204 protein-coding genes, 1 other RNA gene and 1 pseudogene are annotated in these 230,686 nt (G+C 44.1%); 94 read left to right on the top strand and 112 right to left on the bottom strand.

Annotated features, from left to right (window positions below; genetic code table 11):
- Positions 1 to 37 precede the first annotated feature (37 nt).
- Both lysS and prfB read right to left on the bottom strand, forming a co-directional pair.
- Positions 38 to 1,561: a lysine--tRNA ligase gene (lysS, locus tag Q4592_RS03110; RefSeq protein WP_303509650.1), complete on the bottom strand. Its 1,524-nt coding sequence runs from the start codon at positions 1,559 to 1,561 to the stop codon at positions 38 to 40.
- A gap of 17 nt (positions 1,562 to 1,578) precedes the next feature.
- A protein-coding gene (gene prfB / locus Q4592_RS03105) for a peptide chain release factor 2 (protein WP_303509649.1) occupies positions 1,579 to 2,677 on the bottom strand; the annotation gives its coding sequence in 2 pieces (ribosomal slippage) (positions 1,579 to 2,601 and positions 2,603 to 2,677; 1,098 coding nt in all).
- A 278-nt stretch (positions 2,678 to 2,955) separates the two neighbouring features.
- Between prfB and Q4592_RS03100 the strand changes: the two genes are divergently transcribed.
- Both Q4592_RS03100 and Q4592_RS03095 read left to right on the top strand, forming a co-directional pair.
- Positions 2,956 to 4,215, top strand: coding sequence for a right-handed parallel beta-helix repeat-containing protein (locus Q4592_RS03100; protein ID WP_303509647.1), 1,260 nt, complete (start codon positions 2,956 to 2,958; stop codon positions 4,213 to 4,215).
- Between the two features lie 150 nt (positions 4,216 to 4,365).
- On the top strand, positions 4,366 to 4,800 hold the full coding sequence (locus Q4592_RS03095) for a hypothetical protein (RefSeq protein ID WP_303509645.1): 435 nt from the start codon (positions 4,366 to 4,368) through the stop codon (positions 4,798 to 4,800).
- A gap of 60 nt (positions 4,801 to 4,860) precedes the next feature.
- Here Q4592_RS03095 and tyrA read toward each other — a convergent pair whose 3' ends face one another.
- The gene (tyrA, locus tag Q4592_RS03090; protein WP_137672123.1) at positions 4,861 to 5,985 is read right to left on the bottom strand and encodes a bifunctional chorismate mutase/prephenate dehydrogenase; all 1,125 of its coding nucleotides are present in this window, start codon (positions 5,983 to 5,985) and stop codon (positions 4,861 to 4,863) included.
- Between the two features lie 13 nt (positions 5,986 to 5,998).
- Positions 5,999 to 7,072, bottom strand: coding sequence for a 3-deoxy-7-phosphoheptulonate synthase (locus Q4592_RS03085; protein ID WP_303510236.1), 1,074 nt, complete (start codon positions 7,070 to 7,072; stop codon positions 5,999 to 6,001).
- 250 nt (positions 7,073 to 7,322) lie between these two features.
- Here Q4592_RS03085 and Q4592_RS03080 point away from each other — a divergent pair, with 250 nt between their 5' ends.
- From Q4592_RS03080 to Q4592_RS03070, 3 genes are all read left to right on the top strand, one after another.
- Complete coding sequence (locus Q4592_RS03080) at positions 7,323 to 9,023, top strand: sensor histidine kinase (RefSeq protein WP_303509641.1); 1,701 nt, start codon at positions 7,323 to 7,325, stop codon at positions 9,021 to 9,023.
- Positions 9,020 to 9,772: a two-component system response regulator BtsR gene (gene btsR, locus Q4592_RS03075; protein WP_303509639.1), complete on the top strand. Its 753-nt coding sequence runs from the start codon at positions 9,020 to 9,022 to the stop codon at positions 9,770 to 9,772. Before Q4592_RS03080 ends, btsR begins: the two co-directional genes overlap by 4 nt.
- Before the next feature lie 163 nt (positions 9,773 to 9,935).
- A complete protein-coding gene (locus Q4592_RS03070; protein ID WP_303509637.1) occupies positions 9,936 to 11,426 on the top strand; it encodes a carbon starvation protein A in 1,491 nt (496 codons plus the stop codon).
- 41 nt (positions 11,427 to 11,467) lie between these two features.
- On the opposite strand, the gene Q4592_RS03065 is transcribed toward Q4592_RS03070, so the two are convergent.
- The 3 genes from Q4592_RS03065 to Q4592_RS03055 form a co-directional block, all read right to left on the bottom strand.
- On the bottom strand, positions 11,468 to 12,163 hold the full coding sequence (locus tag Q4592_RS03065) for a TIGR01621 family pseudouridine synthase (protein ID WP_303509635.1): 696 nt from the start codon (positions 12,161 to 12,163) through the stop codon (positions 11,468 to 11,470).
- A gap of 69 nt (positions 12,164 to 12,232) precedes the next feature.
- Complete coding sequence (locus Q4592_RS03060; protein WP_303509632.1) at positions 12,233 to 16,018, bottom strand: DUF748 domain-containing protein; 3,786 nt, start codon at positions 16,016 to 16,018, stop codon at positions 12,233 to 12,235.
- 28 nt (positions 16,019 to 16,046) lie between these two features.
- Positions 16,047 to 16,673: a LysE family translocator gene (locus tag Q4592_RS03055; protein ID WP_137672129.1), complete on the bottom strand. Its 627-nt coding sequence runs from the start codon at positions 16,671 to 16,673 to the stop codon at positions 16,047 to 16,049.
- Between the two features lie 249 nt (positions 16,674 to 16,922).
- Here Q4592_RS03055 and Q4592_RS03050 point away from each other — a divergent pair, with 249 nt between their 5' ends.
- Positions 16,923 to 18,167: a diguanylate cyclase gene (locus Q4592_RS03050; RefSeq protein ID WP_303509627.1), complete on the top strand. Its 1,245-nt coding sequence runs from the start codon at positions 16,923 to 16,925 to the stop codon at positions 18,165 to 18,167.
- A 2-nt stretch (positions 18,168 to 18,169) separates the two neighbouring features.
- On the opposite strand, the gene Q4592_RS03045 is transcribed toward Q4592_RS03050, so the two are convergent.
- Positions 18,170 to 21,091, bottom strand: coding sequence for an HD domain-containing phosphohydrolase (locus tag Q4592_RS03045; protein ID WP_303509625.1), 2,922 nt, complete (start codon positions 21,089 to 21,091; stop codon positions 18,170 to 18,172).
- 285 nt (positions 21,092 to 21,376) lie between these two features.
- Between Q4592_RS03045 and Q4592_RS03040 the strand changes: the two genes are divergently transcribed.
- A complete protein-coding gene (locus Q4592_RS03040; RefSeq protein ID WP_303509623.1) occupies positions 21,377 to 22,726 on the top strand; it encodes a DEAD/DEAH box helicase in 1,350 nt (449 codons plus the stop codon).
- Positions 22,727 to 22,832: 106 nt separating this feature from the next.
- Positions 22,833 to 24,620 (top strand): ABC transporter ATP-binding protein, encoded by a 1,788-nt coding sequence (locus Q4592_RS03035; protein ID WP_303509620.1) that lies wholly within the window; start codon positions 22,833 to 22,835, stop codon positions 24,618 to 24,620.
- A 3-nt stretch (positions 24,621 to 24,623) separates the two neighbouring features.
- Here Q4592_RS03035 and Q4592_RS03030 read toward each other — a convergent pair whose 3' ends face one another.
- From Q4592_RS03030 to Q4592_RS03020, 3 genes are all read right to left on the bottom strand, one after another.
- Complete coding sequence (locus Q4592_RS03030; protein ID WP_303509617.1) at positions 24,624 to 25,088, bottom strand: TIGR02444 family protein; 465 nt, start codon at positions 25,086 to 25,088, stop codon at positions 24,624 to 24,626.
- A 216-nt stretch (positions 25,089 to 25,304) separates the two neighbouring features.
- Entirely contained in the window at positions 25,305 to 25,517 is a 213-nt protein-coding gene (locus Q4592_RS03025) for a cold-shock protein (RefSeq protein WP_137672135.1), read from the bottom strand.
- Positions 25,518 to 25,789: 272 nt separating this feature from the next.
- Entirely contained in the window at positions 25,790 to 26,044 is a 255-nt protein-coding gene (locus Q4592_RS03020; RefSeq protein ID WP_303509612.1) for a DUF3820 family protein, read from the bottom strand.
- 87 nt (positions 26,045 to 26,131) lie between these two features.
- Between Q4592_RS03020 and Q4592_RS03015 the strand changes: the two genes are divergently transcribed.
- The 3 genes from Q4592_RS03015 to Q4592_RS03005 all read left to right on the top strand — a co-directional run bounded on the left by Q4592_RS03015 (position 26,132) and on the right by Q4592_RS03005 (position 28,065).
- The gene (locus Q4592_RS03015) at positions 26,132 to 26,413 is read left to right on the top strand and encodes a pyrimidine/purine nucleoside phosphorylase (RefSeq protein WP_303509609.1); all 282 of its coding nucleotides are present in this window, start codon (positions 26,132 to 26,134) and stop codon (positions 26,411 to 26,413) included.
- Between the two features lie 6 nt (positions 26,414 to 26,419).
- Positions 26,420 to 26,698, top strand: coding sequence for a hypothetical protein (locus tag Q4592_RS03010; protein WP_201798692.1), 279 nt, complete (start codon positions 26,420 to 26,422; stop codon positions 26,696 to 26,698).
- 179 nt (positions 26,699 to 26,877) lie between these two features.
- A complete protein-coding gene (locus Q4592_RS03005) occupies positions 26,878 to 28,065 on the top strand; it encodes an OmpP1/FadL family transporter (protein WP_303509607.1) in 1,188 nt (395 codons plus the stop codon).
- 33 nt (positions 28,066 to 28,098) lie between these two features.
- On the opposite strand, the gene phrB is transcribed toward Q4592_RS03005, so the two are convergent.
- Both phrB and Q4592_RS02995 read right to left on the bottom strand, forming a co-directional pair.
- Positions 28,099 to 29,550, bottom strand: coding sequence for a deoxyribodipyrimidine photo-lyase (phrB, locus tag Q4592_RS03000; RefSeq protein ID WP_303509604.1), 1,452 nt, complete (start codon positions 29,548 to 29,550; stop codon positions 28,099 to 28,101).
- A gap of 76 nt (positions 29,551 to 29,626) precedes the next feature.
- Entirely contained in the window at positions 29,627 to 29,962 is a 336-nt protein-coding gene (locus Q4592_RS02995) for a helix-turn-helix domain-containing protein (RefSeq protein ID WP_137672140.1), read from the bottom strand.
- Between the two features lie 107 nt (positions 29,963 to 30,069).
- Between Q4592_RS02995 and Q4592_RS02990 the strand changes: the two genes are divergently transcribed.
- Positions 30,070 to 30,834, top strand: a complete 765-nt coding sequence (locus Q4592_RS02990) for an SDR family NAD(P)-dependent oxidoreductase (protein ID WP_303509601.1) — start codon at positions 30,070 to 30,072, stop codon at positions 30,832 to 30,834.
- Positions 30,835 to 30,856: 22 nt separating this feature from the next.
- Here Q4592_RS02990 and Q4592_RS02985 read toward each other — a convergent pair whose 3' ends face one another.
- From Q4592_RS02985 to Q4592_RS02965, 5 genes are all read right to left on the bottom strand, one after another.
- Entirely contained in the window at positions 30,857 to 31,240 is a 384-nt protein-coding gene (locus tag Q4592_RS02985; RefSeq protein ID WP_303510234.1) for a VOC family protein, read from the bottom strand.
- A 2-nt stretch (positions 31,241 to 31,242) separates the two neighbouring features.
- Positions 31,243 to 31,602, bottom strand: a complete 360-nt coding sequence (locus Q4592_RS02980) for a hypothetical protein (RefSeq protein ID WP_303509597.1) — start codon at positions 31,600 to 31,602, stop codon at positions 31,243 to 31,245.
- Between the two features lie 19 nt (positions 31,603 to 31,621).
- The gene (locus tag Q4592_RS02975; protein ID WP_303509595.1) at positions 31,622 to 31,987 is read right to left on the bottom strand and encodes a hypothetical protein; all 366 of its coding nucleotides are present in this window, start codon (positions 31,985 to 31,987) and stop codon (positions 31,622 to 31,624) included.
- 79 nt (positions 31,988 to 32,066) lie between these two features.
- The gene (locus tag Q4592_RS02970; protein WP_303509592.1) at positions 32,067 to 32,303 is read right to left on the bottom strand and encodes a DUF333 domain-containing protein; all 237 of its coding nucleotides are present in this window, start codon (positions 32,301 to 32,303) and stop codon (positions 32,067 to 32,069) included.
- 147 nt (positions 32,304 to 32,450) lie between these two features.
- A complete protein-coding gene (locus Q4592_RS02965) occupies positions 32,451 to 32,747 on the bottom strand; it encodes a Dabb family protein (RefSeq protein WP_303509590.1) in 297 nt (98 codons plus the stop codon).
- Positions 32,748 to 33,042: 295 nt separating this feature from the next.
- Here Q4592_RS02965 and Q4592_RS02960 point away from each other — a divergent pair, with 295 nt between their 5' ends.
- The 3 genes from Q4592_RS02960 to Q4592_RS02950 all read left to right on the top strand — a co-directional run bounded on the left by Q4592_RS02960 (position 33,043) and on the right by Q4592_RS02950 (position 36,630).
- Positions 33,043 to 34,293 carry an OmpP1/FadL family transporter gene (locus Q4592_RS02960; protein WP_303509587.1) on the top strand — a complete coding sequence of 417 codons (1,251 nt, stop codon included), beginning with the start codon at positions 33,043 to 33,045 and terminating at the stop codon, positions 34,291 to 34,293.
- Positions 34,294 to 34,468: 175 nt separating this feature from the next.
- Positions 34,469 to 35,176, top strand: coding sequence for an SDR family NAD(P)-dependent oxidoreductase (locus Q4592_RS02955; RefSeq protein ID WP_303509584.1), 708 nt, complete (start codon positions 34,469 to 34,471; stop codon positions 35,174 to 35,176).
- A 239-nt stretch (positions 35,177 to 35,415) separates the two neighbouring features.
- Entirely contained in the window at positions 35,416 to 36,630 is a 1,215-nt protein-coding gene (locus Q4592_RS02950) for a polysaccharide pyruvyl transferase family protein (protein ID WP_303509582.1), read from the top strand.
- Between the two features lie 86 nt (positions 36,631 to 36,716).
- On the opposite strand, the gene Q4592_RS02945 is transcribed toward Q4592_RS02950, so the two are convergent.
- Entirely contained in the window at positions 36,717 to 37,280 is a 564-nt protein-coding gene (locus Q4592_RS02945; RefSeq protein ID WP_303509579.1) for a TetR/AcrR family transcriptional regulator, read from the bottom strand.
- A 177-nt stretch (positions 37,281 to 37,457) separates the two neighbouring features.
- Between Q4592_RS02945 and Q4592_RS02940 the strand changes: the two genes are divergently transcribed.
- Positions 37,458 to 38,108: a peroxiredoxin-like family protein gene (locus Q4592_RS02940; RefSeq protein ID WP_303509576.1), complete on the top strand. Its 651-nt coding sequence runs from the start codon at positions 37,458 to 37,460 to the stop codon at positions 38,106 to 38,108.
- A 7-nt stretch (positions 38,109 to 38,115) separates the two neighbouring features.
- Here the strand turns inward: Q4592_RS02940 and Q4592_RS02935 are convergent, their stop codons facing one another.
- Positions 38,116 to 38,964: an AraC family transcriptional regulator gene (locus tag Q4592_RS02935; RefSeq protein WP_303509574.1), complete on the bottom strand. Its 849-nt coding sequence runs from the start codon at positions 38,962 to 38,964 to the stop codon at positions 38,116 to 38,118.
- Between the two features lie 33 nt (positions 38,965 to 38,997).
- Positions 38,998 to 39,576 carry a LysE family translocator gene (locus Q4592_RS02930; protein ID WP_303509571.1) on the bottom strand — a complete coding sequence of 193 codons (579 nt, stop codon included), beginning with the start codon at positions 39,574 to 39,576 and terminating at the stop codon, positions 38,998 to 39,000.
- 228 nt (positions 39,577 to 39,804) lie between these two features.
- On the opposite strand from Q4592_RS02930, the gene Q4592_RS02925 reads away from it, so the two are divergent.
- A complete protein-coding gene (locus tag Q4592_RS02925) occupies positions 39,805 to 40,059 on the top strand; it encodes a TIGR02647 family protein (RefSeq protein ID WP_303509568.1) in 255 nt (84 codons plus the stop codon).
- A gap of 65 nt (positions 40,060 to 40,124) precedes the next feature.
- On the opposite strand, the gene Q4592_RS02920 is transcribed toward Q4592_RS02925, so the two are convergent.
- Positions 40,125 to 40,772, bottom strand: coding sequence for a MarC family protein (locus Q4592_RS02920; RefSeq protein ID WP_303509565.1), 648 nt, complete (start codon positions 40,770 to 40,772; stop codon positions 40,125 to 40,127).
- A 190-nt stretch (positions 40,773 to 40,962) separates the two neighbouring features.
- Here Q4592_RS02920 and Q4592_RS02915 point away from each other — a divergent pair, with 190 nt between their 5' ends.
- Positions 40,963 to 41,556 (top strand): LemA family protein, encoded by a 594-nt coding sequence (locus tag Q4592_RS02915; protein ID WP_303509562.1) that lies wholly within the window; start codon positions 40,963 to 40,965, stop codon positions 41,554 to 41,556.
- A gap of 16 nt (positions 41,557 to 41,572) precedes the next feature.
- The gene (locus Q4592_RS02910) at positions 41,573 to 43,546 is read left to right on the top strand and encodes a M48 family metallopeptidase (protein WP_303509559.1); all 1,974 of its coding nucleotides are present in this window, start codon (positions 41,573 to 41,575) and stop codon (positions 43,544 to 43,546) included.
- Positions 43,547 to 43,593: 47 nt separating this feature from the next.
- Here Q4592_RS02910 and add read toward each other — a convergent pair whose 3' ends face one another.
- A complete protein-coding gene (gene add, locus Q4592_RS02905; RefSeq protein WP_303509556.1) occupies positions 43,594 to 44,598 on the bottom strand; it encodes an adenosine deaminase in 1,005 nt (334 codons plus the stop codon).
- A 280-nt stretch (positions 44,599 to 44,878) separates the two neighbouring features.
- On the opposite strand from add, the gene Q4592_RS02900 reads away from it, so the two are divergent.
- Entirely contained in the window at positions 44,879 to 45,817 is a 939-nt protein-coding gene (locus Q4592_RS02900; RefSeq protein WP_303509553.1) for an aldo/keto reductase, read from the top strand.
- 3 nt (positions 45,818 to 45,820) lie between these two features.
- On the opposite strand, the gene Q4592_RS02895 is transcribed toward Q4592_RS02900, so the two are convergent.
- The 10 genes from Q4592_RS02895 to Q4592_RS02850 form a co-directional block, all read right to left on the bottom strand.
- Positions 45,821 to 46,219, bottom strand: a complete 399-nt coding sequence (locus Q4592_RS02895; RefSeq protein ID WP_303509551.1) for a MerR family transcriptional regulator — start codon at positions 46,217 to 46,219, stop codon at positions 45,821 to 45,823.
- A gap of 62 nt (positions 46,220 to 46,281) precedes the next feature.
- Positions 46,282 to 46,857: a DUF4136 domain-containing protein gene (locus tag Q4592_RS02890; RefSeq protein WP_303509549.1), complete on the bottom strand. Its 576-nt coding sequence runs from the start codon at positions 46,855 to 46,857 to the stop codon at positions 46,282 to 46,284.
- Positions 46,858 to 46,957: 100 nt separating this feature from the next.
- The gene (locus Q4592_RS02885) at positions 46,958 to 47,575 is read right to left on the bottom strand and encodes a hypothetical protein (protein WP_303509546.1); all 618 of its coding nucleotides are present in this window, start codon (positions 47,573 to 47,575) and stop codon (positions 46,958 to 46,960) included.
- Positions 47,576 to 47,740: 165 nt separating this feature from the next.
- A complete protein-coding gene (locus tag Q4592_RS02880; RefSeq protein ID WP_303509543.1) occupies positions 47,741 to 49,633 on the bottom strand; it encodes a DUF3488 and transglutaminase-like domain-containing protein in 1,893 nt (630 codons plus the stop codon).
- The gene (locus Q4592_RS02875; RefSeq protein ID WP_303509540.1) at positions 49,630 to 50,610 is read right to left on the bottom strand and encodes a DUF58 domain-containing protein; all 981 of its coding nucleotides are present in this window, start codon (positions 50,608 to 50,610) and stop codon (positions 49,630 to 49,632) included. The genes Q4592_RS02880 and Q4592_RS02875 overlap by 4 nt, the downstream gene beginning before the upstream one ends.
- Positions 50,611 to 50,612: 2 nt before the next feature.
- Positions 50,613 to 51,524: a MoxR family ATPase gene (locus Q4592_RS02870; protein ID WP_303509538.1), complete on the bottom strand. Its 912-nt coding sequence runs from the start codon at positions 51,522 to 51,524 to the stop codon at positions 50,613 to 50,615.
- A gap of 223 nt (positions 51,525 to 51,747) precedes the next feature.
- A complete protein-coding gene (locus Q4592_RS02865) occupies positions 51,748 to 52,011 on the bottom strand; it encodes a hypothetical protein (protein ID WP_137672164.1) in 264 nt (87 codons plus the stop codon).
- 198 nt (positions 52,012 to 52,209) lie between these two features.
- A complete protein-coding gene (locus Q4592_RS02860; protein WP_303509535.1) occupies positions 52,210 to 53,169 on the bottom strand; it encodes a trypsin-like serine protease in 960 nt (319 codons plus the stop codon).
- Positions 53,170 to 53,326: 157 nt separating this feature from the next.
- Complete coding sequence (locus Q4592_RS02855; RefSeq protein ID WP_303509532.1) at positions 53,327 to 54,169, bottom strand: DUF4037 domain-containing protein; 843 nt, start codon at positions 54,167 to 54,169, stop codon at positions 53,327 to 53,329.
- A gap of 93 nt (positions 54,170 to 54,262) precedes the next feature.
- Positions 54,263 to 54,526: a DUF2960 domain-containing protein gene (locus tag Q4592_RS02850; protein WP_137672167.1), complete on the bottom strand. Its 264-nt coding sequence runs from the start codon at positions 54,524 to 54,526 to the stop codon at positions 54,263 to 54,265.
- A 395-nt stretch (positions 54,527 to 54,921) separates the two neighbouring features.
- Here Q4592_RS02850 and Q4592_RS02845 point away from each other — a divergent pair, with 395 nt between their 5' ends.
- Together Q4592_RS02845 and Q4592_RS02840 are read left to right on the top strand one after the other, a co-directional pair.
- Positions 54,922 to 56,049 carry an efflux RND transporter periplasmic adaptor subunit gene (locus tag Q4592_RS02845; RefSeq protein ID WP_303509528.1) on the top strand — a complete coding sequence of 376 codons (1,128 nt, stop codon included), beginning with the start codon at positions 54,922 to 54,924 and terminating at the stop codon, positions 56,047 to 56,049.
- 13 nt (positions 56,050 to 56,062) lie between these two features.
- Positions 56,063 to 59,215, top strand: a complete 3,153-nt coding sequence (locus Q4592_RS02840) for an efflux RND transporter permease subunit (RefSeq protein WP_303509525.1) — start codon at positions 56,063 to 56,065, stop codon at positions 59,213 to 59,215.
- Positions 59,216 to 59,280: 65 nt separating this feature from the next.
- Here Q4592_RS02840 and Q4592_RS02835 read toward each other — a convergent pair whose 3' ends face one another.
- On the bottom strand, positions 59,281 to 59,994 hold the full coding sequence (locus tag Q4592_RS02835) for an ABC transporter substrate-binding protein (protein WP_303509522.1): 714 nt from the start codon (positions 59,992 to 59,994) through the stop codon (positions 59,281 to 59,283).
- Positions 59,995 to 60,437: 443 nt separating this feature from the next.
- On the opposite strand from Q4592_RS02835, the gene Q4592_RS02830 reads away from it, so the two are divergent.
- Positions 60,438 to 62,099 (top strand): AMP-binding protein, encoded by a 1,662-nt coding sequence (locus Q4592_RS02830; protein ID WP_303509519.1) that lies wholly within the window; start codon positions 60,438 to 60,440, stop codon positions 62,097 to 62,099.
- 91 nt (positions 62,100 to 62,190) lie between these two features.
- Here Q4592_RS02830 and Q4592_RS02825 read toward each other — a convergent pair whose 3' ends face one another.
- Positions 62,191 to 63,396: a carbohydrate porin gene (locus tag Q4592_RS02825; RefSeq protein WP_303509516.1), complete on the bottom strand. Its 1,206-nt coding sequence runs from the start codon at positions 63,394 to 63,396 to the stop codon at positions 62,191 to 62,193.
- Between the two features lie 588 nt (positions 63,397 to 63,984).
- On the bottom strand, positions 63,985 to 65,274 hold the full coding sequence (locus Q4592_RS02820; protein WP_303509513.1) for a carbohydrate porin: 1,290 nt from the start codon (positions 65,272 to 65,274) through the stop codon (positions 63,985 to 63,987).
- A gap of 606 nt (positions 65,275 to 65,880) precedes the next feature.
- Here Q4592_RS02820 and Q4592_RS02815 point away from each other — a divergent pair.
- Both Q4592_RS02815 and icd read left to right on the top strand, forming a co-directional pair.
- Positions 65,881 to 67,008: an endo-1,4-beta-xylanase gene (locus Q4592_RS02815; RefSeq protein ID WP_303509511.1), complete on the top strand. Its 1,128-nt coding sequence runs from the start codon at positions 65,881 to 65,883 to the stop codon at positions 67,006 to 67,008.
- A gap of 151 nt (positions 67,009 to 67,159) precedes the next feature.
- Positions 67,160 to 68,413 (top strand): NADP-dependent isocitrate dehydrogenase, encoded by a 1,254-nt coding sequence (gene icd / locus Q4592_RS02810; RefSeq protein ID WP_303509509.1) that lies wholly within the window; start codon positions 67,160 to 67,162, stop codon positions 68,411 to 68,413.
- A 73-nt stretch (positions 68,414 to 68,486) separates the two neighbouring features.
- Here the strand turns inward: icd and Q4592_RS02805 are convergent, their stop codons facing one another.
- Positions 68,487 to 69,371, bottom strand: a complete 885-nt coding sequence (locus tag Q4592_RS02805; RefSeq protein ID WP_303509507.1) for a hypothetical protein — start codon at positions 69,369 to 69,371, stop codon at positions 68,487 to 68,489.
- 449 nt (positions 69,372 to 69,820) lie between these two features.
- Here Q4592_RS02805 and Q4592_RS02800 point away from each other — a divergent pair, with 449 nt between their 5' ends.
- The 5 genes from Q4592_RS02800 to Q4592_RS02780 all read left to right on the top strand — a co-directional run bounded on the left by Q4592_RS02800 (position 69,821) and on the right by Q4592_RS02780 (position 77,865).
- Positions 69,821 to 72,268, top strand: coding sequence for a carbohydrate binding domain-containing protein (locus Q4592_RS02800; RefSeq protein WP_303509505.1), 2,448 nt, complete (start codon positions 69,821 to 69,823; stop codon positions 72,266 to 72,268).
- A gap of 515 nt (positions 72,269 to 72,783) precedes the next feature.
- Positions 72,784 to 75,855 carry a cellulose binding domain-containing protein gene (locus Q4592_RS02795; protein WP_303509503.1) on the top strand — a complete coding sequence of 1,024 codons (3,072 nt, stop codon included), beginning with the start codon at positions 72,784 to 72,786 and terminating at the stop codon, positions 75,853 to 75,855.
- Positions 75,856 to 76,202: 347 nt separating this feature from the next.
- Positions 76,203 to 76,559 carry a ribosome-associated translation inhibitor RaiA gene (gene raiA / locus Q4592_RS02790; protein WP_303509501.1) on the top strand — a complete coding sequence of 119 codons (357 nt, stop codon included), beginning with the start codon at positions 76,203 to 76,205 and terminating at the stop codon, positions 76,557 to 76,559.
- 688 nt (positions 76,560 to 77,247) lie between these two features.
- Complete coding sequence (locus Q4592_RS02785) at positions 77,248 to 77,559, top strand: hypothetical protein (RefSeq protein ID WP_303509499.1); 312 nt, start codon at positions 77,248 to 77,250, stop codon at positions 77,557 to 77,559.
- A gap of 42 nt (positions 77,560 to 77,601) precedes the next feature.
- Positions 77,602 to 77,865: a hypothetical protein gene (locus Q4592_RS02780; RefSeq protein ID WP_303509497.1), complete on the top strand. Its 264-nt coding sequence runs from the start codon at positions 77,602 to 77,604 to the stop codon at positions 77,863 to 77,865.
- 72 nt (positions 77,866 to 77,937) lie between these two features.
- Here Q4592_RS02780 and Q4592_RS02775 read toward each other — a convergent pair whose 3' ends face one another.
- Positions 77,938 to 78,501 carry a hypothetical protein gene (locus Q4592_RS02775; RefSeq protein ID WP_303509494.1) on the bottom strand — a complete coding sequence of 188 codons (564 nt, stop codon included), beginning with the start codon at positions 78,499 to 78,501 and terminating at the stop codon, positions 77,938 to 77,940.
- A 157-nt stretch (positions 78,502 to 78,658) separates the two neighbouring features.
- Positions 78,659 to 79,606 (bottom strand): LysR family transcriptional regulator, encoded by a 948-nt coding sequence (locus Q4592_RS02770; protein ID WP_303509491.1) that lies wholly within the window; start codon positions 79,604 to 79,606, stop codon positions 78,659 to 78,661.
- Between the two features lie 322 nt (positions 79,607 to 79,928).
- Here Q4592_RS02770 and Q4592_RS02765 point away from each other — a divergent pair, with 322 nt between their 5' ends.
- The 5 genes from Q4592_RS02765 (at position 79,929) to Q4592_RS02745 (ending at position 85,732) form a co-directional block, all read left to right on the top strand.
- The gene (locus tag Q4592_RS02765; protein ID WP_303509488.1) at positions 79,929 to 80,342 is read left to right on the top strand and encodes a VanZ family protein; all 414 of its coding nucleotides are present in this window, start codon (positions 79,929 to 79,931) and stop codon (positions 80,340 to 80,342) included.
- Positions 80,343 to 80,348: 6 nt separating this feature from the next.
- Positions 80,349 to 80,858, top strand: a complete 510-nt coding sequence (locus tag Q4592_RS02760; protein ID WP_303509485.1) for a DUF6653 family protein — start codon at positions 80,349 to 80,351, stop codon at positions 80,856 to 80,858.
- 436 nt (positions 80,859 to 81,294) lie between these two features.
- On the top strand, positions 81,295 to 82,893 hold the full coding sequence (locus Q4592_RS02755; protein ID WP_303509483.1) for a PAS domain-containing methyl-accepting chemotaxis protein: 1,599 nt from the start codon (positions 81,295 to 81,297) through the stop codon (positions 82,891 to 82,893).
- A 15-nt stretch (positions 82,894 to 82,908) separates the two neighbouring features.
- Positions 82,909 to 83,304, top strand: coding sequence for an ACT domain-containing protein (locus Q4592_RS02750; protein WP_303509481.1), 396 nt, complete (start codon positions 82,909 to 82,911; stop codon positions 83,302 to 83,304).
- Between the two features lie 526 nt (positions 83,305 to 83,830).
- Complete coding sequence (locus tag Q4592_RS02745) at positions 83,831 to 85,732, top strand: putative bifunctional diguanylate cyclase/phosphodiesterase (RefSeq protein ID WP_368509291.1); 1,902 nt, start codon at positions 83,831 to 83,833, stop codon at positions 85,730 to 85,732.
- Between the two features lie 66 nt (positions 85,733 to 85,798).
- Here the strand turns inward: Q4592_RS02745 and Q4592_RS02740 are convergent, their stop codons facing one another.
- A complete protein-coding gene (locus tag Q4592_RS02740; RefSeq protein ID WP_303509479.1) occupies positions 85,799 to 86,206 on the bottom strand; it encodes a hypothetical protein in 408 nt (135 codons plus the stop codon).
- Between the two features lie 183 nt (positions 86,207 to 86,389).
- Positions 86,390 to 86,755, bottom strand: coding sequence for a 5-carboxymethyl-2-hydroxymuconate Delta-isomerase (locus Q4592_RS02735; protein WP_137672188.1), 366 nt, complete (start codon positions 86,753 to 86,755; stop codon positions 86,390 to 86,392).
- 191 nt (positions 86,756 to 86,946) lie between these two features.
- On the opposite strand from Q4592_RS02735, the gene Q4592_RS02730 reads away from it, so the two are divergent.
- Positions 86,947 to 87,900, top strand: a complete 954-nt coding sequence (locus tag Q4592_RS02730; RefSeq protein ID WP_303509476.1) for a response regulator — start codon at positions 86,947 to 86,949, stop codon at positions 87,898 to 87,900.
- Between the two features lie 37 nt (positions 87,901 to 87,937).
- Here the strand turns inward: Q4592_RS02730 and Q4592_RS02725 are convergent, their stop codons facing one another.
- Entirely contained in the window at positions 87,938 to 88,594 is a 657-nt protein-coding gene (locus Q4592_RS02725) for a DUF642 domain-containing protein (RefSeq protein WP_303509473.1), read from the bottom strand.
- Positions 88,595 to 88,822: 228 nt separating this feature from the next.
- Between Q4592_RS02725 and Q4592_RS02720 the strand changes: the two genes are divergently transcribed.
- The gene (locus tag Q4592_RS02720) at positions 88,823 to 90,166 is read left to right on the top strand and encodes an AarF/ABC1/UbiB kinase family protein (RefSeq protein WP_303509470.1); all 1,344 of its coding nucleotides are present in this window, start codon (positions 88,823 to 88,825) and stop codon (positions 90,164 to 90,166) included.
- Between the two features lie 7 nt (positions 90,167 to 90,173).
- On the opposite strand, the gene Q4592_RS02715 is transcribed toward Q4592_RS02720, so the two are convergent.
- Together Q4592_RS02715 and Q4592_RS02710 are read right to left on the bottom strand one after the other, a co-directional pair.
- Positions 90,174 to 91,073: an endonuclease/exonuclease/phosphatase family protein gene (locus Q4592_RS02715; protein ID WP_303509467.1), complete on the bottom strand. Its 900-nt coding sequence runs from the start codon at positions 91,071 to 91,073 to the stop codon at positions 90,174 to 90,176.
- Positions 91,074 to 91,168: 95 nt separating this feature from the next.
- Positions 91,169 to 91,606, bottom strand: coding sequence for a DUF4399 domain-containing protein (locus Q4592_RS02710; RefSeq protein WP_303509465.1), 438 nt, complete (start codon positions 91,604 to 91,606; stop codon positions 91,169 to 91,171).
- A gap of 164 nt (positions 91,607 to 91,770) precedes the next feature.
- Here Q4592_RS02710 and Q4592_RS02705 point away from each other — a divergent pair, with 164 nt between their 5' ends.
- Positions 91,771 to 92,046, top strand: a complete 276-nt coding sequence (locus Q4592_RS02705) for a DUF3634 family protein (RefSeq protein ID WP_137672191.1) — start codon at positions 91,771 to 91,773, stop codon at positions 92,044 to 92,046.
- Positions 92,047 to 92,086: 40 nt separating this feature from the next.
- Here the strand turns inward: Q4592_RS02705 and Q4592_RS02700 are convergent, their stop codons facing one another.
- Together Q4592_RS02700 and Q4592_RS02695 are read right to left on the bottom strand one after the other, a co-directional pair.
- Positions 92,087 to 92,584 (bottom strand): carbohydrate binding domain-containing protein, encoded by a 498-nt coding sequence (locus tag Q4592_RS02700; protein ID WP_303509460.1) that lies wholly within the window; start codon positions 92,582 to 92,584, stop codon positions 92,087 to 92,089.
- A 380-nt stretch (positions 92,585 to 92,964) separates the two neighbouring features.
- Entirely contained in the window at positions 92,965 to 94,167 is a 1,203-nt protein-coding gene (locus Q4592_RS02695; RefSeq protein ID WP_303509458.1) for an ABC transporter substrate-binding protein, read from the bottom strand.
- A gap of 186 nt (positions 94,168 to 94,353) precedes the next feature.
- On the opposite strand from Q4592_RS02695, the gene Q4592_RS02690 reads away from it, so the two are divergent.
- From Q4592_RS02690 to Q4592_RS02680, 3 genes are all read left to right on the top strand, one after another.
- Entirely contained in the window at positions 94,354 to 95,589 is a 1,236-nt protein-coding gene (locus Q4592_RS02690) for a DEAD/DEAH box helicase (protein WP_303510226.1), read from the top strand.
- A gap of 63 nt (positions 95,590 to 95,652) precedes the next feature.
- Complete coding sequence (locus Q4592_RS02685) at positions 95,653 to 96,219, top strand: rhomboid family intramembrane serine protease (protein WP_303509455.1); 567 nt, start codon at positions 95,653 to 95,655, stop codon at positions 96,217 to 96,219.
- 141 nt (positions 96,220 to 96,360) lie between these two features.
- The gene (locus tag Q4592_RS02680; protein ID WP_137672194.1) at positions 96,361 to 96,711 is read left to right on the top strand and encodes a DUF2750 domain-containing protein; all 351 of its coding nucleotides are present in this window, start codon (positions 96,361 to 96,363) and stop codon (positions 96,709 to 96,711) included.
- Between the two features lie 116 nt (positions 96,712 to 96,827).
- Here Q4592_RS02680 and Q4592_RS02675 read toward each other — a convergent pair whose 3' ends face one another.
- Positions 96,828 to 97,001 carry a PA3496 family putative envelope integrity protein gene (locus tag Q4592_RS02675; protein WP_303509452.1) on the bottom strand — a complete coding sequence of 58 codons (174 nt, stop codon included), beginning with the start codon at positions 96,999 to 97,001 and terminating at the stop codon, positions 96,828 to 96,830.
- A 325-nt stretch (positions 97,002 to 97,326) separates the two neighbouring features.
- On the opposite strand from Q4592_RS02675, the gene Q4592_RS02670 reads away from it, so the two are divergent.
- The gene (locus tag Q4592_RS02670; RefSeq protein WP_303509450.1) at positions 97,327 to 98,508 is read left to right on the top strand and encodes an MFS transporter; all 1,182 of its coding nucleotides are present in this window, start codon (positions 97,327 to 97,329) and stop codon (positions 98,506 to 98,508) included.
- A gap of 21 nt (positions 98,509 to 98,529) precedes the next feature.
- Here the strand turns inward: Q4592_RS02670 and Q4592_RS02665 are convergent, their stop codons facing one another.
- The 5 genes from Q4592_RS02665 to Q4592_RS02645 all read right to left on the bottom strand — a co-directional run bounded on the left by Q4592_RS02665 (position 98,530) and on the right by Q4592_RS02645 (position 105,420).
- Positions 98,530 to 99,222 carry an SDR family NAD(P)-dependent oxidoreductase gene (locus tag Q4592_RS02665; protein ID WP_303509447.1) on the bottom strand — a complete coding sequence of 231 codons (693 nt, stop codon included), beginning with the start codon at positions 99,220 to 99,222 and terminating at the stop codon, positions 98,530 to 98,532.
- 268 nt (positions 99,223 to 99,490) lie between these two features.
- Positions 99,491 to 100,540 carry a 3-oxoacyl-ACP synthase III family protein gene (locus Q4592_RS02660; RefSeq protein ID WP_303509445.1) on the bottom strand — a complete coding sequence of 350 codons (1,050 nt, stop codon included), beginning with the start codon at positions 100,538 to 100,540 and terminating at the stop codon, positions 99,491 to 99,493.
- Positions 100,531 to 101,250 (bottom strand): hypothetical protein, encoded by a 720-nt coding sequence (locus tag Q4592_RS02655; protein ID WP_303509442.1) that lies wholly within the window; start codon positions 101,248 to 101,250, stop codon positions 100,531 to 100,533. The genes Q4592_RS02660 and Q4592_RS02655 overlap by 10 nt, the downstream gene beginning before the upstream one ends.
- On the bottom strand, positions 101,250 to 103,394 hold the full coding sequence (locus tag Q4592_RS02650; protein WP_303509440.1) for an RND family transporter: 2,145 nt from the start codon (positions 103,392 to 103,394) through the stop codon (positions 101,250 to 101,252). Before Q4592_RS02650 ends, Q4592_RS02655 begins: the two co-directional genes overlap by 1 nt.
- Positions 103,395 to 103,503: 109 nt before the next feature.
- Positions 103,504 to 105,420 (bottom strand): alkaline phosphatase D family protein, encoded by a 1,917-nt coding sequence (locus Q4592_RS02645; protein WP_303509438.1) that lies wholly within the window; start codon positions 105,418 to 105,420, stop codon positions 103,504 to 103,506.
- A 457-nt stretch (positions 105,421 to 105,877) separates the two neighbouring features.
- Between Q4592_RS02645 and Q4592_RS02640 the strand changes: the two genes are divergently transcribed.
- From Q4592_RS02640 to Q4592_RS02630, 3 genes are all read left to right on the top strand, one after another.
- Positions 105,878 to 109,207, top strand: a complete 3,330-nt coding sequence (locus Q4592_RS02640) for an alpha-amylase family glycosyl hydrolase (protein ID WP_303509435.1) — start codon at positions 105,878 to 105,880, stop codon at positions 109,205 to 109,207.
- A 338-nt stretch (positions 109,208 to 109,545) separates the two neighbouring features.
- Positions 109,546 to 110,205, top strand: a complete 660-nt coding sequence (locus Q4592_RS02635) for an NAD(P)H-dependent oxidoreductase (protein WP_137672202.1) — start codon at positions 109,546 to 109,548, stop codon at positions 110,203 to 110,205.
- A 214-nt stretch (positions 110,206 to 110,419) separates the two neighbouring features.
- Entirely contained in the window at positions 110,420 to 110,698 is a 279-nt protein-coding gene (locus Q4592_RS02630) for a peptidylprolyl isomerase (RefSeq protein WP_303509432.1), read from the top strand.
- Positions 110,699 to 110,734: 36 nt separating this feature from the next.
- Here Q4592_RS02630 and Q4592_RS02625 read toward each other — a convergent pair whose 3' ends face one another.
- Positions 110,735 to 110,953 carry a TIGR02450 family Trp-rich protein gene (locus Q4592_RS02625; RefSeq protein ID WP_137672204.1) on the bottom strand — a complete coding sequence of 73 codons (219 nt, stop codon included), beginning with the start codon at positions 110,951 to 110,953 and terminating at the stop codon, positions 110,735 to 110,737.
- Positions 110,954 to 111,127: 174 nt separating this feature from the next.
- Between Q4592_RS02625 and Q4592_RS02620 the strand changes: the two genes are divergently transcribed.
- Positions 111,128 to 111,304, top strand: a complete 177-nt coding sequence (locus tag Q4592_RS02620) for an ATPase (RefSeq protein WP_303509429.1) — start codon at positions 111,128 to 111,130, stop codon at positions 111,302 to 111,304.
- Between the two features lie 40 nt (positions 111,305 to 111,344).
- Here Q4592_RS02620 and Q4592_RS02615 read toward each other — a convergent pair whose 3' ends face one another.
- Positions 111,345 to 111,872, bottom strand: a complete 528-nt coding sequence (locus tag Q4592_RS02615; protein ID WP_303509426.1) for a hypothetical protein — start codon at positions 111,870 to 111,872, stop codon at positions 111,345 to 111,347.
- Positions 111,873 to 112,536: 664 nt separating this feature from the next.
- On the opposite strand from Q4592_RS02615, the gene Q4592_RS02610 reads away from it, so the two are divergent.
- From Q4592_RS02610 to Q4592_RS02575, 8 genes are all read left to right on the top strand, one after another.
- Positions 112,537 to 113,193, top strand: coding sequence for a hypothetical protein (locus tag Q4592_RS02610; RefSeq protein WP_303509423.1), 657 nt, complete (start codon positions 112,537 to 112,539; stop codon positions 113,191 to 113,193).
- Between the two features lie 15 nt (positions 113,194 to 113,208).
- Entirely contained in the window at positions 113,209 to 115,527 is a 2,319-nt protein-coding gene (locus Q4592_RS02605) for an EAL domain-containing protein (RefSeq protein ID WP_303509419.1), read from the top strand.
- Positions 115,517 to 116,767, top strand: a complete 1,251-nt coding sequence (locus Q4592_RS02600; protein ID WP_303509416.1) for an outer membrane beta-barrel protein — start codon at positions 115,517 to 115,519, stop codon at positions 116,765 to 116,767. The genes Q4592_RS02605 and Q4592_RS02600 overlap by 11 nt, the downstream gene beginning before the upstream one ends.
- A gap of 142 nt (positions 116,768 to 116,909) precedes the next feature.
- The gene (locus Q4592_RS02595; protein WP_303509413.1) at positions 116,910 to 117,272 is read left to right on the top strand and encodes a hypothetical protein; all 363 of its coding nucleotides are present in this window, start codon (positions 116,910 to 116,912) and stop codon (positions 117,270 to 117,272) included.
- A gap of 3 nt (positions 117,273 to 117,275) precedes the next feature.
- A complete protein-coding gene (locus Q4592_RS02590) occupies positions 117,276 to 117,587 on the top strand; it encodes a hypothetical protein (protein WP_303509410.1) in 312 nt (103 codons plus the stop codon).
- A gap of 229 nt (positions 117,588 to 117,816) precedes the next feature.
- Complete coding sequence (locus Q4592_RS02585) at positions 117,817 to 118,815, top strand: zinc-binding alcohol dehydrogenase family protein (protein ID WP_303509407.1); 999 nt, start codon at positions 117,817 to 117,819, stop codon at positions 118,813 to 118,815.
- A gap of 265 nt (positions 118,816 to 119,080) precedes the next feature.
- Positions 119,081 to 119,371 carry an excalibur calcium-binding domain-containing protein gene (locus Q4592_RS21795; RefSeq protein ID WP_368509290.1) on the top strand — a complete coding sequence of 97 codons (291 nt, stop codon included), beginning with the start codon at positions 119,081 to 119,083 and terminating at the stop codon, positions 119,369 to 119,371.
- Between the two features lie 119 nt (positions 119,372 to 119,490).
- Positions 119,491 to 120,810 carry a ferric reductase-like transmembrane domain-containing protein gene (locus Q4592_RS02575; RefSeq protein ID WP_303509405.1) on the top strand — a complete coding sequence of 440 codons (1,320 nt, stop codon included), beginning with the start codon at positions 119,491 to 119,493 and terminating at the stop codon, positions 120,808 to 120,810.
- 153 nt (positions 120,811 to 120,963) lie between these two features.
- On the opposite strand, the gene Q4592_RS02570 is transcribed toward Q4592_RS02575, so the two are convergent.
- A complete protein-coding gene (locus Q4592_RS02570; RefSeq protein WP_303509403.1) occupies positions 120,964 to 121,884 on the bottom strand; it encodes a permease in 921 nt (306 codons plus the stop codon).
- Positions 121,885 to 121,989: 105 nt separating this feature from the next.
- On the opposite strand from Q4592_RS02570, the gene Q4592_RS02565 reads away from it, so the two are divergent.
- Together Q4592_RS02565 and Q4592_RS02560 are read left to right on the top strand one after the other, a co-directional pair.
- On the top strand, positions 121,990 to 122,292 hold the full coding sequence (locus Q4592_RS02565; RefSeq protein WP_303509401.1) for a helix-turn-helix transcriptional regulator: 303 nt from the start codon (positions 121,990 to 121,992) through the stop codon (positions 122,290 to 122,292).
- Between the two features lie 395 nt (positions 122,293 to 122,687).
- A complete protein-coding gene (locus Q4592_RS02560) occupies positions 122,688 to 124,190 on the top strand; it encodes a lytic polysaccharide monooxygenase (protein ID WP_303509398.1) in 1,503 nt (500 codons plus the stop codon).
- 171 nt (positions 124,191 to 124,361) lie between these two features.
- Here Q4592_RS02560 and Q4592_RS02555 read toward each other — a convergent pair whose 3' ends face one another.
- Complete coding sequence (locus Q4592_RS02555) at positions 124,362 to 124,952, bottom strand: sugar O-acetyltransferase (RefSeq protein ID WP_303509395.1); 591 nt, start codon at positions 124,950 to 124,952, stop codon at positions 124,362 to 124,364.
- 106 nt (positions 124,953 to 125,058) lie between these two features.
- Positions 125,059 to 125,745 (bottom strand): haloacid dehalogenase type II, encoded by a 687-nt coding sequence (locus tag Q4592_RS02550; RefSeq protein ID WP_303509392.1) that lies wholly within the window; start codon positions 125,743 to 125,745, stop codon positions 125,059 to 125,061.
- A 158-nt stretch (positions 125,746 to 125,903) separates the two neighbouring features.
- On the opposite strand from Q4592_RS02550, the gene Q4592_RS02545 reads away from it, so the two are divergent.
- Both Q4592_RS02545 and dsbB read left to right on the top strand, forming a co-directional pair.
- On the top strand, positions 125,904 to 126,497 hold the full coding sequence (locus Q4592_RS02545; protein WP_303509389.1) for a TetR/AcrR family transcriptional regulator: 594 nt from the start codon (positions 125,904 to 125,906) through the stop codon (positions 126,495 to 126,497).
- A gap of 57 nt (positions 126,498 to 126,554) precedes the next feature.
- Positions 126,555 to 127,073: a disulfide bond formation protein DsbB gene (gene dsbB, locus Q4592_RS02540; RefSeq protein WP_303509387.1), complete on the top strand. Its 519-nt coding sequence runs from the start codon at positions 126,555 to 126,557 to the stop codon at positions 127,071 to 127,073.
- 84 nt (positions 127,074 to 127,157) lie between these two features.
- On the opposite strand, the gene Q4592_RS02535 is transcribed toward dsbB, so the two are convergent.
- Positions 127,158 to 127,967 (bottom strand): hypothetical protein, encoded by an 810-nt coding sequence (locus Q4592_RS02535; protein ID WP_303509385.1) that lies wholly within the window; start codon positions 127,965 to 127,967, stop codon positions 127,158 to 127,160.
- Between the two features lie 293 nt (positions 127,968 to 128,260).
- The gene (locus tag Q4592_RS02530) at positions 128,261 to 129,181 is read right to left on the bottom strand and encodes a DMT family transporter (RefSeq protein ID WP_303509382.1); all 921 of its coding nucleotides are present in this window, start codon (positions 129,179 to 129,181) and stop codon (positions 128,261 to 128,263) included.
- 86 nt (positions 129,182 to 129,267) lie between these two features.
- On the opposite strand from Q4592_RS02530, the gene Q4592_RS02525 reads away from it, so the two are divergent.
- Entirely contained in the window at positions 129,268 to 129,792 is a 525-nt protein-coding gene (locus Q4592_RS02525) for a MerR family transcriptional regulator (RefSeq protein WP_303509379.1), read from the top strand.
- 246 nt (positions 129,793 to 130,038) lie between these two features.
- On the top strand, positions 130,039 to 132,600 hold the full coding sequence (locus tag Q4592_RS02520) for a metallophosphoesterase (protein ID WP_303509377.1): 2,562 nt from the start codon (positions 130,039 to 130,041) through the stop codon (positions 132,598 to 132,600).
- Between the two features lie 89 nt (positions 132,601 to 132,689).
- Here Q4592_RS02520 and Q4592_RS02515 read toward each other — a convergent pair whose 3' ends face one another.
- The 6 genes from Q4592_RS02515 to Q4592_RS02490 all read right to left on the bottom strand — a co-directional run bounded on the left by Q4592_RS02515 (position 132,690) and on the right by Q4592_RS02490 (position 137,254).
- Complete coding sequence (locus Q4592_RS02515) at positions 132,690 to 133,349, bottom strand: CAP domain-containing protein (RefSeq protein WP_303509374.1); 660 nt, start codon at positions 133,347 to 133,349, stop codon at positions 132,690 to 132,692.
- A 503-nt stretch (positions 133,350 to 133,852) separates the two neighbouring features.
- Positions 133,853 to 134,458: a CAP domain-containing protein gene (locus tag Q4592_RS02510; protein WP_303509371.1), complete on the bottom strand. Its 606-nt coding sequence runs from the start codon at positions 134,456 to 134,458 to the stop codon at positions 133,853 to 133,855.
- A gap of 290 nt (positions 134,459 to 134,748) precedes the next feature.
- Positions 134,749 to 135,198: an NUDIX pyrophosphatase gene (locus Q4592_RS02505; protein ID WP_303509369.1), complete on the bottom strand. Its 450-nt coding sequence runs from the start codon at positions 135,196 to 135,198 to the stop codon at positions 134,749 to 134,751.
- Positions 135,199 to 135,233: 35 nt separating this feature from the next.
- Positions 135,234 to 135,839 carry a GyrI-like domain-containing protein gene (locus tag Q4592_RS02500; RefSeq protein ID WP_303509367.1) on the bottom strand — a complete coding sequence of 202 codons (606 nt, stop codon included), beginning with the start codon at positions 135,837 to 135,839 and terminating at the stop codon, positions 135,234 to 135,236.
- A 104-nt stretch (positions 135,840 to 135,943) separates the two neighbouring features.
- Positions 135,944 to 136,660: a hypothetical protein gene (locus tag Q4592_RS02495; RefSeq protein ID WP_303509365.1), complete on the bottom strand. Its 717-nt coding sequence runs from the start codon at positions 136,658 to 136,660 to the stop codon at positions 135,944 to 135,946.
- Positions 136,661 to 136,840: 180 nt separating this feature from the next.
- Positions 136,841 to 137,254 (bottom strand): PaaI family thioesterase, encoded by a 414-nt coding sequence (locus Q4592_RS02490; protein ID WP_303509363.1) that lies wholly within the window; start codon positions 137,252 to 137,254, stop codon positions 136,841 to 136,843.
- Positions 137,255 to 137,375: 121 nt separating this feature from the next.
- On the opposite strand from Q4592_RS02490, the gene Q4592_RS02485 reads away from it, so the two are divergent.
- From Q4592_RS02485 to nadN, 7 genes are all read left to right on the top strand, one after another.
- Positions 137,376 to 137,663 carry a DUF134 domain-containing protein gene (locus Q4592_RS02485; RefSeq protein ID WP_137672226.1) on the top strand — a complete coding sequence of 96 codons (288 nt, stop codon included), beginning with the start codon at positions 137,376 to 137,378 and terminating at the stop codon, positions 137,661 to 137,663.
- A 13-nt stretch (positions 137,664 to 137,676) separates the two neighbouring features.
- Positions 137,677 to 138,132, top strand: a complete 456-nt coding sequence (locus Q4592_RS02480) for a NifB/NifX family molybdenum-iron cluster-binding protein (RefSeq protein ID WP_303509360.1) — start codon at positions 137,677 to 137,679, stop codon at positions 138,130 to 138,132.
- 334 nt (positions 138,133 to 138,466) lie between these two features.
- Complete coding sequence (locus tag Q4592_RS02475) at positions 138,467 to 139,777, top strand: hypothetical protein (RefSeq protein ID WP_303509358.1); 1,311 nt, start codon at positions 138,467 to 138,469, stop codon at positions 139,775 to 139,777.
- A complete protein-coding gene (locus Q4592_RS02470) occupies positions 139,774 to 140,289 on the top strand; it encodes a hypothetical protein (RefSeq protein ID WP_303509356.1) in 516 nt (171 codons plus the stop codon). Before Q4592_RS02475 ends, Q4592_RS02470 begins: the two co-directional genes overlap by 4 nt.
- Positions 140,290 to 140,398: 109 nt before the next feature.
- Positions 140,399 to 140,686 (top strand): immunity protein Tsi6 family protein, encoded by a 288-nt coding sequence (locus Q4592_RS02465; RefSeq protein WP_303509351.1) that lies wholly within the window; start codon positions 140,399 to 140,401, stop codon positions 140,684 to 140,686.
- A 73-nt stretch (positions 140,687 to 140,759) separates the two neighbouring features.
- Entirely contained in the window at positions 140,760 to 141,107 is a 348-nt protein-coding gene (locus Q4592_RS02460; protein WP_303509348.1) for a hypothetical protein, read from the top strand.
- A 253-nt stretch (positions 141,108 to 141,360) separates the two neighbouring features.
- Positions 141,361 to 143,208, top strand: a complete 1,848-nt coding sequence (gene nadN / locus Q4592_RS02455; RefSeq protein WP_303509346.1) for an NAD nucleotidase — start codon at positions 141,361 to 141,363, stop codon at positions 143,206 to 143,208.
- Between the two features lie 81 nt (positions 143,209 to 143,289).
- On the opposite strand, the gene Q4592_RS02450 is transcribed toward nadN, so the two are convergent.
- Both Q4592_RS02450 and Q4592_RS02445 read right to left on the bottom strand, forming a co-directional pair.
- On the bottom strand, positions 143,290 to 143,709 hold the full coding sequence (locus tag Q4592_RS02450) for a LysR substrate-binding domain-containing protein (RefSeq protein ID WP_303509342.1): 420 nt from the start codon (positions 143,707 to 143,709) through the stop codon (positions 143,290 to 143,292).
- A complete protein-coding gene (locus Q4592_RS02445) occupies positions 143,684 to 144,169 on the bottom strand; it encodes a LysR family transcriptional regulator (protein ID WP_303509340.1) in 486 nt (161 codons plus the stop codon). Before Q4592_RS02445 ends, Q4592_RS02450 begins: the two co-directional genes overlap by 26 nt.
- Before the next feature lie 83 nt (positions 144,170 to 144,252).
- Between Q4592_RS02445 and Q4592_RS02440 the strand changes: the two genes are divergently transcribed.
- The 4 genes from Q4592_RS02440 (at position 144,253) to yghU (ending at position 148,018) form a co-directional block, all read left to right on the top strand.
- On the top strand, positions 144,253 to 145,167 hold the full coding sequence (locus Q4592_RS02440; protein WP_303509338.1) for an NAD-dependent epimerase/dehydratase family protein: 915 nt from the start codon (positions 144,253 to 144,255) through the stop codon (positions 145,165 to 145,167).
- Between the two features lie 180 nt (positions 145,168 to 145,347).
- Positions 145,348 to 145,902, top strand: coding sequence for a sugar O-acetyltransferase (locus tag Q4592_RS02435; RefSeq protein ID WP_303509335.1), 555 nt, complete (start codon positions 145,348 to 145,350; stop codon positions 145,900 to 145,902).
- A 330-nt stretch (positions 145,903 to 146,232) separates the two neighbouring features.
- On the top strand, positions 146,233 to 146,838 hold the full coding sequence (locus Q4592_RS02430; protein WP_303509332.1) for a hypothetical protein: 606 nt from the start codon (positions 146,233 to 146,235) through the stop codon (positions 146,836 to 146,838).
- 322 nt (positions 146,839 to 147,160) lie between these two features.
- Complete coding sequence (yghU, locus tag Q4592_RS02425) at positions 147,161 to 148,018, top strand: glutathione-dependent disulfide-bond oxidoreductase (RefSeq protein WP_303509329.1); 858 nt, start codon at positions 147,161 to 147,163, stop codon at positions 148,016 to 148,018.
- Between the two features lie 99 nt (positions 148,019 to 148,117).
- Here yghU and Q4592_RS02420 read toward each other — a convergent pair whose 3' ends face one another.
- The 3 genes from Q4592_RS02420 to Q4592_RS02410 form a co-directional block, all read right to left on the bottom strand.
- Positions 148,118 to 149,137, bottom strand: coding sequence for a hypothetical protein (locus tag Q4592_RS02420; protein ID WP_303509326.1), 1,020 nt, complete (start codon positions 149,135 to 149,137; stop codon positions 148,118 to 148,120).
- A 191-nt stretch (positions 149,138 to 149,328) separates the two neighbouring features.
- Positions 149,329 to 150,537, bottom strand: coding sequence for a family 43 glycosylhydrolase (locus Q4592_RS02415; RefSeq protein WP_303509324.1), 1,209 nt, complete (start codon positions 150,535 to 150,537; stop codon positions 149,329 to 149,331).
- 744 nt (positions 150,538 to 151,281) lie between these two features.
- A complete protein-coding gene (locus Q4592_RS02410; protein ID WP_303509322.1) occupies positions 151,282 to 151,890 on the bottom strand; it encodes a PEP-CTERM sorting domain-containing protein in 609 nt (202 codons plus the stop codon).
- 470 nt (positions 151,891 to 152,360) lie between these two features.
- Here Q4592_RS02410 and norV point away from each other — a divergent pair, with 470 nt between their 5' ends.
- From norV to Q4592_RS02390, 4 genes are read left to right on the top strand one after another with little or no spacing between them, the layout of a single operon-like run.
- Positions 152,361 to 153,842 carry an anaerobic nitric oxide reductase flavorubredoxin gene (norV, locus tag Q4592_RS02405; protein WP_303509320.1) on the top strand — a complete coding sequence of 494 codons (1,482 nt, stop codon included), beginning with the start codon at positions 152,361 to 152,363 and terminating at the stop codon, positions 153,840 to 153,842.
- An 11-nt stretch (positions 153,843 to 153,853) separates the two neighbouring features.
- On the top strand, positions 153,854 to 154,999 hold the full coding sequence (gene norW, locus Q4592_RS02400) for an NADH:flavorubredoxin reductase NorW (protein ID WP_303509317.1): 1,146 nt from the start codon (positions 153,854 to 153,856) through the stop codon (positions 154,997 to 154,999).
- 34 nt (positions 155,000 to 155,033) lie between these two features.
- On the top strand, positions 155,034 to 155,216 hold the full coding sequence (locus Q4592_RS02395) for a hypothetical protein (protein ID WP_303509314.1): 183 nt from the start codon (positions 155,034 to 155,036) through the stop codon (positions 155,214 to 155,216).
- Between the two features lie 31 nt (positions 155,217 to 155,247).
- Positions 155,248 to 155,583: a DUF1971 domain-containing protein gene (locus tag Q4592_RS02390; protein WP_303509312.1), complete on the top strand. Its 336-nt coding sequence runs from the start codon at positions 155,248 to 155,250 to the stop codon at positions 155,581 to 155,583.
- Between the two features lie 111 nt (positions 155,584 to 155,694).
- Here Q4592_RS02390 and Q4592_RS02385 read toward each other — a convergent pair whose 3' ends face one another.
- From Q4592_RS02385 to Q4592_RS02330, 12 genes are all read right to left on the bottom strand, one after another.
- Positions 155,695 to 156,771, bottom strand: a complete 1,077-nt coding sequence (locus Q4592_RS02385; RefSeq protein ID WP_137672247.1) for a glycerol dehydrogenase — start codon at positions 156,769 to 156,771, stop codon at positions 155,695 to 155,697.
- Between the two features lie 10 nt (positions 156,772 to 156,781).
- A complete protein-coding gene (locus tag Q4592_RS02380; RefSeq protein WP_303509309.1) occupies positions 156,782 to 158,416 on the bottom strand; it encodes a dihydroxyacetone kinase subunit DhaK in 1,635 nt (544 codons plus the stop codon).
- Between the two features lie 598 nt (positions 158,417 to 159,014).
- Positions 159,015 to 160,760 carry a flotillin family protein gene (locus tag Q4592_RS02375; RefSeq protein ID WP_303510223.1) on the bottom strand — a complete coding sequence of 582 codons (1,746 nt, stop codon included), beginning with the start codon at positions 160,758 to 160,760 and terminating at the stop codon, positions 159,015 to 159,017.
- Positions 160,761 to 160,799: 39 nt separating this feature from the next.
- On the bottom strand, positions 160,800 to 161,456 hold the full coding sequence (locus tag Q4592_RS02370) for an OB-fold-containig protein (RefSeq protein ID WP_303509307.1): 657 nt from the start codon (positions 161,454 to 161,456) through the stop codon (positions 160,800 to 160,802).
- Between the two features lie 144 nt (positions 161,457 to 161,600).
- The gene (locus Q4592_RS02365) at positions 161,601 to 162,182 is read right to left on the bottom strand and encodes a hypothetical protein (protein ID WP_303509304.1); all 582 of its coding nucleotides are present in this window, start codon (positions 162,180 to 162,182) and stop codon (positions 161,601 to 161,603) included.
- Positions 162,183 to 162,266: 84 nt separating this feature from the next.
- A complete protein-coding gene (choV, locus tag Q4592_RS02360; RefSeq protein WP_303509301.1) occupies positions 162,267 to 163,463 on the bottom strand; it encodes a choline ABC transporter ATP-binding protein in 1,197 nt (398 codons plus the stop codon).
- 2 nt (positions 163,464 to 163,465) lie between these two features.
- On the bottom strand, positions 163,466 to 164,305 hold the full coding sequence (choW, locus tag Q4592_RS02355; RefSeq protein WP_368509292.1) for a choline ABC transporter permease subunit: 840 nt from the start codon (positions 164,303 to 164,305) through the stop codon (positions 163,466 to 163,468).
- A 102-nt stretch (positions 164,306 to 164,407) separates the two neighbouring features.
- Positions 164,408 to 165,355 (bottom strand): choline ABC transporter substrate-binding protein, encoded by a 948-nt coding sequence (locus Q4592_RS02350; protein WP_303509295.1) that lies wholly within the window; start codon positions 165,353 to 165,355, stop codon positions 164,408 to 164,410.
- A 133-nt stretch (positions 165,356 to 165,488) separates the two neighbouring features.
- Positions 165,489 to 167,183, bottom strand: a complete 1,695-nt coding sequence (gene betA, locus Q4592_RS02345) for a choline dehydrogenase (protein WP_303509292.1) — start codon at positions 167,181 to 167,183, stop codon at positions 165,489 to 165,491.
- Between the two features lie 69 nt (positions 167,184 to 167,252).
- Complete coding sequence (gene betB, locus Q4592_RS02340) at positions 167,253 to 168,707, bottom strand: betaine-aldehyde dehydrogenase (protein ID WP_303510220.1); 1,455 nt, start codon at positions 168,705 to 168,707, stop codon at positions 167,253 to 167,255.
- A gap of 48 nt (positions 168,708 to 168,755) precedes the next feature.
- Positions 168,756 to 169,349, bottom strand: coding sequence for a transcriptional regulator BetI (betI, locus tag Q4592_RS02335; protein WP_137672257.1), 594 nt, complete (start codon positions 169,347 to 169,349; stop codon positions 168,756 to 168,758).
- A 451-nt stretch (positions 169,350 to 169,800) separates the two neighbouring features.
- Positions 169,801 to 170,721 carry a LysR family transcriptional regulator gene (locus Q4592_RS02330; RefSeq protein ID WP_303509288.1) on the bottom strand — a complete coding sequence of 307 codons (921 nt, stop codon included), beginning with the start codon at positions 170,719 to 170,721 and terminating at the stop codon, positions 169,801 to 169,803.
- Positions 170,722 to 170,969: 248 nt separating this feature from the next.
- Here Q4592_RS02330 and Q4592_RS02325 point away from each other — a divergent pair, with 248 nt between their 5' ends.
- Both Q4592_RS02325 and Q4592_RS02320 read left to right on the top strand, forming a co-directional pair.
- Positions 170,970 to 171,260 carry a putative quinol monooxygenase gene (locus Q4592_RS02325; protein WP_137672259.1) on the top strand — a complete coding sequence of 97 codons (291 nt, stop codon included), beginning with the start codon at positions 170,970 to 170,972 and terminating at the stop codon, positions 171,258 to 171,260.
- 73 nt (positions 171,261 to 171,333) lie between these two features.
- Positions 171,334 to 172,416 (top strand): L-dopachrome tautomerase-related protein, encoded by a 1,083-nt coding sequence (locus Q4592_RS02320; RefSeq protein ID WP_303509267.1) that lies wholly within the window; start codon positions 171,334 to 171,336, stop codon positions 172,414 to 172,416.
- 119 nt (positions 172,417 to 172,535) lie between these two features.
- Here Q4592_RS02320 and Q4592_RS02315 read toward each other — a convergent pair whose 3' ends face one another.
- The 3 genes from Q4592_RS02315 to Q4592_RS02305 form a co-directional block, all read right to left on the bottom strand.
- Entirely contained in the window at positions 172,536 to 172,970 is a 435-nt protein-coding gene (locus Q4592_RS02315) for a hypothetical protein (RefSeq protein WP_303509265.1), read from the bottom strand.
- A gap of 569 nt (positions 172,971 to 173,539) precedes the next feature.
- Complete coding sequence (locus Q4592_RS02310; protein ID WP_303509263.1) at positions 173,540 to 174,040, bottom strand: hypothetical protein; 501 nt, start codon at positions 174,038 to 174,040, stop codon at positions 173,540 to 173,542.
- Positions 174,037 to 174,960, bottom strand: coding sequence for a hypothetical protein (locus tag Q4592_RS02305; protein WP_303509260.1), 924 nt, complete (start codon positions 174,958 to 174,960; stop codon positions 174,037 to 174,039). Before Q4592_RS02305 ends, Q4592_RS02310 begins: the two co-directional genes overlap by 4 nt.
- 264 nt (positions 174,961 to 175,224) lie before the next feature.
- Here Q4592_RS02305 and dgt point away from each other — a divergent pair, with 264 nt between their 5' ends.
- The gene (dgt, locus tag Q4592_RS02300) at positions 175,225 to 176,718 is read left to right on the top strand and encodes a dGTPase (RefSeq protein WP_303509257.1); all 1,494 of its coding nucleotides are present in this window, start codon (positions 175,225 to 175,227) and stop codon (positions 176,716 to 176,718) included.
- 64 nt (positions 176,719 to 176,782) lie between these two features.
- Here dgt and Q4592_RS02295 read toward each other — a convergent pair whose 3' ends face one another.
- The 7 genes from Q4592_RS02295 to gcvT all read right to left on the bottom strand — a co-directional run bounded on the left by Q4592_RS02295 (position 176,783) and on the right by gcvT (position 185,689).
- Positions 176,783 to 177,772 carry a hypothetical protein gene (locus Q4592_RS02295; protein WP_303509254.1) on the bottom strand — a complete coding sequence of 330 codons (990 nt, stop codon included), beginning with the start codon at positions 177,770 to 177,772 and terminating at the stop codon, positions 176,783 to 176,785.
- 66 nt (positions 177,773 to 177,838) lie between these two features.
- Positions 177,839 to 178,435, bottom strand: a complete 597-nt coding sequence (locus Q4592_RS02290; protein WP_303509252.1) for a TIGR02594 family protein — start codon at positions 178,433 to 178,435, stop codon at positions 177,839 to 177,841.
- An 8-nt stretch (positions 178,436 to 178,443) separates the two neighbouring features.
- Positions 178,444 to 179,532: a hypothetical protein gene (locus tag Q4592_RS02285; RefSeq protein ID WP_303509250.1), complete on the bottom strand. Its 1,089-nt coding sequence runs from the start codon at positions 179,530 to 179,532 to the stop codon at positions 178,444 to 178,446.
- Positions 179,533 to 179,817: 285 nt separating this feature from the next.
- Complete coding sequence (locus tag Q4592_RS02280) at positions 179,818 to 180,939, bottom strand: helix-turn-helix transcriptional regulator (RefSeq protein WP_303509247.1); 1,122 nt, start codon at positions 180,937 to 180,939, stop codon at positions 179,818 to 179,820.
- A gap of 174 nt (positions 180,940 to 181,113) precedes the next feature.
- Positions 181,114 to 183,999 (bottom strand): aminomethyl-transferring glycine dehydrogenase, encoded by a 2,886-nt coding sequence (gene gcvP, locus Q4592_RS02275; protein WP_303509245.1) that lies wholly within the window; start codon positions 183,997 to 183,999, stop codon positions 181,114 to 181,116.
- 127 nt (positions 184,000 to 184,126) lie between these two features.
- Positions 184,127 to 184,519: a glycine cleavage system protein GcvH gene (gene gcvH / locus Q4592_RS02270; protein WP_303509244.1), complete on the bottom strand. Its 393-nt coding sequence runs from the start codon at positions 184,517 to 184,519 to the stop codon at positions 184,127 to 184,129.
- Between the two features lie 78 nt (positions 184,520 to 184,597).
- The gene (gene gcvT / locus Q4592_RS02265) at positions 184,598 to 185,689 is read right to left on the bottom strand and encodes a glycine cleavage system aminomethyltransferase GcvT (RefSeq protein ID WP_303509239.1); all 1,092 of its coding nucleotides are present in this window, start codon (positions 185,687 to 185,689) and stop codon (positions 184,598 to 184,600) included.
- A gap of 769 nt (positions 185,690 to 186,458) precedes the next feature.
- On the opposite strand from gcvT, the gene Q4592_RS02260 reads away from it, so the two are divergent.
- Positions 186,459 to 187,190 (top strand): hypothetical protein, encoded by a 732-nt coding sequence (locus tag Q4592_RS02260; RefSeq protein WP_303509236.1) that lies wholly within the window; start codon positions 186,459 to 186,461, stop codon positions 187,188 to 187,190.
- Positions 187,187 to 187,684, top strand: a complete 498-nt coding sequence (locus Q4592_RS02255) for a GNAT family N-acetyltransferase (RefSeq protein ID WP_303509234.1) — start codon at positions 187,187 to 187,189, stop codon at positions 187,682 to 187,684. Before Q4592_RS02260 ends, Q4592_RS02255 begins: the two co-directional genes overlap by 4 nt.
- A gap of 126 nt (positions 187,685 to 187,810) precedes the next feature.
- Here Q4592_RS02255 and Q4592_RS02250 read toward each other — a convergent pair whose 3' ends face one another.
- Entirely contained in the window at positions 187,811 to 188,218 is a 408-nt protein-coding gene (locus tag Q4592_RS02250) for an XRE family transcriptional regulator (protein ID WP_303509232.1), read from the bottom strand.
- 122 nt (positions 188,219 to 188,340) lie between these two features.
- On the opposite strand from Q4592_RS02250, the gene Q4592_RS02245 reads away from it, so the two are divergent.
- From Q4592_RS02245 to Q4592_RS02235, 3 genes are all read left to right on the top strand, one after another.
- The gene (locus Q4592_RS02245; RefSeq protein WP_303509230.1) at positions 188,341 to 188,928 is read left to right on the top strand and encodes an acyloxyacyl hydrolase; all 588 of its coding nucleotides are present in this window, start codon (positions 188,341 to 188,343) and stop codon (positions 188,926 to 188,928) included.
- A 197-nt stretch (positions 188,929 to 189,125) separates the two neighbouring features.
- Entirely contained in the window at positions 189,126 to 190,316 is a 1,191-nt protein-coding gene (locus Q4592_RS02240; protein ID WP_303509228.1) for a serine hydrolase domain-containing protein, read from the top strand.
- Between the two features lie 15 nt (positions 190,317 to 190,331).
- Positions 190,332 to 190,727, top strand: coding sequence for a hypothetical protein (locus tag Q4592_RS02235; protein WP_303509226.1), 396 nt, complete (start codon positions 190,332 to 190,334; stop codon positions 190,725 to 190,727).
- Positions 190,728 to 190,777: 50 nt separating this feature from the next.
- Here the strand turns inward: Q4592_RS02235 and Q4592_RS02230 are convergent, their stop codons facing one another.
- The 5 genes from Q4592_RS02230 to Q4592_RS02210 form a co-directional block, all read right to left on the bottom strand.
- The gene (locus tag Q4592_RS02230) at positions 190,778 to 191,986 is read right to left on the bottom strand and encodes an FAD-dependent monooxygenase (protein ID WP_303509223.1); all 1,209 of its coding nucleotides are present in this window, start codon (positions 191,984 to 191,986) and stop codon (positions 190,778 to 190,780) included.
- 19 nt (positions 191,987 to 192,005) lie between these two features.
- On the bottom strand, positions 192,006 to 193,211 hold the full coding sequence (ubiH, locus tag Q4592_RS02225) for a 2-octaprenyl-6-methoxyphenyl hydroxylase (protein WP_303509221.1): 1,206 nt from the start codon (positions 193,209 to 193,211) through the stop codon (positions 192,006 to 192,008).
- Positions 193,212 to 193,215: 4 nt separating this feature from the next.
- The gene (gene pepP, locus Q4592_RS02220; RefSeq protein WP_303509218.1) at positions 193,216 to 194,508 is read right to left on the bottom strand and encodes a Xaa-Pro aminopeptidase; all 1,293 of its coding nucleotides are present in this window, start codon (positions 194,506 to 194,508) and stop codon (positions 193,216 to 193,218) included.
- Positions 194,509 to 194,530: 22 nt separating this feature from the next.
- On the bottom strand, positions 194,531 to 195,097 hold the full coding sequence (locus tag Q4592_RS02215; protein WP_303509216.1) for a UPF0149 family protein: 567 nt from the start codon (positions 195,095 to 195,097) through the stop codon (positions 194,531 to 194,533).
- Positions 195,098 to 195,188: 91 nt separating this feature from the next.
- Entirely contained in the window at positions 195,189 to 195,794 is a 606-nt protein-coding gene (locus tag Q4592_RS02210; protein ID WP_137672278.1) for a hypothetical protein, read from the bottom strand.
- A 270-nt stretch (positions 195,795 to 196,064) separates the two neighbouring features.
- Between Q4592_RS02210 and zapA the strand changes: the two genes are divergently transcribed.
- Together zapA and ssrS are read left to right on the top strand one after the other, a co-directional pair.
- Positions 196,065 to 196,379, top strand: a complete 315-nt coding sequence (gene zapA / locus Q4592_RS02205; RefSeq protein ID WP_303509210.1) for a cell division protein ZapA — start codon at positions 196,065 to 196,067, stop codon at positions 196,377 to 196,379.
- A gap of 47 nt (positions 196,380 to 196,426) precedes the next feature.
- A non-coding RNA gene (gene ssrS, locus Q4592_RS02200) (6S RNA) lies at positions 196,427 to 196,607 on the top strand.
- A gap of 175 nt (positions 196,608 to 196,782) precedes the next feature.
- Here the strand turns inward: ssrS and Q4592_RS02195 are convergent.
- The 7 genes from Q4592_RS02195 to Q4592_RS02165 all read right to left on the bottom strand — a co-directional run bounded on the left by Q4592_RS02195 (position 196,783) and on the right by Q4592_RS02165 (position 208,347).
- On the bottom strand, positions 196,783 to 198,261 hold the full coding sequence (locus tag Q4592_RS02195; RefSeq protein WP_303509207.1) for a methyl-accepting chemotaxis protein: 1,479 nt from the start codon (positions 198,259 to 198,261) through the stop codon (positions 196,783 to 196,785).
- Positions 198,262 to 198,279: 18 nt separating this feature from the next.
- On the bottom strand, positions 198,280 to 199,131 hold the full coding sequence (locus Q4592_RS02190; protein WP_303509205.1) for a transporter substrate-binding domain-containing protein: 852 nt from the start codon (positions 199,129 to 199,131) through the stop codon (positions 198,280 to 198,282).
- A 34-nt stretch (positions 199,132 to 199,165) separates the two neighbouring features.
- On the bottom strand, positions 199,166 to 199,567 hold the full coding sequence (locus Q4592_RS02185) for a hypothetical protein (RefSeq protein ID WP_303509203.1): 402 nt from the start codon (positions 199,565 to 199,567) through the stop codon (positions 199,166 to 199,168).
- A gap of 63 nt (positions 199,568 to 199,630) precedes the next feature.
- Positions 199,631 to 202,612, bottom strand: coding sequence for a beta-agarase (locus tag Q4592_RS02180; RefSeq protein ID WP_303509199.1), 2,982 nt, complete (start codon positions 202,610 to 202,612; stop codon positions 199,631 to 199,633).
- A gap of 75 nt (positions 202,613 to 202,687) precedes the next feature.
- Positions 202,688 to 205,543 (bottom strand): beta-agarase, encoded by a 2,856-nt coding sequence (locus Q4592_RS02175; protein ID WP_303509197.1) that lies wholly within the window; start codon positions 205,541 to 205,543, stop codon positions 202,688 to 202,690.
- Between the two features lie 80 nt (positions 205,544 to 205,623).
- Complete coding sequence (locus Q4592_RS02170) at positions 205,624 to 207,036, bottom strand: carbohydrate porin (RefSeq protein WP_303509195.1); 1,413 nt, start codon at positions 207,034 to 207,036, stop codon at positions 205,624 to 205,626.
- Positions 207,037 to 207,078: 42 nt separating this feature from the next.
- Positions 207,079 to 208,347 carry an oligosaccharide MFS transporter gene (locus Q4592_RS02165; RefSeq protein ID WP_303509192.1) on the bottom strand — a complete coding sequence of 423 codons (1,269 nt, stop codon included), beginning with the start codon at positions 208,345 to 208,347 and terminating at the stop codon, positions 207,079 to 207,081.
- Between the two features lie 441 nt (positions 208,348 to 208,788).
- Here Q4592_RS02165 and Q4592_RS02160 point away from each other — a divergent pair, with 441 nt between their 5' ends.
- Positions 208,789 to 209,871 (top strand): glycosyl hydrolase, encoded by a 1,083-nt coding sequence (locus Q4592_RS02160; protein ID WP_303509189.1) that lies wholly within the window; start codon positions 208,789 to 208,791, stop codon positions 209,869 to 209,871.
- Between the two features lie 101 nt (positions 209,872 to 209,972).
- On the opposite strand, the gene Q4592_RS02155 is transcribed toward Q4592_RS02160, so the two are convergent.
- The 5 genes from Q4592_RS02155 to Q4592_RS02135 form a co-directional block, all read right to left on the bottom strand.
- Positions 209,973 to 210,953, bottom strand: a complete 981-nt coding sequence (locus Q4592_RS02155; RefSeq protein ID WP_303509186.1) for a LacI family DNA-binding transcriptional regulator — start codon at positions 210,951 to 210,953, stop codon at positions 209,973 to 209,975.
- Positions 210,954 to 211,051: 98 nt separating this feature from the next.
- Entirely contained in the window at positions 211,052 to 213,952 is a 2,901-nt protein-coding gene (locus Q4592_RS02150) for a beta-galactosidase (RefSeq protein WP_235836159.1), read from the bottom strand.
- A 342-nt stretch (positions 213,953 to 214,294) separates the two neighbouring features.
- Complete coding sequence (locus Q4592_RS02145) at positions 214,295 to 215,302, bottom strand: Ldh family oxidoreductase (RefSeq protein WP_303509182.1); 1,008 nt, start codon at positions 215,300 to 215,302, stop codon at positions 214,295 to 214,297.
- Positions 215,303 to 215,316: 14 nt separating this feature from the next.
- The gene (locus tag Q4592_RS02140; protein ID WP_303509179.1) at positions 215,317 to 216,333 is read right to left on the bottom strand and encodes a zinc-binding alcohol dehydrogenase family protein; all 1,017 of its coding nucleotides are present in this window, start codon (positions 216,331 to 216,333) and stop codon (positions 215,317 to 215,319) included.
- Between the two features lie 8 nt (positions 216,334 to 216,341).
- Complete coding sequence (locus Q4592_RS02135) at positions 216,342 to 217,814, bottom strand: mannitol dehydrogenase family protein (RefSeq protein ID WP_303509176.1); 1,473 nt, start codon at positions 217,812 to 217,814, stop codon at positions 216,342 to 216,344.
- A 339-nt stretch (positions 217,815 to 218,153) separates the two neighbouring features.
- Between Q4592_RS02135 and Q4592_RS02130 the strand changes: the two genes are divergently transcribed.
- The 4 genes from Q4592_RS02130 to Q4592_RS02115 all read left to right on the top strand — a co-directional run bounded on the left by Q4592_RS02130 (position 218,154) and on the right by Q4592_RS02115 (position 222,684).
- A complete protein-coding gene (locus Q4592_RS02130; protein ID WP_303509173.1) occupies positions 218,154 to 219,083 on the top strand; it encodes a sugar kinase in 930 nt (309 codons plus the stop codon).
- A gap of 27 nt (positions 219,084 to 219,110) precedes the next feature.
- Positions 219,111 to 219,740: a bifunctional 4-hydroxy-2-oxoglutarate aldolase/2-dehydro-3-deoxy-phosphogluconate aldolase gene (locus Q4592_RS02125; protein ID WP_303509171.1), complete on the top strand. Its 630-nt coding sequence runs from the start codon at positions 219,111 to 219,113 to the stop codon at positions 219,738 to 219,740.
- A gap of 10 nt (positions 219,741 to 219,750) precedes the next feature.
- The gene (locus Q4592_RS02120; RefSeq protein ID WP_137672296.1) at positions 219,751 to 220,842 is read left to right on the top strand and encodes a 3,6-anhydro-alpha-L-galactonate cycloisomerase; all 1,092 of its coding nucleotides are present in this window, start codon (positions 219,751 to 219,753) and stop codon (positions 220,840 to 220,842) included.
- Between the two features lie 228 nt (positions 220,843 to 221,070).
- On the top strand, positions 221,071 to 222,684 hold the full coding sequence (locus tag Q4592_RS02115) for a sugar porter family MFS transporter (RefSeq protein WP_303509164.1): 1,614 nt from the start codon (positions 221,071 to 221,073) through the stop codon (positions 222,682 to 222,684).
- A 71-nt stretch (positions 222,685 to 222,755) separates the two neighbouring features.
- Here Q4592_RS02115 and Q4592_RS02110 read toward each other — a convergent pair whose 3' ends face one another.
- Positions 222,756 to 223,535 (bottom strand): FCD domain-containing protein, encoded by a 780-nt coding sequence (locus Q4592_RS02110; RefSeq protein ID WP_137672298.1) that lies wholly within the window; start codon positions 223,533 to 223,535, stop codon positions 222,756 to 222,758.
- 335 nt (positions 223,536 to 223,870) lie between these two features.
- Here Q4592_RS02110 and aldA point away from each other — a divergent pair, with 335 nt between their 5' ends.
- The 4 genes from aldA (at position 223,871) to Q4592_RS02090 (ending at position 230,281) form a co-directional block, all read left to right on the top strand.
- Positions 223,871 to 225,319 carry an aldehyde dehydrogenase gene (gene aldA / locus Q4592_RS02105; protein ID WP_303509156.1) on the top strand — a complete coding sequence of 483 codons (1,449 nt, stop codon included), beginning with the start codon at positions 223,871 to 223,873 and terminating at the stop codon, positions 225,317 to 225,319.
- Positions 225,320 to 225,547: 228 nt separating this feature from the next.
- The gene (locus Q4592_RS02100) at positions 225,548 to 226,909 is read left to right on the top strand and encodes an RICIN domain-containing protein (protein ID WP_303509153.1); all 1,362 of its coding nucleotides are present in this window, start codon (positions 225,548 to 225,550) and stop codon (positions 226,907 to 226,909) included.
- Between the two features lie 189 nt (positions 226,910 to 227,098).
- Positions 227,099 to 227,560, top strand: coding sequence for a YhcH/YjgK/YiaL family protein (locus Q4592_RS02095; protein ID WP_303509151.1), 462 nt, complete (start codon positions 227,099 to 227,101; stop codon positions 227,558 to 227,560).
- A 447-nt stretch (positions 227,561 to 228,007) separates the two neighbouring features.
- Entirely contained in the window at positions 228,008 to 230,281 is a 2,274-nt protein-coding gene (locus Q4592_RS02090) for a beta-galactosidase (protein ID WP_303509149.1), read from the top strand.
- 165 nt (positions 230,282 to 230,446) lie between these two features.
- Here the strand turns inward: Q4592_RS02090 and Q4592_RS02085 are convergent.
- Positions 230,447 to 230,686 (bottom strand): annotated as a pseudogene (locus Q4592_RS02085) (galactokinase); the annotation flags it as partial.

The following is a 230,686-nucleotide window of genomic DNA, read 5'->3' as shown; positions in this document are numbered from 1 at the left end:
TTAAAAGTGCGTGGCTTTAATGATTTATCTGTCAGCTTTAGGCTTGTGGGCGCATCGCTGGGAACAAAATCACATCACGAATGGTATGAGTGTTGGTGAAGAGCATCGCTAGACGGTCAATACCAATACCTTGGCCAGCCGTTGGTGGTAGGCCGTGCTCTAAGGCGGTGATGTAATCGGCGTCGTAAAACATCGCTTCATCATCGCCAGCATCTTTAGCCTCAACCTGCGCCTTAAAGCGCGCATCTTGGTCTTCCGCATCGTTAAGCTCAGAGAAGCCATTCGCGACTTCACGGCCACCGATGAAGAACTCAAAACGGTCAGTGATGAAGGCGTTGTCGTCGTTACGACGCGCTAGTGGGCTAATATCTGCTGGGTATTCGGTAATAAAGGTTGGCTGAATTAGCTTAGGCTCAGCAGTCTCACCGAAGATCTCTTCAAGTAGCTGGCCACAAGTCCAGAACTTCTCTACTTCAACACCAACTGATTTAGCAATGCTAACCATGTGCTCGCGGTCTTGCACTTTGTCGTAATCTAAAGCTTGAATATCGGTGTGCTCTGGATTGTACTGCTTAATCGCTTGCAACATACTCAAGCGTGGGTAGCTACCAGCAAACTCCACTGTCTCTTCGCCATAAGGCATAGAAGAAGAGCCTAGAACCTCAACCGCTACAGTGCGCAGCATTTCTTCGGTTAGATCCATTAGATCGTTGTAGTCAGAGTAGGCCATGTAGAATTCCATCATAGTGAATTCTGGGTTATGGCGCGGCGACAGACCTTCGTTACGGAAGTTACGGTTGATTTCGAATACGCGCTCAAAGCCACCTACCACTAAACGCTTCAAATAAAGTTCTGGTGCGATACGCAGGAACATCTCTTGATCTAGCGCGTTGTGATGAGTGACAAATGGACGTGCCGTGGCGCCGCCAGGGATCACTTGCATCATTGGCGTTTCCACTTCCATGAAGTCCTTAGACTCCATAAAGCGGCGAATACCGGCTACCAACTTAGAGCGCACCTTGAAGGCTTGGCGTGAATCGTCGTTCACGATCAAATCAACATAACGCTGGCGGTAACGCTGCTCTTGGTCAGTTAAACCATGGAATTTTTCAGGCAATGGACGCAATGCTTTAGTGAGCAAAGTGTATTCGTCCATGTTCACGTAAAGATCACCTTTACCTGATTTATGCAGCGCACCTTTAACCCCAATGATGTCACCAATGTCTAGGCCGCCAATCTCTTTAAGATCTTTTTGTACTTGTTTAGGCGCGTATGCCTGAATGCGACCAGATACGTCTTGTAGCACCAAGAAAGGACCACGTTTTGCCATAATACGGCCAGCAATAGCAGCTACGTTACCAGCAGCCTCTAAATCTTCTTTAGACTGTTCGCCAAACTGTTGCTGTAAATCGTCAGCTAAGTGCTCACGTTTAAAGTCATTTGGGTGGCCATTAGCCGAGCAAGTTTCGCGAATTTTGTCTAACTTAGCGCGACGCTCTGCGATCAGTTTATTTTCTTCTTGTGCTGCTTGTTCCAGACTTTGTTCTGTTTGTTCTGACATTGTGAAAACCTTGCTCGTTACAGCCCTGACTTAAGGCTAGCTTCTATAAATTTGTCTAAATCACCATCTAACACGGCCTGAGTATTTCGGTTCTCAATGCCAGTTCGAAGGTCTTTAATCCGCGAATCATCTAATACATAAGAACGAATTTGGCTGCCCCAGCCAATATCCGACTTGTTATCTTCTGCCACTTGCTTCTCGGCATTTTGTTTTTGCAGCTCTAACTCAAACAATTTAGCTTTTAGCTGCTTCATTGCTTCGTCTTTGTTCTTGTGTTGCGAACGACCACTTTGACACTGCACAACCGTATTGGTAGGCAAATGGGTAATACGCACCGCAGATTCGGTTTTATTTACGTGTTGACCACCAGCACCGGAAGCGCGGTATACGTCAATCCGTAAGTCACCAGTATCAATATCAACTTCAATACTGTCATCAATTTCTGGGTAGATAAATGCCGACGCAAACGACGTATGACGACGTCCGCTAGAATCAAACGGCGATTTACGTACTAGGCGGTGTACACCCGTTTCGGTCCGAAGCCAGCCGTAAGCATATTCACCACTGACTTTAATGGTGGCGCCTTTAATACCAGCAACATCACCATCCGACACTTCAACTAATTCAGCTTTAAATTTATGAGCTTCACACCAACGTAAATACATACGCAGCATCATATTGGCCCAGTCTTGAGCCTCGGTGCCGCCAGAGCCTGATTGAATATCGATATAACAATCGCTTTCGTCCATATCGCCAGCAAACATGCGGCGAAACTCTAGCTTTTCTAATTGAGTAATCAGGTCTTGAGCTTCAGCCTCGGCTTCGTCAAAGGTTTCTTGGTCTTCTTCCTCTACCGCAAGCTCAACCAAACCGGCCACATCTTCTATGCCTTGAGTCAGGTTATCAATGGTTTTTACCACTAACTCAAGCGCCGAGCGCTCTTTACCTAGCGCTTGGGCACGTGCTGGATCATTCCAAATTTCGGGCTGTTCTAATTCGCGACTAACTTCTTCTAACTGCTCTGCTTTTGCATCGTAGTCAAAGATACCTCCGGAGCACTTCTGTGCGCTCTTTAATATCTGCTAGAGAATTGTTCACCGAATTAATTTCAAACATCGTGTAATGACCTGCGTCGAAGTACCAAAAACGCGCAATTTTAACCAATATAGCGGCGAATAAACATAGTTTGCCGCAATGAAAGTGTTAAATAAGCATGTTTTTTTCCTTTCAGGCCGTTAATCTAGGTTTGCCCTGCACTTACGCCCTCTAAAAGCCCATGAATTAGGCTCATCAGCCTAAGCCAAAGCGCTTAAATCTGTGTTGCTAAATGCAGCTCAGCTCTTTTAAACGAGCAGTAACACACTGAATTTATGCTTAGCCCTTAGTAAACTGCAATGACTGTTGGGATTAAGGAGGCTAAAAGCGTTATGTTTGCTTGTTGTCAGTTGCTCATAGGCAGGCTTATTGGGGGCTTAGTCTTTATAGGCTCCATCTCCAATGTATTTGCCGCAGACTACTTTGTCACTAACGGTGTTAATGCAATCAGCAACACAGTTCCAGCAGATGGCAGCCGCGCTAAACCGTGGAACAACTTACAATACGCCGTTAATCAACTGGCTGCTGGCGACCAGCTATGGGTTACTCCGGGTCAATATCACTTAAGCATCCCTGTGAACATCAATAGTTCGGGTCAATACAATCAAGCCATCACCATTAGCAGCCTGCCCGGGGAACGTGCGAACACTTTACTAATAGGTGCGGGTTTTAGCATCAAGCAGCAGAGCCACATCACCATCGAAGGTTTTACTATTCAGCAAGCGTTTAATGGTATTTACCTTGAAGGCTCAAGCGCTAAGCCTGTTAGCCATATCACGCTTCGCAACAATCATACCTTTCAAACTGTACAGTCTGGCATTGCCGTGTGGGGGGTAGCATGGCAACAAGATCCTCAGCAATACAATAACCTTAGCCAGCTAACCATCGACGGAAACATTATTCAGCAAGCATGCTTAGGCGAAGATGACAATGCCAACAATGGCTATAACGAAGCCATCACTGTGGCTAACGGGGTACACGATTTCGAAATCAAAAATAATCAGATTTTTGATGGTGGCAATCCACGCTTTGGCGGCGAAGGCATTGACTTAAAAGAAGGCGTAAAAAACGGCAGTATTCATAACAATCTTATTCATGGCTTACATCGTCGAGGTATTTATTTAGATGCTGGAGGTTTGCTGGGTTTTAGCCCGCCCTTTGTAAAGAACATTAAGATATACAACAACACAGTACATAATATTCGCGAAGCATTTAATGAGCAAAGCGAAGAACGCTTATTTGAAGGTGCCGGGGCGATGGCAATTATGACTGAAGGCAACGGCTCGGTCAGTGATATTGAGATATTTGATAACCTATTCTTTGATACCGATGAAGATGGCATTTTGATCTACCAACACCCCAAAGGTAGCGGTTTAGTGAGCAATATAGAAATCCACAACAACCACATTTATCAACATAAACGGGCTGGTATTTTATTAGACTTCGCCAGTGCAAAAAGCATTGTTATCAATCACAATTGGCTATACCGCAACAGCAGTAACCTAGCGCTTAAACAAGGCGAAAGCCAGCAACATAGTAACTTTTTTAGCGCACCTTAATGCCAGAAAACAAGGCTTAACATTGGCTATTTACTGACTAATCATTTAGTCGAAATGACGAGTTGAAACTTGCTGAAATAGCGATCTAACGTAAACTTGAAAAGACAAGCCAATACAATTTCGTCGGTTTAGTTTTAGCGGGAGGCGGCATTGCGAGAAGCACACGGTAGTATTGAGTTCGCACTGAACGGACAGATAATGGAAATTGAGGGCACCGGCCCTTGGAATCTCGAACAAATGGAAGAGAGTGGCAGCGCCGCGGCTCCCATATTGGATAAGTTGTTAGACTCTCCCTGGGCTGTATTAGCCACTTTCCATGGAGAAACCTTTTACACTGAAGATGCTGCTAATCAATTAATTGAATGGCTTAAGATTGAAAAGCAACGTGGCCGAGTAGCCACTGCACTTATCCTTACCCATGCTAGCGTACCAGAGTTAGCCAAATGGCACCTGAGCCAGATATATATTCAAGCGGGTGAAACAGTACAAATATTTATCGATAAAACCGATGCATTAGCGTGGCTAAGCAGCAAAATTACTGACTACGAGCTACAAGTACAAACCCTTACCGAAAAGCACCTTTAAGCCCCATCGCAGGCACAAAAAAGCCAGTCATAAAGACTGGCTAATATTCAAAGGCAATACTTAAGAGCGGCGGCTGTCATTAGCTTGCTGTAACAAACTTCTACTTTCTTCCAAGAACTCTTGTGAGTAATCACCAAACCATTGACTAACACGCTCAAAACAAGCAATAAAGCCTGCTCGGTCTTTGCTTTCAATTAGCTCAACCAATTGCCCAAAGTGCTGGTGATAACGTTTGATCATAGCGGTGCTTTGATCCGAGGCCATAATAATATCGGCATACAAATCAGGCGACTGAGCAAACAAGCGCCCTACCATGGCTAGCTCCAAGCGATAAATCGGCGAACTTAAATCAAGCAGCAGTTTTAAATCTGCATCTTCTTGCGCTAAATGCATGCCATAAGCGAACGAAGTAAAGTGACGCAAAGACTGAATCAATGTCATCGCTTTATCGTGGCTTTCGGCTTCCACAGCATGTAAGCGCGCGCCCCAAATGCCCATTTGCTGCAATAACCACTGGTATTGCTCGCTACCGCGCCCATCAGCATACACAATCACTTGTTTTGCTAAGCTTGGTACATCTGGGCCAAACATCGGGTGCAACCCAACAACTGGGCCTTGATGCACTGCGAGCATTTTACTCAAAGGAGCAGCTTTAATACTGGTGATGTCTGCCAAAATACAATCTTTTGGCAAATTCCCGAGTTGAGCAATCACCGACTCGGTTAAGTTAATGGGTACCGATACCAAAACCAAACCGGCATTAGCAAACAGCTCGGGGGCTTGTTGCCAATCTTCTTTACCAATAACATCAACCTGGTAGCCCGACAACGTAAACATTTGCACAAACAAACGCCCCAGTTGCCCGCGACCACCAATCACAACAATGTTACCTAACTCAGGTTTAATGGTTTTAAAACCACTGTCCTTTTCACTGGTATAAGACTCACGCATCACTCGGCGTAACACATCTTCAATCAGTGCAGGTGGCACACCTTTATTTTCAGCTTCTGCACGACGCTTAGCCAGCATGGCGGCTTCGCGGTCGGGGGCATAAATAGGCAAGCCATGTTGCGTTTTTACTTCGCCAACTTTGTGCACCAGCTGAATACGTTGTTGCAGCAAATCAAGAAGTTGCTGATCAACTTCATCGATTTGGTCACGCAAGAGATTTAGAGCTTGAACCATGTTGTTTCCGTTATTATTTTGCCAAGCGTTTGGCTAAGCTGTCGCTAAGATCGTTAAACATCTTGTCTAACAAGGTTGCTGTAGATGTCCAGTCAATACATGCATCGGTTACCGATACACCGTATTTAAGATCTGACTTAGGCGCTTCACTCGGTTGATTACCTGCTTCCAAGTTACTTTCTAACATTAAGCCAATAATTGATTTATTGCCTTCTTCGATCTGGTTAATCACGTTTGCGGCAACTAATGGCTGTAATTCATGATTCTTGCTTGAGTTAGCATGGCTACAGTCAACCACTAGCTTAGGCGCTAAACCGGCTTTTTCCATCGCTTGCTCTGCCAATGCCACGTTCACTGAATCGTAGTTAGGTTGCTTACCACCACGTAAAATTACGTGACCGTCTGGGTTACCTTGGGTTTGCAACAACGACACTTGGCCTTGTTGGTTAATGCCCATGAAACGGTGTGAAGAAGCTGCAGATTGCATCGCATTAATCGCCGTACCTAAATTGCCGTCAGTACCATTTTTGAAACCAACAGGCATAGATAAACCACTGGCCATTTCTCGGTGAGTTTGCGATTCAGTAGTTCGTGCGCCAATGGCTGCCCAAGAGAATAGCTCAGACAAGTATTGTGGGCTAATTGGATCTAGCGCTTCAGTAGCCACCGGTAAACCTAACTCAGCAGTCCAAGTTAGTAGTTCACGAGCATTGTGCAAGCCTGTTTCTACGTCGAACGAGTTATCCATGTGAGGGTCGTTAATAAAGCCTTTCCAACCCACTGTAGTACGAGGTTTTTCAAAATAAACCCGCATAACAATAAACAAGCGATCTTGATACTGGTCGTGCAGCTTCTTCAAGCGCGTCGCATATTCCTTGGCTTGGTCTAGGTCGTGAATCGAACAAGGACCAGCAATCACCAACAAACGCGGGTCGCGATGATGACAAATATTGGCAATTGTTTGGCGAGATTCTAGAACAAATTGCAGCGCTTCTTTTGACGCAGGCAACTTCTCACGAAGCTGTTCAGGAGTGATTAAAACTTGTTCTGACGAAATATGAATATCGTTAATTGGATCTTTTTGCATTTGCTCTCTTACTCCGGTGGCGGATTTAGCCACACATTTCCTTTCCCGTAGCGGGATTAATTATTATAGAAACCCATCACAATACCAGTGCTTACACCATTTGCAAGCGGTCAAGCGTTACCAGCTTGTTAAGAGCATTACCAGCAGTTTTGGTAAGTCCTATTAGTTGCCACAAACAGTATGCTAATATGCTGCTATCTACTGTGAATACCAGATATCCTTTCGCCAACTTGCGAGGCTCTAATAGCTGATGATATTGAGTGATTTTTCCCTGCTGTTATCTTTAGCCCAACAAATGAGCGTTTTTCTGGTTATCGCTTACCTATTAAGTAAAACACCAGCCTTTTTACCCCTCACTAATTTATCTCCTCGGCTACCTAATACCCTTACCATTTACTGCTTGTTTTCCGGCTTTTGTATTTTGGGCTCGTATTTCGGTTTAGCCATTGATGATGCCATTGCCAATACTCGCGCTGTTGGTGCGGTGTTGGGCGGATTGTTTGGTGGCCCAATATTAGGATTGCTAGTCGGGTTTACTGGCGGTATGCATCGTTACTTTATGGGCGGTTTTACCGATGTTGCCTGTGCAGTTTCAACCACTTTAGAAGGCTTAGTCGGCGGCTTGTTTCACTTATGGATCCGCCATCGCAGCCATCATAACGAGCACTTGTTTTCCCCCACTATCGCCTTTGTTGCCACACTAATAGCAGAAACCCTGCAAATGCTGCTGATTTTGGCCATTGCAAAACCCTTTGACCAAGCCCTTGCACTGGTGGAAGTTATCGCCTTGCCGATGGTGCTCGCCAACTCAATAGGCGCGGCATTGTTTATGATGATGATCCGCGACCGCCGCCGTTTATACGATAAATTTAGTAGCCACTCTTCGGCCAAAGCACTTAATTTAGCGCAGCGGATGGTGGGCATTTTTCATCAAGGTTTCAAACAACAAGACGCAGTGCGCATTGCCAACATCATTCATGAAGAAACCGGCGTATCTGCGGTAGCCATTACCGATACCCAGCAAGTATTAGCCTATACGGGCTTGGGCAGCGACCACCACAGCGCTGGCCGGCCAATATCGTCGAAACAAACTTACCAAGCCATTAAAGAAAATCGCGTGGTATTTGCCGACGGTGTAGAAGAGCCCTATCAATGCAGCAGCAGTGACAAATGCCCCTTGGGTTCGTCGCTTGTGGTACCAATTCGCGGCAGCGACAAAGAAGTGATTGGTACCGTAAAACTGTATGAATCGAAACGTCGCTTGTTTTTACACATTAACCGAGCGCTAGGCGAAGGTATCGCCAAAGTGATTGCCGAGCAACTGCGTGATAGCCACGTGCATCAGCAACAGCAATTGTTAACAGAAGCCGAATTAAAATTGGCTCGCGCCCAAATAAACCCTCATTTCTTATTTAACGCTCTTAATACAATTAGCGCGGTAGTGAAGCGCGACGCCAGTTCGGCACGCGAGTTAATTGCTGACTTAGCGCTGTTTTTGCGGATTAACTTAAAACGCAATCAACAAACCAGTTTAGTCAGCGTAGAACTCGAACATGTTAATGCTTACCTACATATTGAGCAGGTGCGCTTTGCCGATCGTTTAGTGGTAAAACAAGCTATTGATGAGTCTTTTCTGCAACTTGAATTACCCACCTTTACTCTGCAACCCTTAGTAGAAAATGCCATTAAGCATGGTACCGCTCACTTGCTCGAGACCGGTGAAATAACCATTTATAGTCGAATTAAAAATGGCATAAAACAGTTAGTGGTAGAAGACAACGCAGGCCTTTACCAAAAACCGGAACAAGTCACCAGCGAAGGCTTAGGCATGCACATTGTTGATACGCGTTTGCGTAATGCCTTTGGCGAACAATACGCCTTACAAATTGAATGTCAGTTACACCAATATACTCGCGTGGTGATATCACTACCTCTGGAGCCAAACCCATGAGAGCCATTATTGTTGATGATGAACCACTAGCACGCGAAGAGTTGTTCGAATTGCTACAACATCACCCGCAACTTGAGGTGGTGGGCCAATTTGGTAATGCTATTGAATGCTTGAAGCACCTTAAACAGCTAGAAGCTGATGTACTCTTTCTTGATATAGAAATGCCGCAAATTAGTGGGTTAGAGCTAGCTAATATGCTGGATAGTGACAATGCACCCGCGATTATATTTGTTACCGCCTACGACCAATTCGCTTTAGATGCCTTTGAACAGAATGCGGTAGATTATTTGCTCAAGCCCATTGACCCAAAGCGTTTATGTAAATCAATAAAGCGACTGCAAGAACGCTTACCAGAGTCAACAGAGCCATCACTACTCTCAGAAGGTACTTTAGCCCCTCACTCTTACCAAGACATGTTGAAAAACCAACAGCTCAAGCTCATTCCTTGTTATTTTCAGCAGCGAGTAAAACTGATTCGCTTAGAAGACATTGAATACGCCTCAAGTGATTTAAGCGGAGTGCATGTGGCGACCTCACAAGGTATTAACCATACCCAACTCACGCTAAAAGTACTGGAAGAAAAGTCGCCCTTATTGCGCTGTCATCGGCAACACTTAGTCAATGTAGATGCTATTTTGGAGATATCGTTAGAAGAGAACGGCGGCGCGGTATTGTTTACTAAAAGTGGTGCGCAACTGCCAGTAAGCCGCCGCTACTTTAAAGCCATTAAAGAGCACTTTGGTTTATAGGCTGTTAGTACATTGCACCTGTTCGCCTGAAAATAGTATAACCACTAAACCGCTATTTCGACCATTTACCCTAACATAGCGCCGCTTAGTTAAGCTTCGGCTGCGCCTTTCAATGTTCACACTTATTCTGTTCTCGATTACAACTAAGTACTGAGAGGACGACATGCTTTGGTTTCTATTTTGCGTCGCAGCATTGCTCGGCGGCTACTTCATTTACGGCGCCTTTGTTGAAAAGGTTTTTGGCATTAAGGAACATCGACAAACGCCTGCTTACGCTAAGCAGGATGGTGTGGATTATGTGCCAATGTCGAAGAAAAAAGTTTACCTAATTCAACTACTCAACATTGCTGGTGTAGGCCCTATTTTTGGTCCTATTATGGGTGCGCTTTATGGCCCTGCAGCCATGTTATGGATTGTTGTTGGCTGTATTTTCGCGGGGGCAACTCACGATTACTTCTCAGGCATGTTGTCGGTACGTAATGGTGGCGCTTCAGTGCCTTCGCTTTCTGGTCGCTACCTAGGCAAAAGCGCGCGTCACTTTATGAATGTATTTGCCATTGTGTTGCTACTGTTAGTGGGTGTAGTTTTTGTTTCGGCTCCCGCCGGCATGTTAACCAACCTTATCAACGACCAAGCTGGTGTAAGCCTAGGTTTGGGCACAATGGTTAGCCTCATCTTTGTTTACTACATCATCGCTACCATTGTTCCTATCGACAAAATTATTGGTCGCTTCTACCCCTTATTTGGCGCACTACTTATCTTTATGTCGGTGGGTTTAATTACTGCAGTGGCATTTTCTAGCGAACACCAAGTAATGGGTAGCTTTGAAGTAAGCCAAATGTTCACCAATATGAACCCTAACGATTTACCGCTATGGCCTGCCTTATTTATTACCATTGCTTGTGGCGCTATTTCAGGCTTCCACGCAACTCAGTCTCCATTAATGGCGCGCTGTGTAGAAAATGAAAGCAATGGTCGCTTCGTGTTTTACGGCGCGATGATTGGCGAAGGTGTAATAGCCTTAATCTGGTGTGCTATTGCGCTATCGTTCTTCAACTCTATGGAAGGCTTACAAGCGGCAGTAGCCAACGGCGGCCCAGGTAAAGTGGTTTACGATGCATCATTTGGCTTATTGGGCGTATTTGGTGGGATTTTAGCTTTCTTAGGTGTGGTTATTTTACCGATTACTTCGGGCGATACTGCGTTCCGCTCTAGCCGTTTAATTTTGGCTGAGTACTTTAATCTTTCACAAAAACCGGTTAAAAACCGCCTCTTAATTGCCCTGCCTATCTTCATTATTGGCGGTATTCTAACTCAAGTAGACTTTGGGGTAATTTGGCGCTATTTCGGATTTGCCAACCAAACTACCGCAGTAATGATGTTGTGGACAGCCACCGCTTACTTGTTGCGCAACGATAAATTCCACTGGATAACCACTGTTCCAGCCATGTTTATGACCACCGTTGTAGTGACCTTTATCCTAAACTCAAGCACCTTAGGTTTTGGCTTGCCAATGACTATATCAACGGTTGCCGGTGTCGTTACTACCTTAGTGATTACCGGTATGCTTATTGCCAAACTGAAAGGCATTGGTGAAGATGATTTAGATAACGATGATGAACCAACAACATTTAATTCGGTCGAAGAAGCCTAATAGTCATCCTACGTTTTGAGCCGCATTATGCGGCTCTTTTTTTATTTGGCAGTTGGGCCACTTAATGTCGGGAAGTTCATATCCCAGGGCTTAGCCAAGCTGACTATTTTTTCGGCTACTTCAAAGCGCTCAAACTCACCATCTAAATTACCGGTAGCAAGAAAACGCAATTGTTCCCCATGCCAATCAAAGGTGAGCCCGTAAGCATGTAAATAGCCGCGTTCAGCACTATCACCGCTATATCGAACATCCCCTAAAATGGGTGAACCTAGGCTTTTTAAGGCCACCCTTAATTGATGAGTACGGCCAGTATGGGGTTTAAGTAAAAACAAACGGCGCTTAGGCAGCAAGGCATAACTAAAAAACTGAGTAATAGCAGGTTTACTTTGGCTATGCCCTAACTTCCACGATCCATTACGCGCTTTAAGCATGTCGCCTTTAATCAAACCCTGTTTCTTTTTCGGCTTATTTGTCGCTAAGGCGAGATAGTATTTATTGACTAAACCTTGGCTAAACAATTCTTGAAAACGTGCCGTAGCCACTTTGCTTTTAGCCAGAAGAAGCAAACCAGAAGTAAGCTTATCTAAGCGATGTACCGGCCAAAGCTCGCTAGCGAATTGCTGACGAGCTTGCTCTACCAGCCCCAACTCATCTGATTCAGTGTGAAAATTCACACCACTGGGTTTATTAATCACCAAGAAGTCGTCGTGCTCAGCCACCAAGCTAAGAGTTTGCATACTACATTTCCTTACAAAACCTGCTGGCATTATCCTTAGGCGCTTACTTAAGGCAACTAAAACAAGTATTTAGTCTGCAATAATACTAAGCGTCACCAGCATTTTTCCACTTTGTTTATCTAAGGCCTGCCGCTGTACAAAGGTGCGATCTATAGGCAGGCCATTTTGCTCTGTAAGCACATCTTTCACGGCAATAGCACGCTGTTCGGCAAAGGCTTCTAGCTCGGTCTCACTCAGTTCAATCAAATCAACTAAACGCTGATACCACAAGCTGTGCAGTTCCATATTTAGGTTATCGGGATTAAGTCTTTGTTGCTCTTTTAAGCTTTCGGTGATCTGCTGACGATCTTTCGTTCGAGATGTTTCATCGAGCTGTTGCTGAGCTAAATTAACCATCGCCGTACGTAGACTACGGTTGTCTAACACGGCACTTAGGTTAATAGCGTGTAAGGGCATATCTACATTCGCACTGGCAACTAATTGCTCTGCCAAGGCTTGACGTTTTAGTGCAGGAATATCTTGAGCGGCATTAATAGAGCCCACGACTCCAATTTTAAGCTGCGGTCGCTTTTTCAAGCCCTCAGCTAATTGGCTAAGTTGGCTAAGTTGTTGTTCTTCAATCTCACTACTGCCAGCGGTAAAACTCACCTGGTTTAAAGTATCATCACTACCAATCAAAGACCCTATAAGCGCAAACGGCGAGGTGATAATCTTTTTCAAGGCACCACCAAGTGCTTTAAATACCAAACCCGCCACATTAAAGTCGGGATCGTTTACGTCACCACTCACTTCTAAACCTAAATCAATTACCCCTTGATCGTCTTCCAGTAAGGCAATAGCCAACTCAACGGGTAGCGAGGTAGCTTTATCGCTATCGGTACGTTTCCCTAGTTGCAACTGCTCAATGTAGACTTGGTTACTGCCTTGTAATTGATTTTGCTTAAGCTTGTAAGCCAGCGCCAAAGACATTTGCCCACGCTCAATCACGTATCCCGCATAGGTACCAGAATAGGCATTCAGCCGAGTAAGCTCTAAGTGTTTAAAATCTAACGCCGCATCAAAAGCAGGTTGTTCAGCCAACGGCGCAACGTTACCGGCAAAACTTACTGGTGCGTAACCATCAACTTCACCACTTAAACTCACATCCGCGGGATGATCGGGATCTTGACTCAGGCGACCAATTTTACCAGCAACTTTTTCTATTTTAGCGGCAAAGTTGGGGCTTAAAGAGAAATCGGCAAAGTCGACTAAGCCTTGGCTAAATTGGGTTTGTTCAATACTAATTTGCCAAGCCTCTGACGCTTCTTCTGAAGACACCGCTTGCTCCGAAGGTTCCGCAGACTGAGTTGATTGCTCACTGCTTTTAACAATGCCGGCGAGATTAGTCGAAAAATCTTCAGAGATTTGAATTAAGAAATAGGGTTGAATAAAGTTAAGCTCACCAAGCGCAATTGTTTGCTCGGCGGTATTAAGCGCAAACTGGCTTACATTAAACTCAGCCCACTTGAGCAAGTCGGCTTGGGCACGCGCGTCTTTTAAGTGCAGTTGATTCACACTCAAAGGCCCTTGCATGTTGATATCAAAGCCTTGTTGCCAATTGAGCCCTAGCTGCATCTCGGTGCTAAACAGCGCCGACTGCATATTAAGTTCGGTATATTGAGCGATATAAGGCTGATAAAAAGCTAAATCAAGCTGGTCTATTTGCACGGCCAATTCTGCGCTTTGCTCGACAATCGCAAACTCACCACCAAGAACCAATTCACCACCCTGGGCGGCCTCTAAAGTCGCTGCCAAGCTAATTGGCTTGCTCAAGCTAGATGCTATGTTTTCAACAATAATAGACGGCGCAGAAAGTTGATGTTTAAGCGTTTCACCGGAGAAAGGTTCACTAAAACTAAAAGAAGAATCGCTGGCATTGATGACATCAATACTCACCAACCAGTCAGCATTGTTGGTCTCCAACTCAACGTTTGCTTGAGTTACATTCTCGGTATCAAGTGCTAGAGAATCTGCTTTGCTAGTTTGGCTAAGCTCGGTTTGGGTCTGTTCATTTTGTTGATGTTCAGGCTGCTCAAGGTCGCCAGATGCTGGCTCTATGCCCAACTGCTCGAGTACATCAAGATTGCCGTCTTGATCAATGCTGGCCCTTAAAGCCAAGCCTTGGCTGGTGACCTCTCCAATGGCAACGTTTTGCTGACTTAAGTCAACATCAATGGCTTGAGCAGAGAGAGCCTCTAAGGCTAACCACGCCTCTTGTTCGGGCCCATCAGGTGCCGTTAAGCTTAACTTAGATATGCTGACCTTACCTTGCTCAGTATTTAGCAAAAAGTCGTCTGCAAAACCGATGCTTAAATGGCTGCTTAGCGCTAGTTCACCACTGTCTACTTGCAGCTGAACAAACGGAGCGTACCACTTCTCTAATTGGGTCAAAGGCAAATCGCTTAAGCTAAACTGGCCCGCTAAACGCTGCTCTGCACCCAGTAAACTGAATCGAGCGTCTAAGGAGCTAGCTTGATACAACTTTGCCTGCAAAGACAGCTCAGTGGTTTGCTGCATATCGCTAGAGAATGGCCCTACTTCCAATTGCTGTAAACTTAACGAATGGGTTTTCTGCTGCCCTAACCAGGATTCACCCAAAACCAATGTAAAAGCGTTTCCGGTGATGCTATTCAAAGAAATCAGCCAAGGTGAGCTTTGCGGTTCGTGAGTAGTTTGCTCTGCTAATTCCGGCTCGCTTTGCTCTTGTGTGGGCTCATCTGTTTGAGTTTCTGCCAGTAATTTTTCAAAATGAAACCAGTCAGTCCAATCTAACTGTGAATGCTTATCAAAGCTCGCACTCAGCATGCCCTCAGATAGCGATATGTCACCTAAATCAAGCTGCTGTTGCTGCAAGTTAAAGGCAATATTGTTTAAAGAAAAAGCGTTAAATTGAGACCGCGTTTGATCAAAGGCTTGCACTTCAAAGTCAGTAATCTCCAGCGAGCCTTGCTCAGTGGTAAATTGAAACAACTCTTGGTAATCAATCAAGTAATTGGAACTGAGTGATACCGCACCTTGGGTAATTCGTAAATCGGTATAGGGGCGTAAAAAGCTAAAAACATGAGGTAACTGAAACTGCTCCAAACTCACGTTTCCAGAGACTCTAGAGGCCGGTAAATCTAGATTACCGCTCCACGCTAAACGTCCCTTTTCCCCCACTTGCGCATCAATATTGTAACCATTGGCGCCATCTCCTGTTTTTTGGGTATAAAAGTCGCTGAGGGATAAATCAAATTCTGAAATAGCAAAGTCCACCGCTTCCTCAGGAAGCTTATCACTCAGTTTTAAATGGGCATTTCGTAAAGTGAACTGTTTAACCCGTAAGCGAGGTACAGGGCTGGATTGATTATTTGCTGGCGGCTCCGCTGGTGTGGCGTCGGCAGCAGGCGGAAATAAACTATCGATATTCAAAGCGCCGTTTTTCAAACGGCTTAAATGGAAAAACAAACCATCTAGCTCTAGTTTCTCAAAGTTCCAACTCCAGTAAAATAAGGAGCTTAAGGTAAAGTCGATGTATAAACGTTCAAAGCTAAATAAAGGCTCGATTTGTTCCGGTGCCGTTTCATGAATAGCAAACTGACGTAAAGTTAACGACATTTTTAAGGGGTGGTAAGAAACCTGTTGCACTGTAACCGGATGGCCACTACTGGCGGTAAGTTGTGTTTCTAATTGTTGCTTAATGACCCAAGGGAGCAGGCTTAAAGATAACACCAAATAAACAAAAAATACCGCAGCTAAATAAACCGCTGCTTTTTGCCAGCGATTTGATCCCTGCCAACGCTTTTTAACTTGCCCGATCCATGCGGCCGCGATCATAGCGCTCCCATTACATTGTTAATACTTACTAGTTTCGACTACTAAATAGCAAACGAATTCCCAAACCCACTAAAACAACGCCCATTGTGCGGTCAAACCAATGGCCTACCTGCAAAAACTTACGGCGAACTCGCGCGGTACTAAACACCCATGAGATCATTATAAACCATAGCGCGGTGGCAAAAACCATATATAAACCATAGCCTAACTGCACTAACATTGGGGTACTTGGGTTGATCACTACGGTAAATAAAGACAAGAAAAATAAAGTCGCTTTTGGGTTTAAGCCATTAGTCATAAAGCCACTCAAAAAAGCGCTGCCATCACTCGTACTCAAACCTTGCTCGGCTTCAATATCTTGGTCATTACGGCGCTTTGCGCGTAAACCTTGAATACCAATCCAAATCAAATAGGCTGCTCCCAACCATTTAATGACATTAAACAGCCAAATAGATTGCGAGATGATTAAGCCAATACCCAACACCGAGTAAACCACATGCACCATAATGCCGCAGCCTACGCCAATAGAAGTGAATATGGCGGCTCTACGCCCCAGTGATATGCTGTTTTTAAGCACTACCGCTAAGTCTGGTCCAGGAGATGCCACTGCTAAAAGATGAACAAGCACTACGGTTAAAAATTCGGTCCAATACACTGCGTTTTCCCTATCTACAGTTAGCGACTACTCATAAGCCATATAATAAACAATACTAAACAGCATAAGTGTGAAAAATCCATCTACAATTGCAAGCAACTCTAGTAAAACGATAAAACTATGTTAAATAATTAGATAAAATAAAAACCTTAGCAGCTTCAAGCTGTTATTTTGTTATATTCACTTTATAGAGTTCAGCTTTATATGACCAAGTAGTTAGAGTCAACCGAGTTTCTAGGGAAGTAAGCTATGCAAAAAGTTCTCATTGTAGAAGACAGTCCAACCGTTCTAAAAATTCTTAGGCATTTGTCTTCCCGTTTAAAACATTTAGAGCCAATTTTTGCATCTAGCCTAGAGCAGGCTAAGCAGCTCTACGCTGAACAACCCACGCGCTTTTTTGCAGCACTGGCCGATTTTAACTTACCTGATGCACCCAATGGCGAGTTAATTGACTTTCTGCTTGAACAAAAGCTGCCAACGGTAGTGCTGTCAGGTTCTTTTAATGAGCAAACTCAGTCTTTGCTCATCATCAAAGGCGTGGTTGATTATGTATTAAAAGAAGGCCGTTATTCTTACGAATTAGCCTTTGATACGCTAAATCAACTATACATCAATCAAAACACCAAAGTGCTGGTTGCTGAAGACTCTGACCTTGCTAGAAAACACATCTGTAGCTTACTACAACGCCATTTGTTTAAAGTGATTGAGGCAATCGATGGCGTTGAGGCCTTTGAACTCTTGCAACAAGATCCAGACATTAAATTACTGATCAGCGATTACCAAATGCCCAATATGGATGGTTATCAGTTGGTGCAAAAAGTTCGCCATGAAATGGGCCAACGACGAATTAGTATTTTAGGTTTGTCATCAGCTGATAATGCCACTGTGTCGAGCAAGTTCATTAAAAACGGCGCTAATGACTACTTACATAAACCTTTTTCGATTGAAGAGTTTCAGTGCCGGGTTAACCACAGTTTGCACACTTTAGCCTTAGTTGAAAAACTCGAAAAAGCGGCCTACCAAGACTACCTAACAGCCATTCCTAATCGACGTTATTTTGTCGAACATGGCAGAAAGCAACATCAGAGCGCCCAAGACAAAAATAGCCAGTTTGCGGTGGCGGTATTAGATATTGACCACTTCAAAAAGTTTAATGATAAATACGGCCACGAAGCGGGTGACGCTGTGCTTATTCACTTTTCTAGCCTATTAAAGGCAGGCTTATCTAACTTTTTGTTTGCCCGTACTGGTGGCGAAGAGTTTAGCGTTGCCTGTGCAGGTTTGAGCAACGAGCAAGCTTACCAGTTACTCGATGCTTTTCGCGCTCAGGTCGCCGCAACCGAATTTAGCTATAACGATACGCCCTTATCAATTAGCGTGAGCATAGGCGTAACTAACCAGCTACAAGAGCATTTAGAATCCCAACTTAATCATGCAGATGAGCTTCTGTATAACGCAAAAAGCGCTGGCCGTAACATTGTAGTTGGCGATTAACCTTAAGTGGTTTCGGGCAGGTAGTCGTTAATATTAATATCGTCTATCTGCTCGGCTTTCAAAAATTGCTTGGCGTACTCTAAGTAGACCCCTGATTCCAAAAACAAGCGGAAAATGTCTGCATCGATGTGCTGGTCTTTACACATAAAGCCCATGATTTTTAGCGACTGACTTAGGTTTTTACCTTTCTTATAAGGCCGATCAACGGCGGTTAAGGCTTCAAAAATATCCGCTACTGCCATCATTCTCGCAGTGGCTGGCATCTGTTCTTTAGTTAAGCGTTTCGGGTAACCACTACCGTCCATTTTCTCATGATGGCCTCCGGCTATTTCAGGCACCAACCTAAGATGGTCTGGGAAGGGCAATTTCTCCAGCATGATAATGGTTTGTACAATATGGTCGTTAATTTTGTAGCGTTCTTCTTCACTCAAGGTGCCGCGAGCAATGCTTAAATTGTATAGCTCTCCACGATTATATTTGTATTTCGGCACATTCAGTTTGAATCCCCATGGATTATCTTCGGTAATAATCTCATCGTCGCGGCGGTGAATAATGTGCTCAGCTTTATCGTCGATTAACTTCTCAGTGGCTGGCAAACTTTGTGTTGCTGCTGCGCGGCGGTCTAACTCCATATGTGATAAACCTAAGCGATCGTCTATGGTTCTTTGCCAGGTGCGCTGAGCAATCACCTTTAATCGCTCTACATCTTCGCCGCCCATAAACTCGCCACCAATATTAGATTTAGCAACAAAGGCAAACTCTTCGTCTAATGCTGTTAACTGAGCATCAAGTTTACTCTGCAATTTAACTTGCTCATCGTCGCCAACGCCTTTAGCTACTTCTTGCCAATAATCTAATTGAGCATCGCGCTTAAGTACTTCAAAGCGCATTCTAATCTCGTGAATACGATCATAAATAGTTTCTAGTTTAGTGGCTTTGTCTACCACATATTCTGGGGTGGTTACCTTGCCGCAGTCATGCAACCAACTGGCAATATACAATTCCTCCCACTGTGCTTCGCTCATAACAAAATCGGCGAATATACCTTGCTGTTGCTCCACTGCAGCGCTGGCCAGCATTTTGGTTAACTCTGGCACGCGTTGGCAATGGCCGCCGGTATAAGGCGATTTAGCATCAATCGCGCCAGCAGTTAGTTTAATAAAGGCTTCCAAAAGGTGTTTCTGAGACTCAATTAAGTGCCTATTTTCAATGGCTATAGTAACTACACTGCTTAAGGCATCGATAAACGACAATACTCGCGGCGAGATATTGGCCTGATGGCGACTAAAACTTGCGATCATGCCCACCAATTTGTTATCTCGATTAATCAGCGGCGACACCACCAAATTAAGCTCGCTCCCTTGAAGCTCAAATTGCTTGTATTTGGTGGTTGAGGACGTCGTTGAATCTAATAGTTGCTGAACCAAGGGTTGCGACAAGGTATCGGTATAAGCAAATTCTTGTGGTAGTTCAAAATCTTCAAGAGCCATGGTTTGCAGTACAAACTTATCGTCTTGTTTTAACCAAATAGCCCCATGATTCATATCCAAAATGGTCTGCATTTCTTGCACACATTTATCAAGCAACCGTCCAAAGTTATCTTCTTCCCCCAGCATGGTAGAGACATCGGCAAATTGCTTAATGGTTTTCTTGAGCTGCTCAGTAATGCGACTGAGCTGATGCACCTCTAGCACCACCGAATTCACTTGTTTAGTGGCATCAAAATCAAAGGCCATAATGGCTTCGTTTTGGATCATCAGTTCGCGCAGCGGCTTAGCTACTAACCTAGATACATACCAAGCGATAGGAATAGAAATCAACACAATAAAAATACTAAAAATTACCGATTGATCGCGCGCCGCACGCGCATCCATCAATACTTCATCTTCAGGAGATGCCAAACCAAGGTAATAATTATCTACTTGTAAATTCTCGCGACTAGCGTTCACATCTAAGGTGAGTTTGATAATCTGCCCGATCCAGTCTTCCTGCTTACCTTTAATGATAAAGCTTCCAGAGCCCACCGTATCTAAATGCCCAGCCAGTTGAGAAAGAACCCCTAAGTCTTGTTTATCCAAGCGGGGCAAAATCACTTCTTCTTCATTCATTTGAAGATTTTCACCTATCCATGAAGGCTGTTGATGGGCCAATACCGAATATTGGTTGTTAAACATCACCAGTTGAGAAGAAGGGCTAATAAGGTTTTTATTTAAACTTTGAGAGACGCTGGCGAGCGTAATATCAGCGCCTACCACCATATTGCTATTTTTATTGGCGTGGGCAAAGGTTACCCCCACCTCTTTGGTGGTGTAAAAAATATACGGGTCGGTGGCCACCAAGCCAGGGCTTTGCATGGCAAGTTGATACCAAGGCCGTTCACGGGGGTCGAGCTGATAAACACGTTCAATTTGATCTTTTAAAGGCTTAAGCTCTTCGTCGTAAAAGTTATTGCTTGATTGGCCATTAGCGATTTTGGTCACTAGTACCACAGAATTTTGTGGCGCTTGCACTAACTCTCGTTTTGCAGGTGTGTCTAAAGGGCGTACTAAATAGAAATCGCCGTTGGCATACCCCATATACACAGCCGATAATCCGCGTTGTTGGCTTAGCGTGGCGTAGATCATAGGCAACCAACTTTGCTGGCTGTTGTCCACTTGCTGCATCTTTAGATCCATAGCCGCCAAGCTATGCACAAAGTTTTGCGCTGGGAACATCACGCCTTCAAGTTCAGACACTGTTGCTCGGCCAACTTGCCCTAAAGCACGCGCCTGATTTTCAGCCACAATATCACTGGTATGGAAATAATTAAGGGTGCCAATCACTAATCCGCTAGTGATAAGCATCAAGATCATTACGCTGACTAAATGAATATGAAATGAAAAGCGCCGCTTCGAATCAGCACTCTTCTGCGCGAGAGAAACCATTTTCAGTCCTTTGCTAGGCTTAATATCTAACTACTCAACTATGACAACCGCTAGCGAGAGTAGCAAGTAAAAATGGTTATTTTTTATACCCTTATCAAATGAATCAAGGATTTAGGGCCAGCCACTACTCTCCAGAAATTGATAATGCGTATATCCAGCCACATGATGTTTGTTTCGCTAAAAATAAAAACGCAGATTAAAACGCAATAAAGCGGCGATCCTTAATGTGAGCAGCGCCGTTTGCGGTTATAATCTGAGTCACATTTATCATTTGAGAGTAACAACTTGCAGTTTTCTGAATTTGGCTTAGATCCCCGCCTAAATAAAACCATTGAACACCTTGGCTTTACTGAAGCCACCGAAATCCAAACTCGGGCGATTCCCGCAGCAATGGCTGGCAAAGATCTACTCGCTTCTTCAAAAACCGGCTCAGGGAAAACCCTCGCCTATTTGTTACCTGCCATGCAGCGCATGTTAAAGACTCGAGCCTTATCGAAACGTGACGCTCGAATGCTTATTCTCACCCCTACTCGTGAGCTTGCTAAACAAGTATTTGCCCAACTACGTTTGTTAATTGCCAATACTCAAACACGCGCCTGTTTAATTACTGGTGGTGAAAACTTTAATGATCAAAGTAAGTTGTTACGCAAAGATCCTCAAGTGGTAGTGGCAACGCCAGGCCGCTTAGCGGATCACCTAAGCAAACGCCATTTGTTCTTAGAAGGTTTAGAACTGCTTATTTTAGATGAAGCAGACCGCATGTTAGACCTTGGTTTTGCCGAGCAACTGAAAATTGTTGATAAAGCTGCCAACCATAGAAAACGTCAAACTTTAATGTTCTCGGCAACGCTTGATGATGCCGCCATCAACCAGTTTGCCTTAAACTTACTGAAAGCCCCGGAGCGGATTGCAGTAGGCTTTAGCTTTACCCAACACCAAGATATTCAGCAGCAGTTTTTATTAAGTGATCACCTAGACCACAAACAACTGCAGCTAGCAGAGATCTTAAAACAAGATTCAGTAAAACAAGCCATTGTATTCACAGCTACGCGTGCCGATACCCAGCGATTAGCCGAAGCATTTGGTGAGCAAGGTTTAAGTTGCTCAGCCTTAAACGCCGACTTAAGCCAAGGTGCGCGAAACAAGATCATGGACGATTTCAGCCGTGGTCATCAAAAAGTATTATTTACTACCGATCTTGCCTCACGTGGTTTGGATATTGTTCAAGTATCCCACGTGATTAACTTTGATATGCCAAAACATGTTGAAGAATACGTACACCGTATTGGTCGCACTGGCCGCGCGGGTAATCAAGGCCTAGCTTATTCTTTAGTGGGACCAAAAGACTGGCATAGCTTCAAAAGTTTAGAAGCTTTGTTAGAGCAAAAAGTAGCGTTTATTACCTTAGACGGATTAGCGGCTAAATTTAAAGGCTTACGTGCACCAAGTAACAAAGCTAGCTTTAGTAAGAAGCCGCAAAAAGCGAGCCCTAAGAAAACCGCCAAAGTCGGAAAAGCCAAAGTTAAATCGAACAAAACGTTTGCTGTAGGCACCGATATGGGTGACGCACCGATTGTGCGCCAAAAGAAAGCTATTAACCCAAGCGACATAGATAGTAACGATAACGAAGCCTAACAATAAGGCCGCAGCTAAACGATAAGCTGCGGCTAGCGCTAGCTTTTTCATTGCAGTCTTCGTAGACTTGGAATAATTGTAAATGAAAAAGATTCTTATTTAGCTTATGAACTCAGCCTCTCCCGCATTCACGTGGGCTACTATTCGTCATCAAATATTTCAGTATAAAAAGCCCCTTGTCTACGCTCATCTAATTGCCCTATTAGCGACCTTGGTCAGTGTACCCATTCCGTTAATGATGCCGCTGCTGGTTGATGAAGTATTATTGAATCAACCCGGTAAAGCCATTTCAGTACTACAAAACATATTGCCTGAGGTTTGGCATAAACCCAGCGCTTATATATTGAGCATTCTAGCAGTGGTAGTCACCCTGCGTTTATCCTCATTAGTGGTGGGCGTGCTGCAAGCTCGGCAGTTTACTTTTATTGGTAAGCAGATCAGCTTTCTTATCCGCCAGCGTCTTGTGGAGCATCTTCCCAAAGTAGAACTAAGAGAATACGAGACTCAAGGTTCAGGTGGTATTAGTGCCCGCTGTATTACCGATGTAGAAACTCTAGATAAATTTATTAGCGAAAGCTTATCGAAGTTTTTAGTGGCTCTACTCACCATTATTGGTACAGCCTGTATTTTGTTGTGGATTGATTGGCAACTAGGCTTAATCATTTTATTGCTAAACCCCGCCGTTATTTATTTTTCTCGCTCATTTGGCAGCCACGTTAAAGACTTAAAGAAGAAAGAAAATGCTGCCTTTGAAGCCTTTCAATTAGCCTTAATTGAAACGCTAGATAGCATTCAGCAGCTTCGAGCTACTCAACGAGAGTCTCATTACTTTTCTCGTGTGGTGGGCGCAGCAGGAGAACTTAAAGATTATGCTATTGCTTCTCACTGGAAAACCGATGCAGTAAACCGTTTAAGCTTTACCATCTTCTTAGTGGGTTTCGAAATCTTTCGCGCTATAGCGATGTTAATGGTGGTGTTTTCTGATCTTACCGTTGGCCAAATCTTCGCGGTGTTTGGCTACCTGTGGTTTATGATGGGCCCAGTACAAGAAATTTTAAGTATTCAATATAGCTACTTTAGTGCCAACGCTGCGATGGCACGACTCAATCAGTTATTTGAACTAAAACAAGAACCTCACTACCCTTGCGAAGTCGACCCTTTTGCCAGCAAACAAAATTTTGATATTCAGTTCAAAGACGTCAATTTTAGCTATACCGAAGAATCGCCAGTACTAAAAAACGTAAGCCTTACCCTTCCGGCAGGTAAAAAAGTCGCCATTGTATCGGTAAGCGGCGGAGGGAAATCCACCTTAGTCAACTTGCTGTTAGGGCTGTACCAAAAAGACAGCGGGCAAATCTTGTTAGATAACGCCCCCATAGAGAAAGTGGGTTATTCCACTATTCGCAGCAATATTGCCACGGTGCTACAACAGCCTATTTTGTTTAATACCACGGTGCGCGAAAATCTGAATATGGGACGCGAGCACAACGATGAAGAGCTATGGCAAGCTCTTCGCTTGGCAGAGCTACAAGTCACCGTAGAGAAGCTTCCTCAGCAACTAGACACCATAGTGGGTCGCAGCGGAGTGCGTTTATCTGGAGGCCAAAAACAGCGTTTAGCCATTGCCAGAATGATTTTAGCTAAACCGCAGGTGGTGGTATTAGACGAGGCGACTTCAGCCTTAGATACCGATACCGAGGCCAAGTTACATAGAAACCTTCAAGGCTTTTTAGATAACCGCAGCACCTTAATTATCGCCCACCGCCTAAGTGCGATTAAACAAGCCGACCTTATCTATGTATTAGATGATGGCGAAATTAGCCAAGCGGGAGAGCACCAAGAGCTGATACAACAAGCGGGCTTATACCAAACCCTATATCAGCACCAAAACTAAACCCTATTGCAAGGCTGCTTTCAGGGTACTTAAATATTGAGCCGCCTCCTCGGGCTGCTCAATATAAGTATTAAGCGCTAATTCTGCGGTTTGTCCGCCAGGATGGCGCTGCTGACTTAATACCAGTAATTGTTGCTGCCTGCGCTCAAGTTTAAGCTCATGTTTCAATAACAATTGGTACTGACGTTCACTAAGGTGGGGCTTCATGGCCTGGCGGTGTTGCCGAAAATCACTGAGTTTTTGTTCGCTGCTACGAATTTGGGTGAGTAATAGTTCTAAATTAACGGTCCAGCGCTGCTGTTGGCAAAAACTCAACCACAACAACAAATTCACATTACGCTGATGTTGATTTTGCAACCATAAACAATGTTGTTTAACTTCCGGCCTTGAATATACTTTTTCAGAATAATGCCAAAAGTTATCAGCAATACTTTGCAGCTCAGGAACCAAACAAGATTTTGAAATCACGGCCTACCCTACTCCATACAAACTTATAAAGCCCAAGTACTGCGCTTTATAAAGACCCGAACGGCTTAAAATCTTTCTTTTTACTTGTGCAGCAGCTTAACAAAGCCGCTAAGTGCCTGACAACACGCAAACTATTCAACATTAGTCGTAGGTGTAAACAAAAAAAAACGCTATCTAAGTAGATAGCGTTTTAACTGAAACTGACAACTGCGTGGCTTATAGGGCAGTTACGTTTTCAGCTTGAGGGCCTTTTTGGCCTTGAACAACTTCAAAAGTTACCGATTGACCTTCAGTTAAGGTACGGCGACCGTCTCCATTGATAGCGCGAAAGTGAACAAAAACGTCCGGACCTTTCTCTTGTGCAATAAAACCAAAACCTTTTTCATCATTGAACCATTTAACGGTTCCTGATAATACCTGACCTGACATTATCGTCCTCTCATATTTCAAGTGCAAATTAACGTATTAGCTAGGCAAGCCAGCGACAAAAAGTTAACCCAACCTAAAACTAGAATGGCCAAAACCTTTGGTATATCAACAAGCATTGCAACAGCGATTTACATTCTCTACTAAATACTCAATAAGATCAGCCTCAAATCATCAATAAAGTGTTAAATTTTGATTAAAGTGCTAAACAAAAGCATTTAGAAATAACACGCTAGCAAAGAGATGAGCGAAAAACAACCAGTTGTAGATGAATTTTAATTCGATTTTGAGTTCATAAGTGGCCAAATGATCTTTTCCAAGCCAGCTATTTGAATTTCAAGGGCTAATGCCATTAACTCACCCAATTCTCCCTTTGGAAAACCATCGTTGTTTACAAACCACAGCAGGTACTCTTCAGGCAGGCGAATAATTTCTCGCCCTGCATACTTACCAAATGGCATTTTGTGGCGAGCAATTTTTAGTAACATAGTTTTATCAAAAGGCTCGTTAGCGTTTAGCTGTTCATTCATTGTGCAAATAACTCATTGGTCGATCCAAATGCCTCCACATTATGCTAGCCTGCTGTTTTGCACAATCGATTCAAACAAGGAAATGTAATGTTGAAGAGCAACGAATACTTTGGCGGACAAGTGAAATCTATCGGTTTTACCGGCAAAGAAAAGCCAACGTCGGTAGGTGTAATGGCAATTGGTGAATATGAATTCGGCACTGCGGAGCCAGAGTTAATGGTAGTTGTTGCTGGTGAGTTGATTGTGAAATTACCAGGCGAAAGTGATTGGACAAGCTACAAAGACGGTCAACAGTTCAATGTTGGCGGCAATGCTAAGTTTCAGGTAAAAGTACCGACTGAAACAGCCTATTTGTGCGTATACGGCTAAGTTTTCATGATAAAAAAAGATCCAGAAACGCTGCTTAAAAAGCGCCCTCAGTTAATCCATTCAGAAGACATGAAGGTGTCTTCTCACGTACAGCGTGAGCAAGACGACTGGGTCTTACATACCATCATGATAAGCGGCTACGATGTACCGTTTATTTACAAACGAAAACAACGCTATCAAGATTTAACCGGAGCTAGAGTCAATTTAAGTTATTACCCCAGCCAGCAACTTCGAGCAGGCTTTGAATTCGAGATAATGAAGGTAGTCCGCTTACGCCGCAGCTAACGGCTAATAATAGACTCTTCTCTCTCCCCCCTTCAACTGCCAAAAACCACCGTTTCAATCAACTTATCTGCTTTTATTGATTCATAGTGATCTATTTTTCAGCATTATATTCTGTTTGCTTTACACTCCGCGCGGCCTGAACAGGCACAACTACAATCAAACATCTTATAGGCCACTTCATGTTAACTATGATTCGCGCAATTTTATGCGGCGTTTTACTTGCTAGTTTTTCTAGTTACCTATTTGCCGGAGGCTATCACCTTCCGCAAGCTTCTTACGCCAACTTAGGTACTGCCGGAGCAGGTGATGGTGTGTATCGCGAATCTTCTGCCGCTATTTGGGCGAATCCAGCTATTATGTCGTTTATGGACCGAGATATATTCACGGTAAACGGCTTAGCTTTAAATCTCTCAAATACCTATTACGACCATGAAAATAGTGACGACAACTCTCGTGATTCAGGTGGTTGGTTAGGTGCAGCAGGCTTGTTTTATAACAAGACGCTAAACGAAGACTGGACCGCTGGCGTTGCCTTTACCACAATTGGTGGAGCAGCCTTAGATTACGGTTCTGGCTGGAAAGGCTCTACCCAAGTGGTTGATACCAGCTTAGTGACGCTGCAACTAAATCCTTCGCTAAGCTACAAGCTTAACGACAAATTATCTATAGCTGCGGGTATTCAAGCCAACTACGCCTCTATTGATATGAGCAGCCAACTACTAGGCCAGCCCTTAAGCATGACTCCAACCGATGACTGGGCGTTTGGATACAACCTTGGTCTAGTTTATCAATTCAACCAAGACACCATTGCTGGTATCAGTTATCGCTCAAAGCTTGAACACCAATTTAACGACAATGTGTCTTACCTCAATCAAAATGCTGATTACTCAATGGCCATTGACGCGGTAGCGTTTGCTCGCGCAGATGTTAGTCACCAGCTAAATCAAGATTGGCGCTTATTCAGCACCCTATCTTGGTACCAATGGAGCGACTTTAAAAGTACTGAGCTGATCATTGCCTCTTCAGACCAAAGCATTACCAGAAACTGGCAAGATACTTGGGCTATGGCTGTGGGTACTGATTACCAAATTAACCAAGATTGGCGGATAAAGTTTGGCTTCTCTTACGAAACCTCTCCACTAGACGACGCTCAGTATCAAGCCCCCGATTTACCGGTAGACAGACAAATTCGTTACTCGGTTGGGTTAAGTACTTTGATTAACGAAGTGCCGGTGGACTTTTTCTACGAGTACTCTGATTTAGGCTCGCCAGAAGTTAACCAAGACCAGCAAATGTTACCTAGCAAAAACTTAGTCGGTCACTTTGATATGGATATGCACTTCTTGGGTTTTGCGGTGAGCTTTTAATATCAAGCTTCACACTATTAGCCAATGTGCCGCTTATGATTGCGCCTGGCTTTTGGCTTGTTCAAACAAGCTCAAAGCCAACTTTCGCTGAATGGCATGATCAACAATCGGCATAGGGTAGTTTACTGAGGTGGCGTTTTTCTCCGCCCATGTATGCGGTTGATGGGCATGTTTTCCTGGCACCTCTGCCAGCTCTGGCAACCAATAGCGGACAAAGTCGCCATTTGGGTCAAAACGTTGTGCCTGAGTGGTAGGGTTAAAAATGCGAAAATAAGGCTGTGCGTCTGTACCGGTAGACGCAGCCCATTGCCAACCACCGTTATTAGAAGCAAAGTCACCATCAATCAAATGTTGCATGAACCAGCGCTCACCTTCTCGCCAACTCACTAACAAATCTTTCGTTAAAAAGCTTGCCACAATCATTCGTAAACGGTTATGCATCCAGCCTGTTTGCTTAAGCTGCAACATTGCAGCATCTACTATTGGATAGCCGGTTCTGCCCTCTTGCCAGGCTTTTAGTAGCTGTTCATCGTGTTGCCAGTTAACGGCCTCAGTCCACGCTATATACGCTTGCCCTTTGCACAATCTAGGGTTAGCAGCAATTAAGTGTCGATAAAACTCTCGCCACACAATTTCACTTAACCAAGTGAATGTGCCGCCTTCTTGGGCCTCTAAACAACGCGGATGATCCAGATAGATTCGCGCTAAACACTGCCTAGGCGAAAGCATGCCTAAGGCCAAATAAGCCGAAAGCTTGCTAGTGCCAGCTTGTGCGGGAAAGTCACGAGCAGCCTTATAGTCGGCAGCTTTACTGGCGCTAAAATCTCGTAACTGCTGAATAATCTGCTTATCGTCGCAAGCCCAGTGACTGCTATCAACCAGCGGGTAATCACATTTTAGCAAGGGCTTGCTTTTAAGTAGTTCAACAAAACTTGCTGGTAGAAGGTGTTTATCCACCGCAGGCGGAGTGGCTAAAGGGCTGAATTCAGCTTCAGTTAAACCACTTAGCCAGGCCTTACGAAACGGGGTGAAAACCTTAAAGCTCTCACCCGTTCGAGTAAGTACAGTGCCGGGCTTCATCACGCATTCGCCATGGTGTTGATGAAAACTAATCTGTTGAGCGTCTAAAATGTGCTCAACCGCCTCATCACGACGCAGCTCATTAAGCTCGTATTGATAATGGCAATGTACGTCAGCTGCTTGATACTGCTCACACAGCTCCACTAAGGATTGAGGAACCTGCTTAAAACTGTCTAACTGATGTACTAATAAGGGAATATTAAGTGAAGCGAGATCGTCTTGAAGTTGAGCTAAGCGGCGTAGGATTAAATCAGCTTGAATGGGAGCAAGATGATGTTGCTGCCATTGTTTGGTACATAGCAGATAGATAGCTATAACGGGCTTGCCACTGGCGACAGCAGTGCTTAGGGCGTGATTATCTTTAGTCCGTAAGTCATTTCTAAACCACAGTATTTGGACGCTCATTAGATACCTTTTCGCTTAATTCTATTCGCTAAAAACGTAAGTAAACTCTTAAGGGATCAAATGATTAGACTACTAATCATAAGGCGATCTCTTGTTGTAGATCTTCTAATTGCTCAAGAATGCGTAAAAACTTGCTGCCAAACTCGGTAACTTGGTACTCAACTCTAGGCGGGACTTCTGAATATTCAATTCGCTTCAAAATACCAAACTCCAGATTTTTACGTAAACATTCGTTTAGCACTTTAGTACTTAAGCCTTCTACATTTCGCACCATTTCCCCTGGGCGATTAATTCCACTGGCTAACAATTGATACACTGTTAACGACCATTTACAGCCGTAAATAGTCTCTACCATTCGGGCACTTCGTTCTGGTGCTGATTTTCGTGAAAATAATAATTCTTTATTTTTCATTAAGATGTACTCAAAAGTACCTAGGGTACTGGTTTGTGCCTACTTTTCTCGATAGCCCAATGTTCCATAAGATGAAGCGGAACTCAAACACTTCTAAAGGAATAATCATGAACCCGAGCACTCAGTCTTATGCGTTAATTATTGGTGGATCAAGCGGCATTGGTTTCGCCACTGCAAAACAGCTTTTGGCAGAAAAAAAGTCGGTAATTATTGTGGCTCGTTCAGCAGATAAACTCAGCCAAGCCAAACAGGAGTTATCGGCTTTAGGTGAGGTGCACACCTGGCAAGCTGATTTGTACCAAACAGCCGATGTTTCAGCATTGATAGAAAAAATCGAAGGTTTTGATGCTATCGACCAACTAGTAAACGCCGCGGGTTACTTTAAACCCACTGGATTTTTAGAGCACAGTGGTGACGATTACCACCAATACATGCAATTGAATCAGGCATTATTTTTTATTAGCCAGGCAGTAGCAAAAAATATGGTAAAAAATGGCGGAGGAAGCATAGTAAACATAGGCTCAATGTGGGCACACCAAGCTGTAAAAGCGACGCCGTCCTCAGCCTACTCGATGGCTAAAGCTGGCTTGCATGCGCTAACTCAGCATCTTGCCATGGAGTTAGCCGAATTTAATATTCGCGTAAACGCAGTGGCACCAGCAGTAGTAAAAACGCCGATTTACCATGCTTTTATCGCTCCAGAAGCCTTAGATGAAAGCTTGGCTAGCTTTGACGCTTTTCATCCCATTGGACGCATTGGCAGCGTAGATGATGTGGCCAACAGCGTCAGCTTTTTGCTCAGTGACAAGGCCAGTTGGGTAACCGGCGCAATTTGGGATGTAGACGGCGGAGTGATGGCAGGAAGAAACTAAGCAGCCTTAATCTAAAAAGTGATTACTGCTGATAAAGCTCTAATGGTAAGCCATCAGGATCACTGAAAAAGGTAAATTGCTTATTGGTGTAGGGGTCAACCCTAACGGGTTCAACCTCTACCCCTTGTTGCTCCAAATAGCCAATAACTTGCTCAATGTTATCTACCGCAAAAGCTAAATGGCGCAAGCCTTGCGCCTCAGGAAAGCTCGCTCGCGGCGGCGCGTCCACAAAGGAAAACAATTCTATTTGTTCACCGCTTGATAGCGCTAAATCTAACTTATAAGAGTCACGCTGCTCGCGATAATGCTCAGCAATAATGTGCAAACCGAGTATCTGACTATAAAAGTGTTTCGAGCGAGAATAGTCTGAGCAAATAATTGCAACATGATGAAAGGCTTTAAACATCATTACTCCTGCTTTGAAGTACTTGGCTCGAGTGATTGCGCCCAGAAAAAGCCACTACAGCCCAAAACAGCCATAAGTGACATCAGGCCAATCATTACCCAGTAGCTAGGCGAGAGATGAAAAGAGCTACCCACGTTGGCTGCAATCAGCAATAAGGCAATGCCCAGTAATGCTAACACGCCACCCAGTCGCGCCAGCAGAGTCGCAATATAATCAATACTTTGCCAATAGTTAGAAGCAATGACAAACAAACCTAGGAAGACAAATACCAACGGCCACCAGCTTAAGCCAAATGCCAACAAGCTAATGCCACTGGTAGCAACGGTGATTAAGCCAAACAGCCATTTAAAAACTAGCGTCATGTTTATCCTTATTATGTTTTTAGTCTTGGGGACTTTGGCAGTTATTTGGAACCGTAAGCTGCCAGTCTATCACCCTATGTATCTCAAATACCGCAGGATACTCACTGGCAAAACCATCAGCCTGAGTTGCTAAGCGTTCGCCTTGCACAGTCACATAAATAGCTTGATAAGGTTTAGCAATATTGGCGCGGTAATACTCCAGTAACTCAGCGGTGACTAAAGGCTCTGCTTGCCACCACAACGCTTCACCGCCACAGGGAATAAACTCTCTCACTTCGTGACCAAACACAAAGCTACCTTTAATAGGCGATGCTTGAGGAGCACAACTCACCAGTGAACCAATACTAATCAATATGCACAATAGAGAATAATAGCGATGCGGCATTTCTTAATTCCTCACCATAGACAGGTAATAATAAACCAAGTAAAAGCCGAATTAAGGAAGAGAGTAATAAATGTGAGGCTTAGTCTAAACTGGCGCGGTAAAACTCCCACTGCTCAATAACTCTGCCATCAGAAAAGTGACAGTAACCTACTTCACCTTCTTTGGTTTGTTCTACTTTAGGGTCTCCGCCTTGCTCTACGCAATAGACTGAAGCAGGGTTAGCCATACTAACCGACGAGGAGTTTTCTTGCTCGGAATCACAAGCCGTTAACGCAGTAAACAGCCCAGTTAATAACAGTATCTTAAATCGCAACATCGACCATCACCATAGCTTAGATTTAACTAGACACTTTAAGTAAAAATATACTAGCTTGTAGCATTTCGTCATCATAGTTGATTAAAAACGCAGCAACAAGTGAATAGGCAAATGAAAACAAGTGGTAAGACCTAGTTAAGCACACTCTTAAACGCTGTAATCAAACACAATAATGTCTTCCAATAAAGGCACAAAGTGTTGCTTGAGCAAGTCGTGATCGGGGTGAGGCAAATATCGCTGGCGCGCCGCTTCATTAGCAAAAGTCATCACCACACTATATTCGTAGTCTTTATTTAAGCCCTCAGGGCTATTATTTGTTCCCCATTCCACCTCAACCACGCCTTCGATTTTTGATGGTATCGTTAAAAAGTCTTGCTGTGCTGTCTTAATATCAGCTTTGCTCGCGTGAGCTTTAAACTTAAACAGTAAAATGTGACGGATCATTTTTAACTCCTGACTAAACGTTTTGCTTATGATCTCAAAGTTTAGCGAATTGTTAATAGCACTAAAAAGCGAACAAAAAACACACTATCAAAAAACGAAACTGCTGAAAGCCTTGTATTTAAAGGGCTAAGTCCAATTATTTATGCTGTTATCAAGCATTTCAATATTAGAATATTTGCTCTGGTCGGAGTTGTAGAGGACTGATCAGTTGCCTAAGATGCGCCAATATTACAAAAATAAAACAAAACAGTTACGCCTAGCGGACTGAATGCACTCCTCTTAGAGACCAGTAGTTATGAATAAACGTAAAATAAGTCTACTTGCCATCAGCATTTCACTTGTTACCGGCCACAGCCTTGCAGCAGGCTTCCAACTAAACAGCCAATCTGCAACCGGTATAGGTCGCGCATTTTCTGGTGACGCCGTTATCGCCGACAATGCTTCGGTATTGTCACGTAACCCTGCCGCCATGGCAATGTTTGACCGCAAAGCCTTATCACTTGGTTTAACTTACGCCGACGTAGACGTCACCATTAAAGATGTTGGCTACACGACTCCTTTTGGTAGTGAAAACCTTGGCAGCGAGAATGATGCCGCCGACAATAAAGTAATTCCAAACATCTACTACATCCATCCGATTAACGATGCCTTTGCCGTTGGTGTTGGCGCGTTTAGTAATTTTGGTACCGGCACAGATATTAGCTCGCTAAACAACAGTGGAGCTTCAATGACACCGGTTGATTTATTGGGTGAAACTGAAATTGTCACCTCAACCTTCAATGCCAGTGTGTCTTACCGCATCAACCAACAGTTTAGCATTGGTGCTGGCCTCGATTTAATTTACGGAGAAGGTAAGTTAAAGCGCGCAGGCGAAATCCAAGGCGGAACAAATGTACAAAGTACAATGGTTGATGTTGAAGCCGATGGCTGGGCCCTAGGTGGTATTGTTGGTGCAACTTACGAAATTAACGATAGAAACCGTTTAGGCATGAGCTACCGTGTCAGCCCTACCTTTAAAGCTGACGGTAAAGTAGAGTATGGATTCCCTGTCCGCAATACTTATGACGAAATTCATATACCACTTCCAAATATCTTTCAAGTAGCTGGTTACCACGAGCTAAGCCCTAAGTGGGCGGTTCACTACACTGCACAGCACACTAGCTGGGGTGATTTTGACCACATTACTGTTACCGGTTCTGCGCCAGACGCTACGGTTAAAAGCTACCATTGGAAGAACTCTTGGTTGTTTAGCGTAGGTGGTACTTACACAATTAACCAAAACTGGACAGCTCGCGCGGGTTACATGCACGACAAAGGCGTAGTAGATGAGGTAAGTTCGCTATCTATTCCCGATTCAGACCGTAACTGGTATACCGCTGGTGCTAGTTATCACTTAAACAAAAATGCCACTATTGATTTTGGTATCGCCTTTGTTCGCGGTGAAGATGTTGAAGTACGTGAAATGAGCGCAATTACCGGTGAAGTAATTGGCCACACCCGTTCAGACGCTGTTTACTACTCTATGCAATACAGCCACTTGTTCTAAAACTGACCCAAATGAATGGTAAGCGCAAGGCTTGCCATTCTATTTTTCCCATTACAAATAGTCAGCCCCCCCAACTTTAGTTCACTTTAACCTCTCAACTAATACCGCCTTAATAAACCAAACTCGCGACTGCTGCGTATACATAGTATGAGTGTAATTCTATGAGTTGTTATAAATGCAAGTAGTGGTAATAGCAGGAAGCGGTGGCATAGGTTTAGCCTTGGTTAAACTCTTATGCCAAAGAGCAGATGTACGGCACATTACCGCTACGTGGCATAAACACAGGCAAGACTTTTCTCACCCCAAACTTACTTGGCAGCAACTGGATTTAAGCGACGAACAGCAAATCGCGGGCTTATTCAAACAAATAGATCAGCTTGATTGGCTAATTAACTGCGCAGGCGTATTGCACTCTCAGCAACTAAAGCCAGAGAAGAGCTTGTCACAATGCCAAGCAGACAACTTCATGTTAAGCATGCAGTTAAATGCTTTACCTAGCTTGCTGCTAGCCAAACACGCAGCCAAGCCATTAAAAACAAGTGATGACGCTAAGTTTGTGAGTGTGTCGGCTAAGGTCGGTTCAATAAGTGATAACCGTTTAGGTGGCTGGCACAGCTATCGAAGCGCTAAAGCAGCGTTAAATATGGTACTCAAAAACATTGCAATAGAATGGCAACGCAGCCACCCCAAGGTATGTGTTACCGCTTGGCATCCCGGTACAACGGATACCGAGTTATCAAAACCTTTTCAACGAAATGTGCCTGCTGGCAAGTTATTATCTAGCCAACAAAGCGCCAGCTTGTTGCTTGAAAAGCTAGTCCAACTAAAGCCGGAAAACACCGGTCAATTTTGGGCATGGGACGGCAGCCAAATAGGCTGGTAACTGAAATTTAGTGTTAAGTTATTCTTAACATATCAAATGGTATATAAATCAGTAACTCACTTCAAATACAAAAACTCTTCGAGCGAAAAAGGTAGTTCACTTTACCCTCAAAAAAATCTGGTTGCAGAAGGCCACCAATACCTTACAATCACCCTTCCAGTGTTATACAAAAGCTACATTGAGGCTCTTCAAGACTCAGTTACTAGCTTTGAATTATATAAAAGTCCAAGGACGGGATAATGATTTTTACTATTGTAAACCAACCAACTAGAAATAAAGGCGATTACGCTGCTTTTAAATCTCTAGTAAACCTCATCAAAGTGGAATATCCAAACGCTACTATAAACTGTTTATTTACTACAAAAGATCATGATCCTTTATTCAATAATGTATCAGAGGTTAATTCCATTGATAGCGATTTGTTTTCTTTGTGGAGAATCTCGAAAATTTGTCTACAATTTCCTTTTTTATTCAAAATAATCGCGTTGCTTCCAAAATATAATAAGTATGCTGATGTTATAAAAAATTCTGATGTAGTCGTTCTTGCTCCAGGCGGTCTAGAAATAGGGCTTTATCAAGAATGGTCTGTTCTTTGGAGCCTAGCATTCGCGCATTCCCACAACGTTAAGTATGCTATCTATTCTAGGTCTATAGGTAAATTTGTTAACCAAACAGCCAAAGACAGAGAGTTCATAAAATATGCTGTGAAATACCTTAGCCACTCGCAATTCAATGGTTTAAGAGAAGAAAAAAGTCAAGAATTTGCAAACATGCTTGGTTTACACTATTACCCAGCTATAGATGTGGTTTATAGCAATACACCAAATAACGTTCTTAAATCGGATTTAATTCAAGGGATTAAAAAAAACTTCGTTATTTTTGTGCCGTCTAAGTTTAGCAATTGGCACCCTGACTTTAATGATAAGTCACAAGAAGTTTTGGATAATATCTATAAGAAAATCATTTCACAAATAGTTCAAAGTGGAAAGAAAGTTGTAATGTTACCGCATGCATACGGTAGAGGGGATATTGACGACTGTCATTACTTCGAAAGCCTAATGGTTAGCGAGTCTAAGGATTCATGTATAATTGTAAATGATCAGGTCGATACCGATGAGTATCAAGCAATTATTAAAGCAGCAGACTTCGCAATATCGACTAGATTACATCAAGCAATTTTTGCGATTAATAATCACACTCCTGTTATTTGTCTCAGCTATGAGCATAAAATGGAGGCCATGATGAAGATGCTAGATTTAGGTGAATTTTCCATGAATCTAAGCTCAATAACTGATAATCAAGAAAAGCTCCAAAATCTAATCAATCAATTCATTCAGTCTCCAACCGAAAGTGAAGGTAAATTTGTCACTGCACAAAAAAAAGCATTTTCAATAGCCACTAGCTCTTTTAAAAACTTTATAAATTGTATTAAGAATGGAAGTTACTTAAAGTAAATTACTATATCTATACACTATCAAACTAACGAACTTACCTTTAGGTTTAGTTCGTTAGTTTCTGTTAAAAGAACTTTTATATAATGCTAATTAATCCTTAGTTTCCAAGGCAACCAAGGCAAACCTACTTGCAGCGCTTGGCGCATTTTCTCTAAGCTACTTTGGTGATAACTATAAACGCGAATGCCAAAGATATGCAGCATCAGACTACAGGCTTTAGCCTTAGCCTCTGGCTCATCATAAATTTGCATTAGAAACTCACTATACAGTGCTTCAATTTGTTGTAGTTGCTCGCTCACCAAAGTTTGCAGCTCGGGCTCGTCACTAAACTCCAATTGGCTCTTTACCAAAAAGCAGCTGCAGTAATCACTGTTAAGTGACTGCTCTAACATGCTATCCAAGATCTGACAGATGCCTAATTCAATATTGCTAGCAGCACTTAAACTCGCTTGAATACCTTGCAGCGAAGCTTGGCAGTAATGTGTTAATGACTCTTTAAACAAAGCCTCTTTGTTACCAAAAGCCAAATAAACACTGCCCGGTTTTAGGCCTGTGTGCTGAAATACTTGCTGCATAGAGGTGGCGTGATAGCCCACTCGCCAAAACAAATTAGCGGATTGCTCTAGAACTTGCTCTCGTTGAAACTGCATCTTTGCCATATTGGATGTATTCGCCTTTACGCTTAGCTGTGCGTATTAAGTATACCTTGTGTATTAGCAATAAGCATCTTTTTGAATGTTTGTTCAAAATTAACTTGAATGATCATTCAAGTGATGTTTGAATGTTCATTCAAGAAATCATCACAACTTAAGAACAAAGGAATTATCATGAGTTTGCAAACAGAGATCGCCGATTACATTGCTTCTTTCATCCAAAAAGCGCCCTTAGACGTTCAGCAAGTGATGAAACAGGCCACTAAAAATTTAAGCGAAAGTAACATAGCAGCAAATACCCCGCAGCAAGGGCAAGCGCTTCTTAGCTTTACCCTCGCCAACCAAAACGGCGAGAAGGTATCACTAAACGCATTATTAAAAGACGGTCCGCTTGTTGTAACGTTTTACCGCGGTGGCTGGTGTCCTTACTGTAATTTAGAGCTGCGTGCTTACCAGCAAATTTTGCCGCAAATAAAAGCCCTAGGTGCTAACTTAGTTGCCATTACTCCAGAGCTACCAGACGCCTCGTTAAGCACTACCGAGAAAAACGAGTTACAGTTCCAAGTATTATCTGATGTAAATGCAGAGTATGCCAAAAGCTTAGATATTGTATTTGCCCTACCTGAAGAATTACGCCCAATTTACTCATCTTTTGGTATTGAAGTAGAGCAACATAATGGCGCAGGCCAATTTGATTTACCGCTTGCTGCCACCTTTGTAGTTGGTCAAGACGGCAGCATAGCCAGTGCGTTTGTAGAAGCCGATTACACAAAACGCCAAGAACCTAGTGACTTATTGCCAGTGCTAACGTCACTCAATAACTAAGCTTTAGCTACACAAAGAAGCCTTGGTACTGCCTTGGGGTTAAGGCCAAGCGCTTCTTAAAGTTTCGTTGAAAATGACTTTGGTCGGCAAAGCCTAAAGCCAACGCGGTGTCTGCAATGCTACTACCTTCCCGCAATAAGGTTTTTGCCCGATTGATTCGTTGATTAAGCTGAAACGCATGTGGCGACAAGCCAAAACGGCGCTTAAAACTTCTCACTAAGTGGTAACGGCTTAAACCTGCAACTTCAGCCAACTCACTTAAACTCAGGGAGCAAGACAGCTGATCTTGAATACACTCTTGAACACGTTTAATTTGCGGCTTTGCTGAGCAACTCGCGTCACGTCTAACATCAGCACCTTGGCCAAACTGACTTTCAAAAAATTGAATTAACAAGCTTTCTTGCTGTAAACCATCATGATCATGTTTGATCGCAGAGAACAGCTCAGCCAGTAAGGTAAAAGTCGCGGGATCATCTGCATAATGTTGCTCAAATGGCTGGTAGTCACTGGCAGGTTTCACCAGCATTTCTTGCTGTAACTCTCCCACCCAATGGCTATCGACAAACAACATGCGATAAGACCATGCGCCTTGTTTAGGGTTACAAGAGTGCACATCACCAGGGTTAATTGTTACGTTATGCCCAGCAGTAATACGATGCTGCTGTTGCATATTTTTATAAACCGCATCACCCGTATCAATTAAACCAAAAGAAAACTCATCATGCGAATGACTGTGGTAACAGGCCTGCGAATGCCGAGCTTGGCGTAACTCAATAGAAGGTAAACTCGCACTACGTTTTAGTAGTTGCTGACTGTTAGCGGCTGTTACTTGCATGGCTTTCACCTGATTAACCACATTCGCTCCTTGTAAAACGGCCACATGTAAACACTAAGATACAAATAACGACACTACAGACCCGGCCAATAACAAAGCCATCACGATATTAAAGGTGCGTTTTCTGGTGGCAGTATGTAAATAACTGGCAATAACAGAGCCCATGGCAGCCCAAGTTCCCACACCAATTAAACACACTATCAAAGAAATAGTACAGAAAACCAACAAGTAAAAAAGCGCAGGAGTTTGCGATGAAACAAATAAGCTCACACCAGACATTGCCACTAACCATGCTTTAGGATTTAAACCCTGCGCTAACGCGCCCTGTAAGGCACTGGGCGGCGCTATTATTTCTTGGTGAGTATCTTCGCTGACGGGCGATATCGCTATCTTGTAAGCCATGAACAACAAAAACGCTCCACCTACATACTGCAGCAAGCCAGTTAAACTTGGCAAAAGCTTTAGTACAGCCGTTAATGAAAAGCCACTAACAAAAACCACTAAGCAATAACTAACACTGGCACCTATTACATGCGGAAGCGCGCGCCGAAAACCAAAGTTAGCCGCAGCGCCCGTCGCAATAATATTCACAGGACCTGGAGAAATAGCACCAATTAAAGCAAAAACAATCATAGATATCACCACACTCACCTGCTTTCTCCCTAGCCCAGCTAAAAGCCAACTATATGCGCTAGCTCGCAAACTTTATTGAACAAAATTGCGCTAAGTCATAGAGAGCTGAGCAGCAGTTATTTGCGCTCAACAAAACGTTGCGTAAGGTATCACTTCTCCAATTGACAACTTGCGCAATGGCAGCGGGGTTTCTAATGTGGACGTAACAAAAAAATAAAGGAAGGCTCTATGAAATTTATTCCCAATAACATCGCCGAACTAAACTTGTTGCTACAGTTTGATATGAGCAGTTTACAAACCGGGATTAAGGTTCACCAGGACGCAGCTCCAGAACTGATTGCCGCTGCAAAAAGTTTGTTCGACAGAGGTTTAAGCACTCAAGCTGACGGCGGCTACCTTACCGATTTAGGTATTGAAGTGGCTGAACACGCTCAAAAACTATTGGCCATTATCAGCACCAAGCCTGAACACGCCACTGCCTAACATTATTGTTCTATTTTAAGTAGCCAAGTGTCTGTAGCGCTTGGCTTTTTGTTACCTAAGTCGAACTAGCTTACTGCAGCTCCCTGAAACAACAAATACGCATCGTGTACACCCTGTATTAGCATTTGCATACCAATCACTGTAAGAATTAAGCCCATTAGTCGGGTGGTAATGTTAATGCCGCTCTCGCCTACTTTCTGGATTAACTTTGGCCCCAACAAAAAGCAGATAAAAGTAATCACGCATAATGTGGCGAAGGCAATAATGGTAATGATGATATTAACTATCTCACCAGATGCTGAATAGTTCATCGCGGTGGCAATGGTGCCCGGCCCTGCGAGTATTGGCAAAGCTAAGGGGGAAATAGCAATATCCTTACCTTCGCTATCATCATTTTCGTTCGGTGTATGCGTATGCATTTTTGAGGCGTTGCCTTGTAGCATGTGGTAGCCCACTAAAAACACCAATATGCCGCCCGCTAAGCGCAGTGCTGGCAAGGTAATGCCGAACAGTTCAAAAATACCTTTACCTAACAAACAAAATGCGGCAGTGATAAAAAAGGCAACCACCAATGCCTTAAAGGCAGTTTGCTTACGCTGTAAAGGGCTTTGATTTCCGGTCATACCAACAAATACTGCTGTATTGGCAATCGGGTTCATCATCGCAAAAAAGCCCATAAATACCGTTACTGCCATAGTGGCTAAATCGTGCATTTCATCACTCGCTTGATCTTAAGAAAAGGCTAACAGTTACCATAACATTGCAAAATAGGCAGTACATTAACAAGCCTAGCCCATGCTTACTTCACAGCGTGTAAATGAACTGCTTATTAGCGCATAGTAATCTATCAGTAAATACGTATCATATTGATATTAAGTATTTAATAATTAGGAAGCTTAAGTCATGGATGTATCGTTAATTGTAATTCTAGTCATTATTGCCGCCAGTATTTTTTACGTTGTTGGCATCTATAACCGCTTGGTGAGCCTGCGTAATCGTTACAAAAATGCCTTTGCTCAAATTGAGGTACAACTTAAGCGCCGTTACGATCTTATTCCCAACTTAGTTGAAACCGCCAAAGCCTACATGTCTCACGAAAAAGAGACTCTGGAAGCGGTGATTAGTGCACGTAACGATGCCAGTGCGCTATTACGCGCTGCTGCAAGTGACCCTACAGGCAACACGCTGAATAAGCTTGCCAATGCTGAAGGGGTATTGCAGGGCGCAATGAGCAAAATGAACATTGTGATGGAAAGCTACCCAGACTTGAAAGCCAGCGACAATATGCTGCAAGTAAGCGAAGAGCTTACCACCACAGAAAACCGCGTTGCTTTTGCTCGCCAGTCTTTTAACGACTCAGTTACCGAATACAATGAATATCGCCAATCCTTTCCTCCAGTCTTTTTTGCTGCCCAATTTGGCCATAAGAAAGACGCCAGCCTATTAGAGTTTGCCGACAGCGCCGAGATTCAAACTGCACCTAAAGTGTCTTTCTAACTGCTTAGGTGTAACCATGAATTTTTTTGCCGAACAAGACCACGCTCGTCGTAACAGCAAATGGTTAGTTTTGCTGTTTGTGCTGGCGGTTATCTTACTTATAGGCTTGAGCAACGTGATTATTGCTAGCACATTTTGGCTTTTTGATAGCCATAACAATGGGCTAAATCAGGCTAATGAGGGAAGTTTTTTCTCCACCGACCTGTTCATTATGGTGAGCTTGGTGATGACCAGCGTTATTGGCTGTGCCATTGCCTTTAAATGGTATCAATTGCGCGATGGAGGCCGGCGTATTGCCGAGTCATTAGGTGGCGAGCGCTTGCTACCTAATAGCCAAGCACCAGAACAACGACAAGTACTGAATGTTGTCGAAGAAATGGCTCTTGCTTCAGGCATGCCTGTGCCCTCGGTGTATTTACTCAAAGATGAAATAGGCATTAACGCCTTTGCCGCAGGGCATACACCAGCAGATGCAGTGATAGGCATCACTCAAGGCGCTTTAGAGCAACTTAACCGCGAGCAGTTGCAAGGTGTAGTGGCTCATGAATTTAGTCATATTCTAAATGGCGACATGCGTTTAAACATGCAACTTATCGCGCTGTTAAGCGGTATTATCTTTATCTCTAACATCGGCGAGTTTGTGGTGCATAGCCAACGCTACAACAGCGTATCGCACTCCAGCCGCAACAAAAACAATGATGTTAGAGTTGTTGCGGTAGGTTTTGGTTTATTGGCCTTGGGTTGGATCGGCGCCTTTTTTGCCAACATGATTAAAGCCGCCATTAGCCGCCAACGCGAATATTTAGCCGATGCGTCAGCCGTTCAGTTTACCCGCAACCCTAACGGCATAGCCGATGCGCTAAAAATTATTGGTGGTTACGACGCGGGCTCGGGTTTACGCACACCACTTAGCCAAGAAGCCAGCCATATGTTCATTGGCGACGCTCGTCGCTTAGGCAGTTTTTTTGCGACTCACCCCGCCATTAAAACTCGTATCAAGCGTATTTTACCTCGTTGGGATGGGCAAGTAATTAAGCGAGACATAAAGAAGATCGCCGAACCTATCTATTCTAAAACCAGTCAGAAACGCGCGCAAAAACACTCTCAAGAACAATTGAAGAAAACCGTATTTGTGGCCGCTGCAGCGGAAGCCGCGATAGAGCACGTCACCAATAAATCAGCCAAAGCAGAGTACAGCTTATCGGAGCATACCGTTACCGTAAGCGGCGAGCTTGCTCATTTAGATGAAGGCTTACTTGCCCTTGCTCATGACCCATGTGGAGTGATTAGCGTGGTTTACGCTTTGTTACTTGATAGCAACGATGCACTACGTAAGAAACAACTGCATGACATCAAGGACAACTTGAGTAAAGACTCGCGAATCAACGAAACCCTACAAGCTTGGGAATGGATAAACTCGGTGGATAAAAGCTATCGCTTGCCCTTGCTTGAGCTATCCTTCCCCGCCTTAAAGTGCATGTCGGCCCTGCAATACCAGCGCTTTATGGGTAACCTACGAACTTTAATTAAAGCTGACCAACAAGTCGATATGTATGAATGGTGCCTATATCAGTTGGTGAAACACTATTTAGCCCATCAATTTGAGAAAACAACGCCCAGCAAAGCCGTCTATAAAACCACAGCAGAAGTTGCTAGGCCCTTTTCCATCGTATTATCAGCCTTTGCCTATTTTGGCCACGAACAAACTTTAGAGATACAACGCGCCTTTGGCATTGGCGCAAACAGTATTGGTTTGTACACAATTAGCCTACTTGAACGAGAACAGTGCCAAGTTGAGCATTTTGGGCCAGCAGTAAAACAACTCGCCAATGCTTACCCGCAAGTCAAACAACGAATACTTAGGGCGCTTGTCGCCTGTATTTGCTTAGACAAACAACTCACTATTTTAGAAAACGAGATGATCCGCTGTATTGCAGCGGTCATGGATTGCCCCGGTCCCCAAATTAGCTTGGGTGTGCGCCGCACATAAAAAAGCCCGCTTAAACGTAGCGTTTAAGTGGGCTGTTAACACTTAATTTATAAAATGCGTTTAGCCGCTTTCTCACGTAATGCTTGGCGCGCACTTTCACTAATAAAGGCCATTTTTAAACCATTGCTTTGCAGCTTGGCAATTTGCTCATCGCCAAAGCCTAGTTGCTCACGGGCAATACGGTATTCATCGGGTAAATCAATGGCCGACACACCGGGATCATCAGTATTCAAACTAGCGCGAATACCATGCTCTAAAAAGCGCTTAAGAGGATGCTGACTTAAGTCTGGCGTGGTGTTGGTTTGAAAATTAGAAGACAAACACGACTCTACACCAATCTTGTGTTTTGCTACGTAATCCATTAGCTCAGGATCGTCAGCTATTTTAACGCCATGGCCAATGCGAGTAGCACCTAGTTCACGAATAGCTTGCCAAACGCTTGCCGAACCAGCAGCTTCACCCGCATGAACAGTAATACCAAAACCAGCATCGCGCGCACGTGAAAACTGCTCAACAAATAAATCACCAGGGTGACCCAGCTCGTCACCCGCTAAATCAACCGCCACTATTTGGTCGCGAAACGCCATGCAGGCTTCTAATTCTTCGCTACAGCTTTGTTGGCCAAAGGTACGGCTCATAATACCGATTAAATTCACTTGTACATCGTGTTTTTGCATACCACGACGCACGCCTTCAATAACCGCTTCTACCACGCCTTCTTGCTTAAGTTTATGGCTCATAGCCATGTAACCGGGGCTAAAGCGTAATTCAGCATAATCAATATTGGCTTTTACTAAATCGGCCACATTTTCTTCGGCTACGCGGGCACAGGCGTCGTAATCGCCCAATACACTTACCCCCCAATCTAGCTTAGATAGAAAAGCCACCAAATTAGGTTCTTGTTTGGTAATTTGAACGTGGGGGATCAGCGCTTCAAGATTGCTTGCAGGAAGATCTACGTTAAACTTTCGGCCCAGTTCTAATATGGTTTCGGCGCGAATAGTGCCATCTAAATGACGATGTAAATCAGTCACTGGGTATTGTTTTAACATAAGAGCTCCTGCAGGATTATTTTTTGAACTTATAAGCGGCTCAGTGTAGTCACCGTTGGCCGCTGTTCCAAGCCAGTGTTAAGCAATTAAGGCCTGCTTTTTCAAATAGTTTGATGCTTTATTTAATCCTAGCCGAATGTGTTGACAAATCATCATCAAATTTCACTTCCTTACGATATAAAAGTTTACCAACCAATTGCTTGACTTGGAGTTAACTCCAACTTTTACACTCACCTTAAGTAATCGTTAACTATTATTCAAAACCTTTGGAGAAGTGACTATGGAACTGGCACGTTTAGGAAACAGTGAACTGAAGATTACCCGCATTGGCTTAGGTGCATGGGCAATGGGCGGCCTGTGGCAATGGGGCTGGGGTGCGCAACAAGATCAAGATTCAATCGATACCATTCAACACGCTTTGTCATTAGGTATAAACTGGATTGATACAGCCCCCGTATACGGCCTCGGCCACAGTGAAGAAATAGTGGGTAAAGCCATCAAAGGCTTAAGCAATAAACCGCTCATTTTTAGCAAATGTGGTTTTAACTGGGATCAACAAAAAAACATCCAACCTTGTTTAAAAGCCGCCAGCATCAAACAAGAAGTCGAGAACAGTCTAAAGCGCCTGCAAGTAGAGACTATCGATTTATACCAAATCCACTGGCCTAACCCAGCTGAAGACATTGAAGAAGCCTGGCAAGCCATAGCCGAGTTGCAACAACAGGGGAAGATTCGCTATTTAGGTGTGTCTAACCATTCCTTAGAGCAAATGGAAGCCTTGCAAAAGATTGCCCCGATTCACGCTATGCAGCCACCTTACAGCTTAATTAATCGCGATTGCGAAGAGCAGCTATTGCCTTATTGCCAGCAAAACAACACCGGAGTAATTTGCTATTCGCCAATGGGTTCTGGTTTATTAACCGGTAAAATGACTCGCCAGCGGATTGCCGCTATGGGTGATGATGATTGGCGTAAAAACGCTGATGATTTTAACGAGCCTAAGTTAAGCCACAATCTAAAAATTGTTGAAGCACTTAGCCAAGTGGCAGCTAAATACCAAGTGTCAGCCGCTGAAGTTGCGATAGCTTGGAGCCTAAACCATCCAGCAGTAACTGGTGCGATTGTTGGCATGCGTAGCCCAGAGCAAGCCGATGGAGTAATTAGAGGGGCTAGTGTACCGCTAGATACCTCCGACATCGCCTTGATTGAGTCGGTATAAGGCTTATTCCAGTGTAATGCTTAATTGGGTTCCTTCTTGATAATGTTCAATTTTGCGCTGAACATGTTCAAGGTTGCGATTTAAGCAGGCAATTTGTTGTTCGGTTTGCTGTTTATGATCGAGCAACAACTGTAAACGTTGTTGCTCGGTACTTGGCCCCTCATCCAACATATCCCGATACTGTTTAATGGTATCTAAAGACATGCCGGTAGATTTTAAACACACAATAAAGCGCAGCCACTCAACATTTTGAGAACTAAAACGGCGGTGCCCATTGGGCGAGCGATTAACATTAAACAACAAGCCCTTTTTCTCGTAAAAGCGTAGGGTATCGCTGGTTATTCCTGCTAACTCTGCGGCTTGTTTCACCGTGTAACTGGCAGGTGTGTTGGCTTTACTCATAACGCTTTACCTATGTTTGCTAACAAAACACCTTGGCACTTCACTCGCTTACCTATGACCGATTAGCGTTGTGGAAGATACTGCAACATACGATCAACTTCGCGTGCAATGCGGACTTTTCGCTCGCTCAATGCCTGCTCTTGTTGGGCCATACCTTGACTTAAAATACGCCAAAAAGGTTCACTTTCTGCTGAATTAAACAAGGCGATCATCACCGAGCCTTTTTCATACATTGTAGGATCAACATCATCTGCCGATAAACCTGCCATCATGCCTGCGCGCGCGAGTATTTGTTGATCACTTACTTTAGAGTCTAAAGCGGCCCCCACTCCGATAAAGAAATCAGGCTGTTGGTTTAGTTCAACCAAGGTATAGCCTTTATCTTGCATGGTTTTGCTGATGTTTTGCTGCAATACCTGCAGTAATAAATCTTCGCTTTCGGTCTTGTGTAAGTAGGCTTTTACCAAACTAGGGTGCCAAGCATAGCGGCCGCTCGACCGCTCCAAATAGCTAGTGTCGCCGCTTACTACTGTGGTGGAACGTGTTTCTGGGGCTCTGGTTTGCTCAGCAGAAACACAGCCTAACAGTAAGCTTGAAAGAAGAGATAAAAACAAAAAAGGCTGCACTTTCAAACGCATATTACAATTACCAGGTTATTAATTGAGGGCTAACCCTACCATAAAACTATCAGTAGATAATTCCAATTTCTGGTCTTTGCAAATTAACCCCTTGGTGTCTTTAGCTTAGTGAATACTCATACAAAGCCTGGTCTTCACTTGACTGAGAAAATCCCATCTTACGTAAGTATTTTTGGTGGTTTTCAACCGAACTGTAGGTTACCAATTTGCTTATATCTAGCTGTTTAAATAAGCCGGAATTGTGATAAAGAAAATCGCCCGTTTTAAAATCTCGATAGGCTGAGAATACGTAATCTAACTTTACTTCAAACTCATGTTGTTGTTGCCTACCAACAAAAATACCCGCTGGTTCACTGTTTCTCATCAGCATGTAACAGCTTTGCCCTTGCAAACTATCAACAGAAAACTGTGGGAAGTATTTTTCAATGTCAGTTTGATATTGCTCTATCCAAAACTGCAATAAGGGGCTGCTGGCTTCAACTTTTACCAGTTTAAACTGATCCTTACTGCGATAAATTCCCTGCAAGTAATAGATGTTGGCGAATACAATAAATAGGTTTAACAAGGCCACGGGCATTGCACCAATGACAAAACCGTAACTAGAAAACAGCGCAGCACCTATCATGTTTAACCAACGAAGTTTAACAATAGAACTCATGGTTAATGAGATGGCCACCACCACCGACGCTAAATAACCAAACCACTCGATCCAATCCATCTTAATCTCCTTACCAAAGATGTTTAATGCCGCTCACTTTACGAGCAGAGCTATCAATAGTCTGGTTAGCTCAAGCAATTTGGTAAAAAAAATAGGATATTTTGGACAAATTAACCAATTAAGTTGGTATTTTTTGCTCAACGATATACTCAATTACTGCAAGTTTTAGCCGTGGTATCGCAGCTGATTATACTGCTGAATCGCCCGTTTTAACGGCAAGTAACGCTTAGGCGCAGCACTTTCAATACGCGATAAATAGTCTGTAAAGCTTTCTCCCTGGCTACGGTGAAGTTTCAATCTCGCCAATAAAAATAGCTGCCATTTTAGCGCTAGCACATGTTTATTCGGTAAGCGCCACAGCCAAGGCTTAGCTAACAACAAGGCGCTGATTAGCACTCCAGATAACAACATGCCGCCGGTTAACATCAACAGTGAGGTCCCCGGCAACCAGTTAAGCAGCTGTGAAAACAAACTTAACTGGCGTTTATGATCAAAGTTAAGTACCCACTTCGCCCACCAATAATCGGCTTGCGCTAACCATAAACGTAGTTGGTTAAAACCTTGGGTATACCAAAGCCGCTGACTCCAGCCGCTTATATTTTGCCATTGCTCGGCGGTTGCTTGGCTTTGCTGTAAGTTGCTTTCCACTCGGTCTGGGGCTATCCACGCTGTTGGGTCAAGCCTTATCCAGCGCTCACCGTTCCAGTATTCCATCCACGCGTGGGCATCGTAGTTTCGTACCGCTAAACGTTGATCTGCTTGCTCCCATTCACCACCTAAATAACCAGTGACCATACGCGCGGGAATCCCTTGCAAACGCGCCAGCACTACTGCACTTTGAGCATAATGCACACAAAACCCCGCTTGCTGGTTAAGCAAAAAGCTTTCTATTCCTGCTAATCCAGGATATGCCAGAGGACTTAAGGTATAACTAAAAGATTGACTTAAAAACCACTGCTCTAGCCTTGTCATGACTTGTTCAGAATAACCGCCAGCATCGAGGTCCAAACCTTCGCTAAACTGACGACTTAACTGCAATACATTCGCACTTATGTTGCTGGGTACGCGAGTCAGCAGATGTAATTGCTCTGGTGCTACCGACTCACGGTTCAAATGAGGGAGATGATTAAAGCTTAAAATCTGCCGAGGGAAACTCTCACCACTGCGTTGCCAGCTTTTATCGCCAACCTGCTCTGCTCCACCTCCGCGCAGCTCGCTGGGGTTAAGCGTAGCCAGCCAAGCTTGATTGGCTGGCTCCAGCAACAGTTGGTATTGGTTAATCGGCGCTTGCTCATTCTTAACAACGTGTTTCTTTTGAGCGAGCTCACTGCGCGTCCATTCTTCACCATCAAACTCATCCAGCACCATAGCGCGCCAATACAATTGGTCTCGCGGTGGTGGGCGACTAAATTCGGCGCGAAAGACTAACTTGTCTGAGCGAATCAACTGGCTAATATCACCGGGGCGCACCACATCAGACAAACCCGTTTGTGCACTACTGGGCGTGGGCATTTTCCATAAAGGGGCTAATCGCGGTGCAACAACAAACAAGGCCAAACCCAATGGCGCGATGGCCAACATCCAAACGGCTAGCTTTTTTAGCCAAGACAAATTGAGTTTTACATCTAAACTCAGCAGCAACAGTAAGTGCATAAAGGCAACAATTAGCACTAACAACGCCGCTAATGGTTGGCTAGAAAATACCAGCGAAAATGCCAATAAAAACAAGCCCGTTAAGGCAAACATTTCTACGTCACGCCGTTTATGAAGCTCAATGTATTTCAAGCTATAACCCAGCATGACAAGGCTAACTAGTTTATCAAACAGCTCTGCAGAGCGGCTTAGCCATAGTGTTAAGGCAATTAAACTCACTAACAGTAGTTTTACCCAACGTGGTTTAGGCAGCGAAGCCAAACCGTTCACTACTCGTAAGCGCCACCAGCCAGCTGCTGCCCCCACAACCACCACTAACCAAGGCAATTGCTGAAACAACACCAAAGCGGTTGCCAAATAACATAGAAGCGATAAACGAATATGGGCAGCATTTACATTGTTCATGTTTGTTTAGGTGCCTCTGCGAGGAGTTGCAATGCAGCACGTTGATGCGCCAAGCCGCTGCCACTTGCCAGTTGCTGGCCACCGACTTGTAAACTAAAACTTTGTTGCTGTTGCGCTAACTGACGAACCCAAAAAGCCAATACCGATAAGCCTTGTTCATAATCTAAACCGCTATGTAAGCGGTCAGTCAAATGTAAATCTAGCGCAGGGTTGCCGCTAAAAACCTTAGTTTGTAAACCTCGGCCTGCCGCATATTGCTTCCACGCTAATAAGCTTTTACGCTCACCACTGCGATAGGTTTTTAGACCGGCAAACTCACTTTGCAATTGGCTATCGCTAGAGGTTTGCTCAATATCATGCTCTTCAGATAGCTCTTGAGCGGGGCAAGCATATCCTGACAGTGGCGCAGGATAAGCAATCAGCTCAGAGTTAAAATCGGCCACCGTCCAGCAGCGGAAAATACCTAAAGGGAATACACTGGCAATAGAGACTCTTGGTAATGCCTTGCGGCCGCGCTGCACCACCTCAATATCTACGCTTAGTTGGTTATTTTGATGCTGGCTAGCCTGTTCGTAGGGCCAAGTTTTAAACTCGGCGGTAAGTGCATTGGGGAAGGTTTTATTGGCTTTTTCTATGGCGAAGAGCAGCCGCAATGGGTGATCACATTGTCCCTCTGGGCGCTGAACAACACTCACCACACTACCAGAAAGATTCTGATGGCAAAGCACCAAACACAGCAACCACATGGCTAATAACCATAAACCCAAAGCAAGTATTAAGTTGTTTTGGTAGTTACTGCCCATCATTAGCATCACCACTAAGGCGCACAAAAAGCCCCAACCAAATGACGTAGGAAGAATGAACAAGTTCTTGCGGTTTAATCCTAAACGGCTTGAAGCGGGAATCCGCCGCTCAAGCCACGCTTGAGTGCGTAATCCTCGCCACTTTTTAAATGCAGAGCGTCCCCAAATTTGCATGCTTAGCTCAGATCGTTGTATGGGTCGACATCAGTTAAAATCTGCTTAGCGTAGGCTTCACCACTGTCACCTCGCCCTAAACGGTGGGCACTCACCGCACTAAATACCGCTTGAACATCTTCAGGTGATACGTGCTGCTGATGATGCAAATAGGCCCATGCTTTGGCGCAAGCCAACAAAGTTAAACTACAGCGCGGCGACAAAGGGTTTGCCCCTTCTAAAGCGCGACTGCAATGAATTAAACGTAATAAATAATCAAGCAGGGCATCACTGCAATGCACTTGCTCAACCGCTTGCTGTAGCTGAGTTAGCGCCTCAATCGACATGCCAACCAGCGATTCACCAGCCTGATTAGAACGCTTAAGCATGGCAAGTTCTGAATTCAAATCCGGAAAACCGATACTAAGTCGCATAGCAAAGCGATCTAGCTGAGATTCAGGTAAATCAAAAGTACCTAACTGCTCGCGAGGGTTTTGCGTCGCAATCACAAAAAATGGTGCTTCCAAAGGATAGCTTTGACCATCGGTACTCACCTGTTGTTCTTCCATTGCCTCCAACAAAGCACTTTGGGTACGCGGGCTCGCACGGTTTAACTCGTCTGCTAATACCAGGTGATTAAAAATTGGTCCTGGATGAAAGATAAACTGCTGAGTGGGTGGCTCATACACCGATACACCAATAATGTCGGCAGGCAACAAGTCACTGGTAAATTGGATGCGCTGAAAACTCAAACCAAAACCGGCTGCGAGCCATTTGGCTAAACTGGTTTTGCCCGCACCCGGTAAATCTTCAATCAGTAAGTGGCCAGAGGCAAGCAAACAACTCAAGGCCAGCCGCACCGCTTTAGGTTTGCCTAACAGTTGCTGTTCAAGATAGTGACAAATTGGCGCTAATTGAGGATGTATTTGATTCATATAAGTAAAGGCTCTGTTTTTAGTCGCTCTAGCATACAAAGCTTTTGCTCATTTGGGCACTATTTACTGTTTAGGATTGTTTGGCTTATTAAAAATGAGAGCTAATACCGATAGGTGATCGCTTCAAACACACCGCAAAGGCAAGATAGAGAAGAAATATATTGATTAAAAGCTATCGCCGAAAATTGCAATAGCTTCTAATTATTAGCCAAAACTGAATGTTTTAAGCTTGAGCGACAGCCGGCTCACGTTTGAAGTACTTAACAATACCTACCACTGACGCGCCAATCCAGAATAGCTCAATAATAAAGCTGGCTAGATTAAAGTTAATGCACAAACTGATCAGCAGCAAAATGGCACCGCTTAAGTTCATCAAGTTATAGGTAAGTTGTTTAGGGCTTAGTCGTTCTAACTGTAAAAGGAAGAACGCACCTACCACGAGGGCTGTACCCAGTAAACCAACGATATCGGCAAAAATACTTTGCATAAAATTCTCATTAACAAGCAAAAATGTTCGTCCAAATTGCTGGCCCGATCCGTGGGGTGGACGCTCTCAACTGCAAAGCAGCATTCCATGAGACAGCTTGTTAGCGGCATATAAAAATGCGGGCGTAATCTAACAGAAAACGCCCGCACATGCATGAATATTTTTTAAACAAAAAACAAAACGTTTTATTTCAATATATTATGCTCTGCGAAAACGGCGAAGCACCAATAGGGCTACAATGGCTATGCCACCAAATGCACCGCCACCTGAGCTTTCTGGTCGAGCAAGTGCTGCTTTTTGTGAACACAAAGATGCATTGCTACGCTCTTCAGCAGTGCTGTTTATCACTTCCGTTATCCAAGGTGAAAGCTGACCAACATCTACGTAAACACCGGGTGTATTTTCACAAAACTTAGACCCCCAACTCACTAAGCCAGCTAGCTTGTATTGAGTTCCTTCATCAATAAAAATTGGGCCTCCGCTATCCCCGGAGCATGAGTCTGCGGTAAAACTCTCGGCGCAAAACATCTGAGCAGTAAGTTGAGCACTGCCCCAAACTTCGGCACATCTATTCTGAGCCATTAAGTTCACATTTGCTTGTTGTAAGTTATCTTTATAAGTGGGGTTGTCAGGGTCGGTATTGGTGCGACCAAAACCTATCACTCTTAAACCAAAGCCTGAGTTATAGTCTTGATGAATAGCCGATTGATTCATTGCAATCGGCGTCACTGAACTAGGCTCAGCCAAGCGTAGCAAAACGATATCATTATCGGTAGCCACCTGGCTTGAACCTTCTTCAACAGAATCAACATAGTTAGGGTGCTGACACACTTCACTAACTGCTTCGCCGTCCTCTTCGAGGTAAGAAAAGACATTGCCGCCAATTTTCACTTTGATCTTTTCTTTCGGAGCATAGTGACCAACGCTGTATTGGTCGAAGGTACAATGAGCGGCACTGAGCACCCATTGTTGGTTAATCAATACTGCGCCACAATAACTACCATCAGCTTTAAGCTGAGTCATCCAAGGGTATTCGCCAGCGGGCGCATCTTCGCCCCCAACGATAAAAGGAACAGCCACTTCAGAACTCGCCAGCGAGACATTTGAAGAGACAGCGATTATAGCTGCAGCGATACTTAGTGCGGAGCGAGGTAACATTAATACATCCCTGTTGAAGTTACTTATTCAGCGCTACTTTCACACCAAATAACGATTTAATCAACAGTATCAGATCAATCAATAAGTTGTTTTTAGGCAAGTATCCCTCAACGCATATCAGCTTAACTGATTGCTTAAAAAGTAAAGAGTCTTGACCTTAGTTATTTTGACTAAATGGGTAGCATGTTGGCAGCCCAAGTGACGTTTTAGCGGTGATGACCAGCTCCAGCTCCCTTACCAATGATTTCACTTTAACCAGCAAGCTTGGCTGAGCAGTACTTATCTCACTCAATAAACCTTCAATGTCTTCAACGAACCCTTCAGGAACAATAAGGCAATGCTGCTTAGCATATTCCAACATGCGCTTTTCACCTGGGTGTGCTAAAGCATTTATAGCAAATAAAATATCGAAATAGCTGGCTAGAAACTCAGCACAACGATGATTAAGGCTTACTCTGTCTTGCCGTTTTAGGGCTTTTTCTAATTGGTAATAATAGGCTGGCATTTGCGCCGTTAATAGCGGGAAGTTTTTGTTCACAATGGCTTGCTGCAACGGGGCTGGATAAGCCACATTAAAACGTTGCTGTAGTTGCGCTGCTTTTCCATCTGCATCGTACAAAATACGAGATGCCAATAAATTGGCCCAAAAGCAGGTGCTATACCCCACCTTAGATTGATACTGCTCTACGACTTGATGCAACTCCTGCTCAAGAAACGCGAAATCTCGATAGATTAACTCTACTTCAATGCCATCAAGCAAAACACCATCATCTTCGGTTTCCCAAAACTGATTGTTCAGCTCCATGTACCGACAGTGTTTATTAGTGATGCTTTGGCGCACTTCAATACTAATTGGCGCATTAAGATAAACATATACGTCGTAATCAGAGTGGTCGTCGGCGGTGCCGGCCGCTCTAGAGCCTGCCAGCAAAATAGCATCAACTTGGGCTAAACATGCGAAATCAGCCACTAAGGCCAAAAAGTGCGGAGATTCAGACATCAAAAAAACTCAAAAATAGATAATCTATCTACCTTAAGCAAATACACATTTCAGGCCAGTAGCAAGCCTAAGAAATGCGCTTTCAGACAAACTTTACTTGGCTGGTTGGTCTTTTTCTTCGTCTTTTAGAAAGCGAATGTCGCTAAAACCTAAGCGTTGAAACTCTTTAAGGCGGTATTCTTTTAGCGTAGCGGTGTCTCGCGTAGACATAGCTAATTGCTTTTCCATCGCTAGAAAACTTGAAATATCAACACCTTCGGCTGCAGCAACTGCCTCATGAATGTCGTGGTACTTATCAAAGGAAAAATTAATCACTTTGTTTTGTTTTTTGTAGGTATAGCTTACTTGGCGCGCCATAAAAACCTCTGGGCTGTATTAATGCGGCTAGATGATATAGCAAACACCCTATCTATGTTGTGTTTATTTCTCGCCATCATTGCAACTTGCCGGTGACAAAAAAGTGAGCTTGCCAGCTTAAGCTAAAAACCACCGCTAATTAGCAGCAATAAAACCTCAATTTCATTTAGAAATCCCGATGCTAGCACCTACTATTTCTGAGGCTAACTTTAGTTGAATAAGGTGTATATTGACCGCTTGCATATTTTAGTAATTACTAAAAAATAAAACCAACGTCAAAGAGGCGTTTTCGCAGGACGCGTCTAGTTAGCATCCGCCAACTTTATATTTGCATGAGGCAAACAGCTCTCTTCGGCTATTTGTTCTGCATTGATGTAAAGTTTGAGGATAGTTTCATGGTTTTTTCCCGTATTAAAGTGCTCGCCTTAGCCCCTGCACTTTTGTTGCTTAGCGCGTGTAACTCTGCCGACGTATCTCCTAATCAAGTAAGCGCTAGTTTGGTGAACGCCGAACCCGTTAAAAGCATCCATTATGCGCCATCTCAGCAATTTATTGGTCGCATAGAAGCCTATAAAGATGTCGATATTCGCGCTCAAGTTAGCGGCTACTTGCTGAAACGTCACTTCGAAGACGGACAGATGGTGGAGCAAGGCCAGCTGCTTTACGAAATAGACCCTACCCGCTACCAAGCAGCCGTAGCACAAGCCAAAGCGGCCTTAGCTCAGGCAAAAGCTAACTTAACCAATGCAGAGATTAACTGGAAACGTGGTGAACGTTTGTTGCCTCAAAACAACATTAGTCGCTCAGAGTACGATCGCTTAACCGCAGAAAAACTGTCTAGCGACGCCCAACTCGAGGCCGCCGAAGCGCAGTTAAGCGCCAGCTTAGTTGATTTACAACACACTCGAATTGTAGCGCCCTTTGATGGCCGCATTGGTCAAAGTGAAGTGAGCCAAGGTGACTTAATTGCCAGCAGCAATGGTCGACTGACTAACTTGGTAAGCCTAAATCCGATCCGTGCTGGCTTTAGAGTATCTGAACGTGAGCGTTTAAACATGGGCTTAGACCAAGTAGACGCCCACTCTAGCGCACAAACCGACGACGCCCTTGTGCAGCTAAAAATCAGCGATAGCCGAACCTACCCAGAAAACGGCCAGTTAGATTTCATCGACAATCGCATTGATTTGCAAACAGGCACCATTGCCATTAGCGCTCAGTTTAACAACCCTCAGCAACAATTGCTGCCAGGCCAATATGTTGAAGTAAAACTGACGAGCCGCGCATCGCTTGAAGCATTAGTCATCCCTAGACGTGCAGTACAAAGTGATTTAGAAGGCGAGTTTGTGATGCTGATTGGCGCAGACAACACCGCAGAACGCCGCAACGTAAACATTGGTCCGGTATTGGAACAAGGTGTCGTCATCACTAGCGGCTTAAACGGCAACGAGCAAGTGATTACCGCAGGTTTGCAACGGGTACGCCATGGTGCGCCAGTGCAAGTTGTAGAACAGCAAGCGGGTTAATTAAGGAGTCATCATGTTAAGTCGCTTTTTTATTCAACGGCCAAAGTTTGCTTTGGTGATTTCAATTCTGCTGTCATTAGCAGGCGCGATAGCCTTAATGGTATTGCCCGTTGCAGAGTACCCACAAATTAGCCCTCCCTCGGTAAGTGTTTCCGCTTACTACACCGGTGCCAGTGCCGAAACCGTAGAAGAAGCAGTGGCCGAGGTGATTGAAAGCTCGGTGAACGGCGTAGAAGACATGCTGTACATGAACTCGAAAAGTGCCAACGACGGCTCTTATTCGCTTACCGTAACCTTTGACATCGGCACCGACCCCGATATGGCACAAATTAACGTGCAAAACCGGGTCACCCAAATTGAGTCAAAGCTGCCTGCAGAAGTTCGCCAAGTTGGAGTAACGGTGCGTAAGCGTTCGCCCGACTTACTCATGGTGCTTAACTTCTTCTCGCCTGACGGTCACTATGACGACACCTTCTTAAACAACTACGTAACCTTAAACGTTGAAGACCAATTAGCACGTGTGCAAGGCATTAGTGATGTACGGGTAATTAGCTCGGCTGAATACTCGATGCGTGTTTGGTTAGACCCGCTTAAACTGGCCAACCTAGGCCTTACCACTAGCGATATTCGCAACAGCCTAGCAGAACAAAACGTGCAAGTGGCGGTGGGATCTATAGGTGCGCCACCTTACGAAGCTAACAACGACGTGCAGTTTAGTTTGCTCACCAAGGGTCGCTTAGACACCGTAGACGATTTTGAGAATATTCTATTAGTCGCCAACCCAGATGGCTCACGTGTTTACTTAAAAGATGTAGCCCGTGTAGAGCTAGGCAAACGGGGTTACGCTGCCTTTGGCGAGTTTAGAGGGCAACCTTCGGTATCGGTGATTTTGTCGTTGCAAACCGGGGCAAACGCACTCGACAGTGGCGACGCAGTTTTGGCATTGATGGAACAACTTAAAGTTAACATGCCAGAGAAAATGGATTATGAAATTGCCTACGACACCACCCAGTTTGTTGCTGAGTCAGTAAAAGGCGTAATCAAAACGCTGATAGAAGCGATTTTATTGGTTATTTTAGTCACCTATTTATTCTTAGGTAACTGGCGTGCGACGCTTATTCCGGTTGTTGCTATTCCGGTTTCGCTAATTGGCACCTTTGCGATAATGCTAGCCACCGGCTTTACCATCAATACTATTACGCTATTTGGTTTGATTCTGGCGATTGGTATTGTGGTAGATGATGCCATTTTGGTGATTGAAAACGTCGACAGTAAGCTCTCAGCTCACCCAGAGCTAAGCCCACGGCAAGCCACGTTAAAAGCCATGCGCGAAGTGACCGGCCCCATTGTTTCCTCTACTTTGGTATTGCTTGCGGTATTTTTGCCGGTAGCGATGCTGCCTGGTATCACCGGGGTAATGTATCGTCAGTTTGCGATTACTATTTGTATATCCGTTGTTATTTCATCGATTAATGCGCTGACTCTCTCACCCGCTATTTGTTCACTCGTGCTAAAACGTGGTCAACAAAAACAACCTCGCTGGTTTGCTTTGTTTAACCGTGGTTTAGTCACAGTAACCAAGCGCTACGGCCAAGCTGCAGGCATGTTGGTAAGGCGCAGCTCTGCCTTGGTGGTATTCTTCTGTTTAGCCATTGCCGCTGTAGCATGGATGAATCACAACACGTCTAAAGCCTTTGTCCCGCAAGAAGACAAAGGGGTATTGCTGGTAAACGTTCAACTGCCAGATTCCGCTTCGCTTAGCCGTACCGCCGAAGTGTCGGAGCGTTTAAGCCATATCATTAAACAAGAACCGGGCGTTGAAGCGGTGAGTTTAGCCAACGGTTACGGTTTGCTAGCCGGCGCTATTCAGTCTAACGCGGCCACCATGTTTGTAAAACTCAAACACTGGGATGAACGAAACGCACTAGACGGTGACCATTCATCGTTTGCTATTAGCCAGCGCATCAACGAGCAAGCCTACGGCAAAATTCAAGATGCCATGATCTTTGCTTTTGGCCCACCTGCTGTGCCGGGTATGGGTACGGCTTCAGGTTTTGAATTTGTCTTGCAAGATGGCCTTGGTCGCTCGCGCAGCGAACTGGCTAAAGTGATGCAAGATATCACCATTAAAGCCAACCAAGCCCCAGAAATAGGCAGTGCTTTTAGTACTTTCCGCGCCGATGTACCTCACTTTTATGTAGACATCGACCGCAGTAAAGCAAAGCAGCTCGGTATTCCGCTGGGCGACTTATTCACTACTTTACAAGCCAACTTGGGCTCGCTGTATGTGAATGACTTTACCCTTTACGGCAAAAACTTCCGAGTTACCATGCAGGCTGAAGATGAGTACCGCAGCCGTTTAGATAACCTTGGTCAGTTTCATGTTCGCAGTATCAGCGGCGACATGGTACCGCTGAGCACTTTAGTCACCATTGAACAGCAGTTTGCCCCAGACGTAGCCTGGCGTTACAACTTGTACCGTAGTGCGGTATTGCAAGGCCAACCGGCGCCCGGTTATTCATCGGGAGATGCTATCGCCGCCATGGAGCGAATTGCCGCAGAAGAATTGCCAAACGGTTACCAATTTGAATGGACGGGTATGGCTTACCAAGAGATCCAAGCAGGTAATATGGCGGTATATGCCTTTGCCCTCGCCTTACTGTTTATCTACCTATTTATGGTGGCGCAGTATGAAAGTTGGACCATTCCGCTGGCGATTATTTTGGTGGTTCCGGTAGCAACTTTAGGATCGTTTGTAGCGCTATCTTTAGCTGGCTTACCCATGAACCTGTATGCACAAATTGGCTTGGTTTTGTTGATAGCCTTAGCTGCGAAAAATGCGATTCTTATCGTAGAGTTTGCACGTATGCAGCGTGAAGACAATGACATGCCTATTGACCAAGCAGCCGTAACGGGTGGAACCTTGCGATTTAGGGCGGTGAATATGACCTCTTGGTCATTTATCTTTGGCATGATACCGCTAGTACTGGCAAATGGTGCTGGCCATATTAGTCAAAACTCGCTGGGTATTTCTCTGGTTGGTGGCTTGCTTTGTGTATTGTTGGTAGGCACCTTCTTAATACCTGGTTTTTACGCCATGATTCAACGGCGCCGTGAAGTGCACCATGGGGGTTCTACCAAGCTAGAGGAAATAGAAGAAGCTTAAGCTTTCACTATTAGCCACACTAAAAAGCAAGCTTTAGGGCTTGCTTTTTTATTGAAAAATAAGCTCTAGAAGTCGTCTCGATGTCGCCTAATGGCGCGATTTATTTCATCTAAATGCTCTAAGCAGGGAGAAGATTTAGACATCACCATAAAAATTTGTTGTTTGCTAATACTGGGCTGCATATCCACCAACATATCGGCAAATTCTGTTTCAGCAATTTTCAACCGGCCTCCATGGGTGGCGTACAAGAAGTAGTCAGCTCTTTTTAAAGCGATGAGCTTAATAGCCCGATCTAAGTCGGCCATTTTGGAGATGGTAAGATTTTGCTTAGCATAGCTGTCAAACTGGTCACCAAAGCTACTTCCTAACAGTTGTAATCCGCGTTTACCAACCAAGCTTTCTGCGCCGCGATAAGTATCACTTTGCTCTTTATGAATAAACGCAGTGCTATATTCCACGCCAATCGCTTCGCTATAAACAAATTTATTGCCACGCTGCTGATTGTAAAAAGCAGCAATAATCACATCTAAATCGCCAGTTTCTAACTGTAAAAACTGCCGCTTCCAAGGCACCATCGCTTGGTAATCAACGTCAATGTCCACCTCAGCAAAAACTCGATTAGCCAAGTCGACTGCCAAGCCTTGCAAAGGGGCGTGAGAGTTAACTCTGTAGGACACATCAAACCAATTATGTTCGCCATTAACTTTTATTCGGTCACAGTTCGCTAGCACCGCAAAACTCGATACTGTTAATAGGGCAAAACACATCAATCTAAACACTAATTTTTTACTCGTAATGTACATAAACTAACGGTAGCGAAAGGCGCGGTAAATGCAAGCTTATCACCCTTTAACTCTTCCACATTTAGTGGCTTTTAAATCAAACAGTGAGCCCCACATTACAATCAATATACCCTTTAGTAAAAGGCCAACCCAGCTAAGCAAATTTATTCTAGGTAATTCCAGTTAAGCCAAGTAAAACACCACGTTCTTGAACAAATCCCCTTTAATTTCCGTGTTTTATCCACAAAACTGGTTACTTCGTAATATTTGTTGATGATTTAGCTCAATGATTTAGGAAAATGAGCTAGGGTTTATCAAACCAATCGGCTAACCTTGCGGGCAAAATACACTAGCCACATGCTGGGTATTAAGTCGTTTAAGCAAGCGTGTAAATACTGAGCGTAGTTCGACAAATACTCACCACAGGGCGAGGATAGAAAATGAATTCAAAAGACCAACCTTGGCTCAATAGTTACCCCGAAGATGTGCCTGCAGAAGTCACCACTGAACAGTTTGAAAATTTATTAGAACTGTTTGACCACAGCTGTAAGAAATCACCTCAGCAGATTGCCTTTGTGAATATGGGACACAGTCTTAGCTACCAAGAGCTAGACCAAAAGTCTTTAGCCTTTGCCGCTTATTTGCAACAAGAACTAGGCATGCAAAAAGGTGAGCGCATCGCATTAATGATGCCAAACGTACTGCAATATCCTATCGCGCTATATGGTGCTTTACGCGCTGGTTTAGTGGTAGTCAATGTTAATCCGCTTTACACGCCTCGCGAGTTAAAACACCAACTTTGTGATTCGCAAGCTAGCGCGATAGTAGCGGTGACCAACTTTGGTAATAGCTTGCAGCAAGTGATAAAAGAGACCCAAGTTAAACACGTAATTCTTACCAGCATTGGAGACCAACTTGCCGCTCATAAGCGCACCTTGGTTAACTTTGTGGTGAAGTACGTAAAAAAAATGGTGCCTAAGTACAACCTACCCGGGGCGATCTCTATGCGTAGGGCCTTAACACAAGGCAAAACCATGGCCTACCAAAAACCACAAATTAGCGGTGACGATATTGCCTACTTGCAATATACCGGTGGCACAACTGGCGTTGCTAAGGGTGCCATGCTCACGCATCGCAATGTATTAGTTAATGTGATTCAAGTGTTTTACCACTTCTCACCACGTACTTTGCTAGATAAAGAACACGCGGTCACGCCGTTACCGCTGTACCATATTTTTGCCAACACCGTGAGCATGATGTTCATTTTGTATATTGGTGGCAAAAACCTGCTGATCACCAATCCTCGTGATTTGGACAGCTTTGTAAACGATCTCCGCAAATATCCGTTCACAATGATTTTTGGCCTAAATACCCTGTTCAATGGTTTATTGAATCACGCAGGTTTCCGCCAACTGGATTTTTCCAAAGCACGTTTTACTATTGCTGGCGGTATGGCCACTCAAAAGCACATTGCTGAACAATGGCAAGAGCTAACAAAAATGCCAGTGATTGAAGGCTATGGCTTAACCGAATGTTCACCTGTTGTGGCTGCAGGTACTCACCAACAGCAGGCTTTTTTGCCGTCGATTGGTGTGCCTATGCCTAGCACACAAATAAGAGTGGTAGACGACAACGGTCAAGAGCTAGATGCAGGAGAAGTGGGCGAACTAGAAATTAAAGGCCCACAAGTAATGAAGGGTTACTGGAACCAGCCTGAAGAAACCGCCAATGTGTTGAGTGAAGATGGCTGGATTAAATCCGGCGATATTGGTCGCATGGACGAAAAAGGGTATTTTTTCATTGAAGACCGCAAAAAAGACATGATTTTAGTCTCGGGCTTTAACGTGTTTCCTAGCGAAATTGAAGAAGTAGCAACGCTGCACCCAAGCATTGTTGAAGCGGCCGCCATTGGCGTGCCAGATGATGTGACGGGAGAACGCATTAAGCTATTTGTCGTGTGTAATGCGCGGCTGAATCGTGATGATATTAAAAAGCACTGCCGCAAACACTTAACCGGTTACAAAATGCCTAAAGACATTGAGTACCGTAAAGAGTTACCTAAAAGTAACGTGGGCAAAATTCTGCGCAGAGAGTTACGCTAAATAAAAAAGGGGCGCAGTTAACGGCTGCGCCCAAAACAAACTCAAGATAAGGGGGTATCCATACCGCCCTTTTAACTTCAAACGGTAATAATTACCACCACGCGTCAAACATCAAACCTACGTTTGTTGCAGGTGTTTTCTTATCACCAACTTCAACTTCACCATGCGTAACAAACAAGCGAAGCTCTGGGCGCGACCATAAGAAGCTACCCATAGACATATTTTGCTGAATACTCACCTTCCAAGCACTTTCGTCTTGTCCATTGTTGAAATCCATGCTGTCGTAACCAAACTCAAACGACGTTGAGTGGATTTCAGACCAACGGTAATGCGGCTTAATAACAAACTGATTCCAGGTACTTTCGTCACTATTGTCTAAATCAGATTGCTCAAAGCTGTAACCATAATCAATGGCAAATGAATCACTTAAACCAATGTTACCAAACCAGTAAGCGGCAATTGAGCTGATATCGCTTTTAATCTGTCCTGAAGACAGCAAATTGTTATCGCTAACATTTTCGTTGTAACGAACCGCAAACTCATTGGTACCCATGCTCCAACCTACTTTATAGAAAGCAGCAGCTTGAAGTGCCGTAACATGTTTTGGATCGAGTTCTTCAGATTGATCACCAAAACCATAGTTAAAGTTAAAGCCCATAGAGCCTGGTCCCACTTTAATGCTATGTAACTTTGAAGTTACCGCGTAACGGCCATTGTTGCCGTTGTCGCCAGAAACCACGGCAAAATCAACCTGACCAAAACCTAGATCCAGGTTATCAAAACCGCCACCAGCACCATCGTTCATAAAGTAGAAGTAATCGTTCAAACCAAATTGAGCACGGCCATTAAAGCGCTTACCAGCCCACACATACATATCTGGTTGAGATTCGAATAAGTTACTACCACCGGCAAACGCTTGCGCCATTCTCAAGTTATAAGTTGTGGCATCGTCGTGATCGCGTTGCCAGCCATAGCCATCGTCAGCCATGAAGTAAATATCCCAATTACCCGCATTATCGCTCTTTTGATGGTAATTAATGCCTAATTCCATACCTTGCCCTTCATTACCAACACGACCTGGTTGTTGTGGGCTACTTGGGGCTTTAATAATCACGATGCCATTTCGTACTGCATTGTACGCAAGTCCATCGTGGTCACTATTGTTCTTTTCTGTGTTAAAGCCAGCTACCATGCGGGCATAACCATTATAACTGATGCCTTCTTCCTTAGCTGAAACCGAACCACTAAATGCCACTCCGGCACTGATCATTGCAACTGTAAGCGCTTTCATATTCATGTAAACAACTCCGTAGAATATTTTATATTTTTATAAGTTTATGCGGCTGATTCATTCAACCGTCGAATCCGAGTATAATTTCACCAGTCAAATTAAATTGAGAGTAATATCACGTATAAGAACGCAAACATCGTCACAGCTCACAAAAAATAGAGCAAAAACTGTAAATAAATAAACAGCCTATAATTTTAATTATCTCATATAAAATATCGTAAAAGACAGCAGATACAGATCAAAAGACCAAGTAAATGTTATTTGAAGAGAATTAATTAGTTGCAACAAAGTGGTGAATTGTTATTACCCATAGTGCATCTACGATATATCATTGCAAAATATAAGGATAAAAATCTGTTAAGCTCCTACAGAATAAAACCACCAACATTGTTAATAATAACAGTTAAAGACCAGTTTTATTAAATAAGCATCAAAATCACATATATGGAATATCTATCAGCGTGAAAGGTATGAAATAAGTGAAACATTTGTGATTGGAATACGTAAGCTAGAAATAAAAAAGGACGTAGCAAGGCTACGTCCAACACTCAAATACACAGATTATGAAATACTAAACAATCGGAGAACCGGTGTTTACCACCAAGATTCGAACATTGCACCTAAAGCTAAGGTATCTTGTTTTGCGGCTATAGCTTCGTTACTGCGAACTTCGTTATCGGCTTGCCCTGCTGTTGCATAAAAGCGCAACATTGGACGAGCATTACCAAAGGCATTAACGACCACATTTTGAGAAAGCGTTACTTTCCAAGCGGTATTCTTACCACCCGTGTCGTAATCAACTACCGAATAACCGGCTTCTAGCCAAGTAGAGTGCGTGGCGTTCCAATTATACATTGGACGAACAATAGCACTGTAGTTGGTACGGTCTTCCTCAGAAGATTTGGCATCGTAGTTATGGTAAGCACCTAAATACTCTAGCGCTACTTGCTCACTAAAGTTAACACCGCCTTCTAAGCTCATGTATAAAGTGGTTAAGTCTTCCACTTTGTTGAAAGTACTTGTATCGGTGTTATCAGCGTAACGCATAATAAGTTGATTGCGACCCATCGACCAATTTTGATCAAACACCGCAGCCACTTGGTAAGCGGTTAGCTTATCATCGTTAGTCTTATCTCCATTTTCATCATATTGATCGCTCTCAAACCCGTAGTTAAATAGAACGCTCATATCAATTGAATTGGTGAGCCCTATGCTGTGCAGTTTTGAGGTGAAAGCATAGTTACCATTGTCTCCAGGGCCGTCAACCTGGCCAACAACCGAGAAATCTAACTTAGCAGCAGATCCCAACTCTAAGTTGTAGATACCCCCACCCTGACCATCGTGCGTCATCCAAAAATAATCATTCAAGCCCTGTTGTGGACGCTGATGGAAATCTCGACCAGCCCAAATATAGGCATTAGGCTGCGAGGCAAACACATTAGTGGCACCTGCGTAGAACTTTTTAAGTGCAATATCACCGTACTCAGAAATCTCTTCACCACTTTCTAGTTCAGATTCGTATTTCCACCAGTTCTCTAACATCACAACGACATCCCAAATAGCACCATTCTCGCTTTCGAATGCTTTAGCAAATTGGAATTCACCGCCGTTAGATTCATTACCTAATCGACCCACCGCTCGGCCAGCTAATTCACCTTCGGCTTGAACATACTTTTCAAGATCATCTGAGTAATGCAAACCATAGCGGGCATAGCCAGAAAAAATCAAACCATCTTCTACTTGAAACTCAGGGTCCAATACCACTGGTTGAGAATCTTTAATTTGTTGGAACTGGTCGGCATTCACCTCTTCTTCTTGGGCGTTTGCAAACGGTGAGCAAGACAAAGCAATCGCAACTGCTGATGTAAGCGCTTTCATATTCATTTAAAACAACTCCTGGAATAATAATTTTTTATAATTATGTATGGCGAAAGTCTAAATATCGCCAACGAATGGAATATAACGCCAAAAAAGTCTAATTTTATAGACCAATATCACGCATGAAAACCTTATCACAATCACAGATCACAAAAACAAAAGCAATTACTGAAATAAAAATTATCAACCAAAATATGCACATAACCTGAATATAATCTCAATATACATGGACATTAAGAAACATATTTCATAATTGAGAAAAAATGCCTATTAAAACAGTCAATTGCACTGTTTAGATAGGGAATATTTAGGTGGCAACCGCTCAGCTATCGAGCACCCAAGCTAAAAAGCGCATCTAGCGATAAGTTCATAAGGAAAATGTAAGAAAGGATATAAATATTATTTATGTCATTAATATCATCAAATTATTAAACCCTCTCAATTCAGAGTAAAAGGTCTAAACCCAAGATCACAAAAACTATTTCCTATAACACAGGAAGTTATTTTGGTAATCGCGTGGGAGCGCTTCATTCTGTTTTAATGCTCTAGATCGTGCAGCAAAGTAGTGCTCACCCCAGCGTTGTTAACGCTAACAATTAATAAGGATTTTTTATGCGCATTTCATATTCTGCCCTGCTACCTTTTGCAATAAGCGTAGCTTTGAGTGGATGTGGTGGTTCTTCAAGCTCTGAACCACAAGAGCCTATCCGTATCCCTCAAGTAGAAAGCCTGAAAAAACTCAGTTCTATTTATATGGGTGCTGCTGTGCCTGCTGGATATGAAGACCAATTTAATAACGGCATTGAAACGCGTCCTGATCTACAAGATGTGGTTAATCAACATTTTGACCAAATCACCGCCGAAAACATCATGAAATCAGCCTACATTCAGCCGCGTGAAGGCGACTTCACTTTTCAAGATGCTGACAACTTAGTGGATTGGGCTATCGACAATAACATTACCGTTCACGCTCATGCGTTAGTTTGGCATTCACAAATGCCTAGCTGGATGGAAAATTTTTCTGGCGATTGGCTAGCGATGATGGACAACCACGTCACCACCGTAGCTGAGCACTTTAAAGGCCGAGTGGTTAGTTGGGATGTAGTCAACGAAGCGTTTAACGACAATAACATTAATAACTACGCTACCTATCGTGATACCGATGCCAATAGTGGTGGCAGTGGTAGTCCGTGGTACCGTAATTTAGGTAAAGATTTTATCCCTCAAGCGTTTAACTTAGCTCATGCAGCAGACCCAACAGTTGAGCTGTACTACAACGATTATAACATTGAAGATGGCGGAGCTAAGCTTAACTCGGTATTAAGGCTTGCCGACGAGCTACTCGCGGCCAGTGTGCCTATTGACGGGATCGGTTTTCAAATGCACGTAAACTACGATTGGCCAAGTGCTCAAGCCATTGGCGAGTCTTTTGCTAAGGTGGCAGCAAAAGGGCTTAAGGTAAAGATTACCGAATTAGACATTAAAATGAACCCTACTGGTAATAACAACACCTTTGATAACGCCCGTGCAGAACAACAATTGCAGCGTTACCAAGAAATTGTTGAAGCCTATTACAGCAACGTACCAGCAGCTCAACGCGGTGGTATTACTATCTGGGGTGTGAGTGATGCAGACAGTTGGATCCCAGGCTTTACGGGTCACAACGATTGGCCACTATTATTCAATAGCCAACTAGAGCAAAAGCCAGCCATAGAAGGCGTGGCTAACGCACTTAAATAACTGATAAAGCTAGTCGCCATCAGTGCGGCTAGTTTTCACTCTGCAAGCAAAACTGCGTTCATCTCACTTCTTGCAACCCACAGCGTTGCCCCTCTTGCGCTAGCCAAGTAAAGTAATTTCCAAACACTGTTTACCTTAGGCCACGCAAGTTATGCCCTACCAACATATTCGTGTACCCAACGGCGGAGAGAAAATCACGGTTAACTCGCAACAAGAGTTAGTAGTGCCGAATAACCCCATTATCACTTACATTGAGGGCGACGGTGTAGGCGTAGACATCACTCCGGTGATGCTAAAAGTGGTCGATGCGGCAGTTGAAAAAGCCTACGGCTTACAGCGTAAAATAATGTGGATGGAAGTTTTTAACGGTGAGAAAGCCGCCAACATGTACGACGGCGATTGGTTTCCGCAAGAAACCCTCGGCGCCATTCGCGAACATAGAGTGGCCATTAAAGGCCCGTTAACGACACCCATTGGCGGTGGCTTTCGCTCACTAAATATTTCATTACGCCAAGAAATGGATTTGTTTGTAAACATTCGCCCAATTCGCTGGTTTAAAGGTGTGCCCTCACCACTTAAAAACCCTGAACTAACCGACATGGTGGTCTTTAGAGAAAACTCTGAAGATATTTATAGCGGCATAGAATGGAAGGCAGGTAGCCCAAGTGCAGAGCGAGTAATCGACTTTCTTCAACAAGAGATGGGCGTAACCAAAATGCGCTTTACTGAAGATTGTGGAGTAGGCATTAAACACATTTCTGAACAGGGCTCAAAACGGTTAATTCGCCATGCTATTCAATACGCGCTAGACCACCATCGGCATTCAGTCACCCTAGTGCACAAAGGTAACATTATGAAATTTACCGAAGGTGCGTTTAAAAACTGGGGGTATCAACTAGCTCAGCAAGAGTTTGGCGCGCAAACCCACAGCAACGGTTACTGGCTGGAGATCCCACGAGAAGGCCAAGCGCCACTGGTAATAAAAGACATTATCGCCGACAGCATGTTTCAGCAAGTTACTCTGCATCCCGAGCTTTACGATGTGATTGCGACGATGAATCAAAATGGCGACTTGTTAGCTGACGCGCTGGCTGCTCACGTAGGGGGGATTGGTATTGCTCCTGGCGCAAACATGAGTAGTGATGTAGCCTTTTTTGAGCCCACTCACGGCACAGTGCCGCGCTTGGCTGGTCAAGATAAAGTGAACCCTTGCTCGATTATTTTATGTGCCCAAATGATGCTAAAACATATTGGGTGGATAGAAGCTGCAGAACTGATTAGCCAAGGCGTAGACGGTGCTATTGGCGCGCGCACCGTCACCTATGATTTTGCTCGCATGATAGAGAATGCCACTGAATTAAGTTGCTCAGCCTTTGGTGAAGAAGTGATTAAGCACATGCACTAAGCATTAAGGTTTCGCCTAACGCTGTAATTAATAATCGATATTTAACAGCTCTCAAAAGCGCGATAGTTCTGCCTTAATCACTAACCTTATCTTCCAACGCCAGCTTTGGCAGCTGTGGTAACGCTTGGCTTAATTGCTGTTGCGATAAACTATGCATAGTAAACCATTGCCAGTCATTGTTAATCCGACTAAAACGGCCAATACCTACATCACCATTGGTAGTCCACTGTTGCCAACCCGCTAGCTTATTTAGCCAGTAATCTGATCCCACACTCATTAGGTATTGCGCTTGGTCGCGATTGTCTGGCCCATTAGGGTCATCCAATACTAGCCGGGCAGCTACTACAGAGACCACACCGGCAATACGTGATTCACTAATTCCTTTGCGCCCACTGTACTTAGGCCAAAAGTGGAAATTGTACCCTGGAGTCATCGTCACCGAACTGCCAAGAGTTTCCGTTCGTAAATTGGCAGGTTTGTTTAGATCATCAACAAAGTCTTCACGATAATGACGTCCAGCAACATCGCTCGACGACTGCAATACATACCACTGCATATCTTGGCTATCTAATACGTAACTATTGAGATGGGCCATTTGTATTCGAACATTATCGACAGGTTCCGTTCCCGCGGCCAAATAAGCTTGCCCCCAACTAAGAAAGGCCGAAAACTCTCCAGGGTAATTACCAAACCCTACTCGCGGCACTTGAGACCAATCATAGTTATTTGGTACACCGCTCGGTAACATTTGGTGAGACAAACTCATATCATCACTCAAACGCTGGCTTAGTACAGGTTGAACGGCCACCTCAGCAAGTGACTCCACGTCGAGTACCGAACGCCCTGCGGATGCCGCGCTTTGTGACGAATTACATGCCAACAAACCGCTACACATAAAGCTTAATATCAGCAGTAACTTGGCCGCTGCGAAAATAGAATCAAATAATGAATGTTTCACTAATGTAGCCCTCACTTAAGTCCGTTTAAACGCATCGGCCATGGTTAATATTGGCTAACTGCGCTAGATGTATAGATGGTGCTTTTGGGTGACTAGGGCGGGTTGTTTCATTACCTCCCGTACAGGAGTGCCAACGAACAACCATTAAATGTTTCTTTAAAAGTCGCAAAAAACTAGAGAGCGCAACCTTCAATTTCATAACAACCTGCCAGTGCAATATTCATACAGACATTTTCAGTATCACTGACTTGGTAAGCTTTTCAAAGCAATAATAAAAACATATCTATTTAATTTTTATGATATTTTTCACCTTATGATGTTTTATGTCATTAATTTATTAAGTAGTATAAAAGCTCTAAGGGCGTAGACATCGAAGAATTGAACGCCAATCAATAGGGACATTAACGCTTTACGGTAATCAACATACCGTAAGTAAAAAAGGGAATATAATGAATAACATAGTGTATCGCAGCCTAGTATTGTGCTGCCTACTCCTTAGCCTATCCACTCATCTTCAAGCTGCCCGTTACGCAGGTGGCGTTCCAATCAACATCGACCAAAACGTCACCTTCAACTTCAGTATCGCCAGTCAAGGCAACCGCACCGCGACAGTTTGGTATAGCAACAATATGGCTATTGCCATTGAAGGCGCAACGGCCAGTACCTACGACCGTGCAACCATGGAAAAAGTAGTTGCCTTAATGGCGGCTTCTAAAGCCTCTTTCGAAGAATTTACCGGCATAAGAAACTTGTCGTTAAATGGCTCATATAAAGGCTTACCTACCATTCAAATCCCCCGCGATAACAATGGCGCAGGCGGTTTAGCTGCTCACGGTGTATTTGGTTTGTCGGTGGGAAAAGGCTTATTTGACCCTTTTCACGATCGTGTAAAAGCCGGCGATATCAGCATCGACCAAGTGTGGTTGTATGAAATGAACCGCAACTTCTACAAAACCGGCAGTAATGGCTGGAACGCTTGGATAGACTGGGCGTGTGATGGAAACAACTCGAACTACGGCTATTGGACAGTAGGCTTTAACAATGCCGCCGCTTTTTGGATTGTTGATGACTTAGGCGTTGGCCTTTATTACTTTGGCAGCCGTTACGATAAGTTTCGTGCAGACCATAAGTCAGAGTTAAATAAATACCTAGACAATACCAGTTACAATTTTGATAACGTTTGGGGCACCAGCAAACTGCCGTGGCGCAACGGCACCATTAATACCCTAATGTCAGCAGTGTTACTGGAGTGGTATGACGCCTTAGGCGGTAAACCATTTATTCAGCGCCTGTATCAGCAACTGGATAACAACCCAAGATTAAGTAACCGCTTTGATCATCAAACTGCACGTGACAACTGGTATCGAGCGGTAAGCCGCGCCAGTCGCCAAGACCAACGCGATTACTTCGAAAAAACCTTACGCTGGAGCATTTCTTCAGCCGCTAAATCAACCATTCAAAAAGAACTGGGTAATGGTGGCGGTGGCGAAGACGATTCGGGCATCATTGTACAAGCCGAAGATGCCAAGCTTTACGGCGTGTTCACCCTAGGTTCAGACAGCGCAGCCAGCTCAGGCCAATACATCCATTCAGAGTATACCGGCAGTTATTACGACAAAAACATTGAAGCTAATCGTGCTGAAATCACCTTTACCGCTAGCCAAGCAGGTTTGTATACCCTAAAAGGCACCACTTACGCACCTAATAGCCAAGCTGATTCTTTCTACATAAAAGTGAACGATGGCACGCTGCAAGTATGGGATATTAACAATACTTCTTATTATGAAGAAATGAACGTTAACTACCGCAATGAAGCTGACCAAGTAGACCTTGATATCTCAGCGGGGAAACACACGGTAACCGTTTATGTGCGCGAAGATGGAGCTCGATTAGACCGAATACGTTTAGTACGTATTGGCGAAGGCAATGGCGGTGCCGATGACCCTATTGGTGGCACAACTCCGGATGATGGAAAACCTAGCACAATTACATTGGAAGCAGAAAGCGCCACCTTAACTGGTTTATTTATAAAAGGCAGCGATAGCAAGGCCAGCGCTGGAGGATACATTTATTCTACCGATGCAAATAAATACTATGAAGGCACCGCCAAAAACGCTAACCGAGCAGAATTTAGCTTTAACGCAACAGGCGCAGGCAGCTACCAGCTTAAAGGTACCGCTTACGCCATTGACGGCGGCGCAGATTCTTTCTGGATCCAAGTAAATGGTGGCGACACCTATTTATGGGACACTCATGATCAGCCCGTTTATTTAGAGATGGACGTAAATAATCGCGGTGTTGCAGATCAAATAGAGGTGGATCTAAGCCAAGGGCAAAACACAATTACAGTGTATGTTCGTGAAGATGGTGCGCGATTAGACCAACTTCGCCTTATTCCGCTAGAAGGAGATAACGGTGGCGACAATGGCGAGCCACCATTGCCCGAACCCGAAATCAACCTCATCAACAACGGTGATTTTGAATCAGCAAAAATCAGCCCTTGGGTTGCGGCTTATACCGGAACCGCAAGCGTGACCAGCTCAGCTTACAGCGGTAACTACGCCTTAATCAGTAAAAACCGCACAGAGTGGTTCCACGGCCCTAAACAAAATGTGTTGAGCGCCGTGCAAGTAGGTAAAACCTACCAGCTTAGCGCAATGGTTCGAATGGTTTCAGGCTCTAGCAGTAAAATTGAGGCACGCTTACTCACCCAAGATAGTAGCGGCCACACCTGGCACAAACTCGGCCAAGTGACAGGTTCAACGACTTGGCAGCAAATCAACGCCGAGTTTACCGTGCAAGCTACTGGTAGCCTCAACAACGCTGATTTGTATTTGTTTGGTCCGCATGCGGGTAGCGAATTTATTGTCGACGACGTAGCGCTCATAGAGCGCTAGCCTCAATATAGCTAAACGTTAGCTCTACTAAGCAGCATTTGAAACTCAAATGCTGCTTAAGACCCCCTACACTAGCGGCCACCTCACACAAAAAACATCTAAATAGCTATTAAACAAAAAAAATAAATGAAAAGCCCAAAACCTTAATTGTTAACGTTAACAATAAGCACTATAACTGCCTTTCATGCTGTCATTCCGCACCGGAATAGTTGAGTACATAACGGAATTTATGTATGGAAATAAAGGGCATTTTTTTATCTAAGCAACGTTAGATAACTACAGATTATTTCTATATCAACAATCACTCGCTTTAGGCAGCTAAAATGAATATAGAAAGCACTACAACACACCATCGGTTTTCACCTTCTGCACGCGTCGAAAAAGGCAAACCCGCAGCAACTCGCCTTTTAAGCCCTTCACTCCTAACAATGGGCAAGCTAACTAGGTTTACAATTTTTCTCTCTATATTTGCCCTCACCTTTTTTTGTTTCACCGCAAAGGCCATTGACATTTATGTGTCGCCAGAAGGAAATGACGCCAACAGCGGCACCCTGCAATCGCCCTTAAAAACCCTAAAAGGCGCAAGAGATAAAGTAAGAGCTGAAAAAGATGGCTCTCCAAGCACGTTGCATTTTCGAGCGGGTACTTACCCCATTACTGAGCAAGTCACCTTTTCAGCAGCCGATTCAGGCTCGTCGGCTGCACCAGTAACATATCGCTCTTACAGCGGAGAAACGGCTTTTTTTGACGGCTTAGCAAAAATTAATGCCTCTAAGTTTCAATTAGTAGAAGGTAGCCTGCGTAGCCGTTTGCATAGCACTGGCGCAGGCAAGATATGGTCTCAGGTTATTAGCGATCAAAGCCTCATCAATCTCCTTAAAGAGCCAGGTGCAGGGCTTAGCTTTAATACCCAACCTTTAATCACCACCCGCTCACCCAATATTGGTTTTTTCAACGTTTCAACTATTAGCTCTTTAGGAACAGGTAACGGCACCCACGATGCCCCCTTAGGTGACAGATTTCGAATGCATGAAGAAATTGACTACGACAAGTTTCGTATTGAATTAGAACGAAATGGAAGACAAGCGTATATCGATGGATACCTCAGTGCCGATTGGTTTAGAGAGCAAATACCAGTGCAACGTTTTGGCAGCACCGGCAGCCGACTCTTTGTGATGGTAAACAAAGCACGTTACACCTTAAAAGGCGCTACTACTGCCCCACGTTTTCGAATTAAAAACATGCTGGCCACCTTAGATGTAGAGAGAGAGTGGTTTTTTGATAAAACCGACAACCGTTTATACATATTCCCGCCTAATGGCACGATGTCTAGCAACGATACCATTGGGGTTTGGGCTGGCCCGCAAGCCATTTATGTCAATGGCGCTAACCACCTTTCTTTTGAAAAGATTGTGTTTCAGCACTTTGGTAAAGGAAATAGCGAAGACGGAGTAATTACCGTTAATCAAGGCGACAATATTAAGATTGCAGGTTGTACCTTTCGCTACACCGCGCTGCCGCTAGCCCCGGTAAACTTAAGAGACCGCGCCACAAATTCTAGCCTTATTAGTTCAGATCTCTATGACAATGGCCGAGGCAGCCGACTGCGAGGCGGAAGCTATAACGCGAGTGGAATAACCCATGGTCGAAATCGTTTTGAAAACAATCACTTTTCACAAGTTAACCTTCCCGATGGGCGTGGCGATGTAGTCGGCATTGCCGGTGCAGGGCAAGTATTCAAACATAACTTGGTACACAACAGTAATGCGCAACCCATTACCTTTAGCGGGGTTGACCATACCCTTGAATACAACGAAATATTCAATGTAGGTAATGAAGAAGGCGATGGAGGCGCTACCTATACTGGTGCGAATATTTTCTCTTTTGGAAACAAGCTCCAATACAACTTTGTTCACCACCTTATTACCACTCCCGGCTTAGTAGAGCGAGCGGGCTTTTTCTCCGACGACTATGACGCTGGCGAACAATACTTGTATAACACGATGTATAAAGCGGGCTCACAATCCATAAAAATGAATATGGGCTCTGGACATACCGTTCAATACAACTATCTGATGGACACACGAAAAGCGGTAGATTTACTAGGCAGAGACGCCACGTTTCAGAAAGCGTATAACACCTCAGTGGCATTTCTAAAAGACAACCCAAACTCTACATCGAAAAGTAATTACTTGGGCCGAGCAGAAAAAGTATTAGGCGATTTTGTTAACAATCAAACCGCAACTTACAACTTGTCTTGGGATAACTCCTATTGGGCCAATCGATACCCTTATCTCAAAACAATGCTAAGGGACTCAAGAGCTAAATTGGGCATGTTTCCTACCGAAATACGTATTTACGACAACTTGTTTAGCAACACCGACATCAATTTTCAACACAGTCCAGGCTATGGCACAGAGAGAGGGAGCATTAGCCTAGACACGTCGCACTTTGTTGACCCCGGGTCACTCAACTTTGAATTAAAAAGCTCTAAACCCAACAGTTACCCCGACAATCGCTTTAAGCAAATTGGTTTAAAAACCGACGCTTATCGCTCAACGACGCCGAATAAAAACAGTTACCGTAAAGCAGTAAAAAACCGATGGCAGAATAGTGCATCTTGGGGAACCGGTTCTTACGATAGAAGTACTTTTAATGGCCGTGCTTATTATAATTCTGGCAAGCTTATCGTTCCTACTTCTCAGCAGGGACTAGGAGTAAGAGAAAGCGATGCTAGCGGCAGTTCTTCGCCACAGCAAGATGCTTATGTTTCTCAGAGCATTCCTGGTCGAATTCAAGCGCAACATTACGACCTTGGAGGAAACAACACCGGTTACTTTGATACAACCGCCAATAACAACGGCAATGTGTTTAGATCTGATGATGTGGATATCCAAAGTACTACCGACACAAGTGGCAGTTATAATCTAGGTTGGGTAGCAAACGGGGAATGGCTAGATTACACCTTCGCTGATGTTAAAACCGGAGTCTATAACATCAATATTCGCGTTGCCGCCAATGGTACTGCTGCTCACTCGATTCAGTTACAACTCAATGGAAACAACCTGGGAACGGCTAACTTTAGTGGAACAGGCGGATGGCAAAACTGGACAACGGAAACGCTTGAAGACGTCACCATACAAGATGCCAGCAGTAATTCTCTGCGGGCTAATATCTTATCTGGCGGCTTTAACCTTAACTGGATAGAATTTGTAGAAGCGTCGACCACTACTCCTAATCCAGACCCAAGTCCTGACCCTGAGCCAGATCCGGAGCCAACATCAAACTGCAGCTATTCCATAAACCAAGACTATAGCAGCGGTTTCTCCGCAGATATTACCATCACCAATACCGGTAATTCGGCAATAAATAGTTGGGAAATCCAGTGGCAACTTAACGATGGTTCAACGGTAAGCAATAGCTGGAATGCAGAGTTTAGTGGCAACAACCCTTACACCGCAAAAAACCTCCCATGGAACGGGAACATTGCAGCCAACGGGTCTGTCGTTATTGGTGTTCAAATAGATAAAGGAAGCTCAAACGCTAAGGCTGAAATCGTTAATTTAGGTGGGACTGTTTGTAATTAGTCACCGTTGAGAATAGTAACAAGCTCGGCTAGCGTCTATACGGCCGAGCTTTCTTACCCTGCCGCTAAATCATGAGAGTTATAGACAGTGAAGTACTAGTCTTAGTTTCGGGCTTACACCCTCTTTGTTCAGTACTTAAGCAGATATCTATCCACTTATCTGACCTTGTCATTCCTAAACAAAATAACCTACCCAAGATATTGTTTTTCAAGCGGCTAATTTCAAGGCATAGCCGCAAGATTTTTTTAATACACCGAACTTAATCACACATGTGCAATATACGCTTGGGCTAAGTGGCCAGAGTTTGCTAAGTTTAAAGGACGTAGTGATAAGCAAGGTGTAATTATATGAAAGTGAATATTCAAACCCAGCACGTATCCTTAGGCGAAGAATCAAGAACTGAAGTTGAAAGAAAATTTGAGAAAATATCGAACCACTTTCCACAACTGATAAGCTGCGACATCATCATCACAAAAGAGCACGGGCAACATCACATAGAAGTTTTCACTAATTATGAAGGCGTGCGAGTTTCAGCAAAATCGACGAACGCAGTAATGTATCCAGCCATTGCAGCAGCACTAAAAAAACTAGAAGCCGGCCTAGCCCATCGCAAAGGAAACTTGAAAGCCGATCTTCATGAGAAGCCAACCAGTACCAAACCAGAGATAGCCTCAGACATCATCCAAGAGATGAAATTAGTTTAAGCAAAAACTTATTCAGCAAATTATAGAAGCCAGCATCGATTGCTGGCTTTGTTCATTCTAAGCCAGCGATTTCTCCACCTACCGCCTCCATACTAAAAACCTATTTAGCGCCAAGCCACCGCACATCCAAACACTTAAGCGCCCTGCTCATAACGACCACATTTAAGGCTTAAGAACCGCAGACTGTAACCTACTTAACAAGCCATCCTAGGTGTTCTATCAATCTTTAGAGCGAAATGTTCACCCAGCTATTTTTCAGAACCTTTCATTGATGTGTTTTTTTTACGCCTGCAATGTAATAACCATAAAATCTTATTAAAACAAAAAGATAGACAACACTATTTGAGAAAAACACAAATATTTAAAACACTCCCGCCCATCAAAAAACCAATGGAAACCCAAAAGAAACACTGAAAGGTTTCTTTTGGGTTTCTTTTTGTATATATTAAATCTCGAAACAATAATAGAACAAAGAAAAATTTAACCGCTAATGGGGTAACAAAACCTAATCAGCATCGAATCTTTTCCTGCAAGCACACCAGTCAACAGGACAAGAACCTTAGGCAAAAATTAAGTAAGCACTATGAATTCAATACTGAATCAATGCGAGTTAATGCCTAAACACATCCAGCCAAGGACGGCCTTACTTTAGATTGCGCCTAGCGCAAAAAGCTAAAACGAGGTCAACATGAATAACACAAGACTAAACACCGGTATTGCCTTAGTGGCCATTGCCATAGCTCTACCCTTTATCGCTGTTCCTATCATTACAGCGAGCCCTTTAAGTACAGCAGTAAAAGCCACCGCTATTACCTTTGCGGTAGCGGGTTTACCTGAAATAATGCTGTTCTTTGCTGGAATAATCATGGGTAAAGACAACCTTAAAGCCCTGCTAGGTAAGCTGATAACGTCACTTAAGCTTGGTTTCGCCAAGTTACTGGCTTGGTTTGGCCACCCTCCAGCCAAACCCACACAGAAAACTATTAAAAAAGTTACATAGAGGTATACTTTAGGAATCCTTAAGTACCCAAAAGCGAATTAAATGAACGAAGAAAAAATTATGCCGGTCACTTTAAAATTCACTAGCTCTTTTTTGAGTGAGTTTGAAAGCCATCTAAAACAGTTCAATGAAAGCCATGGTAAAAACTTAAAACGGGCTTCCTTAATGAAGTTTTATGTGGAAGAGAACATGGCTTTATTCACCGGTGATACGGTTACCCAATTTGCTGCGGCAACCTCAGCACTAAAAGCCAATCCCGATTTATTGGAATTAGTAAAAGTATGGATAGCTCAGCAAGAGAAGTAAAACCAATAAGCCCTAGCTTTAATGTCCAAAAAAGCCAAGCACCGCTTGGCTTTTTACGCTCTACATTTACGATCATCCGTGGCTTACCATTGCTTGAGGCTCTGCATACTCAGCACGTTGCCGCGCTTGAGCGATACAAGCTACATTATCAACCGGACGAATCACTTCTATATGTTGCTTAGTAAGGCCCATTAAATCATGAGCGCGTTTAAACACGGCTTCCATTAACTCTGCTTCTTCGGGGTTACTGGTACTTAACGACAACATCATATTTTGCTGCTCGGCAATCATTGTGGTGGTTAACACATCGAGAATACAACTTGGAATAGCACAACTGTATTCATCTAAAATTGCTTTACTGCTGCCACGACTAATATTGATGGACGTTGGCGCTTGAGTACTTTTTTGGCATTGCTGTAAGTGATCTTCGCAGGCCATTTCGTTATTGTTTTGGTTAAGTCTGCGATAGGTTCCACCAAATTCTTCTACCAAGACAGACAAGGCCTCAAAAAATTGACTTGATGCAACAGAGCTATTAGCAAGCAATTGCTGCTCAATAAATGTCAGTAACGGCGCATCAATAAATAGGTTGTCTCTGTGTTGGTAACCTTGACCGCTATGTTGTGATGTATTCATGGTCAATTTCCTTCTGGTGGTTTTTATTATTGTTTTTGTTTGCTTAGCTAAACCCTTAACTAAGCTTCACCTTCAAGATAGCGCGCCACCAAAATAAAATGAAATTGTAGTTTTCAATACAAACTATAGATTTTGTGAATAGTACTGAGTTCTGCCGTTATCTATCGGCCACCGAGGCAGAGAATTCAATCAATGAGCGGCGTAACCATTGGTGTGCCTTAGAGTGCTGCAGCAAAGGGCTCCAAATCATTTTAGTTTCGATAGGCACAATTTGAAAAGGCACCCGAACAATGCGTAAGTCTTGATTATCTTTATACAACATCGCTTGTCGGCGCGGTAAGGTGGCAATCAATTGTGGTTGAGCCACCAGCAAGCCCGCTAAGCCATAATGGCGTGTATAAACCCGAATATTTCGGCTTTGGTCAAGCTGAGCTAAGGCTTCATCTACCCAACCCAGTTTGTGCCCACTGCTTTGGTTAGCCACTGCTGTTTCTGCGCCCCAGCCCGCACGATTCACCCAAACATGTTCGCTGTGTAAATAGCTATCTAGGCTAAGCTGCTCGGTATAAGCGTGGTCTTTATGCAGCAAACAACAAAAGTTGTCGCGCCAAATGCTCGATTGATGGAAGGTTTTAGGCAAACTAGTAAAACGATTAATGGCTAAATCTATGTGTCCTTTTTCCAAATCACTCAAGCGAATATCGCCAGGGCCAAACAAATCAAAGTTAATTTTGGGCGCGCCGCTCAATACACTTTGAATGAACGGAGCCAGTAAGGTCGCTTCAATATAGTCGTTACACATAATACGAAAAGTCACGCTACTTTGTTCCGGCGAAAAGTCTTTATCTGGCTGGGTTATTTTCTCGGCCAAACTTAACAAACTCACGATTTCAGGTTTAAGTTTGGTGGCTTTTTCGGTGGGAGTCATGCCTTCGGCAGTACGCACTAACAGCGGGTCGTCAAACAATTCTCGCAAACGTTTTAAGGCATTACTCATAGTAGGCTGCGTTAGTGCTAGCTTGCTAGCAGCCTTAGAGACATTGCGCTCTTCCAGCAATACATTTAAGTAAACCAGTAGGTTTAAATCGACCTTTCTAATATTCACAGAATTTATCTTCTTTTTAAAAACTATTAGTATTTTTATTAAATCGACAGAAAATTATTGAGTAAAGCGCCGAGCAATGAAAACGTGACTGGCTTAGCACCCAGCTTACAATAACGATGCGAGGGTTTTAGCTTGATAGCCCTGTTAGCTGCGAGTGCTTATACTCAAGCCTAGCAACCCTCTTCCCCAATTAGGGGTTATCGTATCTGAGCATTTTCATTTAAAGGCCATCAAAGACTAAGTGTTGTGAAACTAATGACTTATCTTAATCACCACTCCTTGTTATATTGCTCAACAATGTTTCTTAGCTCAGCTTTCTTTCATGTATAAATTTGCCAGCATTTTAGCCCTACTGTTGTTTAGTTTTATCCTTTGGGTAATTTATTTGGCCAATACTGGCGCCAGTAGCGTGTTTTTCAATGTTGTAGGATCCCTTCCCTATGGTGACAAACTAGGCCACTTTGGTTTGTTTGGCACGCTCACCTTCATCTGCGTATTAGCGACCAAATTCAGCGGCCTACGCATTGCCAACATTCCTATTTACTGGGGAGCAATAGCGGTGACTGTTTTTGCACTAGGCGAAGAACTTAGCCAAGCCTATATGCCAACTCGAACCTTTGATTTAGTCGATGCCTCTGCCGACTTACTTGGCATCGCTGCGGCTTGCGTTTGTTGTTATTTCATCAGTATCCATTTAGCCAAGACAAAGGCAGCACCTTTGCCCAAGGGTCACTAAAGAGTTATGAATATTACTCAGTTGGCAGAAAAACTGATGGGCATGGACGAACGTAGTTGGCGCCGCCATGCAAATCCTTGGAGTGTGTACAGCCGCTTTACTATTCTGCCGCTAATATCACTCGCGTTTTGGTCTCGGCAATGGCTCGGTATATATGCAATAGTGCCTATTCTGCTGTCTATTGCTTGGATATGGGTCAATCCCCGTTTATTTGGTGAGCCCGCTAACACCCATCACTGGGCCTCCATGGGTACCTTTGGTGAGCGAATTTATCTTAAACGTAAACATGTCAAGATTCCTCGGCACCACCTACAACCCTGTATCATTCTGCAGGTATTATCTGGCTTAGGTGTTCCGCTATTTATATACGGGCTTTACCAATTAGATATCACAATTCTCATAGCAGCTAACTGTTGGATCATGGCATTTAAAGCGTGGTTTGTAGATCGCATGGTATGGCTATATTTGGATATGAAGGACAGCAGCAGCGAATATTCCCGTTGGCTAAAACCCTAGTATTTAGTGACCCAACCATTGTCTAGCTTATGCCACTAAGCAGCAAACACTTCCCCCTAACAGGTTCGCTCTACATTTAACTCTTAGCATATGCTTACCGCCAAACAAAATACGGGGCCTCTCTAGAAAACAAGCTCCCCCATGGCGCTAAACCAAGCAATTCAAGATTTATAAAAGTAGCGTTTTTAGCTCAGCCACAAGCCTTTCCAGCCGCTTTCAATAAACTGACGTCTTACAAACACCGCGCCCCAAAAGCGTGAATAATCCGCCAAGCTCGCGGTCAAAAGCACTAATATTAATTTTGCCAATAATTTACCCAGCTACACTTTGGCTAATTACGAAACAATATTTTGCGCGTATTTATTGCTTGGCGTTCTGGCTTGCGCTTAGTGAATGCCGCTAATGATTTAGGCACTGCACATTTAAAGGACGGTAAATGAGAAATAATCAACCCATTACCCAGCAAGAGCAAAAATTCACGTCCAAAGAAGACTTAGTTTCCATCACCGATTTACAGGGTAAAATTAAGTACGTTAATGACGCCTTTGTAGCCATTAGCGGCTTTACTCGCGAAGAACTCATTGGCCAAGACCACAACATTGTACGTCACCCAGAAATGCCTCCCGCAGCTTTCGAAAGCCTTTGGTCAACCGTAAAATCTGGAAACCCATGGCGTGGATATGTAAAAAATCGCTGTAAAAATGGCGACTATTACTGGGTAGACGCCTTTGTATCGCCTATTGTGAAACAAGGAAAAACCGTAGGTTATCAGTCGGTTCGCTCTCAACCTAATGACGCACAGGTAAGCGAAGCCGAAAAGCTCTACGCAAAAATGCGTAGTAATAGCAGCATCAAGATTCCTAATGCACCATTATTTGAACGCACTTCGATTAGCACCATCAATATGATGTTTAACCTACTGCTATTATGCCTGTGTGCAGCCATTGTTATAGCGTCAGAAAATACCACCATAAAGCTGCTCGCAATAAGTGGCGCAGTGGTTCAACTGATCTACTGGTTCTATAGCCATAAACACGTATACCAGCGAATTCGCTTAATTCAGCAACACAATAGAGACTTAGCCGCCGGAGACTTCACCCAAGCCATCACCGTTGATGGTAACCTAGAAATGCTGCAAGCCTTGGCGTCGATTAAGATTGTGCAGGCACGCTACAAAGCCATGTTTATGCAAGTATCTGAGTCGGTAAAAGCGATGATAGAGACCGCCGATAGCCTTTCTGCTACCAGTGATGACGTATTGCAAAGTATGCGAACCCAAAGTAGCCATACCACGCAAATCGCCACTGGTATGAATCAAATGTCGGTGACAGTAGACGGCGTAAGAGAGAATGTGCAAAACACAGCCGATACGACTCAATACTTAAGTAAAACTGTTGAAGAGGGAGACCAAGTGGTTGCTGATGCTCTGGAAACAATGCAGCAATTTAGCAGCGAAATGGCCGCCACCACCGACAAAATCAAAAATCTAGCCCAAGAAAGCCAACAAATTAGCTCAATTACCGACACCATTAGCAGCATTGCCGAACAAACTAACCTGTTAGCGCTGAACGCAGCCATTGAGGCCGCACGAGCCGGAGAGCAAGGGCGAGGTTTTGCCGTAGTGGCAGACGAAGTTCGTAATCTGGCGGCTCGCTCGCAAGAAGCCACTAAAGAGATTCAAACCATGTTAGAGCATCTCTCTTCGGGAATTAGCAGCTCGGCCAGTACCATTGACCAAAACAATACCTCGGCCAATGAGGCTCTAGAGAAAGTTAATTTATCGCGAGAGAAGTTTGTGCAAATTACCGAAGGCGTAGAGCAAATAAACCAAATGAGCTCGCAAATTGCTACCGCAGCCAGTGAACAAAGCATCGTCGCCAATGAAATGGCCAGCAGCATTGAAAGCATTAGTGCTCAAGCATCCAGCACCGAGATTGAGGGTGAAAAACTACAACATAATGCAACGCAAATAAATCAGAACTCTCTTCATCTGCAAGTGCAAATAGATGAGCTAGAGCTATCTCAAAAAAACTAAGGGGAACAAGGGTAGATGAGTGGCGTTAAAGAACTAGCACTTTTATTAGGTTCATTGAAGCCAAAGCTGCTAGAGCAAGAATTTGTTTTTTGTACTCAGCAAGGAGAGCTAAGCGGCTATTTATCGCTTAAGCCCTTAGCCAGCTTTGTAGAAACCGAAGGCCTCACCTTAATACTAGAAAAGCAGCAAGCGCTGCTAGCAAACTTGCACTTTGACGGTAGCTTCAAACAAATTACCTTAACGGTACATTCTAGTTTAGAAGCGGTTGGCTTAACCGCAGCGGTAGCCACTAAACTGGCTGAACGGGGTATTAGTGCCAATGTTGTGGCCGCGTTTTACCACGACCACATTTTTGTTCCCGCTCATCAAGCGGAAATAGCACTAAGCGCCCTGCAAGAGTTTAGCGACTAAAATAGGCCAAAACACACTTTTAAGGATAACATCAGCGCCATTATGCTTAGTGCTTATCCTTAATTTTCAAAACGGATTTGGGTGAATCCAGCTGAATAAGCACTTTGCTTGCACAGCTTATTTCACTTTTTCATTAGCTCGTTTTTATTGAATTAAAAGTGATAAAAATTTAACGCTTTTAAGACCTTAATTGCAAAGTGTTAGGGTAAGCTAGCGCGCGAATGTTGCCCATAGGTCTTCTATGTATCTGACTCCCTTGGGCATAAAACACCACTCAACACTTCGCTTTGTGACGTCGATCTGAGGATTTCGCGAGAAATACTTAGATTACAGCTATGCTTTTTATATTGAACCACTCAAGCAATGTTGAGCATATTTATACTGTTTTGCGTTAACGCTCTGTTAGCGCTAAATCTGAACGAGTAGTCAAATACTATAAGCCCACTATTTTGCTTAGGTATTTGCCAAGGTAATAGTTATCGACAATATCGAATTGAAGCAATGTACCCAAAGAGATGCTGCCCAGTTGTTATACAACAATGCATTTTCTGGAATACTTATTTCCATCATTGCTTCTAGTTTTTTAGTGTTTGCCTTCAACACCGCTGAGATGCGCCAGTTTAAACACGCTTGGTGGGTGTTAATGACTAGTTTATTACTTATTCGGTTAGTGGACTGGCATTTATGGAAGCGTCGCGATATTAACCAACAGCTGAATGGTAGCAAAGCGGTACTACGTTTTATCTCTGGTGCTAACCTCACTGCTTTATTGTGGTCAGTTTATATTCTAAAAGTAGTCGCCAATCCTAATAGCACCGACATTGACCTAAGCACCCACATCATCATTATTTCAGCCATGGCTGGTGGGTCTGCTACTGTGCTGGCAGGGCATAAACGTACTGCTATGTTTTATGCGTTTATCTTATTGGGCCCACCCTCTATTGGTTTACTGCTATCAGGTATTTACGAGCGCCAGATGCTAGGCATTTTAGGCTTTTTATTTGGCATTGTTATGGTGGTAATTGCCAAGAAAAATGCTGAGTTTACCGCTCAGGCCATTTTACTTAAAAATGAAAATGCCCTGTTAGTTCACCACATGGAAGAAAAAGTAGAGCGCCGTACTCATACCATTTACGAGCTATCTAATCTTGATCCCTTAACCGGGTTGTTTAATCGCACCGCCTTTTTACAAAACTTGCAACAGCAATTACTTGCCGCCCAAAAAAAACAGCAAAGTTTAGCGGTGTTGTTTATTGATTTAGATGGTTTTAAAAAGATTAACGATGCTATTGGCCACGATACAGGCGACCAAGTACTAAACAATACCGCTCGCCGATTAAAAGACATAAGCGCTAATCACCAGTTACTTTGCCGCTGGGGTGGCGATGAGTTTTTACTCGCCATAGAAAACTGCGATGAGCAGCAAGCAGTGCAGCAATCTGAAGAGATTATTCAGGTGCTATCTGCAGCCTACTCGTTTCAAAATAATCGATTATCGGTAGGCGCAACGGTAGGCATTGCCCTTTATCCTCAGCATTCAGAAAATGAACACAGCCTTATTCGCTTAGCCGATACGGCAATGTACGCTCAGAAAAAACGCTCGCCCTGTACCGTGGGAGTATTTTCCAATCAGCTAGAACAAAAAATACACCGTGAGTTAAAACTAAAAGATGGCTTAAGCCAAGCCATAGAAAAGCAGCAGCTTAGCTTGGCATTTCAGCCCATTTTGCGCGCTAAAGATTGCCAAGTGGTGTCTTTTGAAGCTTTACTACGCTGGCAACTTGACGATGAAATGATCCCACCAGATGAGTTTATCGGCATTGCTGAGCAATATGGATTAATTCGAAAAATTGGCCTCTGGGTATTAGACAATGCCTGCCAAATTGCCAGTTCGTGGCCCCAAGAACAGGCGTTGTCGGTATGTGTGAACGTATCCGTCACCCAATTAGAAGACCATGATTTTGTAGAAATTGTAAAACACGCGCTGCATACCAGCCAATTACCTCCCGAGCGCTTACATATAGAAATGACCGAGTCGGTATTTAGCAGCGACATACTGTTCTTGGCTGAGCAAATTAAAGCGATTCAAGATATTGGCGTACAGGTATCTATAGACGACTTTGGTACTGGCTATTCTTCGCTTTCTACCATGCAAGATTTAGCCGTAAATACCGTAAAAATTGACCGTTCTTTTGTGCAACGTATTGATACTAACGGCTACCCGATCATTACCGCAGTGATGCATATTGCGCAGGCATTAAATTATTCGGTAGTGGCAGAGGGCGTTGAAACTGAAGCGCAAATGAACACGCTGCGCAGTTTAGGTGTAGATTTCTTGCAAGGGTATTATTTTGCTAAGCCCTTACCTGAAAACCAGGTCGTTGACTTTATCAATGGCGGAGCTGAAACCACTTCCCAGCAAGCCTAACATTCTTAAGCCATTAGAGAGCGGCATAGCTGGAACCTAGCCCCTTCCTTGGGCGGTTCGAACAATCTATTGCTGCAGGGTAAGCTCGCTAATCGTTTCTTCTATCTTACAATTGTTACTGCTCTTGATAGATACAAGGTACTCACTGGTATTATTACCTTGGCTTTGCAGTGCATCTAACATACCTACGGTGTAACCCGCTTCTTCGCCCACTAGCGTCATAAAGGCAATGGCTTCGTGATCGGGTTGCTGCACAGTGCTAATCATTCCCGCTAACCCTGCACGAACCGGTGCATCGTTTTCGTGGGCATGTACCGCCAAACAACGACCTAAACGTTCGGCCTCTTCAACAACTTGGCGCTGCTGATGAGTGAGGATGTCGTCATTTTGCTCTGGTGCATTCGCCAGTGCTACAGAACTGGCAAACAAAGCGCTAAGTGATGCAGTAAGCAATAGGTTCTTAGTATGTTTCATATAAACTCTCTTGGTTGTAAAACGCTGAGTCTCCTGAAAGAGACTTAGCTCGTTGGTGAACAACCATAGACTAACCAAGAAAGCTAAGAAGATTGAGCGGCAGCCGCGAGTTATATTGTTTCATTTTTCGGAACAGTGAAACGGGCGCCGTACTTAATCTGCATGACGAAACAGCCAAAGGCCTTACACCGCTTCGCTCAAAGCACTCACTGCTGCGCGATTACTGTAATATTGCTGAGCAATATCCCTTACCTCTACCGATACCATTTTCACGCTAGGTAATAACTCACACACAGCTTTAGCAACCGCGTCGGCTAAGTGCTTTTTCTGTAACTCACTACGGCCACTTAAGATATGCACTGAAGTATGCACATAAGGCGCGCGCTTACCGCCTACCCTATAGTGATTAGCCAGTACTAAACGAGCTTTTACATCACCATCAGCAAACAAGCCGCTAGCTTCTACTGCGTCGTGAACGGCTTCCACTAAAACATCAAAATTAACAATTCGGGCTAAATCTGCAGGGCATTCAATTACACAATGTGGCATGGGCTTTCCTTAGTCTGGGTAGTAATCCGATACTGGTTTCCTGCCTTTTATAGGCAGGGATCGCACATTTGTTCGCTTTGCTTGAATCGTAAATGCTTCTTCCATAGAGTAGTTTGCGTTATCAAACATATGACAAATGCTCTAGGAGTAGCAGATAGATCCCACTTGGGCTCTATTATTAAAGGAAAATTATGACAGTAGAAACCATTCATAAAATTATTCTTCATCCTTTCATTCAAGAATCTTTACAGAGCCTTAAACTCATGACCGGTTTAGACGGCACTGCCGACGAACCCTTCATTGATAAAGTAGGAGATTTTCGCTTTAAAGGTTACGCGGTTTGTTCTGACATGCAAGGGCAACTAGACGGCGTGGTTTTAATGCACCACTACCAAGAAACGGCCGTAGCAATCGGTCAAGCCGTTCAACAATCTTTAGTCGGTGAAGCAAGCAACAGTGATAGCCTAGACGAAGAGTTGGTAGCCGCCCTAGAAGAATGGGGGAATACCATTGTTGGTCGCGCCACCCATTTATTACAACAACACAAACTCGGCTTCGAGTTTTCTAGCCCCCATGTTGCATTAGATTTAGCTGACATGAGCCGCTACCTAGAGGGCGTACAACAAATTGTAACGGTACCCGTGCATGTAGAAGGCGTAGGCCGTTACTACTTCAACTTATTGGTGCGTCAGCTTGACCAACAAAACAGCTATCAAGAAGCGGTAATCAATAGTGACGCCTGTATTGTTGCGCCGCCAACAGAAGGTGAGCCCCTAGCAAAAGAGGCTTTAATCATGACGGTGGATGACAGCCCATTAATTAGGAAAGCAATGCTTCGTATATTAGCCGGCATTGGTTATCACAATGTGATTGAAGCAGAAGATGGCGATACCGCCGTAGAGCAGTTGCTTAGCAAACAGCCTGATTTTGTATTTATGGATGTGGTGATGAACCGCCTTAACGGTGATAAAGCCTTAGCAAAAATGCGCGAAACTAACCAAAGCACGCCCATTGTAATGCTGTCTTCGGTTACCGATGCCAGTGTGGTAGATGCTTGTCAGAGCCAAGGTATTCAAGGTTTTATCTTTAAGCCTTTGAATGTTGATAGTGGTGGTGAAGTATTACAAGCTTACCTAAAACGATAAGCACCGGTTTGTATATTGCCTTTTGTAAAAACGAGCCTTAATCGGCTCGTTTTTTTCGAAGGATAATCAAAGCCGCTAAGGCAAAAATAAGCAAAATAATACTTGCTGGCTCAGATACGGCAAAGGTGGCTGCGCTAAAGCTACTCACCGGAATGGCCTCCACGTAAACGTTATCGATTAAGTTGCCTAGTGAACCGTTAATCATCGAATCCAACCGGATCCTCGACCAGTTATCGTTTGCTACAAAGGTTCCGCTAAATTGACGCCACGAATTATTATTATGATCGGCCAATAACTGCGAATACACTGTATTTCCTACGCTATCTTCAATACTTACCTGAAAAGACTCATTTCTGTTAGTTCTCGCTCGGTAAGATAAACCGAAACTGTACTGCTGCCCTTGGTTACTCGCAAAGTCTTGGTAAATGCTGTATTTACCCGATTGGCAGGCTCGCGAACCACCACCAGAACAGTGAGCATTAAGCTCAATGAATTGATCGCCCTCAACCGCATTGATGTTGAATAAGTTATCCCAAATCTCAATGTTGTGCCCCTGCCAACCTTGCACATCATTACTCGAGAAGTAGCTCCAGCCACCACGACGAACATCATTACTCTCAAAGCTTCCGTTAGTAATAATCCCAGCGTTGGCAAACAGCGGTAAACAACATAACAATCCTAATAGTTTTTTCATTTTGGCCTCTTCTAGCAATTTGCAAATTCACTTGATTTACTGATGACTCAGCAAGCTTTAGGCCAAAGGAAAAATACAAACGTAACCCATTGATAAAACTAAATATAAACTATCGCCCGGGTTGATTTTCAGATTGCGAAACCCTTAAAAGCCCAAGGCTTAACGCTGTGTTTTTTCACAATATTCGATCTAAATGAAAAATAATGGCGTATTGTTAAACACAGTCTTTTGCTCTTAGTAGGTAGCAATATTAATAGCCCTAAACACTCTAAAGCCTCAAAGGTACCCAGCGGCCGCTTAGCTCGGCTTGGTCGCCTTGGTTCGCTGGCTTCACGCGTAGCAGGTGGAATGATTGCCGAAGGAGCGGTGCAACTCGCCGCGGGAAAACGCCCTAAGCTTAATGAGGTATTACTTACCCCAAATAACGTGAAACGGGTAGCAGACCAACTGGCTAAATTGCGCGGAGCCGCCATGAAAGTTGGCCAATTAATGTCGATGGATGCGGGAGAGATGCTACCCAAAGAAGTGAGTGAGTTACTGGCGAGATTACGGGCCGACGCCGACCCCATGCCGATAGGCCAGCTAAGCCAAGTACTGCTTAAAGAATGGGGCGAAGATTGGCAACAACAATTTCAGCAGTTTTCACTACAACCAATTGCGGCCGCATCTATTGGCCAAGTACACAGTGCCTACCTCAGCCAGCAACAGCGGGTTGCCATTAAAATTCAGTATCCTGGGGTAAAAGACAGCATAGATAGTGATGTAGATAATGTTGTTAGCTTGCTTAATATAAGCGGCTTGTTACCGAAGCAGTTTGATTATCAGCAAATCTTACAAGATGCCAAACTACAGCTCCATCAAGAAGCCGATTACCTGCAAGAATCAGAGTATTTACGCCAGTACCAACAAAAATTAGCGACTCACCCTGAATTTGAATTACCACAATTGTATGAGCACCTGACCACCAGCAACATTCTCACGATGAGCCATCATGATGGTGAGGTTATTGATCAGCTAAGCGAAGAGCCACAGGCACTGCGCGACAAAATAATGCATAACCTATTTAAGCTACTGATGATGGAGTTGTTTGAGTTTGGATTAATGCAAACAGATCCTAATTTTGCCAACTATCTCTACTCCAAGCAGTCTCAAAAAATCATATTGCTTGATTTTGGCGCAACCAGACAAATTCCTTCTGCACTCTCAGCTGGTTACCGGCATTTGTTAAGCAAAGCCTTAAACCAGCCTTTTTCCTTAGATTTAGCCGCGCTCACTGATTTAGGTTTTGTGAATGACGACAGCACTGAGAGACAAATTGCCACCTTAGAGTTAATGCTATCAATGGTCATTAAACCACTGCAATTTGACGGAGAATATGACTTTGCCCAATCTCCACTAGCTAAACAATTACGCGAAACCGGAATGACCTTGAGTTATGAGCATGACTATTGGAACACTCCGCCCATTGATGTGCTGCTAATCCATAGGAAGATTGGCGGTATGTATTTGTTAGCCAGCCGCCTAAAAGCTAAAGTGAACTTGAAGCAAGTATTTGAACCCTATCGATTATGAGCGAAAACTACCCTCTGGCGTTTAGCTCAACCATCACCGCAGCATGATCGCTAGCTTGGCTGTCGATAGAAAAATCGGCATGAGTAAGATGGCGGTCAAAGCAGTGATAGAGGCTCACCTCTGCCATTTGTTGCTGGTAATCCGCTGAAAACTCCCCCGACAAAATAATGTAATCCAATACGTTCGCCTGGCCACCGTAGTAGTGGGTAGCAGGTCGAGGCTTTGCTGAAGAGCTCAAGCAGTAAGCGTCATGTAAGCGCCAAGCTTGTTCTACATCATCGTGGTGTGGCTGGGGTTCATCAAATAAATGCGCTAACGCCCCTTTAGATAAATCATCATTAAAGTCACCCATTATCATTAAGGGCTCAAGTTTGTGCTTGCGACAACTCAGTATATCTTGCATCAACAAGGTGACCTCTTGATTGCGCAAATTGTCTGATTGCCAGCGCCCCATGTATTCATCAATATCACTAGGCTTACCTTGAATATCTTCATCCAACATTGGCCGTTTAGATTTAAGGTGCACAACATAGCACTTCACCCAGCCTAAGGAACCAAGCTTTACCTTAGCCACTAATGGCTGGCGACTAAATAGATCGATATTGCCAGAGTTATACAAGGAGCCGCTACGTAGAGGATATTTGCTGGCCAGCGCTAAACCGGGTTTTCGATACACATAACTCGATTCATCTAACGCACTGGGCGTCGCTAAAAAATAAGGGTAACCCAAGGCCTTACATTGTTTAGCTAAAGCCTCGGCGCTAAACACTTCTTGAAAAGCCATCACATCAGCTTGAGCTTGGTTAACCATGCGGCTTAACCACGCTTGTTTTTCTTGCCACTGCTTGGCATCCAATATGTTATCAAATTCATAAGCGGCATAAGGAGGTGCTAAATAATTCAGCAAGTTTAAACTAAGTACTTTAATTATTTACTCCTTACACCACTACTAACACATTGTTTATAAAGTCAATGTGCGCTAAACACCGCTGACTAGCAAGCTCATTCTACAGTAATGGTTATTTTCTCAGACAGGATAGGCGGTTGGTGTGGAATATGATGCATATCGCCCAGCAGCAACTGCAAACTATGCTCGCCAGGCGTGAGTTCAATGGTGACCTCGGTTTGTCCGCCACCAAAGTGCACGTGCTGAGCATCTGCAGGTACTGGCATTTCTAAGTTTGGAAGTTGCTTCACGTCAATCAGCAAATGATGATGACCGGTGTTTTCTCTATCCACACCCGCTGGCGCAACCCCCATGCCCTTTAGGCCAAACGCCACCGTTAATGGGCTACTAAGCACCTCACCATCTTTAGGCGAAATAATGTAAACCGATGCCCCTTCCGGCGCTTTGGTAACGGCCGCACTTGGCAACGCTACCATTCCGACACTTGCACTAAGCAACATGCCCATTGTTAACAATTTTCTAAGTCCACGCATTTAAACCTCGTTAGTCACTGAACAGAAAGCTTGACTTAAAAGGTAGTAACGAACTTAAGACTAAGCAAAGGCCGAAGTATTGAACGAAATAGAATTACCTTACGTATTCTTTTACTATAAAACAAAAATAGCTCAGTAAATCAGCCTTAAAGCGGTAGGTGAACATGTTAAAAGCAATAACAGCAGAGTTTGTAATTAAGGTAGACGGGATTCGCGTCGAGGTCACTAAGGGTCGAGTACCAGAGTATTTTTTGCACGAGATAAAGCTAGTACAACGCACTAGCCAAGCAGTTACCGGGAAAATATACGGTATGAAACGTGGCCGCCAAGTGACCCTAGAATGCTCTAAATCTATCCCCGAAAATGTATTACAGCGCCTGCGTAATGTATGGAAGCCTAATCCAACGCCAAGCAATGACGGAAACTTAAAACGCCGCTAGTCGCGGCGTTTACTGGGTATTAATAGGGCTGAGCCAAGCGCTAATCTCTCTTTTGTAGCACCCTAAAACGATCGAACCGGCCGGTTCCATCTTCATAAGCTGCAAAAATGGTGACGGTATCCGAGTTACCACTATTAAAATCTACAGTGATTTTTTCCCAATCGGGATGATAATCATCATCTGAGTAAGTTTTCATCGTAAGTGTTTGGAATTTGTTTACTGCTTTTTGTTTCTCGGTTAACTCAGCGACCGTATTTACACCAATTTGACCAGAGCCTTTCATAAAGGCCATAAGCGTATAATCAGTATTGGGTTTTACCCTAACATCTTGTTCTACACGTCCTGATTCACCAGTGATTTTTGCTGAGGACTCATCGTCTCGCCCATGGTCAGATATTGCTGAGGGGCCAGACTTTTTCCAGCCATGCCAGCCTTGCTCAAAATCAGCATTAATAACTTTAACCCTAGCCGCGTATACATTGCCGGCTAACAGCGAGATTACTAAACCACACAGCAAAAGCGAAGGTTGCTTTAACATGTTCAATTTCCTTATTTTTCAGCCAAAGAAGCACGCCGCAAAAGTAACGAGATGAGCTTACTTGCAGCACGGGAGTTGCGATTACGTGCCCGCTTAAAATAAGTAATCTTATAACACAAATTTTTTAAGCATAGATTCCTCAGTCTTTGCTGAGATAATGGTTGCTTAGGTCTTCCCAAACCCTTTCATTTGTAATACCAAATTACTTAAATGGCATTCTCAAGTTTATTGGTTTATAAAAACAGCAATAGAGCTGATTTTTGTGAGCAAGTTCAAGCGATTAATTGATATGAAAGTAACTTTGAGAGGGATTTTATGAAAGCAATACCACGCTTAGTGACAAAATAGTTAAATTTGATGAAAAGTGACCGAAGTTTCCATCAAAAAGCTTGCAACCTAGCACGCTCTAAATCCCATTGGAGGCGTGTAATATCGGCATCATCTAAAAAGCGGGTAAAAGCACGGACTGCAATATGCTCAAATTCGGCGATCGTTTCTCGGTCAAAGTATTGAGACACTCCCAATGACGCTTTCAGCATATTGGCCGCCTCTTCCACTTCAGAATGCGCCATTACGTGGGCATTTTTAGAAGCAGGAATATAACTTAACCCTTGTGCAAGCTGCGTTTGAATCTCTGGCCTAGCCATGTATTTAATAAATGCTTCTGCTTGTTTAACATTCTGAGTATGACGAGCAATCATAAAAACGTCAGTGGGGGCAACCTCATAGATAGGCTTACCTAATAACAACGGAAACTGCATAAAACCAATGTCGTCTCGTAACTTATCTGGCCACTTTGTCGCAACAAAATTGCCTAATAGCAAAAAGGCACTACGCTCGCGGTAAAAATGCGGCAATACTCCGTCCCAGGTATATTCGTGATGATCAGCATTAAAGTACTTCTGCTCAATTAAGTACGCCCATCGCTCGAACACCGTTCTCAAGCGATCATCGTAGAAAGATACCTGGCCACTCAGTACCTGCTGATGAAACGTCAAATCGTTAAAACGTAAATTTAGATACTCAAACCAAGCCGCTGATGGCCAGAAGTTTTTGGTTCCAATGCTTATAGGCGTTATTCCGGCTTGTTTCAGTTTTTCACATTGATCGACAAAACCGTCCCAAAAGCGCTGCGGCCCGCCGAATTCTTCAACCAGTGATTTACGATAAAAGATCCCCCAATGATAATAGGCAAACGGCAGCGCATAAATCTGGCCGTTGTCGCTCACTCCGCTTTGTAAATGGGCAAAGCCCTGATCTAACCTTAAATCTTGCCAAAGCTTAGTAATTGGTCTCACTAAGCCCTGTCGAGAATAATGAAAAAGACGCTGCGAGGCTTGCCAGTGCATTACATCAGGAGCATTGCTCTCGCCATTTAGCCAAATAGGCAGCTGCTCCTTATAGTCGTGATCGTCACGGGTGATGGTGGTTATTTTGATGCCGGTTTCTTCGGTAAAACCTTTAAAAGTGGAATGAAAAGCATTGCGTTGTTTGGGCGTTAATAGCAGCGACACCGTTAGCTCTTCAGCAACGCTGTTCCAACTCATTAACGCTATTACCATCCATAAACATCTTATTTGCATTCTTCTTCCTAAAGAATATTTTCTAACTCACTTAGCTAGAATATCTAAAGTGTAGCCCTTAATCATATTGCGCGCGTTTAGAGCATATTAAATGGCCGCATAAACCAATGATTTAGCGGTAAATCATCACCCAAACCTAATGACTTTAGGTATAATATGAGCACTACATTTGCACTTGGCAATAACATGTCTTTCCAGCAACTTTCCCTAAACCAAACGCTAGTTAACAACCTTAACGATGCGGGTTACCAGCAAGCGACACCAATTCAACAACAAGCTATACCCGAGATTCTAGCGGGGCGAGATCTTATGGCTTGTGCGCAAACCGGTACCGGTAAAACTGCCGCCTTCAGCTTGCCTATTTTGCACTTACTTAGCCAAGCTAAGCACTGCGAGCCTAAGCAAATTAAAGCCTTAGTATTAACCCCTACTCGCGAACTTGCCCAGCAAGTACATGCAAGCCTGCAAACCTACTCCAAAGATTGTGAACTAGATTCTGTATTGCTTTATGGTGGCGTGAGCATTGAACAACAGCAGCAACAACTTAGCGCTGGTTGCGACATATTGGTCGCCACACCTGGGCGCTTATTAGATCACCTCAATCGAAGCTCTTGTTCATTAAAAAACTTGGCATTTCTAGTATTAGATGAAGCCGACAGAATGCTAGATATGGGCTTTAAAGACGAGCTGAAAGCACTATTGAATTTTATGCCTAAACAGCGACAAACCTTGTTATTCTCGGCCACTTTAGACGACAGTATTTACCGCTTTGCTAAACCCTTGTTACGCAACCCAAAGCAATTAGAAATCACCAAAGCCACTAGCAAGGCCGCTAGCATTGAAGAACGAGTTTACAACGTAGATAGCGATAAAAAAACCGCCCTACTCTGCCATTTAATTAAGCAGAAAAACTGGCAACAAAGCTTAGTGTTTTGTCGAACTAAACAAGCTGTAGATAAACTGGTTAAGCAGCTTACTAGCCAACAAATTAATGCCGCGTCTTTTCATGGTGATTTGTCACAAGCAGCGCGAGAACAAGTTTTAGCCAAATTTAAAATTGGCGAAATTAGTGCGCTAGTGGCTACCGATGTTGCTGCCCGAGGTTTAGATATAGATGAACTGAAATACGTGATAAACCTAGAACTACCTTTTAAAAGCGAAGACTACATTCATCGCATCGGCCGAACTGGGCGCGCCGGCCAAACGGGCACAGCCGTTACTTTATTAAGTGTTGAAGACGAACACCTATTAAGCGAATTAGAGGTGCAATTAGATAGGCGCTTACCTCAGCAATGGTTTCCGGGCTTTGAACCCGATTTAACTAAACCTGCCCCCACTAATAAGCGTAACTCTCGCTCCGCCCAAAAGAAAAAAGCGCGAAAAAGAGCTTTAAATACTACCAGTAAAAATCGCAGATCTTGAAACCAATCTCTGGTAACTTTTGCCACTTAGTCACTAACAATAATTTTAAGGTTAAGCCGCATCATGATAAGCCTATCCCCTCAGCTTAAGCACAGTCTACGCGACATTATGTATTTCTGTTTATTGCTAATACTGGTTCAAGGGATTAATACCATTAGCTTAGGTGCAGTTTCAGCCTTAGGCATTGTGCCCCGATCCATATCAGGCTTAATAGGGATCCCCTTAGCGCCTCTTATTCATCATGGGTGGTTACACCTATTATCTAACTTGCTGCCACTGGCGATATTAATGTTCCTAGTGGCCCAACTTGGTCGCGTAATCCTATGGCAAAGTACCTTAGTTATTGCCTTGCTTGGTGGGGCATTAGTTTGGCTGTTTGGCGGAACCGGTGTTCATGCAGGTGCTAGCAGCCTTATCTTTGGTTACTGGGGATTACTGCTAGCCAACGCTTGGTTTAGCCGCAGTATTAAAAGTGTGTTCATTGCAGCGATTGTATTACTGGCTTATGGCGGTATGTTCTGGGGCTTATTTCATTTAAAGGCTAATGTAAGTTGGTCGTCACATGCTTTTGGTACAGTGGCAGGCATTGTAATGGCGTGGGGTTTAGTTAAGTTTAAAAAGCTAAAATAGAAGCATTTTAAGGGCTAAACTTCGCTGCAAAATCCACCAAGCAATAAGCCATGCCGGTTCATTTACCGCTTTTGGGTTATATTACTTGCGTATAGGCTCAACTTGCGCAACTATCCCGAGCTAACAACTACGGAGCAAATCATGTCTACATCAGAAACCAACCTTTCAGCCTTTAGTAAAGCGGTTATAGCAGCCGGTGAGCTGTGGGTATTGAGCGCCGATGAGGAATTTGTTGTGGTTGACTCAATTGAGTTTGAAGCCACCGATGTCATGCCGTTATTCTCTAAACAAGCGAACGCTCAGGCTTTATGCATAGAAGACTGGGCAGATTACCAGCCAGTAGCAGTAAAACTTGAAGACTTTTTTGAAGAGTGGCTACCAAGCTTAGACGAAGACAAAGTGCTAGTGGCAATCGATTTAGATGAGAATCTAGTCGGTGAAGAAATCGAAGCCTTTAGTTTAGCCAAGCAACTGGCCGAAGACGACGCCTAAAAGAACAGTCGTAGAACAAAAAAAAGCCACTGAACTCAGTGGCTTTTTGATTTACGCAGTGTCATTACTAAGGTGACTTACATGGAACTTGTTTGCTCGCTCTTCTAAGCGCTGCTTTAAGAAAAACTCGCCAATTCAGAAAGGCAGTTGCCTAACTGTTTTCTTTCGTTGTATTCATCAATTCTACGCCGCGTACGAGCCCCATTTTTAACTTTTTTATGCTGTTTAACGTGATGGGCTTTATCTTCGTCTTCCCATTCATCAATATCGTCAAACCTTGAGAATTTCATACTCTATACCTACTCGACTCAATAATATTACAGACATTTCATTGCCAGTAACTAAGCTAAAACAGCACTCGACCAGCCCGTTAAATTTGCTATAAATTGGCCATTAGGTCAATCAAAAAAACAGGCATGAAAAAACACACTAAAATCAACAATAAACATTTAAAATCAATGAGTTAAACATAATAAGTTAACGAATAGATATATCAAAATATGTTTATCGTTTCGACAAATATACTTTGTTTTACCCTTTCAAAATTTGTTGGCATTATCGCGCGGCTTTAATCAAAGCACATTCTTTTAGTCGCACCTTAATTGTTGGTAAGCCATGCAAAATATTACTGTTACACCTTCGCCTGCAAACGGAATATTTGCACCCTTATTGGGTTTAGCTTTGTTTGCTATAGCCTCTGGTTACTTTATGAGCTTGTTACCCCTCGCATTAGCAGGTTTGTCTCTACCTCTAGGCTTAAGCGCATGGTTAGCGAGCGCTTATTACACTGGCCTGCTTGGAGGTGCGCTAACCGCCCAAAAAGTCATTTCTAAAATGGGTCACCGACGCGCCTTAGCATTGTGCCTTGCAGTCATATTCAGCTGTGTGGTGTTAATGTGGCAATTGCCTTATACCATTAGCTGGTTAGCCTTACGGTTTATCGCAGGCGCTGCAACGGCAGGCGTATTTATTATTGTTGAGTCTTGGTTGTTATTGGTTGACGATGACAAACAGCGCGCAAGCCGCTTGGGGATATATATGGCAACCTTGTATGCGGGAAATGCTTTTGGGCAACTGCTAATAGAGCCTTTTGGTACCAGTGGTTCGGTACCATTTTTAACTGTAATGGTGTTATTAAGCTTGGCTATTTTGGCGCCCCTGCTTAGCCACAGCAATGCACCAACTCAAACCCAGCATCATACTTTGTCATTTAAAGCGTTTTCAACATTAAGTAAACCCGCAATTATTGGTTGTATTGTTTCTGGCTTAATTCTTGGTCCTATATACGGCTTAATGCCAAGCTATTTAAGTAGTTTAAGTGTTTGGGGTAATAACGTAGGTAAGTTAATGGCTTGTTTGGTGCTTGGCGGCATGTTAATTCAGCCCTTAAGCAGTTACCTTTCTGCGCGATTTAGCAAAACATTGCTGCAAGCCATGATGGCCAGTATTGGTGTGCTAGCCGCAATAGCGGTGGTGTTAGCAAAAAGCTGGCTGGGTTTGTCAGTTGCATTGTTTGTATTGGGCGCGAGCACGTTTTCGCTCTATCCAATTGCAATCAGCCAAGCCTGTGTAAATGCTCAGTCAGACAACATTGTGGCCATTACCGAGTTTATGCTTATCAGCTATAGCGTAGGCTCCATAGTTGGCCCCTTAATCGCTGATTTTAGTGCAGTATGGGGCAATCAACTGCCGCTTTACTTAGCGGCTATTTTGGCCAGCACCAGCCTGTATATGTTATTGGTGGCTGTGAAAGAAAAAGATGGCAGAGGCCACTTACCGCCAACCTTTGGTATTTAGTGGCCTAGCAAGCATTAAGCGTTATGCGCGATAGTCTTGAGCACAATACAGCTGGCCACTGCCTGCATCATCGCTCAGTAATACTGGTACTAAAGCACCAGGTATTACTGAGTCAGGATGATCTGGAGCATGCTCGCCACCCAAGTCTGTTTGCAACCAGCCAGGATCCATCAAGTTCATCAACACGCTAGTGTTCGCTAAACTCGGTAACATATCTCGCACATAGCGATCTAAAGCCGCTTTAGAGCAGCTATAGGCCATCAGTTGCGGCTGGTCGGCAATACCAGAAGTAACATTTACGATCCGTGCTTGTTTTTGTTGTTTCATTTGCGGCAAGAAGGCGTCACACAAGGCTGCGGGGGCAATACAATTCACTTGAAAGCTTAAGGCGTAATCATTGGCAGGCACTATGCTGTCCTCTCGCCAAGGTGTCATTATTGCTGCGTTGTTGTACAGAACCGCCAGCGAATTATCAGTAATAAGGTTAACCTGTTCAATTAGCTGCACAATAGCGGCATTATCGCTAAGCTCGGCAGCCACTGCCACAGCATGGCCCTGTGCTGCGGTAATTTGCTCAACCACTTGCTGCGACGCATCTAAACTACGGCTATGAACAATCACTTTAGCACCTTGCTTAGCTAAGGCCTTTGCAACTCGTAAGCCCACACCACGACTCGCTCCCGTTACCAGTGCCCATTTACCTTGTATTTGCATCGACTTGCCTCTTCAATTCAATAATTGCAGCCATTAAGCTACAAACAGCTATGGCATATAGTAAACCGAACCGGTCAAAAGTAATCGCCAGCTTATCGCCAAATCAAGGAAGGTTGAAGCAGTTCAAATGCTGATGAAACCCGGTGAAACTGTTCGCTAAGCCTGGGCGTAATTGTGCTTTATAACCCTACTGCTTCACACACGTTCCAAGCAGTAAAGATGACTCGCCTCGCAACTGTGTTAGCGCAGCCTTATTGGTGCTGCTTGGCTAGTGCTGGTAGACAAAGCCACCGTACAAGTACTTGGTAGCCTCAGCCCCCAGCACCAATACCTGATCGCCACGCTCTAAGGGCTTGCTTTGTAAGAGCTTGGCAAAACTTAACCAAATGGCTGCCGACCCTAAGTTACCTAACTGCTTGGTATCATTAATAATTTGCGACTGTGGGTAGTTAAGAGCCTTACTCAGTAGCTTGTCGATATGGCCATTTGCTTGGTGGGGTAAAATATAGCGAAAGTCACTCAGTTGATAACCGCGATCTAACACGGCCTGTAACCCCAGCTCAAACAGCTGAGCTCCAGTTTCTCGCACACCGTGGATATTGTGATGAAAGCGCGCCATTTGCGCTTCTCCCACGCTGTCGGCTCCCGAGTCTAAATAAAACCCTGGCGCTTTTTGGTGGCCAATTTGCCCTAGGTAAATGTCTTTGATTAAACGCTCTGGCTTAGTGGCTGGCGCAACAATTACGCCGCCGCTGCCATCGCCCATTTGCACAAAATTAACCAGCTGTTGCTGGTCAACAAACTCTGGCGACAAATCAAAATACACCGAACCGGTTTCACTCCCTACAATAGCGACAGGCTGTTGGTCGGCGGCACACAAAGCACTGGCCATTTGTAAGCCGTTGGCAAAGCCTGTACAGGCTTGGCGTAACTCTAAATAGGCGCCATGATAAGCCAATTCATCGGCTAACCACGCAGCATTAGGCGGTACTTGTGTATGTGGCGTACAGGTATGGCTCAGTAAATAATTTAGCTGGTTCACCGACAAACTCGCATCGTTTAAGCACTGCTCAAGTACTTGTTTTGCCATGCTAATACCATTTGGCGAGGCTTGGCTGCGAGGCTGGGTAAAACTGCGGCTTAAATAACGCCCTTCAATACCTAAGCGCTTTGCAATTATTTTTGCCTTTCTGGCCATCCGCCAACCACAACGCTCGGCCAAGTGATCGAGCAATTGTTGATTACTCACCGGCTGATTAGGCAAAATATAATTTGCCGCCAGTAAATTCAAATTGTTGGATGCAAACTTTACCGCCATTTTAACTCCAGTCTCTGTTGTAACTGATCAAGGTCTACACCAATAATCTCGAACTGTTGAGCTTGGCTACTCAACAAGGTCATGAGTTTTTGCAAAACCAATAAGCGCTCTTCGGCCATGTCTTGCACACTGGCACCGAGGTCTTGAGCAAAGTGTTTACTCACGTAAACATGTTTTGCTTCATCTTTTTTAATCAAACCACACAGCTGCGAAAATGGATGGTTTTTACCGATAGTTCCTCGCTCAATCATTTGCATCAGCTGAGTAACACAGGCATCTAAACTGGCAATGCGAATAAACTGTTGTTGCAAACTTAAGCTACGCCCCAAGCCACTATAAAATCGCTGAGCCGAGCGGCGTACTTTGTGTTGTTGTGCCAACTCTGGCAGCTGGCTAAATACCCATTGCAGCGCTTCGTCGTGCCAAGCTTCGTCGGCTTCAACTTCGTTCAACGCCTTAATAGATAATGGGTTGCTGTGTTGTTCCAAGTTTTTAGCTTGTTGTTGAAACACCAGTTGAGCAGATTGCTCTCCACACAGTAGTAAGGGCATCAACAAGGCTAAGGCCTCGCTGTGTTTATCGCTAAACGATAATCTATCGGGTGAATATTGCTGCGCCCAACGAGCAATAGCATGCTCTGGGCTAAGCACCGCAGCTTGAGTGGCAAAACAACGCCCCATGGCATGGCGTTCATCAGGAAGAAAACTCATCAATGACCTCCAGCCTGTTCAATCGCGGCATTTACTTTAGCGTTAGCTTTGCTCCTAAGCGGCAAACATAAGGGCAGCAGCACTAAATCAAACAGTAAAGCGATAACCAAGCTTAAACCCGACAACAAACTCATTTGTTGAATCGGTAAAAAGTCAGACAAGCCACCTAAAGAGAAACCCACAAGTAAAGCGCCAGAGGTAAGCAATAACGCCGGGCTAATGCTTCCCATTCGCTGCTGCAAATCAGAAACACTATTAGCAGGGTGCACTTTAAGCAATATATGTAAGCTGTCATCAACAATAATGCCTAACATCATGCCCATCACCACTGCGCTACCTAAACTAAGGTGTTGTCCGCTCCACTGCCACAGCGCAAACACCCAAAGTAACGGTAAGCCATTGGCCAACAATGCCAGTAGCATTAAATAAACACTGCGGCGTAATACCAGTACCACCAATGCCACTAACAACAACGCCACAGCAAACGACAGCAACATAGCCTGGCCATTAACCCGATTGAACTTGGCGAATATAAGCTGACTACTGTAAGCAGCAGATAACTGTATTTGCTGGCTGGCTGCCCACCCAGCAACCCGTTGCTCAAAAGCGATCAGTTGCCGGTTACTCAGCGGAGCTAACCATACATTCAACAGCGCTTTTTGCTGACTAAGATCATCACTCTGCGGCATGGCCATTAACTTAGCTAAGGCGCTAGGATCCTGCGCGATCCAATCTAACCAGTCTTGAGCACTATTCACTTGGTGAACTTCGTCTTGTTTAGCCAAATAACTCAGTATTCGACTTAGGTCATCAGCGACTGTTAATGGTTCAGAAGCCTCGTCATCGAGAATTTGATAACGTAGGCTGTGCATGCCCAAAAACTGCTGTTGAAGCTGATCACGACTCTGAGAAAATGCATTATCGTCGGGGAAGTAACCCAGAGAATCATCATCGAAAGCAAGGTTTTTAACACTCAGTAAGGCAACCGAACTAAGCAGCGCAACCCCAAGTAATAGCACCTTTCTGTGTGCTAATAAGCGCGTATAAAAAGAGCTGTCGTTAGCTTTAGCGGCTTGTTTAATTAAATTCTCAGCACCAATTTTATTCACCCATAGAGGCAAAATAGAATAGCAAGCTAAGGCATTTATCATCACTGCAAAAGCCACTATAACGCCAAAATCTGCAATCGGAGGAGATGGGCTGAAACACAGTAATAGAAATCCTACCGCGGTAGTAACTGCACCCCAAAACAACGGCGCTAACTTATGCTGTAAAGCTAAAAGCATTGCCTGAGCAGAACTAATAGCCTCGCCACTTTTAGTGTATAAAAGACCCCGCCAAGCAAAAAATAAGTGACTAGAATAAGCCATTGCCAAACTGATAATAACCAAAGGCAAAAATGCACTAATTGCCGCTAGTTTCAAACCTAGCCAAGCCGCAAACCCCAAGCTAATTGTAAGGCTAAGCACTGCGCAGCTCACCATGCCTAATAACCAACGAGCTTGACGAATAACCAATACAAACAGCAAAGCAAAACTAAACAGCAAAGCTGGCACAAACCACGCTAAGTCATGGCGTAATACCGATAAATACTGCCGACTTAAGGCCAGTTCGCCAGCATATAAATAAGTATATGAATTCTCTGCTTGATGGTTAAGCCTACTCAATTGGCTATCTAAGGAAGTAAAAAACTGTTGTAGAGCCTTAGCCTTCCCCGCCACATTTGTATCAACATTAATCGCAAAATTTATACTCTTGCCATCTTCGCTGACAAACTGTTTAGCAATAGTAGGCGGAAGCGTGTCGTTCAGCGCCAATAAGGTAAAGGGATTAATCGCTTCTACACCTTCGACAAGGCGAAGTTGGTCTACGGCTTGTTGTGCAGCTAGGTACTGAGTACGATTTTTCCAGGACGTATCGCTAGATAGCAGCAGTAACAGATTTGCGGCTGGGGCGTGCTCATCTTCAAATTGTTGTAGGGCCAATACTTGCGGGTCATCTTTAGCAAAATAAGCTTGAATACTTGGTTGCACTTGCAGCTGTGGCAAGCCTGCTGCGGCAACGAGCAGTAACAATATCCACACACCTTTAAGCCAAGTTTGCTGCAGACTCACTAAAAGCGGTGAGCATTCCCATTTCGCCATCTACTCTACATCCTTTACCCAGCTTATTGATTTCCTTGATTGAGTAGACCCAGTGACTAGCTATTTGCATTCACCTAAGCACTATTTTTATTTGAAAAAATTGAAGACGCTAATCCCAGTGTGCGTCTTGCTCGAACATTTCAAAGGCGACAACATTACCATCTACGGTGAGTTGTTTAACTGATTTTGGAGAACCATCGGTATTCAATTCAAGTAAACCAATACCAGAAGCATTAAGTAAGCGCTCTCCTTTTGAGGCGTTTTCGGGACGATGCGGCACTACTCTCATTCGACGGCGCTTAGTAAGCCAATTTAACGGTGATTTAGGCGAATATAACCAACGGTTTGCTCTGTCTAAGAAGTTGAGCAAGCTTTCAGGGAACTGGTTTTTGATGCCACTACTGGTAATTTGCCATATGTCGGGTCCACCTTGGCGGCCACGCAATTGAATATGGTAGGCAAAAGAGTAATGAACATCACCAGAAAGAATAACAAAATGCTGCGGCGTTTTAGGGTGACGAAATAGATTGAGCAAAGCATTAGCCGAGCCTGGATGCGCCATCCAGTTTTCTGCATCAACTAATAAGGGTTTGCCAAACCAAGTAAATACGCGTTGCACAACTTCGATTAACTTCACCCCAAAGATGGGAGCTGGAGAGACCAATATCACCGCATCTTTACCTAATAATTGCTGTTGTAAATCAGTGAGTGACTCCCAGTCCATTAAGCCTGATGGAGAGTTAAGGTTACGCTCAGAGCGCCAGCGATGAGTACGTGTATCTAGCACCAATAGCGGCGGTTGAGTATCCCAGTGGTAATGCCATTGCGGAAAACTCAACAAAGTATCAATCAACTGTTGGTGTTTATCGTTGCCGGGCTGTTGCAAGGCTTGCTGTAATTGCAGAATTAACGCTTTAGAGAAATACTCAGGCGCATTCCCCCAACCTTGACACAACAAGTAACCAACCAGTGCATTGCCAATAATGCGCTTAGAGAAAGCATGTCCGTAAGCACTTTGCTCCCATGCAGCAGTAAGGTTCCAATCATCAGTCACATCATGATCGTCAAACATCATGGCCGTGGGCAAATGCGCCATTAAACGCTGCACTTTGGCTAAGCCTTTACTAAAGCTAATGATGGTTTCACGCTGCTTAAGGTATTCGTCTAGCTCATTTAAGCTAAGCGATTCTGGAGGGCTTAACTCCAAATTCGTCCAGGCACTAGGTGACCAAACTAATAGATACATCGCCAATACTTCGGCAAGAGAAATCAGGTGGTTATTGGCGTTATCTGAGGTAAAAATAGGTTTGCGTACGCTACTAAACAACGCACTTTGAGCCAGCTTAGCACCTTCCACAGGCAGTAATTCATGACGTGACAAATAATGAGCCTGCGCATGCAACTCATCGCTACCAGCTACCTTTGCATCGACAAAAGGTTCATTGGGTACCCCTAGCTGTTCAACTAAACGGTGAATGGCCACCAGCATTGGCGTAGCAACATCATCGGCATATATTTGATCGCCGCTCAGCATTAACAAGCTCGGCCAATCCTCAATTGAGTGTTCGGCTAAATGAGCGTCTGCCCTGACTAAACCATCGGCACTAGGGTGATGGGGTTTTCGACAAGAACCGTGAAGCATTTTTTTCACCTCACCCGGCACGATAAAGCCCGGCAGGTTGCGCGGTGGGTACACCAGTTCTGGCGCCCATTCCTGCCAGCTTAGGTCTTTAGTCTGGTTCGCTAGCCGTAATTTCAAGTCATACCCGACCCAAGTTGCAGCAGGCAAAGCTTCTTCCAATGGGATATCGATGAGCTGATAAAACAAATGCTCACCTGCAGGTAACTGTTGGGTGTAAAGGCCCATTGTCTGATGGTCAAACTCACGCGCAGCCAATCCTTCAGGCTGCAAACTCAAACTAATATCAACCGCCTGAGAGGTGGCAAGCCAAACAGAAAAACGTTGCGAGCTAATTTGTCGCAAGATAGGGCCAGCTAACACTAAGGCTAAATTTGTTCTGCTCATAACAAAAGTATACAAGTGAGCGAACAAATAACCATGTTGAGTTTACAAATAGAAAAATTCAGCGACTGGCCACACTAGGTTGCAAGCCCAAAACTACCAGCACTACTGCAGCGAATTATTTTTAAACAAAAAGCTAAAAGCCGATACCTTATAGGGCATTTAATTCTTCTGCCAAAAATAAACTCTTCAGTGCTTTGTATTAAAAAAAATAAACTTAAGCGCTTTCAGCAACATATAACTTAGACAAAGTCGTACCAGTTAAAATGAAATCCTTTTCAATCACAAAATGAGGATAAATACTTGATATAGCACTCACTTTGCTCATTTTTGCGACTATTTTTTACTCGACTAGATTAAGGTCGCGCAAGAAATGACCACCAAGAGTCATTTTATGTTGGCTAACACGTCGATAAGCCTAAAGGGCTATCGCAAACAAACATTCGAATAAGGAAATGACATGAACAAGGTAGTATTACTTGGTTTGTTAACGGCCTCGCTTTCTGCGCAAGCAGAATGGGAATTCCGTGGCACACCAAATGGTTGGCAAACCACTGCCATGGAACAGGTAAGCAGTACCCAGTTTCAAACCTGCCAAACTTTTGGAAACGATGACCCACGTTTTAAAATAGACCGTTGGGGAGACTGGCAAGAAGCCTACCCTAATGCAGACTACCGCGTATCGGCCGGTAGCCAGCAAATTACCTTTTACAGCGATAGCAAAAACATCGACGTAGTATCGGTAGCCAGCTGTAATAGCAACCAAGCGCCTACTGCGGTTATCTCGCCCGCCAATGCGCAAACTGTAGATGCTGGTACTAGCATCACATTCTCAGGCACCGACTCTAGTGACGCAGACGGCAGTATTGCTAGCTACGCATGGAGCACCGGTGAAACCACTGAATCAATCAGTGTAACCTTCAGCCAAGATCAAACTATCACTTTGCAAGTGACAGATGATCAAGGCGCAGTAAGTAATACCGCCAGCGTAGACATTACCATTGCCGGTGCAGAGCCAGCAGTATGGTGTTTCCGTGGTACCGCAAACGGTTGGGGCCAAACGCCACTAGTACGTAACGCGGCAAGCGGCCTTTACGAATTAACCCAAGCCTTTGCTGGTGAAGAAAGCCCAGCACGCTTTAAAGTAGCGGCTTGTTCAGATAATGGTAGCTGGGGCGAAAACTACCCTAACCAAGATTTCCAAGTGCTTGATAACACCAACTACAACATTAGTTTCAACGCGTCTAGCAAAGAAATTACTGCTGAAGAAGTGATTATTGCCACTAAACCTGAGTTAGCGATTAACCCAGGCAGCAGCGACTTTAGCACCGATACCCTAGCGGTAACCTTGAGCTACAAAGGTGAAAACATCACTTCTAGTAGCTACATGTTAAGCACCACTGGCGGTACTCAAGGCATCGACTTTAGTAACGGCGACATCATAAACATTGGTGGTGAACTAGCCATTGGTGAGTCTGTTGAGTTACAGGTTTATGTAGCCAACCCTCAAGGCTCGGTTATTCAAACTTTCACTTACAACAAAATTGCCGTTCCAGAAACTGGCTTTATTGTTTACTTGAATGCTCCAGCCGATTGGACCCCGTCTATTCATCACTGGGATGCTCTTCCTGCCGGTTCTACACCAGATACAGGTTGGCCTGGCGATAACATGACAGACCTTGGTGAACACTGGTTTGAGTACAAGTTTACCAACAGTGATTCAAGCAAGCTTATCTTTAGTAACCAAGGCAACAGCCAAACCGAAGACTTGTTCCGCGACAAGAATGGTTGTTATACCATTAGCACTCAAAGCTGGACAGATACTTGTGACATACCATCAAACGATGCAAAAGTGAGTATCGACCCTGCGGTAAGTACCTTCTGGACTAACGAAGTAAGCATTACTTTAAACGCTACTGGCGATGACGTTACTGGCGGTTTATATACAACCGACGGCAGTGACCCAGTAAACGGCACAGCATTTACTAGCGGCGCAACAATTTCGGTAGGTAGCAACCTAGCAATAGGTGAGTCTCTACAAGTATGTTTGTATGCAGAAAACACTAGCAGCAAAGCTAACCAGTGTTTCACTATCACTAAAGTTGAGCAGCCTACGGCTTCTGACTTTACTTGGGATAACGCCAACGTTTACTTTGTTATTACCGACCGTTTCAACGACGGTAATTCAAGCAACAACAACTCTTACGGTCGTCCAAGTGTTGATGCAACCGGTAAAAACATTGGTACTTTCCACGGTGGTGACATTGCAGGTTTAACCGCTAAATTAAATGAAGGTTACTTCACTGATTTAGGTATTAACGCCATTTGGTTAACCGCACCTTACGAACAAGCCCATGGCTTTGTGGGTGGCGGTAACGATGGTGATTTTGCTCACTACGCTTACCACGGTTACTACGTACAAGATTACACCAACCTAGACGCTAACATGGGTACGCCTGCAGAGTTTAAAGCTTTTGTAGACAAAGCGCATAGCCAAGGTATTCGTGTAGTCATGGATGTGGTAATGAACCACGCTGGTTACAACACCCTAAAAGACATGGACGAGTTCAGCTATGGTTCTGACACTGCGGGTCCTAATTGGACACCAAGTGCAGGCCAAAACTGGTTTGGTTACCATGACTTTATCAACTATGACGGTGATGAAAACCTATGGTTGAAATGGTGGGGTAAAGATTGGGTACGCGTTGGTTTACCTGGTTACGACCCTTGTGGTAACGACGACTTAACTAAATGTTTGGCTTTCTTGCCAGACTTTAAAACTGAGTCAACTCAACAAGTGGGTATTCCACCGTTCTTAGCCAACAAGTCTACTTTTGGTCAAGCTTACTTAAGTGATTACCAAGCACAAGGCAACAAACGTGTACGTGATTGGATCACTGAGTGGCTAGTACAATACGTGAAAGACTACGGTATTGATGGCTTCCGTGTTGATACTGCAAAACACGTGACTAACGATAACTGGGCATATTTAATTAGTGAGTCTAAATCAGCCTTAAGTGAATGGCGTCAAAACAATCCAAGTGCGCCAGGCGCAGATTGGAACGACGAGTTCTGGGCAACGGCAGAAGTATTTGGCCACGGCCTTGGACAATCTGATTACCATACTCAAGGTGGTTTTGATTCGGTAATTAACTTCAGCTTCAAAGGTGCGATTGATGGCATGGTAAGCAGTGCCGACACCATGTTGAGCGTATTTGCTAGCTACGCAAGCCAAGTAAATGCTTCTACCGACTGGAACTCACTAAGCTATATTTCTAGCCATGATACTGGTGCAGTATTCTACAACGGTGACGATACTCGTCAAAAACGAGCTGGTACCGCATTGTTGTTGTTACCAGGTGGCGTGCAAGTGTTCTACGGTGATGAGCTAGGTCGCGTAAATGGCGACGGTGGTTCTGATGCAGACCAAGGTAGCCGTTCAAGTGTAGATTGGAGTAAGTCTGGCAACAGCGTTCACCAACACTGGCAAAAAGTGGGTCAATTCCGTCGTGATAACCCAGCGGTAGGTGCTGGTCAACACATCAACCTAAGCGGCCAATCTAGCGGTAAAGCGTTTGCCCGTACTTGGACCAACCCAATCTCTGGCGTTAGCAATAATGTAGTCGTGGTTGTAGATGGTTCAGGCCAAGTAAACATCAATGTAGATAGCTACTTTGATGACGGCACTAGCGTGCGCAATGCTTACGATGGCACCATCGCTACAGTAAATGCAGGCAGCGTAAGCTTCTCTGCGGGTAGCGAAGGGTTAATTTTACTCGAAGCGCTATAGTCCAACAGCCTTTACTTTAAAAGTTTGCCGCTCAAGCGATTGAGCGGCTTTTTTGTGTCTAGGCTAACAAGGCCCAATCAATGGTGATTATTGACCGTTCTCAAACCAATGAATGTTCCACCCACTGGAGCTGCTAATTTGGAATATCAACACTGCTATAAACCCTCGAGCCTCCTGCTTTCTCAATTTGTACCTTGGCATCGCTAGGACTTGCGACTCAATAAAATCGTGGATTATGGACTTAAAGAACCATAATGAATGGAGAGAACAGGTCTTTTTCTCAGCATGGCAAGCTCGTAAACTGCGCTCATTGAAATTAATCTCTGAGGAAATACCTAATGTCTCATCCAATCATTAACGATCTAAACAGCCGTTACACTGCTAAAAAATACGATTCAACTAAACGTATTTCTGCAGACGATATGACGGTAATTAAACAAGCGATCCGCTTATCAGCCTCTTCGATTAATTCACAACCTTGGAAGTTCATTGTTATTGAAAGTGAGCAAGCTAAGCAGCGCTTTCACGATAGCTTTGCCAATATGCATCAGTTTAACCAACCGCACGCTAAAGAAGCCTCACACGTTATTTTGTTTGCACATAATCCTCACTTCAGCAAAGACGACTACCGTAAAGTCGTCGATGCAGAGGTAAGCTCAGGCCATTTGCCAGCAGAAATGTACGACAACATGCTAAACGGTGCATTTGGTTTTGTGGAGGCAAATACCGACGAAAGCGGCTTTAACGGCAACTGGACCAAAGCCCAGACCTACATAGCGGTAGGAAACACTTTGCATGTACTTGCTCGTTTGGGCATAGCCTCCACGCCAATGGAAGGCGTTGATCCTGCACTGCTTGGCGAAATATTTGAGCAAGAGCTAAATGGCTATGTATGTGACTTTGCTTTAGCGATTGGCTACCATCTAGATGGTGAAGACTACAATCACGGCCTACCAAAAGCCCGCCTTGCGGAAGAAGACATCATTACTGTTTTGTAAGCGCCAAAGCACTCAAAAAGCTGGCTGCATTGCCAGCTTTTGTGTTTCCTTTTCCCGCACTTTTCACTCGATATAAACCTTATCTGCTCACAAGAACTTGTGTTTCATTTGACACCAACCTAGCTAGCCAACTACATTTGCACACAGCAACGACTCAGTAGCTAGCGTAAGCCGCTAAACCGTAGTTTTATTCATCATATTTAGGAGATTTTTCATGCCAAGAGCAAGTGCACGCCACATCTTAGTAGACACAGAGCAACAATGTTTAGATCTAAAAAAGCAAATTGAAGGTGGAGCAGCATTTACTGATATCGCCAAGCAACATTCAAGCTGCCCATCTGGCGCCAATGGCGGAGAGTTAGGCGAGTTTAACAAAGGCGATATGGTGCCAGAGTTTGATACCGTAGTATTTAACGAAGCACTAAACACCGTGCACGGCCCAGTGAAAACTCAATTTGGTTATCACTTATTAGAAGTAACTAGCCGTAGCTAGCCTGCTTGAATCAAGTGTTGCTTGGCAGCACTTGATTCATTTCCAACCTTGTCGCCACACGCTAAGATCTTTTAACTCTCGCCAATCCAGCTCAAAATCTTGCTTGTTATAAACAGCCTGAATCACGCAACGCTGTACAACTTGAAACTCATCAAGCTCCAATTCCGTTACCATAAAATGCTTCATCTTGTTTATAACTTCACATTTGGTCCACTTACTATGCAGTAAGCGCTTGGGGTTTATTTGATTTTTCATAAGGTTAATTCTTACTCTTAGGCCAGCAAAAAAGCCTGCTGTGTCTACTAAAGCTAACTCTTAAGCCCTACAAAGCGATCACTCTTTCACTAAAATAGTGACTCAATAAAGCCCTGCTATGAATCCACCATTTGCTGGTATACTTAAGCCAGTGAAGTTTTATAGCGAGAAGCAATGATGTTAGATAACCTAAGTATCCCTGAAGGGATCGAAAAAGAGCCTGAGCTACCCGTTCCATCGATGGAAGATCAAAAGAAGATCGTGGCGGAACTAAAGCGCTTGGAAGAAGCGGGCAAATTAACACCAGAGATCTTAGAAGAGTTTATGACAGGTAAACGTAAGCCTGAATAAATCAAATTCAAGGTAGAGCGTTGCTCTACCTTGAATTTGCTTACCAGTGGCGTAATTTTCCAAAAGGCACACTATAACCAACCGTAGTTATCCACTCGTCTTTGGTGAACATAACATCTGCAGTTAAAGCAAAGCCCACATACTTACTATTAAAATACTTTGCAAAACGAATAGGGATCCCCAAGGTATCACTGTCAATTGTGTCCCACTGACCATCATTTTGATAATCTGTAGATACGCGAGTCTTCGCTAATCCTATTTCTATCAGAAACTCGTTTTTACCCGGATAAAAGTATTTTCCAGCCATAAGTCTAAGCGAGTGAGTTTCAATATCACCTTCAGACCTATCACATAAAAAACAATCGAAGCCACCGGTACCACCAAAAGATACCGTATAGTCAGAGAAACTATATCGCATATCTAAACTAGCATTCACACTCGGGTTCCCATAAGACATGCCCGGCTCTAACCAAAAATAGTTTTGCTGCTCTACTGCGCTTTGTTCTTCTGCATGTAGAGGATTTATTGCTGCACAAAGCAGTAAAACCAATAAGCTTATTTTTTTCATCTCTTCCCTTAGCTGTACAACTAATCCTTTATTGGATTTTTATATAAAAACTTGCGAGAGGATTAAAACATAAATAAAACAGGTAGATAAAGACATCTTAAGTGCAAATGTGATGAGATTAGTGATAAATAAATCAAACAGCATTTGAAAAATTGAAATATCGAGTACTTGGCAACTTACTGCGTATATTTAGGGCAACAAAATAAACTAACTCTAGATAGCATTTAGTCTGTTTATAAAAGAACAATTTGTTTGTACCTAGTTACAATTCAATTGAGTGTTCGAATTTTTTGTCACTCAATGCAAAACCTAGCTTACCTAAACGGCCTTTCTTAGAACCACAGATTAATTGGCTAAAGATTTTATCACTGTTGCTATCCCAACTGGCTTTTTGGTCTCGTTGCTTAGCGACTCTTTACCTAGCCAACTTAAGCTAGTTATTTTCCTTCATGCTTCTCAAATACAGCATCAAAGCCTCAATATTTATCAGGTAAGTGGCTAAACTATAAACTGATGGTCAGGGTCACTATTACGTTGTTTTTTTGTGTCTTAGCTTACTAAACATCTCAGCTGCAATTTTTAGTGGGCTTACTAGGTCTTAGTTCTCGGAGAATAAACTCAATTTACCCATTCATCATTCACGACTAGGTGGCAAAGGATGCCGATGAACAAATACTGTTTTACCCTACTTTTTGCACTTCCTTGCATGTTAAGCCAAGCGGCAGAAACTTTTGATTATGCAGTACAGGTGAATAGTCCGGATAACAGCCCAGTACAAGACGTGGTGGTTTACCTCACGCCAATAGGTCACCAACTCCCACACATCAACCAAGCAGCAGTCACCATTGGCCAGCGCGACAAAGCCTTCGTTCCCTACATTAGCGTGGCGCAACGTGGCAGTAAGGTTGATTTTAATAACGATGACAACATTACTCACCACATATATTCGGCAGTGGGAGAAAACAAATTTTCATTTCAAATTAAGGCTGGTGAGCAACACAGTAAGAGCGATTTTAATCACAGCGGCGTAGTGCCTATGGGTTGTAACATTCATGATTGGATGGGCGCTTACTTGCTGCTGGTTGATACGCCTTTATTTAATAAAACAGACTCACAAGGCCGGGCTAACTTTGAACAAGTAAGCGCAGGGGACTACCAGCTTACTGTATGGCACCCTGAGTTAAAAACGGCAGACAAGCAAATTAGCCAAACCATTAGTATTCATCAAACAGGCACTCACGCATTAAACTTGCCCCATGCCTTGGAAGCTGAATTTGAACAACAAAATCCGGATGATTTTGATTTCCTCTCAGACTACTAATTGGCAGGAGCGCCGATGAAAAGTATTAAAACCAAAATTCTGCTGTTGTTTGTTTCACTGCTACTTTTGCTACAAGCGATTTCATTTTGGTCTACTTACGACTCCTTGCGCACAAAAGAACGCATAGCCATCGACTCGCAATTGAGTAAAGCCAAGGCCTTGTTTGATAGTGAGTTTAATCGGCGCGAATTTTACCTCACCAGCTTTGCAGAAACGGTGACCAACGACTACGGCTTAAAAAGTGTGTTTGGCGAAGACCAGCGCAGTGTAGCCATTGCCTTACTTAACCACGGTAAACGCATCAACGCCGACTTAGCCATGGTAGTAACCCCTGCAGGCATAATTGAGCTGCAATTGGTCAATAGTTATCAACACAATCAGAACAAAAAAGTGGTGCGTGGCGCTCAGCAAGGCCAAGCCTTTGGGTTTATGCCAGCCTTAAAACAAGGTCAGTTACCTCCTTATTACGTAATTGGCGAGCAGCTTTATCAGCTACACCTTTCTCCCTTAAAAAGTGGCCCTGCCATTATTGGCTGGGCGGGTTTTGGTTACGAAATATCTACCCCTTTAGCCGAGAGTTTCTTAACGTTAACGGGCTTGCAGGCCGATTTAATTTTGGAGCAACAAAACCGTTGGTCTTTGTTGGGCTCGAGTAACCCGCTTGCAAATATTACCAGTGCTAAAGCTCTAATAAATCCTACTTCCAGCGATGTTATTTCATTAAAACAGCAATATAGCGCTGCGGGTGGCGCTAACTTTTATGTGCTGTTGCACAGCTCTCGTGACAACCTTGTGGCGGTGATTCAGCAAAGCTGGTTACAAATTTTACTCATCACCATACTCACCCTCATCATTTCAATGGTTGCGGCATATTTAATCGCTGATGACATCACTAGGCCTATCAAGTTATTGGTTAAACAAGCTAAACGCCTCGCGGCAGGTGAATACCAAAAGCCAGTGTCAGTTAACGATAAAACCGAACTAGGCCAGTTAGCCAGCGAATTTAATAGCATGCAAGAGAAGGTACTAAATCGTGAACAAGCGATTAAACACCGGCTGCAACACGACCCTCTTACCGAACTGCCTAATCGCCATTGGCTAGCCAGTAAACTGCAAGATTTAACCGAACAAAATAGTGCCCCTTTTGCGCTATTCCATCTCAATATCTGCCGCTTGAAAGAGGTGAACGATACCCTAGGCCATTCAGCGGGAGACCAGCTGATAAAAGAAGCGGGCAAGCGCTTAACGGCCTTACAGAGTGAGCATTTTTTGTGTCACATTGGCGCCGATGAATTTGTATTGATATTACCCAATATCACTCGAGACACTGCCCGTGATGAACTCAATAATATTGCCATGCAAATGCATGAGGGCTGCAACTACCAAGACATGCATTTACAGCTACAGATTCGCGTGGGGGTAGCACTGTATCCTGAGCACAGCCAAGATCCACAAATACTGGTTCAAAAGGCCGACGCCGCCTTAAATCATTGCCGCGAGTCTCGCAGCCACTGTTATATTTACGACCCGAGTACTGATACCAATACAGTTGAACGTTTAAGCCTAATTAACGACTTAAAAAAGGCGATTCAAAGCAATCAGCTCATCTTGCATTACCAGCCCAAGTTCAGCTTTGCCGCAAATAAGATTACCCACGTAGAAGCCTTAGTGCGCTGGCAACACCCAGAGTTGGGAATGATTCCTCCCGATTCGTTCATTGAAATTGCCGAACATACCGGACAAATAAACCCACTCACTCGCTGGGTATTTTTAGAGGCCTTATCACAAAGTTTGGCCTGGAAAGTACAAGGTATCGACATCAACATTGCGATTAATATTTCAGGTGAAAACCTTAAAGATGAGAGCTTTTATAGCTTCATTTGCCAGAATATTGAAAGCAAACAGCTACGCGCTGAATCGTTCACCTTAGAGGTCACTGAAAGTGCCTTGGTCGACGACCCTGAAACCGCAATTGCCTTATTGGCCCGATTCAAAGAGCGCGGTTTTAAACTTTCTATTGACGATTATGGCACTGGTTATTCATCGCTTGCACAGCTAAAACGCTTGCCGGTTCATGAACTCAAAATAGATAAATCTTTCGTCCAAAAATTGGCGATTGACGCCGATGATGCAATTATAGTGAAATCGACCATTGAACTGGCTCATAACATGGGGTTAAGCGTAGTAGCAGAAGGGATAGAAGATTTAGCCAGCCTGCGCTGGTTAGAAAAAGCCAACTGTAACTTAGCGCAAGGTTATTTTATTAGTCGCCCAAAACCAGCCAACGAATTGTACCAATTACTCGCTCAGGAGAGCATAGAGTTTGCCAACTAAGGGATTACTACGCGGCGCTATTGCACTGCTGGCAGTAACGCTACAACAAGCCACCATGGCCACCGAGTTTACTGCCAATGGCATACTCGACTTACGTGCCAGCCAGGTAAACAGTACCGATAGCTACCTAAAAGGTGGCTTTGGTAAGTTTGCTTATTCAAACGGCAGTCATTTGTCTATTGCCCAAGCAGGCTTAGATCTAGGCGCGCACTGGGACAATGGCTTTGCGGCAAAACTGGTGTTAAATGGCTGGTTAGATAACGAAGATAGCGCGCTAGGTTTTAGCGAAGCCTTTGCTAGCTACAAAGGCCTGCCCTCAGAAAACGGCCTGCGCTGGTCCTCTCGTTTAGGCATTATGTACCCCAGTATTTCCTTAGAAAACACCGCTACCGCATGGGCCACACCTTATACTTTAAATGCCTCTAGTTTAAATACTTGGGTGGGTGAAGAGATCCGCACCACCGGCATAGAAGCTAAATTAGAGCGAATAGGTAAGTTTTCAGGCTCAAGCCACAATGTATCCCTAAGCGCCATGCTATTTGTAAACAATGATCCCGCAGGCGCATTATTGGCTTGGCATGGCTGGACAAGCAGTTCTAGACAAACCCTTTATGGGGAAACACGGTCTTTCCCAGAGCTAAAACAGCCCGCACTATCAGATCAGTCACAACGTTCAAATCCGTTTAAAGAGATAGACCACCGACCGGGTTACCACACAAATCTGGATTGGAGCATTCATCGCACTGCTTTATTTCGCCTAGGTTATTACGACAACATGGCTAAACCCTACTTAATTGACGATGGCGATTATGCATGGCGAACCCAGTTTGCTCACTTAGGTGGAAAATGGCGCTTTGCCAAACAATGGCAACTTGTTTGGCAATATATGAATGGATCTACTTTGATGCAGTCGCCCGACCGAGTAGACGCAGTAAATATGGACTTTGCTAACGGCTTTGCCTTGCTCACCCGCAGTTTCAATAAAAAACACCGAGTTAGTGTTCGCGCCGAGGCCTTTAAAAATACCGACCTAGATAATACTCCGCTCGATAACAACAACGAACGCGGCAAAGGGTTTACCTGCGCCTATCAATACCGCGTAAACAAAAACTGGTTTTTAGCTGGCGAGTATCAATGGTTATCTAGCCAGCGACCACAACGGGTTTTGCATGGCTTAGATGAAAACAGTAACGAGCAGCTGTTTCAGCTAGCCGCTCGATATTTCTTTAGCGCCCTTTAAGCGCTTAACTTACAACGAAGAAGTATGTTTTTTACTGACATTTAATGACAAAGCCTTAAGCATACTGACACTCTACACACTGAGATAAATTGCTAACCCTCTATCATGTGATGAATCGCGTTACTGCATTTAAGGACCCCACATGAATGGAATTCTCCGCCTAGCGTCTGTTAGCTTAATCATACTTACTAGCCTTGGTTTAACCGCCTGCAATACCAGCGATAGACTACTCGATCATGTAGATAAACCACAAACAGCAAAAATTTCTTATATTAACGCCCAGCCCAATGCCACCGGTTTTTATCTTAAAAGTGTGGCTTATAGCAGTGATGTATTTGACTCGCGTTTTAGGGTAACCCAGTTAAACTCGGCTAGCGCCAGTAAAGACCTTACCTACCGCTGGATAGAGAGTAACAATGAAAGCCAATTCGCCATTGAAAACAGCAACAGCCGCCTTGAACGAGTAAGAGTAAACAAGCACTTAAATCACAGTGGCAGCTATTAGGTTGTGGCTTGGCACAATAACAATTTGCCACAACTAACCATATTCGAAAAATCGACTATCCATCAACAGAATAACTATTATCTGCGAGTATTCAGTAACAGCCAGCAAGTGTTAAAAGACCAAAGTCGCGACATCAACTTGGCGACGACAGAAGTAGGGAAAGTCACCGACAGCTTTGCCTTTGCCCAATGTAACGACGCAATGTTGGGAGAATACACCTTAGATCTTTGCGCTATTGGTGAGCTGGGCGGTGCATATTTAGTGGTAGCCAATACCAATGGCAGCATCGTGATTGTGGAAGAGCCTCAACCCTAAAGCCACTCTCTGTATTTGTTTTTTAGCATAGCGGCTTAAGGGTTTACTCCAGTAACAGGCTTCATGTAAACGGATAAATCAGTACTTATCGCTATGCAGCTAATCTCTTAACGAGTGTCTCGATTATCAAAATTTAATTGAAAGTGATTTAACTACTACCCAGTTTTTCCAACTGCTAGAGTCAACTACACTGAGTGCATCTACATTTTCGCCCTTAATGGAGTAATCAATGAAAGCCGTAGCCTATCAGCAAGCCCTAGCAATTAACGAAACCTTATCTTTACAAGACATAGAGTTAGACAAGCCCACGGCCAGCGGGAAAGACCTACTGATCAAAGTAGCCGCCGTGTCGGTTAACCCTGTTGATACCAAAATCCGCGCCAATGTCTCTGCCGAGACAGGCCAATGGAAAGTTATTGGTTGGGATGCCGTTGGCACCGTAGAGCAAGTTGGTGACCAAGCCAGTCTATTCAAGGTGGGTGACAAAGTATGGTATGCCGGCGATTTAACCCGCTCAGGTAGCAATGCGGAATACCAATTGGTTGACGAACGCATTGTAAGCTTAGCCCCTACCAGCATTCCTGACGCAAACGCCGCTGCCCTGCCGCTTACCGCCATTACTGCCTGGGAAATGTTGTTCGACCGTTTAGAAGTAAGCCGTGACCAAAACAAATCTATTTTAATTATTGGTGCGGCCGGTGGTGTTGGCTCCATTATGGTTCAACTGGTTAAACAGCTCACCAAGCTTAAGGTTATTGCTACCGCATCTCGTCCGGAAACCCAGGCTTGGCTAAAAGAGCTAGGCGCTGACCAAATCATTAACCATCGTAATCCGCTCAGTGAAGAACTGAAACAAGCCAACGATATTGATTATGTAGTGAGCTTAAACAACACCGATGAACACCTAGCAGAGATTATCAAAGTGATTAAACCACAAGGTAAGTTTGGTTTAATCGACGATCCAAGTAGCTTAGACGTGAAGCTACTTAAGCCTAAAAGCATTTCTCTACATTGGGAGTTCATGTACACCCGCTCAATGTTTGAAACAGAAGACATGATCAAACAACATCAGCTTCTAGGTGAAATAGCACAACTGATTGACCAAGGTAAAATCAAAAGCACTTTAGGTGATCACTTTGGCCAGATAAATGCCGACAACCTAAAGCAAGCGCATGCCTTTATTGAGTCTCAAAAGGCCAAAGGTAAAATTGTGTTAGAAGGTTTTTAAGCGCTGTTTAAACTATTTATTGACAGCAGCCAAGCTAGAATTACCCGTGTAATTTAGCTTGGTTAACTGCCAAATAAGCTCCCTATTTGGCCTTACAACTTCATACCTGCAATCAACAATCAAATGACTACTGTTACATAATCAAAATATGATTTTAAACAATTAATATATAAAACAAATATTTATAGTAAAGCTCTTAGGCTTAGCCAATTGGTATAGGAGGCTTTCCTAAGCTCGACTCAGGCTTACGTGCAAAGAGATTAAAATGAAGAAACTGATACTATGGATGGTAGTTGGATTTGCGGCTTGGAATATCTACACACAACAACAGGTACCTGTAATCACCAATGCTGATTTAGTACTGTTAGATGCTCCAATAAAAAAAGCCTCAAAGCTGCAATCAATATTCACACAACAGTACACTTGTGATGGTAGGCAACACTGTAGCCAAATGTCTTCCTGTGCAGAAGCAACCTTCTTCATTAACAACTGCCCTAATACAAAAATGGACGGTGACAATGATGGAATACCTTGCGAGCGTCAGCATTGTAATTAACGTCGTATTAGGTATTCATAAGTTAATCTCTTAACCTATTTACACTTCTTTACCTGCGCTTTACGTAACTAAAAATTGGCTTGTTTATACTTTCTCTAAGGGATAAGTAAGGCCAAATCATGAGTAAAACAACCGCATCAATTTCACTGTTCATAGCACTACTAAGCCTTTTGTGGCTTCAAGCAGAGCCCAATCTACTGTCCTTTGAAAACTTCTTTCAATGGCGATCTGCACTCATTCAATATAGTGGAATGCTAGCGGTAGGTTTGATGAGCTTAACCATGCTACTAGCCTTGCGTTTGCCCTTTATTGAGCAACTCACCAAAGGTTTAGATAAGTCTTACCGCTTACACAAATACCTAGGCATAGCAGCAGTGGTTACGGGAGCAGTTCATTGGCTGTTAGCCATCATCCCTAAGCAACTGGTAAGAGCTGGAGTGTTAGATAAACCGGTAAGAGGCAGCGGACCGAATAATCCTGACTCTTTGTACGCGCTAGTCAAACCATTAAGAGAGCTAGCCGAGCATGTTGGTGAATGGGCTTTTTATGGCATTGTTGTGTTGGTGATAGTGGCTCTGCTGGGGGTTATTCGCTACAAAGGCTTTCGTTTTTCTCACAAACTGATGTCGGTAGCCTTTTTAGTCATCGCCTTTCACTCGGCAGTATTAATCAAACACAGTTACTGGCCTTACCCAATTACTTACGTTTGCCTAGCGCTGATTTGGGTGGGCAGCGTAGCAGCAATCTACAGCCTGTTAGGGCGTATAGGTAAAACCAAACAACACACCGCCAAAGTGGCTAACTTTAGGCTCTTACCCAAAGACAAAGTGCTAGATTTGCGCTTAAGTGTTCCCAGCTGGCATGGCCACAATAGTGGGCAATTTGCTTTTGTTGGTTTTCCTGGTGAAGAGCCCCACCCTTTTACCATTGCCTCTACGCACACTGGAACGGGTCAATTACGATTTATGATCAAAGAGTTGGGTGACTTTACCGCTAATTTAAAAAACCGCCTTAGCATTGGCCAAGAGCTAAAAATAGAAGGTCCCTACGGTAACTTTGATTTTAGTGACACTGCGCCGCAACTATGGATAGCCGGCGGCATCGGCATAGCCGCTTTTACCGCTATTTTGCAACAGCGCCAAACCATGGATAAACCTCCTCTCGCTAAATTGTATTATTGCAGCGAAACCATAGAGGCGAAGTTTATCGAGGAGTTACAGCACTTAGCGAACGGCGCTCAAGTAGATTTAAAGATTATCGATAACAGCAGCCAAGCATTCTTAAACGCTAACCAACTATTACGCGAAGTCGATGATTTAATGCAACGAAGCATCTGGTTTTGTGGGCCAAGTAAGTTCTCACAATGTTTACAAAATGATTTAGCCAAGCAAGGTTACAACCTCAATCAATTCCATAACGAGTTATTTGAAATGCGCTAGGGCCGAGTAGGCGAAGAATAGGCATAAAAAACCGACTAATAAAAGTCGGTTTTTAACGATCCAGCTTAAGCATTTAGCGTGGTAACGTTGGCTCTCGCATCATGGAGCTTAAGCCCCACATGCAGCCACTTCGTTAACTCATACTTTAGGTACTTAGAACCAATACCCATATAAGTAACCCGCGCTAACGGCCATGCCCAAAATCACTACCAAAAACGCAGCAATCATTTGGTTTCTGAAAATAGATTTAAGCAAAATAACTTCGGTTAAGCTGGCACCTGCGCTACCAATAATCAAGGCCATTACCGCCCCTAAGCTCATTCCTTTAGCGGCTAATGCTGCACTTAAAGGAATAACCGCTTCAGCACGAATGTACAAAGGTATACCAATGACAGCCGCAACCGGTACTGCCAATGGGTTATCTTTGCTAGCAAACTGCGCAATTAGATCGCTTGGCATAAAGCCGTAAATCAACGAGCCAATGGCAATACCACCAATCAGATAAGGCAATACTTTTTTAAAATCTTGCCAAGTACTGTCCCACACTTTTAGCCATTTGCTACGCTCTACTGCTGGCTTACCTGAACAAGAAGACCCACATTTTTTGGCTTCTGGCTCTAAATAAGACTCGGCTTTTACATATTTCTCAAAACCCAGTTTTTCTAAGGTGTAGCCCGCCACTACAGAGACCCCCATCGCCATCACAAAATAAAATACACTGACCTTCCAGCCAAAGGTCACCGCAAACAAACCAATAATAATTGGGTTAAGCAAAGGGCTGGCAAACAGGAATACCATCATGGTGCCAAAACCCGCTCTAGCGCGTAACAAGCCCTTTAAAAAAGGAATGGTAGAGCAAGAACAAAATGGTGTTATTGCCCCTAAAAAGCCAGCCACGATATAACCCGAACCATTTTTGGCACTGAGAATACTTTGAATTTTTTGCGGCGGAATATACAACTGCAACACCCCCACCAAGTAGCTAATGGCTAAAAAAAGCAAGGTCAGCTCTACAGCCAAAAAACCAAACATATTTAAGGCTTGCCAAGCCATATCACTATTTATGCTAAACATTACATTAATTCCAAATATCTAGATTATTCGAAATATATACTCAAGCATTGACAAAAACAAGTTATTTCTAATAATATCGAAATATAGATTTAACGGAGAAGCCTCATGAACACAGATAGCATTGCCAAAGCCCTAAAAGAACTCGGCCACCCTACTCGTTTAAGTATCTACCGAAGCGTAGTAAGAGCCGGTTATAGCGGTATTGCTGTAGGTGGCTTACAAGAAAAATTAGCGATTCCGGGATCAACGCTTTCTCATCATATTTCAAGCTTGGTATCAGCCGGTTTGTTAAGCCAACGACGCGAAGGTCGAACCTTATATTGCGTAGCTGAGTTTGAGCGGCTGCAAACAGTGATTAGCTTTTTACAAGATGAATGCTGTGCCGATGAACAAACTAAAGCTTGCTAGCGAATAAGCGATTTCCGACCACCCGCTGTACAAAAATCATTCAAATTATTTTTACTAACTGTGATTAGCGTGGGGGTGGCACTAAAAAATAGTTAATCCAACCATTAAATATTGTTCTTATCACTAACGTTAATTCACAAAAGCGTGACTAATGATTGATTTATTATTTACTGGTGAAACCGCCACTTTCATTTACCAAGCTGTTTCATGGATAAGCTAACATCCCTCAACTAAGTTCCCTTAAATAACTCAAGCAACATTACCGAAGTATGTGGTCGTAGTTGCTGAGCTTAATTTGCCACGCCAAGCGTGTTACTCGCTGACGAGGCAAAGCCCGGTTCACCAAGCATATTGGCGAATCAGCGTAAAAATACTAATAATGTTAAGGGAACAACATGACTAACAAACTAATACTCTCACTTTGTATACTTGGCAGTAGCCAAGCCTTTGCCCACGGCTTAATCGTAGATCCACCCTCGCGTAATGCCCTTTGTGGCTTAACCGAAAAACCCGATCAAGCCACTAGCCAACATTGTATCGACGCCTTTGCCAACGATGCGCAAGGTGGTTACAAATTCATGAGTGTACTAACTCACGCTGAAGGGCGTGCAGTGGTATCTCCTTTGCCAACCAATGTATGTGGCTTTGACAGCGAAACCTGGGAAGGCGGCGCCACACCTTGGGACGCAGCCACGTCTTGGCCGGGCCAACCCGCTCAAGCTGGACCACTCGATATTACCTGGAACATTAGCTGGGGAAATCACTTCTCTGACACGCGAGAGTTTCACTATTGGATAACCAAACCAGGCTTTGTATTTGACCCAAGCAAAGCCCTAAGTTGGGATGACTTTGAAACAGAACCATTTTGTGTATTGCCATACGACGATAACAACCCCAATGCTAACCCTGCGGTAGTATCAGACAAAGAAGCGGTTACCTTTACCACTACCTGTACCCTGCCAGAACGCAGCGGTCATCAGGTAGTGTACGGTGAATGGGGGCGTAACTCTTGGACCTTTGAGCGTTTTCATGGCTGTATTGATTTAGCCTACGCCGAAGACACCTTAGGCAAACCAATTGCCGATTCACAGACCTTAGCCACCAATCAAGACACTCCACTAAGCATTACCTTAAGCGGCAGTGATTCAAATGGCCAAATTGCCAGTTACCAAGTGCTTAGTCAGACTGCAAACGGGACATTAAGTGGCACTGGTGCTGCACTTACTTATACCCCAGCCGCCGAATTTGTTGGTGACGACGACTTTAGCTTTAGCGTGACAGACAACGAAAATTTAGAGTCTGCGCCTGCGCAAATAAGCATTTCGGTGAAATCGACCGCCAATACCGCGCCTGTCGCAAGCTTTGAGGCAAGCAGCAAAGGTTTAGTCGCCAGCTTTGATGCAAGTGCCTCAAGCGATGCCGAAAACGATGCACTGACCTACCAATGGGACTTTGGCGATGGTTACAAAGCGAGTGGCGCATTAGCAAGCCACACTTACGATGCAGCAGGCAGCTACTCGGTGTTGCTCAGCGTATCAGATGGATTGTTAGAAACCACCAGCAGCCAAGAACTGGTGCTTAGTGCATTGCCACCTACCCAAGCGGGTTGTGAGTATGTGGTGGTTGATCAGTGGGGCTCTGGGTTTAACGCAGAGATCCGCTTAATCAATACTGGTGAGCAGGCAATTAACGGCTGGCAAGTTAGCTGGGCTTACGCCGACGGCAGCAGCGTGAATCAGCTATGGAATGGCGTACTCAGTGGAAATGGCCCTTATACGGTAAGCAATACCACGTGGAACGGCACCATTGAGCCGGGCCAAACCATCAGTGTGGGTTTCCAAGGAACCAGCAATGGGAACTTAGAGGTACCTATTGTTAGTGGTGATATTTGCCAATAGTCACTACTAAGTAAGGTTTAATTATCATGTGAAAATAGCACCGCTAATGCGGTGCTATTTATTTACTTAACCACGTTATCGGCGCTTAACCACTGCTCGCCTTGCTGCTATGCATACGCTAAGAAGCACTAAGCGGCCTTTGTAGCCCGTTAGCAAGATCTATGATTGGCCTTAAAAACGCAGGTTTTTATAAAAAAACTGCTTATCGTGTTCGCCAATCTCTCGCAGCACTTTACAAGGATTCCCCACCGCTACCACGTTAGCCGGAATATCTTTGGTTACTACACTGCCAGCACCTATTACACTGTTTTCGCCAATGCTAATACCCGGCAATACCACAGTATTTGCGCCTATCCACACATTATTGGCAATATCGATAGCAATGTTAAATTGGGCCGCTTTACGCCGAGGTTCTGGGTCGATAGGGTGACCGGCGGTGGCCAAAGTAACATTGGGCCCTATCATCACTGAATCACCAATATAGATATGGGTATCGTCTACCAAGGTAAGATTAAAATTAGCATAAACATTTTTGCCTAAGTGGGTATGCTTGCCCCAGTTAGCCTGCAAAGGTGGCTCTATAAAACAGTTATCGCCCACTTCTGCAAAGATTTGCTCCAGTAAGTCTTCACGCAGTTTTACTTGCGATGGCCGACTGTGGTTATAGTCATAAATAACCTCTTGGCATTGAGTTTGTTCTGCAAAAATATCCTCATTAAAGTAATACACCTGCTGGTTGTGTTTTTGATCCTCACTATCCATGGCACCCTCTCATTCATGAGCAAAATCTAGTTGCATAATTTGGCACTGTAACAAGGCTTTATCGTGGATTCTTGGCCTAAGTTCATAGTTACTTAAAAGGGATTAACTAAACAGCGCTTTTATACTTAGGCAAGCTTTCAGCAAGCTCGGTGAGACTGGCCACAACTAACTTGGCTTGTATTTCCCAAGGGTCAAACACCGTTTGTTTTGAGCGCTGAATCCATGCAGCCTGCATGCCCGCAGAAATAGCGCCGGTAACGTCAAAAGGATTGCTCGAAATCAGCCATGCCTTATCGGCAGTCGTATTAGCTTGCTGTAAAAAATACGCGTATACCGCGGGATTGGGTTTGAATGATTGAATGTCATCGGCGCTCACCACGCTTAGAAATAAGTGGTCTATTCCAGCTGTTTTTAATAACAACTCTACCGCCTCACGCTTGCCATTAGAAAAGGCAAACATTTTAAAACCAAGGCCCTGTAGTTCAGTCAAACCTTGCTTTACATCAGCATGCGCTGGCAACACCTTATAAACATCCAACAAGCTTTGCTTTTGCTCGGCAGTTAAGGCTATTTGAAAAGCTTGGCAACAGTAATCAAGGGCTTGTGCAGTGCATACCGCAAAACTTTGGTAATTTTGCATTAAGCCACGCCGAAACGAATATTCTAGCTGCTTGTCTCGCCACATTTGAGAAAACGCTGGAGCTTGCTCTCCCATCAACGCTTGTAATTGTTGCTCTACACCGCGGGTATCGATCAACGTACCGTATACGTCAAAGGCTAAAGTCATTGTCATTTTGATTGCCCTTTTGTCTGGCTACTTATCAAGTAGCAATAAAACTGTAGCGCAAATAAGCGATACAGCACTTAAAAACAGCGTCCACTATAGCTAGACCTGAACGTTCGTTCAATGTAAAATTGAACAATTGTTCAAAGTTTAACTAGGTGAAGCTAATGGCTAACTCCGCTAAATTTAATCGCCAAGACGTAGTACAAAAAGCCACAGAGTTGTATTGGAAAAAAGGCTTTCACGCTACATCTATGCGTAATCTACAAGAAGTCATAGATATGCGACCCGGCAGTATTTACGCCAGTTTTGGTAGCAAAGAAGGCTTGTTTAGTGAAGCCTTAGATAACTATGCCAACTCAAGCATAGAACAACTTTACGCCTGTAAGGCTGAGGCAGCTTCTCCTATTGCCGCTTTAAAGTTGTTTTTAAAAAAAGCACTGATAGACAGCCGAGAAACAGCGCCTAGTGGTATGTGTATGCTGGTAAAAACCGTAGCAGAATTAACTGACGACAATGCCGAACTGCTCGAACAAACCAAAAAGCTGCTGGCGAAGGTAGAAGCTGAATTTACCAAAGTTCTTAATGAAGCCAAATTGGCTGGCGAGTTACAAAGCGATAAAGACACAGCCCAATTAGCCCGTCACCTACAAGTGCAAATTATTGGCTTGCGCACATACTCGCGCGCCCACGATGGTAATGCTCCTATCGAGCAGCTCATAGAAGAGTTGTTTGAACACAGCTCATTTACCGTAGCGTAAAATTTTTAGCCAGCGCCCCACTGAAAATATTTGTTCATTGTTGTACTAGGAAAGTAAATGCAGGCCTTAAATCATTTTTCCCAAACTCGCTTAGCTTGGCTGAGTTTATTGCTATTTATGGTATTTTTTGAAGCATGCGCATTAGCGTTCCAGCATGTTATGGAGTTACCGCCCTGCGTGATGTGTATTTACGAGCGTGTAGCCATGTTAGGCATTGCTGGCGGCGCAATCATTGGTTTATTAAAACCCAACAATCTATTAGTGCGAATACTTGGCTTTGCCGCTTGGGGAGTGAGCGCAGCGTGGGGTTTGCAACTGTCGATAACGCATACTGATTTACAAATGAATCCATCGCCCTTTGCCACGTGTGATTTGTTTGTTAGCTTCCCTGGCTGGGCGCCGCTAGACCAATGGCTCCCATGGATGTTTCAAGCCTATGGCTCTTGTGATGTGGTTGACTGGATATTTTTAAGCCTAAGCATGCCGCAGTGGTTAATCATTATTTTTGCGGCTAATCTTATCGCGTTGGTCGTCATGGTAATGGCTCAATTTTTCACAAAACCGGCACTAGTTTAAGTTCTACACAACTACGGAAATGTGGCTGAGCAGAGATGCTCAGCTTAGCGTTAGACTATAGGCCCATTAAATAAAGTGGGCCGTTCACCATTTAATACGTGAAGGGCTAATCGCTAGCTGCTTAAGATATAATTCAAACAGGCCCTCTTTTTTCATATCACTCAAAATAGTAGACAGCGGTATTACCAGACTTTGATGCTTTTTATGTAACCATAAATGGCTGCTAACTATTTCCATGGTTCCTGCTTTGTAAATGGGCGTTCCTTGGCTTATGTCTTGGAAGGTTTCTGATTTTAGAAAGTCAGTAACACTATCTTCTGGCTCAACAAAAACGTCGGTTCTCCCTTTTAACAACCTTTCAACTGCACGTTGTATAGAGTTAACCGCAGAGAGATGTTTTGAAGGAACTATTGCCACTAGTTTTTCTGTGCTTTTTTTAATACCACGCCGATACTCCACATTTAAGGTGGTATCTTTCTTGAGACTTTCCCACCCATCAAGCTTGATAGCGGGGTCTGCCGAAAACGCACTAAATACCGATAACACATGGTGCTCTTCTACTCGAATAAGATTGGGGTGCTTTGTGCCATAGTCGAAAACGCGGCTCAGCTCTCCGTCTACTTCACCTTTATCGGAATACAAACTGGCTCTTTTGGCAGGAAATATACGGTAGCGTAAAGTGATCCCAATACGGCTGAAGGCTTCAGTGTAAATGTTAATAAACCATTGTTGGACTGGCTTAACATATAACGGGTCGTCTTTGCTTTGTATCACCGCCAATACTAAAACGTCAGGTTTGCTCACTTCACTTTCAGCCTGTACCGAGCGAGCAACACTAAAGGTGAGCAACAACACAATCGAAATGACTAGGCTTGTTTTAAGCTTGGCTCTCATCCAACTCTCTTCTTCAGTACACCAACCGAACCACTATGAAAAAATTGTAAATAATAGCTCTCACGTAAGCCTACAGTTTCAGCTCTTTTAACTGGAGACTTCAAACTAACCATAGTGCTAGCCACTCCTGTTGACCTAATACTCATATTCTGTGTGTTTTCGATTTGTGACTTCAGCAATGGGAATCTAGCTATTTTCAAGCAAAGCCAGTTAAGCGTGAACACTGACTCCGGGTAAATAGCGACTTAGCTACAACACACTCAGCGTTCCCCTATTTGAAAGTGGCCTTTAAGTTAATTTAGCGAGGACAGCTTAGCCTTAGTCTTTCTAAGTTGTGAGAGTAATTGCCCAATAAACGGACTTAACTTCAACAACACTGCGCCCGCTATCGCCAGTTTGTTAGGCACTTCGTCAAACAAGTAATAGCCAAGTAAAATAGCGTACACCATTTTCACATACTCAATATTGGCGACCACGTTCGCTTCACCATGTTTGTATGCGGTTACGCCAAACCATTGAGCGACTGACGACAGCACACCAACGGCTAACAACAAGCCGAGATCTGCCCAGCTAGGTGTTGTCCAATAAAACCAAGCACCAACGGCTGCTAATAGGCCCACAAAAATCGCCTGGTAAGCCAGTATGTTGGTGGTGGAATCTAGTCCCGATAATTTCTTCACACAAATCACTGCCACGGCAGCGCCTAATGCAGCTAACAAACCTAAACCAACATACAACATTGATGCCTCGGCAAAGCGCGGTTGAATCACCAATAACACACCAGCAAACCCCAATCCAATCACCAGTAAGCGCTGTACGTTGACTTGTTCGGCTAATACATACTTGGAAATTAGCGCAACAAATAACACTTTAGTAAAACCCAGTGCCGTAGCATCAGCCAAAGGGATATTAGCCACTACGGTAAAACTTACACTTAGGGCAACAAAAGCAGCGCATATTCGGGCAAAGTGCCAAGTAATAAAGCGCGGTTTTAGTAGGCCCTGCCACCCCACATAAATAGCAGGGCTAAGCATAAGAACAAAGATAAGCTGCCTAAACAGTAAAATTTCAAATACATGTATCCGCTCGCTTAGCAGCCTTACTAATCCGCCTATCACCACAAATAAAGCAGTAGAAACTAGAGCTAAGGCAATGCCTTTATTTTGCACAGCGAACAAGCCAGCGGGCTGCTCTGTAGGATTATGTTGTAACATTAAGAATCACCTTGATTAGTCAGGCGGGGAGTGTAAAGGCTATACTTATAGACGGGTCAAGCCATTAACAACAATCTGAGAAATGCATGTTAAATATTACTGCTTTAGCCAAAAAATACGGTTTGTCTCGCACCACTCTTCTCTACTACGAACGCCAACATTTGCTTCAAGCGGCTTATCGATCTAACAACGGCTACCGTTGGTATGGCAACAAAGAGCAGCAGCGCTTAGAAAAGATTATTGCCTTACGCTCTTTTGGTATGTCGATTAAGCAAATCGGCCAACAACTTAAACAAAGCGGCAAGCTAGTTGAACACCAAATTTTAGATGGCGTACTTAGCCAGCATTTTCAATCTTTAGAGCAACAAGTGCAAACCCTGCGCTCACAGCAAAAAGCCATATTATTGCTGCTAGATAAAGCCAACTCATTAGAGAACAACACAGTAAGCAAAGCCGATTGGGTTGCAGTAATGCAAGCAGCCGGATTAAGTGAACAAGACATGAATGACTGGCACAAACAGTTTGAAAGTATGCAGCCAAAGCAGCACCAGCGTTTTTTGGAGCTGCTAGGGATTGGCGCTAACGACATTGCAACAATCAGAAAGAAGTAAGCCTCTAATTACCCGCTTGCTACTCCAGTACAGGTAAAACGCAAAAACACCTTTCGTAAAAACTTCCTTTCACAAAAATCACTGCATAATGCGGCTAACGTCAGCGATTATTCAACTTCTCGTGGCTAAGCTGCGCAAACCCTCATAATTAGCAACAAGCCAAGTGAACAAAATTCAAGCATGTTAGCATTTTACTGGGATTTAGAAGATCCGTAGAGATCTCAGATAATACATAAGGAATGTAAAATGATAACAGCAAAACAGTCGATGACTTCGCCATGGCGTTCAGCCCTTGGCTTAGCCGCACTTTTAAGCATCTCAAGCGTACATGCAAACACCTGGCACTTTAGAGGTACACCCAATAACTGGGCCAGTACCGCAATGAGTGAAGTTAACACCCACCTTCACCAAAGTTGCCAAACATTTTCTGCCACTAATGCCCGTTTTAAAATTGACCATTATGGCGATTGGACTGACAGCTACCCTGCTGATGATTTTTTAATAAGCCAAGCGGGTAGTTATCAAATAAGCTTTAACAGCAGCGATAAAACCATCACCGTTGATTCGGTAAGCCAATGTGAAGACCCTGCAACAAGCACCAGTAATCAGCAAACTAATACAACAGATACTCGCTTCTATTTTGATGCCAGTGACTTTACCAGCACTCCCACTATTTGGGCTTGGATTTCTAATGGCAGTGCCATTTCTCAGTTAGAAGGATACAGCTGGAATAGCCAACAAAGCTTGTTGGTAGATAGTGACAGTGGTTATTACTATTGGCGCTTACCGAGTACTTATCAAGCGGAGTTAGATGCCGGTTTAAAGCTCAACTTTATCATTGATAAGAATGATGAATTTAGCCGAAACAACAGCGGATGCTACAGCGAAAACCGTTGGTACCAAAGTTTAGCTACTTGCTTAGATAAACCCTTTCAACCTTATATAGGGCCTTACCTCACTTTGCTTCAGCCGCAATATTCGGGTGACTACAATACTGCTAGCATCTTAGACCCCAGCAGTAACATGGTGATTAACTACGAGTTAAGCAGTGCTGATAGTAACTTTAGTGCAGCGGTGTTTTACCGCCCAGCTGGCCAAACTAGCTGGATAGAACAAACAGAAGATGAGGTAGCCCCCCTTGGCGAAGGTTGGGGGAAGGTTCACCATATCACTCTCACCAACTTACAAGCCGATACCGAATATCAATATAAGGTAATCGGGCCAAACGGTAAGTTTTCTGCTGAATACGCATTTAAAACCGCTAGTACCAATATGGATTACAGCCGCTTTTTAGTAGTGGGTGACATGCAAGATGAGCAAGGCGAACAACGCTGGCACGATATTGCTCAAGCCATTAGCAGTGAGCACATGGACGACTTTGACTTTATTATTACCGTAGGCGACATGGTAAAAGACGACGTTAGCCATAGCTCTGAACGCTTTTACTGGTGGAAGGTATTTTTTGATAAAGGCCAACAGCTGTTTGCTTCTAAACCCATCATGCCAGCAATGGGGAATCACGATACGCCAGGTAATATCGGGGTCAGTGATTCAGAGCAATACTGGAGCAATGCCGAAGATACCCGTTCATTTAGAAAGTACTTTTATCTGTCTCCAGATATGAGCTACCCAGACTATTACAGCTTTAGTTACGGTAACGCTTGTTTCATGAGCGTTAACTCAGAAATCCCGGTTTTTTATGGCCGTCATCCAGAACGAGATAACGGCAACAATGCAGCAACGCAAGCCAACTGGCTACAGCAAGAGGTAAACAAAGCACAGGCCTGCCCTTGGAGTTTTGCTTATTTTCATGTGCCACCAATTAACCCTGCAGGCGGCAAAAGTGAAGTGGCTTTTGTACGCCCTTATACCGATTATTTTAATCACAAATTAGATTGGTCTATTACTGGCCACGTGCACGAATACCAGCGCCTAAAACCGGTACATGCAACCAGTAACACTTTAGATTTTAATAAATCGGGTTATGGCCGAACCGCTGATAAAGGCGTGGGGTATATGATTGCCGCTCCTGCTGGTCAATGGCCTCGGAATACTACCAGCAGCAACATGCACCAATTGGCGTTTTACCCGCATAACAGCAACGGTACCGCTTACGAAATTGGCTTTAGCATCATCAATGTTTCTGCCAATAATTTTGAGCTAAAAACCTATGGTATGGGTAGCGTGGGCGACAAAGTTCAGCCTTCTGGTTACCGCTCTGGCGACGACAGAAGCAAGCAGCTCATGGATACTCTGAGTTATAGTAAACTGGCCTTAATTGCTAATGCAGGTCCAGATATTAATGTGAATCAAGGCGACACAGTGAGCTTTGATGGCAGCGATTCACAAGCCTTAAGTGGCTCTATTATTAGTTACCAGTGGTCAAACGGTTTAACCGGAGTGTCTGCCAGCAAGGTCTACTCAGAACTGGGCAGTTTTCCGGTAACGCTTACCGTTAAAGATAACCAAGGAAATAGCGCTACCGACAGCGTAGTGGTGACGGTGCTCGAACAATCAGCTAACTACCAAAAAGATTTTGAGAGCGTTGATTTTCGTGGCACTGCAAACAGTTGGGGAAAAACCGCGATGAACTTAATCGGCGACAATACCTGGCAACTGGTAGTGAACGTTACCGATAGCCAGCCCAGCTTCAAATTTTACGCCAACGGAAAATGGTATGGCGATGACCAAGCTGATGGAGAAACCCACAGTAACGAGCGCGCCAATATTGCCCTTTCTCAAGGACCGGGTTTGTATCAAATTACCCTCACTGACCATACTCGACAATATCGAGTCACGAAGTTGTAAACCCCCCTTTACCAATAACCAAAAAGCCCAGAGCACAAAGCTCTGGGCTTAAAACTGTTAGCCGTTAACCATTTAGCACTTTTCTTATTTTAGTATTGCGCGCCAAAAACTTGAGTCCAATATTGGCCATAAGTACTGCTGCTGTTTTCGCTCATGCCTGCACCTAGCTCGGTGTAGTTAGCACTCATGATGTTTGAACAGTGACCGCTGCTTTTTAACCAGCTAGACATTGCGTCTTCTAAGGTACGGTTACCTGCTGCAATGTTTTCGCCCACGTAAGACGAGTTGTAACCCTGCCCTCTGGCACGGCTAGAAGGGCTAGAGCCGTCTAATCCGGTATGTGAGAAAAAGTTATAGTTTGCCATGTTAGTTGAGTGCTCTTCGGCAGCCAACTGCAAACTTAAGTTAGAACTTAATGGCTCAACGGCTGGGTAATAAGTACCGCCACAGTTACGCCCTACACTTCGCGCTTCATTTACTGCTTCTAGCATTCTAGCTTGAATAGTATCTTCTACTGGATCACTTGGTTCTATTGGGTCAACGGGATCAACCGGGTCCGTTGGCTCAACAGGGTCCACAGGATCTGTTGGCAACACCGGGTCCTCAGGGTCAATGGGATCAACCGGATCGCTAGGGTCAACCGGATTGGTTGGCTCACTAGGATCTTGGCCGCCAGGATCAGTGGGTTCAACAGGATCAGCAGGCCCACTAAGGCCAAGTAATAACAATAAAAACTTAAAAAATGACATATATTTCCTTATATCGTCTGGGTAGTGAGGCTCCTAAACCAAGGGATCATTAACTACACATCAAGCTGAAAACAGCTATACACTGTGCTACACGATCCCTCGGTAACCATAAGCGTTCACTAACTATTTGGTTTTACTCATAAAAGCTTGCAATAACGCTCTACTTTTATAAGGGATAAAAATATTACATAACTACAAATCAAAAAACATGATCTTGATTATATTTATAATTAAATTATCAGTAACACCTGTAAGCCATTAATATTAAGAAGATTATCCTAATATTCTTTGTAGGGAGCGGATGTTAAACATGAAAAGCGCTACAATTTGCTTGGCAATGTAGCTCACCAACAAATGATTAAGCCTCTCGGTACCTTTAAATACTGATTAGAGTTCTGAGCCTACTTTGGCCTACACACTCAATATGTATCAAACAGACTTTTATAAAGTGAAAGTCCAGCTAGCTAGGCTTTTAATCAGAGACTCATTGCTTATTACTTTTCTCAGCGTTGCGCTCCAAATACCTGAGTCCAATACCGGCCATAACTACTGCCGCTGTTTTCACTCATAGCGGCACCTAGCTCAGTGTAGTTAGCGTTCATAATATTTTTGCAGTGGCCGGTGCTGCTTAACCAACCAGACATCGCGCTTTCTAAAGTGCGTTGCCCCGCAGCAATATTTTCGCCAACGTAAGACCAGCTATAACCGTGCGCCGTAGCGCGAGTGGCTGAGCTAGATCCGTCTAGTCCGGTATGAGAAAAGAAATCGTAATTGGCCATATTGTTTGAGTGCTCTTCAGCGGCCAGTTGCAAACTTAGGTTGGAACTTAGCGAGGCTACCGCAGGGTAATAGTCGCTACCACAGTTACGCCCTATACTTCGTGCTTGGTTTACGGCCTCTAACATACGAGCTTGAAGGGTATTGTCTGTTGGCTCTGTTGGCTCTGTTGGCTCTGTTGGCTCTGTTGGCTCTGTTGGCTCTGTTGGCTCTGCAGGTTCTTCTGGATTAACCGGATCGTTAGGTTGATTTGGTGTGGGTTCGCCAGAGTCAGATGAACCACCACAGCCACTAAGCCCTATTAACAACAATAATAATATAAAACGAGACATGTACATCCTTATCATGCGTAAAGTCAGTGAAAACAAGCCCTTTAGAGACATTAAGTACTCACTAACAATTAAATTAATAAGGCATAAAAACACATTGAGATGGCAAAATCCATGAATTTTTCATCAACAAAAAATATCAAACTACTCGCCCTGTAAGCTTAAATAGACGCTTCTATATAACCTGCAGACCAACGCAGCAACAGCCATTTGAGTAAATATTCGAAGCGACTCAGTAACCGGCACGATGCTAAAAAGTAATCAAAAACTCTCCGCTACTACTTGTAAATAGATTAAATATCTACTGCGTATAAAGGGTGTGGGTGGGCTAATACAAAGTGCTGCCAAACATGCTGATACACCTCGCGTTGATTAGGGAACGGTACCATGGATTGAGCCTCTTCAATTCCCACCCAACGATAGTCGGTATGTTCGTGATTTAATACCACAGCTTGGTTTGGAGGACAGATCACCACAAACACCGGAATAACTTGCATTACATTGCTGTTGGCTTCAAAAAACTGCTCAAGAATCTGCCCGTTGTAAAGCTGAGTGACCTCTATCTGAGTTTCTTCTTTAAACTCGCGCACCATTGCTTGCCACGCCTTCTCGTCGCCCTCTATATGGCCTGCTACATGGCACCAATAATTGCCCTTGCTGCGCTTCATCAACAGCATTTTGGTTTGGCCATTAAATTGCGATAAAGCCACTCCAGAAACAATCGACGTATCTAGCGGAATCATCTTTAACTTCTCCTTAAGTCTTAATGGTAATGACCTTAAACCATGGCTTGGCGAATCACTGTTTTCCAGTTTTCTGGGGCGGCGCGGCGAATGTCAGACAAGTAAATTTCATGATGTTTACCCCGCAGTTGACTGCCGCTATCGCTAATAAATTGATGAACCCGCTCTACCGTTGGTCCCTCTTCAGAAAACGGCCCCACATGTAGAGTTTGTGCACATTTACCTTCAGTAAACTCAGCAAAGCGAACTAAATCTATAGCGGCCAAATTTTTCTTGGTGTTGACTTGTTTTATCGCCTCAGCCACCCGCTCTGTGGTCACCCACTCTGGCTGCATAATCATCATCGTCCAAATCCAATTAGCCTTGTTGTCGTTTACAAAATCACTCATATCTTCCGCCCACCACAGGCCTTCCAGCGGCATTACTGCGTAATCAATTCCCACGCTCTTCTTAACCATAAACTTAAGGGTATAGGCGAGTGAAAACAGCGCCTCTACCGCTGCTTGGTAGCGTTCAGAGCCAGGCTCACCCTGCCCATCTACCATTAAAAAATTCATGGTCGGCACATCGACTAGCGCCACTTTTTTAGCTGAAGGGCGATAAAACTGCTTTAATTCTTTTTTAAAGTCTATTTTGCTCATGCTTGTACTCTAAGGGTGGTAAAACCAACAACGATATGAATACCGTTAGCATACCGCAAAACACAGCTCTCGTGCTGTTACTGTAGTTAAGTAGTTACCTTATGCTATGGCTGATAAAAGCCTGAAACAAAACCGGTGGCCTCGCAATTTGGGCTGCTAAGAATGACCAAACTGGTTTCATCTACAAGGTATTCTTGCTCGCAGTCCGTATAGGGGTGATTAAACTTAAGTTGACCATTGTCAGCCAATGTGGCCTGCATGCCATCGGTATTGATGAGGGTTAAATCCGTAATTTCTAAGTACTCTCCTGCAGCGCTATATAAAACACTATTGTCTGCAGTCGTCATTGTCAGGGTTTGTTTGTTTGGGCGCTTCGTATAGAACCGTGCATCCCCACAATTAGTATTAAACTGCACGGCCTTATCTTGCATCCGTGTGAAACTGTAAACATGGCTAGCCGCATAACCAGAAGGATATTGGCAGGCGCTGTCTTCTGTATACTCGGTGTCTGCTTGCACAGAAATACGCACTAAGCCACGCTGTTCCACTTCGCGATCAGTGAAATAGTCATCCCAAAATAATACTCGTCCATTGCTGCTCACCACAGCAACATGATCGTCGGCAGTGTCACGGTAAATCCCTTCAGTATTCAATGTGTTGTTGGGGTTAATAGGTTGGCCGCCTTTATTGCCGCCGGTATTGTTACTGTTACACGAACTCGCGTTGGCATTTTTTGAACAAAGGTTAACGCTCCCCTGTTCTTTACAACCGCTAACAATGGCCAGTAACGCTAAGATTGCAAATGTGATTAGTTTTTTCATTTTGTTGCCTTTGCTCTCATAGCCACTTTCACAATTAAAGTAGTGGTGTAGCTCAACGCTGCTTGTCTGTAGAAAGCATAAAACAACGATATTTTTTTAGGCAACGAGGACCTTAAAGCCAAACTGTTAGCCTAAGTCGATTAAGCACTCCCCCTGCTAATTAACGCACTTCAAGTTAGATTAGCGCGGACCAGCGGCAATAAACTTAGCTTGGGCTTTGGCATAAATCAGCTGATCGACACATAATGATGCAGTGAGCGAATAAATGCCTCTGCGCTCGCCAACAAGCTGAGCACTTAAGCGTAAGGTTTGACTCACAGGAATAGGCCTAACAAAGCGAACCTTTAACTCAGCGGTCATTGCCTCTACTCCTTCAAAGAACAATCGATTCACCATTGCATCGTCTAATAAAGTGCTGATAACACCGCCATGTAACACCCCACTATAACCTTGATACCTATCCCCAAGCTTTACCGTTGCCCATGCTTCTTTTAGTTGATTAAGTGAGAACGTCAACCCCATGGAATAGGTGTTTAGTTGCGGATCACCACAAGCGATGCAATGTTGGTGGTTCGTGGGTTGTAGCTTATTCACTGATTATCTCCCTAAGCAATATTCAGTCTCCATTAATAGCATATGCCATAAATAAATCACACCAGTAATTGGCATATGCCAATTACTGGTGTATGGTTAACTCATCACATTAGGAGCAAAAATGCCTAGACCGAAGAAATGCCGCCGTATTGGGGGTGCTCCCGCCCACCGTTGCTTTAAACCTAACGGCGTGCCAATGAGCAAATTAAACAAAATAAACATACTGCCCGAAGAGCTAGAAGCACTGCGCCTAGCCGATTACCACAATATGAGCCAACAAGCCGCCGCAGATCAAATGGGTGTATCACGGCAAACCTTTGGCAACATTGTTAATCAAGCGAGATACAAGGTAGCCGCCAGCTTAATAGAAGGCAGCGCATTACTATTTGAAGAAGAGAATATTGAATAAAAGGAAGCAAACCATGATTTATGCCGTAGCAAATGACCAAGCTTTAGTCGCTAATCACTTTTCTAAAGCAGAGCAATTTTCATTTTTTACCCACAACAATAGCTTAATCGCCAACTGGGAGAACCCAGCGGCCAACGCTGAAGCCTCTTGCATCGATAAAAGCGCCATTATCACTCAACTACAAACCATGAAAACCGAGGTGGTGATTGTGCGTAATATTGGAGAGCGCGCCTTAGCCAAACTATTAAAGGCTGGCATTAAAGTCTTTCAAGTAGGCCATAAAACCGAGGTAAAAGCAGCCACCACCAGTGACTTGTTAGAACTTCACCACCCTAGCCAAGGGCGCGCTTCTACTCAGTACAATAAAAACCATCACTGCGAAGACCGCCAACAAGCCAATCGCTGTTGTGGCCAACCAAATAAACGCCACAACAGATCCGGTCGCTCAGGAAAGGCCTGCTGTAGTTAAACCATTAAACCCTTTGGCTAACTACATGAATTAACCCGTTCCAACAAAGTCTGTCACTTTCTTTGCTTAGCAACTCACCCTTATAAAGTTACAGACTTCCCTTTCTAACCAATAGGTTTCCCCAAATCTATCTAAAAAAAACCAAGTATTTCGAACAGATTTGCCTATTCCTCACAGCTACTTTGATGAGTTTCTCAACATCAATATTGACTCATAACTCACTAGACTGATAGCATCCCCACTTTATTGATTTTGCAGTTAATATCGAACAACAGACAGGCAAGGAATCGTATGTTTAAGGTAGACAAACTAATTAGCTATATAGGAAGCAAGTATGCAGCCACACGCTAATTTCGTTCAGCAATCCAAATTCAACCAAACCTTGTTAGTAGATGCCTTTGGCCAGTCTTACGTTTTTGTTCCTAGGCATAGCGGTGCACGTCATCAAGGTGAGCAACTCCACAGCTATATAGATGTTTATTGGGCTGAATCCTTACTGCAAAACCATAGCACCATGTGGGGTTACCAGTTTGACCTAAACAAACTCTATTCCAACATGGCTGGCGATTTTATGGCTAACCATAAAACCGAGCAGCAAAAACATGCCTGGTTAAGTAAAGCCATTATCAGTGGCGAAGTAAAAGTGTATAAGGGTGAAAGCTTTGCAACCAATGCCCCAACAGATACCGAAGGCGGTATTCCTGTAGCGACTTTGCCAGAGAAAACTGTTGGCCCTCGAGCCACTCCAACCAAGGAAACTTTGGGCCAAGGTGGTAGGGTTGAGCAACAATCATCTCAGCCTCCAAGTTCTAGCCAGCAGAAACAAGCAAAAACTGCACCTAAGCGGTTAAATCCAGCCCAAACAATCAACGAAGCAAGCACTCGTTTAGAAATAGCTAAAACCGCGATTACCGACGCTAAGGCAGCAAATTCTGCTCTTCCCAAAACGCCTTATACTCTAGAAGACAAATTAGCCATAGTAGAAAACGGTCTTAACGAAAATATTCTTGTTAGGATAATTGAAACCGCTCATTCAGAAGACTCAGGAACCATTGGCCAAGTAAAAGGTGGTCGAGCAGTAACATGGACCGCACCAATGAGCCAAGTAGAACATGCCGATAGTGATGCTGAGCTTTTATTAAACGCTTTTGGCACTCGATATAAGCCTGAGAAAACATACACCATGTTGCTTATCGATAAGCAAAAAGTTGCCGATGCTGGTGATGTTGTTTCTGTCATTCCAACATTTGATAACATGAACCGGATGATTGCAGGTAACCCTGATATAGGGATCGACCCAAGCATTGCTAACAAAGTGATGGATGAAGACTTTGCCCCTAAGTATGAAAGTTTTGCCAATAGCGCTTGGGATGCTGGGGTCGACATGAACAACCCAATGAAGAGGCAAGAATTTGCTGAGGCACTTGGTCACGATGAGGAAACCGCTGGGTTGTTGAGTGACAGGCACGAAATAGCAACAAAGATTAGCGCTTGGGAAATCTTTACTGGGAACGGTATGACTCGTGATACCAATGTTACCAGCCATATTGCTTACGGCCCTGTAGAAGTCTTTACTTACGATAAAAACCCACAACAACTAGGTAAGTTAGAAGACCTAGGTGCAATTAAGCGAATAAACTTATGAGAACATTTGAAAATACAGACCCATATAAGCTTGGTGAAGATAAGCGAGTAATTTTTCGTTATTCTCAACCTACATTCAATAATAGAAATACCGATTACTACTATTTGTTACTCGACGATGATTATTTTATTTGGGCAACTAAAGGGTACTTCCCCCCCTTGAACGGAAAACCCGAAAAATGGGTTGGCGGTTCATTTATAGAGTTTCCAAAGAGCGGATTATCATGGTTCATCAATGCTATTGAGCAGAAGTTTATGAAAACAGAAGCTGAAGGCGGCTTAAAAAAAGAAGAACTCACATATAGTGAAGTAATTAACGACGAAAAACTTGTGGCTAGTCGTTGGTTTGGCACACCGGGGTACGGTTTAGCAAACGCGAGTCGTGATAGATATGGAAGTTCAACGTTTAAGAAACAGCAAGAATTTTGTTTCACTGATGAAATGCTATTTGATAAGGGCTTATTGGATAACCTTAAAATAATTGCCAAAAAAATTGATAGCGGCGAGTTATAAACATCCAAGAAACATGTATTGGCGTTGATAGAGCAAAATCAAAACCGTTGTTCTGAGTTGGAAGAGTCAGCTGTTGCTCACTTCTCTATCAAATTCAAAGGGACATCAAGTGAATATTCCAATGCTTACAGTATCATCAAGCCTTGCATTAACTGAGTTTTCCAAGAAAAGCATACCGTCTATTGAAGGTGCTATTTATGACTCAATAATAGAACAGCTAAAATTCATATTGCATGAAGCGAAGCGTGGACATAATCCTAGGAATAACCTCCCTCGAGGAAAAATATTTACCTATGGGGTTCTTGCTTCAAGAAACTTTGCCTCTCCAGAAGAACTAAAATTAAAGGCGCTTTTAGATGAAGTTACATCGCACCTATATCCCGAGGACTACCAATAAAAACCGCAGCACATAAAATATCATTGTCTATTGCTAAACACTCCACAATGGCATGAGCACTCAAAGAGTTAAAGTGGATTATAAAACAGGCCGCTTCATCGATATTGACCTGAAAAAAGCTAACAGGCAGGCTAGTGAGTTAAAAACTCATATTCTAAAAACATATACACCGATTAATGATCAATTTGATGTAATTGGACAAGTGTTACCTTTGTGCGAACAACTATTGAATAGCACAATAAAAATAGCCATCGACGTAGATGCCTTGCCTTTAAAGCACCAAACTCGTGAAGGCTTATTACCAAATGAGCTAGATATTTTATTTTCAGCGTTTTGCACAACAATTACAGGTACTCCGCTTGAGGAGCTAGATATTAAGCGTTTAGATGGTGAGTTTATAACTAAAGTAAACTTTGAATAACTTAGATTCCCTCCTTTAACTTAACAATGGTAATTGATTACAAAAATCTGATTAAAGATATTACAAGCCTCTATTCGGCTCGTACTTATAGGCGCGTGCAATAGAAGGGCTTCATTACCCTTCAATGCTGGTAAACATCAAGTAAGTCCATTTTGAATATCACCGCGACATAAAAAAGACAAAAATAGTTCATCTAGGATTCATCTACAGTCACTAAGGTCTAGAGTTTTCTATCTAGAAGGATTTAGTAAAGATGAATTTTCGCAAGGAATGGCTTGCCATAGTCCCACTCGGTTTGGTGTTAGCTGCATGTAACGATAATGACAACACCACTACGCCAGCTCAACCGCTTACCATTAACGTTTTGCACGTTAACGATCATCATTCTCACCTGCAGGCTGACACAGGTATAGACCTAACCTTAGCTGGCGAAGCTACGCGTGTATCGGTAGGTGGTTTCCCTAAAGTAGTCGCAAAAATAAATGAACTCGCCGCCAGCAAAGACAATGTGTTGAAGCTACATGCGGGTGATGCAATTTCTGGCGATCTTTACTACACCTTGTTTAAAGGTGAAGCCGACGCAGCACTGATGAACGAAGTATGTTTTGATGCCTTTGCCCTTGGTAACCACGAGTTTGATGGCGGCGACGCTGGCCTTAAAACCTTCTTAGAGTTTCTTTACAGCCCAACTTGTCAAACCCAAGTATTAGCCGCGAATGTAGAGCCTGAAGTTGGCGTATCGCCGCTCGCTCCCGTTACCCGTTGGGACTACTTCCAACCTTATATGATTAAGTCTTTTGGTGATGCCAAAGTAGGTATTATTGGTATCGACATTGCGACTAAAACCAAGAACTCTTCAAGCCCAGACGCCACCACCCTCTTTCATGATGAAACCACTACCGCCCAAATGTACATTGATGAGCTAAAGGGCCAAGGCGTAAACAACATTATTTTGCTTACTCACTACCAGTACAAAAACGATGTAGAGCTAGCCGCTAAGCTTAGCGGCGTAGACGTGATTATTGGTGGTGACTCGCACACACTATTGGGTGACTTTGCCGACCTAGGCCTAAATACCCAAGGTGATTACCCCACCATGCTAAGCAACTTAGACGGCGACCCTGTTTGTGTCGCCCAAGCGTGGCAATACTCTGCGGTAGTTGGAGATCTAGCCGTAACATTTGACGGCAACGGCAAATTAGCAAGCTGTACGGGTACGCCACACTTAATGCTGGCCGACAGTTTTAAACGTAAAGACAGCACCGGTACTCGTGTTGAGCTTACAGGCGCAGACCGAGATGCCGTCACTGCGCAAGTAACAGCAAACGCTAATCTGTCTATCGTAACGCCAGACGCCAACGCAGCTGCCGTATTAGCCGTGTATGCAGAAGAAGTAGACGTATTAAAACAAGCGGTTGTGGGCGATGTAGCACAAAACCTATGTTTTGAGCGTATCCCAGGCCAAGGCCGCAGCACCCTTTGTGATGTATCAGCCACTAGCGCGAACGGCTCAGACATTTCAAACTTGGTGGCTCAAGCATTTTTAGAGCAAGCGATTCGAGGCGATGTATCGATACAAAACGCAGGCGGAGTGCGTAACGACGTACCGCAAGGCAATTACACCATTGGTGATGCATACACCTTACTGCCCTTTTCTAATACCCTTGTGTATCTAGAAATGACCGGCGCAGAAATCAAAACAGTACTGAACGAAGCTGTCGATTACGCCCTAGACCCAGACGGCTCTACCGGTGCTTATCCTTACGCTGCAGGCTTGCGCTACAAAGTGGATATGTCGCAAGCAGCTGGTTCACGTTTATACGATGTAGAAGTGAAAGCCAAAGACACAACGGATTGGGTTGTTTTAAGTGATGATGCCAGCCTTACGGTTGTCACTAACGACTATATTGCTGGCGGCCGCGACGGTTACTTTAGCTTTGCCGACATAGCAGCAGACGAAAGTAAGTTTGAAGATAGCTTCCTCGATTATGCACAATCATTTGTTGATTACGTAAAACGCCGCAGCACTATCGACAAACTTCCACTTGAAAATTACAGCACTCAAATGTTCTACGATGTAGACGGCAACCTGCAAAACTAGAGCGACTGACTCACACTAAAAAGCCCGCTACAGCGGGCTTTTTTCTATCGAGTCATCGGTCTATATAACTCAAATATGCAACTAGCTATTTAAGGTTATTGTTTCAGCTAGAAAATCCATTAACACTCGGATTTTTTTGTTGTGTTGCACGTCTCTGTGGCACACCAAGTAGAGCGGCAGTGCGGGGAGTTCTATGCCAACATCAAGCTTGATTAAGCCTGCAGCCTCACACAATGTTTGGTGGCTAACCACAATGCCAGCATGTTGTTTAGCGAGCTCCAATTGCAAAGGTAAACAGTCGGTGCGCAGTAAAAATTGCTCGTTTTTAACTGACATACCTAATTGCCTAGCGCCGGCTTCAAATTGCGGGTCGCGGTCGTAACCCAGTACTCGATGTTGAAACAAGCTCTGCGGGTCGCAAGGTTCACCCTGTTGGGCTAGATATTCTAGGCTGGCGTAAAAGCCGAGAGGAATATCAAAACAAACGTCGACAGTAAACATCCAATTGAGTGGGAGGAAACATGCGAATGGCCACATCTGCATCGCGCTTATCTAGGTTGCTAGCTCGGTTACTCACTTCAACTTCAAGCGATACCTGCGGGTAAGTTTGCATAAAACTGGGTAACAACTTAGGTAGGTAGTACAAGGCGATTAGCTCATTGGCAGATAAGCGAACACGACCAGTGAGGGTTTGCGCTTGTCCAGTAGCTAAGCGCTGCAGCCTTTGTGCGCTGCTTTGCATGTGTTGGCACTCTTCTAGTAAACCCTGTCCAAAATCGGTCAGGCTTAAACCTTGGGTACTTCTATCAAATAAAGGCTGGCCAAGTTGCGCCTCCATGGCCTGTAGCTGACGACTTAAGGTAGGTTGTGATACCGCTAATTTATCGGCCGCTCGGCTCAAACTGCCTTGCTCGGCGATGGCTAAAAAATACTGCCACCATTGCCAGTTATCGCTATTCATATTTGCATACCCATTACTAATTTTTGGCCATTCTCTATTTGATTATGAATCATATAATTGGTTTATCAACTGGAGAAAAGAAAATGAAAACAGCACTCATAGTAGGCATAAGCGGTAACTTTGGATCAGAAATGGCTCACGCGTTAAATCAGCAAGGCTGGCAAATAAAAGCGCTAATGCGTAACCGCGCCAAAGCGCCATCATGGCTAAACGCACAACACATCGTAGAAGGTGATGCCAGTAACTATCAACAGCTAGCCGCTGCGGCAGAAGGTGCAGACTTAATCGTGTACGCCGTTAATCCCGCCTACCACCGTTGGCAAGAAGAAGCCCTATCGCTAATAGAGCCTAGCGTGCAAGTGGCCGAGCAAATGGCAATACGGCTATTGTTTCCCGGTAACGTGTATAACTACAGCCCCACAGAGCAAGCCATTGACGAGAGCCACCAAATGCAACCTATTACCACTAAAGGCCAAATAAGAGTGGCAATGGAACAGCGCTTACGCAAAGCCGCTGACAACGGTGCAAAAATTACCATTGTGCGAGCAGGTGACTTTATTGGCCCCAATACCCATTTAAGTTGGCCTAGCATGTTGATCAAATACAAACGCAACCATACTCAAATGGCTTTTCCTCATAATGCTCAGCATCAGCACTTTTGGTCTTACTTACCCGATCTATGTGCCAATACCGCTCAAGTACTCGAGCTAACGCAAAGTGACTTTGAGGTATGGCATGACCCCGGTTTACGCCTAAACACCAAAGATTGGCAGCAGGCCTTTGAGAACAACCAACAGCCACTGCTCACCCGAAAATTTGCGTGGTGGAGCTTCGCTCTCCTGTCACCATTTGTACCCACCATAAAAGAGGTACTAAAAATGCGTTACTTATGGCGTCAACCGGTTTTGCTTGATGGCAGCAAGATGAAGCAAGCTTTAGGTACTCTTTACCAAAGTACCTCACTCACTCAAATACTAAAACAACTGAAACCGACCTAAAGATTAGGCGGTTTATCCCCAGTAAGTCGCCTATTCTTTCTTATACTTAATTGCCAAAAACCAGCCATTAAGCAATCCAAGTCAAAGTAAGATGGCGAGTAATTAACGTAATCTATCCACCTATAAAGCCTTAGCGTTGCTCACTAATAACGCTGATAACTCACAACAAAAGAACAGCCTATGACTGAACGAGACAAAATGCTGCGTGGTGAAGTTTACGACCCTAGCGATAGTGAACTCACGGCAATGCGCACTCAAGCCAGATCTATTTGCCATCAATACAATCAAACAACCCGCCAGCAAGCTGAGCAACGCAGCCAGCTGCTACATGAATTATTCGGCAGCATTAAAGGCGCAATTAAAATTGAGCCGCAGTTTAATTGTGACTACGGAAAAAATATTTCGGTAGGCGACAACTTTTACATGAACTTTGCTTGCGTGATCCTTGATTGCGGGCCTGTCACCATAGGCGATAACTGCTTTATTGGGCCACAGGTTGGTATATACACAGCTTGCCACCCTATCGACCCAATAGAACGTAACCAAGGTATTGAATTTGCTAAAGGCATTACCATTGGCGACAACTGCTGGATCGGCGGCCATGCCACCATAAATCCAGGGGTAACATTAGGCGATAACGTCGTCGTGGCCTCCGGCGCAGTAGTAACCAAGAGTGTTGGTAACAATGTGGTGATTGGCGGTAACCCTGCCAAGGTGATAAAAACTGTAGAATAGATGTTATAAGGCATGTTCATCATTTTTAAGCTCACCCCATTCAGCTCAGCCTAGGTGTGGCTCTCTACTAATTCTCTCGCAATCGATAGGAATACTGCACCGGATTACTATCTACCTTCAACACAAGTTTACTTAGCAGTGGATGTGGATGGGTATGCCTATGACTAACTTGTCTACTATCAAAATGCGAATTTGCGAGAATGTGCTTTAAAAAAACGCGCTACGCCCTTTCTTAACAGCACTTAACTCACTATAAAATAACAATAATTTAATAGTGGCCTAATACCTGCTGTGTTCCCTATGGCATATCACCAACGATAGGGAATAATAATGAAAAAACTGATTGTTACTTTTGGCGTTAGCGTTATCTTGCTGTTTGCAAATTTTGCATCCGCCACAATCATTAGCGATGAAATCTACCTCTCCTGCTCACAAGATTCAGGCTCGGCAAGTGCACTTTGCGAAGGCAAAGGTGCTATGTCAGCAACGGTAAGTGATGAAGTAGAGTTCGCAGACTACTTCAACTTCGATAACTCGCTCAGTATCGATGTATTAGCCGATTCTATATTTGTGAGTTTTGACAATGGTCCATATTGTGGCTGGTTTACTTGTGATGGACAGGGTTTTCTCAGCTTTGTACTGTCTGATTTAGACTGGATAGGCATGCCTGATGCCGCGTTAAACGGTATTGATGTCATCACTAACATGAGTGGCGTACAAACCGGATTTACTGCCGACAGTGTATCGTTTGCTTTGCCTGAAACCACCGTAAACAGCTCTATGTACCTGCAAATTGACTTGCTCACAAGCAGTGCTCAAAACAAGCCTAGTGTTAGCGTAACAGAACCAGCCAGTGCAGGCGTATTCGCCTTAGTCGTGTTTGGTTTAGCTGCTAGGAGAATAAAACAACAAAAGCTGAGAACCAATACTCAGTAATGTAGGGTGGTTTATCGGTAGCCTATGTAGCGGTATCAGCCACACCCGCTAGCGATATAAGCCCACCACTTTTCAGCCGAGCAGGGCCTCTTCACTCGGCTTTTTTAACTTACCTACCCGCAAAGTATTTGCCACTGCCAGTGGTTTACTCTTACAGTATAAAAACAAACTGAGTCACTCAGCCATATTCAATTGTTTATTGAGCGTCATGTGAATGTTTTTCTGAGCTGAAGCGTTCTAATGAACAAGCAAGATATAAGTTTAAGCCAACAGAACCCCCCTATATCCATATAGATAGCACCTAAACAGATAAGGAAAAACGATGACAAAGCAATTCATTCCGCCAAAAGTCTGGACCATGGACAGTGAAAATGGTGGCCAATGGGCAAGTATTAATCGACCAGATTCAGGGGCACGCCACCAACAAGAGCTAACGGTAGGCTCCAACCCTTTACAACTCTATTCTTTAGCCACACCAAATGGCCAAAAAGTCACTATTATGTTGGAAGAACTGCTTCAGCTAGGTGTTGCAGAAGCCGAATACGACGCCTACTTGATTAACATTGGCGAAAGCGATCAGTTTTCTTCAGGCTTTGTTGAAGTAAATCCAAACTCTAAGATCCCTGCTTTAATAGACAACTCTGGCGAAACACCAATCCGGGTTTTTGAATCTGGGGCAATTTTGCTTTATTTGGCTGAAAAGTTTGGCCAGCTATTACCTAAAGATCACGCCAAACGCACCGAAGTAATGAATTGGTTATTTTGGTTACAAGGTTCAGCACCTTATTTGGGTGGTGGCTTTGGTCACTTTTATGCCTACGCACCAGAGAAATATGAGTACCCGATTAATCGATTCACCATGGAAGCTAAGCGTCAGTTAGATGTATTAGACAAACAGTTGGCAAAGCACCAATTCCTAGGTGGTGACGAGTATTCGATTGCAGATATCGCCACTTGGCCTTGGTATGGCAACGTAGTGTTAAATACCGTATACGAAGCCGCAGAGTTTTTAGACGCCAGTAGCTACACCAACCTAATGCGCTGGGCCAAAGAAATTGAGCAGCGTAAAGGCGTACAGCGTGGTCGTATAGTTAATCGGGCTTGGGGCGAAGAGTGGGAGCAATTAGCCGAGCGCCACAGTGCCGCAGATATTGATGCGGTATTAAATAAAAAACCTTAAGGACTCGCAACCTGCTTTTAGCTAAATTGACAACCTAGCAAATTAATAAAGCCTCTTTTGAGGCTTTATTAATGTCTCAACCACAGCAACTAAATTGGCTTACTTATTGGCGACTAAAGCCCATAAGGCTTCAAATAACTCAGTATCTTCCACTTCCAAGATTAACGCCCTCAATGCATTGGGCTCCATGTCATTTGCTTGGTGCTGAATATATTCTCGCAATGAAGCATCTTTAATCGGGCCTCTTACTTGCTCTTCTATCCACTGTTTTGCCAGCTTTGGTTGGCGCGCTAACATAGCCCTCACAAGCGCCCTGCTGATACTTAACTGTAAGTCTTCAGGATAGCGGTACAACTGTTCAACTTGCTGAGTAAGCTCATCATTGTTCATTGCTGAGGTAGCATTAATTACCATTTGATGAGTGAGTGATGGTGGGAGTTCAGGCTGTTCTAGTAAAAACTCTAACGCGAGGTTTGGCTGCACTTGAGCCCATTGCGTTAATACACTTGTTGTTGCATGGTTAGCCGAACTTTGTAGTTCAACAGTTTCTAGCCACTCCAAGGCTAAACCAATATCTTGCTCTGCCAAATCATTAGCAAAAGAGCTAATCAAAAAACTGTGGTTAGTTAAGCCTTCAGGTAACTTGGCAATGAGCTCTGCTAACTGTTGTTTGTCTGCTAGCGGGTTCAACATAGCGCTTAATACTATGGCTTGGTAAAAACTGCCCATTTCTGGGGTATTTTGTCGCTCCAACCATTCCCAAACGGCTATCAAATCATATTCAGCCCATTCTTCTAACAAAGCCATTGAACGGAGGAAGTTTTCTTTAGACGCCGCACTACCAATTTGCATCGCTAATTGACCAGCAAAATCTTCACCGCTGTTTTGAGATTGCTGATACTGAGGTGCATCTCCCTTCGATGATGTAAGCCCTAAGGAAGTCGCTTCAACAACGGTGTTATTAAAAGGCTTTAGCTTAACCGGCGCTAGCTGGTTCTGCTGAACAGTCACCCACTCAGATAATGGCTCACCTTTACCATCAAATATCTTTAGTGAAAATGCGCCATATATCAGCAGGCATAAAATTGAGACCATAATTAAACGTCGGACTTTCAACATTAATTGGCTCCATCACTGAGTATTAATAGTTAACCCGTCTAAGCCACAGCAAGACTTTATTTACCATCAAGCTGTGGCCATATTCATAACAAAAGATCCTTTTCCCATCAGGATGAATAAAACATGTATCAGCAATTAAGATTACACACTTCACTTTAAACCGTTTGGAAAATAAACCTCAAGATCAAACATCAATTAGATAAGCTGGGTTGGTTTACTATATTGTCGGGTCTAAAAGGTTTAACTTCTCCTCGTTTAGACGCATCTATTTCCACTAGGCTATACATCGCTCGACGGTAGTTATGTATCTGGTTAGGTGCAGTGGGTGTATAACCTGAGTTTTTACCGTTTAAATGATCGTGATAAAACGCCCAGTAATTATTTTCCCAAGATACCACCGAGCCATGGTTAGTGCCTGGATTACCAAATGGGTGAACCATAATGCCCCGCTGGTCAAAGTTCGATAAGGGATTATTGTTGTTCCATGCCACTGCCTGCTTAATTTGGTACCCACCTGGATAAGGCCATTGAGCTGGCGCAGTAACACTTGCCCATTGTAACCACAGGTCATTACCAATCATGTAAGCATGAGGTCCTTCCAGATAACTGCCCGGCTCTAACATTAAGTCGAGCGGGTTATAAATGTAATTGAAGTTAGCATCAATTTTAGCGGCCCAAATTGCTTTGTTGCCCCCACTGCCATTTTTAGCATAAAAAATGTACCACTGGTTGCCCACCTTGATAACCGACGGGTCAAAAACATGGTCAAAATTATTAGTGGTAGCGATAGGTGCGGGCCTCGCAACAAATGGGCCTGCCGGAGAATCGGCTACCGCAACACCAATGGTTTGATGGTTATTGTCACCCCTTACACTTGGGAAAAACATGTAATACTTACCGTCGTCGCCTTCTACTACGTCAGCCGCCCACATAGTGGCACTATTGCCCCAGCCTTCAGCAGACTTTCTAGCCCAAGGCACATCTTTTTGGCGTAATACCAAGCCGTGCTTCTGCCATGTACTTTGATTCAGTGAGGCATCTGCAGAAGAAAAGACTTGATAGCCCGGCATACAAAATCCGGTATTAGCCCAAGGCGCATAAGCATGTTTTTGTAGTTTGTCACTGCGTATTTGGCAAAGCTCTTTACTGTCTGTTGAGGTGTATACGTACAGGGTACCGTTAAAAACTTTAGCGGTAGGATCTGCAGAACCTACTGGTTGCCATTTATTAAAATGTGGATTATTACCTCCATCCCAAATTAAGTTTGGCGCCCACACTTCAGGCAATAACGTTCTATTTCTTAATGTTTCAGCATATGAATTTACGACTAGTATTGGTGTAAGCATCACACCAATCACAATTTTATTAAAGTTCGTGAAATTATTTTTATTTATATTCATTACTTCACTTCTCCTTGTAGAGCAATTGCATTTAGAATTATATTTCTTCAGTAATAGCTAATTAATTCCGACAACCACGCCGATTAAAAAACCATCAACCCGAGTAAAGCTCACCTTCCGCTAAAAACCATAATCCTTTATTAGATAAATAAAGAGTCATTCACAAATACAAAAAAACGTAAAAGAGTTGGAAAATTAAACACTAAAAAAAAATACATTTGGTGGTTACATTTTGTTCAGTTAATTTTCCGTTTTTAATTACACAGCAGAAAAAAGAGCGGTATGAAATAGTCGAAAAGCTTTGCTTGCAGAGAAGATGGTGCCTCTAGTTACACCTAAAAGTGAGCTAACTAGCATTAGCTGAAATGGAGCGAAGAAATAGTATGAGTAAGGCAAAGCGGAATGACTATGGCACCTTTATGCTAATAGCCATGTTAGCAAGGCGTTTAGAGAGTTAGGCTGACGGTTTTTAGGCTGTACAAAATAGTAAGCATTGCCTGAACTCATTTGCTCAGAGTTTAGCGAGATTAAGCGACCCGTTCAGCCTTTAGGCAAAGATGTTCAAACAGTTACAAGCTTAGAGGCAAGCATTTTCTGAAAAATACAGAAGAGTTCCACTTCGACTCACGTTAAGTAAACATTCTGAATTTTCAATAATAGTTAGCACAAAAAAGCCCAAGCATTTTGCAATGCTTGGGCTACTTTATGTTTCAAAAAATGTCTCGCGAGTAAAGCTACACGCTATTAGGCATTTTTCTTCTTACGGGATACACCAAGACCACATAAGCTCAAACCTAGCAATAACACTGTTGCTGGCTCAGGAACGGTTACCGCATCAACAATAGAAACTTCAGAACCGAAACCCACAACATTTGTTGGTGCATAAGTACCAAAACGCTGACTTCCATCAGAGAATATGGCTAATGCAGTGGCTCCAAAGAACTGGTTTCCGTTTAAGCCAACGGCGTCTGGCGCACTTAAGAAGTCAGTGTCCACACCAAAACGGAAAAATTCACCCGCATCAAAATCACTAAAGCTAATCGTTAAAATACCCGAGCCATTTAGTGCATCATTAGTAGGAAAAACATGACCTACAGATGAAGAAGAGCCTAAAGTAATGGGGCTGCTGCTGTTACCAGGGCTAGTATCAGTTGAATCAAAAAATGCGCCAATTGAGGTTAAGTCCCAAGTAATAGATGTAATTTGCTCGCCATCTGTTGAGTTGTTAAAAAACTGAAAAGCGTTGTTGCTACCAAAAGTGGTGCCTTCAATAATTAAACCACTAGAAATTGGGGTGGCTTGTACAGCTGCACTCAGCAATAAAGTACTTAGTAATCCGATAATCTTTTTCAAAGTCATTCCTTAAGTCTTGAAATAAATATTTGTTGATAGTGTTATTAACTTGGCGACATAAAGCACAAATTGAGCCAGTTAGTAAGTGACTGATATTTATAATATAATTTATCATCTCACCCGTACTATTAGCTAAAGTGTAAATAAACTTGACGGTTTAGCACCGTATATTTTTAGGCGAATATGGAGGCCGTAATTAGCCACAACGTAAACTAGCCAACCAGCAACAAACGCTGAATAGCCCCCAGAGCGGCTCAACCAAAAAACGATTAACGCGCTTAAGCCTTTCACAAAAAAACACGAAAGAGTCACATAGACTCCAGCTCACACATCCACAAAGGAGTCACAAAGACTCACCCAAACATCACTTTAAAAATAAAAACAATAAAAACAAACACTTAACATCATGGCACAGGCTATGCAATAACCTGAATAGCAAATCAAATTAATAGTTATTTAGGTAGTAAGCTATGACCATTCATGTAAAAAACAACATTCACTGGGTAGGCCAACGCGACTGGGAAGTACAAGACTTTCACGGTACAGAATATAAAATGACTCGCGGAACAAGCTATAACAGCTATCTGATCCGCGAAGAAAAAACAGTATTAATCGACACCGTAGATCACCGATTCAGCCTACAGTTTATTCAAAACCTAGAAATGGAAATCGACCTGCAAAGCATCGATTTCATTGTGATCAATCACGCGGAAGAAGATCACTCTGGCGCGCTCTCTGCGTTAATGGAAAAAATTCCTAATACGCCAATTTATTGCACCGAGGCGGCGATTGATTCAATCGTAGGACACCACCATCATCCAGAATGGAACTTTAAAACCATAAAAACCGGTGACAGCCTTGATATCGGTAATGGTAAGCAGCTAATTTTTGTAGAAGCCCCCATGTTGCATTGGCCAGACAGCATGATGACCTACCTAACAGAAGACGCGGTGCTATTTAGCAACGACGCCTTTGGTCAGCACTACTGTGACGAACACTTGTTTAACGACGAAGTCGATCAAAATGAGTTAAAAGAACAGTGCCTTCGCTACTACGCAAACATTCTCACACCGTTTAGCAGCTTAGTGACAGCCAAAATTAATGAAGTACTCAGCTTTAACTTACCGGTTGATATGATTGCCACCTCGCACGGCGTAGTGTGGCGTGACAACCCAGCTCAAATCATTCACCAATACCTTGAGTGGGCCAATAACTACCAAGAAGACAAGATCACTATTTTTTACGATTCTATGTCTAACAATACACGGATGATGGCAGATGCTATTGCCCAAGGTATTCATGATGTTGATCCCGGTGTTGCGGTAAAAGTATTTAACGTATCCAAGCACGACAAAAATGAAATTCTCTCTCACACCTTCCGCTCTAAAGGCTTATTGGTAGGCTCATCCACCATGAATAACGTAATGATGCCTAAAATTGCAGGCATGTTAGAAGAGATCACCGGATTGCGTTTTAAAGAAAAGAAAGCAGCTGCTTTTGGTAGTTATGGCTGGAATGGCGGTGCGGTAGATCGTATCCATACTCGCCTAAGCGATGCGGGCTTTGAAACAGCAATAAGCTTAAAAACCAAATGGCGACCAGACGGCAAAGCCATGCGCGAATGCCGTGAACATGGTCGCCAGATAGCCAAGCAATGGGCGCTACATCCCTTAGACAGTGTATCGGCCCAAGTGCAAAACTCTGGCACAGCAGCGGCTGTTAATAAAACCGCTCCTGCTAGCCATGCCATCAGCGAAACCAACACCACCACCGCCCACCCTGCAGATTGCCAGTGCATGATCTGCACCGTATGTAACTGGGTTTACGACCCAGCAATAGGTGAGCCGAACCAAGGTGTAGCAGCCAATACGCCCTGGGCCAACGTGCCTGATTACTTCCTCTGCCCTGAGTGTAACTTGGGCAAAGATGTATTTGTTGAGCATAACGGATAATAAGAGGAGCAATGATGCCTGCACCTATCATCATTATTGGCAGTGGCTTTGCTGCTTACCAGTTAGTAAAAACACTACGCAGAACAGACTCTCAGTTGAGTATTCAAGTCTTCACCTCAGACGAGGGCAATGAATATAACAAGCCTGACCTTAGTCATGCCTTTAGCAAACAACAAAGTGTTGAAGCCTTAATTCAACTACCTGCAGCAGAGTTTGCCAAGCGTTATCAGCTTGAGCTGTTTGCCAATACTAAAGTAGAGAACGTTGATACCGCCAAGCAAACCATTACGGCCAATGGTCTGCTTTATCCTTACTCAAAGCTTGTTTTCGCCACTGGCGCCAGCACCTTTGTGCCTGCGGTCAAAGGTAATAATGCAACCAGCATTATTACTTTAAATAGCTTGGTGGAATACCGCCAAGCTCAAGCAAGCATTAACGTAAGCTCTAGCGTGTTAATAATGGGTGGCGGCTTAATAGGTGTAGAGCTCGCGATGGACTTACGCACCAACGGTAAAGAAGTAACTATAGTGGAGCCCAACAGCCGCTTACTTGCCAATGTTGCTCCCGATTTTGTTGCCCTACGTTTAGAGCAACAACTGCATGAAGCGGGCATAACCCTCGCCCTGTATGACAGCGTAATGTCTTTAAATACAACCGAGGGTGAAGCAACAACCGTGACCAGCAAACAAGGAAAAACCTTTAAGGTAGATACAGTAATTTCTGCCGCTGGTTTACGTGCCAACAGCCTCCTAGCAACTCAAACAGGTATTGCTGTAAACCGTGGAATAGTCGTTAACAAGCAGTTAGCAACGTCGGCCAAAAACGTTTATGCCATAGGGGACTGTGCAGAAATAGACGGCAAGGTTATGGCTTACCTACAACCGATTATTTTAAGTGCCAATGTGTTAGCCAAGCAATTACTCGATCAGCCAGCACAATTAGCACTTACCCCAATGATGGTGAAGGTAAAAACGCCCGCTTATCCTATTCAAGTAGGTGGCAGCTTTGATGCTGATTCAACATGGAAAGTAGGCTTTGAGAAGCAAGGCCTAGTCGCAGAGGCATACAACGCTCAACACCAAATGACTGGCTTTGTCGTCACCGACCAACAGCTTAATCAAGCCTTCCCACTTTTACGCAAAATATCGGGCCAATAGCCTTACTTAGCGACAACAAAGAGGAGTAAATACTATGTACCAATTGTTTTTAGAGAACCAAACGGCAGAGCACCATCTAGAAGAAAGCCGACATAGTTACCAGCAACATGGCATAACTAAGCAAGCAAGATTGCGCTTATTAATGCCAGCTGTCTTATCTCTGGTTGCCGCTTTGCGACAGCAAACCAACAGATTAGTAACAACAACTAAGCCCTAGACTAATTATTCACTACCGAGAGGAAATGATTATGAGCCATCAGCGAATTCCAGCCACCTGGACGATTCAACGCTCTACGCCATTTTTCACCAAAAACAACGTACCTGCAGCATTGCTGAGCCACCATAATACGGCGGGAGGTGTATTTGGCCAGCTCTGCGTAATGGAGGGTACGGTAACCTATTACGGCTTTGCTGATGCAGAAGCCACTGAGCCAGAGGTAAAAGTAGTAATAAGCGCCGGCAGTTTTGCCACTAGCCCACCACAATACTGGCACCGTATTGAGTTGAGTAACGATGCCCAATTCAATATCAACTTCTGGTCGGCTACCGATAAAACAGGTGAGAAGATGTTTAATAGTAAGTAAATAAGCAAAGTACTAATAAGTACTAACTTACGTGCTTAAACCCAATAGTACCGAAGGCATTAATGCCTTCGGTATTTTATTCAAGCTTTAACTCAAGCAACAATTGTCAGCTTAACTCCCTAGCTGATGCGCGGTAAGCATCGCAGACAACACAGCCTGAGCGCTTACCGGGAATGGCATGTTGTGAATGGTTTCACCATCGGCGCAAGAAGCCTCTGCCACACTCAACAGTTTATCTCGGTTAATCTCTTTTACACCCATGTCCGTGAGGTTGGTGGGTAAACCAATCGACTTACAAAAATCAATCACTTGGGTAATTTCTTCCAGTGGTGCATTTTCTAACACGAGCTGAGTCAGTGTGCCAAAGGCGACTTTCTCACCGTGGAGTAAATGATGACACTCTTCCAGCTTGGTTAAGCCATTATGAATCGCATGCGCAGCGGCTAAACCAGAGCTCTCAAATCCAAGACCACTTAAGTAGGTATTGGCTTCAATAATGTTTTCTACCGCTTTAGTGCTGACTTTGTTCTCTACCGCTACTTTGGCTTTAAGGCCATCGGCTAATAAGGTTTCAAAACACAATTTAGCCAAAGCTTGAGCGGCGCGAGTGGGTGCACCACCGGCCATGGTGGCTTTGCCAGAGTGCATATTCGCGCGCGCTTCAAACCAAGTAGACAGGGCATCTCCCATGCCGGCAACAATTAAGCGAACCGGCGCCGCAGCAATAATGGCTGTGTCCATAATCACCATGTTAGGGTTTGAAGGAAACATCAAGTACTCGCTAAACTCGCCTTCTGGGGTGTAAATCACCGCTAACGCGCTGGTTGGCGCATCGGTAGACGCAATCGTTGGCACAATCACCACGGGCAACTTAGAGTAAAAAGCAACGGCCTTGGCGGTATCTAAGGTTTTTCCGCCGCCAATGCCAATAATGACATCGGCATTAACTGAGCCTGTTTTATCGATTAGGCGGTTAATCTCGTCGCGTGAACATTCGCCATTAAAAACATCAAAATCTACTGCCTGATCATTGAAGCTAGCTTCAACAGTGGCTTGAGTTAAGCCCATGACAAAATCATCGGCAATCACTAACGGTTGCTTACCGTAAGTGGAAACATACTGGCCAATGTTATGCAGAGCGCCTTCACCTTGAATGTATTTACTGGGTGAAATTATAATCTTATCCATGTTGTTCTCCTTACTTGTTCAATGATTCAAATACTTGCTCAACGGCAAATGCACCAGGGTCTTTAACCCCATTCAAGGTATCGCTGTTTAAATAAGAAGAGCGGCCGGCATTGGCTTTAGTCATATCTAAAGTGCTATCTGCGCCAGCTTTGGCAGCTTCAACCGCAGCGGCAAAACCGTTAGCTCCCCAAGCCTCAAAAGCAGGGTAAAGCGCATCAATCATGGTACGGTCACCTACCGCGGCACCGCCGTACTCCATCATTCGCGCTAAGCCAGATTGGAAAGCAGCAACTAAGTTATTTGTCGCGGTGAACTCGCGACCGGCAGCAGTGAAGAAAATGGATAACAATACCCCTGAAGATCCGCCCATTACCGTGGTTAACTGTTGGCCAATCACGGTCATTAACAGTCCCGGCTCATTTAGCGGTAGTTGATTCGCGTCTAACTCAGCCAGCACTTTACGTGCTCCAGAAGCAAAGGTAGAACCGGTATCACCGTCACCTACAATGGTATCCAAGTGATTAAGCGCTGCTTCGTTCTCGATAATGGTGCTGCACACTGTGCGTAATGCATTTGCAACGGCCTCATTTTGCGAAGGGCTAAATGTAATCTGCGAAGATTGAGATTCACATTGGGTCACCGCCACAGTTTGTTTTTTACTTACGCCAGGCCACGCAGCCGTTACGGTATCGCTAAGCAATGCTTGGCGCTTAAGCTCATCAAGCTTAATGATAGAGATCGAAAAACCCTTCATATCAATAGCGGTCATTAAGGGCGCAGGGCCAATAAACAACTCAGCGTTTTTCCCAAGGTTTGATTCAACAACATCTTTGGTCACCACGTTCATTTCAATCGGTGACAAGCCGCCTAAATTATTAATTAACACCGCATGGCGTTCACTTGGACAAGCAGTGAGTAGCTTGTCAGACATAATGCTCACCAGTTCTTTGCATTGGCGTAACTCAATGGTTTCAATGCCCGCTTCACCATGAATACCTAAACCCAACTCTGCTTTGCCAGCCGCAATGCGGTCTGCACTATCATCACCGGGCAATGTACAACTGCTTAAAGCGATGCCAATACTGGCGATAGAATCAATGGTATCTTGCGCAGCTTTTGTCACCGTCGCTAAGTCTTCGCCTTGCTCGGCTACATAACCGGCTACCTTATGAACAAATAGGGTACCGGCAATGCCACGTGGTTTAGGGTTTTCGGGAATAGAGATATCGTCACTCACTATCACCATCTCTACGTTGCGGCCCATTTCTTTGGCTTTCTCACAAGCCAAGCCGAAATTAAGGCGATCTCCGGTGTAGTTCTTAATCACCACTAAACAACCAGCATCGCCAGTCACATGCAAAATAGCGTTTAGTACAGCGTCTACACTGGGAGCCGCAAATAAGTCGCCGCATACTGCTGCGGTTAACATACCTTTACCCACAAAGCCTGCATGGGCTGGCTCATGCCCAGAGCCGCCGCCACAAATAATGGCTACTTTGTCTTTTTGCCAATCAGATCGAGCAATCACCTTAATGTCATTACCAAAATCTAAGCGAGTTAAGTTGTTGTGCTGCTGCGTATACAAGGTGCCGTCAATCGAGTCATTTACCCACGATTCTCGTTCGTTAATCACTAAATCAGCCATCTAAAATCTCCGTAATATGCTGCTATTCTGAATCTCACAAAAACTGTGTAACTGTATTGCTAACCGTTTCACCACAAAGATAAGTGCTTGATGAGGCTGTATTGCTTGCCTACCCCAACATGCCATGAGCAGCGCCTATTTGGTGGCAAGCCCAAAAATGGAAACGTTTACATTTAAATGTAAAAAAACACCTGATATAAGCTAACTAGTGGTTTTCTTCCAATCGAGCAGTAAAGCCCACTTCCGCTACCGAAGCGCTGATAGAAAGCCCAAAAAAGCAAAGCATATGCTTTAATATTGGTACATCAAGCAACCAAAGGCCTAAATACAAGGTCTGCAATCATTAGGATCATAATGTGTTCCTGCTCGGCCTTTAAAGCAAACAGTTTAGTGTAAACGTTTACAAAAATGTGAGGTTTGGCAAAATTATGTGATGCTAGGGCTATGCCCCAAGGTAAAATATGAAACCAAAACTGGCGTTAAGAAGTGGCGCATCGGTGGCCTGAGCCACTAAAGATTAGCGGTGGGATTCACTGCAGCTTGTTTACATTACAACTAAAAAAAGGAGGGCACGGAAGCCCTCCTCATTCGCTAAGATCTAGTAAACAGCTTCTGGCTTTTCTTGCAAAGCAGAAGGTTTTTCAGATACTTGAGCAGGTGTACTTTCTTGCTCTGTCACGCTTAAAGCATCTTGAATAATATTCGAATGGCCTGTCAGTAAATCTTCCAAACAGCCATTGTTCTTATCTACTAACCCCACTTCTTTAAGCATTGCGTCTACCAATGGCGCATTAGCGCGGTAACCTAAAGCCGCTTCAGTCACTTGCTCAGCAAGGCCTTTATTGCCGCCTCCCGAACCACCATTCACTGCTCCACCCTTGCCAGCACCATAACCCTGTAAAATTTTAATACCTTCGATATTCTCTAAAGGCTTAACCGCACTGGCGACTAGCTCTGGCAGTATTTTTAAAATGGCCAGAGATTTTTGCAACTCTACCTGCTCGTCACGCAGAGTATTCTCAGCTTCGTACATGGCTTGCTTACCGGCAGCCTCTACTGCATAAACTTTCTCATCAGCATCGGCTAGTAGTTTCTTAGCATCGGCTTCGGCTTTAGCTTCAATTAAAATGGCTGATGACTTATCTTGTGCTACTTGCTTCTCAGCTTCTGCTTGAACGGTAATACCCACCGCGTCACGCTCTGCTTCTTTAAGTGCGTCAATTACCTCAATCTCTTTACGACGATTGGCTTCGGCGATTTGGCGAGCAGTGGTTACCGCTTCACTCTTTTCAACCATCAGTTTTTCAGCTTCGGCAGCTTTAGCACGAGCAGCTGATTCTTCTTCTGATTTTTGCGCAACCGCAATTTGTTTGTCTTGCTCAGCCACCTCTAAATCGCGTTCACGCTGAATCGAAGCCTGCTCTAACGCCTTGCTCTTATCAATTTCACGGGTTTCAATATCGCGTGATTTTTCAATTTCTGCAGACTCTAGCGCACGCTCTTTAGCAATCTCAGCTTCACGCTCTTCTTGCTCTTTCATTTCGCGGCTTTTGGCAATCTCGGCTTTTTGCTCGGCACGTTTAAACGCCAACACTTGCTCTTGGTTTAGCTTGGCTTCTTCTTCTTGTTTATTTACTTCAAGAGATTGTTTCTCAGCTTCTAGGTTACGTTGCTCAATCTTGATGCGATTCTCTTGCTGAATGTCGTTGGTTTCTTTGCGTTTTTCTTCAATGATTTTAGTTAATCGAGCGCGACCTTCGGCATCAAAAGCGTTGTTTTCGTTAAAAAACTGCAAGTCGGTTTGGTCAAAACCCGTTAACGAAACAGATTCCAGTTCCAGACCGTTTTTCTCCAAATCGTTCATCACGTTCTGTTGTACTTTTTGCACAAAATCAGAACGCTGCTCATGCATCTCTGTCATCGACATTTCTGCCGCTACCGAACGCAAAACATCAACAAACTTAGACTCCATCAGCTTTTTCAGCTCTTCTACTCGCATGGTGCGCGTACCCAATGTTTGCGCCGCCATCGAGATACCTTCGCTGTTAGGCGCTACTCGTAAGTAAAAGTCAGCCTTAACATCTACCCGCATTCTGTCTTTAGTAATCAAGGCATCTTTCTGAGTCTTTTCTACTTCAATACGCAGGGTATTCATATTCACCGGGATGGTTTCGTGTACCACCGGCAACACAATAGCACCGCCATCTTTCACCACTTTTTCGCCGCCTAAACCGGTACGAACAAAAGCGGTTTCTTTGGTCGCTCGGGTATACAATTTGGCTAAAATCAAACCAATGGTGAAAAAGGCAATAAGCCCCACACCGACCCAAATTAAGTAAAACATTATGCTATTGCTACTTCCTAAAAAATCCACACTTTATCCTTAATGATCGTTTAATAATTCGTTGAGTTTGCTGGCGGTCCAATATTTTTTATGGCGCTCTAGTAGAACAATGGTGGTGCCCATAGGAAACGAGTCATCGCTATCTATAGGTTGCACCATTAAATAGTGTTTTTGCCCATGCTGGTCGACACACACCGCTTCGGCTGGGCTACCGATGGTAGCAGTACCAATAGTTATTCTGGCTTGTAGACCTTTAAAACCGTGTTTAGATACCGCGCTAGATTGGCTTTTAGGGAACACCTTGGCGATGCCTCGTCCTAAAAACCGCGTACTTAGAATCGCAAACACCAGTGCTGCTAGATGGCTAACAAAAGAGGGAAATAACCAATTCCCATTGGAAAGGCTTAAATAGTTAACCGTGAGACCGGCCAAGCCAAAACTGCTTAAAAACAGGATAAGCCACACCAACAATGGCAACTGATGTAGATACAACCAACCCAACACACCTGAGAGCGCGCCGCTATTTACGTCGGCATCCATATCAACATCTATATCAATGGGCAGTAAGTCATCCAGAGTATTTAATAAGCTTAGGCCTATTAAAGAACCCAGTATTTCAAATAAAGCTAAGCCTAATACAAAGGCTAAACAAATTGTAAAACTGGTATTAATATCAGCAACTAAAAAATCGTACATTCAGCATCCTTTCTGCCGTAAACCTACATGTTAAAAAAGTGGCACTTTACGAAACAAGATTAACCGCCAGCCATTAAAAAATTATTATGGCCACTGTTAACCTTGGTTTTTAATGATCATATTTTCCCAAAAGAAACATCATGGTTAAATATTCCACAACGCATTTGAGCGATATACATAACGATAAGGGGGAATTAAGGTAAGCGGACAAATTAGCAATATAAGTACTGAACCTAACAAGGCGACTGAAACACCACCTTCACTCGCTAAATAAGCCACTTGGCCAATCACTGCAAACAGCAGAACAAAAGTCATTAGCAAAGCTTCTAACCACAGCAGTATCTTCCACAGTGTTACTGTTGCCAGCGCTTTTTGATAAGCATAACCGTAATAGGGAACTAACAGTACCGCTGTTATTAACGTTGATAGCAACACCCCAATAGCCGGTTTATCTTGATACACGCTAAGCAAAACATTAGCGATGGTGGCAATGACACCAAGCCAAAAGAATACTTTCCATTTAAGCAACGCACCGACTCCCTTCGAATGTTTTACCTTGAGATTAGTAACATTTAAATCACTAACCTTTATTGACCAAGATTCTACTAAGATAAGCACGGCCTTAATAGACTTTTTTACTGTTAAGGCCATTTTTGCAATACAGCGCTTACCCAGTGACTCGAGCGTAATTTTTATAAACTGATGAATACAAAAAAGGCGAATCATATTGATCCGCCTTTATGGCTTGTTTTAAATACTTATCGTCATCAGCAAAGGGTTATTACCATCACCAACAATATTGAAAAATATTTAAGCGCTCGCTTCATAAGAAAAATGTTTACCTAGCAGCGCATGGTAGAAATCATTGTCAGCTAAAACTCCCACCAGCACACCTTCATCAGCCAGTAACACCGGTAACCCTGTTCTATAGCGAATTTCTAAACCTTCACGCATAGACACATCAGCCGGAGCAATCACTTGGCTATCTTTACTTAAGGACTCTATGTTGTCGCCCTCTTGCCATCGATGCAGAGGCAAAAGTTTGTCTCCGCGTGTTACCGATACCACCTGCTTTAGATGATTCACTTCAATGTAGCTTTGATCATACTCGCTCAATACCAGCTTATCGTTTTGGGTTTTAAGCTCACTGGTTTCGGTCATTAAAGAGCGGCCACACAGCACATTTAGCGGATTAGTATGCGCAACAAACTCCCCTACGTATTCTGTTTTTGGGTTAAGCACTATATCTTCTGGTCTACCGTGCTGTATTACACGGCCCGATTCCATAATGGCAATTTTGTTGCCCAGCTTTAGCGCTTCGTCTAAGTCGTGGCTTACAAATACGATGGTTTTGTTTAGCTTACGCTGTAGCTCTAACAGTTCATCCTGTAGCTGGGTTCTTATCAAAGGATCCAGCGCCGAGAACGGCTCATCCATTAATAAAATATCGCTATCCATGGTAAATGCTCGCGCCAGCCCAACCCTTTGTTGCATGCCACCCGATAGCTCATGCGGGAAGTTATCTTTCCACTCGGCTAAGCCCACTAGCTCTAGAGTTTCTTCGGCCAAGCGTCTGCGCTCAGCTTTTGCGATGCCTTGCATCTCTAAGCCAAATGCAGCGTTATCTAATACGCTTAACCACGGCATCAGGGCAAACTTTTGAAACACCATTGAAATGCGATTGGTACGTAAGTGGCGCAAGGCCGCTTTATCACAATTAGCCAAATCAATCGGCTGGTCACCATCTTCAATAGTGAGTGAGCCACGGGTAACCGTATTTAACCCATTAATCGCCCGTAACAAGCTCGATTTACCCGAACCAGACAAGCCCATTAATACGCAAATCTCACCCTTTTTAATATCAAGGCTAACATCGTGAACACCTACCACGTCGCCAGTGGCATCAATAATCTCTTGGCGGCTAGCGCCTTGATCTAGCAAAGCTAAAGATTTGGCGGTTTGAAAACCAAACAGCACATCTAAGTTTTTAATACTAATTGCACTCATGCCTATCCCTCTTTGTTCTGGCTAGCCGGGCTTTTACATAAGCGATCTAAAATAATCGCCACCAATACAATCGCTAATCCCGCTTCAAAACCTTGGGCAATGTTCACGGTGTTTAACGCGCGTACTACCGGTTTACCTAAGCCATCGGCCCCTACTAGCGCGGCAATCACCACCATCGATAAAGACAACATAATGCACTGGGTTACCCCTGCCATAATATTTGGCATTGCCGCCGGAAGCTCAACCTTAAGCAGTAATTTCAGTCGACTAGCGCCGAATGCTTTACCGGCTTCAACCAGTTCTGCTGGTACCCGGCTAATGCCTAAATAAGTGAGACGTATTGGAGCAGCAATGGCAAAAATAATGGTAGAAATAAGACCCGGAACCACCCCTAAACCAAATAGCACTAAGGTGGGAATCAAATAAACAAAGGTGGGAATGGTTTGCATCAAATCGAGAATGGGCCTGAGTATGGTGTATAACCAAGGTTTATGTGCGGCAACAATGCCGATTGGCACGCCTACCAACAACGAAATAGTGGTAGCACTTAATACCAATACCAGCGTTTCAAGCATCTCTTCCCAGTACCCTAGGTTCATAATCAGTAGCAAAGCAGCCACGATAAATATCACGAGGGAAATACTGCGGTGTAAAAACCACGCTAATAAGGCGGTAACCACAATGGGCACCGAAGGCGGAAACCATTTAAATAGCTCCACCAAAAACATAATCACTGATTCGAGGGTATATGACACTGAGTCAAAAAATCCGGCGGCGCTGTAGGTTAGCCAATCCACGAAGGTGGCCATCCATTCACCTAATGGGATTTTATGCTCTGTAATAAAGTCCACTGTTACTCCTTAATGGTCTGTATTGTGTTGATTAAATGAATAAAATAACGCTAGCTCGCTGTGGCATATTTGCCGCAGCGAGCTAAACGCTGACTAGATGTTTAAGTAAGTTTGTAGCGCTTTGCTAGCATCGCTACCGTCACGAGCTGTCACTTGCTTAAGCCATTCAGCCAAGGCTTCAGGATTCGCTTTTAACCAGGCTTTGGCTGCTGCATCAGGCTGTTGTTTGTCATCTAAAATGCTCGCCATCAGTTGGTTTTCCATTTCCAAACTAAAGCTTAAGTTTTTAAGCAACTGACCTACGTTTGAACAGGTTTCTAGGTAGCCTTTACGCACGTTAGTGTAAACATTAGCGCCACCGTAGTTAGGGCCAAAGAAGTCGTCGCCACCGTCGAGGTAAGCCATATCAAAATTGCTGTTCATTGGATGCGGCGCCCAGCCTAAAAAGGCCACCCATTGCTCGCGGTCAACGGCGCGTTTTACTTGCGACACCATGCCCGCTTCGCTTGATTCAATCAGTTTGAAGCCTTTTAGATCAAAAGCATTTTTGTCGATCATATCTTGAATAAGGCGGTTACCATCGTTACCTGGCTCAATGCCATAAATACGACCACGAAGCTGTTCTTTATGCTTGGCCAAATCGGCAAAGCTATGCACACCCGCATCGTAAACATATTTAGGTACCGCCAGGGTGTACTTAGCGCCCTCTAAATTGGCGCGCACCGTTTCAACGGTTCCTTGCTCGCGATACTTGGCAATGTCGGCTTCCATGGTTGGCATCCAGTTACCTAAGAACACGTCGATGTCGTTGTTGGCCATAGACGAGTAAGTCACTGGTACAGACAACAACTGAGTCGTGGTTTGGTAACCCAAGCCTTTAAGTACTTCACTGGTTATTGCGGTTGTGGCGGTAATATCTGTCCAACCTACATCAGAAAAACGCACAGTGTCACATTGCGCAGCAGCAACCGTTGAGGCTGAAAAACTCAGTAGTAAAGCGGTACTGCCAATAATGGCGCGTTTAATCGGTGTATTGTTCATGACTCTTCCTTTTTAGTCCGTAGTGAGTGTTACCGAGGCACGCTTAGCGCCCCTAACAAATTCTTGCGTGTAACAACGTACTGGAGCGATCTTCGTCTCCAGTAAACTGTCATGTGTTTTTAAGTGTTCTTTGTCAGCGAAAGGCGGGGCGTTGTGCACTACCTGTGCGTTGCTCGGTGTCCCAATTGGGAGCAATCCATGTTGCTGCATCTGAGGCAGCAAGCGGTGTATTGCCTAAAATAGCATCTGCGACTTTCTCGGCGACCATAATGGTAGGAGCATTAAGGTTACCGTTAGGGATGGTTGGGAATACTGAAGAATCTACCACCCGTAAACCAGCAATGCCCTTTACCTGACAATGCTGATTAAGCACCGCCATTGGGTCGTTATCAGCGCCCATTTTGCAGCTACAAGAAGGGTGATAGGCACTTTCTACATTTTGCCTTACCCAAGCATCGATCTCTTCATCGCTATCAATATCTACGCCCGGTTGAATCTCTTCACCGCGGTAGTCATCCATGGCTGGCTGCGCCAGAATCTCGCGGCTTAAACGGATACAATCGCGCCAATCTTGTTTATCTTGCGCGGTACTGATGTAGTTAAATTCGATACTTGGTTTGCCATGAGGGTCGGCAGAAGTCACCCGAATGCGGCCACGACTTTGCGGTTTATTTGGTCCAACATGTAACTGAAATCCATGTCCGTCAAACGCTGCTTGGCCGTCGTAACGCATCGCGGCAGGTAAAAAGTGATACTGAATATTCGGCCATTTTAAACCTGCTCGCGAACGAATAAAGGCGCAGGACTCAAAGTGATTAGTCGCCCCTAAGCCATCTTTTAATAGTATCCAGCGGGTGCCAATCAAACCTTTGCTAATTAGCCCTAGTTTACTGTTAAGGGTAATCGCTTGGCGACAAGCATACTGAAAATACACTTCTAGATGATCTTGCAAATTCTCACCCACGCCGGGTAAATCATGCTCTAGGGCAATACCAGCATCTTTTAGCACCGCTTTGGGGCCAATGCCAGACAACTGCAATAGCTGTGGCGAGCCAACAGAACCTGCCGACAATATCACCTCGTTGTTGGCATAAATCGATTGAATTTTTCCACCGACTTCAATTTCAACACCTACCGCACGCTTGTCTTTTAACAGCACTTTTCGAGTCACCACACCTTGTTTTACGCTAAGGTTTTTACGCTTGTTGGCGCTACGTAAATAAGCGTTAGAACTTGAGGCGCGTACGCCTTTGTCTACGGTCATATGCATTGGGCCAAAACCCTCTTGCTGGTAACCGTTGTAGTCGTTGGTTTTTGGATAGCCTGCTTGCTGCCCTGCATCAATAAAGGCTTGGTAAAGCGGGTTTAGTGTCATGTTATTGCCATTACACGTGGCTAGTGGGCCATCGCCACCTCGGTAGGCATCTTCGCCGCCGATCCACGACTCTGCACGACGAAAATACGGCAAGCACTCTTGGTAACTCCAGCCAGCAGCGCCTTGCTCTACCCATTCATCAAAATCGCAAGCATGGCCACGCACATATACCATGCCATTAATCGATGAGCTGCCGCCCAATACTCGCCCTCTAGGGCAATGTAAGCGGCGATTATTTATGCCTGCTTCTGGCTGGCTTTCAAACTGCCAGGCATATTTATCGCTGTTCATGGGGTAAGACAGCGCAGTCGGCATTTGAATGAAAATACTGCTATCACTGCCACCAGCTTCAAGCAGTAAAACCGAGTGCTTGCCCGAGGCACTTAAGCGGTTGGCTAATACACAACCCGCAGAACCCGCGCCAACAATAATGTAATCATACTTGGTGTTCATTTCTTTCCCTGACGTTCCAACCAATAAGGTGTGCAATTTCCTAGGCCTAACATAACCACTGTATCTGGCTTACTCGTAAGGGCACTCAAGATCACCCAGCTCAATCAACACACTCTTGTTTTGAGTGTAATGATTAAGTGTTTCAATACCGTTTTCTCTGCCAATGCCCGATTGCTTGTAACCGCCCACTGGCATTTCTGCTGGCGAGCCACCCCAAGTATTTACCCAACAAATACCGGCTTCTATTTGTGCAATCACCCTATGAGCACGTGATAAGTTTTGGGTAAACAAGCCCGCGGCTAAGCCATATTGGGTAGCATTGGCGCGCTTAACCACTTCATCTTCATCACTAAAACGTAGAATCGACATTACTGGGCCAAAGATCTCTTCTTGCACTTGCGGCATATCGTCGCTGCAATCGGCAAAAATGGTGGGCTGTACAAAATAGCCTTTGTCTAAGCCATTGGCGGTTTCGCGTTCGCCACCGAATATCAGGCGTGCACCAGATTGTTTACCCGCTTCAATAAAGCCCAGCACCTTGTGCATGTGTTCTTCAGAGATAAGTGCGCCAATTTGCGTCGCCATATTGCTGGGATCGCCAATCTGCAACTTGCTTGTTCGGTGGGCAATCTGCTCAACAAATTGCTCATAAATAGCATCATGTACAAATACCCGCGTACCGTTAGTACATACTTCACCTTGGGTATAAAAGTTGGCGAGCATGGCTGCCGATACCGCGTTATCTAACTTAGCATCGTCAAACACAATCAATGGCGATTTACCGCCCAGTTCCATGGTGATGTCTTTAAGGGTGCCGGCTGCATCGGCCATCACTTTTTTGCCAGTGCCTGATTCACCCGTGAAAGACACTTTGGCAATATCGGCATGGCGAGAGAGCATTTGGCCAACGCGGTAGTCACCTTGCACCACGTTAAATACGCCGTCTGGTAGGCCTGCTTCGGTAAAGATCTCAGCTAACTTTAAGACTGATAAAGGCGTTTCTTCAGAGGGTTTAAACACCATGGCGTTACCAGCGGCTAATGCTGGGGCAGATTTCCACATGGCGATTTGAATAGGATAATTCCATGCACCAATACCGGCGCAAACACCTAAGGGCTCACGGCGCGTGTAAAAAAACTGACCATGACCTAAGTCTTGTTGCTGGCCTTGAATGGCCGCCGCTAGCCCCGCGTAATATTCAATCACATCGGCGCCTGTCACAATATCCACTTCAATAGCTTCTTGAATGGGCTTGCCGGTATCTTTTACCTCTAGCTCTGCTAGCTCGTCGTTACGTTCGCGCAATATAGCAACTGCACGCATCATAATGCGGCCTCGCTCCATGCCGCTCATCGCCGACCACACTTTAAAGCCCTGTTGCGCCGAGGCAACCGCACGGTCTACATCGTCAGCCGATGCTTGGCCAACTTCCGCTAATGGCTCACCAGTGGCAGGATTAGCCGTAATAAACGTGTCAACTGATGTGGCATCAGTTGCCTGACCATGGATGTAAAGAGACTTCATTTTCATCAAAATGCCTTGATAATTAATAGTGATTGCATGGTTAAAGCGTTAGCTCAAGTATGGCGCGAGCTGTTTTTCGAGATAATCAGAAATGATTTTTTGCGCGTTTTCTGGAGAAATACCATCAGGGTTTAGCGCGCCCCGTAGCCAAATGCCGTCAATTAAGGCAGCAATACCCTGCGCCACAAACAGCGCTTGCTCGGCGGGTAAGGCTTGTTTTAATTCATAACGAAGATGCGACAACAAGCGGCGCTCGTTAACCCGCTGTAATCGGTGTAAATCGCTGTCGTGCATCGCCTGCGCCCAAAAGGCCAACCAAGTTTTTACCACTTTGCTTTCAACTTGGTAGCCATCAAAATTAGCGGCCACAATCGCCATAACCCTAGCGGTAACGTTATTAGGGTCTGCGGCTTGTAAGTGCGCAATAGACGTAGCAGATAACCGGCGTAACACGGTGCGCATGGTTTCTTCTAATAAACCATGCTTGCCGCCAAAATAGTGGTGAATGATCCCTGAAGACACCCCCGCTTTTTTACTGATTAAGGTAACGCTAGCGCCCGATAACCCCACCTCGTCAATTACCGCCATAGTGGCTTCTACAAGTTGCGGTCGGCGTATTTCGGGCATTCCTACTTTTGGCATATTGTTACTTAAATGTTTCTTAATTGAACGTGCAATTAAAAATAAATTTACAGCAATTCAAATAAAAGTCAAAGTTTGCTCAGTGGGTTCAAGGGCAGGCGGGGTGGCTTTCATGGCTGATTTACAGCGAATTTGGCAGCGGTTTTTACTCGCAGCTAAACAAGCCAAAAACAGAGGTTTAAAGCGCCAAAATAAGAAGTGGGAATGATTTCTATTTAGTTATTTCAAGTAGATAGCGAAGTAATTACCGAATGAGAGACCGGCCCCAAATAAGCGCTACACAACCGAAAAACACCAGCAACTAGCCACGCTTGGCCCAGCTAATAATAAATACATCTTCACAAAAAAATAATTTGAAAGAAGCGCCTAAAAGATCAAAAACCAACGCAACAAGGGCTGAGGTTGCTTGCTAAAACAACAGCCCAAGCGCCAGTAAAGGTACCGCAACCACTCAGTTCAAAATGCCCTTTTTATGCATCTCATTAAGAATGGTCTCGGTTTTCTCTCTAAAAAGATCGCGCAATAAACGCACCGTAGGCGTAATAGATTGACGACTAGGGCAGACTAACCATAGCTCGGTAGGTGTGGCTTGGTATTGCGGCATTACACTCAGTACTCGGCCGGCCAATAAGTCGCGCGACATATCAAGACAAGACTTAACGGCAATGCCCTTGCCTGCCACACACCAGCGCCTGACTAAGTCCCCGTCATTAGATGCTCGGTTACCTTTTAGCTTCACTTTGTGCTTTTGCTGGCCATCGTCAAACTGCCATTCGTCTTGCAAAATATCGTGTAGTTGATACAGCAGAACGTTGTGTTCAATTAGCTTAGCTGGCCCGCTAGGCGTGCCATGTTCAGCTATATATTCGGGGCTTGCACATACCAACCTGGGTACATCACAAATCTTGAAGCCATACATGTTGGCATCATTCGGTGAGCCGTAACGCAGCGCCATATCTACCGAGTCACGATAAAAATCAATGTTGCTGTCACTAATGCTGCTGCGCAACTCCACCTTGGGGTACTCAAGTAAAAACTCATCTAGCCAAGGAGTAATTAGGTTTCGCCCTAAATCAGACGACAGAGAGATTCGAATTTCGCCATCAATAATGCCTAAGTCTTCGCGCATATTTAACTTGGCCTGCTCAAGCATTTTTAAAGCTTGCTGGCACTGCGGCAAATAACGTTCACCCGCAGACGATAAACGAAGGTGGCGAGTGGTGCGTATAAATAGTTCTGCGCCCAGTGAGGCCTCAACTCTTTTTACTGCCGCACTGGCCGTGGCGGTACGCATATCTAAATTAGTGGCCGCAGCAGTAATACTGCGAAACTCCGCCACTTTTAAAATCACCTGCAAATCTTCAAGAAGCATACTGTCTACCAAAATTTGATAATCAACTATTTATTGTATCGATATTAGCAGCTAATCAAGTAAATACAGCAACAAGAGCTAAGGCAATAAGCCTGCTTAGCAGAATAACCCTCAATTATTATCAATTAATATTTGATAATAATTCAAATTAAAGCCTGTTTTTCATTGTTAATTTCACCACTACTATACATCCATACCAACAAGGCACTGCAACCGCAGCGCAAAATTAAACAACTGAGGAATACCCTATGACTACATTAACTATCGTTGCAAACATTGTTGCTAATGCAGACAAAATTGAATTGGTAAAAGCCGAGCTATTAAAATTGATTGAGATTACCCGCGCCGAAGAAGGCTGCATTAACTACGACCTTCACCAAGACAACGAAAACCCAGCGCACTTCACTTTTTACGAAAACTGGACCTCGCGTGAACTTTGGCAAGCACACATGGGCAACCAACATTTAGCCGATTACATGGCTGCCACCGACGGAGCAGTAGCTAGCTTCACCCTAAACGAAATGACAAAAATCGCCTAACTAGGCACACCAAACCTTACACACGACACACCAAGCCCTGTATTAGTGGGGCTTAAAAGGAAAGAGGCTTCACATGAAAAAGCTAAGCACATTATTGGCACTAAGCACCGCATTGCTCATTAACCCCGCACAAGCAGCCGACATAGAAGTGGTTGCGCAGCTAGAAGGCACTCGCCCAGGTAACATTACCGTTACCCCGCAAGGCCGCACCTTTTTATCTATGCAGCCCCTAGATGCGCCAGAATTTAGAGTGGTTGAGCTAATGCAAGACGGCTCAACCCAGCCCTACCCCACTCAAGATTGGGCAAACGGCCCCGAGAAGGGCGAAGTAGGCTTTTCGTCGGTGATTGGCATCGACAGCACTAAAGATGGCGTAGTGTGGATTTTGGATATGGGCAGCGCCGACGCACCCGCCCAAATTGTTGCCTGGGACAGCGTAAACAACACCCTGTTCAAACGTATCGAGATAAGCAAAGACGTAATGGTAGGCAACTCTTTCCTGCAAGACTTCGCCTTAGATACCCAGCGCCAGCAAATGTACATTGCTGATACCAGCTTAGGAAACCTATACGGTGAAGCGGCGCCAGCCTTTGTGGTGGTTGATTTGGTGACAAGTGAATCTCGCCGAGTACTGCAATCACATAAAGCCTTATTGTCTCCAGAACATGAAGTGCGAATAGATAACGCGCCAATGGCCACCAAACGTGAAAACGGTAATGTAGGTGCGCTGTACCTAGGCTTAAACCCAATCACTATTGATGCCAACAACCAGTGGCTATATTTTGGCTCGGTAAACGGTAGTGCTATTTACCGCATTCCTGCACAAGCCTTAGCGAATGAAAAGCTAAGTGCTGACAAGCTTGGCCAAAGTATCGAGTTCTTTAGTGAAAAGCGCCCAAGCGATGGCATGATTATCTCTGACAACGGTAATATTTATGTGGGCGACATTGAGAAAAATGCCATTGGCATTGCCAACCCAAATGGTTACAAAATCTTTGCACAAGACGACAAACTATTGTCTTGGGCCGATGGTTTCTCAATCCAAAATGGCTATTTGTACGTGACCCAAAACTCGCTACACCTTCACCCAGCGTTTAACCAAGGGGAAGAAGGCTCAAGCAAGCCCTACCATGTGTTACGCATCAAGTTAGATTAGAAGAATGAATAGACAAGATATGAAGTGGTCTTCATATCTTGTCGCTTTTAGAGAGTTCGAATCATACTAGTGGAGAAAGAGTACCGCTGCCTAGTACTAGTTGTTACGTGGGTACATTCTTATTTTTCTAGCTTTGAAATGGATAAACGACTTGGCATGAATTTACTTAAGTAATAACAACCAGCCTCAGAAAATAGACGAGGGAAACGTAACTTTTTATCTTTCCCTACTGCTACCTGATGAGTTTCCTCAGCCCAAAACTCAAATTGAATACTGCTATCACCCACAACGACCTCGTTTAAAATTCCCGGCGTATAAGGCTTAAAAAGCTCAAGCTTATCTACCACTAAGTTTTTAGAGTTAACAAGGCTTACGAACAAAGTTTCTTCGTAGGGAGAGTCATTGCTACTTAGCCAAAGACTCTCACCATTGGCAAGCTTAAACCCCTTCTCTACCAGCACACCCGGTAAAGACAATTGCTGTTTAGAACCTCCCAAACTAAGTATCAAGCCGCTCTCTTCTTCTCGTACCAGGTAATCATGTATTTCTTGCATATTCCCCTCTCTAGTGGAGTTAGAAAGCCCAACAACCTATTAACTTTAAACTCACTAATGTAATATACCTTTGAATTATCAAGTGAAACAACTAACTAGTTAATCTCAAATCAAAAATGGAAAACATTAACTGTATATCCAAAATCTTCATTATTTTGTTGTCAGCTGGCTGCTTAAGTATGTTTGCTTGGGTAGGCCTAGTCGTTTACTTAAAATCAAAATGGCTATTATATTTAGAAGATGAACTTGATGACGGGGTAAGGTTTTACTCTTTAAGTTTTTTCTTTTCTGGGCAAGGAATTCTGCAATACGCTACTGTTTTCTTGAGCTCGTTTCACGCCAAACGCTACGGAATGCTTGAGAAAAGAAACAAGGTGCCTACACACGTTCGCAGGCTTTTCGTTTTTGCCTTCACTTTATTTATGTTGAGTTGCGCTTTGATGGTGGCAAGTTATGTATTGGTAGAGTTTTACGATATCTGACACTTCAATAGGTGCTGGCGTACTCTTAAGGTATACCTAGAAAAAAGACTCATAAACTATGAGCCATTTTTCACTAAGCTAAAGCAATTACTTACCTTGTTGCTTACTCTTCAGTATTTTCTGCATCTCTTGCTCAACTTCCAGCTTTGCTGCTTTCAAGCTTTGCTGAGCATCGTACTGAAACTGAATAAATGCCAAGTATGTTTTAGAAGATGTGAGTTTTAGAACAAGTAGCCCACAGACTAAAGTAAATACCTGCAATAAAGATCGTACCTTGTCCGCAAAGGGGTCGTAAGTTAACCACAAGGGCAGTGAGACTATAATCACAGTTAAAACATACAGTTGTAATAACCTTTTACACCTAAAAGAGCCTCGGGTAATTCGAAAGTTAATCACACAAAATATGACCATAAGTATCGCTCCGACTCCCCAAACAAGCTCAGGAGCAATGTTTAACATCCCCCAATTTCCCATGCTTGAACCAAAAAAGATCATCGTAAGCAAAGTGACAAGTAAGAAACAAAGCGTCGAAGCTAAAGGAGGAAACCAGCTAATAACCTCTTCTCTATCCATATTTTTTTTTGTCACTCTATTACCGCCAATTCTTGATGTATTCCAATTGCTAAACCCTTAACTGTTCCAGAAAGTGCGCTACCAGAAAAACTCATGGTAGCCCCAACAGCATCTTTCAATTGTAACTTCAGTGCATTAGTTATTTGAATCCCAGCATAGCGCTTAGGATAAACCCCATTGCGAACCATTGTTTTTAGTACGGCATTCGATACACCGGGGTGATTCAGTCGAATTATCTCTTTGGTTAAGCGAGCTCTCTCAGCTCTAGTTAACCCATTCAATAGTTCAAGAGTTGGCTTCCCTGAAGTTGCCTGCATCAACTTAAACGCTTTTATACTAGCTACTGCGGCTGTAGCTGCTCCAGCGAGGGAAATTATATCTAAAGCACTCGACGTAACACTGTACCATTTCTGAGAATCGAGCTGGTCATTAACTTCAGGTTGCTGAACCTCATTAAAAGTTCTGTACAAGCTATTCCCACATTGAACTGAACTTGCCGAAGCTGCAGCAACCGCCGTATAAGTAACGACACTGCTAACACCTCCAGTTAACGGGATAGCAGAACCGCTTCCAATTACGACAACCCAACCAAGAACAGCAGCCCCACAGCTTAGAGCTGCACCAGCGATTTCGCCAACCAACCTCGATTCTCTAGCGTTGGATTGTCCGGTTTTTAAGTGGTTTGCAAATTCAGATTTCCCCATAGCTTTAAGTGGTTCTCTAAGTACAATTTTTATAGGGTTGATTTGGCACACAGGCCTAAATTTTCGCAGTTCAACAACATTTAGTTCGCTGTCGACATATACAACAGCAGCGCCAGTAAGACCTTGTATTTTATCTATTTCCTTAAACAATTTTTCCTGATCTAAAGTAACACTCAGCCTATTTTCTAGCTGTCGCTGCTTAAAACTATCAAATGCAATTCCGTTTAACATCGCTTCCTCTGCAAACTGGTATCAAAAATATTGACTAAACCAAAATAATTAACAATAAAGTTATTAAACTGATAATTACAAATTAGTCACTAGACATCAATCACTAAGGTGAGATTATCTATCTTTCTCGAGGCTGAAGATGTGTAGTACAAAAACAGCAAATAAACCGGGGGCTTTTATTAATTTTCATAAAACCCACCAATTGATTTTCTATAGATAATACAGCAGTATAAATACTCTAATTGATAGAGAGCGGCTTAGAGTATGACGGTAAATTTCGCTAACAAAATTCTCGGTACTCGGCCCTACCCTGCTAAGCCAGATCTTAATGCCGACTTAAAGAAATTTGAAAGCGATCGAGGCCGAATCATTAACAGCGCTGCGGTTCGGCGATTGCAGCAAAAGACCCAAGTATTCCCCTTAGAGCGCAACGCTGCAGTTCGCAGCCGCCTCACCCATTCTTTAGAAGTGCAGCAAGTGGGTCGCTATATTTCTCAGCTTATTTGCGAAGCCTTAGTTGACGAACAAGATCGCTACCAACTTAAGGGACTAGAGCGGCAATTAGAAAGCATTGTTGAAATGTCCTGTTTAATGCACGACATAGGCAACCCGCCCTTTGGTCACTTTGGTGAAGAAGCCTTAATCGATTGGTTAAGCAGAAACCTCAATCATCTTTACCAAAGCTCTCAAGCAACAGTGCTAGATGAAGACCAGAACGAAAAACCGAAACAAACTCTGCCAGAAGCCATCCACCGAGACTTAGTCAGCTTCGAGGGCAACGCCCAAGGCATTCGGCTTATTCACTCCTTATTAAAGCTCAACCTCACCTACTCGCAAGCCTCTGGCATACTCAAATACACTCGTTGCGGAACAGAAGTTAAGCCAGAAAAAAGCGCTCCGTTTAATTACCTAAAAAAGAAGGTGGGTTATTACCTTAGCGAGAAAAACTACATTCAAGACATTCGCAATAGCTTAGACATAGACCAATACTGCCGCTCGCCCTTTTCTTACATTATGGAAGCCGCCGATGATGTGTCTTACGGCATTGCCGATTTAGAAGATGCCATAGAAAAAGGCGTGCTGAGTGTCGATGAACTAAAAATCGCCTTAACAGAAAAATTCGCAAGTTTAGCCGCATCGCTGCCAGAAGCAGAGCAGGCAACCATGAGCAAGATGCTAGATAAAGCCTCAACGCGCGGGCACGAAAGCAACAGCATGTTTTTTGTGTTTTTACGGGTAGAGGTAAACCAACGCTTGCCCGAACATGCCAAAAACCAGTTTGTGGAAAACTTAGAAGCAATTTACCAAGGCAGCTTAAACCGCGCGCTTATCGAAGATGGCAGCGTAAACCACCACATTGTAGAAACCTTTAAAAGCGTCGCGCTAGAACGTTGCTTTTGTCACCCAGAGGTAGAAGCCCGCGAGCTGCAAGGCTACCAAATTATCTCAGGCTTAATGGCTTGTTACCAACCGCTGTTAACACTAAGCCAAGGCCAGTTTGAGTACTTAGTCGACAACAGCAAAGTAGAAGAAAAAAGCTCAGCTTACATACAGCGCCTATTCAAAAAGCTGCCGGCTAAGCACTTAGCGGCCTATCAAAAAGCCATGACAGAAAAGCCAGTAAGTGAGCAGTTTGGCAACGAACAATGCCGCGAGTTTTACTACCGCACTCGGCTGATTATCGACTACATCAGTGGCATGACCGACCAATACGCCTACGACGAATTTAGAGCGTTTAATGTGATAAGTGATTTTTAGTTAAGAAATAGAATAGTTAACGGCAACCGAAAACTATTCTATAGCTTAGCCCAAATATCTTTTGCTACCAATAAAAAGCAAAACCAACCCCAAGCGAACTTACCGATTTTGTATAATTAGAAAGAGTGGCCATTGGGCCGTGATGCCCTTTAATCATAAGTGGAATACTAACACCCCAACCTTCTAGGGGATAAATGATACTCCAGTCGAAGGAATCGTTTTTTAACAACTCTTTGCCAAATACATAACTTGAGGTGAAAGTGAGCCCTGAAAATATAAATGGTGAAACTGAAATACTAGCCCTAACAATATCATAATCTTTTATTGAGGTTGATGAATTAGCCCATTCTCCCCAATTCACCTCTGTGTCGTCGGTAACATACGCTTTAATTGATAGGCGCCAATTTAAAGATATGCTCTCAATTGACTTATCATTTCCAACAGCCAATTTGAAATAGTTTGACCCACGACTGATTTCGTCAAAATAACGGTAATCACCAGAGAGATATGCCGTTTCAGTTTTCAAACCGGATGAGTCAAATTCGTCAATTTCTCGAGTTTGCCCATTAGAACGGTGCTCAAAAGAAATATCAAAATAATTTACATATTTATCTTTATCAACAATGTTAAAAAAATGAATAGCTGGATTACTCAGCCTATTTATTACTGGGCTAGAAGACCTTGTACTCAAGTAGAAATCAAATTGACCAGTATAAGAAACAAAGACTAATGGCTTAACTAGGGCATTTTCTCCACAGTCACTCCAGCTTCCTTCAGTACTTTTGAGTTCTGTATTGTCTTCTTTGGAACTAGAATGCCTAACTCTGCAGTCGTATATCGTGTACAAAAATGAGTAATCGGCTTGTAGAGCATCATCATCTCCTTCCCTGAAATTCCACACCGCAGAGTTAACACCATAGGCTCTAAAACGCTGAACTTCTTTAGCATCAAAACTAAGCGAATCAAATGTGCTTGTACCTTTTAAGGTTCCAACCGCATACGCTGAAAAAGATATCCAAAAAACAAGAAATACATAAAAAATCCTAAAGTCCATCTTCAAGTCTCCCGATGTAGCTAGAACCTCAATCCTTCCATTAAAGCAAAGCTCAACTATTAACATTCAGGGCCATAGGAAACCGAGTACTCTATCAGCACTATATAGAGATATATTCACAGAATCCCTTTGATTGCCACCCAGCAAGGCAATTTGGCCATTTTCGTAACCAGAATAGAAGCCTACATGCCCATGACTTGGATTAGTCCCTCTGCTCAACACTGTTACGCAACCAAGGGCGGGCTGAGAAAGTTCAATTCCCCAATTCAACCATGAGCGAGCTGCTGCGCTATTTGTACCCCCTAACCCAGAAGCAAGTAAACACCAATTAACAAAGCTTGAGCACCAAGGAACTTCGTCGGTAGTTGCTTTTAAGGTGGTTGAACTATGGTATTCCAAAATACGCTCATGATGTTGCGCTCCAGGTATCTCTGCCACCCCATTAATCATTTCATCATAGGCAATGCGATACCAATAAGGCGCTTGAGAATCATTATCTAGTTTATTCTTAAGTGGCTCTGGTAAATTGACACCTACATCAGCAATAAGAGTATTGTTAAAATCAATGTGAGTATTAATAGCCTTTAACTCTACCGGAGATATAGGTATTGAGTTTGAAATTGACTCCATAGTGTCACCTTTTTTAATTATATACTCATTCATACAGGCCTCTATTTAACAGTAACTACGCCATTTGCGTTATATTGAGCTCGAGTGGAAACATTAAAATCATTTATATCGATATTTTTCATGTCATCTTCTGTTATTGCTCTACTATCACCTTTAATAATTAATGTTCTTTGCGCTTCTTGAGGTTTAGATTCTTCTAATTCTTTCAACTTTTCACTAATTTCTTTTGAAAACTCCTCCCACGAGCCTTCTAGTTTATTCATAAGAACCGGGGACACCTCATTAAAAACTCTTCGCAACTCAGACCGACGTTCGTCAACCAATTTAATCAAATCTTTACCAAACACTTCTTTCAAAACCACGTGTGCTTTAAGACTAGCACTTGATAAATTTATAGCTTTACTTATAGAGACAAGTTCCTTGTAACCTACCGATTCATTCAAAATTTTATCAACTTCATCATAAAGATCAGCAAGCTCCATATTGGTTACATCTTTAGGGAGTTCAAACTCTGCTTTGAGTAATGATTGGGACACATAAGCATTAATAGAGTTTGAAGTACACATATTCGCAAAATCATAAATTCGTTTAGTTGCGATTGGAAAAGAACTAACTTCAGCATTATTAATTAACTCTATTTGCTTATTTAGTGCATTCTGAATCATTCCTTTTATAGCGTATGCGTCGGGCCCCAAGAGGTAATAATTGCGGTACAATTCACTGGTAGCAACCAAAAAAGCAGTGGCTAAGGCGAGACGCTGAAAGCTCTCATTAGAGGCGCCATTAATAGCCATTAGTCCAGTAACAAGAGTAGTACCAATAAGAAATTGCTCTTTTTGCCATTTTGACCGATGTGACTCATCAACTACTTCATTAATGGTGTCCATACAGTGGGAGTAAGTAAGACTAACCGCCTCCTGTACAAATTTCTTAAGTTCATCTCCTGTAGGGGGTTGTTTTTCTTCAATTCTTTTTGCAACAACTTCGTAAGATGGATAATTTAAACTGGGTTCATTTTCTAACCCTTCACCAATTCTATGTTGCGAATTAATATATTTGAATGAATCTCGATTGGTTGAGGAGCATCCTACCAACACTAGAAAAATGCTTATAAATATAACAATCTTCATTATCATCCCTTAGTCCCTTTGCTATATATCTAAGCCATTTAATGTACACACTACTTTTCTTGAATAGCTTATCGATTAAAACAAAATTAACTACTAGGGCGTAAACCAATCTAAGAGTTTCTTAGGTAGCCCCATTCCTCTTGTAGCTAAAGCAACATGCAGGCCAATTAAGCAAACTACTAATATTTATATAAAAAGGACAAAAAGGGGGGATTTAAAGAAACCTTAAATGTAAAAATTAATGACTAGTTAAAATTAACTAGTCAGTACTACAAGCGCTCACTATTAAATACATCCTCTAAACGAACCAAGCTTGACCATCAAGTCCATTTGATTCTTAACACCAAGCTTTCGATATATATTCTGAATATGAGTTCTAACAGTATTCAACTTTATATCCATAACTTCGGCTAAAACATCAACACCATTTCTTTTATGAATCAATTTAATAAGCTCTAATTCTCTCTTAGTCAAATGAAACTCTTTTTCAATTGCATACCAATTAAGGGCATATCCAGGAGTTAATGTGATTAAGCAACACCCTCTTCCTATAGCTGCACCGAAATATTCTCTTCGCAAAGGGGTCACTGATATATTTAGCATATCATCTCCAGACTCGTCCAATAAAATCACTGGTTGAGCATCAACCTCGGCATCATAAGGAAAACAACTACTCTCAATCACACTCCCCATTTTTGAGTTTAAATAAGGAACGCTAATATTAAATTCATCAATATTGCTTTCTATTTTTCTGTTACGAGTTATTATTTCACGCGCCACTTTATTTAGGCTGACAATATGTCTAGTTTCATCACAAATTAACATACCACTTGTAGTATTATCGGCAATAGCATTAAGTACGTTAAAATTGTTCTCAGAATGCTTTAACTCAGTATAGATTCTCGCTGCTTTTCTAAGATGAGGAGTTATTAACTTTAGTAATTTCAAGTCACCATCGTTATATGGCTCTTCATCATCCCCTTTATTCAAGGCAATATATCCGTCGTGAGTACCATCCCTAACTACTATAGCTCCCAAGCAATGATAAGATTTCATTGGCACAAAGATATCTTTATAAATACTCAAATGTTCAATCTCATTGATTGGGATTATCTCAGAGTAAGCTGTCACTTCACCTTCCAATATTGATTGAGAATAGTGATGCCAAGGATCTTCACCAAAGCGATTTAGGTAAGACTCGATAAGGCTAGGGTCATAAGAAAAATTGGTGACCATTTCATATTTGACCATTTGTTTCTTGGGCGCATTCCACAGAATAAAGAAAGCTTTATTTGAATTAGTTGCCTCACGAACCTTCTCAAGCAATTCATTCCACTCCCCTGACATCGCGCAATCGTAGATATCACTAATTAACTCCAATATTTCATTCGGCAAAGTATTAATCATTTTTTCTACATTGTTATCAATAAGTAAATTTAATTATTATGCAGAGGGTGATTAAATCAAGTTTCATATAATTAACTAGTACAAAGGAAATCTATAAAGTACATAAACAACCACAAAAAAAACGAAGCATCAATACTTCGTTTTCTATCATAACACACTGAAAATCTTTGATTTTTACTCTTGATAGGCTTCCATTGGAAGGCACGCACAGAATAAATTTCTATCACCATAAACATCATCAATGCGGTTTACTGTAGGCCAGAATTTGTTTTGCTTAACCGCTTCACATGGGAACACGGCTAGTTCGCGGCTGTAGTTGTGTGTCCATTGCGCGTCGGTTAGGTCATCTAGGGTATGCGGGGCAAACACGAGCGGGTTGTCTTGCAGCGTCCACTCGCCGGTTTCCACTTTGGCTATCTCGGCGCGTATCGATAACATGGCATCAATAAAACGGTCGATTTCGGCCAGCGATTCTGACTCGGTCGGCTCTACCATTAAGGTGCCCGCTACTGGGAAACTCATGGTTGGCGCGTGGAAGCCGTAATCGTTTAGGCGCTTGGCTACGTCCATTTCGGTAATGCCGGTCGCCTCTTTAAGTGGGCGCATATCAATAATACATTCGTGCGCAACGCGGCCGTTTTGTCCGCTATATAAAATAGGGAAGCCTTGGCTTAAACGGCTGGCTAAATAGTTAGCGTTTAGAATGGCAATTTCTGATGATTGGCGCAGCCCTTGGTTACCCAACATGGCTACGTACATCCAACTAATAGGCAAAATAGACGCGCTGCCATAAGGCGCAGCCGATACCGCGGCGTTAGCATGGCTGGCTTTGCCATTGCTTACGACGCTGTGGCCAGCTACAAAAGGTGCCAAATGGGCTTTAACACCGATTGGTCCCATACCTGGGCCACCGCCACCGTGTGGAATAGCAAAGGTTTTGTGTAGGTTTAAGTGGCTTACGTCTGAGCCAATAAAGCCCGGTGAGGTAATGCCTACTTGGGCGTTCATGTTGGCGCCGTCCATGTACACTTGGCCGCCGTTATCATGAACAATGTCACAAATCTCTTTAATGGTTTCTTCGTATACGCCGTGAGTACTTGGGTAGGTAATCATCACACACGATAACTGCTCGGCTAGCTCTTCCGCTTTGCTGCGCATGTCGTTCATGTCTACGTTGCCCTCTTTATCACAAGCAACAACCACCACTTTTAAGTTAGCCATTTGCGCCGAAGCAGGGTTAGTACCATGCGCCGAGCTAGGGATTAAACAAATGTTGCGGTGATGGTCGCCACGGCTAGCGTGGTATTTTTGAATCGCCAGCAAGCCCGCATATTCACCTTGCGCGCCCGAGTTAGGCTGCATACAAATTGAATCGTAACCGGTGATGTTAACTAACCAATCTTCTAGCTGGCTAATCATGGCGTGGTAGCCCTGCGCTTGGTCACTTGGGCAGAACGGGTGCATGCTTGAAAACTCTGGCCAAGTTACCGGGATCATCTCGGCAGTGGCGTTTAGCTTCATGGTGCACGAACCTAGCGAGATCATTGAATGATTAAGTGCTAAGTCTTTGCCTTCTAGCTTGCGAATATAACGCAGTACGTCGGTTTCGCTGCGGTAACGGTTAAACACTTCGTGCTCTAGAATCGGCGTATCGCGTAGTAGCGTTTCTGGAATGCAGGTTTCGCCTTTCACTATGTCATCTAAACGCGCCGCGTCTAAACCGTGGCCTTCGCCAAGCAGCACGGTGAATAAATCATTTACGTCAGCAGCCGTAGTGGTTTCATCCAAGCTAAGTGCCACTGCGCCTTCTAAATCCATACGCAGGTTAATGCCTAGTGCTTCGCTGCGCGCTTTAACTGCGTCTTTGTCACTTACTTTAATGCTTAGGGTATCAAAGTATTGCGCGTGCTCTGGGCTTAGGCCTTTGGCATCTAAGCCATGGGCAAGAATGGCGGTTAAACGGTGAATGCGTTGGGCAATAGTGCGCAGGCCATCTGGGCCGTGGAATACCGCAAAGAATGAGGCCATGTTGGCCAGCAATACTTGTGCGGTACAAATGTTTGAGTTGGCTTTTTCGCGGCGAATGTGTTGCTCGCGGGTTTGCAGTGCCATACGCAAGGCAGGCTTGCCACGGCGATCTTTAGATACACCAATAATGCGACCCGGTAGCGAGCGTTTGTAAGCATCACGCGTGGCAAAAAATGCCGCATGTGGGCCACCGTAACCCATTGGTACACCAAAGCGTTGGGCACAACCTAGCACTACGTCGGCACCCATTGCGCCCGGTGATTTAAGCATTACCAAGGCCATAATATCGGCGGCTACTGCCACAATGCCTTTGTTGCTATGTACTTGCTCGATAAGCTCGCTTAAATCGCGTACTCGGCCTGTGGTGCCGGGGTATTGCAACAAGGCACCAAATACATTGTGTTCAACCACACTTTCGGCTGGGCCTACTTCAATGTCGAAACCAAAAAAGTCGGCACGCTCTTTCACTACGTCAATAGTTTGTGGGTGAACATCGTCGGCAATAAAGTAGAGGTTACATTTTTTGTTTTTAGAGACACGTTTAGCCAAGGCCATCGCTTCGGCCGCTGCGGTGGCTTCATCTAATAGCGAAGCGCTGGCAAGCTCTAAGCCGGTTAGATCTAAGGTTAACTGTTGGAAGTTAAGCAGTGCTTCTAAGCGGCCTTGGGCAATCTCAGGCTGGTAAGGCGTGTAAGCGGTGTACCAACCTGGATTTTCAAATACGTTACGCAAAATTACATGAGGCACATGAGTATTGTGGTAACCCATGCCTATATAACTGCGGTATACCTTGTTTTGTTTCGCTAATTTGCGCAGCGCGGCTAGGGCTTGTTGCTCGGTAAGGCTGTCGCCAATATTCAGGCCTTCGCTTAAGCGAATTTGCTCTGGCACTGTTTGCTCTATAAGTTGCTCTACAGAGTTTAAGCCAAGCTGCTGGAGCATGGTGTTAACTTCGGCTTGATCGGGGCCAATGTGGCGGCGAATAAAGTCTTGGTTTTGCTCTAATTCGCTTAAAGGCAAAGAGGGGTTCATTGAACGATTCCTGTATTACTGAAACAAAGTGCGTTGCGTTGTTTGTTAGCTATTTTTATTGCTGTGTTTTAAGGTTTTACAGATAAAAAAAGCGCCCCGACCAGCGGAGCGCATTATTCATCAAAGCTTATTCATCTTCTTCGATGGTGGCGGCGTAATCTTCGGCCGAGAGCAAATTCTCTAGCTCGGCTTCGTCGCTCACTTTTACTTTAAACATCCAACCATCGCCATAAGCGTCGCTGTTTACCAGCTCTGGTGAATCTTCTAAGTCTTCGTTAATTTCTACCACTTCGCCGCTTACTGGCGCGTAGATGTCTGAGGCTGCTTTAACCGATTCTGCTACTGCGCAATCGTCGCCAGCGTCAATGTCGTCGCCTACGTCTGGCAGGTCAATAAATACCATGTCGCCAAGCAGCTCTTGAGCGTGCTCGCTAATGCCAACGGTGTAAACGCCATCGCCTTCTGAACGTACCCATTCGTGAGTACTGGCATAACGCAGTTCGGCAGGGATATTAGCCATAATTCCTTTCCTCTATAAGTTCTTACTTAAGGTTTTAATTTAAAGTTAAATCTACAAATAAAATTCTGTTCTTTTGGCTTACACTTTGGCGCCATTACGCACAAATACAGGTTTTACTACTTTCACTTTAACCTGTTTTTTGCGCATTTCCACTAAGGCTTCATCTACATCGCAATTGGCGATACGAGCCAGCGCAATACTTTGACCTAAAGTCGGTGAAAAAGTGCCACTGGTCACTATACCTGGCAGGGCTTCACCGTATTCATTCACTACAGTAACCGCTTGGCCGGCGCGCATTACGCCTTTGGTTTCCATCACTAAACCCACCAGCTTATCGGTGCCTTCGGCTTTTTGTGCCTCTAGTGCTTTGCGGCCGATAAAGTCGCGGTCTTCGGGTGCCCATGCAATGGTCCACGCCATGTTGGCCGCCAATGGTGAAATGCTTTCATCCATATCTTGACCATAAAGGTTCATCCCCGCTTCTAAACGCAAAGTATCGCGTGCGCCTAAACCGCAAGGCTGCACACCTTCAGCTTCTAGTGCTTTCCAGAGCGCTACTGCTTTATCTTGAGGAACTACAATTTCGTAGCCTTGCTCGCCGGTATAACCGGTGGTAGCTATAAATAGCTCGCCAGCTTGAACACCAAAGAAAGGCTTCATGCCTTCAATCGCTGTGTTTTGCTCGGCGTTAATAACCTTGGCGGTTAGCGCTTTAGCTTGCGGGCCTTGCACAGCAATCATTGCCAACTCTGGGCGCTCGGTAATGCTTACTGTGTAGTCGGCAGCCACTTGATAAATCCAGGCTAGGTCTTTTTCGCGAGTGGCTGAGTTAACCACCAAGCGGTAGTCTGTTTCGCTGAAAAAGTAAGTAATGAGGTCGTCAATCACTCCGCCTTCGTGATTTAGCATGCCGCCATAAAGGGCTTTACCTTTTACGGTAAGTTTGGCGACGTCGTTGGCGAGTAATTTACGAAGGAAGGCTTGGGCTTGCTCGCCCTGCACATCAACAATGGTCATGTGGGACACATCAAACATGCCAGCAGCTTGGCGAACAGCGTGGTGTTCTTCAATTTGCGAGCCGTAGTTAATCGGCATCTCCCAGCCGTGAAAATCAACCAGTTTGGCACCTGCATCTAAGTGCGCTTGATGAAGTACGGTTTGCTGTGTCATGTGCTGTTCCCTTTATTATGAGGGCGCGAAGGACAATCACCTTCTGCCAATGCTGAACAATTATAGCCAGATACCGGCAACAAGAAAGCCTTAATCACAAGTTGAACTAATCCATGAGCTACACAATTCACTTACATTTGCTCAACAGCGTAATGACAAGAATCGCTTAGCAAAGCCAAAAATCAGTAAAAAACACCAATAAACGCACAACACAACGCGCATTTACGCTAGCTTAGACCAAGAAATTCGACTTTAGCCACTAATCACAAGGCAAAGGAAAAACAAGCAATCATTAGTTAAACTAATCCACATTAAAAAAATCTATAAAAATAAATCACTCGTTTAAGTGAATCACTCATACAGCAATAACAAGCATAGCAAGGTGTAAACACCAGAGTTTTATGTAACATGCTGTTGCAGACGTTTATGTTACAACTGACCAAAGGATTGTCCCAAGCTGACCGTCAACGCTGCGATCCACAGTGCTTATCTATAAGCACAACGCTGGCCAGCGCCTAAAAAGGCATATTGGCCACACTATACAAAGCCTCCCTCTCGAAAAACGCTTACGCACCAGCATATTGCCACTGATAAAAACACATTAACGAAAACGGGCACATTTAACGCGTTGTGTAACTATAGGTATTCAGATGGCACAGCCTGCTTATAAGGCCTTTTATAAACATCACCTTTTTATGATTTAGATCAATAATAAAAATCGGATTTATTAACTAGATTTAAAATAAGGAAATTATTAAAGGGAATTAAAGTGATTTCGTTGAATGCGCTAAAAAGCAAAACCGGATTAATATTTACATCCCCCAAGCTAGACATCTCCTTAAAATATAATCAGGCAAAGAATGAAGGACCATTTTATGCCAGATTCACACTCTCATTTTTTAAAGAAGTAACAAGGCGGCATCCTAGAATGCCTATATTTGGCCGAATGACCAGAGGAGTAGCAGTGTGTAAATTAGATGCTGATTACGACTCATACTTTAACTCTCTTGAAAGCTCAGCGCGTAGAAACGTAAGAAAAGCACTGCGCAAGGGCTACTCATTCGAATCCATTAACTACAATGATCACCTTGATGACATCTATGAAATTCGCTGTTCAACCAGCATTCGTCAAGGAGTAATGGACGCCAACTATGTTAATGAAAAACCAAAGCCTAACGCCGATCCCAAGCCAAGCAATGGCTCACATAACTATCCCTATTTCGGTGTTTTTGATAGCAACAGAAAGTTAGTCGCTTATGCAGGCTGCATTGTTGCCGGAGAGCTATTAGAGCTGTCGCATTATTTTGGACACAGAGATTACCAAAATGATGGCATCGTACCTTTACTGATTACCGAGATTGCAAAAAGAAGCATCGAAGGCTATTCAGGGGTTAAATATTTTGTATACGGTTCGTATGTAAATTCATCAGAAACATTGGCTCGGTTTAAAAAGAAATTAATGTTCAAGCCTTATCATGTTCACTGGATACTAAATGAATGAAACAATTTGTATATTCACTCGATACCAATAACGTCACACCTGAAGAAATAAATACCTCATTCAAAAGCAACATGGTGATGATTGATAGTTTTGGGTCATTTATTAAAAATTCCAGCATGTTGTGTAGTCATTTTGGCGCAGGCAAGGAACTGTTTAAACTTCTATTAAAGATCTCTTTTAAAAGAAGTTCGATGTATTGTTCTGGTACGTCTAAAACGCTTCATAGCCATGGAGTAATTACTTATGGTCGATGTAAACACTACCCGGTAGACCTTACCGATGCGGTTATTGGGCCGGTATTTACTCACCCAAATATGCGCGGGCAAGGGCTTGCAACTCAGGCATTGGTTTTTGCAACGCACCACATCAACGCTAACAGCCAATCTAGAAGGATTATTATAGACACCAGTGAAGACAATTATGGGATGCAAACAGCGATAAAAAGAGCTGGGTTTGCTGGCCCTATAAAGGAGTTTCAGCGCAACGATAGGTAAGCAGCAATACCCCCTACCATACAGTCTGCCAATTTATGGAGCATTGTTAGCCTAGGTTTCAGCTAGAATCTTTTCAGCTTAGCCAACGCGAACCCGAATATTGAAAATAGTGGGGTAGCTGTAGGTTCAACTCAACCGCTTGTGTTGCCTTAATGTTTGCATTAAGGAGTGCAAAAGTTCTATGTCTTGCGAAGGCATGCTCATCATTTCATCCATCAGTTTTAGCACGCTAGCAGGCACCGCTATTTGTCCGCCTTGCTGCCTGTCTATCTCGTCTACCGGAAAAAACTGCAAAATACTCACATCTAGCACTTTGCCCATTCTAAATAGATCAGACACGGTGAATTGGCTACTTTGAGCTCTATCCATTTTGCTGTAAAAGGCAGTTTTACCTATGCCCGCTTTATCGGCCAAGGCGCTTTTAGTGATTTGATTGTGCACCATGTAGGCCTCTACCCGCTCTATTAGCATCATTCGAAAACGCTGCTCGTCTTCACCAAAAAACTCAAAGCCTTGGGTTTCTAATTCAGCCATTTTTGCTTGCTCTATTTACATAATATGAAATAAAGCTTAGCTTTTTGTTCATATTATGGAAACAAGTTTATTTAAAGTTGCCCTCAGAACGCTTTTAAAGCAATTACCAAGAGGCAGCATATATGAAACGAATCGCATTCTTTCCCCCTTCCAAGGCTAAAAGCCAACACCTCACGCGTAGTTTAGCCTGGCTGTGTTTAACGCTACTAAGTGTTGAGTTGCCCGCCAAACAGTTAAACATTGGCGTGGGTTACGGCCCGCAAGTAGGCGCAAATGTTGAACGACAAAATAATGCGGTATTTGATCTTAGCTACACCTTTTGGGATTGCCGCTTTGGCGAGAATGAGCGCTGGCAATTACTGCTGGGGGTGGGCTATAGCCACTTAGTGAGCGATGTTGAACAAAACAGTGAAGTAGATGTTTACTCACTACTTCCCACTATTCGTTACAACTTAAAAGCTCGCGACAGCTTCGACCCATATTTCGGCTTTACTGCTGGGCCATCGATCATGTCATCCAACAAACTGGGCTATCAAGAGCAAGGCTCGCGCTTTCTGTTTAACGACTTCATTAGCTTTGGCGCTTATTTTGGTGAGTACAGACAGTGGGAGCTTAGCTTTTCTTGGCGTCATCTTTCAAACGCCGATTTGCTTCCTCCTAATCCCGGTTTTGATGTGCCCTTTAGCCTTAGTCTTGGCCGTAAATTCTAAACACTAGCTTGCCAATACCGCGATGAATTAAAGGTAATTGGCTTTGTTCATATTACGAAATAGACCAAGTTCAGAGTTCATATTATGAAATTGGCATTGCGTAATATGAAGACATTGAAACAACAACACAACTTTGCAGCTTGAGGACCAAGTTGTTAACCCTAGGCAGGATTCGCCAAACCATAAGATGAATAACCATGACAAATAGCAAAACACTTAAAACGACCTTACTCGCGAGCTTAGCCGCTGCAGCCATTTTCAGCACCGGCGTAAGTGCTGCGCCTTCTAACTTAACGCCGTTAACTATTGATACCTGGCAACAGCAACGCGCCGAAGGCTTAATCAACTTGCCGTCAATTACCCCAAACGTTATGGCTGTGAACGCGCAAAACAGCTTTCGCATCAACCACCAAAAACGCCATTATGATATCCATGAAATTGACTCTGTAGCCAGAATCCTTAACCACCCTGCAGTCGCTAGCGTAGTGGTTATGAGCCAGCACGGCGACGTAATGCTAGAGCACTACCGCGATAGTGATCGCAACAGCATTTACTCGGACCAATCTTCGACTAAGTCGATGGGTTACATATTGCTAAATCGCGCCCTTAAAGCGCAACAAATTAGCTTGGATGACAAGGTAGAAAAATACCTACCAGAGATTGGTGCAGGCTTTAGAGGCCGCAGTGTAGCAGATGTTGCAAATATGGCTGTAAATCATGAGATCTCTGAACTGGCTGCTTACACCGGTGACCCTGAAGCTTTAAAAATGTTTGATGAAGATGAGCGCGTAATCGGCCTCCAACGCAACGACCAACGCAAAACTCTACGCGACTTTGCTAATCAGATTGACACCATGGGTGCCAGCAATAAGTGGCAAGGAAAAATTGCCAATTACGCCACCATTAATACCAACGTACTGATGCTAATTCTGGAAGCCGCCACTAACACCCCAGCAGACCAGTTGGTGCGTGAACTAATGCACGATATTGGTGGAGAACGAACCGTTTACATGGGCACCGACTTTGAAGGTGTGCCGATGATTGGCGCCTCATTAATGTCGGCCAGCTTGGACTTTGCCCGGTATGGTCGCTTGCTAATCGAAGACAGCAATGCTGCAAAGCAAGATATTCAACAAGCTAAAAAAGACGGTGAGGTTGTGCCAGCAGAGCTTACCGCTATCGAGTCTCGTTACTACAAATCGGCAATTATGAACAAATATGGCTTAGGTCATAGTGGTTGGGGCGGGCAACTTATTTGGGCAGACCCTGAGTCTGGCACCATTATCGCAATTAATAGCCGCATCGCCAGTGAATTGCCAGCGCCTTACGAGCACTTTAACAAGCTCTACCAAGCTGCTTACGACATCATAGAACTACTACGTAAATAGCCCTAGGAGAACACGATGAATTCGCAAAATCTAAACAAAAGCATTCGACAAAAAACGACAATAATTAGAGCGTTACTGGCAGCGATGGTGATCATGCTAATGTTGTCGTTGAGCGTGCAAGCCAATGAAGTTGACCCACAAACCGGTGAAGAGTACGCCATGGTGGTAGCCAAAGGAAAACTACTGAGCTTAACTAAATGGAAGGTTGAGGTAGACTTTGGCCAAGCCTTAGAAATTGGTATAAAAAACAAAGATCTATTACGAGACAGAAATGGCAAAGTAATAGCGTTTAATTCACCGATGGCTGCACTTAATCACCTAAACCAATCAGGTTGGGTATTAGTGTCGGCCAATACCAGTGGAGATCAGTTCTCGGCCATTATGAAGCGCGACAAGCCACGTGCTGAGTAAGCTTAGCAACCAAAAGCGCTAATACTTTCTCTAAGTATCAGCGCTAATACTTAAACTTTACAGCTAGCTCGTTTAGGCAGGTCACCTTCTAAGCCCAAAGCTCGACGCATCGCTTGTTGCTTAAGAGGTTCGGCTTTGTCCACCAAGCTCATACCCACTCCGCGCAGCAATTTAAGTGCGGGGTTGGTATTACCAAACAAACGCTTAAAAAATTCCATTGAAGCAATCATTTGACTGGCTTCACTTTTACGCCAGCGCTCAAAGTGGCGCAGGTTGTTGTACTCACCAATGCTTTTGCCCGCTTGCTGTAAGGCTATTAGCTCTTGGGCTAAGGCAGCGGCATCCATCAAACCAAGGTTAACGCCTTGTCCCGCTAAGGGGTGAATGGTATGTGCTGCGTCGCCAATTAAGGCATAACCTTTTCCCGCGAAGTCACGCGCATAACGCATTCGAAGTGGGAAGCCGGCGATGTCACCTACTCGCTCACACAAGCCTAAGCGGTTATCAAAGGCCATAGTGAGCTGCTTATTAAATTCGCTTTCAGACATGGCTTGTAGCTCTGCCGCTCTGTCGGGGGATACCGACCAAACAATTGAGCAGGTATGGCTATCGCTTAACGGTAAAAAGGCTAAGGGACCTTCTGGAGTAAACACCTGTCTGGCGCAATCTTGATGCGGCTCGGCGGTTTTAATGCTAGCCACAATGGCAGTGTGCTGGTAATCCCAGTAGGTGAGTGGCACATCTAATTGCTGACGCAACCAAGAGTTAGCGCCATCGGCAGCCACTAACAACTTACAACTCAAGCCTTGGCCATTAGCAAAACTCAACCATGATTCGCTATCGCCACGGTGTAGTTTGTCTACCGCTTGTTCAACAATCGTTACGTTGCTTTGCTGGCTAACTTGCTGCCATAGGGCGTGACGAATAATGTCGTTTTCTACAATGTGACCAATGTTTGGTACCATCATTTTCTCTGCCTGAAAACGAATGTTAGCGAAGCTGTCTTGCTCCCATACTTGCATGTCGCTGTAGGGTGCAACACGCTGCTGCAAAATACTTCTCCAAACGCCTAAAGACTCTAAAAACTGTTGCGACGACAGGCTAATTGCACTTACCCGTAAACTGTATTGGTTTAACTCAGGTTGTTGCGAGGGTTTAGGCTCTACAATGGCAATACGCAAGGGGCTGTCGGCCAATGCACTCGCTAACGCCAAGCCAACCATTCCACCACCAATAATTGCTATGTCTACTGCTTGCATATGCCTGCCTTTACGCCAATTAACGAGAGAATAAACCTAAGCTTTGTTTGGCTAACAAAGACTTAAAGCTTGGGAAGAGTTGCATGGCCATTAAGCCCACATTACGTGGAACAACCGAGCTTTTATCGCTACAGGCAAATAAACTCGCGAGGCTTGAGGTCATTGAAATGGTACGTTCTATATCTGCTTGGCGCTGCTGCTGATAGGCATCGAGCATAGCGTGTGCGCCTAAATCTTGCCCTTTATGCCACTGTTCTAGAATCAACGGTGCTAAAGCGGCTACGTCGCGCAAACCTAGGTTAAAACCTTGCCCTGCGATGGGGTGTAAGCTGTGGGCGGCGTTGCCTAAAATTAACATCCGATGGGCAAAGAAGCGCTGGTAGTAACGCAGCACCAGTGGGTAAGTAACACGAGCGCCGACGCCAACAAAACGCCCTGCGCGGTAACCAAAAGCCTGCTGTAGCTCGGCTAAAAAGGCATCTTCGTCAAGGTTTTGTAGCTGCTTGGCTTGCTCAGCATCAACCGACCATACCACCGACCAACGCTGGTTAGTCATGGGCAATAACGCTAATGGGCCATTATCGGTAAAACGCTCAAAGGCTCTGCCCGCTAGCGCTTGCTCTGCTTGCACATTGGCTATCAGTGCAAACTTAGCAAAATCATGCTGCTGCTGAGTACCTATCTTCTTACCGACTAAGGAATCGGCACCGTCGGCACCAACCAGTAAGCTTGCAGTGATGCTCTGCTGATTATCCAGCTCAACAATCACCTGCTGTTGTTGTTGCTCGATGCTTTGTACTTTATGCGGGCAAAATAGCGTTATTTGTTCGCGTTCGGCCAACAGTTGATGAAACTCTCGCCCGGCGTGTTCAAGCTCTATCACTTGGCCTAAGGCACGCAATTGGTATTCATCAGCGTCGAGGGTTGTCCAGCCGCAATGGCCACGATCAGACACATGAATATGTTCAATAGCGCAGCTATGGGGAGCCAGTGATTGCCATAGGTTTTGCTGCTTAAGCCAACGCTCTGAGCCAGCCGACAAGGCAATGGCTCGTCCATCAAAACCAGGGTGTTGACCAAAGTTGAGCTCGGCGGCCTCTATCACTGCTATTCGCAGAGGCTTAACGCCGCTCTCTTGATTGCTGAGTGCTAAAGCTAAGCTGGCACCAGCCATGCCAGCGCCAACAATCGCAATGTCGAAATGCTCAAGCTTGGATTGCGGCATTACACTAACTCGCCATTAATGCTTCGATCTCGGCGATCGTTTTTGGCACATCGGCAGTTAATACTTCACAGCCATTGGCAGTAATAACCACATCATCTTCGATGCGAATCCCCACGCCTTTATAAGCGGCTGAAACATCGGCATCTGCCGGAATATATAAACCAGGCTCAATGGTGATGGCCATACCCTCTGCTAATGGGCGAGTGCGTTTTACATCGTAGTAGTCACCTACATCATGCACATCTAAGCCAATCCAATGGCCAAGTCCGTGCATGTAGTATTCTTTGTAAGCTTCTTCTTCAATTAAGGTGGCAACATCGCCCTGCATAATACCTAGCTCAACCAAACCACTTACCATAATGTTCAGCACAACTTGGTTGGCCTCAAAAATAGAAACGCCGGGTTTAAGCATTTCAATCGCCGCCACTTGGGCAGCCAACACTATGTTATACAACTTGGCTTGTTCGGGGCCAAACTTACCGTTTACCGGAAAGGTGCGAGTAATGTCGCCAGCATACATTTGGTATTCTGCGCCAGCGTCAATTAATACCAAATCGCCATTTTGCATCGCGCTTTGGTTTTCGGTGTAATGCAAAATACAGGCATTGTCTCCTGCGCCAACAATGGTGCCATAAGCGGGCGAACGCGCTCCCGCCATTAAAAACTCATGATGAATTTCTGCTTCAAGTTGGTATTCGAACATACCCACTTTACTGCTACGCATGGCACGTACATGGCCAGCCGCAGATATCTCTCCCGCTTTGCGCATTAAGGCCACTTCATCGGCAGATTTAATTAGGCGCATCTCGTCAACAATCGGTCGCCAATCTTCAATTTGGCTAGGCGCTTTAAAGCCTTGGCGCAAACCGTTGCGTAAGCTCTCAATGGCTGAGAATATAAGTTGGTCGTAAGCTGGGTAACGGCCTTGCGCTAAATACACTTTATCTAAACCATCTAGTTCTAGATGCAGTAGCTCGGCAAGCTCTTCAACCGCTAAAGCTTTGTCTATGACTAAGCTCTCAACGGCCTGTTCTTGACCTACACGGCGGCCTTGCCAAATTTCGGCTAGCTTATCTTTGCTGCGATTAAACAATACAGTGCGGGTTTCGCCAGCTTGTTTAATCAGCAATAACAGTGCCTTGGGTTCGTTAAAACCTGAGAAGTAATAAAAGTCGCTATCTTGGCGAAACGGGAACTCGGTATCACGACTACGGGTTTGTTCTTCTGCTGCGCAGAAAATCGCAACACTGTTGTCTGACATAGCAGTAAATAACTGCTGACGACGCGATAAAAACACAGCAACTCCTTAGCGTGTGATATTAGTGCAATGTAGGTTGTTGTTCGTCACTATCACTGGCAGTGAGGTGAGCAAAAATGGTAATTGCACCAATCCGCACATACTCCACTACTTGGAATAGTGCTTGTTCATTCTCTTCTTCATCGTCATCTAAATCTGACGATAATTGGCTAATTTCTGTAAAGTCTTTAACCAGCTCTTGCACGTCTTCGGCAAGCTTTTTCAAATCGCTTTGCACTACACCAAAGCCTACTAAAAAGCTTTGTACCCATTGCGCTAGGGCTTCGGTGCGTTCTTCTACAACCACTTCGTCATCAGGCAACATCAATTGAAAGCCCAATAAGCTATCGCTCATGCCGCTATGGGTGGCTTCCATCAGTACTTTAAGCTGATTTTTAATCTCTACGGGTAAGCCTTGGCCGTCGTTGATTAACAGGTTTAGTTGCCCCATCCAATCGCCGTCACTTGGCAAACCAGCGGCCAACAAGCCACTTAATAAACCGTGTACTTCTGCTGGGCTTACTAGGATTTTAGAACCGATCAACAGTTCACCCAGATCTTCGTAATCTGGATATGCAATTTTAGTCACGTTGAATACCTACCTACTTTAATTGGGCTAATCCTAACACTGCTTAAGTTTAGCAGCCATGTTAAACACACAATTAGCTGGAGCATTAGGGCTATTTTTGCTGGGCGTCTTTCAATTGTTTGCGGCGCAATCTCACTCGCTCAATGTATTGGTCGCGGAACAGTTTAATCAGAGTACTTTCTTGCTGGCGAATAAAGCGCGCTGAGATATGGGTGTTCTTAGTAAACTGCAAACATAGTTGAGGATAAGGGTCACGTTTGTTTTCAATTTTGCGACAAATCCGCGCTTCAAACTGGTGTTCGTAACCCTCGGTGCTGTACAGCAAGCTTAAGTCTTCAAACTCTTCTTGAACGTCTTTAGGTAAGTAATCAACAATTTTGCTGAGATCTTGATGAAAGATAAGCCTACCAATCAAAATCTTACTAGAAATAGGCAAAGGCTCGGCTGACGAGCGCCATTGAATACGGCATCCGCCTTCAGAGACATCTAATACAGGAAAAACGTGATCGCCCAAATACATCATCGGCATGAACTGCGCAGCAAAGGCATCTTTCACTTCCGATTTATGGCGGCCTTGAGGGGCAACATTGGCAATTTTAGTGTTGACCATTTTTATGAGGAGCTGAATCAAGCGCACTGGGTAAACAATGCGATAAAATCTGCGACGTTCATCGGCAAAACTGCCTGCTTGCGTCATTAAATATTCTTTCCTGTTACGTAAAAACTTCGCTACAACCTGAGTTAGCTTAACAAACCTAGTGATTATTGGCCGCTATGGTGGACAATAAACTTATGATATTCAAGCATGACAAGCAGGTTTTATGAGCCAGATAGCGCAGATTTGCTTAGCTTTACAACAAACTGCTCGTTAATGCCGCAGCTTGCACAATACCGCCCCAACAATGGTTGCAAGTTAAGGCGCTGCGCTATATATTCAGTTCGTAATAGAGTTTAGCTAAGGCGAACCATGGCGCAGGGCGTAGACATAATACTGTTAGGCAAAAACTACCGAGTAGCTTGCCCGGAAGGTGAAGAAGATAAACTTCGCCAAGCCGCAGATGAATTATCTCAACGCTTAGAAACGCTGAAACAAAAAAGCAATGTAAACAGCACCGAGCATTTAGCCATTATGGTGGGTTTGCATCTCTCTTATGAGCTACATGGTGAACAAGCTAAAAACCAGAATTATGCTGATAATATGAATCAGCGCATAGTAGAGCTTCAACACACTATTGAGCGTGCCTTGCTAGAGCAAAGCCAACCTATAGGCAATGTTGAATAGAGCCCTCGCACAGGTCTCGATGTTTTACTACAGTGTATAAAGAGTTTAGTTTCCTGGGGTGTTCGCCAGTTGGTGATGTCCCTGAGCCGATAATTGTATCTTTAGGGTAATTTTTCTTTGCTATTGAGCATGCTCAGCCCGACTGAGAAGCCTACGGTAGAGACTTGTTTCCCGCCTTGAACCTCATGGTTCAAGGGCTAAAATCAACAGCGGCACTCTGGGTACTTCTTTACTTTTAGACAAAAGCGTTTCCCCCTTTCTATACGAACCTCATCGCTCAAAACCCTAAATAAACACTAATGCACAGCTTGTTACCCGCTGGGTTCCCTTGTTTCTAGATACAAAAATGCCGTAACTGAGGTGTATTAAACACCTCACGTTACGGTATGTTGAACGAGCTTATTTACACTTTGAAACGTTTGATATTCACCACTAAATCATTGTTATGCTGTTCTAGCGATATCACTTGCCCGTTAACACTTTTTGCGTTGTTGGCAATTGAGCTGGCTAGGCCATTTAACACCGTTACGTTTTCTGCAATGGTTTGGGTAACGCTATTTTGTTGCTTAGCGGCTACCGCTACATGGGTGTTCATTTGATTAATGTTTTCAATGTGTTCGGCTATATCCCCTAAGGCTTGAGATAAAGACTCAGCCGCGTCGTCTACTTCTTTGCTCGATTGCAAACTGGCGCCCATAGAACTGGCCGCATTTGAGGCATTGTCTTGTAAGGCTGCCACTATCGATTCAATCTCTTGGGTTGATTCTTGAGTCTTCTGAGCCAGCGCCCTGACCTCATCAGCCACTACCGCAAAACCTCTACCTTGCTCACCGGCTCTAGCGGCCTCAATCGCAGCGTTCAATGCCAGCAAGTTTGTTTGCTCGGCAATATTGCGAATCACCTCTACCACAGAGCCAATCGCAGAACTCGATTCAATCAGCGTATCGATGCGCAACGAGGTATCACTAATGCTGCTAGATAACTTGGCAATCAGTTTGCTGTTTTCATCAACCAAACCAACACCAGCAATGGTTCGTTCTCTGGCATTTTGCGATTTCTCAGCAGTACTTTCGGCGTTAACAAACACCTCTTCAGCTGAGGCGCTCATTTGTTGCAGCGATGTAGCCGCCTGCTCCATTTGGTCTTGCTGAGAAAGAGAGTCACGCTGCGACTCACTAGACGAAGAGCTCAAGGAGTGAGACACCGAGCTCACCTGCTCGCTCACCGAACGAATGCTCACCAGCAAGTTAGATAGGTTATCCATGAGCAGATTGAAGTTGCCGCTCAATACGCCAATTTCATTGCTGTTGTGTACCGGAATACGGCGGGTAAGGTCACCATCGCCGGTGGCAATTTGGTGCAGAGAATTTGCCACATCGTTAATCGGAATGACCACCAGTTTTCTTACGTAGAAGAACACCGCACCCACCACCACCGCCAGCACCAAAATAATATTCAGCATTACATTGGTGATTTCGCTGTTTAGTGTGGCTACCACTGTAGAGTCGTCAAACTGCAGCTTTAAGCTACCAATCAGGTCTTCGCCGCGTTGTAGCTCTAACTGTCCAAACTCTTGCTTACTGCTGGCAATACTTGCTTGAGCAATCGCTTTACCACGTTGATCCACAACGGTGACCGCGTTAAGAATAGGTGACTGCACTAGGGCATCTACAATGGCTTGGGCTTGCTCAAAGTCGTACACAAATACAGCTTCAATTAGAGCGGCTTTGGCCATTTCGGTAACTGCTTGCTGCTCTACTTGGTAAGCCTTCGCCAATTTGCTTTTAGTGTTGATGTAACTCACACCACCACCTAACAAAAGGCCTAACAAGCCAAACAACAACAATATAATTATCAGAGATTTACTTAAACTTGCTTTCACGTTTAGTCTCGCTTATGTCTATCTATCTTGAATGTCTAACCACAGCTCTTTACGGTGCAAAGGCGCGTCGGCAGGCAACAAAGGATTATTTATTTTTATTATTTGGCGCTCATTTAGGCGCGCTGTTTTGAAGGTGTTAGAAATGAGGGGAGATTGATAAAATAGTTGGTCGTAACTGCCGTCTGCTATTGCGGCTTCTAAACCATTATTAATTGCGTCGTATAGTTCTCGATTTTGTGGGTCCACGTAGAGATACATCGCCATGGGGTATATCAATAAAATGTTGTCTTCTACGGCTAGGTTTACTTCATTTTGGGTTTCAACCACCTCCCAGGCTTCGTGAACCGCTAAAGGTAGGTAGTCAAAGCGGCCACCATCTACCATATGGAATAAACTCTGGGCTTTAACTGGCTTTACCACTTCAAGACCCGCATTTTCCAAAATCTCAGTATCCCCCCAAAAACGCCCTAAACCAGCTTTTAAGCGCTTTAGGCTTTCTAGGCTCGATACACCTTCAAAGGCCGCTTGATTGCTTTGTTCAATCACAAATACCCGGTGACCTAACAAGCCCTTAAAAATAGGAATTTTGATGGGTTTAAGTTGCTGCTGCATGGCATTTGATGCGCCCGCCCAAATAACGCTAACTTGGTTTTGTTTTACTTCTTCAACTAAGCGCGCCTCACTGTAGTAGGTATCAATCGGTTGAATGTCTTGCGAATAATTACTCTTTTCAAAAGAAAGCTTAATCAGATCAATCACTAAACGGTCACGTTCGCCCAAAACCATGGGCGTAGTTACTTGTGCTAAAACGGTGTTTGAAAGGACTAAACCACAGATTAAAAATAGACTGGCAATAGGGTGTTTTTTCATACTTATTCTCTTACCAAAACGCTATTACATGCGGCTAAAAACCTTGGTGAAATACCACGCTGTTTTTAAGATTAATAATTTGTTTAAGCACCACATCTTCTGGCGCGTCACGTTTGTATTCTTCGCTATTTTGGTTTTCCATTACCAAAGTGAAGACTTTGTATTGATGCTGCTTGGCGGCCTCTATATAAAAATCTAAGTCACTAGATTTAGAGAATGAGTTGGTTACTGCAATCGTATTCGCACCTTGCTCCATAAATTCCGATACGCTACTTCGACAGTATTCATCAGCATGGGGTTTTAACTCTTCATTCCATTTGTTTTGTCCGTATTGGGAGTAATAATCCCAACATGACACAACATTTTCGGTAATGGTTTTAGCAAACTCGGTTTTACCGCTGCCAAATGGCCCGCGAACGATATATAGATACTTCATATTTCTTCCTGAAATTAAAAAGGCCGCCTGCAATACAACTTAATTTGCGAGGCGGCACAGGTCTTACACTTTACGGCGTCTTAGTACTAGCACACCCATTAGGCCCAACAGCGATAACCATCCAGCGCTACCACCGCCACCTGTTACATCGCTAGGAGGCGTAGGTGGGTCAATCGGTGGATCAACTGGCTCACCTGGTTCTGGTGCGTCTGGCCCAGAATGGCTTACGCCAATATTGGTGCCGGTATACAATGCACCCGCTCTAGATGCGGCTTCTGCTGCATTACCAAGGCTTGAACAATCGTCACCATACATGCCACAGTTAAACTCACGCACGGCATCAGTCATTAAGGTGTAAGGCGTATCAGTGGTAGATACAAAACCTACGTTGTAGTTTTCGCCATCCCAAGCACGACCAGTTAGTGGTGAATCGATGTATTGGAACCAATGTGCACCAACAAAGTTTTTGTGAGCGTTTACTGATTCAAAAAAGTTCACCATTTTGTCAGCACGGTCTTGTTGAGAGTTTGCATTAACTACACCCTCTGCAAACGAGCCACTATCAAGTGCGCCGAAATGGAATTCACCAATAATCACTGGCTTATCGATAGCCTCGATTTGAGACAAAGCGTCAGCATCCCAATCGGTGGCTGAAATGCTGTCTTTGTAGATGTTATAACTCATTACATCTACCACTGCAGACGCAGCACTGACTACATCAGGTGTACGACCCCAATCAGCAAAACGCGAACCTAAATACAGGTGATTTGGCAACTCAGCTTTCAAAGCTGTTTTCACCGTATTGAAGTATTGGAAAGCAAACTGCCATGACAAGTACTGAAGGTCTGCAGCCATTGCCGAGTTATACACCAACTCTTCTGCTGGGCGCATTGCATCCCACGAGGCGTAACTAGTACCCCAAACTGCATTCAAGTCAGCAATACCATCTGGGTAGCGATCATTTGATAAGAAGTAAATGAAGCTATTTTTAGCCGGGCTGGTACCTGCGTCCGTACCGTCGGTATTAAATACCGCTAGTGTTTGCTCATAACGTGAACTTTCAACCTCAGCATTTACATTGCCCCAACTCATTTCATTATCAACAAAGATACCTAACAAGTAGCCTTCGTTGCCTGCTACCTGAGCTTTGATCTCTGCAGCCATAGTGGCAGCGTTGGTGGCAAAGTTAGCATCCCAAGGATCTGGAAGTGGTCCCCAGTAACCGTCACCGATTTGTTTAACGGGTAAACGATCTGCACCTGACGTAGACCAACCATTCGCCACATATGGCACGCTGCCATTGTCGTAAAATGCAGGGTCAGTCCAGTTACCTAGGGTGTTGAAACCCCAATCTTTCATACGTTTAACAGTAATATCACGCCATACATCTTCACCGGCGTGGCGAGTTACCAAATTGTTTCCGTAGTAGCTTACTGCCTGACCAGTGGTCACCGGTCCGCTATGAACTGGGCCGTAGTTTTCGTTTACGTAATCACTCGGGATTTCGGTAAACATAGATTGACGAAGCTCAGAAGGCGTTTCATTTGATACGCCAGTTAGCGTGTAAGTGTCTGCTAAGCGAATATTATCAACACCCGTTGAGAAAAACGCATTGCCGTCTGGATCAACCAGCTGCCAGTTACCGCTATCGTCTTTACAGGCGTTAAAGGAAGCAGGCGTAGCTAATACACAATCAACACTTGGTGATACGTTAGTATTACCACCGTATTGGTTGCGATTAGTTAACTCACCTAGCGCCGCAAGTTCTGGAGCGCTTAATTTGGCCAGTTCTTCTTTATTGGCCACTTTACCTGTGTATGTCACCAGGTTGTTTTGACCCATTGGGTCTGACATTTCAGCATAGGCAGACGCATGGTTTAAATCTTTAATAATACGCATGTTATCAAAGACCAGTGTTTGGCTCGTTTCACCTGATGCTAATTCACCAATGAAGTAACGAATAGCGGTGATTTGAGATTTATCTAGCGCAACAAAATCTCCCCAACCATTTTGTGCACTCATTGGGTCTGCAGGAATATCACGCAGGCCAAGCGCTGTCACTCGCTCCTCTTGAGTTAATAACGAAGGGTTATCATTCAAGCTTGTGAAAATCGTTTTCGATTCGCCGGCTTTAACGCGAGTACCACGGGTTGCTGTTTCACCTTGGCTATTCACATCTTCGATGCGTGAATATAACCAAATATCGGCATCGCTGATATTGCTTACATCAACGGCTACCGCTGTGTGCTCACCTAGTTCAGCCCAATTCCAAGTACCTGCAAACACTAAACCGTTCCAACCGGCAGTGAACTCAGCCGCCATCGCAGCAGCGCCTTTTGTCACAATTTCAGTGGTGGTTGAAACGTTTACCCCACCGTCCGGCGTTAAGTAATCTGGAATGGTTTCGAAGTCGGCAATCTGTTCTAGAGTAGCAACTGGCGCGGTATGCGTATTTACAGCACCTTCACCAGGAGGTGGTGTTACAGCTTCACCGTCAACCATTACATTGTCAAAGTAGAGTACTTTGCTTTCGTTGTTGCTAAGCATGAACTGCACACCCAGCACTTTGTCTTTATCAAAGTTGGCGCCATGCTCTTGGAATTCATTCCCACCATTGAGGTTAAAGCTATAGCTTTGAGTTGAGTTAGCTGGCGCAGTGAAGTAGTCAAGAGAGGTTTGGCTATCGTCTTCCCAATCTGCCTGAATATCGTTATCGATAAGCTTAATCGCGAAAGTCACGTCAGTATCATTAGGGTTAACCACATCTACGGTCATGACATCTTCACTACCCCAGTTCCAGTTACCCCAATTCCACACGATTACTGGCTTAAAAGCAGCATCGAAAGACGCCTTTACCGATTGCGCACCGTCGGTAGCTTGTTCGGTTGAAAGTTCAGAAGTTGCATCTCCAGACACTTCTAAAAATTCAGCATTATTTTCTGAGCTGCTGTAGTCAGCTTCTTCAAAAGAAGTCACCAAACTTGCAGCACTTAGCGGTAAGGCTAAGCTTGCAGCTATTGCTGCGGTTAACAATTTAATCTTCATATTTCCTGCCCATTCCTTGTACCTAGCAGAGGGCACTCCCCCACCTGTTAGGGGAGTGCTAAATCGTAATTGCGATTATTTCTTGTAACGAAGTTTATAAACGTCTTGGTTGAAAGTTTTAGCGGCATCAACCAATGGAACGTATGGGGTATCGGTCACTGATACAAAACCAACGTTGTAGTTTTCACCATCCCAAGCTCGACCCGTAGTTGGAGAGTCGATGTATTGGAACCAGTGAGCACCTACAAAGTAAGGATTGTCAGCAATACTCTTCATGTAGTTGGTATATTTAGCAGCGCGATCTTTCTGACTAGCTGCCGATACAATACCGCCATGGAATAAGCCCGAATCAGTAGAACCGAAGTGGAACTCACCAATAATGCTTGGCTTGTCTAGCTCGGCCAACTTGCTCCAATCACCTTTAGAGGTAAGGTCTTCGGCGTACAAGTTGTAGCTCATCACATCTACGTATGGTGCTGCACCTTTAGCGATTTCAGGAGTTACTCCCCAATCGGCAAAACGTGCGCCTAGGTAAAGGTGATTAGGCAGTACTTTCTTAAGCTCAGCGCGAACAGTTGAGAAGTATTTGGCAGAAAGCATTTCCAGCATTTCGGCATAATCTTTCTTCATGTTTTTGCTTAAGCGCGAGCGGTGGTCGAATGATTTCTCAAAATCAGCCCACGACGCCACTTTCACGCCCCAGCTTGAATTAAGATCTTCTACTGCCCAGTACTTGGTTTTTAGATGCTCTGTAAAGGCGGCTTTAGCAGGGCTTTTCTTAATGTCGTAACTTAAGGCATTTACCACTAAGCCATAATGGTTAGCATCGTTTTTGGTATTACCCCAGCTGATTTCGTTGTCGACAAATACGCCCATCATCCACGGGTCATTTTTATCTACTTCGGTCATTAGCTTTTTGGTCATCGCTTTCACGCTAACCACAAACTCTGGGTCAAATGGGTCGTGAATTGGGCCCCAGTAATCGTTACCGGTGCTAATACGAGCGTGGTCACCAAAGATCCAACCGTTTGCTGAGTACGCAACTTTTTTGTTGTCGTAGAACATTGGGTCAGCCCAGTTACCTAGCGTGGTGAAGCCCCAATCAAGCATGCGGTCAATGGTAATTTCTTCCCACACTTTTTCGGCCTCGGCAAAGCTACCACCATATTTACGCTGTAAGTTAGCGCCGTAGAAGCTAAACACTTCACCTTTTTTCAACGCACCAGAGTGCACCCAATTGGCGTAGTCATAGTTATCTGCAAGGGTGTCACCGTCTTCTGGTAACCAAGTAAACATTGAACGTCTCACTTCAGACGCTACCTCTTTACCACTGCGCTTGTCTTTATCTGCAAAGTCGTGACCGGTAATGGTTACCGTATCGTCCATGCGAATATTGTCTAAACCAGTAGCAAAGAACAGGTTACCTTGAGGGTCAACCAGCGACCATTTACCGTCTACTTTTTCAGTACGGAAGAAGCCCGTTGCTTTTAGTTTTGGACCATCGGCCCAACCACCATAAATACTACGACCTTCCATTTGGCTGCTTGATTTAAGTGACATCAACGACAACTTACCCATTACAGCAAGTTCTTCATCTTCTGTTACTTTCTTCGGCCAATCTGCACCCGTAAATTGACCGTATTGGTCAATCAAACCTTCATAGCGAGTTGTGTCTGCATCAATGTTAGGAATTAAACGGACACTTTTAATGGTAAATTCAGCATCTTTAGTCGGGTTTTGTAAATACAGCTGGAACGACACAATATTAGATAAGTTCAGGTTTTTCTCACCCCAACCGTAACTAATAGCCTGCGCGTTATAAGACTTTTTAGGTGGCTCTGCTCGCATCCCAGATACGATTTGATCACCGGTTTGTCCCAATGGTAAATAGAAGGTCCCGTCATCGCCAGGGGCTAAAGTGACATAGCTAGACATACTGTCGACTACGCCGTTTGCGGTACCGCCCCAGTTTTCGTTTTCGGCGTCATCAACACGCACAAACAACTGTAAAGGTTCATCTGTTTGGCTTTCTAAATCAAACGCCAAACTAAAGTCACCATGCTCACTCCAATCCCAAGGTTGAGGTGCTTTAAAAGTAATATTTGGGTAGGCATTTGACGCAGATAGCTTAACCGCTAACTCGCCGCCCATGTCAGTTTTAAGCTCTGTTACGGTGGCGGCAGCGCTACGGTCGAAGGCTACAAATGTAGGCTGGCCTTCATCAAAACTCGTAATTGAGGCAACCGTTGGGATAGGTCCCGTCACCATTACCGCTTGCCCAGAGGCTTCAATAAAGTCCCCTGTAGCATCCACTAAATCAAAGTTATCAATAATTACACTTTGTGCATCCATAGGGCCCTGCACAAAAATTTGGAATTCAACAATGTTGCGTAAGTTAAGCTTCTCACCGCCCCAGTAGCCATCTAACTTACGCTTGGTGCCGTTAAATAACATTTCTACTGGAACCGTTTCACCAGCAGGTACATTAACCGCATAGTTTAATTGGTTATCACCCGATCCCATCACGCCCACGTTGTCAGCCAATTTTAGAATAATGTTGACAGGGCTATCTGTTGGGTTGGTTAAGTCTAAGGTTAAGCTGCCTTTAGCATTCCAGTTCCAAAAGCCTGCATCAGGATGCACCTTAACATTTGGCCAATACTTAAATTTGTTGGCCTCAGAAACTGAATCAAAGTCGACTTTAAGTGCGCTTCCACCATTGGTAACACCTTGATCGGTGACCACTTGAGTTTTAGCATGATCTTTCTTTATTTTTTTGAAAAAAGAGGCTGATTCAAAATCAGGCACTGTACCGCCGACATCTTCAACGCCACCTTCGGCGTCGACAGAACTTGGGGTTGAACCACATCCGTACACACCCAGCATAGCGAGCGATAACAGAGCAGCAATTTTATTTTTTGTAAATTTCATAAGTTCTACCATTACGAGTGAGAGGCTCGCAGGCCTAAGCCTGCGAGCTCTAGTGCTAAGTGGGTATTACTGTGGTTGGCTTACCACCAAGTTTCGAATTGAGCACCCACTGTGGTCGCTGAGTTTTTACCTTTCTCAGTAACGTATGGGTTATGACGCCATTCATAACCTGGGTTCGTTCCGTCAATACTGTGGCGGTTGTTATAAACCGTAGTATCAGTATCAGATTGACCGTAGGTCACAAAGAAGCGCAATACAGGACGGTCCCAGAAAGTGCCACCAATATGCACGTTTTGCGATAAGGTCACTTTGTACGATGAGTTTGTACCACTCTCACCGTAGCCTTCGCGAGCATTAAGCTTAATTTGGTCGTAGCTTAACTCTAGGTCCGTTGAAAAACGGTCATCCCAAATGTAGGTAGGACGAACTGTAATGTTGCCCCAGTCAGATTTATCAATCGATACCGTGTTACGTTTTAAAGCTTCGTCATCAAACTTCTGACCTTCGTATACCAAGGCATATTGTACGCGGAACGAATCACCTAGCTCTTGCATACCTTGGAAGAAAGCACCAATCTGCGTAGACGGTGTGTCTAACCAGTTTTGGGTCATCGACTTACCAATGTTACTGCTGTAACGCACAACAAACTCGTTGTAGTCAGCCCATTGGCCTTGCTTAATGCTAAAGCCTGTTTGGTAGCTATTTGGCTGCTTATCTTTGGCAGTCATGCTGCCGCCTTCGCTCAATGTCGTATCAGAGCCAGCGTAGAAGCCATAGTTAAAGAATACCGAAGCCGCAATATTGTCGGTCACTTTCATATCATGCAAACGGGTATTTACTGAGTGGTAACCACCACGGTAGCCCGAGCGACCGCTGGTATCACATTCGTAAGTTGGATCCGTGGTTGAACAGAAGTCATCTCCATAAGTATCACCATTTTCTTGCTTAGTGATACCAAAGTTAAACTTGGCAAAACCGAAATCCCAATCATCGATACCCGCGCCCACACCATCGTTTTGTAGCATGTGATAATCAAGAATTTCTGCTTTATAACGTTGGTAGTAACGCTTACCTACCCAAATAACCGCACCAGGGCTTGATTTAAATACACCTTGGCCAGCTACCCACCATTCGTCCAAATTGAATTTCTCCATATTTGTCGCAATGTTGGTTTTGATTACCCAGTTCATGTCGTTTAACACAAGACCATAATCAACGTGGAATTCAGCAAAGTTACCTTCGTTACCCAAACGACCCGTTTGAGCGTGTGGGTTACCTGCTGTTTCAATAATATTGAAACCGTTGTTGGCAAGATCTGAACGCAGACCTAAAACTTTGTCTGTAGAAGTACCTGTACCGCCGCGGCCGTAACCCCAAAAGCGCGCGCCTTCTACAACTTGCGCACCTAAATAGTCTAAAGCAGACTCTTCTTGTGCGTGGGCCATACTGCAAGATATAGCCAAAGCAGATAGTGCAAAAATACGTGTTTTCATACGTTTACCTAACATCCTTATCTAAAATATAATTTTGATTACTTAAGCTGCTACTGTTTCTTGTTGATCTGTTGTAGTCAGCTTCTTGGTGGAACTTAGCGTGAACATTGCTAGCACTGTTGCCGCAGCAGCGAACACACCAAAATAGATATAACTGTGTGGGAATCCATGTTGGTCATACATCACGCCCATTACTGGCGCAGCAATCGCGGTCATTAAGTTGTTAACAACCTGGAAACCAAACATGTAAGTGAATGAATTTACTTTCTTATCAAACTGCTCAGCCGTGTAAGCAAACACCGACACAATGAGTAAGGGATTAACAATGCCGAACAGCAACTTGGCAACAATCGCCAAGTACAAGTTCTTCTCGCCAAGGCCAGCAAAACCAATCATTAACAAGAATGAAGTAATACCCACAGCGGTAAGAATTAAGCTACCTTTCGCGCCAATTTTACGAATAATGAAAGGCACACCTGCACTAACAAAGAACAGGAATACAGCGGTTAAGCCGTCCATATTTGAGCTAAAAGAAATGCCTTCTTCTTGGGTGGGGAAAAAGCTAATAAAGTAACGTGTGAACTGGCTCATCGATGTCCAGAACACCACCGAGATAGTGCCCGCGTAGGTCATGAAGGCCCACATTTTAGGGTTCTTCAACAGGCGAATAACGTCTTCTTTTTGAATTTTGTCTTGCGATATTACGTCGTTATCAACGTCTTCTAAGTGGCTAACTTTTAGTGTCCAAGCACAAATCAGCATCAACAGAGCAGCAATACTACAAGCGTAGAAAATAAAGTCAGGGTTGATGTTGTACAGGTAACCCGCCAATACTGCAGATACACCCCAAGCAGCAATACCAAAGCCGTTCACCAAACCGAAATCGTTTTCATGACAGCGTGCAAAACGGTCACTGTAAGACGCAATAACTCCGCTTCCTGCTTGGAACAACATGCCTAAGTAAAGCGAGCCGGCGACAATACCTAATACAAAGGTTGAATCGTTACCCAATAACGGGCCGTAAACGTAGATATAAAACGGGCCAATCAATAAGCTGAGGAAAGAGATAAAATAGATGAGGTGTTTTTTAAGGCCCAACTTATCAAGAATGTAACCAAAGGCCGGTTTAAATAATACCGCTATGCCCGTTTGCAAACCAAACAACACGCCAATTTGAGAACCGTCAATGCCTACCTTGTCATTCAACCAAACGGCGAATAAAGAGCCAGAGCTTAATGACCAGAAGAAATTGTAAAAAAAGTACATAAGGCAAACTTTGCCCATGGCGACTCGGTTAGAATCGGTTTTCATGTTTACTCCATTAACTTTGCGATAGCTACTCAATGCTAAAACCACACTGGTAAACCAATATCTAAATAACTGGAGTAATCGTACATAATGATCAACCAATTTAAAGTGACACCGCTAACATTTCGGTATAAATCAGTACTTTGGTTGGCAGAAAGTCATACCAAAACAACAATTGGTTAATAGGTTAATAGTGAGTTAAATGCATGAGCCCTTTGGTGGCGGGGCCCACAGGCCAATAAACTTGTCATACAAAACCTTTGCGTTTTTCAGTATGGCTATTATGAAAGGTTAAAAGTAAGTTCTTAAAATGTGCTTTTGGTCACTTTTCTTTCATATTGATCCGAGAGAAACAGCAAGTTAATGTACCATTAAGACAAATTGGTTTACCTTTCATACCAATATAGATTAAACACTTTAGATTAATGACGCATAGAGGTAGATATGTCAGGGATAAACAGCAAGCTAAGCTTGGCCAGTAAGCGCGCAATTGAACGCGGTTACGACAATAAAGGGCCAGAGTGGCTGATTGAGTTTGACGAACAAACACTAAAGGGAGACTTTGCTTTTGAAGAAGGCGTTATTCGCCGCGACCCCACTGCAGTAATAGAAGTAGAGGGTATTTATCATTGCTGGTACACCAAAGGTGAAGGCGAAACACTTGGTTTTACCGGCAACCCACAAGACAAAGTATTTCCTTGGGATTTAACTGAAGTGTGGCACGCTAGTTCTAAAGATGGCATCACCTGGAAAGAGCATGGTTGTGCTATTGCTCCCGGCGAAGCCGGTGCTTACGACGACCGCGCAGTGTTTACGCCTGAAGTATTAGCTCATCAAGGTAAGTACTATTTGGTCTATCAAACAGTACAAGCGCCCTATACCAACCGCCAGTTCGAAGAAATTGCCATTGCTTGGGCAGACAGCCCATTTGGCCCGTGGAACAAATCCCCAGCCCCCATTGTTAGCCCTGCTAAAGATGGCAAATGGCGTACCGAAGAAGACAATCGCTTTTTAGTGGAATCTAAAGGTAGCTTCGATAGCCATAAAGTTCACGATCCCTGCTTAATGTTTTTTAAAGGTGAGTTTTACCTTTACTACAAAGGCGAGACCATGGGAGAAGAAATGAACATGGGCGGGCGCGAAATTAAACACGGTGTCGCCATCGCTAAAGATATTCTTGGCCCTTATGTGAAATCTGAGTACAACCCTATTTCTAATAGCGGTCATGAAGTGGCGGTATGGCATAAAGATGGTGGCATTGCCTCTTTGATTACCACCGATGGACCAGAAAAGAACACCGTACAATGGGCAGCAGACGGCATTAACTTTGAGATAATGTCGCAAATAAAAGGCGCTCCCGAGGCATTAGGTATTTTCCGCCCTAACCAAGCCAGTGATATTGATTCACCCGGCTTGGAGTGGGGATTGTGTCACCAGTATGATGCCTCTTGGAACTGGAACTTTATCTGCCGTTACCGAGTGAAAAAACAAGTGCTCGACGCCTCAACCTATCAAAACTCGAACTAACAAAAACGGCCCACTTAATTGTGGGCCGTTTGTTTACATCTCAACATATCATCCTCTCAGTGAATCGCCTCGGCCAGTAATAAATGTGTCCATCAAACCACTTAGCCCGCAGCGCCTAAACCACTAACATACGAAAGTTCGTTTTCTGAATAACATGCTTCTAACTGGGCAACAAATGCTCCACGCACTTCTGCTTGCTCGGCAAACAAAAATGCCAAGGCTTGGCGTGCCATCGCCTCCACCGGATAAAACAGCGTACTGTAGCTGAGCTTGCCTCCAGGGGCATTGTTTGAAGCGCCGATAAACTCAATCTGCCGATTTAATTGCTCAGTTTGCTGTTGCACTTGTTGCCATATTGGCCAACTTAAACGGGGTGATAAACACACCAGCGCCGAGCACTTATCAGAACCAATAACGCTCGATATACAATCGCTAGGGTCATGAGGCAAACAGTTCACCGTGAGAGTTGCCTGGCTAAAAGGGCTGTCAATGTTGACTAATTGTGGGCCTATTTCCTGATACTGCTGCGCATCACAACATACCGTAATATACCTATGCCCGCGCTCAACCAAAGATGTAATTGCCAGCCATAAACTAGCGATCAAGTCTAAGTGCAAACACTGACTAGCAAACCGACTGACATAACGCTTAGCCACCAATAAACGGGGATGCAAGCGCATAAACTCAGCTAGGCGTTGTTCGTCCATATGCTGACTTTCAAAATATAAAGCCTGAACACCTAAAGCAAGATAGTTTTCTAACAGGTGAATTTCCTGAGCTTCTGAGTGCGCGCCAGAGGCTAGGTGCAATGGTTGCGATAAACTTGATGCTCTAGCAGAAAGATCTTTCAGTAAACTGGCACTGAGTGGATCTTGGATTGATTGCACAATCATCCCAGGTCCAGTTTGTGGATTAACGGTGAGGTTTTGCGCATGGTAATTAGGCACAAAATTTAGTGCTTTAATTGCCGCCATTACCTTGGCCACTTTAGCCTCACTCACCGGCGTATTTTTATTAATAATGCGAGATACCGTTGCTACCGAGACACCCGCTTTGTTTGCAACATCTACAATTGTGGTCATCTGCTTCCCTACTTCGCGCTTAGTTATTTATTTTTATAATCAAACAGATAAAACAAAAGACGAGGCCAGCTCGTCTTTTGTTAATCAAGGTTTTAGTGTTACTTAATAAGCTCCGGATAACGCTGCGAATACAGCGTTCGGTTTACTTCGGTTGCGCCTGCAACTAAGTTCTCGTAAGGAGAGTCAGCTACCGTAACAAAGCCGTTATTGTAGTTTTCGCCATCCCAAGCTCGACCAGTAGTTGGCGAGTCTAAATATTGGAACCAATGAGCTCCCACAAAGTAAGGGTTGGCAATAACGCTATCCATGTAATGGGCGTATTTCTCTGCGCGACCTTGTTGCGTATCGGCGGCAACAAGACCGGGGTGGAACATACCGCTATCGGTTGCCCCAAAGTGGAATTCGCCAATAATGCTCGGCTTGTCTAACTCGGCTAAATGGCTCCAGTCGCCCTTCGACATATCATTGCCGTATAGGTTGTAGCTCATTACATCTACATATTGAGCTGCACTGTTGGCCGCTTCTGGAGTAATTCCCCACTCAGTAAAACGCGCCCCCAAATACAAGTGCTCAGGCATTACCTGCTTCATTTGCTGCTGTACAATGGCAAAGTAACGGTCGGAGTGGTCGGCCAAGAACATACTGTAATCGGCTTTAATCGCGTCGTTCATTTCACCTTGATGTACATAGCCCTTAGCCAGCTCATCCCAAGAGGTAACTGCACTGCCCCACGCTTGGTTTAGTGCTGCGATATCTTTGGCATATTTAGCTTCTAATAAGTTAACAAACGCTGCTTTGGCATAGCTGTCTTTGGCATTACTCCGTAAAGCAGCAATCGCTAAGGCGTAGTGATTAGCCGCGAACTCGGTATTTCCCCAGCTCATTTCGTTATCAACAAAGGTGCCTATACACCAAGGGTCTTGTTTAACTTCGGCGGCCACTTGTTCAGCCATGGCTTTTACCGAGCTAACAAACTCTGGGTCGTAAGGGTCGTGCATCGGTCCCCAGTAATCATTACCGGTATTAATGCGTTGGTGATCGCCTACAATCCAGCCGTTGGCAACATAAGCCACTTTCTGGTTGCCATAAAAACTTGGATCGGCCCAGTTACCTAATGAAGTAAAACCCCAATCAAGCATTCGCGCTAAGGTGACATCTCGCCATACGCCAATCGCATCATCACGAGAATCCGGGGCGTATTTACGTTGTAGGTTAGCGCTGTAAAAACTAAATACTTCGCCATGCTCTAGTGGACCGGTGTGGATCATGGTGGAATATTGGTAATTTTGCGCTAGGGCATCACTGTACTTCGGCAACCAATTAAACATGCTGTTACGCAAATCAGAGGCAACCGAACGGGCGTCTTGATTATCGGTGTAACTGGCTTGCGAAATTTGACTGGGTCGCAAACTTAAGTCTTCAGACAACACCAAATCGGTAAAATTAACCCCGGTGGTAGTGTAGGTATCATCCATACGAATATTGTCTAAGCCAGTGGCAAAATATAAGTAACCACTTGGGTCAACCAGTGACCATTTACCGTCTACTTTCTCAGTTCTAAAATATCCAGTTGCGTCTAATTTAGGACCACTTTTCCAACCGCCGTAAGGCGTTCTGTCGGCCATAGGTTTGGCAGAGTCGATAAGCGCAACATCGGCTTTAGCATGCTTTTGTAATTCTTCTGCTGAATGAATTTTCTCGGCCCAGTCTTCATTAGTAAACTGGCCAAACTCATCCAACAAACCTTGGTAACGACTGGTATCGGCGCTAAGATTTGGCACTAAACGAATGTTATCGATGACCAAGCTAAGGTCGCTTTGTAGATCTTGCATGTACAGCTGAAAGCTCACAATATTAGCTAAATCTAGCTTGGCTTCACCCCAGCCAAAATTAATCGCTTGAGCTTGGTAAGACTTTTTAGGTGGCTCGCCACGCATGCCTGAGTCGAGGGTTTTGGCTAGCTCTTCAAGCGTAAAGTAGTAAGTACCCGCTTCGCCTGCAGGCAATTGCACGTAACCTGTTCGGCTATGGATTACGCCATTAGCGCTACCGCCTTGTTTTTCATTTACGTCATCATCAACGCGAATAAACAACTGCGCACCTGCGTCACTCAGGTTCTCCACGTCAAAGGCTAAAGTAAAGTCACCATGCTCAGACCAATTCCACGGTTTATCAGCACTAAAGGTCACGCTTGGATAAGAGGCATCGGCAGCATAATCAATTTTTAGACCTTTCCCCTCACCACGGCTTATTGAAGTAAGCTTGGTGCCATGGGTATTGCTGGCAATGCCTTTCGAACCATCATTAAAATCAGCTAGAGTAGCAATGGTTGGAATGGGCGCTGCAATCACTTCCGCTTCACGCGCCTCTGATTTAACAAAATCACCGGTGCGCTCAATAAAATTAATATCGTGAATAATCACTTCTTGCGCGGCGATAGGACCTACCGAATAAAACTGAATTTCGGCAATACTTTTTAGGTTAAGTTTACTGCCGCCTCGGTAACCCTCAATATTCATTTGAGTACCGTTAAACAGAAAATCAACGGTAGTGGTTTTGCCCGCAGGTAAAACAATTGGTAGATCAACTTGGTTATCGGCCGAGCCCATAATGCCAATGTTATCGCTCACCTTCATTTCTATGCGAACGTCTGCAGCACCGGGGTTTTCTAACGCGACTTTCAAACCACCTTTGGTATTCCAATCCCATGGGCCAGCTTTGGAATGAATTTTCACGTTTGGCCATTTTGATTGCGCCTCCGCTTCGGAGATCGCATCAAAATTCATTTTCAATCCGTCTTTGCTTTGCTCGGCTGTTTTCTCTACTACAGAAAACTGACTATGACTGTGGGTGATTTTTTCTAAAATCGCCGCTTCAGTAAGATTAAGCGGGGTTGCCGCACTAGTCATATCACCCGATGTATTCTCGCTGGCGCTCGACTGCTTAGTGTCATCTGCCATAACCTTTGAAACTGAAACCCCAGCTAGTACAACAGACACTAGGATTGCTAAATTGTTCTTTTTAAACAGCACAATATTTCCTCCCTAAAAGGATAACCAAAACCAATATTATTGGACAACCACTAAGCAATATTGGATAACCAAAATAAAAGTTAGCATACCAATTAGAATTCTTATGTGAGCTATAGCGGTATTTTGGCAACAGAGATAAAGATAAAAATTCAATTAAATCAGTAACTAAAGAGATCAAAAGTTCGCTGTAGTCAACGAAGAGCTACAGACATAAGGAAGGAAGAAACCTAGGCACTTGCGGAACCATTGCAGGATAGTACCTAGGCTAGTAGCAACACAGAGCGACACTATGCTGCTACCTTTACTGGTTTAGCTCACTAAGTAATCGTGAACTCCCTTGGCAACAGGGATCCCGTTACGATCACACTCGGCGCGATATGCCACTTGTAAATCGTTCGGTGCAAGCACTTTATCAACACCAGGTACTGGCGGAACTTCGTGCAACTCTTTGACCATTGCAGCCATCATCACTGGGAACAACGCGTTACCCAGTTTAGTTGGGTCAATCACAATCACTAAGCTGGCCAGCTTACGCATTTTGTCATAATCATCGTACATACGAACAATATGGTTACCGAAGTTAGCCCCCATCAACATGCCCGTTAGCGCATCAATAGCTAAGGCAATGCCAGAGCCTTTATGGCCACCAAATGGCAGCAAGTTGGCCACTTTATGAGGATCGGTTGTTTCGTTGCCTTCGGCATCAATGGCAAGGCCTTTACCGATCGATTGACCGGTTTCTTTGGCATGCAATAGCTTGCCATACGCGGTGGCACTGGTCGCCATATCAATAATCATTGGCGTAGAACCCTCTACCGGGAAACCAAAGGCAATTGGGTTGGTCCCCAAAAACTTGGCCGCTCCGCCATGCGGGGCAACACATGTGTCGGTTTGCGTCATACCAATGGCAATCATACCTGCGCTTGTGGCTTGCTCCATAAAGTATGAAAGCGCACCACAATGCGAGGTATTCTTGACACTTACAAAACCTAATCCGGTATCAGAGGCTAGATTTATGGCGTGTTTAGTGGCAGCGATTAACGCCGAATGGCCCATGCCATCATCTGAGTCAAGTACCGCCATTGAGGGTGATACCTGTTCAATCGAGAATGTAGCGGCGCGATTTAACCCGCCTTTGGCTAAACGCTGACAGTAATGCTCTACTCGCATAACACCGTGTGAATGCACACCGGTAGTATCTGCGTGTATTAATACTTCGGTGACTTCCTTGGCTGTTTGCTCGTCAAGGCCTGCTGCAATAAGTTTGTTAAGCGCAAGTCCTTTTAACTCGGCTTCCTTTACGTGTACTGTTGTCATAATTACCTGCGCGACTAAAAGTTGATAACGCCTTTAATAAGGCTTGAGTTGTTTACTACATCCTGTTGGTAAGAAAGGCCGACAGTGTCGAAATCATAATCACGGTTTTTCATGATGTTTTCGTCAATTTGGCCTTTGCTCATCAGCTCAATCACTCGCTCAAAGTCTTCGCGGGTTGCATTACGACTGCTTAACAAGGTGGTTTCTTTTTTGTGGAATGTTGGATCGTCGAGTACTAAATCACCGATATACAAACCAATAAATACGATTTTTCCGCCGTGGCGAATTAGCTCAACGCTGCGGCTCATAGAACCTTTATTGCCAGTAGCATCCATTAAGGTACAAGCTAATTTGCCACCAAATGCCGCTTTTAGATCCTCAACATAGTTCTCTGCTAGCGGGTTTAAGGTTTTAATGCCAAGCGCTTTTTCTACATGTGCGCGACGCTCGTCACTCACATCGGCTACAACTACTTCAGCGCCGTTCGCCTTAGCAATGGCTGCTGCCGCTAGGCCAATTGGGCCTGCGCCAACTTGCAGAACACGTTGTCCCGCTTTTACTTCAGCACGACGCACCGCATGGGCGCTAATCGCAAAACACTCGATCAGTGCGCCTTGGCTATCACTCACTTCTTCTGGCAATTTAACCAGGTTGCTTTCTAATACACTAAGGTACTCACTAAAGCCGCCATCTTGGTGAACCCCATATAAAGAGACATTTTCACAGCAGTTAGTTTTACCTTCTTCACAGGCGGCACACTCACCACATGGAATACAAGGGATCACAGAAAATCGCTCGCCCGCTTTGGCGCTAGAACAATCACTGCCAACCGCTTCAACAATGCCACTAATCTCGTGGCCTAATACGCGAGGATAACTAAAAAATGGCTGACGGCCGGCAAAGGCGTGAATGTCGGTACCACAAATACCCACGGCTTTTACTTTTAACAGTACTTCGTTAGCGCCGACAGCCGGCTTTTCACGCTCAACGTACTCAATAGAGAACGGTTCGTTACAGATTAGTGTTTTCATGTTGTTTCCTAATTCACTGCAATTGAGTCGATAACCGACGCAATGCCATATTCTTCAATAGATACAAAGGCAGATTCGACTTGCTGACTAAACTTGGCGTTATCGCTTGCATGAGTACCAAAAATTTTGTTTATTGCGAGCAAGGCTTTAGCTTGGGCTAAAGGCTCGGCGTGGCTATCAACGATGTGCTTAAACTCGTCAGCCAAAGGGTCGACAATTTGCTCGCCCTTTTTCACTGCACCAATAATGGAGTGCATCCAACCGGCAATTAAAATAGGTAAGCAAGTCACTTTTAAGCCTTGCTTTTGTAGCTGTAACAAAGGGTCAACCGCACGCTGAGGAAGCTTTTGCGAACCATCCATCGCGATTTGTGCAGTTTTGTGTTTTACATTTGCGTTGCTAAAACGTTCGATAAGCAAACCGGCATACTGTTCCAAATCTACGTTCAAATTCGGGCTTAATGATTTAGCTTGCTCTTGGGTCATAAGCTTTAAGGTGGCGGCTTTAAATGTAGGGTCTTGCATACATTGGTAAATGTACTCGTAACCCGCTAAGGCACCGTTATAAGCCAAAAACGAGTGGCTACCATTTAACATGCGTAACTTCATTTCTTCGTAAGGCAAAACGTCGTTTACAAACATTGCCCCGGCCAAATCCCAATCTGGACGACCCGCGACAAAATTGTCTTCAATGACCCATTGGCGGAAGTCTTCACATACCACACCACAAGGGTCGGCATACCCCACTTCCACTTCAATGGCAGCAAATTCTTCAGCCGTCATCGCAGGACAAATACGGTCTACCATGGTGCTTGGAAAGCTAATATTCTGCTCAATCCAGCTGGCCAATTGTTGGTCCAGTTTTGCGGCGTAAGCGAGTACAGCATTTTTGGTAAGGTGACCATTTTCTGGAATGTTGTCACAAGACAAAATGCTAATGGGCGCTAAACCTTGATCACGTCTCACTCGTAAAGCTTCAGTAATTAAGCCTAAAGCAGAAACAGGAGCCTGCGGATTCGCTAAGTCGTGTTGAATTAAGCTATTTGCTTCATCCAGCAAACCTGACTGTGGATCAACGCAATAGCCTTTCTCGGTGATAGTCAGCGAAACAATGCTTACTTGTGGCTCAGCAATTTTGGCAATTGCTGCAGCAATCCCCGACACAGGCGTATGAATAGCCTCGGTAACGGTTCTCACTAAACGCGAACATACTGTGTCTTTAGATTTTTCGATAACCGAAAATAAGCAGTCTTGAGCAACTAAGTTGGCCACTAAATCTTCGCTGCCAAACATGTTTATTTCGCAAATGCCCCAAAGCTCACCAGACGCTTGGTTAGTTAAATCGTTATATACAGCTTGATGGCCGCGATGAAATGCACCAAAGCCAATGTGAACAATCTTAGTGTCTAACTGTTCCCTGTTATATGTCGTTACTGCTTTAAACCTATCTTGAAACTGGCTTAAATGATTACTTACTGCCATTTACTCACCCAACTGTTCAACCAATATGGCATTTATACCGACAAAATAGCCAGATAGCCGTGATTACAATCACAAAATGGTAAACCAATTACCCTTAAATGGCTAACTAAAATAAGTAAATAGTTTATCCAAAGTGAGTTTTTTATAATTAACCTCTTAAGTACATAGTGTAAATACCTAAATAAAACAACAAGTTAATAAAGCAATCGAATACTAAATGAAATAATTGTATTTAAATATCCGTAAAACTCATTTTGGTTGACCAAAATTAATTCATCCCATACCATCGGTTTCATTAAGGGATTAGCCCTTCTATTAAGCAATCAAATAGGACAGGTCATGTTTAGCGAAATATTAAGTTTTGGCGAGCCGATGTATGAATTCAGTCAGATTAAGCAGTCTCAAGCGATGCAGCCTGACTTTCTAAGTGGTTTTGGTGGGGATGTTTCTAACTTTGCGATTGCTGCAGCGCGCCAAGGTGCCAATGTAGGCATGATTACCCACCTAGGCGCAGATGAATTTGGTGAGCAGTTTAAAGCGCTTTGGCAACGCGAGTCAGTTGCTTTTGATTTAGTAGAAAGCAACGCCTCGGCGCATACCGGCGTTTACTTTATTACCCATAACGAAGAAGGTCATCACTTTTCCTTCTTAAGGAAGGGCTCTGCTGCCAGCCGAATAAGCAAGCATCAGTTACCCGTTGAAGCCATTGCTAACGCTAAGTTATTACATACCACTGCAATTACCCAAGCAATTAGCGATACCAGTTGCGACGCGGTATTTGCGGCAATAGAACTGGCCCGCAAAACAGACACTCTGGTCTCCTACGACACGAACCTTCGCCTTAAGTTATGGTCGCTCAATCGCGCTAAAGCCATTATTAATGAAACCATTTCACAGGTAGACATCTGCTTCCCTAGCATTGATGAAGCCCAGCTACTCACAGGCCTAACACATGCAGATGAGATCATTGACCACTACTTAACACTAGGGGCAAAAATTGTGGTGCTAAAACAGGGTTCTGAAGGGGCAACTGTGGCAGACCAACATGCTCGCTTTAGCATTAAACCACACAAGGTCACCGCGGTAGACGCCACCGCAGCCGGCGACTCATTTGCTGGGTCATTCTGTACTCACTATGTTCGCGGAGCAGAAATTCAAGATTGCTTAAAATACGCCAATGCCACAGCGTCTATCACTATTACGGGTTATGGCGCGGTCGCTCCTCTTCCTACTTTGGCGCAAGTTGAACAGCGTTTGAACCTTAACTAAATTCACAATGACTAAACGGATGTACCCATGGAAAATTTAAATGCACTACTAGAAAAATTCAAAGTGATTCCAGTTATTGCCATCGATAAGGCCAGTGACATTGTTCCGCTAGGCGAACAACTCGCAAATAATGGTTTGCCCGTTGCCGAAATCACTTTTCGCTCAGCAGCCGCCGAAGAAGCAATTCGTTTACTGCGAGCCGCCCAACCAGAGATGTTGATTGGTGCCGGTACCATTTTAAACGAGCAACAAGTGGTAGCCGCTAAAGAAGCCGGCGCAAGCTTTATCGTGTCTCCTGGTTTAAACCCAAATACAGTAAAAGCCTGTCAAAAACACAACATTGCCATTGTACCGGGCGTGAATAATCCCTCGGGTGTCGAGCAAGCCTTAGAACTAGGTCTGGATACCGTTAAGTTCTTCCCGGCTGAAGCGTCTGGCGGGATTGCTATGCTTAAATCACTGCTAGGTCCTTACACCAACATTAAAGTGATGCCTACCGGTGGCATTAATCAAAACAACATTGAAAAATATTTAGCCCTACCAGGTGTATTAGCCTGTGGCGGTACTTGGATGGTGGATAAATCACTTATAAATAAAGGTGATTGGGATACCATTGGTAAACTGGTTAAAGAGATTGTGGCGCAACTAGCCGATTAAGAGAATACCCATGAATACAACAATTAAGTCTGTTAACACACGTTTGTTTAAGATCCCGCTTGCCGAGATCTTATCTGACGCTAAACACGGTGACCACGACCATTTCGAGCTAGTGACCACCACCATTACCTTAGAAGATGGCAGCCAAGGCACCGGTTATACTTATACTGGCGGTAAAGGTGGTTATGCCATTAAAGCCATGGTTGAACATGACCTAGGCCCTGCGCTTATCGGCAAAGACGCCAGCCAAATTGATGAAATTTATGATTTCATGGAGTGGCACATTCACTATGTAGGTCGTGGTGGTATTGCCTCATTTGCTATTTCATCGGTAGATATTGCGCTGTGGGATCTCAAAGGAAAACGCCTTAATCAACCTCTATGGAAAATGGCTGGCGGCGAAGGCTCTAGCTGTAAAGCGTATTGTGGGGGTATCGACTTACAGTTCAGTTTAGAGAAGTTACTTGGCAATATTCAAGGTTACTTAGATAAGGGCTACAACGCGGTAAAAATTAAAATTGGCCGCGAGAATGCCGAAGAAGATATTGCACGGATTAAAGCGGTACGCGAGCTGATTGGCAGTGATGTTACCTTTATGATCGACGCCAACTATTCGCTAACAGTTGAACAAGCGATTGCCTTATCTAAAGCGGTAGAGCAATACGACATTACCTGGTTCGAAGAACCCACCATTCCAGATGACTACCTTGGTTATGGCCGGATTGCCGACGCCACTAGTATTCCACTGGCTATGGGTGAAAATTTACATACCATTCACGAATTCGAGTACGCCTTTGAGCGAGCTAAACTGTCATTTGCACAACCGGATGCGTCCAATTGTGGTGGTATTACCGGTTGGCTTAAAGCAGCTCGCTTAGCCAACCAGCATAACGTTCCAGCTTGCTCTCATGGCATGCAGGAGTTGCACGTTAGCTTGGTATCATCACAGCCCAACTCTGGCTGGTTAGAAGTGCATAGCTTCCCGATTGATGAATATACCAAGCGCCCATTAGTCGTAGATAATCACCGTGCTATTGCACCAGATACACCGGGAGTTGGCGTAGAGTTTGATTGGGATAAGATTTCCACTTACGAAGTTTAACTCAGCCCGCTTCTATCGATAAAACACCGCTGTCCTCAGCGGTGTTTTTTTATTCTTTTCTCAAGCACCACTTTCTCATGTTTGCTAATTAGCAACAAATTCATTAATAAACCTCACAAACAACAACCAATTTAAAATAAAGATCAACCAATATCGATCTTGATCGCCAAATTGGTTATCCAAAGGTGTTTAAATAGCTGTCGAATATCACCCCTTTGAGGATAAGAAATGGACATAAAAACATGGAATGCCTATAAATATGCGTTAATCGTTGCTATCGGCGGCTTTGTATTCGGCCTAGATGCAGCCATTATCTCTGGCACAGTGCGCTACATCGCCTCTGAGTTTTCACTTAGCGACATTCAAATTGGTACGGTTGTAGGCGCGCCAAGCCTTGGCGCTATTATCGCGTTGTTTTTTGCAGGCAAAACAGCCGATGCCTTAGGCCGTAAGAAAACACTGATTATTGTGGCAGTGTTGTATTTGTTCTCGGCACTGCTGTCGGCAATGGCAACCAGCTTTATGATGCTGACTATTGCTCGCTTTATTGGCGGCCTTGCCTTTAGCTCATTGTCACTCGCATCAATGTACATTGGTGAAATTGCCCCCGCTAAACAACGCGGCAAGCTTGTATCGGCTAACCAATTCAACATTGTGATTGGCTTATTAGCCGCTTATTTTATTAACTACTATTTAGTGACTAATGTCAGTGAAAACTCTCTGCTGTTTTCGCCTAGCACTATTTGGCGAACAATGTTGGCCTCGGAACTTATTCCCGCTTTAGCTTGGGTAATCTTGTTATTTAGAGTGCCTGAATCCCCACGCTGGCTGTCAATGAAAGGCCAACATGATCAAGCGCTAGTAGTATTAAACAAGATTCTGCCCCAGCAACGGGCCATTGAAGTACAGGCAGAGATCCAACAGAACCTAAATGAGCATAAAGATACCGAAAGCGTTACCCAGCAACTTAAACTGTTGTTTTCATCACCCATGAAAACCGTTTTTGCCATTGGTTTTATTATGGCTGTGGTACAGGGTATTACCGGCATGAATGCCATTCTATTTTATGCGCCTACGGTATTTGAGCAAATTGGCTTTGGTCTTAATGCCTCATTCCAGCAAGCCATTTATATTGGTATAACCAGCGTTGTATTTACGGTATTGGCGATTTTCTTTATCGACAAAGTAGGCCGTAGGCCGCTACTCATACTGGGTTTAGTGGCCGTAGTATTAAGCCATGCAACCTGCTGGTATGGTTTTAGCAATGCCACTTACAGCGTTAACCAACAAACTATCGATAAGCTGGAAGAAGTGATTGATACCACCCCGCTCACCGCGCAAATAGGTAAGCAATTTGAAGACGACGTAAGCTTTAAAGAAATGCTCGCCAGCAACTACGACGCGAACACCTTAAGGTTAAACGAAGGGCACATTATTGAAGCAGCCATTAGCGTTAACCCAATGCTGATTTTGATTGGTATTTTGGCGTTTATCGCCGCCTTTCATATCTCAATTGGCCCTATTATGTGGGTATTGTTTTCGGAAATATTTCCCAACTCAGTACGTAGCGTAGCAATCCCAATGTTTGCTTTGGTGACCAGTATCGCGAGTTACCTCATTCAACAATTTTTCCCTTGGCAACTAGCAACCTTTGGCGCGGCCAATACTTTCTTAATGTATTCAATGTTTGGCTTAATAGGTTTAGTACTGTTGTGGCCACTACTCCCAGAAACCAAAAACAAAACCATTGAAGAGATAGAAGGCACCTTGGTAGGCCAAAGCAAAGGGAATTCAGCCCCCAGTGAACAAGAAGAAGCCAGTTCTGGTGCGCCAGCTGCCTAGCTAGACGCAAGAAAAAATCATAAAAAAAGCCGCTAACGATTAGCGGCTTTCTTCATCTAAACAGGGCTAGCTTAATGGCTTTCAGTAAAGTTACTGTCGAACTCCATCGCAAAGAAGTAATCGTCTAAATCCGTGTCGCTATTATCTGAGCTGGCGATTTTAAGTAGCTCTTGCTTACTGTTTTCTATGTGCTGCCATACCGCTTGTTTGGCATCTTCTGGCGAACGCTTTTGCAAGGCTAACAAAATACGCTTGTGGTCGTTAATCCACATTGACTGTAAACGCTCTTCATGTAAAAACTGGTGATTTAGCTCATTCCACAAAGGGTTGGTAGTACGTACCGTACTCCACATGTCTACCGCTTGATTTATTAATACTCGATTCTGAGTGGACTCAGCAATCAAGCTATGGAACTGCTGATCAAGCTCTTCAAACCTTTCACTATCGCCGTTAATTTCGCTTTCTTGTAACTGCAAAACACGTTTTAACTCACGCAGTTCATTAAACTTAATCTGGGTGGCAGCAAACCCTGCAATACTGCTCTCGATAATTTGTCGAGCCTGCAGTAGTTCAAACGGCCCCACATCACTTTTTGGTAAAATGGTGCGTTTGCTGACTTTTTCCGGTGAATCGATAAAGTAGATACCCGCGCCTTGGCGCACCACAACTAAACCTTTCAACTCAAGCATAATAACCGCTTCGCGAATGGTTGCCCGGCTAGTTTCAAAGCGCTCGCTTAGCTCTCGCTCCGATGGCAGTCGCTCGCCCGCTTTAAAAACTCCAGAAAACAACAGCTCTTCGATTTGAACGCCAATATCGTAATAGCGTCGCTTGGTATCCATCTTAGCCATAATGCAATTTAACCTTTGAAAAAAATTTAAACCACTTAGTTTTTGGTAAATCAATTCAACTAAGTTCTAGACCGAATCCGGAATAGTACCGCCTTTTAGCCCAAACTTGTAGTCAACCTTATCTACTCAGGTCTCATTTTGTCCGAAATTGTACTACTAATACAAAAATCTACATTAAACACATGATATTTCAAAAATACTTATCAAATCTCGGCAGGGCAAGTGGGCCATTGAAGCAAGATGTGACTCTCATCACTGAAAAGGTTAACCAGTTAAGCTTAAATACATAAATTGGTTTACCAGATTAATTCAACTAACAATCTAAAGGACGTTAGATGAACACAGTTTCACACAAAATGTTTATTGATGGCGAGTGGCGAGTATCCGCAACTGGCAACACCATCGAAGTTGTTAACCCTACTAATGAGCAAGTAGTAGGTTATGCACCACAAGCCAGCCGCGAAGAAGCAGCACAAGCTTTACGTTCATCTGAGTTAGCCCAAAAAGAATGGGCCAGCTTACCCGCTCAAGCAAGAGCAGACTTAGTTAGCGCGCTAGCCGATGCCCTAGAAGCCGACGCAGAACGCTACGCTGTAATGTTAACTCAAGAGCAAGGTAAGTTACTTAGCGATGCTCGCGGTGAAGTGGCTGGTTCAGTAGGCTTTTTGCGCTACGCAGCAGAATCAGCAAGACGTATCGAAGGCGAAATAGTTACTAGCGAAAACCAAGATGAGCAAATTTGGATCCAGCGTGTTCCATTTGGTGTAACCGTAGGTTTATTAGCCTGGAACTACCCTCTCGCACTGGCAGCTCGTAAACTCGGCAACGCTTTAGTCACTGGCAATACCATGGTAGTAATGCCGCCAGCAGATACGCCGCTAACTGTATTAGAATTTTCTAAGTTGATTGCACAAGTTGGCTTCCCTAAAGGGGTGGTAAACATTGTCTCAGGTTTAGGCGGCGAAGTGGGTGACGAATTGGTTCGTAACCCTATCACCAAGCTTGTGACCTTAACCGGTAGCTCTGAAGTGGGCTCTATTTTGTACCGCTCTGCATCAGAGAACATCACCGCATTGAATTTAGAGCTAGGCGGCAAAGCTCCTTTCATTGTGTTGGACGACGCCAACGTAGATGAAGTGGTTGAGATTGCAGTTAACTCTGGCTTTGGCAACTGCGGCCAAATTTGTACCTCCAATGAGCGTATGTACATCCATCAGAGCATTTACGCTGAGTTCATGGATAAATTCATTGCCAAAGTTAAACAACTTAAGGTTGGCGATCCCATGCTTGAAGGCACTAATGTAGGGCCAAAAGTTAATGCTCGCGAAGTAGAAAAGCTCGTTGAAATGATCGCAAAAGCGAAGGCCGACGGCGCAACAATCGCCTGTGGTGGCAGCAAGCCAGCTGGCCAAGAGTTTACTAAAGGCTATTGGTTTGAACCTACCGTGGTGACCAATGTTACCAATGACATGGACATTATGAAGCAAGAGGTGTTTGGCCCAATAGTCGCAGCCATGCCTATCGATAGCCTTGAACAAGCGTTGCAATACGCTAACGATATTGATTTGGGTTTGTCTGGTTATGTATATACCAATGACATGCGCAAAATCATGCAAGTAGTAAATCAGTTAGAAGTGGGCGAAATATACGTAAACCGCCCGAACGGAGAACTACTAAACGGCTTCCACACTGGCTTTAAACGCAGTGGTATTGGCGGCGAAGACGGCAAGTACGGATTGGAGGGTTACCTGCAAAAGAAAACCATTTACTTGAACTACCAGTAAGAATTTCTATTCCTTTTTGACAATTGTTAGCACTTTGCCTTGGTAGTAATACCAAGGCCTTTTTGCTTTTAAGCCCTCATGTTTAATGTCCGCTGCCATCAACAAAACCTTGTTTAGCTCACACCCACAACAAAAGGTTAACAAAAACATAAAATTGATCGACCAAATCACAAAAATAGGTTAATAAGCATGCGATATTTGCTTGCACTTTAACCAGGGAGATAAACAATGAAAGGATTCACCAAACATTCAATCTTAATGGCGTGTGGTATTGGCTTAGCAATAAATGCAACAGCTGCTGATTGGGATAACATCCCCATTCCTGCCGAACTAGACGCAGGACAATCTTGGGAGTTACAACAAAACTATTCTGACTCTTTTAACTATTCAGGCAAAAACAGCACGTTTACCGGCAAATGGAAAGACAGTTACTTTCATAGCTGGACAGGCCCAGGCCTTACTCACTGGTCGAGCGATGAATCGTGGGTTGGTGACGGCAACCTCATCATTAGTGCTTCGCGTCGCCAGGGCACCAACAAAGTAAACGCAGGGGTCATCACCTCTAAAACCAAAGTAAAATACCCCATCTTTTTAGAAGCCAGTATCAAGGTGAGTAACTTAGAGCTTTCTTCCAACTTCTGGTTGTTAAGCGAAAACGACCAGCGTGAAATAGATGTATTAGAGGTATACGGTGGCGCTCGCCAAGATTGGTATGCCAAGAACATGTCGACCAACTTTCATGTTTTCTTCCGTAATAACGACAACTCGATAAAAAATGATTACAACGACCAGACTCACTTCACGCCCACTTGGGGAAACTACTGGCGTGACGGTTTCCACCGCTTTGGTGTGTATTGGAAGAGTCCAACAGACGTTACTTTTTACATCGATGGTCAAAAAACCACAAAAGGCGCTTGGAGCCAAGTGGTAATGAAAGACAAAGATTACACCGGTGCAATTCTTGATAAGAGCCGCTACAACATGGATCAAGAAGCCTTCATTATTATTGATACTGAAGACCACTCTTGGCGCTCTGAAGCAGGCCACATCGCCACTGATGCAGATTTAGCCGACAGTGATAAAAACAAGATGTATGTAGATTGGATCCGCGTATACAAACCAACGGGTGGTTCCACTACCCCACCTACTGGCGATATTACGCCACCGAGTGGTTACACCAATTTACAACTGGCACACAGCAATCGTTGTGTTGATGTCATCAATGGCGCCTTATGGAATGGCAGTACTTACCAGCAGTATTCGTGTAACACGGGCAACAACAATCAACGGTTCAAGTTTACTAAAATAGCCAACAATCAATACAGCATTAATGCCAAGGTAAGTCAGCTTTGTATGGAGCTTGCGTCTGGCAGCTCGGCAAACGGCGCTAAGGTGCAGCAATGGATATGTAATCACGCCAACTCTAATCAAACATGGAGCCTAGAAGACAAGGGCAGTAATACTTTTGAAATTAGAAATAAGCAAAGCGGAAAATGCTTAGAGGTCGCCAATAGTTCAAACGCAAATGGTGGACAAATTAGGCAATGGGCCTGCACTGGCGCGACTAACCAGCGCTTCAAATTCTTGTAGTAACGCACTAAGTACACTATTGCAAAAGATTCACTACAAGCCACTCAACGTCATAAACAGGAGCGCTTGCCTCCTGTTTATGACGTTTGCTCAGCGCGTTAAGACCACATAACAATGTAACGCCCTTAGCAGCCAAACAGTCAGCTTTATCCCCTTAAACCAAAAATTTAAACAACAGGAAGTAGTAAGATGTTATTTGGAAACGTAAACAAGCTCTCTTTAGTGAGTTATGTAAACCCGTCTTTTCCTAAGTGGATTGATGAGGCAATGGCCATTGCTCAGCAACAACCCGATGGAAAATATACCTTATCGGATGAATCAGTTTTTGTATTACTGATGTCCCCTGAAACCGAACCCTTTGAAAAACGTAAAGCCGAGATCCACAAGCAGTATCTTGATATTCAAGTGGTTCTAGAAGGTGAGGAAAACATTGGCTATACCCACGAACTGGCCGAAGACGCTCTGCGCTTAACCGAGCTAGAAAATGATGTCGCTTTTTTTGAGCGAGCCAGTAACGAGCAATTGGTACATCTCGCAAAAGGTGATTTTGCCGTATTTTTCCCAAATGAAGTTCATCGCCCACTTTGCGCAGTATCAGCGCCGATGAAGGTACGAAAAGCCGTGATCAAAATTCCATTAACTGCACTGTAATACCTTGTATCTAGAGTCCCTCTTTAGCACCTAGTTCTAAATCTACTTAGGGCATATGAAGATGCTTAGCTTAAATAAGCTAAGCGCTCTTTCGACTTATCTGGCATCCGCTTTTCTCAACACACCACTGAAATAACTAACCCAAGATTCGCCTGCAACGCGCGCCTAATAAAGCCTATCAGTAGCGAAAACAACTCAAGCGACTCGGTGTGAAAAACCAAGTCGTGCCTTGGTTCACATATTACTAAAATTGGTTATCCAATTTATACAATTTGGTTGACACAAAGGCCGTAAAAGCAATTAATAGACTCAGATAATTTTAATTCGCTTTAACGGCAGCACCTCAGCCTTAACAGTGACGAGCCTAGCGCTTATTATTGTTTAATCTTGTGGTTTAGTGACCACCTTAGGCCGAGCAGTAGCTTGCTTATATTACGAGGAGAAGTAATGAATACACGCTTATCGGCTGAGGATGCTCGCGTTATCTCTGAGCACGAAACATCGATTTTAATTTATGATTTTGCCGATCAAATCCCTTCAGCGTTTAGCTTCAGTAACGTAGACGCCGAGCTTGTTAGCAGCGGACAAGGCGTTACCGCTGGCCAGCAAGCACTAAAAGTTAGTACACACAGTAAAGAGAACTTCTACACCTCTATTTTTATTGAGCCAGAACAGCCATTTGATTGGAGCCAGCTACCCCACTTTTGTTTTGCATTTGATGCTACAAACCTAGGCAAACGTTCTACGCAAATATTCATCAACATCTTTGATAAACAGGGGCAAATGCATAGTCGCAGTATTAACGTACAAGGCAACTCATGTAAAACCTACCTTAATGAATTAAAAGGCAAATACCTTAAAGGTGGCCTTAATTATCAATCGGGCTTTCGCTCTAACCCTGCCTCTTGGGATACGCCATTTCACTACGCCACCTGGATGTGGGGAGAAATGAATATAGACCTCAGTGCAGTGGCTAAAATTGAACTGAGTATTCATGGCACCTTAATCGATCACCAACTGGTATTAGACAACTTTAGAGTAATTCTCACCCCCGATAGCAATCCCGACTTTCTTAAAGGCTGCTTAGATAAGTTTGGTCAAAATGCTGCGGTGGACACCGCAGAGAAAATTCATTCTGAAGAACAGTTGCTCTCTGTCACTGCCGCTGAACTTAAAAGTTTAGAACAAGGTGCCATGCCGCAACGCTCTCGCTTTGGCGGTTTTACTGGCGGCCCGCAATTGGATGCTAGCGGTTACTTCCGCGCCGAAAAAATTGAGGGTAAATGGTCTTTGGTTGACCCAGATGGCTACCCTTACTTTGCCACCGGCTTAGATATTATTCGCCTAGCTAACTCATTTACCATTACCGGCGTAGATTACGACCATTCTACTGTTGCAGCGCGCAGCAACGATGATGTGACACCTGAAGACTCAAAAGAAAAATTGGAAATTAGCCAGCAAGCCTTTGATTCAGCCTTTGTCGCGAACCAAACCCGTAGAGACTTTTTTGAGTGGCTGCCAGATTACGATGACCCATTGGCGGAACATTACAGCTACATGCGAGAGCTGTTTGAAGGACCAGTAGATCGCGGTGAGATCTTTAGCTTTTACTCGGCAAACTTACAGCGTAAATACGGGCAAGATGGCCAAGACTACATGGCCAAATGGCGCGAAGTAACCATGGATCGCATGCTCAACTGGGGCTTCTCTTGCTTGGGTAATTGGACAGCACCAGAGTTTTACGATAATAAAAAAATCCCTTATTTTGCCAATGGCTGGATCATTGGTGAGTTTAAAACCGTCACCAGCGGCGATGACTTTTGGGCGCCTTTACCCGACCCATTCGACCCAGTGTTTAGAGAGCGCGCCGAAGCCACCGTTAGCCAAGTTAACGCCGAGATAAAAGGTTCACCTTGGTGTGTAGGTATCTTCATCGACAATGAAAAGAGCTGGGGCCGCATGGACACGGTGAAAAGCCATTATGGCATCGCCACCCATACCTTGGGTCGCAGCGACCAAGATAGCCCAACTAAAGCGGTGTTCACTCAAGCCTTAAAAGACAAATACAGCAGCATTGATAAGCTCAACCAAGCTTGGCAAAGCGATATTAGCTCTTGGGAAGATGTGGCTGCGGGTCTCACCGACCTTGGCCATAACGAGGCTCAGCTTAACGACTACTCTATGTTATTAGAACTCTACGCCAGCGAGTACTTCAAGGTGGTGAATGAGTCGTTAAAAGCACAACTCCCAAATCACTTATACCTAGGCGCTCGCTTTGCCGACTGGGGGTGCAACCCTGAGGTAGTGAGGGCCGCAGCCAAACATGTAGACGTTGTTAGTTACAACTACTACAAAGAAGGTTTGCACCCTGAACCTTGGAAGTTCTTAGCCGAAGTAGATATGCCAAGCATTATTGGCGAGTTCCATATTGGCGTTAAAGAAGGCTTCTACCATGCCGGACTAGTCACCGCGAACGATCAAACCGAGCGTGGAGAGATGTTTGAAGATTACCTTAACTCGGTGATTGATAACCCTTACTTTGTGGGCGCGCATTGGTTCCAGTACATTGACTCCCCTATCACCGGTCGCTCGTTTGACGGCGAGAACTACAACGTAGGTTTTGTTGGCATTACTGATGTTCCCTACCAACCAATGGTAGACGCCGCTAAACGGGTAAATGGCAATATGTACCAACGCCGCTTTGGCAAAACCAAAGACTGAAGTCTGATTTAGGCAACAACAAAGAGGAGCTTGCTCCTCTTTTTTTTAGCTCGTTATATCTACTAGGGATTGTGCACAGAAAGAGCTTTAAGGCGAAATTAGCTGCAATAAAAAAGCCCGGCACAAGGCCGAGCTTTTATCTGCTGAATGTTCGCTGCAAGAGGCTTAATTTATTGCACCAGCACCTGGCATCGCCTTACACACGTAAATACTCTCTTTTAAACCGGTCACAGTTTGGTATTGCTGCTCCACTGCTTGGCATACCTCATCGACCAATTGAGGCGGCATAAGCGCCACAATACAACCACCAAAGCCACCACCAGTCATACGTACGCCACCTTGGTTACCCAGCACCTGTTTCACGATATCCACAATGCAGTTCACTTCCGGTACGGTGATTTCAAA

The organism is Agarivorans sp. 1_MG-2023, assembly GCF_030548385.1.
Taxonomy (GTDB): Bacteria; Pseudomonadota; Gammaproteobacteria; order Enterobacterales; family Celerinatantimonadaceae; genus Agarivorans.
This window is presented reverse-complemented; position numbering and strand designations above follow the sequence as displayed.

What these genes read in the sequence shown, in the direction of transcription:
- lysS (WP_303509650.1), bottom strand. Translation starts at nt 1,561, where the DNA reads ATGTCAGAACAAACAGAACAAAGTCTGGAACAAGCAGCACAAGAAGAA.
- Q4592_RS03100 (WP_303509647.1), top strand. Translation starts at nt 2,956, where the DNA reads ATGACTGTTGGGATTAAGGAGGCTAAAAGCGTTATGTTTGCTTGTTGT.
- tyrA (WP_137672123.1), bottom strand. Translation starts at nt 5,985, where the DNA reads ATGGTTCAAGCTCTAAATCTCTTGCGTGACCAAATCGATGAAGTTGAT.
- Q4592_RS03085 (WP_303510236.1), bottom strand. Translation starts at nt 7,072, where the DNA reads ATGCAAAAAGATCCAATTAACGATATTCATATTTCGTCAGAACAAGTT.
- Q4592_RS03080 (WP_303509641.1), top strand. Translation starts at nt 7,323, where the DNA reads ATGATATTGAGTGATTTTTCCCTGCTGTTATCTTTAGCCCAACAAATG.
- btsR (WP_303509639.1), top strand. Translation starts at nt 9,020, where the DNA reads ATGAGAGCCATTATTGTTGATGATGAACCACTAGCACGCGAAGAGTTG.
- Q4592_RS03070 (WP_303509637.1), top strand. Translation starts at nt 9,936, where the DNA reads ATGCTTTGGTTTCTATTTTGCGTCGCAGCATTGCTCGGCGGCTACTTC.
- Q4592_RS03065 (WP_303509635.1), bottom strand. Translation starts at nt 12,163, where the DNA reads ATGCAAACTCTTAGCTTGGTGGCTGAGCACGACGACTTCTTGGTGATT.
- Q4592_RS03060 (WP_303509632.1), bottom strand. Translation starts at nt 16,018, where the DNA reads ATGATCGCGGCCGCATGGATCGGGCAAGTTAAAAAGCGTTGGCAGGGA.
- Q4592_RS03050 (WP_303509627.1), top strand. Translation starts at nt 16,923, where the DNA reads ATGCAAAAAGTTCTCATTGTAGAAGACAGTCCAACCGTTCTAAAAATT.
- Q4592_RS03045 (WP_303509625.1), bottom strand. Translation starts at nt 21,091, where the DNA reads ATGGTTTCTCTCGCGCAGAAGAGTGCTGATTCGAAGCGGCGCTTTTCA.
- Q4592_RS03035 (WP_303509620.1), top strand. Translation starts at nt 22,833, where the DNA reads ATGAACTCAGCCTCTCCCGCATTCACGTGGGCTACTATTCGTCATCAA.
- Q4592_RS03025 (WP_137672135.1), bottom strand. Translation starts at nt 25,517, where the DNA reads ATGTCAGGTCAGGTATTATCAGGAACCGTTAAATGGTTCAATGATGAA.
- Q4592_RS03020 (WP_303509612.1), bottom strand. Translation starts at nt 26,044, where the DNA reads ATGAATGAACAGCTAAACGCTAACGAGCCTTTTGATAAAACTATGTTA.
- Q4592_RS03015 (WP_303509609.1), top strand. Translation starts at nt 26,132, where the DNA reads ATGTTGAAGAGCAACGAATACTTTGGCGGACAAGTGAAATCTATCGGT.
- Q4592_RS03010 (WP_201798692.1), top strand. Translation starts at nt 26,420, where the DNA reads ATGATAAAAAAAGATCCAGAAACGCTGCTTAAAAAGCGCCCTCAGTTA.
- Q4592_RS03005 (WP_303509607.1), top strand. Translation starts at nt 26,878, where the DNA reads ATGTTAACTATGATTCGCGCAATTTTATGCGGCGTTTTACTTGCTAGT.
- phrB (WP_303509604.1), bottom strand. Translation starts at nt 29,550, where the DNA reads ATGAGCGTCCAAATACTGTGGTTTAGAAATGACTTACGGACTAAAGAT.
- Q4592_RS02995 (WP_137672140.1), bottom strand. Translation starts at nt 29,962, where the DNA reads ATGAAAAATAAAGAATTATTATTTTCACGAAAATCAGCACCAGAACGA.
- Q4592_RS02990 (WP_303509601.1), top strand. Translation starts at nt 30,070, where the DNA reads ATGAACCCGAGCACTCAGTCTTATGCGTTAATTATTGGTGGATCAAGC.
- Q4592_RS02985 (WP_303510234.1), bottom strand. Translation starts at nt 31,240, where the DNA reads ATGTTTAAAGCCTTTCATCATGTTGCAATTATTTGCTCAGACTATTCT.
- Q4592_RS02980 (WP_303509597.1), bottom strand. Translation starts at nt 31,602, where the DNA reads ATGACGCTAGTTTTTAAATGGCTGTTTGGCTTAATCACCGTTGCTACC.
- Q4592_RS02975 (WP_303509595.1), bottom strand. Translation starts at nt 31,987, where the DNA reads ATGCCGCATCGCTATTATTCTCTATTGTGCATATTGATTAGTATTGGT.
- Q4592_RS02970 (WP_303509592.1), bottom strand. Translation starts at nt 32,303, where the DNA reads ATGTTGCGATTTAAGATACTGTTATTAACTGGGCTGTTTACTGCGTTA.
- Q4592_RS02965 (WP_303509590.1), bottom strand. Translation starts at nt 32,747, where the DNA reads ATGATCCGTCACATTTTACTGTTTAAGTTTAAAGCTCACGCGAGCAAA.
- Q4592_RS02960 (WP_303509587.1), top strand. Translation starts at nt 33,043, where the DNA reads ATGAATAAACGTAAAATAAGTCTACTTGCCATCAGCATTTCACTTGTT.
- Q4592_RS02955 (WP_303509584.1), top strand. Translation starts at nt 34,469, where the DNA reads ATGCAAGTAGTGGTAATAGCAGGAAGCGGTGGCATAGGTTTAGCCTTG.
- Q4592_RS02950 (WP_303509582.1), top strand. Translation starts at nt 35,416, where the DNA reads ATGATTTTTACTATTGTAAACCAACCAACTAGAAATAAAGGCGATTAC.
- Q4592_RS02945 (WP_303509579.1), bottom strand. Translation starts at nt 37,280, where the DNA reads ATGCAGTTTCAACGAGAGCAAGTTCTAGAGCAATCCGCTAATTTGTTT.
- Q4592_RS02940 (WP_303509576.1), top strand. Translation starts at nt 37,458, where the DNA reads ATGAGTTTGCAAACAGAGATCGCCGATTACATTGCTTCTTTCATCCAA.
- Q4592_RS02930 (WP_303509571.1), bottom strand. Translation starts at nt 39,576, where the DNA reads ATGATTGTTTTTGCTTTAATTGGTGCTATTTCTCCAGGTCCTGTGAAT.
- Q4592_RS02925 (WP_303509568.1), top strand. Translation starts at nt 39,805, where the DNA reads ATGAAATTTATTCCCAATAACATCGCCGAACTAAACTTGTTGCTACAG.
- Q4592_RS02920 (WP_303509565.1), bottom strand. Translation starts at nt 40,772, where the DNA reads ATGCACGATTTAGCCACTATGGCAGTAACGGTATTTATGGGCTTTTTT.
- Q4592_RS02915 (WP_303509562.1), top strand. Translation starts at nt 40,963, where the DNA reads ATGGATGTATCGTTAATTGTAATTCTAGTCATTATTGCCGCCAGTATT.
- Q4592_RS02910 (WP_303509559.1), top strand. Translation starts at nt 41,573, where the DNA reads ATGAATTTTTTTGCCGAACAAGACCACGCTCGTCGTAACAGCAAATGG.
- add (WP_303509556.1), bottom strand. Translation starts at nt 44,598, where the DNA reads ATGTTAAAACAATACCCAGTGACTGATTTACATCGTCATTTAGATGGC.
- Q4592_RS02900 (WP_303509553.1), top strand. Translation starts at nt 44,879, where the DNA reads ATGGAACTGGCACGTTTAGGAAACAGTGAACTGAAGATTACCCGCATT.
- Q4592_RS02895 (WP_303509551.1), bottom strand. Translation starts at nt 46,219, where the DNA reads ATGAGTAAAGCCAACACACCTGCCAGTTACACGGTGAAACAAGCCGCA.
- Q4592_RS02890 (WP_303509549.1), bottom strand. Translation starts at nt 46,857, where the DNA reads ATGCGTTTGAAAGTGCAGCCTTTTTTGTTTTTATCTCTTCTTTCAAGC.
- Q4592_RS02885 (WP_303509546.1), bottom strand. Translation starts at nt 47,575, where the DNA reads ATGGATTGGATCGAGTGGTTTGGTTATTTAGCGTCGGTGGTGGTGGCC.
- Q4592_RS02880 (WP_303509543.1), bottom strand. Translation starts at nt 49,633, where the DNA reads ATGAACAATGTAAATGCTGCCCATATTCGTTTATCGCTTCTATGTTAT.
- Q4592_RS02875 (WP_303509540.1), bottom strand. Translation starts at nt 50,610, where the DNA reads ATGCAAATTTGGGGACGCTCTGCATTTAAAAAGTGGCGAGGATTACGC.
- Q4592_RS02870 (WP_303509538.1), bottom strand. Translation starts at nt 51,524, where the DNA reads ATGAATCAAATACATCCTCAATTAGCGCCAATTTGTCACTATCTTGAA.
- Q4592_RS02865 (WP_137672164.1), bottom strand. Translation starts at nt 52,011, where the DNA reads ATGCAAAGTATTTTTGCCGATATCGTTGGTTTACTGGGTACAGCCCTC.
- Q4592_RS02860 (WP_303509535.1), bottom strand. Translation starts at nt 53,169, where the DNA reads ATGTTACCTCGCTCCGCACTAAGTATCGCTGCAGCTATAATCGCTGTC.
- Q4592_RS02855 (WP_303509532.1), bottom strand. Translation starts at nt 54,169, where the DNA reads ATGTCTGAATCTCCGCACTTTTTGGCCTTAGTGGCTGATTTCGCATGT.
- Q4592_RS02850 (WP_137672167.1), bottom strand. Translation starts at nt 54,526, where the DNA reads ATGGCGCGCCAAGTAAGCTATACCTACAAAAAACAAAACAAAGTGATT.
- Q4592_RS02845 (WP_303509528.1), top strand. Translation starts at nt 54,922, where the DNA reads ATGGTTTTTTCCCGTATTAAAGTGCTCGCCTTAGCCCCTGCACTTTTG.
- Q4592_RS02840 (WP_303509525.1), top strand. Translation starts at nt 56,063, where the DNA reads ATGTTAAGTCGCTTTTTTATTCAACGGCCAAAGTTTGCTTTGGTGATT.
- Q4592_RS02830 (WP_303509519.1), top strand. Translation starts at nt 60,438, where the DNA reads ATGAATTCAAAAGACCAACCTTGGCTCAATAGTTACCCCGAAGATGTG.
- Q4592_RS02825 (WP_303509516.1), bottom strand. Translation starts at nt 63,396, where the DNA reads ATGAATATGAAAGCGCTTACAGTTGCAATGATCAGTGCCGGAGTGGCA.
- Q4592_RS02820 (WP_303509513.1), bottom strand. Translation starts at nt 65,274, where the DNA reads ATGAATATGAAAGCGCTTACATCAGCAGTTGCGATTGCTTTGTCTTGC.
- Q4592_RS02815 (WP_303509511.1), top strand. Translation starts at nt 65,881, where the DNA reads ATGCGCATTTCATATTCTGCCCTGCTACCTTTTGCAATAAGCGTAGCT.
- icd (WP_303509509.1), top strand. Translation starts at nt 67,160, where the DNA reads ATGCCCTACCAACATATTCGTGTACCCAACGGCGGAGAGAAAATCACG.
- Q4592_RS02800 (WP_303509505.1), top strand. Translation starts at nt 69,821, where the DNA reads ATGAATAACATAGTGTATCGCAGCCTAGTATTGTGCTGCCTACTCCTT.
- raiA (WP_303509501.1), top strand. Translation starts at nt 76,203, where the DNA reads ATGAAAGTGAATATTCAAACCCAGCACGTATCCTTAGGCGAAGAATCA.
- Q4592_RS02785 (WP_303509499.1), top strand. Translation starts at nt 77,248, where the DNA reads ATGAATAACACAAGACTAAACACCGGTATTGCCTTAGTGGCCATTGCC.
- Q4592_RS02780 (WP_303509497.1), top strand. Translation starts at nt 77,602, where the DNA reads ATGAACGAAGAAAAAATTATGCCGGTCACTTTAAAATTCACTAGCTCT.
- Q4592_RS02775 (WP_303509494.1), bottom strand. Translation starts at nt 78,501, where the DNA reads ATGAATACATCACAACATAGCGGTCAAGGTTACCAACACAGAGACAAC.
- Q4592_RS02765 (WP_303509488.1), top strand. Translation starts at nt 79,929, where the DNA reads ATGTATAAATTTGCCAGCATTTTAGCCCTACTGTTGTTTAGTTTTATC.
- Q4592_RS02760 (WP_303509485.1), top strand. Translation starts at nt 80,349, where the DNA reads ATGAATATTACTCAGTTGGCAGAAAAACTGATGGGCATGGACGAACGT.
- Q4592_RS02755 (WP_303509483.1), top strand. Translation starts at nt 81,295, where the DNA reads ATGAGAAATAATCAACCCATTACCCAGCAAGAGCAAAAATTCACGTCC.
- Q4592_RS02750 (WP_303509481.1), top strand. Translation starts at nt 82,909, where the DNA reads ATGAGTGGCGTTAAAGAACTAGCACTTTTATTAGGTTCATTGAAGCCA.
- Q4592_RS02740 (WP_303509479.1), bottom strand. Translation starts at nt 86,206, where the DNA reads ATGAAACATACTAAGAACCTATTGCTTACTGCATCACTTAGCGCTTTG.
- Q4592_RS02735 (WP_137672188.1), bottom strand. Translation starts at nt 86,755, where the DNA reads ATGCCACATTGTGTAATTGAATGCCCTGCAGATTTAGCCCGAATTGTT.
- Q4592_RS02730 (WP_303509476.1), top strand. Translation starts at nt 86,947, where the DNA reads ATGACAGTAGAAACCATTCATAAAATTATTCTTCATCCTTTCATTCAA.
- Q4592_RS02725 (WP_303509473.1), bottom strand. Translation starts at nt 88,594, where the DNA reads ATGAAAAAACTATTAGGATTGTTATGTTGTTTACCGCTGTTTGCCAAC.
- Q4592_RS02710 (WP_303509465.1), bottom strand. Translation starts at nt 91,606, where the DNA reads ATGCGTGGACTTAGAAAATTGTTAACAATGGGCATGTTGCTTAGTGCA.
- Q4592_RS02705 (WP_137672191.1), top strand. Translation starts at nt 91,771, where the DNA reads ATGTTAAAAGCAATAACAGCAGAGTTTGTAATTAAGGTAGACGGGATT.
- Q4592_RS02700 (WP_303509460.1), bottom strand. Translation starts at nt 92,584, where the DNA reads ATGTTAAAGCAACCTTCGCTTTTGCTGTGTGGTTTAGTAATCTCGCTG.
- Q4592_RS02695 (WP_303509458.1), bottom strand. Translation starts at nt 94,167, where the DNA reads ATGCAAATAAGATGTTTATGGATGGTAATAGCGTTAATGAGTTGGAAC.
- Q4592_RS02690 (WP_303510226.1), top strand. Translation starts at nt 94,354, where the DNA reads ATGTCTTTCCAGCAACTTTCCCTAAACCAAACGCTAGTTAACAACCTT.
- Q4592_RS02685 (WP_303509455.1), top strand. Translation starts at nt 95,653, where the DNA reads ATGATAAGCCTATCCCCTCAGCTTAAGCACAGTCTACGCGACATTATG.
- Q4592_RS02680 (WP_137672194.1), top strand. Translation starts at nt 96,361, where the DNA reads ATGTCTACATCAGAAACCAACCTTTCAGCCTTTAGTAAAGCGGTTATA.
- Q4592_RS02675 (WP_303509452.1), bottom strand. Translation starts at nt 97,001, where the DNA reads ATGAAATTCTCAAGGTTTGACGATATTGATGAATGGGAAGACGAAGAT.
- Q4592_RS02670 (WP_303509450.1), top strand. Translation starts at nt 97,327, where the DNA reads ATGCAAAATATTACTGTTACACCTTCGCCTGCAAACGGAATATTTGCA.
- Q4592_RS02665 (WP_303509447.1), bottom strand. Translation starts at nt 99,222, where the DNA reads ATGCAAATACAAGGTAAATGGGCACTGGTAACGGGAGCGAGTCGTGGT.
- Q4592_RS02660 (WP_303509445.1), bottom strand. Translation starts at nt 100,540, where the DNA reads ATGGCGGTAAAGTTTGCATCCAACAATTTGAATTTACTGGCGGCAAAT.
- Q4592_RS02655 (WP_303509442.1), bottom strand. Translation starts at nt 101,250, where the DNA reads ATGAGTTTTCTTCCTGATGAACGCCATGCCATGGGGCGTTGTTTTGCC.
- Q4592_RS02650 (WP_303509440.1), bottom strand. Translation starts at nt 103,394, where the DNA reads ATGGCGAAATGGGAATGCTCACCGCTTTTAGTGAGTCTGCAGCAAACT.
- Q4592_RS02645 (WP_303509438.1), bottom strand. Translation starts at nt 105,420, where the DNA reads ATGAGCAGAACAAATTTAGCCTTAGTGTTAGCTGGCCCTATCTTGCGA.
- Q4592_RS02640 (WP_303509435.1), top strand. Translation starts at nt 105,878, where the DNA reads ATGAACAAGGTAGTATTACTTGGTTTGTTAACGGCCTCGCTTTCTGCG.
- Q4592_RS02635 (WP_137672202.1), top strand. Translation starts at nt 109,546, where the DNA reads ATGTCTCATCCAATCATTAACGATCTAAACAGCCGTTACACTGCTAAA.
- Q4592_RS02630 (WP_303509432.1), top strand. Translation starts at nt 110,420, where the DNA reads ATGCCAAGAGCAAGTGCACGCCACATCTTAGTAGACACAGAGCAACAA.
- Q4592_RS02625 (WP_137672204.1), bottom strand. Translation starts at nt 110,953, where the DNA reads ATGAAAAATCAAATAAACCCCAAGCGCTTACTGCATAGTAAGTGGACC.
- Q4592_RS02620 (WP_303509429.1), top strand. Translation starts at nt 111,128, where the DNA reads ATGATGTTAGATAACCTAAGTATCCCTGAAGGGATCGAAAAAGAGCCT.
- Q4592_RS02615 (WP_303509426.1), bottom strand. Translation starts at nt 111,872, where the DNA reads ATGAAAAAAATAAGCTTATTGGTTTTACTGCTTTGTGCAGCAATAAAT.
- Q4592_RS02610 (WP_303509423.1), top strand. Translation starts at nt 112,537, where the DNA reads ATGAACAAATACTGTTTTACCCTACTTTTTGCACTTCCTTGCATGTTA.
- Q4592_RS02605 (WP_303509419.1), top strand. Translation starts at nt 113,209, where the DNA reads ATGAAAAGTATTAAAACCAAAATTCTGCTGTTGTTTGTTTCACTGCTA.
- Q4592_RS02595 (WP_303509413.1), top strand. Translation starts at nt 116,910, where the DNA reads ATGAATGGAATTCTCCGCCTAGCGTCTGTTAGCTTAATCATACTTACT.
- Q4592_RS02585 (WP_303509407.1), top strand. Translation starts at nt 117,817, where the DNA reads ATGAAAGCCGTAGCCTATCAGCAAGCCCTAGCAATTAACGAAACCTTA.
- Q4592_RS21795 (WP_368509290.1), top strand. Translation starts at nt 119,081, where the DNA reads ATGAAGAAACTGATACTATGGATGGTAGTTGGATTTGCGGCTTGGAAT.
- Q4592_RS02575 (WP_303509405.1), top strand. Translation starts at nt 119,491, where the DNA reads ATGAGTAAAACAACCGCATCAATTTCACTGTTCATAGCACTACTAAGC.
- Q4592_RS02570 (WP_303509403.1), bottom strand. Translation starts at nt 121,884, where the DNA reads ATGTTTAGCATAAATAGTGATATGGCTTGGCAAGCCTTAAATATGTTT.
- Q4592_RS02565 (WP_303509401.1), top strand. Translation starts at nt 121,990, where the DNA reads ATGAACACAGATAGCATTGCCAAAGCCCTAAAAGAACTCGGCCACCCT.
- Q4592_RS02560 (WP_303509398.1), top strand. Translation starts at nt 122,688, where the DNA reads ATGACTAACAAACTAATACTCTCACTTTGTATACTTGGCAGTAGCCAA.
- Q4592_RS02555 (WP_303509395.1), bottom strand. Translation starts at nt 124,952, where the DNA reads ATGGATAGTGAGGATCAAAAACACAACCAGCAGGTGTATTACTTTAAT.
- Q4592_RS02550 (WP_303509392.1), bottom strand. Translation starts at nt 125,745, where the DNA reads ATGACAATGACTTTAGCCTTTGACGTATACGGTACGTTGATCGATACC.
- Q4592_RS02545 (WP_303509389.1), top strand. Translation starts at nt 125,904, where the DNA reads ATGGCTAACTCCGCTAAATTTAATCGCCAAGACGTAGTACAAAAAGCC.
- dsbB (WP_303509387.1), top strand. Translation starts at nt 126,555, where the DNA reads ATGCAGGCCTTAAATCATTTTTCCCAAACTCGCTTAGCTTGGCTGAGT.
- Q4592_RS02535 (WP_303509385.1), bottom strand. Translation starts at nt 127,967, where the DNA reads ATGAGAGCCAAGCTTAAAACAAGCCTAGTCATTTCGATTGTGTTGTTG.
- Q4592_RS02530 (WP_303509382.1), bottom strand. Translation starts at nt 129,181, where the DNA reads ATGTTACAACATAATCCTACAGAGCAGCCCGCTGGCTTGTTCGCTGTG.
- Q4592_RS02525 (WP_303509379.1), top strand. Translation starts at nt 129,268, where the DNA reads ATGTTAAATATTACTGCTTTAGCCAAAAAATACGGTTTGTCTCGCACC.
- Q4592_RS02520 (WP_303509377.1), top strand. Translation starts at nt 130,039, where the DNA reads ATGATAACAGCAAAACAGTCGATGACTTCGCCATGGCGTTCAGCCCTT.
- Q4592_RS02515 (WP_303509374.1), bottom strand. Translation starts at nt 133,349, where the DNA reads ATGTCATTTTTTAAGTTTTTATTGTTATTACTTGGCCTTAGTGGGCCT.
- Q4592_RS02510 (WP_303509371.1), bottom strand. Translation starts at nt 134,458, where the DNA reads ATGTCTCGTTTTATATTATTATTGTTGTTAATAGGGCTTAGTGGCTGT.
- Q4592_RS02505 (WP_303509369.1), bottom strand. Translation starts at nt 135,198, where the DNA reads ATGATTCCGCTAGATACGTCGATTGTTTCTGGAGTGGCTTTATCGCAA.
- Q4592_RS02500 (WP_303509367.1), bottom strand. Translation starts at nt 135,839, where the DNA reads ATGAGCAAAATAGACTTTAAAAAAGAATTAAAGCAGTTTTATCGCCCT.
- Q4592_RS02495 (WP_303509365.1), bottom strand. Translation starts at nt 136,660, where the DNA reads ATGAAAAAACTAATCACATTTGCAATCTTAGCGTTACTGGCCATTGTT.
- Q4592_RS02485 (WP_137672226.1), top strand. Translation starts at nt 137,376, where the DNA reads ATGCCTAGACCGAAGAAATGCCGCCGTATTGGGGGTGCTCCCGCCCAC.
- Q4592_RS02480 (WP_303509360.1), top strand. Translation starts at nt 137,677, where the DNA reads ATGATTTATGCCGTAGCAAATGACCAAGCTTTAGTCGCTAATCACTTT.
- Q4592_RS02475 (WP_303509358.1), top strand. Translation starts at nt 138,467, where the DNA reads ATGCAGCCACACGCTAATTTCGTTCAGCAATCCAAATTCAACCAAACC.
- Q4592_RS02470 (WP_303509356.1), top strand. Translation starts at nt 139,774, where the DNA reads ATGAGAACATTTGAAAATACAGACCCATATAAGCTTGGTGAAGATAAG.
- nadN (WP_303509346.1), top strand. Translation starts at nt 141,361, where the DNA reads ATGAATTTTCGCAAGGAATGGCTTGCCATAGTCCCACTCGGTTTGGTG.
- Q4592_RS02450 (WP_303509342.1), bottom strand. Translation starts at nt 143,709, where the DNA reads ATGTTTACTGTCGACGTTTGTTTTGATATTCCTCTCGGCTTTTACGCC.
- Q4592_RS02445 (WP_303509340.1), bottom strand. Translation starts at nt 144,169, where the DNA reads ATGAATAGCGATAACTGGCAATGGTGGCAGTATTTTTTAGCCATCGCC.
- Q4592_RS02440 (WP_303509338.1), top strand. Translation starts at nt 144,253, where the DNA reads ATGAAAACAGCACTCATAGTAGGCATAAGCGGTAACTTTGGATCAGAA.
- Q4592_RS02435 (WP_303509335.1), top strand. Translation starts at nt 145,348, where the DNA reads ATGACTGAACGAGACAAAATGCTGCGTGGTGAAGTTTACGACCCTAGC.
- Q4592_RS02430 (WP_303509332.1), top strand. Translation starts at nt 146,233, where the DNA reads ATGAAAAAACTGATTGTTACTTTTGGCGTTAGCGTTATCTTGCTGTTT.
- yghU (WP_303509329.1), top strand. Translation starts at nt 147,161, where the DNA reads ATGACAAAGCAATTCATTCCGCCAAAAGTCTGGACCATGGACAGTGAA.
- Q4592_RS02420 (WP_303509326.1), bottom strand. Translation starts at nt 149,137, where the DNA reads ATGTTGAAAGTCCGACGTTTAATTATGGTCTCAATTTTATGCCTGCTG.
- Q4592_RS02415 (WP_303509324.1), bottom strand. Translation starts at nt 150,537, where the DNA reads ATGAATATAAATAAAAATAATTTCACGAACTTTAATAAAATTGTGATT.
- norV (WP_303509320.1), top strand. Translation starts at nt 152,361, where the DNA reads ATGACCATTCATGTAAAAAACAACATTCACTGGGTAGGCCAACGCGAC.
- norW (WP_303509317.1), top strand. Translation starts at nt 153,854, where the DNA reads ATGATGCCTGCACCTATCATCATTATTGGCAGTGGCTTTGCTGCTTAC.
- Q4592_RS02395 (WP_303509314.1), top strand. Translation starts at nt 155,034, where the DNA reads ATGTACCAATTGTTTTTAGAGAACCAAACGGCAGAGCACCATCTAGAA.
- Q4592_RS02390 (WP_303509312.1), top strand. Translation starts at nt 155,248, where the DNA reads ATGAGCCATCAGCGAATTCCAGCCACCTGGACGATTCAACGCTCTACG.
- Q4592_RS02385 (WP_137672247.1), bottom strand. Translation starts at nt 156,771, where the DNA reads ATGGATAAGATTATAATTTCACCCAGTAAATACATTCAAGGTGAAGGC.
- Q4592_RS02380 (WP_303509309.1), bottom strand. Translation starts at nt 158,416, where the DNA reads ATGGCTGATTTAGTGATTAACGAACGAGAATCGTGGGTAAATGACTCG.
- Q4592_RS02375 (WP_303510223.1), bottom strand. Translation starts at nt 160,760, where the DNA reads ATGTTTTACTTAATTTGGGTCGGTGTGGGGCTTATTGCCTTTTTCACC.
- Q4592_RS02370 (WP_303509307.1), bottom strand. Translation starts at nt 161,456, where the DNA reads ATGTACGATTTTTTAGTTGCTGATATTAATACCAGTTTTACAATTTGT.
- Q4592_RS02365 (WP_303509304.1), bottom strand. Translation starts at nt 162,182, where the DNA reads ATGATTCGCCTTTTTTGTATTCATCAGTTTATAAAAATTACGCTCGAG.
- choV (WP_303509301.1), bottom strand. Translation starts at nt 163,463, where the DNA reads ATGAGTGCAATTAGTATTAAAAACTTAGATGTGCTGTTTGGTTTTCAA.
- Q4592_RS02350 (WP_303509295.1), bottom strand. Translation starts at nt 165,355, where the DNA reads ATGAACAATACACCGATTAAACGCGCCATTATTGGCAGTACCGCTTTA.
- betA (WP_303509292.1), bottom strand. Translation starts at nt 167,183, where the DNA reads ATGAACACCAAGTATGATTACATTATTGTTGGCGCGGGTTCTGCGGGT.
- betB (WP_303510220.1), bottom strand. Translation starts at nt 168,707, where the DNA reads ATGAAGTCTCTTTACATCCATGGTCAGGCAACTGATGCCACATCAGTT.
- betI (WP_137672257.1), bottom strand. Translation starts at nt 169,349, where the DNA reads ATGCCAAAAGTAGGAATGCCCGAAATACGCCGACCGCAACTTGTAGAA.
- Q4592_RS02330 (WP_303509288.1), bottom strand. Translation starts at nt 170,721, where the DNA reads ATGCTTCTTGAAGATTTGCAGGTGATTTTAAAAGTGGCGGAGTTTCGC.
- Q4592_RS02325 (WP_137672259.1), top strand. Translation starts at nt 170,970, where the DNA reads ATGACTACATTAACTATCGTTGCAAACATTGTTGCTAATGCAGACAAA.
- Q4592_RS02320 (WP_303509267.1), top strand. Translation starts at nt 171,334, where the DNA reads ATGAAAAAGCTAAGCACATTATTGGCACTAAGCACCGCATTGCTCATT.
- Q4592_RS02315 (WP_303509265.1), bottom strand. Translation starts at nt 172,970, where the DNA reads ATGCAAGAAATACATGATTACCTGGTACGAGAAGAAGAGAGCGGCTTG.
- Q4592_RS02305 (WP_303509260.1), bottom strand. Translation starts at nt 174,960, where the DNA reads ATGTTAAACGGAATTGCATTTGATAGTTTTAAGCAGCGACAGCTAGAA.
- dgt (WP_303509257.1), top strand. Translation starts at nt 175,225, where the DNA reads ATGACGGTAAATTTCGCTAACAAAATTCTCGGTACTCGGCCCTACCCT.
- Q4592_RS02295 (WP_303509254.1), bottom strand. Translation starts at nt 177,772, where the DNA reads ATGGACTTTAGGATTTTTTATGTATTTCTTGTTTTTTGGATATCTTTT.
- Q4592_RS02290 (WP_303509252.1), bottom strand. Translation starts at nt 178,435, where the DNA reads ATGAATGAGTATATAATTAAAAAAGGTGACACTATGGAGTCAATTTCA.
- Q4592_RS02285 (WP_303509250.1), bottom strand. Translation starts at nt 179,532, where the DNA reads ATGAAGATTGTTATATTTATAAGCATTTTTCTAGTGTTGGTAGGATGC.
- Q4592_RS02280 (WP_303509247.1), bottom strand. Translation starts at nt 180,939, where the DNA reads ATGATTAATACTTTGCCGAATGAAATATTGGAGTTAATTAGTGATATC.
- gcvP (WP_303509245.1), bottom strand. Translation starts at nt 183,999, where the DNA reads ATGAACCCCTCTTTGCCTTTAAGCGAATTAGAGCAAAACCAAGACTTT.
- gcvH (WP_303509244.1), bottom strand. Translation starts at nt 184,519, where the DNA reads ATGGCTAATATCCCTGCCGAACTGCGTTATGCCAGTACTCACGAATGG.
- gcvT (WP_303509239.1), bottom strand. Translation starts at nt 185,689, where the DNA reads ATGACACAGCAAACCGTACTTCATCAAGCGCACTTAGATGCAGGTGCC.
- Q4592_RS02255 (WP_303509234.1), top strand. Translation starts at nt 187,187, where the DNA reads ATGAAACAATTTGTATATTCACTCGATACCAATAACGTCACACCTGAA.
- Q4592_RS02250 (WP_303509232.1), bottom strand. Translation starts at nt 188,218, where the DNA reads ATGGCTGAATTAGAAACCCAAGGCTTTGAGTTTTTTGGTGAAGACGAG.
- Q4592_RS02245 (WP_303509230.1), top strand. Translation starts at nt 188,341, where the DNA reads ATGAAACGAATCGCATTCTTTCCCCCTTCCAAGGCTAAAAGCCAACAC.
- Q4592_RS02240 (WP_303509228.1), top strand. Translation starts at nt 189,126, where the DNA reads ATGACAAATAGCAAAACACTTAAAACGACCTTACTCGCGAGCTTAGCC.
- Q4592_RS02235 (WP_303509226.1), top strand. Translation starts at nt 190,332, where the DNA reads ATGAATTCGCAAAATCTAAACAAAAGCATTCGACAAAAAACGACAATA.
- Q4592_RS02230 (WP_303509223.1), bottom strand. Translation starts at nt 191,986, where the DNA reads ATGCAAGCAGTAGACATAGCAATTATTGGTGGTGGAATGGTTGGCTTG.
- ubiH (WP_303509221.1), bottom strand. Translation starts at nt 193,211, where the DNA reads ATGCCGCAATCCAAGCTTGAGCATTTCGACATTGCGATTGTTGGCGCT.
- Q4592_RS02210 (WP_137672278.1), bottom strand. Translation starts at nt 195,794, where the DNA reads ATGACGCAAGCAGGCAGTTTTGCCGATGAACGTCGCAGATTTTATCGC.
- zapA (WP_303509210.1), top strand. Translation starts at nt 196,065, where the DNA reads ATGGCGCAGGGCGTAGACATAATACTGTTAGGCAAAAACTACCGAGTA.
- Q4592_RS02190 (WP_303509205.1), bottom strand. Translation starts at nt 199,131, where the DNA reads ATGAAAAAACACCCTATTGCCAGTCTATTTTTAATCTGTGGTTTAGTC.
- Q4592_RS02185 (WP_303509203.1), bottom strand. Translation starts at nt 199,567, where the DNA reads ATGAAGTATCTATATATCGTTCGCGGGCCATTTGGCAGCGGTAAAACC.
- Q4592_RS02180 (WP_303509199.1), bottom strand. Translation starts at nt 202,612, where the DNA reads ATGAAGATTAAATTGTTAACCGCAGCAATAGCTGCAAGCTTAGCCTTA.
- Q4592_RS02175 (WP_303509197.1), bottom strand. Translation starts at nt 205,543, where the DNA reads ATGAAATTTACAAAAAATAAAATTGCTGCTCTGTTATCGCTCGCTATG.
- Q4592_RS02170 (WP_303509195.1), bottom strand. Translation starts at nt 207,036, where the DNA reads ATGAAAACACGTATTTTTGCACTATCTGCTTTGGCTATATCTTGCAGT.
- Q4592_RS02165 (WP_303509192.1), bottom strand. Translation starts at nt 208,347, where the DNA reads ATGAAAACCGATTCTAACCGAGTCGCCATGGGCAAAGTTTGCCTTATG.
- Q4592_RS02160 (WP_303509189.1), top strand. Translation starts at nt 208,789, where the DNA reads ATGTCAGGGATAAACAGCAAGCTAAGCTTGGCCAGTAAGCGCGCAATT.
- Q4592_RS02155 (WP_303509186.1), bottom strand. Translation starts at nt 210,953, where the DNA reads ATGACCACAATTGTAGATGTTGCAAACAAAGCGGGTGTCTCGGTAGCA.
- Q4592_RS02145 (WP_303509182.1), bottom strand. Translation starts at nt 215,302, where the DNA reads ATGACAACAGTACACGTAAAGGAAGCCGAGTTAAAAGGACTTGCGCTT.
- Q4592_RS02140 (WP_303509179.1), bottom strand. Translation starts at nt 216,333, where the DNA reads ATGAAAACACTAATCTGTAACGAACCGTTCTCTATTGAGTACGTTGAG.
- Q4592_RS02135 (WP_303509176.1), bottom strand. Translation starts at nt 217,814, where the DNA reads ATGGCAGTAAGTAATCATTTAAGCCAGTTTCAAGATAGGTTTAAAGCA.
- Q4592_RS02130 (WP_303509173.1), top strand. Translation starts at nt 218,154, where the DNA reads ATGTTTAGCGAAATATTAAGTTTTGGCGAGCCGATGTATGAATTCAGT.
- Q4592_RS02125 (WP_303509171.1), top strand. Translation starts at nt 219,111, where the DNA reads ATGGAAAATTTAAATGCACTACTAGAAAAATTCAAAGTGATTCCAGTT.
- Q4592_RS02120 (WP_137672296.1), top strand. Translation starts at nt 219,751, where the DNA reads ATGAATACAACAATTAAGTCTGTTAACACACGTTTGTTTAAGATCCCG.
- Q4592_RS02115 (WP_303509164.1), top strand. Translation starts at nt 221,071, where the DNA reads ATGGACATAAAAACATGGAATGCCTATAAATATGCGTTAATCGTTGCT.
- Q4592_RS02110 (WP_137672298.1), bottom strand. Translation starts at nt 223,535, where the DNA reads ATGGCTAAGATGGATACCAAGCGACGCTATTACGATATTGGCGTTCAA.
- aldA (WP_303509156.1), top strand. Translation starts at nt 223,871, where the DNA reads ATGAACACAGTTTCACACAAAATGTTTATTGATGGCGAGTGGCGAGTA.
- Q4592_RS02100 (WP_303509153.1), top strand. Translation starts at nt 225,548, where the DNA reads ATGAAAGGATTCACCAAACATTCAATCTTAATGGCGTGTGGTATTGGC.
- Q4592_RS02095 (WP_303509151.1), top strand. Translation starts at nt 227,099, where the DNA reads ATGTTATTTGGAAACGTAAACAAGCTCTCTTTAGTGAGTTATGTAAAC.
- Q4592_RS02090 (WP_303509149.1), top strand. Translation starts at nt 228,008, where the DNA reads ATGAATACACGCTTATCGGCTGAGGATGCTCGCGTTATCTCTGAGCAC.